The 230,686-nt window shown below is 70.8% G+C and carries 192 protein-coding genes, 1 tRNA gene and 5 pseudogenes (2 of these 198 cut by a window edge); 93 read left to right on the top strand and 105 right to left on the bottom strand.

What is annotated here, in order from left to right:
- The 7 genes in view from ACIGXP_RS21340 to cobI are tightly spaced (each overlapping or abutting the next) and all read left to right on the top strand, a layout consistent with a single transcriptional unit that may run on beyond the window.
- A protein-coding gene (locus ACIGXP_RS21340) for a cobalamin biosynthesis protein (RefSeq protein WP_399770398.1) crosses the window boundary here: on the top strand, positions 1-881 show its 3' portion. The gene continues 85 nt to the left of window position 1, outside the view; only the last 881 of its 966 coding nucleotides appear in the window; its start codon lies off the left edge, out of view; its stop codon occupies positions 879-881.
- A complete protein-coding gene (locus ACIGXP_RS21335; RefSeq protein ID WP_363214909.1) occupies positions 878-2,410 on the top strand; it encodes a cobyric acid synthase in 1,533 nt (510 codons plus the stop codon). The genes ACIGXP_RS21340 and ACIGXP_RS21335 overlap by 4 nt, the downstream gene beginning before the upstream one ends.
- Entirely contained in the window at positions 2,407-6,060 is a 3,654-nt protein-coding gene (gene cobN / locus ACIGXP_RS21330; RefSeq protein WP_399770396.1) for a cobaltochelatase subunit CobN, read from the top strand. Before ACIGXP_RS21335 ends, cobN begins: the two co-directional genes overlap by 4 nt.
- Positions 6,057-8,066: a putative cobaltochelatase gene (locus ACIGXP_RS21325; RefSeq protein ID WP_399770394.1), complete on the top strand. Its 2,010-nt coding sequence runs from the start codon at positions 6,057-6,059 to the stop codon at positions 8,064-8,066. The genes cobN and ACIGXP_RS21325 overlap by 4 nt, the downstream gene beginning before the upstream one ends.
- The gene (gene cobO, locus ACIGXP_RS21320; RefSeq protein WP_363214912.1) at positions 8,066-8,665 is read left to right on the top strand and encodes a cob(I)yrinic acid a,c-diamide adenosyltransferase; all 600 of its coding nucleotides are present in this window, start codon (positions 8,066-8,068) and stop codon (positions 8,663-8,665) included. The genes ACIGXP_RS21325 and cobO overlap by 1 nt, the downstream gene beginning before the upstream one ends.
- Positions 8,665-10,011: a cobyrinate a,c-diamide synthase gene (locus ACIGXP_RS21315; RefSeq protein ID WP_399770391.1), complete on the top strand. Its 1,347-nt coding sequence runs from the start codon at positions 8,665-8,667 to the stop codon at positions 10,009-10,011. The genes cobO and ACIGXP_RS21315 overlap by 1 nt, the downstream gene beginning before the upstream one ends.
- Positions 10,008-10,739, top strand: a complete 732-nt coding sequence (cobI, locus tag ACIGXP_RS21310) for a precorrin-2 C(20)-methyltransferase (RefSeq protein WP_363214914.1) — start codon at positions 10,008-10,010, stop codon at positions 10,737-10,739. The genes ACIGXP_RS21315 and cobI overlap by 4 nt, the downstream gene beginning before the upstream one ends.
- 23 nt (positions 10,740-10,762) lie before the next feature.
- Here cobI and ACIGXP_RS21305 read toward each other — a convergent pair whose 3' ends face one another.
- Positions 10,763-11,497 (bottom strand): ZIP family metal transporter, encoded by a 735-nt coding sequence (locus ACIGXP_RS21305; protein ID WP_399770389.1) that lies wholly within the window; start codon positions 11,495-11,497, stop codon positions 10,763-10,765.
- A 116-nt stretch (positions 11,498-11,613) separates the two neighbouring features.
- On the opposite strand from ACIGXP_RS21305, the gene cobM reads away from it, so the two are divergent.
- Genes cobM through cobC form a run of 6 tightly spaced genes read left to right on the top strand, consistent with a single transcriptional unit; the run spans position 11,614 to position 18,030 of the window.
- Positions 11,614-12,432 carry a precorrin-4 C(11)-methyltransferase gene (gene cobM, locus ACIGXP_RS21300; RefSeq protein WP_363214916.1) on the top strand — a complete coding sequence of 273 codons (819 nt, stop codon included), beginning with the start codon at positions 11,614-11,616 and terminating at the stop codon, positions 12,430-12,432.
- Positions 12,429-13,754, top strand: a complete 1,326-nt coding sequence (gene cbiE / locus ACIGXP_RS21295) for a precorrin-6y C5,15-methyltransferase (decarboxylating) subunit CbiE (protein ID WP_399770385.1) — start codon at positions 12,429-12,431, stop codon at positions 13,752-13,754. The genes cobM and cbiE overlap by 4 nt, the downstream gene beginning before the upstream one ends.
- A complete protein-coding gene (cobJ, locus tag ACIGXP_RS21290; RefSeq protein WP_363214918.1) occupies positions 13,751-15,478 on the top strand; it encodes a precorrin-3B C(17)-methyltransferase in 1,728 nt (575 codons plus the stop codon). The genes cbiE and cobJ overlap by 4 nt, the downstream gene beginning before the upstream one ends.
- Positions 15,475-16,062, top strand: coding sequence for a precorrin-8X methylmutase (locus ACIGXP_RS21285; protein WP_399770383.1), 588 nt, complete (start codon positions 15,475-15,477; stop codon positions 16,060-16,062). The genes cobJ and ACIGXP_RS21285 overlap by 4 nt, the downstream gene beginning before the upstream one ends.
- Positions 16,059-16,976: a sirohydrochlorin chelatase gene (locus ACIGXP_RS21280; protein ID WP_399770380.1), complete on the top strand. Its 918-nt coding sequence runs from the start codon at positions 16,059-16,061 to the stop codon at positions 16,974-16,976. Before ACIGXP_RS21285 ends, ACIGXP_RS21280 begins: the two co-directional genes overlap by 4 nt.
- Positions 16,966-18,030 carry an Rv2231c family pyridoxal phosphate-dependent protein CobC gene (gene cobC, locus ACIGXP_RS21275; protein WP_399770378.1) on the top strand — a complete coding sequence of 355 codons (1,065 nt, stop codon included), beginning with the start codon at positions 16,966-16,968 and terminating at the stop codon, positions 18,028-18,030. The genes ACIGXP_RS21280 and cobC overlap by 11 nt, the downstream gene beginning before the upstream one ends.
- 36 nt (positions 18,031-18,066) lie before the next feature.
- Here cobC and ACIGXP_RS21270 read toward each other — a convergent pair whose 3' ends face one another.
- A complete protein-coding gene (locus tag ACIGXP_RS21270) occupies positions 18,067-18,903 on the bottom strand; it encodes a helix-turn-helix domain-containing protein (protein WP_399770376.1) in 837 nt (278 codons plus the stop codon).
- 114 nt (positions 18,904-19,017) lie between these two features.
- Here ACIGXP_RS21270 and ACIGXP_RS21265 point away from each other — a divergent pair, with 114 nt between their 5' ends.
- Positions 19,018-19,617 (top strand): NADPH-dependent FMN reductase, encoded by a 600-nt coding sequence (locus tag ACIGXP_RS21265; RefSeq protein ID WP_399770374.1) that lies wholly within the window; start codon positions 19,018-19,020, stop codon positions 19,615-19,617.
- Between the two features lie 54 nt (positions 19,618-19,671).
- On the opposite strand, the gene ACIGXP_RS21260 is transcribed toward ACIGXP_RS21265, so the two are convergent.
- From ACIGXP_RS21260 to ACIGXP_RS21240, 5 genes are all read right to left on the bottom strand, one after another.
- On the bottom strand, positions 19,672-20,616 hold the full coding sequence (locus ACIGXP_RS21260) for an SCO1860 family LAETG-anchored protein (RefSeq protein WP_399770372.1): 945 nt from the start codon (positions 20,614-20,616) through the stop codon (positions 19,672-19,674).
- Between the two features lie 143 nt (positions 20,617-20,759).
- Positions 20,760-21,851 carry an amidohydrolase family protein gene (locus ACIGXP_RS21255; protein WP_363214925.1) on the bottom strand — a complete coding sequence of 364 codons (1,092 nt, stop codon included), beginning with the start codon at positions 21,849-21,851 and terminating at the stop codon, positions 20,760-20,762.
- 18 nt (positions 21,852-21,869) lie between these two features.
- Positions 21,870-22,664 (bottom strand): amino acid ABC transporter ATP-binding protein, encoded by a 795-nt coding sequence (locus tag ACIGXP_RS21250; protein WP_399770370.1) that lies wholly within the window; start codon positions 22,662-22,664, stop codon positions 21,870-21,872.
- Positions 22,661-23,494: an amino acid ABC transporter permease gene (locus ACIGXP_RS21245; RefSeq protein ID WP_399770367.1), complete on the bottom strand. Its 834-nt coding sequence runs from the start codon at positions 23,492-23,494 to the stop codon at positions 22,661-22,663. Before ACIGXP_RS21245 ends, ACIGXP_RS21250 begins: the two co-directional genes overlap by 4 nt.
- A complete protein-coding gene (locus tag ACIGXP_RS21240; protein WP_363214928.1) occupies positions 23,491-24,342 on the bottom strand; it encodes a transporter substrate-binding domain-containing protein in 852 nt (283 codons plus the stop codon). Before ACIGXP_RS21240 ends, ACIGXP_RS21245 begins: the two co-directional genes overlap by 4 nt.
- Before the next feature lie 141 nt (positions 24,343-24,483).
- On the opposite strand from ACIGXP_RS21240, the gene ACIGXP_RS21235 reads away from it, so the two are divergent.
- The 6 genes from ACIGXP_RS21235 (at position 24,484) to thpD (ending at position 29,618) form a co-directional block, all read left to right on the top strand.
- The gene (locus tag ACIGXP_RS21235; RefSeq protein ID WP_399770534.1) at positions 24,484-25,563 is read left to right on the top strand and encodes a pyridoxal-phosphate-dependent aminotransferase family protein; all 1,080 of its coding nucleotides are present in this window, start codon (positions 24,484-24,486) and stop codon (positions 25,561-25,563) included.
- 112 nt (positions 25,564-25,675) lie between these two features.
- Positions 25,676-26,233, top strand: coding sequence for a DinB family protein (locus ACIGXP_RS21230; protein WP_399770365.1), 558 nt, complete (start codon positions 25,676-25,678; stop codon positions 26,231-26,233).
- A gap of 255 nt (positions 26,234-26,488) precedes the next feature.
- Complete coding sequence (gene ectA / locus ACIGXP_RS21225) at positions 26,489-27,007, top strand: diaminobutyrate acetyltransferase (RefSeq protein ID WP_363214930.1); 519 nt, start codon at positions 26,489-26,491, stop codon at positions 27,005-27,007.
- 13 nt (positions 27,008-27,020) lie between these two features.
- Entirely contained in the window at positions 27,021-28,292 is a 1,272-nt protein-coding gene (ectB, locus tag ACIGXP_RS21220) for a diaminobutyrate--2-oxoglutarate transaminase (RefSeq protein WP_363214931.1), read from the top strand.
- 21 nt (positions 28,293-28,313) lie between these two features.
- A complete protein-coding gene (locus tag ACIGXP_RS21215) occupies positions 28,314-28,718 on the top strand; it encodes an ectoine synthase (RefSeq protein ID WP_399770362.1) in 405 nt (134 codons plus the stop codon).
- 6 nt (positions 28,719-28,724) lie between these two features.
- Positions 28,725-29,618, top strand: coding sequence for an ectoine hydroxylase (thpD, locus tag ACIGXP_RS21210; protein WP_363214933.1), 894 nt, complete (start codon positions 28,725-28,727; stop codon positions 29,616-29,618).
- Positions 29,619-29,675: 57 nt separating this feature from the next.
- Here the strand turns inward: thpD and ACIGXP_RS21205 are convergent, their stop codons facing one another.
- The 6 genes from ACIGXP_RS21205 to ACIGXP_RS21180 all read right to left on the bottom strand — a co-directional run bounded on the left by ACIGXP_RS21205 (position 29,676) and on the right by ACIGXP_RS21180 (position 51,578).
- Entirely contained in the window at positions 29,676-30,716 is a 1,041-nt protein-coding gene (locus tag ACIGXP_RS21205) for a ketoacyl-ACP synthase III family protein (protein ID WP_399770360.1), read from the bottom strand.
- A 189-nt stretch (positions 30,717-30,905) separates the two neighbouring features.
- Positions 30,906-32,285 carry a cytochrome P450 gene (locus tag ACIGXP_RS21200; protein ID WP_399770358.1) on the bottom strand — a complete coding sequence of 460 codons (1,380 nt, stop codon included), beginning with the start codon at positions 32,283-32,285 and terminating at the stop codon, positions 30,906-30,908.
- A gap of 160 nt (positions 32,286-32,445) precedes the next feature.
- Entirely contained in the window at positions 32,446-33,525 is a 1,080-nt protein-coding gene (locus ACIGXP_RS21195; protein ID WP_363214936.1) for an alpha/beta fold hydrolase, read from the bottom strand.
- The gene (locus tag ACIGXP_RS21190) at positions 33,522-35,816 is read right to left on the bottom strand and encodes a thioester reductase domain-containing protein (RefSeq protein WP_399770355.1); all 2,295 of its coding nucleotides are present in this window, start codon (positions 35,814-35,816) and stop codon (positions 33,522-33,524) included. Before ACIGXP_RS21190 ends, ACIGXP_RS21195 begins: the two co-directional genes overlap by 4 nt.
- 35 nt (positions 35,817-35,851) lie before the next feature.
- Positions 35,852-49,786 carry an SDR family NAD(P)-dependent oxidoreductase gene (locus ACIGXP_RS21185; RefSeq protein ID WP_399770353.1) on the bottom strand — a complete coding sequence of 4,645 codons (13,935 nt, stop codon included), beginning with the start codon at positions 49,784-49,786 and terminating at the stop codon, positions 35,852-35,854.
- 88 nt (positions 49,787-49,874) lie between these two features.
- Positions 49,875-51,578 (bottom strand): fatty acyl-AMP ligase, encoded by a 1,704-nt coding sequence (locus ACIGXP_RS21180; protein ID WP_399770351.1) that lies wholly within the window; start codon positions 51,576-51,578, stop codon positions 49,875-49,877.
- 559 nt (positions 51,579-52,137) lie between these two features.
- Here ACIGXP_RS21180 and ACIGXP_RS21175 point away from each other — a divergent pair.
- Positions 52,138-53,247 (top strand): hypothetical protein, encoded by a 1,110-nt coding sequence (locus tag ACIGXP_RS21175; protein ID WP_399770349.1) that lies wholly within the window; start codon positions 52,138-52,140, stop codon positions 53,245-53,247.
- Positions 53,248-53,272: 25 nt separating this feature from the next.
- On the opposite strand, the gene ACIGXP_RS21170 is transcribed toward ACIGXP_RS21175, so the two are convergent.
- From ACIGXP_RS21170 to ACIGXP_RS21160, 3 genes are all read right to left on the bottom strand, one after another.
- On the bottom strand, positions 53,273-54,292 hold the full coding sequence (locus ACIGXP_RS21170) for a helix-turn-helix transcriptional regulator (protein WP_363214941.1): 1,020 nt from the start codon (positions 54,290-54,292) through the stop codon (positions 53,273-53,275).
- Between the two features lie 303 nt (positions 54,293-54,595).
- Positions 54,596-55,690 (bottom strand): aminotransferase class V-fold PLP-dependent enzyme, encoded by a 1,095-nt coding sequence (locus ACIGXP_RS21165; RefSeq protein WP_399770347.1) that lies wholly within the window; start codon positions 55,688-55,690, stop codon positions 54,596-54,598.
- Between the two features lie 97 nt (positions 55,691-55,787).
- Positions 55,788-56,495, bottom strand: coding sequence for a DsbA family oxidoreductase (locus tag ACIGXP_RS21160; protein ID WP_399770345.1), 708 nt, complete (start codon positions 56,493-56,495; stop codon positions 55,788-55,790).
- A 117-nt stretch (positions 56,496-56,612) separates the two neighbouring features.
- Here ACIGXP_RS21160 and ACIGXP_RS21155 point away from each other — a divergent pair, with 117 nt between their 5' ends.
- The 4 genes from ACIGXP_RS21155 (at position 56,613) to ACIGXP_RS21140 (ending at position 61,150) form a co-directional block, all read left to right on the top strand.
- Complete coding sequence (locus ACIGXP_RS21155) at positions 56,613-58,292, top strand: recombinase family protein (RefSeq protein WP_399770343.1); 1,680 nt, start codon at positions 56,613-56,615, stop codon at positions 58,290-58,292.
- A 265-nt stretch (positions 58,293-58,557) separates the two neighbouring features.
- Entirely contained in the window at positions 58,558-58,737 is a 180-nt protein-coding gene (locus tag ACIGXP_RS21150) for a hypothetical protein (RefSeq protein WP_399770341.1), read from the top strand.
- A 1,651-nt stretch (positions 58,738-60,388) separates the two neighbouring features.
- On the top strand, positions 60,389-60,664 hold the full coding sequence (locus ACIGXP_RS21145; protein ID WP_399770339.1) for a hypothetical protein: 276 nt from the start codon (positions 60,389-60,391) through the stop codon (positions 60,662-60,664).
- Positions 60,665-60,667: 3 nt separating this feature from the next.
- Positions 60,668-61,150 (top strand): hypothetical protein, encoded by a 483-nt coding sequence (locus ACIGXP_RS21140; RefSeq protein ID WP_399770337.1) that lies wholly within the window; start codon positions 60,668-60,670, stop codon positions 61,148-61,150.
- A gap of 268 nt (positions 61,151-61,418) precedes the next feature.
- On the opposite strand, the gene ACIGXP_RS21135 is transcribed toward ACIGXP_RS21140, so the two are convergent.
- Both ACIGXP_RS21135 and ACIGXP_RS21130 read right to left on the bottom strand, forming a co-directional pair.
- Entirely contained in the window at positions 61,419-61,964 is a 546-nt protein-coding gene (locus tag ACIGXP_RS21135; RefSeq protein WP_399770335.1) for a hypothetical protein, read from the bottom strand.
- Between the two features lie 166 nt (positions 61,965-62,130).
- Positions 62,131-63,051, bottom strand: a complete 921-nt coding sequence (locus tag ACIGXP_RS21130; protein ID WP_399770332.1) for a hypothetical protein — start codon at positions 63,049-63,051, stop codon at positions 62,131-62,133.
- A 188-nt stretch (positions 63,052-63,239) separates the two neighbouring features.
- Between ACIGXP_RS21130 and ACIGXP_RS21125 the strand changes: the two genes are divergently transcribed.
- Together ACIGXP_RS21125 and ACIGXP_RS21120 are read left to right on the top strand one after the other, a co-directional pair.
- Positions 63,240-63,719, top strand: a complete 480-nt coding sequence (locus ACIGXP_RS21125) for a phage terminase small subunit P27 family (protein ID WP_399770330.1) — start codon at positions 63,240-63,242, stop codon at positions 63,717-63,719.
- A gap of 703 nt (positions 63,720-64,422) precedes the next feature.
- Positions 64,423-64,845: a hypothetical protein gene (locus ACIGXP_RS21120; RefSeq protein WP_399770328.1), complete on the top strand. Its 423-nt coding sequence runs from the start codon at positions 64,423-64,425 to the stop codon at positions 64,843-64,845.
- Between the two features lie 155 nt (positions 64,846-65,000).
- Here the strand turns inward: ACIGXP_RS21120 and ACIGXP_RS21115 are convergent, their stop codons facing one another.
- The gene (locus ACIGXP_RS21115) at positions 65,001-66,212 is read right to left on the bottom strand and encodes a helix-turn-helix transcriptional regulator (protein WP_399770326.1); all 1,212 of its coding nucleotides are present in this window, start codon (positions 66,210-66,212) and stop codon (positions 65,001-65,003) included.
- 1,156 nt (positions 66,213-67,368) lie between these two features.
- On the opposite strand from ACIGXP_RS21115, the gene ACIGXP_RS21110 reads away from it, so the two are divergent.
- The gene (locus tag ACIGXP_RS21110) at positions 67,369-67,731 is read left to right on the top strand and encodes a hypothetical protein (protein ID WP_399770323.1); all 363 of its coding nucleotides are present in this window, start codon (positions 67,369-67,371) and stop codon (positions 67,729-67,731) included.
- Here ACIGXP_RS21110 and ACIGXP_RS21105 read toward each other — a convergent pair.
- Together ACIGXP_RS21105 and ACIGXP_RS21100 are read right to left on the bottom strand one after the other, a co-directional pair.
- On the bottom strand, positions 67,691-68,299 hold the full coding sequence (locus ACIGXP_RS21105; protein ID WP_399770321.1) for a DUF1349 domain-containing protein: 609 nt from the start codon (positions 68,297-68,299) through the stop codon (positions 67,691-67,693). The genes ACIGXP_RS21110 and ACIGXP_RS21105 overlap by 41 nt on opposite strands.
- Positions 68,300-68,323: 24 nt before the next feature.
- A complete protein-coding gene (locus ACIGXP_RS21100) occupies positions 68,324-69,853 on the bottom strand; it encodes an aldehyde dehydrogenase (NADP(+)) (protein ID WP_399770319.1) in 1,530 nt (509 codons plus the stop codon).
- Positions 69,854-69,995: 142 nt separating this feature from the next.
- Between ACIGXP_RS21100 and ACIGXP_RS21095 the strand changes: the two genes are divergently transcribed.
- The 6 genes from ACIGXP_RS21095 to ACIGXP_RS21070 all read left to right on the top strand — a co-directional run bounded on the left by ACIGXP_RS21095 (position 69,996) and on the right by ACIGXP_RS21070 (position 75,756).
- A complete protein-coding gene (locus ACIGXP_RS21095) occupies positions 69,996-70,766 on the top strand; it encodes an IclR family transcriptional regulator (RefSeq protein ID WP_363214947.1) in 771 nt (256 codons plus the stop codon).
- A 50-nt stretch (positions 70,767-70,816) separates the two neighbouring features.
- A complete protein-coding gene (locus ACIGXP_RS21090) occupies positions 70,817-71,287 on the top strand; it encodes a GNAT family N-acetyltransferase (protein ID WP_399770315.1) in 471 nt (156 codons plus the stop codon).
- A 79-nt stretch (positions 71,288-71,366) separates the two neighbouring features.
- On the top strand, positions 71,367-72,305 hold the full coding sequence (locus ACIGXP_RS21085) for a hypothetical protein (protein WP_399770312.1): 939 nt from the start codon (positions 71,367-71,369) through the stop codon (positions 72,303-72,305).
- Positions 72,302-73,591, top strand: a complete 1,290-nt coding sequence (locus ACIGXP_RS21080; RefSeq protein WP_399770310.1) for a sensor histidine kinase — start codon at positions 72,302-72,304, stop codon at positions 73,589-73,591. Before ACIGXP_RS21085 ends, ACIGXP_RS21080 begins: the two co-directional genes overlap by 4 nt.
- A complete protein-coding gene (locus tag ACIGXP_RS21075; protein WP_363214951.1) occupies positions 73,588-74,247 on the top strand; it encodes a response regulator transcription factor in 660 nt (219 codons plus the stop codon). Before ACIGXP_RS21080 ends, ACIGXP_RS21075 begins: the two co-directional genes overlap by 4 nt.
- 54 nt (positions 74,248-74,301) lie before the next feature.
- Positions 74,302-75,756: a peptidoglycan D,D-transpeptidase FtsI family protein gene (locus ACIGXP_RS21070; RefSeq protein ID WP_399770307.1), complete on the top strand. Its 1,455-nt coding sequence runs from the start codon at positions 74,302-74,304 to the stop codon at positions 75,754-75,756.
- 6 nt (positions 75,757-75,762) lie between these two features.
- On the opposite strand, the gene ACIGXP_RS21065 is transcribed toward ACIGXP_RS21070, so the two are convergent.
- Positions 75,763-77,160: an NCS2 family permease gene (locus ACIGXP_RS21065; RefSeq protein ID WP_399770304.1), complete on the bottom strand. Its 1,398-nt coding sequence runs from the start codon at positions 77,158-77,160 to the stop codon at positions 75,763-75,765.
- A 273-nt stretch (positions 77,161-77,433) separates the two neighbouring features.
- A complete protein-coding gene (locus tag ACIGXP_RS21060; RefSeq protein ID WP_363220341.1) occupies positions 77,434-78,231 on the bottom strand; it encodes an HAD family acid phosphatase in 798 nt (265 codons plus the stop codon).
- A 116-nt stretch (positions 78,232-78,347) separates the two neighbouring features.
- Between ACIGXP_RS21060 and ACIGXP_RS21055 the strand changes: the two genes are divergently transcribed.
- Entirely contained in the window at positions 78,348-78,650 is a 303-nt protein-coding gene (locus ACIGXP_RS21055; RefSeq protein ID WP_399770301.1) for a hypothetical protein, read from the top strand.
- Positions 78,651-78,910: 260 nt separating this feature from the next.
- Here ACIGXP_RS21055 and araD read toward each other — a convergent pair whose 3' ends face one another.
- From araD to ACIGXP_RS21030, 5 genes are all read right to left on the bottom strand, one after another.
- Positions 78,911-80,632, bottom strand: a complete 1,722-nt coding sequence (gene araD, locus ACIGXP_RS21050) for an L-arabinonate dehydratase (protein ID WP_399770298.1) — start codon at positions 80,630-80,632, stop codon at positions 78,911-78,913.
- A complete protein-coding gene (locus ACIGXP_RS21045) occupies positions 80,620-81,444 on the bottom strand; it encodes a dihydrodipicolinate synthase family protein (protein ID WP_399770296.1) in 825 nt (274 codons plus the stop codon). The genes araD and ACIGXP_RS21045 overlap by 13 nt, the downstream gene beginning before the upstream one ends.
- Complete coding sequence (locus ACIGXP_RS21040; protein WP_399770293.1) at positions 81,441-82,115, bottom strand: GntR family transcriptional regulator; 675 nt, start codon at positions 82,113-82,115, stop codon at positions 81,441-81,443. Before ACIGXP_RS21040 ends, ACIGXP_RS21045 begins: the two co-directional genes overlap by 4 nt.
- 120 nt (positions 82,116-82,235) lie before the next feature.
- Positions 82,236-82,613 (bottom strand): hypothetical protein, encoded by a 378-nt coding sequence (locus ACIGXP_RS21035; protein WP_399770290.1) that lies wholly within the window; start codon positions 82,611-82,613, stop codon positions 82,236-82,238.
- Between the two features lie 75 nt (positions 82,614-82,688).
- On the bottom strand, positions 82,689-83,270 hold the full coding sequence (locus tag ACIGXP_RS21030; RefSeq protein ID WP_363220347.1) for a TIGR03086 family metal-binding protein: 582 nt from the start codon (positions 83,268-83,270) through the stop codon (positions 82,689-82,691).
- Positions 83,271-83,566: 296 nt separating this feature from the next.
- Here ACIGXP_RS21030 and ACIGXP_RS21025 point away from each other — a divergent pair, with 296 nt between their 5' ends.
- A complete protein-coding gene (locus ACIGXP_RS21025) occupies positions 83,567-84,799 on the top strand; it encodes an MFS transporter (protein ID WP_399770287.1) in 1,233 nt (410 codons plus the stop codon).
- Here the strand turns inward: ACIGXP_RS21025 and ACIGXP_RS21020 are convergent.
- Both ACIGXP_RS21020 and ACIGXP_RS21015 read right to left on the bottom strand, forming a co-directional pair.
- The gene (locus tag ACIGXP_RS21020; RefSeq protein WP_399770285.1) at positions 84,736-85,899 is read right to left on the bottom strand and encodes a hypothetical protein; all 1,164 of its coding nucleotides are present in this window, start codon (positions 85,897-85,899) and stop codon (positions 84,736-84,738) included. The genes ACIGXP_RS21025 and ACIGXP_RS21020 overlap by 64 nt on opposite strands.
- Positions 85,896-86,837 (bottom strand): 5-dehydro-4-deoxyglucarate dehydratase, encoded by a 942-nt coding sequence (locus ACIGXP_RS21015; protein ID WP_399770282.1) that lies wholly within the window; start codon positions 86,835-86,837, stop codon positions 85,896-85,898. The genes ACIGXP_RS21020 and ACIGXP_RS21015 overlap by 4 nt, the downstream gene beginning before the upstream one ends.
- A gap of 209 nt (positions 86,838-87,046) precedes the next feature.
- Between ACIGXP_RS21015 and ACIGXP_RS21010 the strand changes: the two genes are divergently transcribed.
- The 7 genes from ACIGXP_RS21010 (at position 87,047) to ACIGXP_RS20980 (ending at position 94,381) form a co-directional block, all read left to right on the top strand.
- Positions 87,047-87,868, top strand: coding sequence for an NAD-dependent epimerase/dehydratase family protein (locus ACIGXP_RS21010; RefSeq protein WP_399770280.1), 822 nt, complete (start codon positions 87,047-87,049; stop codon positions 87,866-87,868).
- Positions 87,869-88,148: 280 nt separating this feature from the next.
- On the top strand, positions 88,149-88,919 hold the full coding sequence (locus ACIGXP_RS21005) for a DeoR/GlpR family DNA-binding transcription regulator (protein WP_363217080.1): 771 nt from the start codon (positions 88,149-88,151) through the stop codon (positions 88,917-88,919).
- Between the two features lie 76 nt (positions 88,920-88,995).
- Entirely contained in the window at positions 88,996-90,366 is a 1,371-nt protein-coding gene (locus tag ACIGXP_RS21000; protein ID WP_399770277.1) for an ABC transporter substrate-binding protein, read from the top strand.
- Complete coding sequence (locus ACIGXP_RS20995; RefSeq protein ID WP_363217082.1) at positions 90,363-91,301, top strand: sugar ABC transporter permease; 939 nt, start codon at positions 90,363-90,365, stop codon at positions 91,299-91,301. Before ACIGXP_RS21000 ends, ACIGXP_RS20995 begins: the two co-directional genes overlap by 4 nt.
- A complete protein-coding gene (locus tag ACIGXP_RS20990) occupies positions 91,298-92,125 on the top strand; it encodes a carbohydrate ABC transporter permease (RefSeq protein ID WP_399770274.1) in 828 nt (275 codons plus the stop codon). The genes ACIGXP_RS20995 and ACIGXP_RS20990 overlap by 4 nt, the downstream gene beginning before the upstream one ends.
- Positions 92,122-93,111, top strand: coding sequence for a zinc-dependent alcohol dehydrogenase family protein (locus tag ACIGXP_RS20985; RefSeq protein WP_363217084.1), 990 nt, complete (start codon positions 92,122-92,124; stop codon positions 93,109-93,111). Before ACIGXP_RS20990 ends, ACIGXP_RS20985 begins: the two co-directional genes overlap by 4 nt.
- A gap of 70 nt (positions 93,112-93,181) precedes the next feature.
- Complete coding sequence (locus tag ACIGXP_RS20980; protein ID WP_399770270.1) at positions 93,182-94,381, top strand: TerD family protein; 1,200 nt, start codon at positions 93,182-93,184, stop codon at positions 94,379-94,381.
- Positions 94,382-94,483: 102 nt separating this feature from the next.
- Here the strand turns inward: ACIGXP_RS20980 and ACIGXP_RS20975 are convergent, their stop codons facing one another.
- The 5 genes from ACIGXP_RS20975 to ACIGXP_RS20955 form a co-directional block, all read right to left on the bottom strand.
- The gene (locus ACIGXP_RS20975) at positions 94,484-95,044 is read right to left on the bottom strand and encodes a helix-turn-helix domain-containing protein (RefSeq protein ID WP_363217086.1); all 561 of its coding nucleotides are present in this window, start codon (positions 95,042-95,044) and stop codon (positions 94,484-94,486) included.
- 129 nt (positions 95,045-95,173) lie between these two features.
- Positions 95,174-95,812: a 2'-5' RNA ligase family protein gene (locus ACIGXP_RS20970; protein ID WP_363217087.1), complete on the bottom strand. Its 639-nt coding sequence runs from the start codon at positions 95,810-95,812 to the stop codon at positions 95,174-95,176.
- A gap of 44 nt (positions 95,813-95,856) precedes the next feature.
- Positions 95,857-96,471, bottom strand: coding sequence for a hypothetical protein (locus ACIGXP_RS20965; RefSeq protein ID WP_399770268.1), 615 nt, complete (start codon positions 96,469-96,471; stop codon positions 95,857-95,859).
- A 110-nt stretch (positions 96,472-96,581) separates the two neighbouring features.
- Complete coding sequence (locus tag ACIGXP_RS20960; RefSeq protein WP_399770266.1) at positions 96,582-98,030, bottom strand: alkaline phosphatase PhoX; 1,449 nt, start codon at positions 98,028-98,030, stop codon at positions 96,582-96,584.
- A gap of 172 nt (positions 98,031-98,202) precedes the next feature.
- Positions 98,203-99,630, bottom strand: coding sequence for a hypothetical protein (locus ACIGXP_RS20955; RefSeq protein WP_399770264.1), 1,428 nt, complete (start codon positions 99,628-99,630; stop codon positions 98,203-98,205).
- Positions 99,631-99,896: 266 nt separating this feature from the next.
- On the opposite strand from ACIGXP_RS20955, the gene ACIGXP_RS20950 reads away from it, so the two are divergent.
- A complete protein-coding gene (locus ACIGXP_RS20950; RefSeq protein ID WP_399770261.1) occupies positions 99,897-101,723 on the top strand; it encodes an endonuclease/exonuclease/phosphatase family protein in 1,827 nt (608 codons plus the stop codon).
- A 78-nt stretch (positions 101,724-101,801) separates the two neighbouring features.
- Here the strand turns inward: ACIGXP_RS20950 and ACIGXP_RS20945 are convergent, their stop codons facing one another.
- From ACIGXP_RS20945 to ACIGXP_RS20935, 3 genes are all read right to left on the bottom strand, one after another.
- The gene (locus tag ACIGXP_RS20945) at positions 101,802-102,356 is read right to left on the bottom strand and encodes a DUF3618 domain-containing protein (protein WP_363217092.1); all 555 of its coding nucleotides are present in this window, start codon (positions 102,354-102,356) and stop codon (positions 101,802-101,804) included.
- Between the two features lie 254 nt (positions 102,357-102,610).
- Positions 102,611-103,306, bottom strand: coding sequence for a hypothetical protein (locus tag ACIGXP_RS20940; protein WP_399770259.1), 696 nt, complete (start codon positions 103,304-103,306; stop codon positions 102,611-102,613).
- Positions 103,303-103,455 carry a hypothetical protein gene (locus ACIGXP_RS20935; protein ID WP_363217121.1) on the bottom strand — a complete coding sequence of 51 codons (153 nt, stop codon included), beginning with the start codon at positions 103,453-103,455 and terminating at the stop codon, positions 103,303-103,305. Before ACIGXP_RS20935 ends, ACIGXP_RS20940 begins: the two co-directional genes overlap by 4 nt.
- Positions 103,456-103,599: 144 nt before the next feature.
- Between ACIGXP_RS20935 and dapA the strand changes: the two genes are divergently transcribed.
- Positions 103,600-104,508 (top strand): 4-hydroxy-tetrahydrodipicolinate synthase, encoded by a 909-nt coding sequence (dapA, locus tag ACIGXP_RS20930; RefSeq protein ID WP_399770257.1) that lies wholly within the window; start codon positions 103,600-103,602, stop codon positions 104,506-104,508.
- 174 nt (positions 104,509-104,682) lie between these two features.
- On the opposite strand, the gene dapD is transcribed toward dapA, so the two are convergent.
- The 11 genes from dapD to ACIGXP_RS20875 form a co-directional block, all read right to left on the bottom strand.
- Positions 104,683-105,669, bottom strand: coding sequence for a 2,3,4,5-tetrahydropyridine-2,6-dicarboxylate N-succinyltransferase (gene dapD / locus ACIGXP_RS20925; protein ID WP_363217095.1), 987 nt, complete (start codon positions 105,667-105,669; stop codon positions 104,683-104,685).
- A 64-nt stretch (positions 105,670-105,733) separates the two neighbouring features.
- A complete protein-coding gene (locus ACIGXP_RS20920) occupies positions 105,734-106,270 on the bottom strand; it encodes a TetR/AcrR family transcriptional regulator (protein WP_399770255.1) in 537 nt (178 codons plus the stop codon).
- Positions 106,270-106,593 carry a multidrug efflux SMR transporter gene (locus ACIGXP_RS20915; protein ID WP_363217098.1) on the bottom strand — a complete coding sequence of 108 codons (324 nt, stop codon included), beginning with the start codon at positions 106,591-106,593 and terminating at the stop codon, positions 106,270-106,272. The genes ACIGXP_RS20920 and ACIGXP_RS20915 overlap by 1 nt, the downstream gene beginning before the upstream one ends.
- Positions 106,594-106,729: 136 nt before the next feature.
- Entirely contained in the window at positions 106,730-107,062 is a 333-nt protein-coding gene (locus ACIGXP_RS20910; RefSeq protein ID WP_030792219.1) for a metal-sulfur cluster assembly factor, read from the bottom strand.
- On the bottom strand, positions 107,059-107,526 hold the full coding sequence (sufU, locus tag ACIGXP_RS20905) for a Fe-S cluster assembly sulfur transfer protein SufU (RefSeq protein ID WP_076092461.1): 468 nt from the start codon (positions 107,524-107,526) through the stop codon (positions 107,059-107,061). Before sufU ends, ACIGXP_RS20910 begins: the two co-directional genes overlap by 4 nt.
- Positions 107,527-107,544: 18 nt before the next feature.
- Positions 107,545-108,801 carry a cysteine desulfurase gene (locus ACIGXP_RS20900; protein ID WP_363217099.1) on the bottom strand — a complete coding sequence of 419 codons (1,257 nt, stop codon included), beginning with the start codon at positions 108,799-108,801 and terminating at the stop codon, positions 107,545-107,547.
- A complete protein-coding gene (gene sufC, locus ACIGXP_RS20895; protein WP_360093029.1) occupies positions 108,798-109,562 on the bottom strand; it encodes a Fe-S cluster assembly ATPase SufC in 765 nt (254 codons plus the stop codon). Before sufC ends, ACIGXP_RS20900 begins: the two co-directional genes overlap by 4 nt.
- Positions 109,563-109,569: 7 nt before the next feature.
- Complete coding sequence (locus ACIGXP_RS20890) at positions 109,570-109,887, bottom strand: non-heme iron oxygenase ferredoxin subunit (protein ID WP_399770252.1); 318 nt, start codon at positions 109,885-109,887, stop codon at positions 109,570-109,572.
- A complete protein-coding gene (sufD, locus tag ACIGXP_RS20885) occupies positions 109,884-111,068 on the bottom strand; it encodes a Fe-S cluster assembly protein SufD (RefSeq protein WP_399770250.1) in 1,185 nt (394 codons plus the stop codon). The genes ACIGXP_RS20890 and sufD overlap by 4 nt, the downstream gene beginning before the upstream one ends.
- Positions 111,069-111,124: 56 nt before the next feature.
- Positions 111,125-112,546: a Fe-S cluster assembly protein SufB gene (sufB, locus tag ACIGXP_RS20880; RefSeq protein ID WP_363217102.1), complete on the bottom strand. Its 1,422-nt coding sequence runs from the start codon at positions 112,544-112,546 to the stop codon at positions 111,125-111,127.
- A complete protein-coding gene (locus tag ACIGXP_RS20875; RefSeq protein ID WP_363217103.1) occupies positions 112,543-113,277 on the bottom strand; it encodes a metalloregulator ArsR/SmtB family transcription factor in 735 nt (244 codons plus the stop codon). Before ACIGXP_RS20875 ends, sufB begins: the two co-directional genes overlap by 4 nt.
- Positions 113,278-113,460: 183 nt before the next feature.
- Here ACIGXP_RS20875 and ACIGXP_RS20870 point away from each other — a divergent pair, with 183 nt between their 5' ends.
- From ACIGXP_RS20870 to ACIGXP_RS20855, 4 genes are all read left to right on the top strand, one after another.
- Positions 113,461-114,276, top strand: a complete 816-nt coding sequence (locus ACIGXP_RS20870) for an aminoglycoside N(3)-acetyltransferase (protein ID WP_399770245.1) — start codon at positions 113,461-113,463, stop codon at positions 114,274-114,276.
- Positions 114,277-114,307: 31 nt separating this feature from the next.
- Complete coding sequence (locus ACIGXP_RS20865) at positions 114,308-115,231, top strand: ABC transporter ATP-binding protein (protein WP_363217105.1); 924 nt, start codon at positions 114,308-114,310, stop codon at positions 115,229-115,231.
- A gap of 53 nt (positions 115,232-115,284) precedes the next feature.
- Positions 115,285-116,001, top strand: coding sequence for an ABC transporter permease (locus ACIGXP_RS20860; RefSeq protein WP_399770531.1), 717 nt, complete (start codon positions 115,285-115,287; stop codon positions 115,999-116,001).
- Between the two features lie 64 nt (positions 116,002-116,065).
- Positions 116,066-117,058 (top strand): heme A synthase, encoded by a 993-nt coding sequence (locus ACIGXP_RS20855; protein WP_399770529.1) that lies wholly within the window; start codon positions 116,066-116,068, stop codon positions 117,056-117,058.
- 90 nt (positions 117,059-117,148) lie between these two features.
- On the opposite strand, the gene ACIGXP_RS20850 is transcribed toward ACIGXP_RS20855, so the two are convergent.
- The 3 genes from ACIGXP_RS20850 to ACIGXP_RS20840 form a co-directional block, all read right to left on the bottom strand.
- Positions 117,149-118,255, bottom strand: coding sequence for an amidohydrolase family protein (locus ACIGXP_RS20850; RefSeq protein WP_399770242.1), 1,107 nt, complete (start codon positions 118,253-118,255; stop codon positions 117,149-117,151).
- 161 nt (positions 118,256-118,416) lie between these two features.
- Positions 118,417-118,737 carry a hypothetical protein gene (locus ACIGXP_RS20845; protein ID WP_363217108.1) on the bottom strand — a complete coding sequence of 107 codons (321 nt, stop codon included), beginning with the start codon at positions 118,735-118,737 and terminating at the stop codon, positions 118,417-118,419.
- A 58-nt stretch (positions 118,738-118,795) separates the two neighbouring features.
- Positions 118,796-119,785: a heme o synthase gene (locus tag ACIGXP_RS20840; RefSeq protein ID WP_399770526.1), complete on the bottom strand. Its 990-nt coding sequence runs from the start codon at positions 119,783-119,785 to the stop codon at positions 118,796-118,798.
- Positions 119,786-120,176: 391 nt separating this feature from the next.
- Here ACIGXP_RS20840 and tkt point away from each other — a divergent pair, with 391 nt between their 5' ends.
- The 5 genes from tkt to pgl are packed head-to-tail and all read left to right on the top strand — an operon-like array spanning position 120,177 to position 126,814.
- Positions 120,177-122,264, top strand: a complete 2,088-nt coding sequence (tkt, locus tag ACIGXP_RS20835) for a transketolase (RefSeq protein ID WP_399770239.1) — start codon at positions 120,177-120,179, stop codon at positions 122,262-122,264.
- Positions 122,265-122,297: 33 nt separating this feature from the next.
- Positions 122,298-123,416 carry a transaldolase gene (tal, locus tag ACIGXP_RS20830; protein ID WP_399770236.1) on the top strand — a complete coding sequence of 373 codons (1,119 nt, stop codon included), beginning with the start codon at positions 122,298-122,300 and terminating at the stop codon, positions 123,414-123,416.
- Between the two features lies 1 nt (position 123,417).
- On the top strand, positions 123,418-124,965 hold the full coding sequence (gene zwf / locus ACIGXP_RS20825) for a glucose-6-phosphate dehydrogenase (protein WP_363217112.1): 1,548 nt from the start codon (positions 123,418-123,420) through the stop codon (positions 124,963-124,965).
- Positions 124,962-126,035, top strand: a complete 1,074-nt coding sequence (gene opcA / locus ACIGXP_RS20820; protein WP_399770232.1) for a glucose-6-phosphate dehydrogenase assembly protein OpcA — start codon at positions 124,962-124,964, stop codon at positions 126,033-126,035. Before zwf ends, opcA begins: the two co-directional genes overlap by 4 nt.
- The gene (pgl, locus tag ACIGXP_RS20815; protein WP_399770229.1) at positions 126,032-126,814 is read left to right on the top strand and encodes a 6-phosphogluconolactonase; all 783 of its coding nucleotides are present in this window, start codon (positions 126,032-126,034) and stop codon (positions 126,812-126,814) included. The genes opcA and pgl overlap by 4 nt, the downstream gene beginning before the upstream one ends.
- Before the next feature lie 49 nt (positions 126,815-126,863).
- On the opposite strand, the gene ACIGXP_RS20810 is transcribed toward pgl, so the two are convergent.
- The 5 genes from ACIGXP_RS20810 to ACIGXP_RS20790 all read right to left on the bottom strand — a co-directional run bounded on the left by ACIGXP_RS20810 (position 126,864) and on the right by ACIGXP_RS20790 (position 133,464).
- Positions 126,864-127,703, bottom strand: coding sequence for a carbohydrate ABC transporter permease (locus ACIGXP_RS20810; RefSeq protein ID WP_363217115.1), 840 nt, complete (start codon positions 127,701-127,703; stop codon positions 126,864-126,866).
- A gap of 10 nt (positions 127,704-127,713) precedes the next feature.
- Positions 127,714-129,069: a carbohydrate ABC transporter permease gene (locus ACIGXP_RS20805; protein WP_399770226.1), complete on the bottom strand. Its 1,356-nt coding sequence runs from the start codon at positions 129,067-129,069 to the stop codon at positions 127,714-127,716.
- 11 nt (positions 129,070-129,080) lie between these two features.
- Positions 129,081-130,406, bottom strand: coding sequence for an ABC transporter substrate-binding protein (locus tag ACIGXP_RS20800; RefSeq protein WP_363217117.1), 1,326 nt, complete (start codon positions 130,404-130,406; stop codon positions 129,081-129,083).
- Between the two features lie 40 nt (positions 130,407-130,446).
- Positions 130,447-132,057, bottom strand: coding sequence for a glycoside hydrolase family 13 protein (locus ACIGXP_RS20795; protein WP_363217118.1), 1,611 nt, complete (start codon positions 132,055-132,057; stop codon positions 130,447-130,449).
- Positions 132,058-132,192: 135 nt separating this feature from the next.
- Complete coding sequence (locus ACIGXP_RS20790; RefSeq protein WP_399770223.1) at positions 132,193-133,464, bottom strand: ABC transporter substrate-binding protein; 1,272 nt, start codon at positions 133,462-133,464, stop codon at positions 132,193-132,195.
- A 131-nt stretch (positions 133,465-133,595) separates the two neighbouring features.
- Between ACIGXP_RS20790 and ACIGXP_RS20785 the strand changes: the two genes are divergently transcribed.
- The 3 genes from ACIGXP_RS20785 (at position 133,596) to ACIGXP_RS20775 (ending at position 137,265) form a co-directional block, all read left to right on the top strand.
- Complete coding sequence (locus tag ACIGXP_RS20785) at positions 133,596-134,102, top strand: PadR family transcriptional regulator (RefSeq protein ID WP_363220493.1); 507 nt, start codon at positions 133,596-133,598, stop codon at positions 134,100-134,102.
- Positions 134,099-134,851 carry an ABC transporter ATP-binding protein gene (locus ACIGXP_RS20780; protein ID WP_363220494.1) on the top strand — a complete coding sequence of 251 codons (753 nt, stop codon included), beginning with the start codon at positions 134,099-134,101 and terminating at the stop codon, positions 134,849-134,851. Before ACIGXP_RS20785 ends, ACIGXP_RS20780 begins: the two co-directional genes overlap by 4 nt.
- A 164-nt stretch (positions 134,852-135,015) precedes the next feature.
- A complete protein-coding gene (locus ACIGXP_RS20775; protein WP_399770523.1) occupies positions 135,016-137,265 on the top strand; it encodes an FtsX-like permease family protein in 2,250 nt (749 codons plus the stop codon).
- A 21-nt stretch (positions 137,266-137,286) separates the two neighbouring features.
- Here ACIGXP_RS20775 and ACIGXP_RS20770 read toward each other — a convergent pair whose 3' ends face one another.
- The 13 genes from ACIGXP_RS20770 to uvrC form a co-directional block, all read right to left on the bottom strand.
- Complete coding sequence (locus ACIGXP_RS20770) at positions 137,287-138,084, bottom strand: DsbA family protein (protein ID WP_399770219.1); 798 nt, start codon at positions 138,082-138,084, stop codon at positions 137,287-137,289.
- A gap of 142 nt (positions 138,085-138,226) precedes the next feature.
- A complete protein-coding gene (pgi, locus tag ACIGXP_RS20765) occupies positions 138,227-139,879 on the bottom strand; it encodes a glucose-6-phosphate isomerase (RefSeq protein WP_399770216.1) in 1,653 nt (550 codons plus the stop codon).
- A 52-nt stretch (positions 139,880-139,931) separates the two neighbouring features.
- Complete coding sequence (locus tag ACIGXP_RS20760; RefSeq protein ID WP_399770213.1) at positions 139,932-141,200, bottom strand: MFS transporter; 1,269 nt, start codon at positions 141,198-141,200, stop codon at positions 139,932-139,934.
- A gap of 124 nt (positions 141,201-141,324) precedes the next feature.
- Positions 141,325-141,660 (bottom strand): RNA polymerase-binding protein RbpA, encoded by a 336-nt coding sequence (locus tag ACIGXP_RS20755; RefSeq protein ID WP_003957010.1) that lies wholly within the window; start codon positions 141,658-141,660, stop codon positions 141,325-141,327.
- 245 nt (positions 141,661-141,905) lie between these two features.
- Positions 141,906-142,136 (bottom strand): preprotein translocase subunit SecG, encoded by a 231-nt coding sequence (gene secG / locus ACIGXP_RS20750; RefSeq protein ID WP_202515434.1) that lies wholly within the window; start codon positions 142,134-142,136, stop codon positions 141,906-141,908.
- Positions 142,137-142,250: 114 nt separating this feature from the next.
- Complete coding sequence (tpiA, locus tag ACIGXP_RS20745; RefSeq protein ID WP_363213681.1) at positions 142,251-143,027, bottom strand: triose-phosphate isomerase; 777 nt, start codon at positions 143,025-143,027, stop codon at positions 142,251-142,253.
- A gap of 6 nt (positions 143,028-143,033) precedes the next feature.
- Entirely contained in the window at positions 143,034-144,245 is a 1,212-nt protein-coding gene (locus tag ACIGXP_RS20740; protein WP_399770210.1) for a phosphoglycerate kinase, read from the bottom strand.
- Between the two features lie 131 nt (positions 144,246-144,376).
- On the bottom strand, positions 144,377-145,384 hold the full coding sequence (gap, locus tag ACIGXP_RS20735) for a type I glyceraldehyde-3-phosphate dehydrogenase (RefSeq protein ID WP_069781521.1): 1,008 nt from the start codon (positions 145,382-145,384) through the stop codon (positions 144,377-144,379).
- Positions 145,385-145,727: 343 nt separating this feature from the next.
- Complete coding sequence (locus ACIGXP_RS20730) at positions 145,728-148,682, bottom strand: M14 family zinc carboxypeptidase (protein WP_399770206.1); 2,955 nt, start codon at positions 148,680-148,682, stop codon at positions 145,728-145,730.
- Positions 148,683-148,833: 151 nt separating this feature from the next.
- Complete coding sequence (gene whiA / locus ACIGXP_RS20725; RefSeq protein WP_351247281.1) at positions 148,834-149,823, bottom strand: DNA-binding protein WhiA; 990 nt, start codon at positions 149,821-149,823, stop codon at positions 148,834-148,836.
- Positions 149,814-150,908 carry a uridine diphosphate-N-acetylglucosamine-binding protein YvcK gene (gene yvcK, locus ACIGXP_RS20720; RefSeq protein WP_363213678.1) on the bottom strand — a complete coding sequence of 365 codons (1,095 nt, stop codon included), beginning with the start codon at positions 150,906-150,908 and terminating at the stop codon, positions 149,814-149,816. The genes whiA and yvcK overlap by 10 nt, the downstream gene beginning before the upstream one ends.
- Positions 150,905-151,924: an RNase adapter RapZ gene (gene rapZ / locus ACIGXP_RS20715; protein WP_363213677.1), complete on the bottom strand. Its 1,020-nt coding sequence runs from the start codon at positions 151,922-151,924 to the stop codon at positions 150,905-150,907. The genes yvcK and rapZ overlap by 4 nt, the downstream gene beginning before the upstream one ends.
- A complete protein-coding gene (gene uvrC / locus ACIGXP_RS20710) occupies positions 151,921-154,008 on the bottom strand; it encodes an excinuclease ABC subunit UvrC (RefSeq protein ID WP_399770201.1) in 2,088 nt (695 codons plus the stop codon). Before uvrC ends, rapZ begins: the two co-directional genes overlap by 4 nt.
- 458 nt (positions 154,009-154,466) lie before the next feature.
- Here uvrC and ACIGXP_RS20705 point away from each other — a divergent pair, with 458 nt between their 5' ends.
- The gene (locus ACIGXP_RS20705) at positions 154,467-155,414 is read left to right on the top strand and encodes a hypothetical protein (protein WP_399770198.1); all 948 of its coding nucleotides are present in this window, start codon (positions 154,467-154,469) and stop codon (positions 155,412-155,414) included.
- Between the two features lie 535 nt (positions 155,415-155,949).
- On the opposite strand, the gene ACIGXP_RS20700 is transcribed toward ACIGXP_RS20705, so the two are convergent.
- A complete protein-coding gene (locus ACIGXP_RS20700; RefSeq protein ID WP_399770195.1) occupies positions 155,950-156,378 on the bottom strand; it encodes a Rieske (2Fe-2S) protein in 429 nt (142 codons plus the stop codon).
- A gap of 324 nt (positions 156,379-156,702) precedes the next feature.
- On the opposite strand from ACIGXP_RS20700, the gene ACIGXP_RS20695 reads away from it, so the two are divergent.
- Together ACIGXP_RS20695 and ACIGXP_RS20690 are read left to right on the top strand one after the other, a co-directional pair.
- Positions 156,703-157,824: a LacI family DNA-binding transcriptional regulator gene (locus tag ACIGXP_RS20695; protein WP_399770193.1), complete on the top strand. Its 1,122-nt coding sequence runs from the start codon at positions 156,703-156,705 to the stop codon at positions 157,822-157,824.
- Positions 157,821-158,732, top strand: coding sequence for a carbohydrate kinase (locus ACIGXP_RS20690; protein ID WP_399770191.1), 912 nt, complete (start codon positions 157,821-157,823; stop codon positions 158,730-158,732). Before ACIGXP_RS20695 ends, ACIGXP_RS20690 begins: the two co-directional genes overlap by 4 nt.
- Before the next feature lie 193 nt (positions 158,733-158,925).
- On the opposite strand, the gene uvrA is transcribed toward ACIGXP_RS20690, so the two are convergent.
- Entirely contained in the window at positions 158,926-161,952 is a 3,027-nt protein-coding gene (gene uvrA / locus ACIGXP_RS20685) for an excinuclease ABC subunit UvrA (protein ID WP_399770189.1), read from the bottom strand.
- A gap of 224 nt (positions 161,953-162,176) precedes the next feature.
- Between uvrA and ACIGXP_RS20680 the strand changes: the two genes are divergently transcribed.
- From ACIGXP_RS20680 to ACIGXP_RS20660, 5 genes are all read left to right on the top strand, one after another.
- On the top strand, positions 162,177-162,863 hold the full coding sequence (locus tag ACIGXP_RS20680) for a maleylpyruvate isomerase family mycothiol-dependent enzyme (RefSeq protein WP_363213670.1): 687 nt from the start codon (positions 162,177-162,179) through the stop codon (positions 162,861-162,863).
- A gap of 45 nt (positions 162,864-162,908) precedes the next feature.
- Entirely contained in the window at positions 162,909-163,562 is a 654-nt protein-coding gene (locus ACIGXP_RS20675) for an MBL fold metallo-hydrolase (protein WP_399770187.1), read from the top strand.
- Between the two features lie 138 nt (positions 163,563-163,700).
- Positions 163,701-164,585, top strand: coding sequence for an ABC transporter substrate-binding protein (locus ACIGXP_RS20670; RefSeq protein WP_399770184.1), 885 nt, complete (start codon positions 163,701-163,703; stop codon positions 164,583-164,585).
- A complete protein-coding gene (locus tag ACIGXP_RS20665) occupies positions 164,582-165,514 on the top strand; it encodes an amino acid ABC transporter permease (RefSeq protein ID WP_399770182.1) in 933 nt (310 codons plus the stop codon). The genes ACIGXP_RS20670 and ACIGXP_RS20665 overlap by 4 nt, the downstream gene beginning before the upstream one ends.
- A gap of 23 nt (positions 165,515-165,537) precedes the next feature.
- Complete coding sequence (locus ACIGXP_RS20660) at positions 165,538-166,266, top strand: amino acid ABC transporter ATP-binding protein (RefSeq protein WP_399770519.1); 729 nt, start codon at positions 165,538-165,540, stop codon at positions 166,264-166,266.
- A 46-nt stretch (positions 166,267-166,312) separates the two neighbouring features.
- Here the strand turns inward: ACIGXP_RS20660 and aroQ are convergent, their stop codons facing one another.
- A complete protein-coding gene (gene aroQ, locus ACIGXP_RS20655) occupies positions 166,313-166,786 on the bottom strand; it encodes a type II 3-dehydroquinate dehydratase (RefSeq protein WP_363213666.1) in 474 nt (157 codons plus the stop codon).
- Between the two features lie 175 nt (positions 166,787-166,961).
- Here aroQ and ACIGXP_RS20650 point away from each other — a divergent pair, with 175 nt between their 5' ends.
- Positions 166,962-168,266, top strand: coding sequence for an MFS transporter (locus tag ACIGXP_RS20650; protein WP_399770180.1), 1,305 nt, complete (start codon positions 166,962-166,964; stop codon positions 168,264-168,266).
- 13 nt (positions 168,267-168,279) lie between these two features.
- Here the strand turns inward: ACIGXP_RS20650 and ACIGXP_RS20645 are convergent, their stop codons facing one another.
- The 6 genes from ACIGXP_RS20645 to ACIGXP_RS20620 all read right to left on the bottom strand — a co-directional run bounded on the left by ACIGXP_RS20645 (position 168,280) and on the right by ACIGXP_RS20620 (position 176,631).
- Positions 168,280-169,380, bottom strand: coding sequence for a calcium:proton antiporter (locus ACIGXP_RS20645; RefSeq protein WP_399770178.1), 1,101 nt, complete (start codon positions 169,378-169,380; stop codon positions 168,280-168,282).
- 149 nt (positions 169,381-169,529) lie between these two features.
- Positions 169,530-170,519: a TerC family protein gene (locus ACIGXP_RS20640; RefSeq protein ID WP_399770176.1), complete on the bottom strand. Its 990-nt coding sequence runs from the start codon at positions 170,517-170,519 to the stop codon at positions 169,530-169,532.
- A gap of 233 nt (positions 170,520-170,752) precedes the next feature.
- Positions 170,753-172,786 (bottom strand): TerD family protein, encoded by a 2,034-nt coding sequence (locus ACIGXP_RS20635; RefSeq protein ID WP_399770174.1) that lies wholly within the window; start codon positions 172,784-172,786, stop codon positions 170,753-170,755.
- A 55-nt stretch (positions 172,787-172,841) separates the two neighbouring features.
- Positions 172,842-173,420, bottom strand: coding sequence for a TerD family protein (locus ACIGXP_RS20630; RefSeq protein WP_363213662.1), 579 nt, complete (start codon positions 173,418-173,420; stop codon positions 172,842-172,844).
- 156 nt (positions 173,421-173,576) lie between these two features.
- Complete coding sequence (gene uvrB, locus ACIGXP_RS20625; RefSeq protein WP_399770172.1) at positions 173,577-175,724, bottom strand: excinuclease ABC subunit UvrB; 2,148 nt, start codon at positions 175,722-175,724, stop codon at positions 173,577-173,579.
- A 40-nt stretch (positions 175,725-175,764) separates the two neighbouring features.
- On the bottom strand, positions 175,765-176,631 hold the full coding sequence (locus ACIGXP_RS20620) for an MHYT domain-containing protein (RefSeq protein ID WP_363213660.1): 867 nt from the start codon (positions 176,629-176,631) through the stop codon (positions 175,765-175,767).
- A 279-nt stretch (positions 176,632-176,910) separates the two neighbouring features.
- Between ACIGXP_RS20620 and ACIGXP_RS20615 the strand changes: the two genes are divergently transcribed.
- Positions 176,911-177,780 (top strand): glycerophosphodiester phosphodiesterase, encoded by an 870-nt coding sequence (locus ACIGXP_RS20615; RefSeq protein WP_399770169.1) that lies wholly within the window; start codon positions 176,911-176,913, stop codon positions 177,778-177,780.
- Between the two features lie 41 nt (positions 177,781-177,821).
- Positions 177,822-178,376: a methylated-DNA--[protein]-cysteine S-methyltransferase gene (locus ACIGXP_RS20610; protein ID WP_399770167.1), complete on the top strand. Its 555-nt coding sequence runs from the start codon at positions 177,822-177,824 to the stop codon at positions 178,374-178,376.
- 10 nt (positions 178,377-178,386) lie between these two features.
- On the opposite strand, the gene ACIGXP_RS20605 is transcribed toward ACIGXP_RS20610, so the two are convergent.
- The gene (locus ACIGXP_RS20605; RefSeq protein ID WP_363213657.1) at positions 178,387-178,818 is read right to left on the bottom strand and encodes a VOC family protein; all 432 of its coding nucleotides are present in this window, start codon (positions 178,816-178,818) and stop codon (positions 178,387-178,389) included.
- Positions 178,819-178,919: 101 nt separating this feature from the next.
- On the opposite strand from ACIGXP_RS20605, the gene ACIGXP_RS20600 reads away from it, so the two are divergent.
- On the top strand, positions 178,920-179,828 hold the full coding sequence (locus tag ACIGXP_RS20600) for a pseudouridine-5'-phosphate glycosidase (protein WP_399770165.1): 909 nt from the start codon (positions 178,920-178,922) through the stop codon (positions 179,826-179,828).
- Positions 179,825-180,835, top strand: coding sequence for a carbohydrate kinase family protein (locus tag ACIGXP_RS20595; protein WP_399770163.1), 1,011 nt, complete (start codon positions 179,825-179,827; stop codon positions 180,833-180,835). The genes ACIGXP_RS20600 and ACIGXP_RS20595 overlap by 4 nt, the downstream gene beginning before the upstream one ends.
- Positions 180,836-180,973: 138 nt before the next feature.
- On the opposite strand, the pseudogene ACIGXP_RS20590 reads toward ACIGXP_RS20595, so the two are convergent.
- Positions 180,974-181,762: pseudogene (locus ACIGXP_RS20590) on the bottom strand (methyltransferase); the annotation flags it as partial.
- Positions 181,763-181,940: 178 nt separating this feature from the next.
- On the opposite strand from ACIGXP_RS20590, the gene corA reads away from it, so the two are divergent.
- On the top strand, positions 181,941-183,068 hold the full coding sequence (gene corA / locus ACIGXP_RS20585; protein WP_363213654.1) for a magnesium/cobalt transporter CorA: 1,128 nt from the start codon (positions 181,941-181,943) through the stop codon (positions 183,066-183,068).
- Positions 183,069-183,097: 29 nt separating this feature from the next.
- Here corA and ACIGXP_RS20580 read toward each other — a convergent pair whose 3' ends face one another.
- Together ACIGXP_RS20580 and ACIGXP_RS20575 are read right to left on the bottom strand one after the other, a co-directional pair.
- Entirely contained in the window at positions 183,098-183,730 is a 633-nt protein-coding gene (locus tag ACIGXP_RS20580; RefSeq protein ID WP_363213653.1) for a uridine kinase, read from the bottom strand.
- A gap of 212 nt (positions 183,731-183,942) precedes the next feature.
- Positions 183,943-184,014, bottom strand: a pseudogene (locus tag ACIGXP_RS20575) (winged helix-turn-helix transcriptional regulator); the annotation flags it as partial.
- Here ACIGXP_RS20575 and ACIGXP_RS20570 point away from each other — a divergent pair.
- The 3 genes from ACIGXP_RS20570 (at position 183,992) to ACIGXP_RS20560 (ending at position 186,776) form a co-directional block, all read left to right on the top strand.
- The gene (locus ACIGXP_RS20570; RefSeq protein ID WP_399770161.1) at positions 183,992-184,153 is read left to right on the top strand and encodes a hypothetical protein; all 162 of its coding nucleotides are present in this window, start codon (positions 183,992-183,994) and stop codon (positions 184,151-184,153) included. The pseudogene ACIGXP_RS20575 and the gene ACIGXP_RS20570 overlap by 23 nt on opposite strands.
- A 62-nt stretch (positions 184,154-184,215) precedes the next feature.
- Positions 184,216-184,911, top strand: a complete 696-nt coding sequence (locus tag ACIGXP_RS20565) for a DUF2293 domain-containing protein (protein ID WP_399770159.1) — start codon at positions 184,216-184,218, stop codon at positions 184,909-184,911.
- A gap of 377 nt (positions 184,912-185,288) precedes the next feature.
- Entirely contained in the window at positions 185,289-186,776 is a 1,488-nt protein-coding gene (locus tag ACIGXP_RS20560; protein WP_363213691.1) for a glutamate synthase subunit beta, read from the top strand.
- Between the two features lie 85 nt (positions 186,777-186,861).
- On the opposite strand, the gene ACIGXP_RS20555 is transcribed toward ACIGXP_RS20560, so the two are convergent.
- Positions 186,862-187,380: a carboxymuconolactone decarboxylase family protein gene (locus ACIGXP_RS20555; protein ID WP_363213649.1), complete on the bottom strand. Its 519-nt coding sequence runs from the start codon at positions 187,378-187,380 to the stop codon at positions 186,862-186,864.
- Positions 187,381-187,426: 46 nt separating this feature from the next.
- Between ACIGXP_RS20555 and ACIGXP_RS20550 the strand changes: the two genes are divergently transcribed.
- The gene (locus ACIGXP_RS20550; RefSeq protein WP_399770156.1) at positions 187,427-188,848 is read left to right on the top strand and encodes a PLP-dependent aminotransferase family protein; all 1,422 of its coding nucleotides are present in this window, start codon (positions 187,427-187,429) and stop codon (positions 188,846-188,848) included.
- A 59-nt stretch (positions 188,849-188,907) separates the two neighbouring features.
- Here the strand turns inward: ACIGXP_RS20550 and ACIGXP_RS20545 are convergent.
- The 3 genes and pseudogenes from ACIGXP_RS20545 to ACIGXP_RS20535 all read right to left on the bottom strand — a co-directional run.
- Positions 188,908-189,222 (bottom strand): annotated as a pseudogene (locus ACIGXP_RS20545) (SAM-dependent methyltransferase); the annotation flags it as partial.
- Between the two features lie 92 nt (positions 189,223-189,314).
- On the bottom strand, positions 189,315-189,569 hold the full coding sequence (locus tag ACIGXP_RS20540) for a DUF397 domain-containing protein (RefSeq protein ID WP_023551555.1): 255 nt from the start codon (positions 189,567-189,569) through the stop codon (positions 189,315-189,317).
- A complete protein-coding gene (locus ACIGXP_RS20535; protein WP_399770153.1) occupies positions 189,570-190,430 on the bottom strand; it encodes a helix-turn-helix domain-containing protein in 861 nt (286 codons plus the stop codon).
- Positions 190,431-190,654: 224 nt separating this feature from the next.
- On the opposite strand from ACIGXP_RS20535, the pseudogene ACIGXP_RS20530 reads away from it, so the two are divergent.
- The 3 genes and pseudogenes from ACIGXP_RS20530 to ACIGXP_RS20520 form a co-directional block, all read left to right on the top strand.
- Positions 190,655-191,281 (top strand): annotated as a pseudogene (locus tag ACIGXP_RS20530) (ATP-binding protein); the annotation flags it as partial.
- A 323-nt stretch (positions 191,282-191,604) separates the two neighbouring features.
- Positions 191,605-191,988 (top strand): hypothetical protein, encoded by a 384-nt coding sequence (locus tag ACIGXP_RS20525; protein ID WP_399770516.1) that lies wholly within the window; start codon positions 191,605-191,607, stop codon positions 191,986-191,988.
- A 579-nt stretch (positions 191,989-192,567) separates the two neighbouring features.
- On the top strand, positions 192,568-194,511 hold the full coding sequence (locus ACIGXP_RS20520; RefSeq protein ID WP_363213646.1) for an ABC transporter ATP-binding protein: 1,944 nt from the start codon (positions 192,568-192,570) through the stop codon (positions 194,509-194,511).
- Positions 194,512-194,517: 6 nt separating this feature from the next.
- Here the strand turns inward: ACIGXP_RS20520 and ACIGXP_RS20515 are convergent, their stop codons facing one another.
- The 5 genes from ACIGXP_RS20515 to ACIGXP_RS20495 form a co-directional block, all read right to left on the bottom strand.
- On the bottom strand, positions 194,518-194,694 hold the full coding sequence (locus tag ACIGXP_RS20515; RefSeq protein ID WP_399770151.1) for a hypothetical protein: 177 nt from the start codon (positions 194,692-194,694) through the stop codon (positions 194,518-194,520).
- A gap of 148 nt (positions 194,695-194,842) precedes the next feature.
- A complete protein-coding gene (locus tag ACIGXP_RS20510) occupies positions 194,843-196,006 on the bottom strand; it encodes a cytochrome P450 (protein ID WP_399770149.1) in 1,164 nt (387 codons plus the stop codon).
- 158 nt (positions 196,007-196,164) lie between these two features.
- Entirely contained in the window at positions 196,165-197,151 is a 987-nt protein-coding gene (locus tag ACIGXP_RS20505; protein WP_399770147.1) for a hypothetical protein, read from the bottom strand.
- A gap of 88 nt (positions 197,152-197,239) precedes the next feature.
- Complete coding sequence (locus tag ACIGXP_RS20500) at positions 197,240-199,108, bottom strand: FUSC family protein (RefSeq protein ID WP_399770145.1); 1,869 nt, start codon at positions 199,106-199,108, stop codon at positions 197,240-197,242.
- 148 nt (positions 199,109-199,256) lie between these two features.
- Positions 199,257-200,069, bottom strand: coding sequence for a nucleotidyltransferase domain-containing protein (locus tag ACIGXP_RS20495; RefSeq protein WP_399770143.1), 813 nt, complete (start codon positions 200,067-200,069; stop codon positions 199,257-199,259).
- A gap of 111 nt (positions 200,070-200,180) precedes the next feature.
- On the opposite strand from ACIGXP_RS20495, the pseudogene ACIGXP_RS20490 reads away from it, so the two are divergent.
- Positions 200,181-200,561: pseudogene (locus tag ACIGXP_RS20490) on the top strand (RidA family protein); the annotation flags it as partial.
- Between the two features lie 33 nt (positions 200,562-200,594).
- Entirely contained in the window at positions 200,595-201,050 is a 456-nt protein-coding gene (locus tag ACIGXP_RS20485; protein WP_399770513.1) for a GNAT family N-acetyltransferase, read from the top strand.
- 58 nt (positions 201,051-201,108) lie between these two features.
- Here the strand turns inward: ACIGXP_RS20485 and ACIGXP_RS20480 are convergent, their stop codons facing one another.
- On the bottom strand, positions 201,109-201,804 hold the full coding sequence (locus ACIGXP_RS20480) for a uracil-DNA glycosylase (protein ID WP_399770141.1): 696 nt from the start codon (positions 201,802-201,804) through the stop codon (positions 201,109-201,111).
- 135 nt (positions 201,805-201,939) lie between these two features.
- Between ACIGXP_RS20480 and ACIGXP_RS20475 the strand changes: the two genes are divergently transcribed.
- Positions 201,940-202,701 carry an RNA-binding S4 domain-containing protein gene (locus ACIGXP_RS20475; RefSeq protein WP_399770139.1) on the top strand — a complete coding sequence of 254 codons (762 nt, stop codon included), beginning with the start codon at positions 201,940-201,942 and terminating at the stop codon, positions 202,699-202,701.
- 142 nt (positions 202,702-202,843) lie between these two features.
- Here ACIGXP_RS20475 and ACIGXP_RS20470 read toward each other — a convergent pair whose 3' ends face one another.
- A complete protein-coding gene (locus ACIGXP_RS20470) occupies positions 202,844-203,275 on the bottom strand; it encodes a DoxX family protein (RefSeq protein WP_399770137.1) in 432 nt (143 codons plus the stop codon).
- 203 nt (positions 203,276-203,478) lie between these two features.
- Here ACIGXP_RS20470 and ACIGXP_RS20465 point away from each other — a divergent pair, with 203 nt between their 5' ends.
- Positions 203,479-203,814 carry a DUF6343 family protein gene (locus ACIGXP_RS20465; RefSeq protein WP_399770135.1) on the top strand — a complete coding sequence of 112 codons (336 nt, stop codon included), beginning with the start codon at positions 203,479-203,481 and terminating at the stop codon, positions 203,812-203,814.
- Between the two features lie 18 nt (positions 203,815-203,832).
- Here the strand turns inward: ACIGXP_RS20465 and ACIGXP_RS20460 are convergent, their stop codons facing one another.
- The 4 genes from ACIGXP_RS20460 to rpsA all read right to left on the bottom strand — a co-directional run bounded on the left by ACIGXP_RS20460 (position 203,833) and on the right by rpsA (position 207,653).
- On the bottom strand, positions 203,833-204,213 hold the full coding sequence (locus ACIGXP_RS20460) for a tetratricopeptide repeat protein (RefSeq protein WP_363213638.1): 381 nt from the start codon (positions 204,211-204,213) through the stop codon (positions 203,833-203,835).
- A 50-nt stretch (positions 204,214-204,263) separates the two neighbouring features.
- Positions 204,264-204,887, bottom strand: a complete 624-nt coding sequence (gene coaE, locus ACIGXP_RS20455; RefSeq protein WP_399770133.1) for a dephospho-CoA kinase — start codon at positions 204,885-204,887, stop codon at positions 204,264-204,266.
- A 45-nt stretch (positions 204,888-204,932) separates the two neighbouring features.
- On the bottom strand, positions 204,933-205,871 hold the full coding sequence (locus ACIGXP_RS20450; protein WP_363213636.1) for a PAC2 family protein: 939 nt from the start codon (positions 205,869-205,871) through the stop codon (positions 204,933-204,935).
- 291 nt (positions 205,872-206,162) lie between these two features.
- Positions 206,163-207,653, bottom strand: a complete 1,491-nt coding sequence (rpsA, locus tag ACIGXP_RS20445; RefSeq protein WP_023551529.1) for a 30S ribosomal protein S1 — start codon at positions 207,651-207,653, stop codon at positions 206,163-206,165.
- Positions 207,654-208,017: 364 nt separating this feature from the next.
- Here rpsA and ACIGXP_RS20440 point away from each other — a divergent pair, with 364 nt between their 5' ends.
- Complete coding sequence (locus tag ACIGXP_RS20440) at positions 208,018-208,854, top strand: class I SAM-dependent methyltransferase (protein WP_399770510.1); 837 nt, start codon at positions 208,018-208,020, stop codon at positions 208,852-208,854.
- A gap of 70 nt (positions 208,855-208,924) precedes the next feature.
- Positions 208,925-211,450, top strand: coding sequence for an ATP-dependent helicase HrpB (hrpB, locus tag ACIGXP_RS20435; protein ID WP_399770130.1), 2,526 nt, complete (start codon positions 208,925-208,927; stop codon positions 211,448-211,450).
- Here the strand turns inward: hrpB and ACIGXP_RS20430 are convergent.
- The 3 genes from ACIGXP_RS20430 to ACIGXP_RS20420 all read right to left on the bottom strand — a co-directional run bounded on the left by ACIGXP_RS20430 (position 211,440) and on the right by ACIGXP_RS20420 (position 214,506).
- A complete protein-coding gene (locus tag ACIGXP_RS20430) occupies positions 211,440-212,432 on the bottom strand; it encodes a DUF3068 domain-containing protein (RefSeq protein ID WP_399770128.1) in 993 nt (330 codons plus the stop codon). The genes hrpB and ACIGXP_RS20430 overlap by 11 nt on opposite strands.
- A 28-nt stretch (positions 212,433-212,460) precedes the next feature.
- Positions 212,461-212,595, bottom strand: coding sequence for an SPW_0924 family protein (locus ACIGXP_RS20425; protein WP_399770126.1), 135 nt, complete (start codon positions 212,593-212,595; stop codon positions 212,461-212,463).
- Positions 212,596-212,754: 159 nt separating this feature from the next.
- Positions 212,755-214,506, bottom strand: coding sequence for a lytic transglycosylase domain-containing protein (locus ACIGXP_RS20420; RefSeq protein ID WP_399770124.1), 1,752 nt, complete (start codon positions 214,504-214,506; stop codon positions 212,755-212,757).
- A gap of 316 nt (positions 214,507-214,822) precedes the next feature.
- On the opposite strand from ACIGXP_RS20420, the gene ACIGXP_RS20415 reads away from it, so the two are divergent.
- Positions 214,823-215,683 carry a DUF4184 family protein gene (locus ACIGXP_RS20415; protein WP_399770122.1) on the top strand — a complete coding sequence of 287 codons (861 nt, stop codon included), beginning with the start codon at positions 214,823-214,825 and terminating at the stop codon, positions 215,681-215,683.
- Here the strand turns inward: ACIGXP_RS20415 and ACIGXP_RS20410 are convergent.
- A complete protein-coding gene (locus tag ACIGXP_RS20410) occupies positions 215,601-216,011 on the bottom strand; it encodes a hypothetical protein (RefSeq protein WP_399770120.1) in 411 nt (136 codons plus the stop codon). The genes ACIGXP_RS20415 and ACIGXP_RS20410 overlap by 83 nt on opposite strands.
- Before the next feature lie 346 nt (positions 216,012-216,357).
- Complete coding sequence (polA, locus tag ACIGXP_RS20405; protein ID WP_399770118.1) at positions 216,358-219,084, bottom strand: DNA polymerase I; 2,727 nt, start codon at positions 219,082-219,084, stop codon at positions 216,358-216,360.
- Positions 219,085-219,265: 181 nt separating this feature from the next.
- On the opposite strand from polA, the gene ACIGXP_RS20400 reads away from it, so the two are divergent.
- The 7 genes from ACIGXP_RS20400 to ACIGXP_RS20370 all read left to right on the top strand — a co-directional run bounded on the left by ACIGXP_RS20400 (position 219,266) and on the right by ACIGXP_RS20370 (position 228,401).
- A complete protein-coding gene (locus ACIGXP_RS20400; RefSeq protein ID WP_399770116.1) occupies positions 219,266-221,578 on the top strand; it encodes an FdhF/YdeP family oxidoreductase in 2,313 nt (770 codons plus the stop codon).
- Between the two features lie 48 nt (positions 221,579-221,626).
- On the top strand, positions 221,627-222,118 hold the full coding sequence (locus ACIGXP_RS20395) for a hotdog fold thioesterase (RefSeq protein ID WP_363213624.1): 492 nt from the start codon (positions 221,627-221,629) through the stop codon (positions 222,116-222,118).
- Positions 222,119-222,655: 537 nt separating this feature from the next.
- Positions 222,656-223,864: a branched-chain amino acid ABC transporter substrate-binding protein gene (locus ACIGXP_RS20390; RefSeq protein ID WP_399770507.1), complete on the top strand. Its 1,209-nt coding sequence runs from the start codon at positions 222,656-222,658 to the stop codon at positions 223,862-223,864.
- Between the two features lie 108 nt (positions 223,865-223,972).
- Positions 223,973-224,911, top strand: coding sequence for a branched-chain amino acid ABC transporter permease (locus tag ACIGXP_RS20385; RefSeq protein WP_363213622.1), 939 nt, complete (start codon positions 223,973-223,975; stop codon positions 224,909-224,911).
- Between the two features lie 5 nt (positions 224,912-224,916).
- Positions 224,917-226,701 carry a branched-chain amino acid ABC transporter permease gene (locus tag ACIGXP_RS20380; RefSeq protein ID WP_399770504.1) on the top strand — a complete coding sequence of 595 codons (1,785 nt, stop codon included), beginning with the start codon at positions 224,917-224,919 and terminating at the stop codon, positions 226,699-226,701.
- A gap of 6 nt (positions 226,702-226,707) precedes the next feature.
- On the top strand, positions 226,708-227,688 hold the full coding sequence (locus ACIGXP_RS20375) for an ATP-binding cassette domain-containing protein (RefSeq protein ID WP_399770113.1): 981 nt from the start codon (positions 226,708-226,710) through the stop codon (positions 227,686-227,688).
- Positions 227,685-228,401 carry an ABC transporter ATP-binding protein gene (locus tag ACIGXP_RS20370; protein ID WP_363213620.1) on the top strand — a complete coding sequence of 239 codons (717 nt, stop codon included), beginning with the start codon at positions 227,685-227,687 and terminating at the stop codon, positions 228,399-228,401. Before ACIGXP_RS20375 ends, ACIGXP_RS20370 begins: the two co-directional genes overlap by 4 nt.
- A gap of 133 nt (positions 228,402-228,534) precedes the next feature.
- Here the strand turns inward: ACIGXP_RS20370 and ACIGXP_RS20365 are convergent, their stop codons facing one another.
- Positions 228,535-229,191, bottom strand: coding sequence for a response regulator (locus ACIGXP_RS20365; protein WP_363213619.1), 657 nt, complete (start codon positions 229,189-229,191; stop codon positions 228,535-228,537).
- 98 nt (positions 229,192-229,289) lie between these two features.
- Between ACIGXP_RS20365 and ACIGXP_RS20360 the strand changes: the two genes are divergently transcribed.
- Positions 229,290-229,364, top strand: a tRNA-Leu gene (locus ACIGXP_RS20360).
- A gap of 76 nt (positions 229,365-229,440) precedes the next feature.
- Here ACIGXP_RS20360 and pyk read toward each other — a convergent pair.
- Positions 229,441-230,686, bottom strand: the 3' portion of a protein-coding gene (gene pyk / locus ACIGXP_RS20355; protein ID WP_363213617.1) for a pyruvate kinase. It continues 191 nt past the right edge of the window; only the last 1,246 of its 1,437 coding nucleotides appear in the window; the start codon falls outside the window, past its right edge; the stop codon is at positions 229,441-229,443.

Below are 230,686 nucleotides of genomic sequence, written 5' to 3'. Positions count from 1 at the left end.
CGGTCGCCGCGTTCGGCCGGGCGGCCGCTGCCGTGGACGGCGCGTTGTGGCACGACCACCGCGGCTGGGGCGCCCTGCACACCGTCGTGTGCGCCGGAGGCGCCGTCGCACTGGGCGCGGTGGCCGCACGCGCCGTACGCCCCTCCCCCGCCGCGTCCCTCGCGCTGACCGCCGCCGCCACCTGGGCGGTCGTCGGCGGTACGTCGCTCGCCCGGGAGGCCCGCACCATCGGGCGCGCCCTGGAGCGCGGAGACGTCCAGGCGGCGCGGGCCCGGCTGCCGCATCTGTGCGGCCGGGATCCCCAGGCGCTGGACGCCGACGGGATCGCCCGGGCAGTGGTCGAGTCGGTCGCCGAGAACACCTCCGACGCCGTCGTGGGGGCACTGGTGTGGGGGGCCGTGGCCGGGGTTCCGGGGCTGCTCGGGTTCCGGGCGGTCAACACGCTGGACGCGATGGTGGGGCACAAGTCCCCCCGCTACCGGCGCTACGGCTGGGCCTCCGCCCGGCTCGACGACCTGGCCGGCTGGCCGGGGGCGCGGCTGACCGCCGTGCTCGCCGCCGCGGCCGGGCCCGACCCCCGCGGTGCCCTGCGCGCCTGGAAGGCCGACGCCCGCAAGCACCCGAGCCCCAACGCCGGGCCCGTCGAGGCCTCCTTCGCCGGGGCCCTCGGCGTACGCCTGGGCGGCACGCTCTCCTACGGCGGCCGGGTCGAGCACCGGCCGGTGCTGAACGGGGACACCGGACGGGCGGTCCGGGTCACCGACATCGACCGGTCCGTACGGCTCTCCGGCCGCGTCGGCCTTCTCGCGCTCGGCACCACGGTCGCCGCGCGCCTCCTCGCCAAAGGTCTCGTCAAGGGTCTGAAGGGACGTGGAAAGTGAACGGGGGACTCCTCGTCGCCGGCACCACCTCCGACGCCGGCAAGAGCGTCGTGACGGCCGGGATCTGCCGGTGGCTGGTGCGCCAGGGTGTGAAGGTCGCGCCGTTCAAGGCGCAGAACATGTCGCTGAACTCCTTCGTGACCCGCCAGGGCGCGGAGATCGGGCGGGCCCAGGCCATGCAGGCCCAGGCGTGCCGGATCGAGCCGACCGCGCTGATGAACCCGGTGCTGCTCAAGCCGGGCGGCGAGCAGAGCAGCCAGGTGGTGCTGCTGGGCAGGCCGGTGGGCGAACTGAGCGCGCGCGGGTACCACGGGGGGCGGCAGCAGCAGCTCCTCGGCACCGTGCTGGACTGCCTGGCCGAGTTGCGGGGCACGTATGACGCGGTGATCTGTGAGGGTGCGGGCAGCCCGGCCGAGATCAATCTGCGCCGGACCGACATCGTGAACATGGGCATCGCGCGGAGTGCGCGGCTTCCCGTGCTGGTGGTGGGCGACATCGACCGCGGGGGCGTCTTCGCGTCCTTCTTCGGGACCGTCGCCCTGCTGTCGCCCGAGGACCAGGAGCTGGTCGCCGGGTTCCTGGTGAACAAGTTCCGGGGCGATGTCGGCCTGCTGGAGCCCGGGTTGGAGATGCTGCGCGGGCTCACCGGACGGCCCGCCTACGGCGTCCTGCCGTTCCGGCACGGCCTCGGCATCGACGAGGAGGACGGACTGCGCGTTTCCCTGCGGGGGACCGTGCGGGAGTCGAACGTGGCCCCGCCCGTCGGCGAGGACGTGCTGCGGGTCGCCGTGTGCGCCATTCCGCTGATGTCCAATTTCACGGACGTGGACGCGCTGGCCGCCGAACCGGGTGTCGTGGTGCGGTTCGTGGACCGGGCCGAGGAGCTGGCGGACGCCGACCTGGTGGTGATCCCGGGCACGCGCGGGACCGTACGGGCCCTGGAGTGGCTGCGGGAGCGGGGGCTCGCCGACGCGCTCCTCAGGAGAGCCGCCGAGCAGCGCCCGATCCTCGGCATCTGCGGCGGCTTCCAGATTCTCGGCGAGCACATCGAGGACGAGGTCGAGTCGCGGGCCGGCGCGGTCGACGGGCTCGGCGTGCTGCCCGTGCGGGTGCGGTTCGCCCGCGACAAGACCCTGACCCGGCCGGCCGGGGAGGCCCTCGGCGAGCGGGTCGAGGGGTACGAGATCCACCACGGGGTCGCCTCCATAGAGGGAGGGCAACCGTTCATCTCCGATGACAAAGGACACAGCCTCGACGGCTGCCGGGTCGGACAGACCTGGGGCACGCACTGGCACGGTTCGCTGGAGTCGGACGGCTTCCGGCGGGCCTTCCTGCGCGAGGTGGCCGCCGCCGCGGGCCGCCGCTTCGTGCCGGCGCCCGGCACCTCCTTCGCCGCGCTGCGCGAGGAGCAGCTCGACCGGCTCGGCGACCTGATCGAACAGCACGCGGACACGGACGCGCTCTGGCGGCTCATCGAGTCGGGCGCGCCGCAAGGACTGCCTTTCATTCCACCGGGAGCGCCCGCATGAGCACAGTGTTGTTGTTGTCGACCGCCGACACGGATCTGCTGGCGGCCCGGGCCTCCGGCGCGGACTACCGCATCGGCAACCCGACCCGGGTGGACGTCCGCGAGGAGCTGCCGCGCCTGCTCGACGGGGCCGACCTGGCCGTCGTACGGCTGCTGGGCGGCAAGCGCGCCTGGGAGGAGGGGCTCACCGCACTGAAGGCGGCCGGGATCCCGACCGTGCTGCTGGGCGGCGAGGCCGTGCCCGACGCCGAGCTGATGGCCGAGTCGTCGGTGCCGGCCGGTGTGGTGGCGGAGGCGCTGAAGTACCTGGTCGAGGGCGGCCCCGCGAACCTGCTGGAGCTGTCCCGGTTCCTGTCGGACACCGTGCTGCTGACCGGTGAGGGCTTCGAGGAGCCGCGGAAGATGCCGGAGTACGGCGTCCACGGCTCGTACCCGGTCCGCGACGGCCGGCCGACCGTGGGCGTGCTCTTCTACCGGGCGCACGAACTGAGCGGCAACACCGCCTTCGTGGACACCCTGTGCGAGGCGATCGAGGCGAAGGGCGCCAACGCCCTGCCCGTCTACTGCGGTTCGCTGCGCGGCGCGGACGCCGGGCTGTACGAGTTGCTGGCGAAGGCCGACGTGCTGGTCGCCACGGTGCTGGCGGCCGGCGGCACGCACGCCTCGCAGGCCTCGGCGGGCGGCGACGAGGAGTCCTGGGACATCGGGGCGCTCGCGGATCTGGACATCCCGGTGCTGCAGGGCCTGTGCCTCACCTCCTCGCGGGCCGCCTGGGAGGAGTCCGACGCCGCCCTGTCCCCGATGGACGCGGCGATGCAGGTCGCGATCCCGGAGTTCGACGGGCGGCTGATCACCGTGCCGTTCTCCTTCAAGGAGCAGGGCCCGGACGAGGTCCCGGTGTACCTCGCCGACCCGGAACGGGCCGCGCGGGTGGCCGGAATCGCCCTGCGCCACGCCCGGTTGAAGCACAAGCCGAACGCCGAGAAGAAGGTCGCGCTGGTCTTCACGGCGTACCCGACCAAGCACTCCCGGGTCGGCAACGCGGTCGGACTGGACACGCCCGCGTCGGCGGTGCGGGTACTGGACGCGCTCCGGGACGCCGGCTACGCACTCACCGAGTACCCCTCCGGCGGCGACGAGTTGATCCACCGGCTGATCGCGGCCGGCGGTCACGACGTGGAGTGGCTCACGGAGGAGCAGCTGGCGGCGGCTCCCGCGCGGGTGCCGCTGGCCGACTACCGCGCCTGGTTCGAGAAGCTCGACCCGGAGCTGCGGGACGCGATGACCGAGGCGTGGGGCGAGCCGCCGGGCAGCCTCTATGTCGACGGTGACGACATCGTGCTGGCGTCGCTGCAGTTCGGGAACGTCGTCGTGATGATCCAGCCGCCGCGCGGCTTCGGCGAGAACCCGATCGCGATCTACCACGACCCCGACATGCCGCCCTCGCACCACTACATGGCGGCCTACCGCTGGCTGGAGAACAGCTTCGGCGCGGACGCGATCGTGCACATGGGCAAGCACGGCACGATGGAGTGGCTGCCGGGCAAGGGGCTCGGCCTGAGCGCGGGCTGCGCCCCGGACGCGGTGCTCGGCGACCTGCCGCTGATCTACCCGTTCATCGTCAACGACCCCGGCGAGGGCACCCAGGCCAAGCGGCGCGGGCACGCCACGGTGGTCGACCACCTGGTGCCGCCGATGGCCCGCGCCGACACCTACGGCGACCTCGCCAAGCTGGAGCAGCTGCTGGACGAGTACGCGCTCGTCTCCGACCTGGACCCGGTGAAGGCCCCGGCCGTGCGCGCCCAGATCTGGACGCTGGTCAAGGCGGCCGAGCTGCACCACGACCTGCATGTGGACGAGCAGCCGGACGACGACGAGTTCGACGAGTTCGTCATGCACATCGACGGCTATCTGTGCGAGATCAAGGACGTGCAGATCCGCGACGGTCTGCACATCCTGGGCGGCGGCCCGGTCGCCGAGCCGCGCGTGAACCTGGTGCTCGCCGTGCTGCGCGCCTCGCAGGTGTGGGGCGGCCGGGCGAACGCGCTGCCGGGGCTCAGGGCCTCGCTCGCCGCCCATTTCGGGCTGGTGGAGAAGGAGCTGCTGGCCGAGCCCGGTGCCCCGGTGAAGGTGCCGGTGGAGCTGACCGACCTCGTCGAGGGTCCGGCGCGCACCGCGTCCGACGCGATCGACCTGCTGGAGCAGCTGTGCCGGCGGATCGCGGAGGGCATGGAGGCACGGGCCTGGGACCGTGCGGTCGTCCCGGCCGTGCTGCGGGGCGTGCTCGGCACCGAACTCCCGGACGCCGTGGCGGTGGTGGAGTTCGCGTGCGACGAGGTCGTACCGCGGCTGGCGAGGACCACGGACGAGATCGGGCACATCCTGCGGGCGCTGGACGGCGGTTACGTCCCGGCGGGTCCGTCGGGTTCGCCGACCCGCGGTCTGGTGAACGTGCTGCCGACCGGCCGGAACTTCTACTCGGTCGACCCCAAGGCGATTCCTTCGAGGCTGAGCTGGGAGGTCGGCCAGTCGCTGGCCGACTCGCTGGTGCAGAGGTATCTGCAGGACACGGGCGAGTACCCGAAGTCCGTCGGTCTGACGGTGTGGGGTACGTCCGCGATGCGCACCCAGGGCGACGACATCGCCGAGATCCTGGCGCTGCTGGGCTGCCGCCCGGTGTGGGACGACGCCTCGCGCCGGGTCACGGGCTTCGAGGTGGTCCCCCTGGAGGAGCTGGGCCGGCCCCGCATCGATGTGACGGTCCGTATCTCCGGTTTCTTCCGGGACGCGTTCCCGCACGTCGTCGGGCTGATCGACGACGCGGTGCGGGCGGTGGCCGAGCTGGACGAGCCGGCCGAGTCCAACTACGTGCGGGCGCACGCCGACGAGGACACCGCCGAGCACGGCGACCGGCGGCGCGCCACGGCCCGTGTCTTCGGCTCGAAGCCGGGGGCCTACGGTGCCGGTCTGCTCCCGCTGATCGACGCGCGCAACTGGCGCAGCGACGCGGATCTGGCCGAGGTGTACGCCGTCTGGGGCGGGTACGCGTACGGGCGCGGGCTCGACGGGCGGGCGGCGCGCGGGGACATGGAGACCGCGTTCCGGCGGATCGCGGTGGCGGCGAAGAACGTCGACACCCGCGAGCACGATCTGGTCGACGCAGACGACTACTTCCAGTACCACGGCGGCATGGTCGCCATGGTGCGGCATCTGACCGGCGCCAACCCCGAGGCGTACGTCGGCGACAGTGCCGTACCGGACCAGGTGAAGACCCGCACGCTGGGCGAGGAGACGCACCGTGTCTTCCGGGCCCGCGTGGTCAACCCGCGCTGGATGGCGGCCATGCGCCGGCACGGCTACAAGGGCGCCTTCGAGATGGCGGCGACCGTGGACTATCTGTTCGGCTACGACGCCACGGCGGGCGTGGTCGACGACTGGATGTACGAGAAGCTCAGCGCGGAGTACGTCTTCGACCCGGAGAACCGGGACTTCATGCAGAAGTCCAACCCGTGGGCGCTGCGCGGCATCACCGAGCGGCTGCTGGAGGCGGCGGACCGCGGCCTGTGGGCGGAGCCGGACGCGGACACGCTGGAGCGGCTGCGCGCCACCTACCTGGAGCTGGAAGGCGACTTGGAGGGCGACGACCAGTGACAACCCCCTTCCCTTTTACGGCCGTGGTCGGTCAGGACGACCTGCGGCTGGCGCTGCTGCTGAACGCCGTGTCCCCGGCGGTGGGCGGGGTGCTGGTGCGCGGCGAGAAGGGCACGGCCAAGTCGACGGCCGTGCGTGCTCTGTCGGCGCTGCTGCCACAGGTGGCCGTCGTCCCGGGGTGCCGGTTCTCCTGTGATCCGGCGGCACCGGACCCGTCGTGCCCGGACGGCCCGCACGAGCGGGGGGCGGGTGCGGCCCGTCCCGCACGGATGGTCGAGCTCCCCGTCGGTGCCTCCGAGGACCGGCTGGTCGGTGCCCTGGACATCGAGCGGGCGCTCGCGGAGGGTGTGAAGGCGTTCGAGCCGGGTCTGCTGGCCGACGCGCACCGCGGGATCCTCTACGTCGACGAGGTCAACCTGCTCCACGACCACCTGGTCGACCTGCTGCTGGACGCGGCGGCGATGGGTGCGTCGTACGTGGAGCGCGAGGGTGTGTCGGTGCGGCACGCGGCCCGCTTCCTGCTCGTCGGCACCATGAACCCCGAGGAGGGCGAGCTCAGGCCCCAGCTTCTGGACCGGTTCGGGCTGACCGTGGAGGTCGCGGCCTCGCGGGAGCCGGACCAGCGGGTCGAGGTGGTGCGGCGCCGGCTGGCGTACGACGACGATCCGGCCGGCTTCGCCGCCCGGTGGGCCGAGGAGGAGGCCGTCGTACGGCAACGGATCGTGGCGGCACGGGAGTTGCTGCCGCAGGTGCGGCTGGGCGACGGTGCGCTGCGGCAGATCGCGGCGACCTGCGCGGCCTTCGAGGTGGACGGCATGCGCGCCGACATCGTGATGGCGCGTACGGCGACGGCGCTGGCCGCGTGGGCCGGGCGGACGGACGTCCTCGCGGAGGACGTCCGGCAGGCGGCGCTGCTGGCGCTCCCGCACCGCAGGCGCCGTAACCCCTTTGACGCGCCGGGCCTGGACGAGGACAAGCTGGACGAGACGCTGGAGCAGTTCTCCGGGGAGAACGAGGGCGACGACGACCCCGATCCGGACGGTCCCGGCGGGGGCGGTGGCGGGCCGCAGCCCGACTCCGGTCCGCAGGGGGGCGGGGACGCCGCCGCGCGGCCGGAGTCCGGTGAGGGCGGGGAACCGCAGGCCTCCGGCGCGCGGGAGCAGTCGGCCGTACGGGCCGCCGAGCCGTTCCGGACCAAGGTGCTGAGCGTGCCCGGGATCGGCGAGGGGGCGGCCGGACGTCGGTCACGCGCGCGGACCGAGCACGGGCGGACGACCGGTGCCCGGCGGCCCCGGGGGGCCCTGACCAAGCTGCACCTGGCGGCGACCGTGCAGGCGGCGGCCCCGCACCAGCGGGCGCGCGGCCGGTCCGGGCCGGGGCTGGTGGTCCGCCGGGACGATCTGCGGCAGGCGACCCGGGAGGGCCGCGAGGGCAACCTCGTGCTGTTCGTCGTGGACGCCTCGGGGTCGATGGCGGCGCGGCAGCGGATGGGTGCCGTGAAGGGGGCCGTGCTGTCGCTGCTGCTGGACGCGTACCAGCGGCGGGACAAGGTGGGGCTGGTGACGTTCCGGGGGTCGGGCGCCGATGTCGCGCTGCCGCCGACCTCGTCGGTCGACGCGGCCGCGGCGCGGCTGGAGTCGCTGCCGACCGGTGGCCGTACGCCGCTGGCCGCCGGGCTGCTCAGGGCGCACGAGGTGCTGCGCGTGGAGCGGCTGCGGGATCCGGCGCGGCGGGCGCTCGTGGTCGTGGTGACCGACGGGCGGGCCACCGGCGGCCCCGAGCCGGTCGCGCTGGCAGGGCGTGCGGCGCGGCTGTTCGCGGCCGAGTCGGTCGCCTCGGTGGTCGTGGACTGCGAGTCGGGGCCGGTGCGGCTCGGGCTCGCCGGGCAGCTCGCGGGTGAGCTGGGCGGTACGGCCGTCACGCTGGACGAGCTGCGGGCCGACTCGATCGCCGGGCTGGTCAGGGACGTGCAGGGGACGCAGAGGACTTCGAGGAGGGCCGCGTAATGCCGCAGGGACAGCCGAGTGTGGTACCGGACGACGGACTGACCACCCGTCAGCGACGCAACCGTCCGCTGGTCGTCGTGCACACCGGCATCGGCAAGGGCAAGTCCACCGCCGCGTTCGGGCTCGCACTGCGCGCCTGGAACCAGGGGTGGCCCATCGGGGTGTTCCAGTTCGTGAAGTCGGCCAAGTGGAAGGTCGGCGAGGAGAACGCGCTGCGGGTGCTCGGCGCCTCCGGCGAGGGCGGGACCGTGGACTGGCACAAGATGGGCGAGGGCTGGTCCTGGGTGCAGCGCGATCAGCAGATGGACAATGAGGAGAAGGCCCGGGAGGGCTGGGAGCAGGTCAAGCGGGACCTGGCCGCCGAGACGTACCGGCTGTACGTGCTGGACGAGTTCGCCTACCCCATGCACTGGGGGTGGGTGGACACCGACGAGGTCGTGGACGTGCTGCGGAACCGGCCCGGCACCCAGCATGTGGTGATCACCGGGCGGAACGCGCCGGAGAAACTGGTGGACTTCGCCGACCTCGTCACCGACATGTCCAAGGTCAAGCACCCCATGGACGTGGGGCAGAAGGGCCAGAAGGGCATCGAGTGGTGATGTCGTCGGTGCCTCGGCTGGTCATTGCCGCGCCTTCCTCGGGCAGCGGCAAGACCACCGTCGCCACGGGGCTGATGGCCGCGTTCGCCGCGCGGGGGCTCGCCGTGTCCCCGCACAAGGTCGGGCCGGACTACATCGACCCCGGCTACCACGCGCTCGCGACCGGGCGGGTGGGACGCAACCTGGACGCGTATCTGTGCGGTCCCGAGCTGGTCGCTCCGCTGTTCCTGCACGGGGCGCGGGGCTGTGACCTGGCCGTGGTCGAGGGCGTGATGGGGCTGTACGACGGGGCGGCCGGAGAGGGTGAACTGGCGTCCACCGCTCATGTCGCCAAGCTGCTGCGGGCGCCGGTGGTGCTGGTGGTCGACGCGTCGTCGCAGTCGCGGTCGGTGGCGGCGCTGGTGCACGGGTTCGCTTCCTGGGATCCGGAGGTGCGGGTCGGGGGCGTGATCCTGAACAAGGTGGGCTCCGACCGGCACGAGGAGCTTCTCCGGGAGGCCCTGGATTCGGCGGGGGTGCCTGTCCTCGGTGTGCTGCGGCGGGTTCCGCAGGTGGATACGCCTTCTCGCCATCTGGGGTTGGTGCCGGTGGCCGAGCGACGGTCCGACGCGACAGACGCAGTGGCGGCGATGGCCGCTCAGGTGGAGCGAGGTTGCGATCTCGAAGCTCTGCGGCGACTGGCGCAGAGTGCGGGAGACCTGTCATGCGCTCCTTGGGAACCGCCCGTCACCACCACGGGCAAGCGTGAGGTGGTCGCCGTGGCCGGCGGACCCGCCTTCACCTTCTCCTACGCCGAACACACGGAACTGCTCACCGCCGCCGGTGCCGACGTCGTCACCTTCGACCCCCTGCGGGACGAGCAACTGCCGGAAGACACCGCCGGGTTGGTCATCGGCGGCGGTTTCCCCGAGATGTATGCCGGTGAGCTGTCCGCCAACGAGCCGCTGAGGAAGGCCGTCGCCGAACTGGCCCTCGCCGGTGCTCCCGTCGCCGCCGAGTGCGCCGGGCTGCTCTACCTGTGCCGCGAGCTGGACGGGCAGCCCATGTGCGGGGTGCTGGACGCGACCGCACGCATGACGGAACGGCTGACCCTCGGCTACCGGGACACCGTGGCCGTCGGGGACAGTGTGCTGGCCGTCGCCGGGACCCGGATGCGGGGGCACGAGTTCCATCGCACAGTCGTCGAGCCCGGCGTCGGTGAGGCTCCCGCCTGGGGCGTGCGGGCGCCCGTACGGCGGGTCGAAGGTTTCGTACAGCGGGGCGTGCACGCGAGTTACCTGCACACGCACTGGGCGTCCGAGCCCGGTGTCGCCCGTCGGTTCGTGGAGAGGTGCCGGACGTCATGAGCAGCAGGCTGGTCGGAGTCGGGGTCGGTCCCGGTGATCCGGAGCTGGTGACCGTCAAGGGGGTCAACGCGCTGCGGGCCGCCGATGTCGTCGTCGTCCCGGTGATGGACACCGGGGAGCGGGGGCGGGCCGAGGCGACCGTGTTGCACTACGTGCCCGCGGAGAAGGTCGTCCGGGTGGTGTTCGCGCTGAACGAGCGGACCGACCGGGCGCGCCGGGAGGCCGCCTGGGACGCGGCGGGCGGGCGGGTCGCCGAGCTTCTCGCAGCGCACGGATCCGTCGCCTTCGCCACCATCGGCGATCCGAACGTGTACTCCACGTTCACCTATCTCGCCCAGACCATCACGGAGCTGGTGCCGGACGTGGTAGTGGAGACCGTGCCCGGTATCACCGCCATGCAGGATCTGGCGGCGCGGTCCGGTGCCGTGCTGACCGAGGGCACCGAACCGCTGACGCTGGTGCCGGTCACCGCCGGGTCCGCCGTGCTCAAGGACGCGTTGGCCGGGCCCGGGACCGTCGTGGCGTACAAGTTCGGGCGGCAGGCCGCCGAGGTCGCCGAGGCGCTGCGGGAGACCGGGCGGCTCGGGGACGCCGTGTGGGGTTCGGCGCTGGGGCTGCCGGAGGAGTCGGTGCGGTCGGCCGGCGAGCTGGACGGGACGCCGTTGCCGTATCTGTCGACGCTGATCGCGCCCCCGCGGCGGGACGGCGGGCGGGGCGGGAAGCTGTGAGCCGGCCCGGGCGACCGGTCGGCTCAGCCGCCGGAGAGGCCGACCACCAGCCAGATGAAGGCCGCGCCCGCCACCGTGCACAGCAGGGTGGAGCGGGCCGGGTGCTCGTGGTGGGCCTCGGGCAGGATCTCGGCGGCGGCGAGGTAGAGCAGTACGCCGCCGAAGAGGCCGAGATAGCCGCCGAGTACCGGCTCGGGGATGTGGAAGAAGGCGGTCGACACCGCGCCGAGCAGCGGTGCGCAGGCGTCGGCGACCAGCATGGCGATGGCGCGGCGACGGGCGTTGCCGTACAGGCTCGTGATGGTGAAGGTGTTGAAGCCGTCCGCGAAGTCGTGCGCGATCACGGCGAGCGCGACGGCCGCGCCCATGCCGCCGCCCACCTGGAAGGCCGCGCCGATCGCCACGCCGTCCATGGCGCTGTGGCCCACCATGGCGCCGGCCGCCGCCAGGCCCACCTCGGGCGCCCGGTGGTCGTGTCCCTCGGCGCCGCCGTGCGCGGCCTGCCGGGCGGCCAGCGTGCGCTCCACCAGATGGGCCACCAGGAAGCCGGTCACGAACAGCAGCAGGGCGGCGGGTACGCCGAAGACCTCGTGGTGGGCGGCGTGCAGCGCCTCCGGCAGCAGGTCCAGGCCGACCACGCCCAGCATCAGACCGCCGGCCAGTCCGAGGACCAGGTGCCGACGGTCGGTCACGCGCTGTGCCGTCCAGCCGCCGGCCAGCGTCATCAGGAACGCGCCGAGCGCGACGAAGACCGCCATAGGCCCTTGCTATCCGATGAAGGCGCCTTCGTGCACATCCGGCCACGCCCACATCGGCGCAGAACCTGATATTTCCCCTGCTTTTCATTGGTGACCCCGTACGAGAGGACCCTCCCATGGCCGATGCCCCCACCGGCAAGGTGACGTTCGTCGGTGCCGGCCCCGGCGCCGCCGATCTGCTGACGTTCCGTGCCGCGCGCGCGATCGCGGAGGCGGACGTGGTGATCTGGGCGGCGAGCCTGGTCCAGGCGGAGGTCCTGGCGCACGCGCGCGAGGACGCTCAGGTCCTCGACTCGGCGGCCATGTCCCTGGAGGACGTCGTCGCCGTCTACCGGCGCGCCCGTGCCGAGGGCCTGAAGGTGGCCCGGATCCACTCCGGCGACCCGGCGCTGTGGGGCGGCACGCAGGAACAGCTGGACCGGTGCGCCGAGATCGGCATCGCCACGGAGGTCGTCCCCGGGGTCTCGTCCTTCTCCGCCGTCGCCGCGCTCGCCCAGCGTGAGCTGACCATCCCCGAGGTCGCGCAGTCCGTCGTCCTCACCCGGCTGGGCGGCGGCAAGACGCCGATGCCGCCCGGCGAGGAGGTGCGCGAGTTCGCCCGGCACGGCACCACCATGGCGGTCTTCCTGTCGGCGGCGCGCAGCGGACAGCTGGTGCGCGAGCTGCTGGAGGGCGGCTATCCGACGGACACGCCGGTGGTCGTCGCCTACCAGGCGACCTGGCCGGAGGAGCTGATCGTGCGCTGCACCATCGGCACGCTGGAGGAGACGGTCAAGGAGCACAAGCTCTGGAAGCACACGCTCTTCCTGGTCGGCCCGGCGCTGGACGCGCACGGCACCCGTTCGCACCTGTACCACCCGGGGCACTTCCACGGATACCGCAAGGCCGACCCCGAGGCCCGGCGGGCCCTGCGCGAGCAGCGGGCGAAGAGTTGATCACGGTCGTCGGCACGGGGACGGGCGCGCCGGTCGCCGCGGACGTTCTCGCGGGCGCCGCGCTGGTGGTCGGCGGGCGCCGGCACCTGGACGCGGTACGGCTGCCCGACGGCGCCGAGCAGGTCGTGCTGGGGCCGCTGGCGCCGGCGCTGGACGTCATCGAGCGGTATCTGGAGAAGCGGAGCCGGGTCGTCGTACTGGCCTCCGGCGACCCGGGGTTCTTCGGGATCGTCCGGGTGCTGGCCGAGCGGTTCGGGTCGCGGCGGCTTGAGGTGCGGCCCGGTGTCTCGTCCGTGGCCGCCGCGTTCGCCCGGGTGGGTCTGACATGGGACGACGCCGTGGTCGTCAGCGCACACGGCAGGGAGCTGCGTACGGCGGTCAACGTGTGCCGCGCGCGGCCGAAGGTGGCGGTGCTGACGGGGCCGGGCGCGGGGCCGGCGGAACTGGGGGCGGCGCTGCTGCACCGCTCTCGGGTACCGCGGGACGCGCCGGCCGGTCCGGTGGCCGCGCCCGCAGCCGGCTCCCCCGGGCCGGAGTCCGCGTCGGCGCACGCGCCCCGCGGGCGCGTCCTCGTCGTCGCCTCCGCCCTCGGCTCCGCGGAGGAGCGCGTCGAACGGGTCACGCCCGCCGAGGCCGCCGCCCGGAACTGGGGCCCGGACGTCAGCGTGGTGCTGTGCCTGGACGAGACACGCGCTCTCGGCGGGGTGCGTACGGTCGCCGGGGCACCGGCCGGACCCGCCCGATGGGCGCTGGACGAGGGCGGGTTCGCGCACCGCGACTCGATGATCACCAAGTTCGAGGTGCGGGCGCTGGCGCTGGCCCGGCTGGGGCCGCGGCTAGGCGACCTGGTGTGGGACGTGGGCGCCGGCTCGGGCTCGGTGGCGGTGGAGTGCGCGCGGCTCGGCGCGGCCGTCGTCGCCGTGGAGAAGGCGGCGGACGGGGTGGCGCGGATCCACGCCAACGCGCACGCCCACGGGGTCGACGTGGACGTGGTGCACGGCCCGGCCCCCGAGGCCCTGGACACGCTCGACGATCCCGACGCGGTGTTCGTCGGCGGTGGCGGCCGGGAACTGCCCGCCGTCGTCGGCGCGTGCGCGCGGCGGGCCCGGCGGACCGTGGTCGTCGCCATGGCCGCGCTGGACCGTGTGCCGGCCGCCCGTGAGGCGCTCACGGCCGCCGGGTTCACCTGCGACGGGGTGCTGCTGCAGTCCTCGCGCCTGGCGCCGCTGCCCGGGGACGTGACCCGGCTCGCGGCCACCAATCCTGTGTTTCTGCTCTGGGGTGACAGAACCCCGGTATCGAGTGAGGGAGTTGCCCAGTGATCGGCCTGATTTCCGCCACCGCGGCGGGGGCGGTGGCGCGGGACCGGCTGGCCGCGGCCTGGCCGGACCGTACGCGCGTGTACGAGGGTCCCGTCGGGGAGGCGGTACGGGCCGCGTTCGCCGAGTGCGAGCAGCTGGTGTGCTTCCTGGCGACGGGCGCGACGGTACGGCTGCTCGCGCCCCTGCTCGGCGACAAGACGGCCGACCCGGGTGTGGTGTGCGTGGACGAGGGCGGCCGGTTCGCGGTGTCACTGGCCGGCGGGCACGGCGGGGGCGCCAACGAACTGGCCCGCGCGGTCGGCGAGCTGCTGGGGGCCCAGCCGGTGGTGACGACCGCGACGGACTCCGTGGGACTGGCGGGCCTGGACACGCTCGGGCTGCCGTACGAGGGCTCGGTGGCCCTGGTCTCCCGCGCCCTGCTGGACGGCGAACCGGTCGCGCTGGAGGCAGAGGTGCCGTGGCCGCTGCCGCCGCTGCCGGTCTCGGCGCAGGGGTCGTACACCATCCGGCTCACCGACCGCGATGTCGCGCCGGGCGAGCGTGAGGTGCTGTTGCGTCCGCCGTCCCTGGTGGTCGGGGTCGGCGCGTCCAAGGGCGCGCCGGTGGACGAGGTCCTCGGGCTGGTCGAGGAGACGCTGGCGCAGGCGGGCCTCTCGGTGCGGTCCGTGGCCGAACTCGCCACGGTGGACGCCAAGTCCGAGGAGCCGGGCCTGCTGGCCGCCGCCGAACGGCTCGGGGTGCCGCTGGTGACGTACTCCGCCGAGGAGCTTGCGGCGGTCGAGGTGCCCAACCCGTCGCACGCGCCGCTCGCGGCCGTCGGCACACCGTCGGTGGCGGAGGCCGCCGCGCTGGTGCGCGGCGGTGAACTGCTGGTACCCAAGCGGAAGTCGGAGCGTGCGGACGGCCGGCCCGCGATGGCGACCTGCGCGGTCGTACGACGCCCGGGACGCGGGCGGCTCGCGGTGGTCGGGCTCGGGCCGGGCGCCCGGGACCTGCTCACCCCGCGCGCGGCGGCCGAGCTGCGCCGGGCCTCGGTGCTGGTCGGCCTCGACCAGTACGTGGACCAGATCCGCGACCTGCTGCGGCCGGGCACCAGGGTGCTGGAGTCGGGGCTCGGCGCCGAGGAGGAGCGGGCCCGTACGGCGGTCGCGGAGGCCCGCAAGGGGCATGCGGTGGCGCTGATCGGCAGCGGGGACGCGGGCGTGTACGCCATGGCCTCCCCGGCGCTCGCCGAGGCATCGGACGACATCGACGTGGTCGGGGTGCCCGGGGTGACGGCCGCGCTGGCCGCCGGGGCGGTCCTGGGCGCGCCGCTGGGCCACGACCACGTCTCCATCAGCCTGTCCGACCTGCACACGCCGTGGGAGGTCATCGAACGCCGGGTGCGGGCGGCGGCCGAGGCGGACCTCGTCGTGACCTTCTACAACCCGCGCTCCCGGGGCCGCGACTGGCAGCTGCCCAAGGCGCTCGCGATCCTGGCCGGGCACCGGGAGCCGACGACACCGGTGGGCGTCGTACGCAACGCCTCCCGGCCGGACGAGTCGAGCCGGGTGACCACGCTCGCCGGGCTGGACCCGGCGACGGTCGACATGATGACGGTCGTCACCGTGGGCAACACCGCGACCCGCACCGTCGCGGGCCGCATGGTGACCCCGCGCGGCTACCGCTGGCAGGAAGCCGCACCGATGAGCGGCTCCGCCGCGGGGCAGGAGGACGCCCAGTGAACCGTGTGGTCCACCCCATCGAGCAGGAGTCCTTCCGGCGGCTGCGCGCCCGCCTGGACACCTCGCACTTCCCGCCCCTGACCCGGGCGGTCGTGGAGCGGGTCATCCACTCCGCCGCCGACCTGGAATACGCGACCGACCTCGTCATGGCCGAGGACGACCTGGTGAAGGCGCACGCGGCGCTGCACGCCGGGGCGCCGGTCGTCGTGGACGTGGAGATGGTCGCGGCCGGCATCACCCGGCGGGAGACCGTGTGCCGGCTGAAGGACGCCACGTCCGGTCCGGGACTGACCCGTTCGGCCCATGCCGTCCGGCTCGCCTACGAACAGGTCGGACCGGGCGCCCTGTGGGTGATCGGCTGTGCGCCGACCGCCCTGGAGGAGCTGCTCACGCTGGACGCCTCCCCCGCACTCGTCATCGGTCTGCCCGTCGGTTTCGTCGGCGCGGCCGAGTCCAAGGCCGCGTTGCGCGAGAGCGGGCTGCCCGCCGTGAGCAACGTGTCCGAGAAGGGCGGCTCGGCGGTCGCCGCCGCCGCGCTCAACGCCCTGCTGTACCACCCCCTTTCGTCTGAGGAGACCTCGTGACCACCCCGCCCGCCCTGCTGATCGCCGGACACGGCACCCGTGACGACGCCGGAGCCGAGGCGTTCCGCGACTTCGTGCGTGAGCTGGGGCGCCGCCACCCCGAGCTGCCCGTCGCGGGCGGCTTCATCGAGCTGTCCCCGCCGCCGCTCGGCGAGGCCGTCGCCGAGCTGGTCGAGCGGGGCGTGCGCCGGTTCGCCGCCGTGCCGCTGATGCTGGTGTCCGCCGGGCACGCCAAGGGCGACATCCCGGCCGCGCTGGCCCGCGAGAAGGAACGGCACCCGGGCATCTCGTACACCTACGGCCGCCCGCTGGGCCCGCACCCGGCGCTGCTGAACGTGCTGGAGCGGCGGCTGGAGGAGGTGCTGGGCGACACGGACCGCGCGGAGGTGACCGTGCTGCTGGTCGGGCGCGGCTCGACCGACCCCGATGCCAACGCCGAGGTGTTCAAGGCGGCGCGGCTGCTGTGGGAGGGCCGCGGGTACGCGGGGGTCGAGACGGCGTTCGTGTCGCTGGCGGCGCCGGACGTGCCGAGCGGCCTTGACCGGTGCGCGAGGCTGGGCGCGCGGCGGATCGTCGTCCTGCCCTACTTCCTGTTCACCGGGATCCTGCCGGACCGGGTGCGGCAGCAGACCGAGGAGTGGGCGGCCGGGCACCCCGAGGCCGATGTGCGCTCGGCGGACGTCATCGGGCCCGAGCCGGAGCTGCTGGACCTGGTGATGGAGCGGTACGGAGAGGCCGTCAAGGGTGATCTGCGCATGAACTGCGACTCGTGCGTGTACCGGATCGCGCTGCCCGGCTTCGAGGACAAGGTGGGGCTGCCGCAGCAGCCGCACTTCCACCCGGACGACGACGGCCATCACCACGGGCACGGGCACCACCATCACGGGGGGCACTCGCACAGCCATGCGCACTGACGACACCGGCGGCTCCGGGCACGATCTGCGGCATCACGGGGACGCCGAAGTGCGGGACGACGGGGCGGCGTTGACCGACCTCGCCGTCAATGTCCGCGCGGACACGCCGCCGCCGTGGCTGCGGGAGGAGATCGCCGCCTCGCTGTCGTCCCTCGCGGCCTACCCGGACGGTCGGGCCGCGCGGGCGGCGGTGGCGGCGCGGCACGGGCTGCCGGTGGAACGGGTGCTGCTGACGGCCGGCGCGGCGGAGGCGTTCGTGCTGCTGGCGCGGGCGCTGAAGGTGCGGCGCCCGGTCGTCGTGCATCCGCAGTTCACCGAGCCGGAGGCGGCGCTCAGGGACGCGGGGCACACCGTGGAGCGGGTGCTGCTGCGTGAGGCGGACGGGTTCCGGCTGGATCCGGCGGCGGTGCCGGAGGAGGCCGATCTGGTGGTGATCGGGAACCCGACCAACCCCACCTCTGTGCTGCATCCGGCGGGGACGATCGCCCGACTGGCCCGTCCCGGACGGGTGCTGGTGGTCGACGAGGCGTTCATGGACGCGGTGCCGGGTGAGCGGGAGGCGCTGGCCGGGCGGACGGATGTGCCCGGTCTCGTGGTGCTGCGGAGCCTGACCAAGACGTGGGGGCTGGCCGGGCTGCGGATCGGGTACGTGCTGGCTCCTTCGGAGATCGTCGCCGAACTGGAGCGGTCTCAGCCGCTGTGGCCCGTCTCCACGCCGGCCCTCACCGCGGCGCGGGCGTGTGTGGCACCGCGGGCCCTGGCCGAGGCGGGGCATGCCGCGCATCGCATCGCGGCGGACCGGGCCCACCTGGTGGCGGGGTTGTCCGCGTTCGCTTCGCGGGGGGTGCGGGTGGTGGAGCCTGCGGAAGGGCCTTTTGTGCTGGTCCGTATGCCCCAAGCGCTGGTGGTACGGCGTCGGCTGCGGGAGCTCGGCTATGCGGTACGGCGGGGGGACACGTTTCCGGGGCTCGGTGAGGAATGGGTGCGGGTGGCTGTGCGGGACCGGGTCACGGTGAGCGGGTTCCTGTCGGCACTGTCGGCTGCCCTGCCCTAGCCGAGCTCCGCCCGCCCGGTCGGCTGGGTAGCGCCGTCAGGAGATCGCCCTGAGCCTGCCCCTCGTATGTGCCCGGAGTCCGGCCAGGGCCTGTGCCGTCTCGTCGTCCGCCGGCAGGTACACCACGAGCTGCTGGGCCTCCGCCGATGCGTCCAGGGTCTCGCGGGTGAGGCGGAGTTCGCAGCCTGTGGGGTGGTTCAGCCGGAGCACGCCCCGCTGCGGCACCACATGGCGGTTCAGACGGCGGGTGAACTCCGGCCCGGCGACGGGGGCGAGTTCCGTGCTGAGCCATTCCGAGTTCTCGGCCGACGGACCGAGCCACAGGTCGAAGGCCTGCTCGTCGGCGACCTCGTCCCAGTCGGCGAAGAACGTCCGCGCCCGGGGATCGGTGAAGACGTATCGGGTCAGGTTCGGGTTCTCGGCGTCGAGCAGTCCGGTGCCGCCGGTCACCAGCTCGTAGCCGCTGGTACGGGCGAGGATGTCGCCGAGGCGGTTGGTGACGACGGCGATGCCCGGTTCCAGCAGGCGGAGCGTCTGCAGCAGGGAGGGGCGGACGTCCCGGCGGGGCGGGGCCGGGCGGGTGTGGGCGGTGCACGCGCCGCCGGTGATCTTCGCGAGGTAGCGCAGATGGGTGCGCTCGGCGGCGTCGAGGCTGAGCGCGTCGGCGAGCGCGTTCACCACGGACACCGAGGGGTTGCGGTCGCGGCCCTGCTCGATGCGGGTCAGGTACTCGACGCTGATGCCGGCCCGTGCGGCGAGGTCCAGTCGGCGCAGGCCCGGCGAGCGGCGGCGGCCGCGCTCCGGCAGGCCCAGTGTCGCCGGCTGGGTGCTGTCGCGCTTGGCCCGGACGAAATCCCCCAGTGGTGTGCCCATGGCGCGAGGATAGACCGGCGGTCCGACGGTCGCCGAGTGCTCAGGGTGGCCCTGCGGGGGCCAGCCTGAGCACGGTCTGGCTGTGGGATGCCGGGCGACCCGATCGTGGTGGGCATGGAGAACACGCAGACACACAAGTTGCTGGTCGTCGTCGGGAGCGTCCGGGAGAGCCGGTTCGGGCCGGTCGTCGGGTCGTGGGTGGCCGAACAGGCGCGGCGGCACGGGGGGTTCGAGGTCGACGTCATCGATCTGGCCGACATCGACATCCCGTTGGCGCTGCCCGCCGAGTCGCCGAAGTTCGCCGGTGACGCCTACCCGCGGCCGGCCGGGATGGCCCGGCTGACCTCGGCGCTGGCGGAGGCCGACGCGTTCGTCGTCGTCACGCCGGAGTACAACCACAGCTACCCCGCCTCCCTGAAGGCTGCCATCGACTGGCACTTCACCCAGTGGACGGCGAAGCCGGTCGCCTTCGTCAGCTACGGCGGTGCGGCCGGTGGCCGGCATGCCGTGCTGCACCTGGAGAACGTGCTGACCGAACTGCACGCGGTGACCATCCGGGACGGTCTCGCCTTCCCGAACTACTTCACCGCGTGGCAGGACGGCCGGCCGCTGGACAGCGCGGCCGAGGGCTACGCCAAGACCCTGTTCGACCAGCTGTCCTGGTGGGCGGGCACGCTCCGGTCGGGCCGGGAAGCGGCGCCCTACCCGGCATGACGGCCGAGCGGGGCGGCGGGTGGGACGCCGCCGCCCTGTCAGCGGTGCGGGGCGTCAGCCCCTGCGGCGGCGGGCCACCGTCACCGCTCCCCCGCCGGCCAGCACCAGGGCGAGCGCGCCGCCGGCGATGTACGGGGTGGCGGAACTTCCGCCGGTCTCGGCGAGGTCGGTCTTCGCCGCGCCTCCCTGGGGCTTCACGTCGGAGGCGATGTCGGCCTGCGCGGGCGCGTCCTGGGACTTCGGGCCCGCGGCCGGGTCGTGGCTCGGCACCGGGCGCGGGGCCGTCGGGGTCTCGCAGGTGGCCTTGGCCAGCGTGACGGTGCCCTCGACGTCGGCCACGTTGAGCTTCAAGGGGTTGACGGACACCTTGAGTTCCAGGGCAGTGGCGGCAGCGGTGCGGGTCGTGGTGCGCCGCTGGGCGAGGTCGAGGCGGACCTCTCCGACGCCGGGCACCTTCACCACGGTCGGACCGCCGGCGGTGAGCGTGACGCGCTTGCCGAGGACGGTGACACCGCCGAGGACGTTCGCCGAGGCGACCGGTGCCCGGCCGGCCTCACAGGTCGCCTTGGCGGTGACCGTGCCGACCTCGATCAGGGACAGCAGGGGCAGGCCGGGGACGTGCAGCCGGGCGTCGACGAGCCGGACCGAGCCCTCGGCGCGCTGCGCGCTCGCGGTGGCCTTCGCGGAGGCGACGTCGGCGCCGAGGACCGTGAACGGCTTGCCGCCGGCCACGCCGTCGAGCCGGGCGGACAGCGTGGTCCTGTCGGCGCTCTGCGGTGCCTGGACCTCGTTGAGGGAGACCGCGAGCGGGACGTCGACGGTCTTGTTGAGCAGGGAGACGTCGAGCCCGGTGCGCAGGACGACGGCGGAGGCGCGACCGTGGTCGGTGGTCGCGTGCGCGGCGCCCGCGCCCAGGACCGCGGGACCGGCGGCCAGGGCGGTGACCGTCGCGACAGTCGCGAGACGGCGTGCGGGCATGCGGAAGTTGTTGCTGTTCAAGGCGGTGGGACCCCCAGAGGAAACGTGCTTGGGACCCGTCAACCCTGTACGCCCTGTGGGTGAACGGTCAGCGATCTCGCACTACTTCACCCGAACGTGGATACCCGGCACACCTCTTCGAATCACGGGGCACAGGCGTTCCCCTACTGCACGATCCGTCCGTTCAGCACCACGCGGCGCGGCGCCGCCAGCACCCGTACGTCCGCCCGCGGATCGCCCTCGTACACCACCAGGTCGGCCGGTGCGCCCTCGTCCAGGCCGGGGCGGCCGAGCCAGGCGCGGGCGCCCCAGCTCGTCGCCGAGACGGCGTCCACGGCCGGGATGCCGGCGGTGACCAGCTCCGCCACCTCGGCCGCGACCAGGCCGTGGGCCAGCGAGCCGCCGGCGTCCGTGCCGACGTACACCGGGATCCCGGCGTCGTAGGCGCCGCGCACGGTGTCGTAGCGGCGCTCGTGCAGCCGGCGCATGTGCGCGGACCAGCGCGGGAACCGGGTGTCGCCGCCGGCCGCGAGCCGCGGGAAGGTGGCGATGTTGACGAGGGTCGGGACGATCGCGACGCCGCGCTCGGCGAACAGCGGGATCAGGTCGTCGGTCAGGCCGGTCGCGTGCTCGATGCAGTCGATGCCCGCCTCGACCAGGTCCCGCAGGGAGCTCTCGGCGAAGCAGTGCGCGGTGACGCGGGCGCCGAGCCGGTGGGCCTCGGCGATGGCGGCCTGAACCGCCTCGCGCGGCCAGCAGGGCGCGAGGTCGCCGAGGTCGCGGTCGATCCAGTCGCCGACCAGCTTGACCCAGCCGTCGCCGCGCCGGGCCTCCTGGGCGACGTACGCGACCAGGTCGTCCGGTTCGATCTCCCAGGCGTAGTTGCGGATGTAGCGGCGGGTACGGGCGATGTGCCGGCCGGCCCGGATGATCTTCGGCAGGTCCTCGCGGTCGTCGACCCAGCGGGTGTCGGAGGGCGAGCCCGCGTCCCGGATCAGCAGGGTGCCGGCCTCGCGGTCGGTGAGCGCCTGCTTCTCGGCGGTGTCCGCGTCGACCGGGCCGTCCGCGCCGAGGCCCACATGGCAGTGCGCGTCGACCAGGCCGGGCAGCGTCCAGCCCTCGACGGTACGGATGTCACGTGCCCCGGCGGGGCGGTCGTAGGACACCCGGCCCCCGACCACCCACAGCTCGTCACGGACGTCGTCCGGCCCGGCCAGAACCCGGCCCTTCACGTGCAGCACCGCGCCATCGCTCATGCACCGCACCCTAACGGCCTAAGGCTGCTCCTTCCCCACCTGGTCGGAGCTCTCCTCCTCCACCTCGGCCATGGCCGGGTCGAGCAGCCGGGACAGGAAGTGGCGGGTGCGCTCGTGCTGCGGGTCGCCGATGACCCGCTCGGGGCTGCCGTCCTCGACGACCACGCCGCCGTCCATGAAGACGACCCGGTCGGCGACCTCGCGGGCGAAGGTCATCTCGTGGGTGACGACCATCATCGTCATGCCCTCCTCGGCGAGCCTGCGCATCACCGCGAGGACGTCCCCGACCAGCTCCGGGTCGAGGGCCGAGGTGGGCTCGTCGAAGAGCATCACCTCGGGGCCCATGGCGAGCGCGCGGGCGATGGCCACGCGCTGCTGCTGGCCGCCGGAGAGGGAGGAGGGGTAGGCGTCCGCCTTCTCCGAGAGGCCGACCCGGGCCAGGTTCTCGGCGGCGGTCTTCGCGGCCGTCGCCTTGTCCCTCCCGAGGACCCTGCGCTGGGGCAGTGTGAGGTTCTCGGTGACGCTCAGGTGCGGGAAGAGGTTGAACTGCTGGAAGACCATGCCGATCCGGCGCCGTACGGCGTCGATGTCGACGTCCGGGTCGGTGATCTCGGTGTCGCCGACGAAGACCTGGCCCTTGCTGGGCTCCTCCAGCAGGTTCACACACCGCAGCAGCGTGGACTTGCCGGAGCCGGAGGGGCCGATGACACAGACGACCTCGCCCTGGCCGATCTCCAGGTCGATGCCGCGCAGGACGTGGTTGTCGCCGAAGGACTTGTGCAGGTCCCGTACGCGGATCTCGGGGCGGGTCACTTGATCTCCTCCTGGGCCCTGGCCTCCAGCCGGCGGGCGACGAAGCCGAGCGGAATGGTGACCAGCAGGTAGCACAGGCCCGCGACCAGGATCGGCGTGGAGTTGGCGGTCGTACTGGCCAGGTCCCTGCCGAACTTGGACAGTTCGCGCTCCTCCAGGGTCACGCCGAGCAGCAGCACCAGCGAGGAGTCCTTGAAGAGCATGATCAGCTCGTTGGTGAGCGGCGGGAGGATGATCCGGAACGCCTGCGGGATGATGATGGAGACCATGGCCCTGGCCGGCGAGAAGCCCAGTGAACGGGCCGCCTCCATCTGCCCCTTGGGCACCGCCTGAATGCCGGCGCGGAACGTCTCCGCCATGTAGGCGGCGCCGATGAGACCCAGACCGAGGGCACCCTTGCCGTAGGTTCCGCCCGGGATCTCCGTGCCGGGGAAGGCCAGCGGCACGGCCACCGCGATGAAGACGAAGATCAGCAGGGCGGGCAGACCGCGGAAGACCTCGATGTAGATGCCGGCCAGCCAGCGGTACGGTCCGACGGAGGACAGCCGCATCAGCGCGATGACCAGGCCGAGCACCAGTCCGAGGACGAAGCCGGACACCGTGAACAGCACGGTGTTCTTCAGCGCCAGGGTGATGACGTCCGGCCACATCTGCCGGGCGATGGCGCCCTGCGCGAACTGGTTCTGCAGCCGCCCCCAGTCCGCCGTGACCGCTATGGCGATCACGGCGGCGACGAAGACGACGTACTGCACGCCGCGGGACAGCCGACGCCTCTGACGCCGCGTCAGCCCCTTCTTCTTCGGCTGGAGTCGTACGTCCGCGTCGGTCATGAGGCGGCGGGAGAGGCCACGGAGGCGTTGTAGGGGCCGATCCACTGCTCGTAGAGCTTCTTGTAGGTGCCGTCCGCCTTGGCCTGCTTGAGGGCCTTGTTGATGGCCTCGCGCAGCGCCGTGTTGCCCTTCTTGACCGTGAAGCCGTACTGCTCACCGGTCTTGAGGTTGTCGACGACCTTGAACTTGTCCGCGTTGGCCTTGTCCTTCAGCCAGCCCTGGACGACCGGGTAGTCGATGACGACGGCCTGGACCTGGCCGGTGCGCAGGCCGTTGAGGACCGCGTCGGAGGACTCGAAGGAGATCGGGTCGTAGCCCTTGCTCTTGACGTAGTCCTCGCCGGTGGTCTGCGCCTGGGCACCGAGCTTCTTGCCCTTGGCCTTGACGTCCGCCAGGGAGTTGACGCCGCTGTTCTTGTCGACCAGGACGGCCTGGGTGGCCTCGAAGTACGGGTCGGAGAAGTCGACGTTCTTCTTGCGCTCGGCGGTGATGGTCATGCCGGCGGCGGCCAGGTCGCACTGGCCGGAGTTCAGGAAGGCGCCGGTCTTGAAGTTCTCGAACGGCGTGTCGACGATCTGCTGCTCGACGCCCAGGTTCTTGGCGACGAGGTCGATGAGGGAGACGTCGAATCCCTGCACCTTGCCGTTGATCTCCGACTGGAACGGCGGGTAGGGCAGGTGGGTGCAGGTGGTCAGCTGACCGGCCTTGACGACGTGCACACCCTTGACGGTGGCGCCGCCGCTCCCCCCGTTGCCGTTCGAGGAGCAGCCGGCGGCCACGAGCACCAGACCGGCGGTGGCGGTGGTGGCAGCCAGGAGGCGGGTCCGGCGTCCGAGGAACGTTTTCATGGGGGATCTTCTCTGTGGGGGAACGGTGAGTTCCGATTATAAGGAAGAGTTTGAGTCTCTCAAATCAAACCGATGGTTACGGAACCGTTGCACCTAAGATCGGACGAGTCGACCTCCGTGAGCAACGAAGAGAGCAGCACCGTGAGCCACCCCTTCCTCGATCTGCCCCCGCTCAGCGCCGAGCGCTTCGCCGCCATCGAGGACGCCGTCGCCCGGCTGCTGGGCACCCGGCAGGACGTGCTGATCACGCAGGGGGAGGCGCTGCTGCCGCTGGAGGGCGCGATCCGGGCGGCGGCCGGTCCGGGCACGGTGGCCCTGAACGTGATCACCGGCCCGTACGGGCAGACGTTCGGGAACTGGCTCCGGGACTGCGGTGCGACGGTGTACGACCTGTCGGTGCCCTTCCACATGGCCGTGACCGCCGAGCAGATCCGGGAGGCGTTCGCCGAGCATCCGCAGATCGACTTCGTCTCGCTGGTGCACGCGGAGGCGGCGACCGGAAACACCAATCCGGTCGCGGAGATCGCCGAGGCGGTACGGGAGCAGGGCGCGCTGTTCTATCTGGACGCGGTCGCCTCCGTGGGCGCGGAGCCGGTGCTGCCGGACGCGTGGGGCGTGGATCTGTGCGTGATCGGCGCGCAGAAGGCGATGGGCGGTCCGGCGGGTGTGTCGGCGATCTCGGTGAGCGAGCGGGCCTGGGCCCGGATGGCGGCCAACCCGAACGCTCCGCGCCGGTCCTATCTGTCCCTGCTGGACTGGAAGGAGCGCTGGACCGACGCCGGGCGCGCCGTGCTGCCGCATGCTCCGGCACAGCTGGAGATGCTGGCGCTGGAGGCGTGTCTGGAGCGGATCGAGTCGGTGGGGCTGGATGTGGTGATGGACCGGCACCGGAGCGCTGCGCTGGCCACGCGGGCGGGTGCGGTGTCCCTGGGCGGGGGCCTTGAGCCGTATGTGTCCGAGGCCTCGGATGCGGCACCGGTCGCCACGACGCTTCGGGTGCCGCCGGGGGTGGTGGCGTCGGAGGTGGTGGCGCGGGCCCTGACCGACGACCCGACGCTGCCGATCGCCGCCGGCGGTGGTGCGCTGGCCAAGGAGATGATCCGGGTCAACCATTACGGCCCGGACGCTTCCGCGGAGACCGTGGACAGGTGCCTGACGGCGCTCGGGACGGCGCTCGGCGTGCAGCGCCAGAGGGTGTCGTTCGGCTCAGGCCGGCCGTGACGAGCGGTGCCGGCCGGTCGACCCGAGCGGGGTCCGGTGCGGGGGCTCCGCCCCCGGACCCGCCGGTTGCTTGCGGGTTCGGATGTCGGTGCTCCGTGTCACCCTTTCGCCCATGACCATGCGACAGACCCCCCGCAGCGACGGCACACCCGAGGCACCCCGCACGCTCCCCGACGGCCGGCCGATCCCCCTGCTGACCGGACCCGAGCTGCCCACGCTGGAGAGCTGGCTCGACTTTCACCGGGCCACGCTGGAGCTGAAGTGCCGGGGGCTGGACGACGCGCAGGTGCGGCATGCCTCCGCGCAGCCGTCGTCGCTGACGCTGCTCGGGCTCGTCCAGCACCTCGCCGAGGTCGAGCGCACCTGGTTCCAGCGGGTGGTGGCCGGGCTGGACGTGCCGCCGGTGTTCGAGGAGGAGACGGGGTACGCCCTCGCTCCGGGGCGGGGGCTCGACGAGGCGCTGGATGCGTGGCGGCGGGAGATCGCGCGCGGCCGTGAGCTGCTTGCCGAGCGGGCTCTGGAGGACACCGGGCGGATCGCCGACGGACCGATGGCCGGCGTCGAGGTGAGTGTGCGCTGGGTGCTGATCCACCTCATCGAGGAGTACGCCCGGCACAATGGGCACGCCGACATTCTGCGTGAACGAATCGACGGCACCGCCGGAGCCTGAATTCAATTGAGCTTCACAATTCCCGCCAATTCTCTGGGCGACAGCTTCCCGTCTTCTTCTGCCCGCTTTTTGCAAGGCTAAACGGGGAAGTTTCCTGGCGGTTTTCTGGCGGTTTCTGCGCTGTGACACACTCCACAGCGCAGCACTTTTGTCCCGATTTGATGCGGGTCAATTCGGTCATTTCGCCGAGGCCTCTGCGCGGCACAGTGACGGCGGCCGTGCATTTCCTAATTCGCCTCGCTAAATTCGTGCCGCATGACTGCCGCACCCGCAGACCTGCTCATCGACCAGCCGGCGGTGACCGACGGAGCCGCGCTCTGGCGTCTCGCCAAGGACTCGAAAACCCTCGACCTGAACTCCTCGTACAGCTATCTGCTGTGGTGCCGGGACTTCGCCGGCACCTCGGCGGTGGCGCGCGGTGCGGACGGGGAGCCGGTCGGTTTCGTCACCGGCTATGTGCGGCCGGAGCACCCCCGCACCCTGCTCGTCTGGCAGGTGGCCGTCGACTCCGCGTACCGGGGCCACGGCATCGCCGCCCGGCTGCTGGACGGGCTGACCGCACGACTCGCCGACGAGCAGGGCATCACCGACGTGGAGACCACCATCACGCCCGGCAACACCGCCTCCGAGCGGCTGTTCACCTCGTTCGCCGCCCGGCACGGGGCGCACCTGGAGCGTGCGGTGCTGTTCCCCGCCGAGCTGTTCCCGGACGGCCCGCACGACCCCGAAGTCCTCTACCGCATCGGTCCGCTGACCGACACCACCGCCCACTGAGGAGCGATTCACCGTGACCATCACCCAGCCCGACCTCAGCGTCTTCGAGACCGTCGAGTCCGAGGTGCGCAGCTACTGCCGCGGCTGGCCCACCGTCTTCGACCGGGCGCAGGGCAGCCGGATGTACGACGAGGACGGTCATGCGTACCTCGACTTCTTCGCCGGTGCCGGCTCACTCAACTACGGCCACAACAACGCCGTACTCAAACGGGCGTTGATCGACTATCTGTCCCGGGACGGGGTGACCCACGGCCTGGACATGTCGACCACGGCCAAGCGGTCCTTCCTGCAGACCTTCCAGGATCTGGTGCTGCGCCCGCGGGACCTGCCGTACAAGGTCATGTTCCCGGGGCCGACCGGGACCAACGCCGTGGAGGCGGCGCTGAAGCTGGCCCGGAAGGTGAAGGGGCGGGAGGCGATCGTGTCCTTCACGAACGCCTTCCACGGCATGTCCCTGGGCTCCCTCGCCGTCACCGGGAACGCCTTCAAGCGGGCCGGTGCCGGCATCCCGCTGGTGCACGGCACGCCGATGCCGTTCGACAACTACTTCGACGGCACGGTCCCGGACTTCCTGTGGTTCGAGCGGCTCCTGGAGGACCAGGGCTCCGGGCTCAACAAGCCCGCCGCCGTGATCGTGGAGACCGTGCAGGGCGAGGGCGGCGTCAACGTCGCCCGGCCCGAATGGCTGCGCGCCCTCAAGGAGTTGTGCGAGCGGCAGGACATGCTGCTGATCGTCGACGACATCCAGATGGGCTGCGGGCGCACGGGTGCCTTCTTCTCGTTCGAGGAGGCCGGGATCACCCCCGACATCGTCACCGTCTCCAAGTCCATCGGCGGGTACGGGCTGCCCATGTCGCTGTGCCTGTTCAAGCCGGAACTGGACGTCTGGGAGCCGGGCGAGCACAACGGCACCTTCCGCGGCAACAACCCGGCCTTCGTCACCGCCACCGCCGCGCTGGAGGCGTACTGGACCGACGGCTCGGCCATGGAGAAGCAGACCCGCGCCCGTGGCGAGCAGGTCGAGCAGGCGCTGATCGCCGTCACCGAGGAGAACCTCGCCGATGTGAAGGAGTACCGCGGGCGCGGTCTTGTGTGGGGCATGGAGTTCCACGACAAGGGCCGGGCGTCGCGGGTCGCGCGGCGGGCCTTCGAGCTGGGGCTGCTCATCGAGACGTCCGGCCCGGAGGGCGAGGTCGTCAAGCTGCTGCCCGCCCTCACCATCACCCCGGACGAGCTGGACGAGGGCCTGAGCATCCTCGCCCGTGCCGTCCGCGAAACCGCATGACCACCTAGGAGTTGCACCACTGTGATCGTCCGATCGTTCAAGGACATCGAAGGCACCGACCGGCACGTCAGGGCGAAGTCCGGCACCTGGGAGAGCAAGCGGATCGTCCTCGCCAAGGAGCGGGTCGGCTTCTCCCTGCACGAGACCGTCCTGTACGCCGGGACCGAGACGTCGATGTGGTACGCCAACCACATCGAGGCCGTCGTCTGCACCCGGGGCGAGGCCGAGCTCACCGACCACGAGGCCGGGAAGACGTACACGATCACCCCCGGCACCATGTACCTCCTCGACGGGCACGAGCGGCACACCCTGCGCGTCAAGGAGGACTTCCACTGCATCTGCGTGTTCAACCCGCCCGTGACCGGACGGGAGGACCACGACGAGAACGGCGTCTACCCGCTGCTCACCGAGCCCGAGGAGGTGTGAGAACCCATGACCACTGCCCCCGTGAAGGATCTCTACCCGACCCGCGGCACCACCGAGGTGACCGTCCCGCGTCAGGACCCGGTCGTCTGGGGCTCCCCGGACACGCCGGGCCCGATCCCGACGTCCGACCTCCAGGCGTACGAGCGTGACGGGTTCCTCGCCGTCGACCAGCTGATCACCCCGGACGAGGTCGAGGTCTACAAGCGTGAGCTGGACCGGCTGGTCTCCGACCCGGCGATCCGCGCCGACGAGCGCTCCATCGTCGAGCCGAAGTCCAAGGAGATCCGCTCGGTCTTCGAAGTGCACCGGATCAGCGAGGTGTTCGCGAACCTGGTGCGCGATCCGCGGGTGGTCGGGCGGGCCCGGCAGATCCTCGGCTCGGACGTGTACGTCCACCAGTCCCGGATCAACGTCAAGCCCGGCTTCGGTGCGAGCGGCTTCTACTGGCACTCGGACTTCGAGACCTGGCACGCCGAGGACGGCCTGCCGAACATGCGCACGGTGTCCGTCTCGATCGCGCTGACCGAGAACCACGACACCAACGGCGGCCTGATGATCATGCCGGGCTCGCACCGGACGTTCCTGGGCTGTGCCGGCGCCACGCCCAAGGACAACTACAAGAAGTCCCTGCAGATGCAGGACGCGGGCACCCCGTCCGACGAGGCGCTGACCGCGCTGGCAAGCGAGCACGGCATCCGGCTGTTCACCGGCAGGGCCGGCTCGGCGACCTGGTTCGACTGCAACTGCATGCACGGCTCCGGCGACAACATCACGCCGTTCCCGCGCAGCAACGTCTTCATCGTGTTCAACAGCGTGGAGAACACGGCGGTGGAGCCGTTCGCCGCGCCGGTGCGCCGGCCGGACTTCATCGGGGCCCGGGACTTCACCCCCGTGCGGTGAGTCCACACCACCGCGTCCGCCGCCGATCCAGCGGTGCGGCGGCGGCGCGGTGCGGGCTCATGCCCAGGCCGGGACGTCCAGGATCTCCAGCACCGCCGCGCTCCAGGTGAAGCCGATACCGACCCCGAAGACCAGCACGAGGTCGCCGGCGGCCGGCCGGCCGCTCTCGACGAGGTGGTTCAGGTTGACCAGCTGGTCGGCGGCGCCGATGTGCCCGATCTCGCGCCCCCACTCGTAGACGGTCTTCGTGTCGTCGATGCCGAGCAGCTTGTAGAAGCCGTTCTCCACCAGACGCGCGCCGGTGTTGGCGTGAAGCACGTACGCGATGTCGGCGAGCTCGACGTCGGCGTCCTGCAGCGCGGTCTCGACCACGGCGAGCAGATTGCCGCCCATCCGCGCGATGATCGTGCCTTCCGCCCCCTCCTCCACCGTGGCGGCATAGGCGAGCTTCCGTTCCCGCAGGTCCACCGGCCGGCCGTCCAGGAACGGTCCCGCCGTCCAGCCCGCCGTGCCGCGGTAGATCGGCTCCAGCGTGGCGTCGGAGAGCGTGGCGGTGGAGCGCACCCGGGCGAAGCCCGTACCGGAGGTGAGCACCACGGCGCCCGCGCCGTCACCGAAGACCTGGGAGTCGTCGCTGGTCCAGCGGTCGAAGTACGGCAGGTGGAAGGAGTCCCCCGCCGTCACCAGTGCGGCGCTGCCCGGGCGGGCGGTCACCCAGGAAGCCGCCAGCTCAAGGGCGGTCAGCGAGCCGTTGGACCCCTGGCGCACCTCGGCCACCGCACCGCTGCCGCCCACCGAGTTGTCCTGGACGTAGGAGGCCGGCTGCCAGAACTCCTGCCCCTGGTGGCCGAGGCAGGCGTGCACCACCAGCCCGAACTGCGCCTCCTCGCACCCCGAGCGGGCCACCGCCTGGCGTGCCGCCGCGGCCGCCATCACCGGCGGTGCCTCGTCCGCCCGGGCGATCCGGACCGCGCGGATTCCGTTCGCCTCCGCCGCATCGGCGGCGTACAGGCCGGCGGCAACGGCGGTCTCGGCCTTCTCGACCGCTTCGGGAAGGTATGCGCCGACTCCGGCGATGTAAAGCTGCTCCCAACGCATGGGTACCTCTGATCCTGCTAGACGGCGGGTGGTCGACTCCACCTCGGGTGGAGTGCGGCCGCTCCCGCGAGACCGTCGGGCGCGGCGATCTCGCGGCCGGGCCGAGTACCGCTGCCGAAGACCCGACGGGCCTCCGGTCGGACTTTCCGTGCGCGCCGGACCTCGAACGCGCACGGACGGGAACCCGCGCTATGCGGGACGCAGCCGGCAGCGGACGGGGGTCTCCGTGCGAAGAGTGACCCCGTACGTGACGGGAACGTGTTCGTCCACCGCGTCCAGTTCGTACTGCCGCAGGATCATCGCAAGAGCCATCACCGACTCCAGCATGGACAGATGCCTGCCGATGCACGCCCGCGGGCCGCCGCCGAAGGGGAACCAGGCATAGCGGTGCCGGGCCTTCTCCTGCTCCGGCGTGAACCGCTCGGGGTCGAAGCGTTCCGGCTCGTCCCAGTAGCGCGGGTGCCGCTGCGTCACCCAGGGCGAGACCAGCACCTCGGCTCCCGCGGGAATCGTGTAGCCGTCGATCTCGGTGGCGGCGACTGCGTTTCGCGTGACGAAGGCACCAGCCGGGTAGAGGCGCATCGCCTCCTTGAACACCCAGCTGAGGTACGGGAGTTCGTCCATGTCGGAGGAGACGGGCGCACGGGTCCCCAGCACGCGCCGGACTTCCTCGCGGGCGCGCTCCTGTGCCTCGGGGTGCCGTGCCAGCAGGTGCAACGCCATGGCGAGCGAGGTCGACGTCGTCTCGGTGCCGGCAAGCAGGAACACCAGTGCCTGGTCGCGGACCTCCGATGCGTCCAGCTTGCCGTCCTCCGCGTTCTGCGCTTGGACCAGCAGTGTGATCATGTCCTCCGCAGCCGACGAATCCGCCCCCGCGCGCCGCTTCTCGATGACCCGGTCGCACACCGAGTACAGCTCTTCCGTGGCAGCGGCGGCCCTGCGGTTCATGGGCGTCGGCCAGGTCCGCGGCACACTGACGAACGAGTAGCTGCGACGCTGGATGTAGTCGCCGACGACCGGAAAGCAGCGTGCCACGACATCGAGGGCGGCCTCGAAGTCCGCACCGAAGAGGATGCGGACCGTGATGCGCTGGGTCAGCCGCGACATGTCCTCGACCAGTTCGACCGTGTCGTCCGGCGCGTTGCGCCAGGCGGTGAGCAGTGCCTGGGTCTCCTCGGCGATCTGCGTGGCGTAGCCGTCGACCCGGCGCCGTGTGAACAGCGGCTGCAGCAGCCGGCGCTGCCGCTGATATACGGCGTCCTGACTGGTCAGCAGGTTGTTGCCGGCCGTCTCCCGGACCTCCTGGTAGAAACGGCTGTCCTTGCGGAAGTTGGTCGCCTCGGTCGCCAGCACCTGCTGGGCGCCCTCGGCGGAGAAGACCGCGTAGATCTCCTTGCGCAGCCCGGGCGGGCCTGCGGTGAAGCGGACCACGTCGCCGTAGTCGCGTCGCGCGTCCAGGAAGAGATCGAGAGCGCCGCGCCTGAGTTCGAGCATCGAGCCGAGCAGCGGCGAGCCCGCGGGCCCGGGCACCACCGCGGACGTCTTGCCGGGCGGAACGGTCGTGGACATGGAGTGCACTCCTAGTGAGGGAGGAGCGGTCGCGCCGGATCGCGCACGCTCGGGATGCTGGGTGAGGCGGTCGCTACGGGGTGACGGAACGCCGGCCGAGAGGAACCATCAGCGGTGCCGGCCGGCCGTCCAGCCGTGGAGGAACCCCGTTCACCGACGCTCAGTCACCGGCCCTGCCGAGGAAGTCGAGGATGTGTCCGAACACGTCGAGCGCCGCGCCACGACCCATGAACATGTCGAGGTGGCCGTAACCGGGGACCTCGGTGTAGGTCACGTCCAGCTGCGGCTGCCTGGCGGTCAGCACCTCGTGGCAGAGCTCCTGGGAGTTCAGCCAGAGCCCGTTCTCGCTGCCGGACAGCAGCAGGACGGGGCAGTCGATACGAGAGGCCTCGTCGAGGGCGTTCTCCGGCAGTGCGCGGTAGCGGTCGTCGCCGTGGTGCCAGCGCACGACGCTGCGCGCCAGTGCGATGCGCCGCAGATGCGGCCAGATCCACACAGGTGCGGGGCCCAGCAGCTCAGCCAGTCGGTCGTGCGTGGCCGCCGAGAGATTCTCGTGCACGAACAGCGAGGCCCCCATGCCCCAGGCCGAGTTGTGCAGGATCTGGCAGGTGGGGTCGGGACAGGTCGCCTTACGGGAGGCCAGGGCGAACAGCAGTGTGTGACGCGACCGGAAGCCGACCTTGCGGAAGTCCACGGGTACGTGATCGATCCGGGACCGCAGCAGCTCGCTGCCCAGCGTCATGCGCAGCGAGGTCCGTCCGGCCAGCTTCGGCGTCAGGAACACGCCCTGCGTCACCACGCCGGCGAGCCCGGGCACCAGGCCCGCGGTCATGCTCATCGACAGCGCGAGCGCGCCGATGCAGTGCGCCACCACGAACAGCGGCCGGGTGCCGATCCGCTGCCGGATGCGCGCCACGGCCTCGGGGATGTCGTACAGGGCGACGTCGTCATAGGTGTACCGACGCCCCGTCTCGTTGTAGGGAAGGCGGCAGCTGCCGCGCCAGTCCAGCAGCCACGGCTCGTAGCCCGCGTCCAGCAGTACCTCGACCAGGTTGCGGGTCTCGGGCAGCAGGAACATGTCGGACGAGGCGGTGTGGCCGTGCAGCAGCAGTACGGCGGGCCGGTCGGTGTCGTCGGTCGCCACCCGGGTCAGGCCGAGCCTGAACCCGTCCTTGGTGACGAACGGCATCTCTTCCACGCGTGCCTCCGCGAGGCGTGCGTACAGCGGTCGCAGAGTCATCGCGTGCGCTCCGTCAGTGTCGGGTTCCGGCGTATGTCGAGCAGGTCCGCGCCCACCCGGGTGAACGGGCCGAGCAGTCCGAGGCCGATTTCCCGGCCGAACCAGAGCAGCCACGTCAGCTTGGCGATCCGCTGCTCCTGGGGGGACAGGCGCGGGTCCACCCGGATGCCGTCGATCTGTTCGCGCAGATAGCTGTCGGCCGGCACGACGACCTCACCTGCCAGGTGGGCGGGCTCGCCGGCACGGCCGATCGCCACGGTCAGTGCTCGCGTCTGCCGCCACAGATCACGCCGGGCGCGGGCATACTTCCGACCCTCCAGCCACCAGCGCTGCCCGTCTGCGTCGCGCAGCGTCAGCCGGTACCTGAGCAGCGGGTGACGCAGGCCGTGCCGCTCCGGGATCCCCTCCTGCGGCCGCACCCAGATGTCACCTTGCTCCACCACGAGCGGATCCGCATGCATCAGAGAGCAGCGGAGCTCGCCTGCGACGTCGACCCGACGCTCGCGGATGAGTTGGTACATGCCGGCGATCGACAGGGTCAGCGACAGCGTGCAGGCGCTCTCGGCGGGTTGGCCCGCAGGACCCAGGCTCCCCTCCATCGTCTCGGGGAACCAGAGGTACGGCGTGTCGGTCCGCTCGGGCAGCCGGGCGAGACCGTCGTGCGCCAGCCTCTCGAACGTCTTCAGCTGTGCCTGGGTGTCGTACCGTGCGGCGGGTGTGAGGCCCTGCGCGGCCACGAAGGCCTCGGTGCGCGTGCCCGTGGCCGCGGGTCCCGTCAGCGTCGCTTCGCACAGCTTCAGAGCCGTGGGGCTCTGCAACACCCTTGTCAGGAAGTCGAGTTCGGGTATCGGCTCGGCCTCCAGACGGGCCAGGGTGTCGGCTCGCCACTCGTCCCAGTCCTGCACCCGGACGTTCATGCCGCCCAGGCTCATGTCCCGCACGACATCATCGAGGGTGTTCGGTGTGCCGGTCAGGTTGTAGTTGTATCCCCAGGCGCTGGGCTCGCAGATGACGGCCACCGCCACTCGGCTCACCCAGTCCACGGGGGCGGCGTTGAGGTAGCGGAACGCGGGGACGCTGCGGAACCGGCTGAAGGCCGAGAGCAGCCCGCTGCTGAGGTCCTGGGCGTTGTAGGCGCCTGTCTTGGTGTGCCCGCCGATACCGCCCGGCCGCAGCACCGTGACCACCAGCCCGTGATCACGGGCCCGCCGCAGTGCGGCCTCTGCGGCCCACTTCGACTTGTCGTAGCCGGCGACGAGGCGGTCGATGTGCGCGAGGGGGTCGTCCTCACCCATGGAGGCGATGCCGACCTCGTTGAACACCGCGATCGACGAGATGTGGTGCAGCGGCTTGGGTCGTCCGGCCGCCGCCAGTTCCGCCAGCGCGAGCGCTCCCAGCACATTGCTCTGTCGCAACGACGGGTAGCCGCGCAGGAAGTCCACCGCCGCGCCTACGCTCACGACCGCGTCCAGCTCCTGGGCCAGCTCGTTCCATCGATCGTCCGTCAGGCCGAGTTTCGGCTTGCGGAGGTCGCCCGGCAGGACGCTCACCCGCCTGCGGATCTCGGCGGACCACGGCAGCGAGTAGCCGGCCAGCGCCGCACCGAGGCGCTGGAGCCCTTCCGGCTCGTCGCCGGCGCGCACCAGGCAGTACACGTGCGCGTCGCTGTGCCGCAGCAGATCGAGGAGCATGTGGCCGCCGAGGAAACCCGTCGCTCCGGTCAGCAGCACGCGGCGGGGCGCGACGGGCTCCGGGGGAGCCGCCCACGGCAGGTCGTCGACGAGGGCCAGGTCGGCCAGGATGAGGTCGAGGTCGTCGTCCCCGGTACGGGCACGTACGGCGCGGGACGCGGGCATGGGCCGCTTGGAGTCAACGACTCCGGTGGCGGCGAGCCAGCGCTCGGCGAGACGCCGCGGCCGGGCGTCGGCGAACACGTCGTCCAGGGTGAGCTCCACCCCGAGCTCGCGGGCCACTGACGCGACCAGCTCCACCGCCCCGACGGACGTTCCGCCCGCCTCGAAGAAGTCGGTCTCCGGACCCACCTCTGCGTCCAGGTGGCGGCCGGCCAGGGCGGCGATGGCCGCGGCCAGTTCCTCCGCGTCTTGCGGCCGTGCGTCGTCCGCGGCGGTGCGCGCCGGTGGTCGGGGGGTCGCCGGGGCCGCTGAGGGGAGCGCTCGGGCGAGCAGGTCCGCCACGCTGAGCGCGGTCTTGCCCCGCTCGATGGCCTCGCCGATCAGCCGCTGACCGGGATCTGCTGCCCGAGTCGGCCTGTCCTCGTTGTTCTGCTGCACGGGGAGCCCTTCGCCGTGTGTGTCTGTGTTCGCCATCACTGCTGCCAGGACCGGAACGCCCGCAGGTGCTCCGGAGTGGTGATGAGTTCCAAGAGCCTGCTGTCCTGGTCGCCGCCGCCGAGCGCGGCCACCAGGCGCCGGGCCGGAATGTTGCGGGGCGTCTGCGAGGCCGTCAGGCGCACCTTGCCGCAGCCCAGGCCGTCCGCCCGGTCCGCCAGCCACTGCAGGAACCTCTCCTCGGCGCCGCGCCCCAGGACCCGGCAGCTGAGCATCCAGGCAAGGACGTCCAGCTGGTCGCCGTCGTGGCGGAGCGCGACCAGCCCGATCTGGCCGTAGTCCCCGAATCGGTCGCGGGCCGCGGCGATCCATACCTCGCCCTGCTGCCGCCAGCGCTCCAGGTCGCCGTCGTCGCTCGACCGGGCGTGCAGGGTGAACTGATTGGTGCGGCGGACGATTTGTGCCGCGCGCGGCACGTCGTCACCGGTCAGCGGCCGGATGTCGACCTCCAGTCCCAGCTGCTCGAGGAACTCCTGGAAGCCGGCCTGCCCACGCGCCGCCTCACGCTGCTGCTCCTGCTCGTAGAACGCGGCGCGCAGGGAGTCCTCGGCGGTCGCCGCCGCCGGGACGAGCGGCCACAGCCGGGACAGGAAGGACTCCAGTTCGTCGACGGCAGGGCAGGTCACCGAGAGCACCTCGGGCAGTGCCGCACGCACGCCGGCGATCTCGACCGGGTTGTCGTCGAGGAACAGGAAACTGTCGACGCCCAGGTTGAGCGTCCGCGCCGCCTGCGCCAACCGCTCGGACTTACGACCCCATTCCGCGGAGATCACGCTGAAATGCTCAGCCCGCAGAACGCTCTCCGGGCGGTCGAGCACCGCTCGCACCGTGGCTTCGTCGTTGTTGCTGACCAGCATCAGCAGGGTTCCGGCGTCCCGCCACTGGAGCAGTCGGCGGGCCAGCAGCGCGCGGGCACCCCCGAGGTCCACGCCGTCGGGGCCGCTTTCCCCGGCCACACCGCTCCACAGCGTCTCGTCTCCGTCCACGGCGATCACCTTCGGCGGCGTGCGGCGCACGGCCTCGACCATCTCGGCCAGCGTGAGCGCCACCGCCGCCTGGAACTGCGGCGTGAACGGCAGATGCGCCAGCTGGTCCGTCCTGTCGTCGAAGACTTCTGCGACCTCGTGGTGCCGTGTCCAGTCGTCGGGCCGCAGGAGCGCGAAGCCGGGCAGCTCCGACAGCTCGGACGCCACGTCGCGCTCCCAGCGCTCCAGCCGCTCGTCACGGTGTGCGGTGGGCAGGAAGCCGACGATCAACGGCCTCCTGCTCCGCTCGGACAGGGCCCGCAGAGCGGCGGGATACTGCGTGCGCAGCTCGGCGAGAAGGGCGTCGTCCACACGGCCGAACCGTTCGAGATCGGCCGCCCTGAGCAGCACCACGCCAAGCGCCGTCGACGGGTCGGCGAAGACCCCCGAGGGGTCCTGCAGGCTTGCCAGCACCTGGTGGTAGGGCGCTTCCGCGATCGACACCGGCGCGGCGCCACCGTCGTCCGCCCTGTCGCTCAGCGCCATCTGGCACAGCAGGGGCAGGTTGCCCAGCGCGAACGTGGCCGCGACGGCGACAGAGAGCTGAGCGGGTGTGGTGTCCGGGCGCTCGGGTGCCGAGCCCTCCACCACGGCTCCGGTGCGGGCCGGGGCGGTGGGATCCTCGGCGGCCTCGGCGAGCAGCCGCAGGAAGTCCTCCCCGAGCGCCTTGCTGGTGGCCTCGTCCAGGATGTCGAGGCTGTAGTCGAGTCGCAGCCGTCCGGCGTCCGGCGTCATCGTCACCATCAGGTCGAGATCCGAATAGCCCGTGCCGGCCGGCAGGATCTCCAGATTCGTGAGCCGGACCGCCGAGGACCGCACGTAGTTGAAGTACACCTCGACCAGCGGCGCGTTCGGCCGGTACAGCCCCTGCGCGACGAGTGTCGACAGGGTGTCCGAGAACATGGCGCCCTTGGCCAGGACTCGTTCGAGGTGACGGTCGCTCCGGCGCAGCACATCCTGGACGGCCTCGTTGCCGGCGGCCTGTGCCGGGAACGGCACCGGCACACCGAAGAACCCCAGCGCGCCGTCGGCGTCGGCATGGATCCGGGTGTCGACGGGGACAGCGAGGACGAACCGGTCGCGTTCCTGCCGCCGGGCGAGCAACACGGTCAGCACGCCCAGGCAGAACGCCGCCGGCGTGATCGCGAGCCGGCTCGCCTGATCCGACACCCGTGCCATCAGCGTGTCGGGCAGCGTCAGGGTCACGCTGCCGGCCCGGTACGAGCGTTGGGCCGGGCGCTCCTTCGCGAGGGTCAGGTCGAGTCGGGCGGCACCGCTGAAGGACTCGTGCCAGTCGTCCGTCGTGCCGTCCGGGCCGCCCGCCGGAGCCTGCTGGGTCTGGGCTTCGAGCAGCAGGTCGATGTCGCGGTTGGTCACGGCGTCCCCCAGCGTCGCTCCGGCGAGCTCAGCGTCGATCTCGGCCGTCACCAGGAGCAGCGACTGCAGATCGCTCACGCTGTGGTGGGCGCAGAAGAGCAGCGTCTGGGCCTCGTCCCCGCGGTCGAGCAGCTCAAAGCGCCACAGCGGTGCGGCAGTGAGGTCGAACGGCTGCTCCACGAGCGCCCGCAGCCTGGCGTCGGCATCGAGTTCCGCGCCGTCGCCCAGCTCTGTCCAGCGCAACAGCAGCGACGCGGGCACCTGCTTGTCGATGCGCAGCTGCTGCTCGCGTCCGTCCCCCGCGACGATCGCGGTGCGCAGGGCCGCGTGCCGTGCGGCGAGCCGGGTCAGCACGCCGGTCAGGTGTTCCCGGGTGGTCTGCGCTCCGAGCCGGACGGCGACGCCGACGGCGTGGGCGGAGCCCGGTGTGCCCTGCTGTGCGCTCCGCACCAGACGGGCCACGTCACGGGGCGCGGGCCGCAGCTCGGTCTCGGGAACGTCGCCCGCCGGCTGCCGCTCGTGGTGAGCGGTGGCGGGCCCGGCCGGGCTGCCCTGTGCCGACAGCGCGGAGAGCAGCAGCTGGGCGAGGCCACGGATGTCCGCGGCCGAGAAGGCGGCAGTCGTGGGCAGCTCGACGCCGAGATCACGGACGAAGGAGTTGCGCAGCCTCACCATCATCAGGGAGTCGAGACCGAGCGCCTTGAGGGAGGCGGTGGGGGTCGCCTGCGGCAGGCCGCCCACCACCTCGCCGACCATCTCCCGCACATAACCTTCCAGCAGTTCCTGCTGCTCGCCGGCGGTCGCCGCGCCGAGCACCCGGGCCACCAGTTCGTCGGTGTCCGGCCCAGCGGCCGGCGAGGTGATCAGCCCCCGCAGCATCGGCCGCGACCGGGCCACGTCCGGATCGAGTGCCAACGCCTCCCAGTCGAGCCGGGCGGGAACCAGCTGACGGCGTCGAGTCATGGGCAGCGCGCGCTCGAACAGGTCGCCGCCCTCCTCGGGGGAGAAGGCGATGAGGCCCGACCGGCGAGTGGTCTCGGTCCGGGTCGCGGACCGGGTGACCAGACCGACACCTGCCCAGGCGCCCCAGTCGAGGCTGAGAGCCTGACGGCCCGCCAGGGCGAGGTGGTGCGCCCAGGCGTCCTGGAAGGCGTTCGCCGCGGAGTAGGGGCTCTGCCCTGCCGAGCCGAGGACTCCCGCCACCGAGGAGAACAGGACGAGGCTTTCCGCCTCGGGCACCAGCTGGGTGAGCAGAACCGTGCCCAGCACCTTCGGGGCGAGCACCCGCAGCACCCGTTCGTCGGACAGGTTCGGCACGGTGGCGTCGTCGACGACACCGGCGGCGTGCACGATGCCGGTGATCGGACCGAGGTCGCGGACGCGGTCCAGCGCCGCCGCGAGGCCCTGCGGGTCCGCGACATCGGCGCGAGCCAGGTGCACGGTGACGCCGCGCGCACGCAGTGCCTCGACCCAGCTCTCCGCTTCGGCATCGGGCGCGGAGCGGGTCATCAGGGCCAGGCGGCGTACGCCGCGGTGTACCAGGCGCTCGGCGGCGACGCGGCCGAGGCCGCCCAGTCCTCCGGTGACCAGGAACGTGCCGTCGGCCGCCGGTTCGCCGTGCTCGACGCCGTCCTGGCGGCTGGGCACCAGGCGCGGCACGAGACGACCGGACTCGCGCAGTGCGACGAGGTATTCGTCGTCCGCCTGCAGCAACTGCGTCAGCAGGGCGTCCACCCCACCGGAGGGCGGCAGATCTATCAGCGTCGTCGCCAACTGGGGGTACTCCTGGGCCAGGGCGAGACCGAACCCCCAGGCAAGCGCCTGTTCAGGCGCGGAGACCTCGCTCCCGTCGGCAGGCTGGGTGCCGCGTACGACCAGGAAGAGGCGCGGCACCCGGCCACGCCGACCCTCCGTGAGCACCCGGGCGAGGTGAAGGGTGCTCAGACACCCCAGCGCGGCGGCCTGCTCCGCTGTCTCGACCGAGTCGACCCCGGGGGCGTCCAGGGCGAACAGGTGGACCACCTGCTCGGGCCCGCCGGCGGGGAAGGCCTCGTCGAGCAGCCGGGCCAGGTGCTGCGGGTTCCGCGGATCGATCCGGAACCGACCGGGAGCCTCGGCGGCGAACGTGTCGCCCTTCACCGCCACCACATGGGGCAGCGGGCCGAGCAGAGCGCTCAGCCGAGCTCCCACCCCGCAGTCGTCGGCGAGGATCAGCCAGGGGCCCTGAGCGGGCTGCGCCTGCGCGGTGGGCCTCGGCTGCCATTCCACTTCGTACAGGGACGCGTCGAGCGGAGACAGCGCGGACAACTCGAACTCCTCGATCCGCAGGACCTCCTGCTCCTGCTCGTCGAGCAGCAGCAGGTCGAGCGTGACGGCGTTCCCGTTCACGGCACGCAGTCGGCAGGTCACCCAGGCGGGTGCGGTGCGCGGCTTCGAGAACCGCAGACGCCCCACCCCGGTGGGTACCAGTGCGCGGCCCTCGGGCGCGCCCACCGGCAGCGCGGCCGTGTGGAAGGCCGAGTCGAGCACCGCGGGATGCAGCAGGTACCCGCCGCGCGGCGTGTCGGCCAGCCTGCCCAGCGCGGTGGTTTCGGCCTGCCAGCCCTGCTCCAGACGGCGGAAGGCCGGACCGTAGTCGATTCCCAGCGCGGTGAGCGCGGCGTAGACACCAGGCAGGTCGGCTTCGGCGGGGCACTGCGCGCGCAGCGCTTCGAGGGAGCCGCCCCACGAGTCGCCGGGCCGGGTGCGGGTGCCGGCGCCCTCCTCGGCAGCGGCGCCCAGGACGACACGTCCGGACACGTGCCGTACCCACCCGGACCGCGGCTCGCCCGGCACCGTGGAGGCGATGGTGAAATCCCGGCCGGCGTCGTGTTCCGGTTGCAGGACCAGCTGCAGCCGGACACCCGGTCCGGTCGTCGGCAGCTTCAGGGGTGCCTCGAACCTGACGTCGGCCAGCCGCACCTCCTCGCCGTCCTGGAGACCGGAGGCCGCCTCGAACACCATCTCCAGGAAGGCGGCCGCGGGCAGCCACACCTCGCCGGCCACGCGGTGATCGAGCAAGTAGCCGAACCGGCCGTCCTGCGGGTCGAGATCGGTCTGGAAGATGTGCCGGTCGGGCGTGTCACTCGCCTCGATCCTTGTGTCGACGAGCGGCGTGCGGCCCGCACCGGAGGACAGGGCCGGGGCAGCCGTCAGCCAGTGGCGCTCCCGCTCGAACGCGTAGGTGGGGAGTTCGGCGAGGGCACCGGTGGGATACCGGGCCGACCAGTCGGGCTCGTGTCCCGCGCTGTACAGCAGACCGAGGTGACGCAGCAGACCGTCCAGGCCGCCGGCGTCACGGCGCAGCGAGCCCACGCTCACCGCGGCGACTCCCACCTCCTGCGCGACCGACTCGATGGCCGCGCCGAGCGTCGGATGCGGGCTCAGTTCCACGAAGTAGCGGTAACCGTCCTCCAGCATGCGGCGCACGGTGTCGGCGAACCGCACCGGTCGGCTCAGATTCGCGTACCAGTACTCCGCGTCGAGCCCGTCACCGGCCGTGGGCTCCGCACGTACCGTCGAATAGAACGGGATCGACGTGTGCCTGCCTCGCACGTCCGACAATCCGTCGACCAGCTCCGCACGCAGCGGAGCCATGAGCGGGCTGTGCGACGCGAACGCGGTCGTCAGTCGCCGGACGGGGATCCCCTCCTCGGCGAGCCTGCCCTGGAGGTCGGTCAGCGCGTCGATGTCGCCGGACACCGCGGTGGACCGCGCGCTGTTCACAGCTCCGACGAACAGCCGCCCCTGGTAGGCGGTGAGACGCTCCTCGACCTCGGACAGCGGCAGTTCCACGGAGAGCAGGCCGCCCCTGCCGGCCAGCGGCACGACGGCACGGGCACGCCGGGTCACCACGGCCGCGGCGTCGTCGGCACTCAGCGCGCCGGCCGCGTATGCGGCTGCGATCTCGCCCAGGCTGTGGCCGACCACCGCGTCCGCAGAGACTCCGAGGGACTGCCAGGCCGCGGCCAGAGCCGCGTTGAAGGCGAACAGTACCGGCTGCAGGATGTCGGTGCGATCGAGATCGGGGGCCTGCTCCGCTCCGCGCAGGGCCTCCAGCACCGACCAGCCGGCGTGCCGGCGGATCGCATCGTCCAAGGCCGACAGCGCCTCCCGGAACGCCGTCGACTCGGTCAGCAGCTCGCTGCCCATGCCGGGCCACTGACCGCCGTGCCCGGAGAAGACGAACGCCACCTTGCCCGCCGGTGTCTCCCGTGCGGGTGACCGTACGACGTCCGGATGGACACGGCCCTGCGCCAGCGCGTCGAGGCCGGCCAGGAGACCGTCCCGGTCGCTCGCCAGCACCGCCGCGCGGCGCTCGAAGTGGCTGCGGCGGTGGGCCAGCGTGTAGCCGATGTCGCGCAGTGCCGGCCCGCTGGAACCGAGTGCGCCCAAGTGAGCGGCGAGACCGGTGGCCTGACCGCGCAGGGCGGCGTCGTCGCGCGCCGACAGCACGAACAGCTGCCGCGGCGCGGTGCCCTCGTCCGTTCCGGCGGACGGGTCGGGCTGACGGGCCGCGATCTCCTCCCGGGCTTCCTCGACGATCACGTGCGCGTTCGTGCCGCTGATCCCGAAGGCGCTGACGCCGGCCCGCCGCAGTCGCGGGCCCGACGGCCAGGCCACAGCCTCCTGGAGCAGCTGCAGTTCACCGCTGTCCCAGTCGACATGGCGGCTGGGCCGCTCGGCGTGCAACGTGCGCGGAAGACTCCCGTGCCGCAGCGCCAGCACGACCTTGATCAGGCCTGCGATGCCCGAAGCCGCCTGCAGATGGCCCAGGTTGGACTTGAGGGAACCCAGGTACAGCGGGCGTCCCGTGGGACGGGAGGCGCCGAACACCGACATGAGGGCGTTGGCCTCGATCGGGTCGCCGAGTGTCGTGCCGGTTCCGTGCGCCTCGATGTAGTCGATGTCCGCGGGCGTCAGCCCGGACAGATCCAGGGCCTTTCGGATGACCTGTTCCTGTGCCGGGCCGTTCGGTGCCGCGAGGCCCTGACTGCGCCCGTCCTGGTTGACCGCGGTGCCACGCAGCACCGCGAGCACCTGGTCGCCGTCCCGGCGCGCGTCCGTCAGCCGCTTGAGCACGACCATGCCGGCCCCTTCGGCCCAGACGGCTCCGTCCGCGTCGTCGGAGAACGACCGGCACCGGCTCGTGGGGGACAGCCCTCGCAGGCGGCTGAACTCCACGAAGGTCTGGGGAGTCACCATCAGCGTCACACCGCCGGCCAACGCCAGGTCGCACTCGCCCGAGCGCAGCGCCTGCGCGGCCAGGTGCACCGCCACCAGTGAGGAGGAACAGGCGGTGTCCACGGTCAGGGCGGGGCCGTGGAGTCCGAGGGTGTAGGCAAGCCGACCGGAGGCGACGCTGAGGGCGGACCCGGTGCTGACGTAGCCGTCCAGCTGGTCGAGACGGGAGCCCGCCAGGTAGTCGCTGCCGAACATGCCGACGTACACGCCCGTCGTGCTTCCGGCGAGCCGGGCCGGCACGATCCCGGCGCGCTCCAGCGCCTCCCACGTGGTCTCCAGCAGCAGGCGCTGCTGCGGGTCCATCGCCGCGGCCTCGCGCGCGGTGATCCCGAAGAAGGCGGCATCGAAGGTCTCGATGTCCTGCAGGAACCCGCCCTCCCGGGCGTAGGTCTTGCCTTCGGCCTCCGGATCGGGGTCGTAGAGGGACTCGACGTTCCAGCGCTGCGCGGGGAACGGGCCGACGACATCACGGCCGCCTTCGAGCACCTGCCACAGCGCCCCGGGATCGTCGGCACCGCCCGGCAGCCGGCAGGCCATAGAGACCACGGCGATGGGCTCGTCGGAGGCGGACTCCCGCCGCGGGGCGCTTGCCGCCCGCCCGCTCTCCCGGGCGTCGGACGTGAGCACGGTGCTCACCAGGTGGTCCGCGAGCCGGACCGGCGTCGGATGGTCGAACAACAAGGTGGCGGAGAGCCGGGCCCCGACCCGGGCGCCGATCCGGTTGCGCAGTTCGACGGCCATCAGCGAGTCCATCCCCCGCTCGCTCAGGGGCTGGTCCTTGCGCAGCTCGTCGGGAGAGCGGAGCCCCAGCACGCGTGCCGCCTCCGCACAGACCACGGCGAGCACCCGCTCCATCCGCTCGGCCTTCGGGAGCCGGGCGAGCCGAGCCGCGAATGCGTCGTCCCGTCGCATGGGCTTCTCGGGAGGCAGCAAGGACCGCCACAGCGCGGTCGCGCCGCCCCCGCGAGCCAGCGAATCGCGCAGCCCTCGCTGGTCCAGAGCCCACGCGACCAGATGCGGCGCCCCGCGCAGCAGCGAGAGTTCGACGAGCCCGCACGCCTGCGCCGGCGTCAGGGCGCCGTGGCCGAGCCGCGCCATCCGCTGGAGGTCGGCGTGGTCGGCCGCCAGGCCGGTACCGGCCCATGCGCCGAACGAGACCGAGACTCCTGGCAGGCCGAGCGTCCGCCGGTGGTGGGCGAGCCGGTCGAGGAAGACGTTGGCGGCCGCGTAGTTGCCCTGCCCGGGGCTGCCCACGACCCCCGCCGCCGACGACACCAGGAGGAAGAGATCCAGTGGATCATCCGTCGTGAGATGGTGCAGGTTGATCGCCCCCGCCACCTTGGGGCGCAGTACCCGGGCGAACCGCTCCGGTGTCTGTTCGACGACGACGCCGTCGTCCAGCACGCCGGCGCAGTGCACGACACCGCGCAGCGGGCGGGCCCGGCCGATCACCCCGGCGAGCTCCTCGGCGTCCGCCACGTCGCATGCCGCCACCTCGACCTCGGCACCGAGCGCGGACAGCTCCGCGGTCACCTCGGCGCTGCGCGGGTCCTCCGGGCCCCGCCGCGAGGTGAGCACCAGCCGCGCGACTCCGCGCGAGGCGAGCCACCGTGCGATGTGGACGCCGACCCCGCCGAGACCACCGGTGACCAGCACGGTGCCGTCGGTCGGCACCGGACCGCCGGGCAGCGGCAGCTCCGCGTCCGTCAGCCGCTCGTGCCGCGCCGCCGGCGTCGCCCGGTCGTCCGCGCTCCGGCTGCGCATCAGCCGAGGGGCGAGCAACACGTCACCGCGCACCGCGAGTTCGGGTTCGTCCGAGCCGGCCACGAGCTCGCTCAGCACGGGCCACGGAGTGCGTACGATATCGAGGCCGTCGAGGTCGATCAGACGAAGTCCGAGCTCCGGGTGTTCCGAGCGCGCGGTGCGGGCGAGGCCCCACAGCGCCGACTGGGCGAACCCCGAAGCCGGTGCTGTCGCGTCGGTCGCGACCGCGCCGCAGGTCACCCAGAGGACGCGAGAAGGCAGTCGCTCCGGCGGCAGGGCGAGGAGCGACTGGAGGTCGGCGAGCCCGGCGCTGGTCAGCTCCTGCACGTACTCGGCCGTGTCGGTGTCCGCTCCGGGCAGGGGCCAGAAGCGGACGAGGGTCTCACCGGCGGCATCGGCCACTGCGTCGGCCGTGCGGATCCCCGCCGCTTCGAGGCCCTGCCGGGCCGCAACGGCGTACGGGTGTGAACTGTCCCCGGCCACGGTCCACTTGTCGTCACGCGGCTGCGCTCCGGCGGTTTCGGGGACCACCGCGGTCCAGACCACCTCGTAGAGGCAATCGTCCGCGCGGGAGGAGCCCTGCAGATCGGACGGGTTCACCGCGCGCAGGCGCACATCCGTCAGGCAGCCCGCGGGGAAGCCGTCGGAGTCCCAGAGCCGCACGTCCAGGGCGACCTCGTCCGCGGAGCCGGCCGTCCGCCGGACGGATGCGATCACGTCGCCGGAAGCCCCGGGCAGCAGCGCGTACTGTCCGACCGAGAACGGCAGCAGCACGCGGCCCTGCTCCTCGAAGGCCGCCGCCACGTGCAACGCGGCATCCAGCAGGGCCGGATGGACCGGATATCCCTCCACGTCGTCGCGCTGGGGCGACGGGAGCGACAGACGGGCCAGCAGCTCGTCGTCCCCCGTGCGCACGGCCGACACGACACCCTGGAACGCGGGCCCGTAGGCGAGTCCGCCCTCGGCCAGGCGCGCGTAGGTCTGCGGATCCCAGCACGGCTGCGCACCGTCCGGCGGGCTCGGCGGTGCGCCCGCGTCCGTCGTGGCCGGCTCACTCGCCGTCGCAGCGGCGTTCTGCACCCAGCCCGCGAGCTCCTGCCCACGTGGCCGGCTGTACACCGTGACCTCAAGGGGATCCTGCGGGCCGGCGGCGACGACCTCGACGGAAACCTCCACGGTGCCGGAGCGCGGCAGCACCAGCGGGGCGAGAAGCAGCACGTCGGTGAGGTGGGCCGGCTCCTCGGGGCGGGCCGTCTCCAGCGCGGCACGACACAGCTCCGTCAGCGTCGTGCCCGAGACGACCACCTCGCCGAACACCGTGTGGTCGACCAGCCAGTCGGCTGTGTTCGGGGACCACTCGTTGCGGAAGGTCCAGCGGGTGGCGTCGACCGAGCGGAGCTCGATGCCGAGCAGGGGGTGCGCGGACCGGGGCAGGAAGCCGGATGAGCCCGCGGTCGCATCGGGGTCGGTCCAGTGGCGCTGCGGTTCCCACGCATAGGTCGGCAGCCGCGCCGGCTCCCCGTCCGTTGCGGGTGCGATGCGCCGCCAGTCGATCGCCCGGCCGCGGGCATGCAGTTCGGCCGCGGCCCGGTCAAGACAGGCCACCGCGTCGTCGTCGCGCCGCAGGGAGCCGACCACTGCCAGCTCATGTCCGGCGTCCTCGCCGATGGTCTGCACCGAGGTGACGAGCGACGGGTGGGGGCTCAGTTCGACGAAGTACCGGTAGCCGTCGGCCACCATGCGTTCCACGGTCGACGCGAACCGGACGGGCGCGCGCAGGTTGCGGTACCAGTAGTCGGCCTCCAGCTCGTGCCGGACCGGTTCTTCAGTGACCGTCGAGTACCACGTGACGGACGTCGGGTAGGTGACGATGCCGTCGAGGTCCGCCAGGAGTGCCTCGCGGACCGGCTCGACCTGCGCGCTGTGGGATGCGTAGTCCACCTCCAGGGCCCGGGTGAACACCTGCTCCTTCTCCAGCTCGGCCAGCAGGGCGGCCAGGGCTTCCGAGTCCCCGGCCACCACGGTGGCCCGGCCGCTGTTCACCGCGGCGATCGACACCCGCCCGTCCTGGTCCCGCAGCCGGGTCTCGACCTCGCTGCTGGGCAGGCCCACGACGGCCATGCCGCCGGACCCGACGACACCGGCCAGTGCCCGGCTGCGCAAGGCGACCACGGCTGCCGCGTCGTTGAGGCTGAGCGCCCCGGCGACGCAGGCCGCGGCGACCTCGCCCTGGCTGTGTCCCACCACGGCGTCCGGCCGCACACCGTTCGCGCGCCATACCGCAGCCAGGGCCACCATGACGGCGAACAACACCGGCTGGACGACGTCGACCCGCTCCAGGGACGGCGCGTCGGCATCCCCTCGCAGCACGGCCGCCACGGACCACTTGGTGTGCTCGCTCAGGGCAGCGTCGCAGCGGTCGAGTTCGTCCGCGAACAGCGGGGAGCGGGCCAGCAGGTCACGGGCCATGCCCGCCCACTGCGCGCCCTGGCCGGGGAAGACGAAGGCCAGCTTGCCCGGTGCCGACACCCGGTGCGGCCCGACCACGAGCTCCGTGGCGGGCTCCCCGGCTGCCAGGCCGCGCAGACCACTCACGAGCTCGTCGCGATGACGCGCCGCGATGACGGCCCGGTGGTCGAAGTGCGTCCGGTGGTGGGCAAGCGTGGCAGCGATGGCGGGCAGGGCAAGTTGCGGGTCCGCCGTGACAGCGTCGAGGAGGCGACGGGCTTGTGCGTGCAGTGCCGGCGCGGTGCGGGCGGACAGCGGGAACAGCACGAGCTGTGAACCTTCGCCGTCCTGCCGGCGGAACGGCTGTGCCGTTGCCGGCCCGGCCTCGGACGCCACGGGGACGTCGGGCGCCTCCTCCAGGATCACGTGCGCATTGGTGCCGCTGATCCCGAACGCGCTCACGCCGGCGCGTCGCACCCGGTGGCCGCGGGGCCAGGCTTGCGCCCGGCTCAGCACCTGCATGCCGGCGCCGGCCCAGTCGACCCGCTCGGTCGGGTTGTCGGCGTGCAAGGATGCGGGCAGCAGCTCGTGCTGGAGTGCCAGTACGGTCTTGATGACGCCGCCGATTCCGGCTGCGGCCTGCATGTGGCCGACGTTCGACTTGAGGGATCCGACGCCGAGGGGATGTCCGTCCGGTCGGCCCGGGCCGAAGACGGTGCCGAGGGCGTCGCCTTCGATCGGGTCGCCCAGCAACGTGCCCGTGCCGTGCGCCTCCACGTAGTCCACGTCGTGCGGAGCGAGACCGGCGGCGTCCAGGGCGGCCCGGATGACGCGCTGCTGCGCCAGGCCGTTGGGGGCGCTCAACCCTTGGCTCCGGCCGTCCTGGTTGATGGCCGTGGCCTTGATGACCGCGAGGACCCGGTCGCCGTCCCGGTGCGCGTCTCTCAGCCGCTTGAGCATCACCAGCCCGCAGCCCTCGGCCCACACCACGCCGTCCGCGTCGCTGGAGAACGGCTTGCACTGCCCGGAGGGCGACAGCCCGCGCAGCCTGCTGAACTCGACGTGCCCGCGCGGAGTGACCATCAGTGTCACGCCGCCGGCCAGGGCGAGATCGCACTCCCGGCTCGCCAGGGCCCGCGCGGCCAGATGCAGCGCCACCAGGGAGGAGGAGCAGGCGGTGTCCACCGTCACGGCCGGGCCCTGCAGGCCGAGGGTGTAGGCGATCCGTCCGGAAGCGACGCTGGTGGCCGAGCCCGTGCCGACGTGCCCGTCCAGCTGCTCCAAGCCGGCCGAGGCCAGATAGCCGCTCTGGTACAGGCCGATGTACACACCGGTGGAGCTGCCGTTCAACGCCCCGGGGAGCATGCCGGCGTTCTCGATCGTCTCCCAGGAAGTCTCCAGCAGGAGGCGCTGCTGGGGGTCCATGGCGGCGGCCTCGCGGGGCGAGATGCCGAAGAACGAGGCGTCGAAGCGGTCGATGTCCGACAGGAAGCCGCCGCGCAGCGAGTAGGCCTTGCCGGAGACCTCGGGGTCCGGGTCGTACAGCGCCTGGGCGTCCCAGCGGCCGGCCGGGACGTCGCTGATCACTTCCTCGCCGGCGGCCAGGAGCCGCCACAGCTGGTCGGGGGTGTCCGCGCCGCCGGGGAAGCGGCAGGCCATCGAGATGACGGCGATCTCGTCCGCCGCCTCAGCGGCCGCCGGCCCCCGGGGCGAAGCTTGTGTGGCCGACCCCGCGACCAGCTGATCCGGGCCCTTGCCGGCCACCGCCTCGGCGACCCCGGCGATGCTGGGGTGGTTGTAGAACAGAGACGGTTCCAGATCTCGGCCGATCCGCATGGACAACCGACCCACCAGTGCCACCAACTCACGTGACCCCAGACCGAATTCGGCTATCGGACGGTCGACTGAGATCTCGGTGGGAGCAACGCCGACACGTTCGGCGACGGCTTCGGTCAGCCAGCCCCGGACCGCCTCGGGTGTGTCGACGGGCGGCTCGGGCGACTTGTTCTCAAGCATGAGGGCAACCGTTCTCGCGGGCTCGTTCAGGGGTCTGCGGCGCGATCCGTCGTGCGGCGATCGACCTGGACAGTCGGCGGTGGAGTGGCTACTCGGCGGGGCGGCCCGCCGGCTCGAGTACGGCGAGCGTGCCATCGAGGTAGGCGGCCCGGGAGGCCTGGCGCTGGATCTTCCCGCTGGACGTCTTGGGGATGGATCCGGGCTTGATCAACACCACGTCCCGCAACGACAGGTCGTGGGTCTCGCTGATGGTGCTGCGGATGACCGCCGAGATCTCGCCGATCTCGGGCGCGGCGTCCGGCGACGCCTCCGCGACGATGACGGGTCGTTCGCCCAGCGAGCCGTCCTCGACCGAGAAGGCGGCGGCGCAGCCCGGACGGACGGCCGGGTGGGACATCTCCGCGGTCAGCTCCAGGTCCTGGGGGTAGTGGTTGCGTCCGTCGATGACCAGCAGGTCTTTCACACGGCCGGTGACGAACAACTCGCCGTCCCTCATGAATCCCAGGTCGCCGGTCCGCAGGAATCCGCTCCTGCCGTCGTTCAGCGATGCCTGGAAGACCTCGCGGGTCTTCAGCGTGTTGCGCCAGTAGCCGCGCGCGACACTGGCGCCGGAGACCCAGATCTCCCCGCCCTCGCCCTCGGGACACTCCTCCAGCCGGTCGGGATCGGCGATCACCACCGTCATGCCCGGGCGGCCGCAGCTGACCACCTCGGCGGCGTCTCCGGGCCGGCCCGACACCGTCGGCGCCTCGTCCACCGAACCCCCGCTCACCATGAGCGTCGCCTCGGCGAGCCCGTAGCACGGGTAGAAGGCCTCATTGCGGAACCCGGCACGTGCGAACGTGTCGGAGAACCGCCGCAGCGTCGCGGCGCGGACCGGTTCGGCACCGTTGAATGCCACGCGCCATGCGCTCAGGTCGAGGCGGTCGAGGAGCTCAGGGGTGGCGTCCCGAAGACACAGCTCGTAGGCGAAATTGGGTCCGCCGCTGGTGTGCGGCCGGTACCGGGAAATGGCGTCCAGCCAGCGCTCGGGCCGCTGCAGGAAGTGCAGCGGTGAGAACAGCGTGGAGGTGGCGCCGAGGTGGATCGTGTTGAGCACCGGGGCGATCAGCCCCATGTCGTGGTAAACGGGGAGCCAGCTGACATAGAGCTCGCCACCGTGCGCCGCGATCGCGTCCGGCGTGTGCCCCATGCGTTCCGTCATGACCCGTTGGTTGTCGAGCAGGTTCCCGTGGGTCACCACCACGCCGCGCGGCGCCGAGGTCGAACCCGAGGTGTACTGGAGGAAGGCGACCGAATCCGATGTGATGTCGGGTTCGCGCCAGTCCCCCGCGATCTCGTCATGGAACTCCTCGGTGGCCACGCAGGTGATGTCGGCGAGTCCGGTGAGGGCGTCCAGGGCAGGGCGCAGGGCGTCGAGGATCTGCCGAGTACCGAGAATCACCTCGACGTTCGCGTCGGCGATCAACCGCTGCATACGGTTCAAGGCGCGATGGTTCTGCGAGCGCCCTTGCGGCGGCACGCCCGGAACGGCTATGACGCCCGCCGCCAGGCAGCCCATGTAGCCGCATATGAAGTCCAGGCCCGGCGGATACAGGAGCAGTGCCCGGGAGCCGGCCAGTCCGCGCTGCTGGAGCCAGGAGGCGATGGCCTTGGCACGCCGGTCGAGCTGACCATACGTCAGCGTGTCCACGGGGCCGTCGCATTCACCGGTGGTCAAGTACCGGTAGGCGATCCGGTCGGGCTCGCCCGATGCCCGAGAGCTCAGCACTTCCACCAATGACCGAACCATCTGCAAGACCCACCTGCTCTGGCGATTTGGGGACGGACTGCTGGGCGTACCACGGCGAGGCCACAGGAGGCCGTTCGGTTGCGCAGTACTCGGCGCTCGGCACGCCCACACTATTGACCCCACCATTGCATCCGTTGTGGCCTGCCGGACTATTGACGGACCGCCAGGAAGCTGCATGGCACGAAGTCCCCCCGGGCTCGCGCCGGCCCGGTCGGCGGGACGGGCACGGGCTTCCAGGAGCACGTCGGGACAGGACGCGTCCCACGACGCTGCATGCCACCGAACGCTCCCGGCACACACTCGAAGACCACGGGGGACAAAGTGCCGTGCAGGTTTATGACGTTCCTCCGGCTCTGTTCTCCCAGTGGCCAACTGCGCCAGTCTGGACGCGCACGGAGACCTGAGACACAGTCGTCGTTCGGGATCGGCGGACTCCATGACTCGCGCGATCGCGCTCGACCGGACGGGACGCCACCTCCCCCGCCCCGACCGGACGGGACTGACCCACGCCGCCGAGCGGTCGAGCACCTGCTACGAGCAATGACGGGAACGGAGATCATTGGCCCAGCAGTCAGTTCCGGTCACCGTGTTGCACAGCGCCGTCGTTCTGGGCCCCGTTGCGGAAACCTGGACCGCCCACCAAGAACTCGTGCGCCGCTCTCGCATGTGGCAACGGGTCCTGCGCGAGCGGGAGGACCGGTATGAGCAAGCGCCCGCGGTCTCGGTACGCAGGGCCCTCAAGTCCGGCCTCGGGGGGCGGCCCGGAGCGGCGGCGATCGTGCAGCGGGCGAGTGGCCGGATCACCTACCTGAGCGTGAGGGGATCAGGCCGTTCACAGTGGACCGGCATCAGATCTTTGGCCGATCTCACCTGCCTGGGCGCGACAGCGGCAGCACCTGACGAGCCAGTGGATGTGTCGGGGCTCCTGCGGCCGTGGTCCGGTCTGCTGGCGCCCGGCAGCGCATCTCGCCTCTCACCCACCGGCCCCTACGAAACCAGGCTTCTGGTCTGCCCGTTGTCCGGAGAGTGCGAGAGCCGCGGCTGGGGACAGAGCGAAGCCGACTCAGCTCTCTCGGCCGTTCTCGGCGGACTGAAGATGCTGGCTGCCGAGTCCTGTCCCTCCGGTGGACTGTTGCGCGGGAAGACAGTCGGTGCCGCGGGCCCGTCAGAGCTCCACTGGCTGCTGGACGGCGCCCTGAGCCTGCTGGCCCGGGTCTCGATGGTGACGCGGAGGCAGGAGGTCCCACCGCCTCTTGCCTGGTCGGATGCGACTCGTGGGTTCGCCTCGCCGGCCTGCGACTGGCAGCTCGTGTTCCGCTGCGTCAGGCAGCTCCCCGGCAGTTGGTGCACAGCACAGCTGGTCCACCGGAAATCGGGCGTCCAGGCGCCCGCCGAGTGGGGATGCTGCGTCGAAGACGCCGCTCGGCGCGCTGTGGCCGCCGCTCGGACAACCGGGTTCGGCTCGCCGGCCGAGGGGCCGCCGGAACAGTGCGTGCCGTCCGCGAGCTGCCTGCTGACCGAGCTCGACCCGGCCTCGCTGATGCAACTGGCCTCCAGCGTCCTTCAATTCCTCCGTCCAGCCGGGCTCAGGGTCCTGGGCACCCGAGTCCTGGCCGATGCGCTGCTGGGCCGCCCGCAGATCGCGTGGGGACCGGTGTGGTTCGGCTGACGAACCACACCGGTCCCGCCCGGCATCACCGCCGGGAAAGCCTCAGTGACGTCTCCGAAACGCCGACCGCCGCGTCGTCGAGCAGTCCTGCCCGCATCGCGAGCACCCCGGCCTGGAAGCGGCTGGACGCTTCCAGTTCCTCCATGACTTCAGCGATGTGCCGCCGGCAGGTCCGCACGGAGATGCCCAAGCGGTGTGCTATCAGTTCGTCCTTCGCACCTTCCGCGAGGTACCTGACGATGGCCCGCTTCATCTCGCTCCGGGCCGCGCCGTAACCGATCCCCGACGGCGAACGGTCCTCGAAGGGGACAGCGGCGGACCACGCCTGCTCCAGGCCCCGGTACAGGAAATCGACCGTCGAGGGCTCCCGGACGGCGACGGCACCGTCGGAACCCATGCGGTCCGGGATGAACGCGACCTCACGGTCGAAGATGACGATCCGGTCCGGAATCTCCTCGCAGGTGCGGATCTCGCAGCCCTCCGCCGCGAGCCGTGTCAGCTGGTGACGCATCATCGGGCTGACCCGGACGGGATGCTGGTAAAGCGTACGCATCCGCACGCCGCGGCGGAGCAGTTCGAGGTCCTGCGGGAGCGACCGCTCTATTTCATGCTCGGATAAAATACCGGGATGCGCGCTGAAGACTTCGACGGAACACGCCCGTGCTTCCTTCGCCAGAATCGACCGAACGCTTTCGACGTCACTGATGACATCAATGGCCTCCCGTCGATTTCTCGCCTGCCGACTCTGGAAATAGACTGAATTCAGGGAAAGTAACTGGGACTTCAGACCCCCGACCTGCTGCTCACGTTCCTTGATGTCCACCTCGATCGGATTGACGACTTCCGCAATCGCCGACTCGGGGCTGACAGGAAAAAGAACATCGGGCTCGGACAGCGAGCTTCGCAGCAGAGTCAGCTCGACCAGGGTCCGCAGTGCATCGCTGACGTCCGCGACGGATCCCCCGATCCCGGGTGCCCCCTCAAGCGCCTCCGCGCGGGATATGCCGCCGCGCCTCAAAGACCATTCGTAAAGCTTCACCGCCACCGGCGAAACTATGGAGTACCACCCTTTGTCCGAGTCGTTCACTCACAAGCCCCCGTTGTCGACCAGGCGCCCTGACCGGCCTTGCGCCGATGCGCCGTCAGGCCATAGCGTACCGACGGTGTCAAGTCAATTCGCCGACACTCGCCGCAGCCCGCCCCTTGTCGACAACAAGGAAATGCGTCACTTTACGATCCCATGATCGATTCACTCGGGGGTGGAAATTTCACCGACCTCGTCCGACGGATCGCCGGTTCCTTGTCCCGCCACTGATCATGCGTGATATTTCCGGGTGACTTGGCAAGGTCATCCCTTCAAGGCTCCGGCCCGGTCATGTCGTCGGCCGGCGAGCACGTCCAGCAGGCGGTCCACGTCCGCTTCCGTGTTGTACAGGTGGAAGGACGCCCGCAGGTTGCCCGCGCGGTTGGAGACCTCGATGCCGGCCTCGCTCAAGTCGGGCTGCCGGGAGCCGAGTTGCGGCACCGAGACGATCGCCGAGCCGGGGGCGGGCACCGGCTCGTGGCCGAGGGCGGCCAGGCCGGCCCGGAACCGGTCGGCGAGGGCGACGTCGTGGGCGTGCACGGCGGCCACGCCCAGTTCCTCGATCAGCTCCAGCGAGCGCCGCAGTCCCGTGAAGGTGAACAGGGCATGGCTGAGGTCGAACCGCCGTGCGGAGTGGGCGAGGTCGGCGACCGGGCCGTAACAGCTGTCCCACGGCCTCTCGGCCGCGACCCACCCGGCGAGCACAGGACTCAGCCCGCCGAAGTTCTCGGGGACCGTGAGGAAGGCCGCGCCGTGCGGGCCGAGCAGCCATTTGAAGGAGACCGTGGCGGTGAAGTCGTAGGCGTCCGCGTCCATCGGCAGCCAGCCGGCGGCCTGGGAGAAGTCGACATAGGTGCGTGCCCCGTGCGCGCGGGCGGCCTCCTTGAGGGCGGCCAGGTCGGCGATGCGCCCGTCGGCGGACTGGGCGGCGCTGACCGCGACCAGCGCGGTGCCCGGACGGACGGACTCGGCGATCCGCGCCAGCGGGACCGTGCGGACCTTGAGGTCGCCGCGGACGTGGAACGGGTTCAGTACGGAGGTGAAGTCCTCCTCGGCGGTGAGGACCTCGGCACCGGCGGGCAGGGAGGCGGCGATCACCCCGGTGTGCGCGGCGACCGAGGCGCCCGCGGCCACCCGGGTGGCGGGGACACCGGCGAGCCGGGCGTACGCGGCCCGGCAGTCCTCCACGTCCTCGTACAGCGGAGTCAGCGGCCGGCCCTCGGCCCGCAGCAGCGCCGCCCGGTGCAGGGCGGCGACGGTACGGGCGGGCAGCAGGCTGTTGCTTGCGGTGTTGAGATAGGTGCTCGTGGGGGCGAACTCGGCGCGGACGAGGCTGTCGAACGTCTCCGTGGTCTGCATGGGACCACTGTGCGGCCCCGTGAAGTCTCAGTCCATTGCGGATTTTTACGTGAATCCGCTTAGGGATCCTTATACGTCCGCGCCGACCTGCGGTTTCTCAGTGCTGCGGCACCGCGCACCCGTCCGGCCCACAGGCCTCGGCATCCCCCTGCTCGACCAGTTCCAGCGGGGAGCGCTCGTCCCACGCCTGGGTCAGCGCCTGGCTGAAGACCTCGGCGGGCTGGGCGCCTGAGACGCCGTACTTCCGGTCGAGGACGAAGAACGGGACGCCGGTCGCGCCGAGCTGTGCGGCCTCGCGCTCGTCGGCGCGGACCTCGTCGGAGTAGCGGGAGGGGTCCGCGAGCACCGCGCGGGCGGCCCCGGCGTCGAGACCGGCCGCCACGGCCAGCTCGACGAGCCGCTCGTCACCCTCGGTGAACACGGATCGCTCCTCGGCGAAGTTCGCCCGGTACAGGATCTGGATCAGCGCGTCCTGCCTGCCGTGCTCCTTGGCGAAGTGCAGGAGCCGGTGCATGTCGAAGGTGTTGCCGTGGTCCCGGTCGCGGGTGCGGTAGTCCAGGCCCTCGGCGGCGGCCTGGGCGGCCAGGTTGTCCTCGCCGGCCTGGGCCTGCGCCTCGCTCATGCCGTACTTCCTGGTGAGCATGGTGATGACCGGCTGCACGTCGCCCTTGGCGCGGCCCGGGTCCAGCTCGAAGGAGCGGTGCACCACCTCGACGTCGTCACGGTGCGGGAAGGCAGCGAGCGCCTTCTCGAAGCGGGCCTTGCCCACATAGCACCAGGGGCAGGCTTGGACCAACGAAGCCACAACCGCTCTGACCTGCGGTTCTTAACCAACGCGCTTCGTGAATCTCGAAGGATTCCGCCGAGCCGGGAGGAACCACAGCACCGGGGCGGTCCGACTTCGGAGATTGGACCAAGACGCATGCACCGCGACGACTACCCCGCGCTGCGTTCCCTCGGTTTCGAGGACGACGAACTCAAAGATCTTGGCCTTTGGCTGCCCGCCGTAGGCTCCCCCGCCGAACTCGCGGAGATGTACGTCCGCCGCAGCAAGAAGAAGGATTCACTTAGCGCACTCCGCGAACAAGTCCGCCGTATGTGCGCGCACGCTACCAAGGAAGGCAAGCGAATTCGGCACGTCTGGTTCGAGCAGAAGAGTGCAAGCAAGAGCTACGTTCGGCGCGAGGAATTCGAGAAGGCGACAGCGGCAGTCACGGAAGTTGGACTCTCAAAAGCACTGTACGTCTACAAGACTTCCCGCCTCTCTCGCCGGGGCATGGGTCAAGTCGGCCTGCTGCTCGACACATTCGAGGAACAGGGGGCATACATTTTCGTCGTCTCCGAGAGTTTGGACTCCCGCAGTTCCCGCACGGTACTCGCATTCCTGAGCGAGCAGGCACGCGACCAAGTGAAAGACCTTGGCGATTTCGTGAAGCTGGGGATGGACTCGCATAAGGCTGACGGTAAGTGGACCGGTGGCGTTACGCCCTACGGCCTGCGCGCTGTCAAGGGCGAGGGTCGGCTAGAGCACGATCCCAAGGAATACTCGACGGCACGGCGAATCGCCGAATACCTGTTGGACCGCAAGACCCCGGCATGGATCGCCGAAACGCTCAACAAGGAAGGATTGAAGACGCGTCACGGCCGGAACTGGCAGGCAACGGGAATCATCGCCCTTGCTCACGCTGTGACTTGGGCCGGACTCGTCGCACAGCGGGAAAGGATGCTCGACAAGAACGGCCAGTGGACCGGCAAATACCACCGTGGCGGTACCCCGCTGCTCGACAAGAACGGCGAACCGATCTCCTGCGGTAAGGGCGTCATCACGTTCGCCGAACACGTCAAGATCAAAGCCATCCTTGCGAGCCGCGCACAGAAGAACGGCCCCGTGGGTAACCGTGCACGCGGAAAGCGGGAAATCTCCAACCTTCTTTCGGGGATCATGCACTGCGGACGCTGCGGCGTGAAGGAAGTCAGCAGCGGTCCCGCTTACCGGTGCTACGCCCGGACCAACGAGGGGGCGCACGTCTGCGAGGGAGTTTCCATCGGACGGGACCGGGCCGACGACGCCGTTACCCAAGCGTGGTTCGCTCACATCCTGAGCCTTTCCCCCGAGTCCGCCACGCTCCACGAAATCGCCCGCGAATGGCTGGCCTACAAGGACCCCGACAAGGAGTCCCGTAAGGCTCAGGTGACGGCCGCGCTGGAATCGGCGGTAGGCCGAGAGATGAAACTCAACAAGGAATTTTTCGTTCTCGGCCGGATGACTGAGGAAATGTTCGACAGCATGCGCGTCCAGGTGGGCGAACAGATCGAATCTCTCAAGGCCGAACTCGCCGAACTCACGCGGGAAGCGGACTTGTCCCCGCTGCTGGACCCGGAAGCACTTGCAGCGCTGTGGAACGGGGCCGGTATCGCCGGGCAGCGGGCACTACTGCGGGCCGCGCTCACGAAAAAGGGAATAACCCTGCTGCCGTCTGCGGGTCGGGGGCATCGAGTGCCCGCGATTGACCGGCTGGAGTTCCATTGGCGAGAGGCCAGCGACCCGGCATGGGACACAGCCTTTGAGGCGGGCGTGAAGCTCGTGGAGGCAACACGCTAGACAGCCGCGTAAGCCGCTCTGAGGGCCCCGGTGGGACAACTCCCCGCCGGGGCTTTCTCGTGGCCGCAGACGGCCGTACAGGACATCCGGACACCCCGAGCCGGCTCGTACGTCTGACGGACCGTCAGGAACCTTCCACTCAGTCCCGGTCGGCACGACTTAACCGGCTCACCGCGAGATCAACGGGAGAGGGACCGGCACTTAACCGGCACCCTCTCTGATGCGTAGAGCCCCGCAGCAGGAGAGACAGCGAGGAGGTTGCGCGGTGCCGATCACGAACACCCTTGACCTGGAAACGCTCAGCGCGCGGATGAACGCGTGGGCGAACGAGAGAAACAGCAAGCGCGGCAAACTCGTGCGCGCGTTCCGAAAGAACCTGGGCAACTCCCCAGACCTACAGGCGGCCCGGCTCGCGCTGCTCGTGGGTTACGCGGAAGCGGCCTAGGCGACCGGCCTACTGAATGCCCCCGTCACCGTTGGCGGGGGTTTTCATTTGCGCTGATTTCGCCGAATGCGCTGAGCGCTGCACCTGGATACGCCGAAAGCGCGGACGCCGAGGGCATGGTTACGCCGAATGAACGGAGCAAGGAAACATGGAAATTCCAAACTACACCGAATTGCTTACAGCACTCCGTGCAGCGGAGCGGGAAGTGTTCGACGGATTGCACGCGGAGTCCGAGCGATCTCGTTCCGCTTCCATCTGGTACGCGCACGAGCATATAGAGAGGGCTCTAGGCATCGTTGAATCCGTATTGACGGGTCAGGAATGCGCACTTCCCGCGTGTAAGAACCCAATTCCCGACAGGGAGCCGGGACAGCCGGGCCGTACTGCCCTCTATTGCGGGAAGCGTTGCCGTGACCGGGCGGCCTATCAGGCGAGGAAACAGCGAGAGCAGCGAGCGGGGAACTAGTACAGAAACTCTAGAAATGTAGTTTGTGTAGAAGTGAACTACATTCTAGGTATACCTATAAGAGTCTCTACTAGCAACGCCGGAACTAGGTACAACTACACGCCGGAACGTAACACCCCCTGGAAGGAGCGGACTGCCCTTGTTTTTCGGTGATCCTCGCTGCGAAGTCTGCGACACAGTCCTGACCGGCCGACAGCAAGTCGTTTGTTCCAATGCCTGTCGGCAGGCTCGTAAGCGCGCACGCAAGCTCACGTCCGCTGAGTATCAAGCAAAGCTGATGGGGCGGGACTGCGAGCGCTGCGGAGACGCTTACGAGCCCAAGAATGACCGTCAGCTGTTCTGTTCTGAGAACTGTGCGCATCGCGCAAGGGCTAGCGCGGAAGAATCCCGATGGGAGGCTGTCTGCGAACTGGACGGGTGCGAGAACAGTGCCGGTTGGGATGGATCCGGCCGTGCCCGCCGTTACTGCTCGAACGCGCATAGGCAGAGGGCCTACCGACAGCGGAAGGGTGCGACCCCGCTGTAAGCCGCCATGCGTCCCTGTGGAGGGCGTTTAGAGCCCGCGTCTCGTGCCGACAATGCCCTGGCAGCCCCTGAGAAGGCGTTAAAACCGAGCCGGCTGAGGGGTCGGACTTAACCAACTCACTCTCTGCACAGTGAGGCGGAACCGCTTAACCAACTCACCGCGTAGTGAGTGGAGGCGCTATCCGTCTCTGATAGCGAACGAGTAGCCCGGTCGTTCTTACGGCCGGTGCTGCTGACCACCTACGAACGTTCGTAGGTGCTTGCTGTCCCTGCGGCCGTTACCCGCATTTCCCCGATCTTCGGCGAGTTGATTCACGCGCGCATGGACGGCGTGACGCTCGCTGGTTAGCCCCCTCGCTTGGTCTGTAACGGAGACTGAGCGAGGGGGCTTTTTGCGTACCTGGAGGTTTCCGCAATGCGCGACGCTGCATACCGTGCCGTCGTGTTCGGTGCCCTGCGCGCGACCACCGAGGACGGCCCGAGTGCGTACGCAGATCAGCTCTCCCTCTCCACCGCTGTGAATCGGTGGGCAGGGAGAAACGGTGTCGGCCCGGTGCCTATGGATTCGCTCGTGCGCCTCGTGCACGGCGCGGGATACCGACACTTCCGAACCGACCGGCGAGGCTATTTCGCCGGACTTTCTCTCAAGGAGGACGCCGCGTGAACACGCGAGACAACATCGATCCCGGTTCCAACCCTGACGGCATTGAGCGTGTTCTACGGGCTCGCGCCGAAGCATTCCGGTACAGCTCGGAAATGGAAAAGGCTGCTGAGCAGGCGACAAAGGGCGAGCAGCTAGCCCCGTCGCTGCGCATGGCACTCGGCTATTACTCGGACGCTAAGAAGGCGGCTGGTGCCGCTGGCCGTGACGTATCGGCCCCGGTCGCCGCCGACAACCTTTCCGCTGCTTACAACTCGCTGAACAAGGGAGCCTGACCAATGACTGACGCGAAGCTACAGAAGGCGCGAGAGGCCGCGCTAAAGGCACAGCGGGAGCTAGAGGCGCTTGAGACGGCCGAGGCTGAGAATGCGGCGAAGCTGGCCGCTGAGCGCGAGGCAAAGCAGCGTGAGCTAGACACTGAGTTTCTGGCTACGTGGGAAACGCTCGACGCTGAGCTAGGGGCGGCGGGTAAGAAGTCCGCTGCTGACGCTGTTTACGAGGGTGCAGACCCGATTGCCGCTGTGGCCGCTTTCTGGGTGGCACGTGCGAAGAGGAATACGGTTCGACAGCACGCACGGGAAGCCTATTACCGGCTCCACGGTGAGCACCCCGCCGACGGTTTTGCTACGGAGCTAAGCCACCGAGACATGATGTTTGCTCAGCGACTAGAAGAGGCAATCTCCAGCGCTGCAAATCTTCATGCCGCTGATTTGGCGGATGAGCTTGACGCTAAGTGGCTTGTGCGTGAGGGCGACGCCTAATGACGCAAGACGCACTAGACCCCGGCCCGAATGGTGATTACCCGTACTTCCCTCGGCTGCCCGATGGTTCCCCGGCATGGGCCGATACCGCGCCCGCTGGATACGCCGGAACCATTATGCGGCGGGGTGTCTGTTGGATGACTCTTCCAGATGGGCGGCGGGTGGGTTTCGAAGAATCTCCCCGAGACTCAGGGGGTAATCCGATCAACCCTCCGATACGCCCACCGAAGTGACGAAATGCGCCCCGTCACTCAACTGCGCGGGGCGCTCATTTCCTGCTGCCGTCATCGTCCAGCGCACCTTGCGCCCGTAGTATGAAATTATCAAGGGAATTCTGATACTCCTTGGCCACCCTCACTAGCTTCCTATGGGACCGTTTTCCAATCTGCTGATGCTGGGGTTCCGTGAGATCGCGGAAGATTGCTGCATACGCCGCCAGATCGCTGCCAAGATGGGCAATCGCGAGTGCCGCCGCTGTAACTTTTTTGGGGCCAACGAGAGCGGCTTCCGTCGCTGCCGCCTTAATTTCAGTCGCCGCCTCAAATAACTCATTCACCTGTTGCTCGGTCACGTAGTCCGGCGTTAGCCCGTCGTCCAAAGACGAGTAAATGGATGCCCGATGTCGCACCAGCTCGGCTTTAGAAATGAACTCCTTGTAAACAAGATGGCGCGGCTCACGTCTTTGTCGCTGATGCTCCGAGCGGGCAGCGATGCGGGCCCCTTCGCGTTGAGCCCAACCCGTTGCCATCGCTGCACCGATAGTTGCCACCGATCCGGCGAGCGCCCCCAGCACGGCGGCGATTCCTGCGTCCATGCGGGTCATGCTCGGGTCACTCAGGATGGCCGGTCAAGGGTGTCAGCGTTACAGCAGCAGCGAGCTGTTCACTGACGCAAGTTCCCGCCCCGAGCCGGCCAGAATCCCCAGTCTCTCTGACCTGAGCTTTTGCACAGCGGCTTCCTCGCTGGCGCGTGTGCTCTTGCTAAGGAGTCAGCCTGTCCAGTGCGTACATGGGCTTGGTCGGCCAGGGAACGACCTTTCCATTCAAGTTGAACGGCACCCGGCCAGTCTCATCGCATTTGCCTGAGATTGACTCTGCCAACTGTGCGAGAGTCCGAGTCCCCCATGGGTCAGGAAGAAACACTGTGTAGGGGCCGATCCTGACGACCACGCTACTCAGTTCCTCCGGTTCCTGGACGATCAATATGTGTCTACCCTCGGCATCATGGCTCGGGTTAAACCCAATGATGGGCGGCAAGGTTGCGGACGAACCGGGTCTGATCCGTTGCCGGATAGGGTCCAATGCTGGCTGGAGAATGTAGCTCCACCCCAAGGCGGAGAATGCGGCCAAGTAGGCGGAGCGAATCCATGACGTGTCAGCGCGCTGCGACGAGAAGTTCTCTTTGATCTTGAACCTGAATTCCGCCCCTTCCCCGTTGTCTGCTGTGGCTCGCAGAGCTTGCTCGTGAGCGTCAAGCCGGGCTGGATGGTTCTGCTTCACTACTCCTTCAAGGAACCATCCAGCACCCGTGCTTTGCGCCTCCCCGTTGATCTCGATTCCCCCAGCCTCAAACACGGCACGCATAGGCCGCGCCATGGCATTGCCCGACAACATGCTGTAGAACTCCGCGCGCTTCTGTGCGTGAGAGTCAAAGTCACGTCCTGCGTCATTGTTACAGCGCTTGCAGGTAAGCAGCATTCCCTTTCCGTCGAGCGCTTCCGGCGGCACGTGCTCAACAGTCAACACCTGCGCCGTCACCGCCTCAGATGGGAAGGCGTGCAAACAACAAGGGCATGCGTAGTAAAGATCATCAGTGGGAAGTCGATCAGCGAGCCCGAGCCGAGTCATCACCTGCCGGAACAACGGTGCTCCCTCGCTGAACCAGCGTTCTCGCTTGTCCATGTGGCGAGTATGCCCGTGCTTGGCGTCGACCACCGGCGATTTCCCATGCTGATCATGGCATGCCCCCCTGGGGGGTGCCTCCCGCTCGGTCCGGCAAACGACCGGCAGGGAGGTCTAAAAACGTGATGGCAGTTCAAAGCCTTTTCTGTGGCGCGACCTGCGCCTTTGTTCACTGGAGTTGAAACCCCATGACTTCAACTAAGCCAATCATTCAGCACTTCCGCGAGGGTACGTATCGGCCCGACCGGCACGCTGACCGCCTATCGCTGCCACCGAGTGACCTGACCGAGCCGGATTGGTCCACGGTTATTGGTGACGGCCCGGACGCTGGCAAGGTGAAGGCGGACGCCTCGGATATCTGGCATCGGATCGTCCCCGCACTGTCGGCTGCTACTCGAATTAGTGACGCGCAGCGGGAAGTCGTCGTGACGTTCTGCACGGCGCAGGCTCGCGTGTGGGAGGCCGAGCGGCTAATCAGCCGTGACGGTCTACTCGTGGTCGGTGCGAATGGCGTTCTCGTAAGGAATCCGGCCACGACGGTACTCAACACGTACGCGAACATTCTTAAGTCTGCGCGTGTGGAGCTAGGGCTTTCCCCGTCCGCTGCCGCGCGAATCACTGTGGTTGCGCCGGACGAGGACGACGACCCCGACGGGATTTGGGACTGATGATTGACGACGATTTCCGCGCCGAGCTAGCCGAGTGGGCCGGGCGAATAGCGTCGGCACAGCACCGGGCCGGCGAGAGGAAGGCAGCGGATTACCGCCGTAAGTCTGCGTGCGAGGGAATGAGCCGCGTTTGGCTCGCCTCCCACATGTCCGCTGACGTGATACGCGGTTACGAGAATGCACGGCGCAAGAGGGAGGCGGCGGCAAATGGCTAGGAAGTCCAAGGTTCTAAGCGTCCGTCATACCGAGGAGTCGCGTGCAAACCTGGCTGCCATACAGCAGCTATCCGGCTGTGAGACAGCGAGCGAGGCTGTCATACGCGCACTGGACCTGTATGCGGATTACCTCAAGCTCCCGTCCGGCACTGTCACACACACGACCGGCTACACCCGCGCGCCGCGCGACACCGCCTGACCACCTACGAACGTTCGTAGGTGCTGCTGCCCCCGATGGCTTTCCACTGTCGGGGGTTTTCTGCTTTTAGGCGGTCTCGACAACGCGGTGACGTTACCGGGACAATGCCGCCATGGATGCGGGACTGGCAGCGGTACTAGGTGCGACAGCGGGTGCAGTCGGGGGCGTCGTTGGCTCCATAGTGTCGGGGAGGGTGCAGCGGGACGGTGTGTTGATATCCGTACGGGCTGAGCACCTGAAGGAAAGACGCCAACCTCGCCACGATGTCTATAGGGATTTCATTCAGGCTATGACAGACCTGAAAGAAAGAGTCCTCGTGGACAGTTACGAGAACACGCGCTCTGAGGAAACTGTAAACCTCCGGAAAGAAGTCAACTCGCGATGGGTTGACCTTAGTCTTCACGGGCCGGATTTCGTGATTGTGGGCGCATCCCGTGTGCGTGATGCAGCGCTGGAAGTCGTATCCCATATGGCGGTCGCTCGCGTGTATGCAGACCATCTGATCGGGTTGGATGAGGAAGACGAGCGGTTTGCGGAAGCCCAATACAACGCGGGGCGGTCAGTGGACCTGTTGCAAGTCGCAGCTCGGACGCTCGCTCGCGATGTTGACGAATTCGCATTGACCGCTAGCGCTGCACTGAACGACGACGGCACGAGAAGGGCGAGCCCCTTGCGTAGGCGTCGCATGCTTCGACGCCAGCTGAACGCCTAAAAACGTTTGTAGGTGCTACCCCCGATGGCTTCCGCTGTCGGGGGTTTTTGTGTTTCTGGCGCACCTTCGAAAGAAAGGCAGGGGTTCTCGCCGGCTCGTGGGTGCTGAACCGCTGTTGCCCAGCATTCCCAAGGGTTCGGCGGTCCCTTCGATTCCTAGGCTGCTGAGTCGAGAACGACCCGTACCTCGGGGACGTCGGCGTACTCAGCGAGCCGAGCGAGGACGACCCGGCCCCGTTCCGCTGTCCTCTCGCTGGAAAGGTCGGCCGACAGCGTCAGCATTCGTTGCGCCGTGGCCGCCGCTTCTTCGGGCTCGTTGGCATCGGCGTAAGCCACAGCGAGCCACGAGAGATAGAGCGCCATTTCGCGCGTGTGCGTGGCGTCGTATTGCCCGAGCACTTCGCGTAGTAGGGGCACAGCGCGGAGCGGTCGGCGTAGTTCTGTGTAGACACGAGATTCCATGACGCGCAATTCCCCGGCGTCCACCCAATACAGATACGCCGGTGACTCGGTTCCCTCGCTGTCAGCCGTGAGCGCCTCCCCCGCTTCACCGAGGGCGCGCATAGCCGTCTGCGAATTCTCGACCCCGCCCGCTTTCGTCGCCGCCCAAGCCACTCGATCGAAATACAGCGCGCGGGCCTTTGGTGGTGCGTCCGGTCCGGCCCCGTCCAGTGCCGCGCGGGCAAGGTCTAGCCCTTCCAATTCCCGCCCGGTGTTGCTCAGTTGGTAGGCGAGCGATCCGGCAAGATTTCCGGCAAGGGTTCGATCCTCGGCTTGCGTGGCCGCACTCAGACCGAGCCGGTAGATCCGTTCCGCCTCGGCGTGCTGTCCCGCGTCGCTGGCAATCCATCCGGCGATTTGAGCCAGCTCCCCGATCTGAACAAGTAGCTGACGGCCCGTCAGATCTGAGTAGCTGTGTTCGCGGAACATTCGAACGGCTTTCCGGAGTTCGCGGAGCGCTGGCCGCATGAGATCCCCACCGGCTAGGAAGTCGTCAGCGAGCCGAAGGCTGTGCACCCGCTGTTGCAAGTCGTCCACTTGCCTTATGCCGATACGGCCGCTTGCACGGGCCGTCAGAGGCTCTAGCGGGTCCTCGGCGGGCAGGAAGTCGGCGAGGGTGGGCAAAGGCGGCTCAGTGGGCGTCTGTGGCTCGCACAGCGTCTCTACGGGAACGGCCAGGGCGGCAGCGAGGAACGGTAGCCATTCGCGCGGCGTGCGTTTCCCTGTTTCCCACCGGCTGACTTCCTGTCGTCCGACCGGCTCGCCGACCACACCGGCCGCCCGGCATACCTCCCGCGCTAGCCGTGCCTGACTCCAGCCGAGCCGTTCCCGCTGTTGCCTGATGTTGGCCCCGATTGCACTCCCCATGTGTCCAGTCTGGCCGACAGTTGGCCTACACGGGGCCGCTAGTCGGAGATCCATCACGGCCGGAGGCTGGACGCCGAATTGCCGACAGCGAGGGGACACGATGGCCACCACGCAGATCAGCGAGAAAGGCGCTCCGCTGGAACCGGTCGGGGTGGAGGGGTGCCGCACCTGTGCCGTCCTGGTGCAGTCCCGGCAGACGGCCCGCGAGGCTGGTGCGCTGGACGCTGTGGCCCGTTCGAATCGGGAGATTGCCGCTCACCCGCATAGACGCGCTGGCGCGGTGACTGTGTGGGGTGTCGCCCAATGACCGAGCCTTTGCGCTATCCGGGCCCCGCTGTCGATCTCCCGCTAGATGACTGGCTTTATGAGGCTCGGCCGGTGGCTGGTTGCGGCACGTGCCAGGAAGCAGCCCGAGCGCTGGGGACAGCCAAGGCAAGCGGTGATGCCCAAGAGCGGTTCAAGGCAGCGCGAATCATCCGGGCACACCCTCACGGGGCGAGAAAGTGACAACGGCCCCGGAACGTCCCCGCGTTGTTCGGCAGGTGGTCAGACTCCGCGTTCCTGTCGCTGATCGCTCGGAAAGTCGCCACCCAAAGCCGCGCGCCGGGCGAACAGGTGGGCAAGAACCCTGGAGCCTTTGGAAGTCAGGTGATCTCTGCGGCTGCTGCGCCGGTCACCGTGTCATTTGGTGTGACGGCTGCTGCGGATTCGACGGCTGCGAACTCTGCCGGTGGACCTACAAGCGCCCCTGCCCCGAATGTGTCGGCGGGGATGCCGAGCCGATCCGATGGTGACTCGCTGGCGGCTCGCTGCGTTCGTCCTGGCGGGGTTCCTTGGGTACCTGCTGGCCGCCGCTCGCTGACCAACCCGTGTCCGTCGCCGACCGGCGCGGGTTCCTCGGCCCCGTCCGTCTGTCTCCCCCGTGGCAGATGGGCGGGGCTTTCGCACATCTATGCAGGTCAGAGGCCGTGCGCTAACCTATGGCTCTGTTGGTCCAAGGGCAGGCGATGTCGCTCCAGATCTCGACGCGCATGTCTTCGGCTCTTTCCAGGTCGTACGGGTGCGGAGGCTCTCTCCGCCAGCAGTACGTGAACGTTCAAACAGCCGGGTTCATTCCCTCCGGGAGGCGGCTGAACCGGGCCGGTAGGCGCTCGGGGTGGGCGGCGCCGGGGTGGCCGTCGCCGCGGGCGCCGCCTCCCTGCGCATCGGGGCCCGTCGGCCGCACCCGGTGGTGCCCGTGCCACTGGTGCCGCCGGCGCTGGGCTGCGCGCTCACGGCGCCGCCACTGACCGCCGCGATGACGGTCGCCGTACCCGCCGAGCTGGCGGCTCTCGCGGCCGGGGTGCTCGACTCGGCCCGGCAGATGGCCGGCGGCCCGGGCATCGCGGTGTTCGGGGCGCCGCTCGGCGACGGCTTCGAGGCCGGTGTGCGGCTGAGCCCGGCCGTCGGCGCGGCCCGGCTCACGACGACGGTCGCCCTCAGCTTCCGTCTCGCAGGTCGCTCGGCCAGGCGGCCCTGAACGCGAGGTGGTCGTACGTCACCACGCACCCCTCCCCCAGGGGCGACTGGGTCATGAAACCGACCAGCGCGTCATCGGTCTCCTTCTCGTCGCCCAGGGTGAACAGCCGGACGAAGGTCCACCGCTCGCCGTCCCGCGAGGCGTGGAAGGCGAAGGCCCGCCCGGTGCGGCTGACCCGCAGCCACACCGAACTCCCCTCGACGGTGAAGGAGTTGGCGTCGTCGGAGTGCCCCCGGGTGACCACCGTGCAGACGGTGGGCACATCGGGGGAGTACTCCAGACACAGCTTGGCCCAGGCCCGCTCGCCGACGTGGACGTAGAGGACGCCCGCGTCGAAGGCGGCCCGGAAGCCCACGGTGACCCGAGCGATCAGCTGGAAGTCGCCCTCGGGCGCGCCCAGCAGCCGGGGCGCGTCCGAGACGGGGTCCAGTGCCTCCCCGGTGGGCGGTACGAACCGGCCCTGCCGGGGCCCGGCCCAGCCGGTCAGCACGCCGTCCTCGTAGGTCCAGTGCCCGTCGGGTCCGTAAGTACGGAGAGGGAAAGGGAGTTCGGGAAGTTCCACGTCCATCGGCCAAGTGTCGCAGGGCTGCGATTACCGCTCCAGAATCCCGTTGAACCGCCGGGGAAGCCCCAGCGGATTCTCATCGCGGAGCTCCCTCGGCAACAAGGCCGACGGCGCGTTCTGATAGGCCACCGGCCGCAGCCACCGCTCGATGGCCGTACCGCCCACCGAGGTGGACGTCGAGGTCGTCGCGGGGTAGGGGCCGCCATGGTGCTGGGCCGGAGCCACCGCGACACCGGTGGGCCACGCGTTCACCACCACACGCCCCGCCAGCGGAGTCAGCTCGGCCAGGAGTTCCGGCCCCCGCCCCTCCCCTGCCGCCTCCTGCGAGGACAGGTGGACCGTCGCCGTGAGATTCCCCGGCAACCGCGACAGCACCACGGCGGCCTCCTCCTCGGAGGTGTAGCGGGCCACGACACTGACCGGTCCGAAGCACTCCTCGAGCAGCAGGTCGTACGCGCCCTCCTCGGTGAGCCGCTGCGCCGGCACCGTGAGGAATCCGGCGCTGACCGTGTGCTCGCCGTCCGCGCCCGGCGTGACCGGCGTCTCCACGTCGTCCAGGCCGGCCCGCTCCCGCACCCCGGCGACGAAGTTGTCCCGCATGCGGTGGTCGAGCAGCACCCCCGCGCCGGTGTCGCTGACGGCGTCGGCCAGGGCCTTCACCAGCCGGTCGCCCCCGGCGCCGGACGGCACCAGCACCAGCCCGGGCTTCACACAGAACTGCCCGACGCCGAGCGTCATGGACCCGGCCAGCCCGGTGCCGATCTCCTCGCCGCGCTCGGCGGCGGCGGCCTCGGTCACCAGGACCGGGTTCAAGGACCCCAGCTCGCCGTGGAACGGGATCGGCACCGGACGCGCGGCCGCCGCGTCGAACAGCGCCCGCCCGCCCCGTACCGAACCGGTGAAGCCGGCCGCCGCGACCAGCGGGTGCTTGATCAGTTCGACGCCCGCCTCGAAGCCGTGCACGAGGCCGACGACGCCCTCGGGGATGCCGTGCTCGGCGGCGGCCCGGCGCAGCACCTCGGCGACCAGCTCGGACAGGGCCGGGTGGTCGGGGTGGGCCTTGACGACCACCGGGCAGCCCGCGGCGAGCGCGCTCGCGGTGTCGCCGCCGGCGACGGAGAAGGCGAAGGGGAAGTTGGAGGCGGAGTAGACGGCGACGACGCCGAGCGGCACCTTGTAGCGGCGCAGGTCCGGGACGGGCGGGGTGGCGGTGTCGTCGGGGTGGTTGATGACGACGTCGAGGAAGGCACCCTCGTCGACGATGTCGGCGAAGGCCCGCAACTGGTAGCTGGTGCGGGCGAGTTCTCCGGTCAGCCGGACCGGGCCGAGGGCGGTCTCGGCGTCGGCGGTCCCGACCAGGCCGTCCCCGGCCGCGTCCAGGCCCGCGGCGGCCGAGCGCAGGAAGGCGGAGCGCACCGCGCGGTCGGCGAGGGCGCCACGTGCGGCGTGGGCCGCCCTGACCGCCGTGTCCACCTCCTGGGCCGTGGCCTCCACCGCAACCTGTTCACGCTGCTTCCCGGTGCGCGGGTCGACACTCCAGACTGGTGCTGCTGCCACCGCGGATCCCTCCAGTAAGGCCGCAATATCCAAGGGCGGGCCAGGGTCGACCATCAGAGGCGTTCGATATACTGAACGCTGTCTCTGATGATGAATATGCTGCTCGGAGACTATTTCCCGGCGAATGAAGGGGTCAAGGGCGATGTCGGCTGGCGAGACAGGCGGGGCCCAGGTCAAGTCCGCGGTGCGGACCGTCGAGTTGCTCGAGTACTTCGCCGGCCGGCCCGGTATGCACTCCCTCGCGTCCGTCCAGGAGGCCGTGGGGTACCCCAAGTCCAGCCTGTACATGCTGCTGCGCACCCTCGTGGAGCTGGGCTGGGTGGAGACGGACGCGACGGGCACGCGGTACGGCATCGGGGTGCGGGCGCTGCTCGTGGGCACGTCGTACATCGACGGCGACGAGGTGGTGGCCGCCGCCCGGCCGACCCTGGACCGGCTCTCCGACGACACCACGGAGACCATCCACCTGGCCCGGCTCGACGGCACCAACGTGGTCTACCTCGCCACCCGCCAGTCCCAGCACTATCTGCGCCCCTTCACCCGGGTCGGGCGCCGGCTGCCGGCCCACTCCACCTCCCTCGGCAAGGCGATCCTCGCCACGTACAGCGACGAGCAGGTGCGCAAGCTGCTGCCGGAGACCCTGCCCGCGCTCACCGAGAACACCCTGACCGACCGGGAGAAGCTCATCGAGGAGCTGCACCAGGTCCGCGAGCAGGGTTTCGCGGTCGACCGTGAGGAGAACACGCTGGGCCTGCGCTGCTTCGGCGTGGCGATCCCCTACCGCACCCCGGCCCGGGACGCGATCAGCTGCTCGGTGCCGGTGGCCCGGCTGACCCCGGCCCATGAGCAGATGATCAAGGACGCGCTGTTCGACGCGCGTGACCGGCTGACCCTGGCGACGCGCAGGCTCTGAGCGCGGGCGGTGGTGGGCGCGGCGCGCGAGCCGTCGTAGGCTCGGGCCCCATGGAGATCGCTCTGCGCGCCGTGGAGGACGATGACCTGCCGGTTTTCCACCGGCAGATGACCGACCCGGAAGCCGTCCGGATGGCCGCGTTCGGCCCGGAGGGCCCGTACGACCCGGAGGCCTTCGCGGCCTACTGGCTGCGCGTGCGGAAGTCCTCCTTCGTCCTGCGCACGGTGCTGGCCGACGGCGAGGTGGCCGGTAACGCGGCGGTCTACGGCGTGGCCGGCGAGCGCGAGGTGACGTACTGGATCGAGCGCGCGTACTGGGGCCGGGGCGTGGCGACGGCCGCGCTGCGGGCTCTGCTCACCGAGGTTCCCGAACGGCCGCTGTACGCGCGGGCGGCGGCCGACAACGCGGCATCGCTGCGGGTGCTGGACAAGTGCGGCTTCCGCGAGACGGCCCGGGCCCGGGGGTACGCGAACGGGCGGGGGCAGGAGATCGACGAGGTCGTGCTCGTCCTGGAGGACTGAGGCCCCTCCCCCGTGCGGCGGAGACGGATCGTCGGGCCGCAGGAGGTGCTCGCCCGGGGCGACGCGGGAGCGTTGGGGCATGACGATCTCAACGGCCGCTCTCACGGCCGGCATCTCCACGCGACGCCGTTCGCTCCGGCTCGTGGCCATCACCGCCTGCCTGCCGTACATGTCCCTCAAGGCCGCCTGGATCGCCGGCAGCCACCTCGGCATCCCGGACGGCAGTCCGCTGCTGGAGCACCGGCTGACCGCGGCGCTCGCCAACGGCGTCACCGTGCTGATGGACGCGGCCGTCGTCGTGCTCGCGCTGCTGCTGACCCGTCCGTGGGGCCGGCGGGTGCCGGCCTGGCTGCTCGCGGTGCCGATGTGGCTCGCTGTGGGACTCCTCGCACCCATCATGGTGGGCTTCCCGCTGCAACTGGTCCTGCACGGCGGCGGAGGCGGCCACAGCGATGGCAGACCCTTCCTGGCCGACTGGGTCTTCGCGGTGGTCTACAGCGGGTTCATCGTTCAGGGGCTGGCGCTCGGCGCGCTGTTCGCGGGGTACGCCCGTGAGCGCTGGGGGCACCTGTGGCGGGGGCGGGTGCGGGAGCTGCCGGCCGGGGGCGCTACGGGGGCGCAGCGGCTGACGGCCGTGACGGCCGCGCTTCTCGCGCTGTTCCCCGGCGTGGTGCGGCTGCTGCGGGCCTTCGGGGCGGCCTCGGCGGACGGCAGCGGTGCCCGGTCCCTGCAGTGCGTCTTCGTCCTCTTCCTGGCCATGGCCGTCACCGGTGCCTGGCAGCTCGCGTTCCGCCGGGGCCGTGCACTGCCGGTCGCCGTGCCGCTGGCGCTGGCCTGGACCGGCTCCGGGGCCGTGACGTGCTGGGGCGGCTGGATATCGCTGGGAACGCTGGTGACGGCCTACAGGCCGACACCGCTGACCAGCCTCACCTACGCTGGGCAGATGATCACCGGCCTGCTCGTGGCGAGCGTCATCGCCCACTTCCTCGCGGACCGGCCCGCCAAGGCACCGCGGTGACAAGGGCGTTGAGGCCGCTGTTCGGCGGGCGGGCGCGGCGCCGTTGGATCCATCTCATCCTCGGCGGCGCGCTCGCCATGCCGTACGTCCTCGTCGGTTCGTTGGTCGTCGGGCCGCTCACCGGCGTGGACGACGTCTTCCGTTCGCTCCCCCTGCAACTCGGCTCGTTCGCCGTCGGGTTGCCGCTGGCCGCCGTCACCGCGCTGTTCCCGTCGGCCCGGCCGCTGGAGTCGGCCGCCGCGCGGGCCCTGTGCGGTATCGACGCGGAGGCACTCGCCCACGGCCCGGCCCGGACGCGGGCCGAACGAGGCCGTACGGCGGCCTGGTTCACGTTGCACCTCGGCCTCGGCGGGATCATCTCCGGCATGTCGCTGGCCGTGCCGCCGTTCGCGGCGGTGCTGGTCGTACTGCCCCTGTTCGCCGGACTGCGCCACTCCCCGCTCGGCCTGCCCGAAGCCCTCGACCACCCCTGGGCGTTGGCCCTGTCCCCGGTCGCGGGCCTGGCCATGCTGTGCGCGCTCGCCGCGTGCGCGGCCGGCTGCGGCGCCCTGCTGGCCCGCTGGGCGCCCGCGCTGCTCGGACCCACCCCGCAGGACCGGCTGGCCGCCGCGGAGGCCCGGGCCGCCGACCTCGCCGTACGCAACCGGCTCGCCCGCGAGCTGCACGACTCCGTCGGACACGCCCTGAGCGCCGTCACCCTCCAGGCGAGCGCGGCCCGCCGGCTCCTCGGCTCCGACCCGGAGTTCGTCCGCGAGGCGCTCGCCGCCATCGAGGAGACCACCCGGCGCACGGTCGGCGAACTCGACGCCGTGCTCGGCGTGTTGCGCGACGGGGACACGCCGGGCACCGCGCCGGCGCCGACCCTCGCGACCGACCTCGACGGGCTGCTGCGCCGGACCAGGGCCGCCGGACAGCCCGTGACGGCCACCGTCGGCCTCGACCCCGCCGCGCTGCCGGCGCTGGTCTCCCGGGAGGCGTACCGGATCGTGCAGGAGGGCCTGAGCAACGCCCTGAAGCACGCCGGCACGGCGGTCGCCGTGCGCATCTGCGCTTCCGCCGGCCACCTGGAGATCACCGTCGAGAACCCCCTGGGCACGGCCACGGCTCCCCGCCCCGGCGGCGGCCACGGACTACGGGGCATCGCCGACCGGGTGCGGCTGCTGGGCGGCACGGCACAGGCGGGACCGTCGGGCGGCACCTGGCGCCTGCACGTACGCCTGCCCCTGACCACGGCCGCGACGGCAGCCGACACGCAACCCCGACCGCTCCCGAAGGGACCCGCATGACCCAGCCCGCCATCCGGATCGTCCTCGCCGACGACGAGCGCATGGTCCGCACCGCCCTGCGCGCCATCCTCTCCGCCGAGCCGGGCCTGGAGGTCGTCGGCGAGGCGACCACCGGCGCCGAGGCCGTGTCCGTGGTCCGGGAACTGCGGCCCGACGTCGTGCTCATGGACGTCCGGATGCCCGAGGTCGACGGCATCCGGGCCACCGAGCAGATCGTCGCCGCCATGGCACAGCCGCCGCGGATCGTCGTCGTGACCACCTTCGAGAACGACGCGTACGTGTACGACGCCCTGCGCGCCGGTGCCGCCGGCTTCCTGCTGAAGCGGTCGGACGCCGATGCCCTGGTGCAGGCGGTACGGCTGGTCGCGCGCACCGACACCCTGCTGTTCCCGTCGGCCGTGCGGTCCCTCGCGGCCCAGCACGCGCGCGGCACCGCATCGGCCGCGCCCTGGGTGAGCAAGCTCACCGGACGTGAGCGCGATGTGCTGCGGCACATGGCCGACGGACTGACCAACGCCGAGATCGCCCGGCGGCTGGACGTGGGCCCCGCGACCGTGAAGTCGCACGTGGCGGCGGTCCTCGCGAAGACCGGCGCCCGGGACCGCACCCAGGCGGTGATCGCCGCGTACGAGGCCGGTTTTCTGAGCGGGCGATGAGAAAACGGGGCGTACGGGAACGATCGGCCCCGTCCCGATCGTCTTCGAAGCGGGATGAACAAGACGATCAGGCGGGCGTCCGTCTTCGCGCTGCTGCTCGTGCTCGCTCTGCTGGTCAGGGCGACCTGGGTGCAGTTCTACGACGGCAAGGCCCTCGCGGACGACAACAGCAACCGGCGGAACGCGATACAGACGTACTCGCGGCCGCTCGGGAACATCATCGTGGCCGGGAACGCGATTACCGGCTCGACGCGGACGAAAGGGAGCGACCTCGCGTACAGGCGGACGTACACGGACGGCAAGCTCTACGCCGCGGTGACGGGTTATGCCTCGCAGGCCTATGCCCCGACCCAGCTGGAGGGCATCTACGCGGACCTGCTGAACGGCACGGACAACCGGCTGAAGACCGTGATGGACACGCTCACCGGCAAGCGCGCCGACCCGGGCAACGTGCTCACGACGATCGACCCGGCCGTGCAGAAGGCGGCGTACCGCGCGCTCGGCGGCAACAAGGGCGCGGCCGTCGCGGTCGACCCGAAGACCGGCAAGATCCTCGCGGTGGTGTCCACGCCGTCGTACGACCCGTCCTCGCTGACCGACGCCAACACGGCAGGGATCGCCTGGAAGCAGCTCAACGCGGACAAGGACAAGCCGCTCACCAACCGGGCGCTGCGCCAGCCGCTGCCGCCCGGCTCCACGTTCAAGCTGGTGGTGGCGGCGGCAGCGCTGGAGGACGGGCTGTACAAGACCGTGAACGAGCAGACCGACAGCCCGGACCCCTACACCCCGCGGGGCACGACGCACGTGCTGGTGAACGAGAACAGGTCGGCGCCGTGCAAGAACGCCTCGATCCGCGTCGCCCTGCAGTACTCCTGCAACAACGTCTTCGGCCATATGGCCGTCCAGCTCGGCCAGGACAAGGTGAAGGCGATGGCCGAGAAGTTCGGCTTCAACGACGACAAGCAGGACGTGCCGGTGCGGGCCTACGCCAGTGTGTATCCCTCCGGCATGGACGAGCCGCAGACCGCGTTCTCCGGCATCGGCCAGTTCGACGTCACCGCGACCCCCCTGCAGATGGCCATGGTGTCCGCGGCCATAGCCAACGGCGGCAAGCTGGTCTCGCCGCACATGGTGTCGCAGATCACCGACAGCGGCGGTGCTGTGCTGCACAACTACGACGACGACGCGGACAGCAAGGAGATCATCAGCTCCTCCACCGCCGAGCAGCTTCAGTCGGCGATGGAGACGGTGGTCAAGGAGGGCACGGGCACGAACGCCCTGATCGACGGCGCCACCGTCGGCGGCAAGACGGGCACCGCCCAGCACGGCGAGAACAACAGCAAGACGCCGTACGCCTGGTTCACGTCCTTCGGCAAGTCCGACAGCAGCGGCAAGGAAGTGGCCGTCGCCGTGATGGTGGAGCAGTCGGACGCGGCGAGGTCGGAGGTCAGCGGCAACGGTCTGGCGGCGCCGGTGGCCAGGGCGATGATGCAGGCGGCACTCAAGTGACGCCCTTCACTTCACCCCGAGAACCTGCTCGACCGGGTCGATCGCGAAGTACACCAGAAACAGCGCCGAGACCGCCCACAGCAGCCAGTTGACCTCCCGCGCCTTCCCGAGCACCGTCTTGATGACGACGTAGGACAGGAATCCGGCCCCGATGCCGTCGGTGATGGAGTAGGTGAACGGCATCGCGGCGATGGTGAGGAACGCCGGGACGGCGATCTCGTACCGGTCCCAGTCGATGTGCTTGACGTGGGTCATCATCAGGAAGCCCACCGCGATCAGCGCGGGCGCCGCCGCCTGGAGCGGGACGATGGTGAGCAGCGGGGCGAGGAAGAGGGCGAGACCGAAGAGGCCGCCGGTGACCAGGTTGGCGAGGCCGGTGCGGGCGCCCTCGCCGACGCCGGCGGCGGACTCGATGTAGGCGGTGTTGGAGGAGGCGGAGCCGAGGCCGCCGACTGCGGCTGCGGCGCCGTCGATGAACAGCACGCGGCCGATGCCGGGCACCTGCCCCTTCTCGTCGAGCAGCCCGGCCTCCGCGCTGATGCCGACGATCGTGCCCATGGCGTCGAAGAAGTCGGACAGGACCAGGGTGAACACCAGCAGCACGGCGGTGAGCACCCCGGCCTCGGCGAAGCCGCCGAACAGGCTGAAGTGACCGATCAGTCCGAAGTCCGGGGCGGCGACGATCCTGTCGGGGACCTTGGGCGTGGTCAGGCCCCAGCTCTTGATGTCGGCGACGGCGTTGAGGACGATGGCGACGACGGTCATCGTCACGATGCTGATGAGGATCGCGCCCTTCACCCTCCGGGCGAGCAGCGCGATGGTCAGCAGCACGCCGAGACAGAAGACGAGCACGGGCCAGCCGGTCAGCCGGCCGACCGCACCGAGCTGGACCGGCACGGTGGTGTGGGCGGCGTCCGGGATGCGGCTGACGAACCCGGCGTCGACGAAGCCGATGAAGGCGATGAACAGGCCGATGCCGACGCCGATGGCCTGCTTCAGCTGCTGCGGGATCGCGTTCATGATGGCTTCCCGCAGTCCGGTGAGGACCAGGAGGCAGATGACGAGGCCTTCCAGGACCACCAGGCCCATCGCGTCGGCCCAACTCATCAGGGGCGCCAGCTGGAAGGCGACGACGGCGTTGAGGCCGAGGCCGGCGGCGACGGCCAGCGGGAGGTTGCCGCCGACGCCCATGACGATCGTCATCACACAGGCCACCAGCGCCGTGGCGGTGACGAGTTGGCCGGTGTCGAGGGAGTGGCCGAACTTGTCCTTGGCGCTGCCCAGGATGATCGGATTCAGGACAAGGATGTAGGCCATGGTGAAGAACGTGGCGAAACCGCCGCGTATCTCCCGGCCGAAGGTGGATCCCCGCTCGGAGATCCTGAAGTACCGGTCCACTGACATGGTCCCACTCCTCGCCACCTGATGACCGACGTGCGGATGCTGGCTGGATTGTTCCCTCGTCGAACCCGTTTCAGGTTTTCTTCGTGTTACAGAAGAGCGTTCGACGTGTCATACGACGTTCGAAGTTCCGTACGAATCACTGCTGGAAGAGCCGCAGTACAACCACGCGGGCGGCGGGCGCGACGCCGCCCTCCCGGCCGGCCCCCGCCACGGCACGGTTGTGCCGTGGCGGGGGCCGGGTACGAGCGGCTGCTCAGAACCTGTTGATGACCGTCAGGAGACGAAGTAGGTCGGGTTCGGCAGCTTGTACGTGCGGTCGGCGTAGCCGCCGTCGAGGTCCGAGTACTGGTCGCCGAAGTTGGCGATGACCTCGTAACCCAGGTCGTCCTCGATGTGCTTGCGCGTCCCGGACTTGTACTGCACGGTCGTGCAGTTCCAGGCGTTCGGGGTGGCGCAGTCGCTCAGATAGGCCGGCGGGTTGGCCTTGTCCTTGAGGAACATGTGGTCGGCGTCGAGGTTCACATCGGCGCCGACCTTCTTCAGGTTGGCGACCGCGGCGGCGCGCTGCGCCTCGCTGAGGCCGGAGTTGTAGAAGACCTCGACACCCTTGGACGCGGCGTACTGGACCAGTTCGGGGCTGCCGAAGACCGCCGGGCGGTCGGCGCGGTTCACGTAGTCGTTCCACGTGGTGGGGTTGTACGTGTAGTTGTAGCGCTTCTCGTAGTCGAGGCTGAGCAGCAGCGTGTCGTCGATGTCGAAGACGACGGCCGGCTTCTCGCCGTGCCGGTGCGCCTTGCGAGCCGCCTTGTCGATGTAGCGCTTGGCGGCGGCGTCCATGTCCGCCAGGTCCTTGGCGTACGGGCTGTCCGGGGACGCCTGGTAGACGCCGTTGCTGTCGGCGGTGGTGCCGTAATAGCTGTCTATGTCCTTCACCAACTGCCCTATGTTGTAGGGCTCGTGGGTGGAGTTCGCCGTCGACTGCCCGGCGGTGGCAGCGCCCGCGCCGTACAGCGCGGCACCGGCAAGAGCACAGGCGACACCGGCGGTGACGACTCTGTGGGACTTCCGCATGGATTCTCCGGATCTGGTGGATGAGAGTGATGTACCAGGTCAGAGAATGTCTACGCGCATAACTCCGGCTCTGCGAGCGGTGTTATCCGATCGATACGAGAAAAGGATCACCACATATGCAGTACGTCGCCGCGGGGACCCACGGACCATCCCCGGTGTTGCTCGTCGTCTTCGCCCTGGGCGGCCTGGCCGCCCTGTGGTGCGGTGTGAACTGGGCCTTCGACGTGCGCGGAATCACCACGAGCAGGGCCGAGCGGATTCGGCGCAGGAACGAGGAACGGTGGGCGGCCGTGGGGCGTCTCGGCGGATCGCCCACGCTCTTCGCGTCTGCGGGCTATCTGCGGTTCCTGGGAGCGGTGATGGCGTGCGCGGGCTTGGTCCTGCTTCTTGCCACGTACGCGCTGTGGCATCTGAACTGATCGACTGGGCCGAGGAGCGTGCGCCTGCCGGGCATCAGCACCCCTCCCATGACGCCCAGTCGTCCAGGCAGGTCCAACGGGTCACCGACCCGGATGAAGGCGAGTTCTGCAGGCTGCAGTGGAAGACGCTGAGCACCGGGTAGGCGATGAAGCCCGGCATCAGCAGGGCCGCCGGGGCGGTCAACAGGTGCGGCAGCCTGCGCAGGAAGCGCTTGCTGCATGCGCATGGGTGAAGCGCTTCGCCTCTCTCGATGCGTGGCTCAGCCGGCGTAGGGGTCCGGCACCGTGCCCGGCCGGGCCAGGAACTCGAAGTCGCAGCCGGTGTCGGCCTGGGTGATCTGCCCGTTGTAGAGGACGCCGTAGCCGCGCTCGTACCGGGGCGGCGGCGGGGTCCACGCGAGCCGCCTGCCCTCCAGCTCCTCGTCGTCCACGTGGAGACGGAGGCTGCGGGCCTCGACGTCCAGGGTGATGAGGTCCCCGGTGCGCACGAGCGCGAGCGGGCCGCCGATGTACGACTCCGGGGCCACGTGCAGGACGCAGGCGCCGTAACCGGTGCCGCTCATCCGGGCGTCGGAGATCCGGACCATGTCCCGCACACCCTGCTTGAGCAGGTGGTCCGGGATGGGGAGCATGCCGTACTCGGGCATGCCCGGCCCGCCCTTGGGCCCGGCGCCCCGCAGCACCAGCACGCTGTCGGCGGTGATGCCGAGGGCGGGGTCGTTGATGGTGCGCTGCATGGTCCTGTAGTCGTCGAAGACGACGGCCGGGCCGGTGTGCTTCAGTAAGCGGGGCTCGGCGGCGATGTGCTTGATGACGGCGCCGTCCGGGCAGAGGTTGCCCCGCAGGACCGCGACCCCGCCCTCGCTCGCGACCGGGTTGTCGCGGGGGCGGATGACGTCGTCGTCGTGCACCTGGGCGCCCTGCAGCTGCTCGCGCAGGGTGTCGTACGACACCGTCGGCCGGTCCAGATGGAGCAGATCGGTGATCCGCGACAGGAAGCCGGGCAGGCCGCCCGCGAAGTGGAAGTCCTCCATCAGGTACTCACGGCCGCCGGGGCGGACGTTGGCGAGTACGGGCACGGTCCGGGCGATGCGGTCGAAGTCGTCCAGGGTGAGCTTCACCCCGGCACGGCCGGCCATGGCGATCAGATGGATCACGGCGTTGGTGGAGCCGCCGAGGCCGAGCACGGTCGTGACCGCGTCCTCGAACGCCTCACGGGTGAGGATCCGCGACAGCCTCCGGTCGTTCCGGACCAGCTCCACGGCGGTCATCCCGGCCTTGGCGGCCATCCGCCCGTGCCCGGAGTCGACGGCGGGAATGCTCGACGCGCCCGGCACGGTCACGCCGAGGACCTCGGCGGCGGCCGTCAGCGTGGACGCCGTACCCATGGTCATGCAGTGCCCGGGCGAACGGGCCAGGCCGCTCTCCAGCTCGGCCATCTCGCAGTCGCCGATGAGACCGGCCCGCTTGTCGTCCCAGTACTTCCACATGTCCGTACCGGAGCCGAGCACCTCGCGCCGCCAGTGCCCCGGCAGCATGGGCCCGGCAGGCACGAAGACGGCCGGCAGACCGGCGCTGGCCGCACCCATCAGCAGCGCGGGCGTCGACTTGTCGCACCCGCCCATCAGCACGGCACCGTCGACCGGATAGGACCGCAGCAGTTCCTCGGTCTCCATCGCCAGCAGGTTCCGGTAGAGCATCGGCGTCGGCTTCTGGAAGGTCTCGCTCAGCGTCGAGACCGGGAACTCCAGGGGAAACCCGCCGGCCTGCCACACCCCGCGCTTCACCGCCTGGGCGCGATCCCGCAGGTGCACATGGCACGGGTTGATGTCGGACCAGGTGTTGAGCACGGCGATCACGGGCTTGCCCAGGTGCTCCTCGGGCAGATACCCGAGCTGCCGGGTCCGGGCCCGGTGACTGAACGAACGCAACCCGTCGGTCCCGTACCACTGGTGGCTTCTCAGCTTCCTCATAGGGACCATCCGGCGGCGATGGCGGCGACCTCGGCGCGCTCGTGCTCGGGCAGGGGCATGCTCGGCGGGCGGACGTCGCGGCGGCACAGGCCGAGCGCGGCGAGGGCTTCCTTGACGACGGTGACGTTGTCGGCGGAGCCGTGGGCGGCGCGGAGCTCCTCGAAGCGGCGGATCTGTTCCCACACCTTCATGGCCGCCGGACAGTCGCCCGATCGAAGCGCTTCCATCATGTTCAGCGACACGGCCGGCGCGACGTTCACGAGCCCCGAGGTGAAGCCGGTGGCGCCCGCGGAGAAGTAGGAGGGGGCGTACGGCTCGGCAAGACCGGCGCCCCAGACGAAGCGGTCGAGACCGGCGTCACGGGCGAAGGCCGCGAAGCGTGCGGCATCCGGGACGGCGTACTTGACCCCGATGACGTTCGGGCAGTGGTCGGCGAGTTCGGCGAGCCGGGCGCCGGGCAGCTGGGCGTTGCGGATGTACGGCACCACACCCAGCCCGGGCGCGGACTCAGCGATGGCCCGGTGGTAGTCGACCCAGCCGGCCGCCGAGACGCAGGGGTGGACGGGCTGGTGGACCATGACCATCCCGGCGCCGAGGTCGCGGGCGTGCCGTGCGGCGGCGATGGCAGTGGGCAGGTCGTGCCCGACGCCGACGAGGATCACGGCACGCCCGCCCGCCTCCTCGACGGTCAGCTCGGTGACCACGCGCCGCTCCTGGGGGGTGAGGGCCTCGACGGTGCCGTCCTCGGCGAACGGAGTCACCGGGATGGCCACCACGTCGGCCAACGCCGCCCGTTGGGTCTCGAACGTCACACTGCTCATCGATGACCTTCCTCCGGCCGGGACTCGGTGTCCTCGGCGTCCGAGGGGAAAGCGCGCTGGATGAAGGAGGCGATGTGGGCGTGCAGGGCGCGCGCCGCGCCGTCGGCGTCGCCGTCGAGCGCCAGCCGCAGGATCTCCCGGTGCTCGGCGGCCTCCCGCTCCCAGGAGGGGTCGGCGGCCCAGGCGACGGCGGAGACCAGGGCGGCCTGGTCGCGGACCTCGTCCAGCATCCGGCCGAGCAGCGGGTTGCCGCACGGCAGGTACAGGGCGCGGTGGAACTCCCGGTTGGCGAGGGACCGTTCGGCGGTGTCGGTGGCGTGGTCGGCCCGGTCGAGCGCGTCACGGGCGGCGTCGAGGCAGGCTCCGCGCCCGACGGTCCTGCGCAGCGCCTCCGGCTCCAGCAGCAGCCGCACGTCGTAGACCTCGCGCGCCATGTCGGCGTCCATCATGCGCACCGTGACGCCCTTGTACTGGCTCATCACGACGAGTCCGGTCCCCGCGAGGGTCTTCAGCGCCTCCCGCACCGGGGTCTTGGACACTCCGAACTGCGCGGCGAGCTCCGTCTCGACCAGGGCCCGACCGGGTGACAGCCGGCCGGTCAGGATGCGGTGTTTGATCGCGTCCAGCACGTACTGCGTGCGGGACGGGATCGGCGTGGGCACGGAGGTCATGCGGCCCTCTCGGATCTCACATATCGCGTCTCATATATGACGTACGAAGTGCGACGCGTTGAAAGTAGGAGGGGGCTCGTGATTCGTCAATGCTTCTGACAAAAAGGTGCACGCGGCCCGTCACGGGGCCGGCAGGGTGAACACCAGGAACAACACGCCCAGGGGCGGCAGCACGGCCAGGACCGCCGTCCAGGCGCGCGTCACGGACCAGCGGCGTGTCCAGGGCAGCAGCCAGGCCGTGAGCAGGGTGCCGATGCACAGCGGGCCGCCGTAGCGGAGCAGTCCGAAGATCCAGGACAGGGAGGTGTTCAGCGCGGCCGAGCAGTCGTCGGGGCCGCAGCTGTCCGTCGCCATCACGGAGAACCCCGCCAGGACGACGGCGGCCGGGCCGAGCACGCACAGGAGGGCCGTCGCGATCGTCGGTGCCACCCAGGCCCGGCGGTCCCGCGCGTCACGGTCGGCCGGTCCCGGAAGCGGGGTGATGTGCTGTGTCGTCATGCGAGCAGTGAACCGGCGTCACGGCGGCCGCCACACCGGTGCACGTACTCATGCCGCAGCTGCCCTCCTACTCAGTCATGGACGCCACATCGGGTCCCGCCCGCTCAGCCCCACCGCCTGCTCCAGCAGCGGCGCGTCCTCCGCCACCGGGACGACCGGCCCGAAGAGGCCGCCGCCGCGGTCCGGGTCCTCGGCCGCCATGAGCAGGAAGCCGTGGGCCGAGTCCAGGGCGGCGGGGTCGGGTGCGTAGAGGCGTCCGATGGCCTGGGCCAGGTCCCAGCCGTGGATGACCAGCTCGTCGACGACGACGGCACCGGCCACCTCGCCCGGCAGGTCCACCCCGCCCGCGCGGGTCATGCCGGTCCAGGCCGCCGGATCACGCCAGGCGTCGGCGAGTTCGTCCAGGGCCTCGGGCAGCTTCTCGCGCCAGCCGGGGCCGATGTCCGGGACGGTAGCGGTCGGGCTGGTGTCGGTCGTCGGCCCGAGGTCCTTGCGGGCGGCGTCGCGGAAGGCCACGGAGAGCATGTGAATGTGGCCGAGCAGATTCCGCACCGCGAGGTCCGGGCACGGCGTGGGGGCCGTGAGCTGGTCGTCGGTCACCGTTTCGACCAGCCCAGCCACCATTCTGGTCTGGGGGCCAAGATCGATCATGGTCATGTCCTACTCCTTGACGGTTGCGGTCCTGCTGCGAAGGGCTGACCGGCCGGCGCCCGAGAATTCATCGATACCCCGCAGCCACTCCCGCGGCGATTCCCGGCCACCGAGGCCGCCGCCGTCGGTCTCGCCCACGTTCTGCTGATGCCCCTCGTCCGCCGACGGCAGGTCCGCGGCCCGGCGTACGCCCCAGGGCGTTCCTGACAGGTTCCGACGGATTGCCGCCGCCGCGCCCCGCCCGGCGGATAAGGCACCTCACCGATCCGCGCCCGCCCTCCTCAGACCCACGATGAGCAGGCATGACGACTTCTTGGACCCTGCTCCGCGTGCTGCGGGACCGCAGCGCGGGGCTGTATCTGGCCGCGGTGGTGGTGTCGGGCTTCGGCAACTCGGCGCTGTTCCTGGCATCGGGCGTGTGGGTGAAGGACCTCACCGGGTCCGACGGCCTGGCCGCGCTGTGCATGCTCGCCATGTGGGCGCCGACCCTGGCGGGCCCGGCGCTGGGCACAATCGCCGACCGCGTGCGGCGCGGGCCGCTGCTGGTGGCTCTGAACGCGGGCCTGGCGGTCCTGCTGCCCACCCTGTGCACCGTCGACTCCCCGGGCGGCCTGTGGCTGCTGTTCACGGTCCTGCTGGTCTACGGCGCCGCCGAGGTCGTCCAGGACGCGGCCGAGTCGGCCCTGGTGACCACGGCGATCGGCCCGGAGTGCCTCGGCGACTTCAACGGGCTGCGCATGGCCGTCACCGAGGGCTTGAAGCTCGTGGCCCCGCTGACCGGGGCGGGCCTGTACACGGCCTTCGGCGGTCCGGCCGTCGCCTGCCTGGACGCGGGCACCTTCGCGGTCGCCGCCGGGCTGTACGCCCTGCTGCGGGTGCGTGAGGAGCGGCCCGCCCGGTCCGGGGGCGACTGGCGGCGGGAGACCGTGGCGGGCGTCCGGCACCTGTGGGGGCACCCGGGGCTGCGCCCGCTGGTCCGGGCGGGCGGCATGACGATGCTCCTCAGCTCCCTGTGCAGCACGACGCTGTACGCCGTCGTCGACCGTCTCGGCCACTCCCCCGCGTACACGGGTGTGCTGTACGCCGTCCAGGGCGCCGGTTCGGTGACGGCCGGTCTCGTCTCGGGGGCCGCGCTGCGGCGGCTGGGCGCGCGCCGGTTCGCGGCGGCGGGGATCGCGCTGACGGCGCTCGCGGTGGCCGCGCGTGCCGTGCCGTCGGACGCGGTGGCCCTCGCCTCGTCCGCGGCGGGCGGCCTCGGGCTGCCCTGTGTGCTCGTCGCCGCGTTCACCGCCGTCCAGCGGGAGACGCCCGGCCCCCTGCTCGGCCGGGCGACGGCCACCGCGAGCACCCTGGTCTTCACGCCCAACGTCGTGGGCCTCGCCGTCGGCGCGGGCCTGGTCGAACTCGCCTCTCCCGCCCTGCTGTTGCCGGTGTACGGTCTCGCGCTGCTCGGGACGGCGGCTTCCCTGGCTCAGCGCGCGGACAGCGCCTCGCGCACCGGGGCGAGGTCGCCGTCCGACGCCAACCCGGCGTGATAGAGCCGTAGTTCGGTCGCGCCCTGGGCACGCGCGCGTGCCGCGTCCGCGGCGAGCGTCCCGGGGCTGCCGCCCATCCCGGAGACGACGGTGAGGTTGGCGGCCAGCACCGTCCGCTCCCGGGCCGCTTCGGCGAAGGGTGCCAGCAGGGCCGTTCCGCCCGTGCAGGGCACCACCACACCGTCGGCGACGGCGAGGACGCGGGCGGGGTCGACGCCGGCGTTGGCGCCGCAGTGGTGGGAGACCGGATCGGCGTGCAGCAGCACCTGGAAGCCGGCCGGTGCGGCGGCGCGTACGGCGGCGACGGCCTCCTCCTGGAGCGTTCCGGCGGTGTCCTCGCGCCACGCGCGCGTGCGGGCCGCGTTTTCCTCGCCGAGCAGCTTCCCGACCGTGAGCCAGCCCTCGTCGTCCGCCGTGCCCCGCCACAGCGGCTCCAGCGCGGCCCGCACGGACGCGGCCAGCACCTCGGGGTCCAGGCCCTGTTCGCCGTACCCGGCGCGGCAGGTCGGGCAGAAGCACAGGGACATCAGGTACTGCCCGGCCTCCCCCAGTGGCACCCCGGAGGTCTTGTCGTGGGCGTGCAGGTGCTGCAGCCCGTACCAGCCGAGGGACTCCAGCTCGGTGCCGTGGGCGCCGGGGCGTACGGCGGCCTCGGCGGCCAGGTCGACCAGGTACGCGCGGGTGGCGGGCTGGGCGATGCAGGGCGCCCAGGGGTAGGGGTCGCCGTAGGCGTTGACGACCGAGGCGTCCGGGTGTTCGGCGCCCAGGCGGGAGTTGTGGGCGAGGACGACCCAGGAGTGCACCTCCAGGCCGGCCGCGGTCAGGGCCGCTGCCGCCTCGCCGTAGGCGTCGCCGGGGGCCCAGCGGCCGGCGGGGTACGGCCTGAGGCCGCGGCCTGCCCAGCGCTCGCCCATGGGGTACAGGACGGCCGCGTACTCGGCGGTGACGATGCGGTGGCGGGGGTGGCGGGGGGTCAGGGCGCGGGTGGAGTGGTAGGCGGCGGCGAGGGTCACCTGCTCGACGCCGAGCCCGGCGATGCGTGCCGGGGCGTCGGGGTCGCCGTTCACGTCCCAGGGGTAGACGAACGCCGACGCCTTCACGCCGCCTCCGCCAGCAGCTCGTATCCGCGCTCGATCAGCTGGGCGAGGTGTCCGACGTGCTCCTCCGCCGGCTCGTGCAGCGGCGGCCGGACCTCGCCGACGTCCAGGCCACGCAGTCGTACACCCGCCTTGACGAGCGAGACGGCATAGCCCCGGCCCTGGTCGCGCAGTTCCACGAACGGACGGTAGAAGCCGTCCAGGAGGCGCCGGACGGTCGCCGTCTCGCCCGCGGCCAGCGCCCGGTGGTAGGCGAGGGCGATCTCGGGGGCGAAACAGAAGACGGCCGAGGAGTACAGGGTGACACCGAGGGCGTGGTAGGCGAGCTGGGTCTGCTCGGCGGTGGGCAGGCCGTTGAAGTAGAGGAAGTCGCCGGGAGCCTCGGTGCGTACGGCGCTGATGATCCGCTGCATCAGGTCGAGGTCGCCGAGGCCGTCCTTGAGGCCGGTGATCCCCTCGGTGCGGGCGAGTTCCACCACCGTCTGCGGGGTGAAGACGGCGTTGTCGCGCTGGTAGACGATCAACGGCAGGGCGGTGGCCGCGGCGATCTCCCGGTAGTGCCGCAGCAGCCCCTCCTGGCCGGCGAGGACGAGGTACGGCGGCATGGCGAGGAGGCCGTCGGCGCCCGCCGCCTCGGCGAGCTGGGCGTAACGGACGGCGAGCGCGGTGCCGTAGCCGGCGCCGGCGACCACCGGGACCCGTCCGCCGGCCGCTTCCACGGCCACCCGGACGCAGGCTTCGAACTCCTCCGGCAGCAGCGCGTGGAACTCCCCGGTGCCGCAGCAGGCGAACACGGCGGCGGCGCCCGCCGTGACGCCCCGGCGCACATGGGTGCGGTAGGCGTCGAGGTCGAGTGAGCCGTCGGGGCCGTAGGCCGTGACGGGAAAGAAGAGGGGCCCGCGCGGATCGCTGAGCCGTTCGGTGAAAGGAGTGGGCGTCACGGGCTCTCCTTGGGGCACGCCGGTGCATGTATCTGATCCACGTCTACATTTCTGAACGCCACCACGCTAAGGGGCCCTTTACGGCCGGTCAAGCGGGCGCACTCGCCACACCGAAGCGAATTCACGCACCTCAGGGGAGACTTGACGGTGTACGGCGAACCTCCCTAGCGTTTCCACGCATGTGAATACCGTTCACAAGGAGAACCCGGATGCCCGCTCCCCGCACCGCTCCCCGCACCGTCCTGCTCACCGGCGCCGCCGGCGGGCTCGGCACCCTGATGCGGTCCCTGCTGCCGGAGTACGGCTACACGCTGCGCCTGTTCGACATGCGCCCCGTCGAGGGCGAGCCGGACGCGATCACCGCCGACCTCGCCGACACGGAGGCGCTGCGCGAGGCCGTGCGGGGCGTGGACGCGGTTCTCCACCTCGCGGGCATCTCGCTGGAAGCGCCCTTCGACAAGATCCTGAAGGCCAACGTCGAGGGCACCTACAACCTGTACGAGGCCGCCCGCCGGGAGGGTGTGCCGCGGATCGTCTTCGCCTCCTCCAACCACGCCATCGGCTTCACCCCCGCCCCGCGCGCGGGCGAGCCGCCGATCCCGGTCGACGCCCCGCACCGCCCGGACACCTTCTACGGTCTGTCCAAGGCCTTCGGTGAGGACCTCGCCCAGCTGTACTGGGACAAGCACGGCCTGGAGACCGTGTCCGTGCGCATCGGCTCCTGCTTCCCGGAGCCGACCAGCGTGCGGATGCTCTCGGTGTGGATGAGCCCGGCGGACGGCGCCCGCCTCTTCCACGCGGCCCTGACCGCCGAGGAGGTCGGCCACACGGTCGTCCACGGCTCCTCCGCCAACACCCGGCTGTGGTGGGACCTGACCACCGCGCGGGCGCTCGGCTACGAGCCGCAGGACGACTCCGAGCCGTACGCCGGGAAGCTGATCGCCGAGCAGGGCGAGCTGGACCCGCAGAACCCGGCGCACAGCCACCTCGGCGGGCACTTCGTGAACGATCCGCCCCTCTGGCCGTACTGACCTCGGCGGCGCCCTGGCAGGCCGAAAACCATCGCTCACGCGCGCGGGCGGGCACCGAACGGGCCCGCCCCCGCCGTATCCGGGCATCCGCGGCGCCCGCTCCCACCCCGCGCCGCACGGCTGCGCAGGTCCGGGCCGGGCAGCCCGGTCCGGCAAACGGGCACACCCGGGCAGTATCGGACCCCCGACAGGCCTGGTCAGCGGCGCACACCCCCGGTAGAAACTTTCCCCGAGGGCCCGAACGGGCAGCTCCGCGGGAGGGTGAAAGGTGGGTGACCCCATGAGCACGAGGACGGCGGAAGAACGCCAGCGTGAGATCGTGCGGGCCGCTCGCGCGAGCGGCTCGGTCGACGTCACCGCGCTCGCCGCCGCGCTGGGCGTGGCCAAGGAGACCGTCCGGCGCGATCTGCGCGTCCTGGAGGACCACGGCCTGATCCGTCGTACGCACGGCGGCGCCTATCCGGTGGAGAGCGCCGGCTTCGAGACGACACTCGCCTTCCGCGCCACCAGCCACGTGCCCGAGAAGCGCCGGATCGCCGCCGCCGCGGCCGAGCTGCTCGGGGACGCGGAGACGGTCTTCGTGGACGAGGGCTTCACCCCGCAGCTCATCGCCGAGGCCCTGCCGACCGACCGACGGCTGACGGTGGTCACCGCGTCCCTGCCGGTCGCGGGCGCCCTGGCGCAGGCCGAGCAGGTCTCGGTGCTGCTGCTCGGCGGCCGGGTGCGATCCGGCACACTGGCCACCGTCGATCACTGGACGACGAAGATGCTCGCCGGCTTCGTCCTCGACCTCGCCTACGTCGGCGCCAACGGCATCTCCCGTGAGCACGGCCTGACCACGCCCGACCCGGCGGTCAGCGAGGTCAAGGCACAGGCCGTACGGGCCGCGCGCCGCACCGTCTTCGCGGGCGTGCACACCAAATTCGGCGCGGTCAGCTTCTGCCGGTTCGCCGAGATCGGCGCGCTGGAGGCGATCGTGACGAGCACCCAACTCCCGGCCGCCGAGGCCCACCGCTACTCCCTGCTGGGCCCGCAGGTCATCCGGGTCTGAAAGTCCCATCCACCCCCTCGGCGGTGTTCCCCGCCTCTCAGTGCCCCTTATATCCACAAATCTCCAGGAGCGATCCATGCGTATCCCGAGCCGACGGAGGCCGCGAGCCACGCTCGTCATGGCCGCCGCAGGGACGCTGCTCGCCCCGCTGCTCTCCGGCTGCTGGGCCGGTGCGGGCGGGACCGGTTCCGGCGGCGACTCCATCAACGTGCTGATGGTCAACAACCCTCAGATGACCGAGCTGCAGAAGCTGACCGCCGCCCACTTCACCAAGGAGACCGGCATCAAGGTCAACTTCACCGTCCTGCCCGAGAACGATGTGCGCGACAAGATCAGCCAGGACTTCGCCAACCAGGCCGGCCAGTACGACGTGGCCACCCTCTCCAACTACGAGATACCGATCTACGCCCGCAACGGCTGGCTGCACCAGATGAACACATACGTCGCGAAGGATGCGTCGTACGACGAACAGGACGTCCTGAAGCCGATGCGGCAGTCCCTCACGGGCGACGACGGCAAGCTCTACGGGCAGCCCTTCTACGGCGAGTCGTCCTTCTTGATGTACCGCAAGGACGTGTTCGCGGCGAAGGGCCTCACCATGCCGGCCCACCCCACCTGGCAGCAGGTCGCCGGCCTGGCCGCGCGGGCGGACGGCGCGCAGCCCGGCATGAAGGGCATCTGCCTGCGCGGCCTGCCGGGCTGGGGCGAACTGATGGCCCCGCTCACCACGGTCGTGAACACCTTCGGCGGCACCTGGTTCGACAAGCACTGGAAGGCCCACCTGGACTCCCCGGAGTTCGAGAAGGCGACAAAGTTCTATGTCGATCTCGTCCGTGCGCACGGAGAGTCCGGCGCCGCGCAGTCCGGGTTCGCCGAATGCCTCAACGACATGACCCAGGGCAAGGTCGCCATGTGGTACGACGCCACCTCCGCGGCCGGGCTGCTGGAGGCGGCCGGCTCCCCGGTCAAGGGCAAGCTCGGGTACGCCGCCGCCCCGGTCGAGAAGACCGGCTCCTCCGGCTGGCTGTACACCTGGGCCTGGGGCATCCAGAAGGCCTCCCGCAACCCCGACAAGGCCTGGAAGTTCGTCTCCTGGGCGTCCGGCAAGGGATACGAGCAGCTGGTCGGCAGGACCAGCGGCTGGTCGAACGTCCCCGCGGGCAAGCGGGCGTCGACGTACACGAACGCGGACTACCGCACATCGGCGGCGTCCTTCCAGGAGATGACCAGGGAGGCCATCGAGAGCGCCCGCCCGAACGACCCCGGGGTGCAGCCGCGGCCCGCGCCCGGCATCCAGTTCGTCGGCATCCCCGAGTTCACCGACCTCGGCACCAAGGTCTCCCAGGAGATCAGCGCGGCCATCGCCGGACGCCAGTCCGTCGCCTCGGCCCTGAAGACATCGCAGGCGCTCGCCGAGAAGATCTCCAAGGAGTACGAGGGACGATGACAGCGACGACCACGGCCCCCTACGCCGCCGCCCCCGCAAGAACGCTGAAGCAGCCCTCGGCCCGGCTGCGCGCCTGGGCCACCCGGGCCCCGCTGCTGCCGGCCCTCGTCTTCATGATCGCCGTGACCCAGCTGCCGTTCGTGGCCACGCTGGTGATCTCCTTCTTCGACTGGAACGCCCTCTACCCCAAGGCCCGGCGCTTCACCGGCCTCGACAACTACCGCCAGGTGCTGACCGACGCCGACCTGCGCCACTCGGTGTGGACGACCGTGCTGCTCACGGTGGCGGTGGTGCTGGCCAGCCTGGTGCTGGGACTGGCGCTGGCGCTGCTGCTGGACCGGAGGTTCCGCGGCCGGGGCATCGTCCGCACCCTGCTCATCGCGCCGTTCCTGGTGGTGCCGGTGGCCGCCGCCCTGCTCTGGAAGCATGTGCTCTACAACCCCGAATACGGCCTGCTCAATGGGTTGTTGCACTATGTGGGCGGCCCACAGCCCGACTGGATCTCACACACTCCGCTGCTCGCGGTCGAGGCCTCCCTGGTGTGGCAGTGGACGCCGTTCATGATGCTGATCCTGCTCGCCGGGCTGCAGTCCCGGGACCAGCAGCAGATCGAGGCCGCGCGGGTCGACGGCGCGAACGACTGGCAGATCTTCCGCCATCTGACCCTGCCCCATCTGCGCCGCTATCTGGAGCTGGGGGCCCTGCTGGGCTCGATCTACATCGTCCAGAACTTCGACGCGGTCTTCACGATCACGTCGGGCGGACTGGGCACGGCGAACCTCCCCTACACCGTCTACCAGAGCTTCTACCAGGCCCACGAGAACGGGCTCGCCTCGGCCGCCGGGGTCCTGGTCGTCATCGGCTCGATCGTCATCGCGACCTTCGCCCTGCGCGTGGTGTCGTCCCTGTTCCGCGAGGAGGTGTCCCGCGCATGAACGCCGTACTGCGCCGCAACGGGCTGGCTCTGGTGGCCTGGCTGGCCGGGATCGTGTTCTTCCTGCCGATCGCGTGGATGGCGCTGACGTCGTTCCACTCGGAGTCCGACGCCGCGACCAACCCGCCGTCCTTCGCCGCGCCGCTGACGCTCGACGGCTACCGCGAGTTCTTCGGCAGCGGCGGCGGGCCGAGCCCGTGGCCCGCGCTGATCAATTCCACCGTGGCCTCACTGGTCTCCACGCTGTGCGTCCTCCTGCTGGCCCTTCCGGCGGCGTACGCGCTGTCCGTCCGGCCGGTGAAGAAGTGGACGGACGTCCTGTTCTTCTTCCTGTCCACGAAGATGCTGCCGGCCGTGGCGGGCCTGCTGCCCGTCTACCTGTTCGCCAAGAACGCCGGGATGCTCGACAACATCTGGCTCCTGGTCATCCTGTACACCTCCATGAACCTGCCGATCGCGGTGTGGATGATGCAGTCCTTCCTCGCCGAGGTCCCGGTCGCCGTCATCGAGGCGGCCCGGGTGGACGGGGCCCGGCTGCCGACGGTCCTCGCGCGTGTGGTGGCCCCGATCGCCCTGCCCGGCATCGCGGCGACGGCCCTGATCTGCTTCATCTTCAGCTGGAACGAGCTGCTGTTCGCCCGGGTCCTCACGGGCGTGGTCGCCGAGACCGCCCCCGTCTTCCTGACCGGCTTCATCACCAGCCAGGGCCTGTTCCTGGCCAAGGTGTGCGCCGCGTCGCTCGTCATCTCCCTGCCGGTGCTCGCCGCGGGGTTCGCCGCCCAGGACAAGCTGGTCCAGGGCCTGTCGTTGGGAGCCGTGAAATGAAGGCCGCCGTCATCGAGTCCGTGGGCCGCGCCGTCGTCACCGAGGTGCCGGACCCGACGCCGGGCCCGCGCGAGGTCGTCGTGGAAGTGGCGGCCTGCGGCCTGTGCGGCACCGACCTGCACATCCTGCAGGGCGAGTTCGCCCCCAAGCTGCCCATCGTCCCCGGGCACGAGTTCGCGGGCACGGTGGTCGGGGTCGGCAGCCAGGTCACCGAGGTCGCGACCGGCGACCGGGTGGCCGTGGATCCCTCGCTGTACTGCTACGAGTGCCGTTACTGCCGTACCGGTCACAACAACCTGTGCGAGCGGTGGGCCGCGATCGGCGTGACCACGGCGGGCGGCGCGGCACAGTACGCGGTCGCCCCGGTGGCGAACTGCGTGAAGCTGCCGGAACACGTGCGCACCGAGGACGCGGCCCTGGTGGAGCCCCTGTCCTGCGCGGTCCGCGGCTACGACGTGCTGCGGTCCCGCCTCGGCGCCCACGTCCTGGTCTACGGCTCCGGGACCATGGGCCTGATGATGCTGGAACTGGCCAAGCGGACGGGCGCGGCGAGCGTGGACATGGTCGACGTGAACCCGGCGCGCCTGGAGACGGCCCGCCTGCTCGGTGTCTCGGCAGCGGCAGGCAGCGCGGACGAACTGGACCGCCCGCAGGGCTGGGACGTGGTCGTGGACGCGACCGGCAACGCGGCGGCGATCCAGGACGGTCTGGACCGGGTGGCGAAGGCGGGCACGTTCCTGCAGTTCGGGGTGGCCGACTACGCGACCCGGGTGACGATCGATCCGTACCGGATCTACAACCAGGAGATCACCATCACCGGTTCGATGGCCGTCCTGCACAGCTTCGAGCGTGCGGCCGAACTGTTCGCGAACGGGGTGCTGGATCCGCGGGTGTTCATCAGCGACCGGATCCCGCTGGAGCGGTACCCGCAGGCACTGGAGCAGTTCGCGGCGGGGGTGGGGCGGAAGATCGTGGTGGTGCCGTAGGCCGTTCGACGGGTTTCGGCTGGTAAGGGAACGGTAAAGCGGTGTTGTTCGTTCACCCGGCATGACAGCTATGACCCCAGGCTCGAACATCCCTCTGTCGGTCGCCCGCGTCACGGTGGACGTGGCCGCGCCGGTGCGGCTCGACGTGTCGGGCCTGCTGCTCACCGCCGACGGCAAGGTGCGCTCGGACGACGACTTCATCTTCTACAACCAGCCGACGGGCCCCGGCGTGAGCTACGCGTCCGGCGGCGGTGCGGCACCGGACGCGATCACGGTCGACACCGCCGCCGTCCCGCCGGACATCGAGAAGATCGTGGTCACGGCCAGCCCGGACGCGGCCGGCCAGACCTTCCAGGGCATCGAGCCGACGGCCACGATCCGCGACGCGGACGGCGGCTCGGTGCTGGCCGCCTTCACCCCGCCGCAGCTCGGCACGGAGACGGCACTGGTCGTCGTGGAGATCTACCGCCGGGGCGGCGCCTGGAAGGCCCGGGCGGTCGGCCAGGGGTACGCGAACGGTCTGGCGGGCATCGCGACGGACTTCGGGGTGACGGTGGAGGAGCCCGCGGCACCGCCCCAGCCGTCGGCACCGCCGGCGCCCGCCCCGGCAGCCACCATGCAGACCCCCGTCACGCCGCCCGCCCCGCCGGTGTCCCCTCCCCCGGCCCCGGCCGCCCCCGCGCCGGGCGCCGGAAAGATCAATCTCGACAAAGGCCGGGTCAGCCTGCAGAAGAACCAGACCGTGTCCCTGGTCAAGGGGGGCCGGCCGCTGCTCTCCCAGGTACGGATGGGCCTCGGCTGGGAGCCCGCGTTCCGCGGCAGCAACATCGACCTGGACGCCTCGGTCATCGCCTACGGCCCACAGCGCAACGCCCTCGACAGCTGCTACTTCGGCAAGCTGACGATCCTGAACGGCGCGATCCGGCACTCCGGTGACAACCTCACCGGTGAGGGCGGGGGCGACGACGAGGTGATCACCGTCGACCTCGGCCGCCTGCCCCAGGAGGTCACCGGCCTGGTCTTCACGGTGAACTCCTTCTCCGGCCAGAAGTTCACCGAGGTCGCCAAGGCGTACTGCCGCCTGGTGGACGCGGCCACGGGCGAGGAACTGGTCCGCTTCGACCTCACCCACGCCGAGCCCCAGACCGGCGTGATGATGGCGAAGCTGATCCGGCAGTTCTCCGGCGAGTGGGACATGACGGCGATGGGCGAGTTCGTGAAGGCCCGGACGGTGCGGAACATGGTGGAACCGGGAGCGAGGGCCCTGTAGTTCTCCGTGTGGCGGCGCGGGGGCTGATCGCGCAGTTCCCCGCGCCCTTCGGGGCGCTCACAGCTGCGGGCGGTCGTACCCACGAAGCTCAAAACGCTCCGGCTACGGCCGCAGTCCCTCCGCCAGCAGCGTCAGATACCGCCGGATCTGCCGCCCCTCGGCACACTCCAACGCGGTCGCCACCCCATGCACCAGCCGAAGCAGCTCGATCGGCTCAAGATCGCCCCGCACGCTGCCCTCCGCCTGCGCGGCCCGCACCAGCGGACCCACCGCACCCTGCACCACAGACCCGCACGCCGTCACCGGAGCCGCGTCGCTGTCCGTGACCGCCTTGCCCAGCAGTGCCTTCATCCCGCGCACCTGAAGCGTGGCGACACACAACTCGTTCAGCCACTCCATCAGCGCCTCACCCGGCGCCAGCTCCCGCGCCAACTCGTCGGCCCGCGCCCCCAACGCCTCGATCCGGTCCACGTACGCGGCCTCCAGCAGCTTCTGCCGCGTCGGAAAGTGCCGGTAGAGCGTGCCCGAGCCGACACCCGCCCGCTTGGCGATGTCGTCGAGCGACGCGTTCTCCCCATGCTCGGCGAAGGCCTCCGCCGCCACCTTCAGCAACCGCTCGTAGTTGCGCCGAGCGTCCGCACGCATGGGTCTCGGCTGCGGCATCCAGTCACTCCCCGATCTTTTGCGTCCTCGTCGTCGTCACCACCGGGATGACGGCCGGCGCCGACACCCGAGTCTGCACCAACAGGCCGGGCAGGGGCACCTCCTCCGCGAAGCGCTCGCCGGTGCCGGTCAGCGCCGCTCCGGTGGCTCGTACCCTCCGGTGGCCGGGTCCGGTCCGAGGTGCCGGTGTACGGCACCGGTGCCCAGGCCGACGGTGGCCCGCGTCCGCATGGGGCCGTCACCGCGGCGGGCGAGCACGTCGATCTCGGCCACGCGCGCGTGCAGCACACCGAGCCGGGCGGCGCACTCGGCCGCCAGGACGCGCGGGGCGCGGGTGCGGCCGAGCGAGAGGTGCGGAATGAAGCGCGGGAAACGCTCCGTGCAATACGGGAAGGGCTCCGCCAGTGCGCGCTGCAGCTCCGTCCAGGGTTCGAGGCCGGCCGCAGCAGGGTCGAGCCACACGGTGGCGTAGGACCGGTGGCGGAACGCGCGGACTCCGCTGAGCCGGATGTCGAAGGGCTCGCATCCGGCGGCCGCGGCGGCCAGCAGCGGGAGCGCCGCCGGGAAGTCCTCCTCCGGTACGAATCCGAAGACCAGGTTCACATGAGGTGGCCAGCGGCGGATCTGCGGGTCGTGGGCGACGCGGATGCGCTGGATGGCGGGCCAGAGTCCGGCCGGGGGAAGCCACGCCACGGCGGTCCGGGGCGTGGGACCCGAGTCGAGCCGGCCGAGGGCTTCGGCCGGGCCGGGCGTCGTGGGGCAGGGCACACCGCCATCATGGCCCCGCCCGCCGACGGGCGCTGCCTCATTCCTCAATCAACCGCAGTCGGCAGGAAGACCCAGGCGCCGGACAGGAAGCCGACTCCACGTGCGTTCTCGTCGCTGAGCTTCTCGTCACTGGGCTTGTCGTCGCTGGGCTTCGCGTCGCTGGGCTTCGCGTCGTGGTGCTTGTGGCTGTGCTCAGCGGCGTGCTTCTTGTGGCTGTGCTTCGCACCGTGCTTCTTGTGGCTGTGCTTCGCGCCCTGCTGCTTGTGCTCGTTCTTCCCGTCGTGCTGCTTGTGCTCGGGCTTCTCCGCCGAAGGCTTTTGATCTTGCTTGGGCTTGGAGGGTTTCTGCTCGTGCTTCTTGTGGTCCTGCTCCGTCGGCTTCGCCGGCTTTGCCGGTTCCTTCACCGGCGGAGCCGTGACCGAGACGGAGTGCGAGTCGGACTGGGACATGGACTGCGAGTCGGACTGGGACTCGGAGGAGTCGGAGTGCGTCTCGCTGAGGTGGGCACCCCCCGTGACCACGGCGGTGGCTTGCGAGGATGCCACCGCGGAGACCTGCTGCGGACCGTCGTTGCCGTCGGCGAAGCCGGTGCCGGCGCCGAGTGCGGACAGCCCCGTGACCACGGCGGCCACGAGCGCTGCGCGCTGGAATTTACGCATGGTTGACCCTTTCTCACCTGAGCATGGAGCTCAATCGGCTACTCAGCGTGAGAAATATAGGCACAGACGGTAGTAATTTGTGATCTAAGCCGAGGCGCCGTGTCGAGGATTCAGGCGCGCTTCTGACGCTCCCACGGCCCCGTGATCGCCAGCATGATGCCCGGCGTCTGGATGTTCGCGAACAGGGTCTTGCCGTCGGGCGAGAAGGTGACGCCCGTGAACTCGCTGTACTCCGGCTCCTCTTCGGTGCCGATGTTCAGTTCGTTGCGGGCGATCGGGTAGGTGCGGCCGCCCTCCGTGGCGCCGAACAGGTGCTGGACGCCCTCGCCGTCCTCGGCGATGACGAGGCCGCCGTACGGGGAGACCGTGATGTTGTCCGGGCCGTCGAAGTTGCCGTCCTCAGCCGGGTCGGGGTTGACGCCGAGCAGGACCTTCAGGGTGAGGGTGCGACGCCGCGGGTCGTAGAACCAGACCTGCCCGTCGTGCTGGACCGGGCTCTCCGCGCGGGCGTAGGAAGAGACGACGTAGGCGCCGCCGTCGCCCCACCACATGCCTTCCAGCTTGCGGGCGCGGGTGACCTGGCCGTCGGTGAACTGCTTGCGGACGGCCACCGTCTGCGCGTCGCGGTCCGGGACGTCCACCCAGTCGACGCCGTACACCGTGCCGGTCTTCGTGGCGCGGGAGAGGTCGTCGACGAACCTGCCGCCGGAGTCGAAGCACTTGAAGGCCTGGAGGACACCGGCGTCGTCGGCGAGCGTGCGGAACCTGCCGCGGCCGTGCTGGAAGCCCTCCGGCGGGGTCCATCGGTACAGCAGCCCGTTCGGGCCGGCAGCGTCCTCGGTGAGGTAGGCGTGGCCGCGCCCGGGATCGATGACCACGGCCTCGTGGGCGTAGCGCCCGAGGGCCTTGACGGGCTTGGGGTCGCGGCCTGCGCGGCGGTCGGCGGGGTCGACCTCGAAGACGTAGCCGTGGTCCTTGGTCATGCCGTTCTGGCCGGCCCTGTCCTCGGTCTCCTCGCAGGTGAGCCAGGTCCCCCAAGGGGTGCTGCCGCCCGCGCAGTTGGTGGAGGTGCCGGCGATGCCGACCCATTCGGCGACGTGGTCGCGGCGCACCTCGACGACCGTGCAGCCGCCGGACGCGGCGGGGTCGTAGACGAGGCCCTCGGTGAGCGGAACGGGGTACTGCCAGGCCGAACGAGGGCCCTTGAGCTCGTGGTTGTAGACCAGGAGGGTGGCGCCGCGGGGGCCTTCGAAGGCGGCGGTGCCGTCATGGTGGGAGGGCGTGTACTCGCCGGACTCCAGCTTGGTCCGGCCGCTGTAGGTGATGACCCGGTAGGTGAAGCCCGCGGGCAGGGCCAGGATGCCGTTCGGGTCGGCGATCAACGGGCCGTAGCCGACGCCGTGGTGGCCACCGTGCGCCGACTCCGTCCCGGTGCTGTCGATGTCCGCCGCGGCGAGGGCGTTCGGTGCGGTGGCGAGCACGCCCACGCTGCCTGCCAGGGCGACCCCGGCGCCGGTGATCGCGCTTTTCCTGCCGAAGTCCCTGCGGGTGAGCGACATGGTGTGTCTCCTGAGACGGTGGGAGTGCCGTGGAGGGTGGCGGACCTCGTTCGGCGCACACGCTCCCGCCACACCTTGAACGGGAGTTGAACGCCGGGCTACTTCACCGGCGTTTGTTCAAGAATCCGCATGCCGTCCGTATGGACCAGCCCATGACCGGCTTCAGGAGTTGTCAGGCGCCCTGTTGCGACCGCGCCTTGAACGCCGCCTTCCGCGCCTCCTTCGCCACCTTCTTGTCGGGGTGCAGCCGCCCCATCGCCTCCAGCACATCGGCCGTGGCCGGATGCTCCACCCGCCAGGCTGCCGAGAAGAACCCGCTGTGCTGCGCCGCCAGCCCCTCCACCAGTGCCTGGAGTTCCTCGGAGTTGCCCTCGGCGGCCAGCTGCGCGGCAACCGTGTCGATGGTCAGCCAGAAGACCATCGCCTCGGACGGCGCCGGGACCCCCGCAGCCCCCCGTTCGCTCAGCCACACCCGGGCCAGGCCGCCGAGCTCGGGATCGTCCAGCACCTCGCGGAGCGCCGGCTCCGCCTCCGCGCCCACGAGCGACAGGGCCTGCTGACAGCGCAGTCTCCGCAGCGGCGCGCCCGTGTCGGCACCCCGGGCCGCGGCCAGCAACTCCCGTGCCGCAGTGAGGGGTTCACGCCGGGCCAGCCACTGCTCGGTCTCGGCGCGGGCGGCGGCCTGCCCGAAACCCGCCGTCCCGTCGAGCAGCGCGTCCGCTCCCTTGTCGGCGAGTTCACCGACGGCAGGTGCCTGGAAGCCGGCCTCCAGCAGCCTCGCCCGCAGCCCGTACACACCGAGCGGGGTGAGCCGGACCATGCCGTAGCGGGAGACGTCGGTGTCGTCCACCGGCGCGGCGGGCTCCTCGTCGGCGTCGGCCATGAGGGCCTCGTCCACCGGCCGGTACGCCACGAGCCCGACCGGCTCCAGCATCCGGAACTGGTCGTCCAGCCGCATCATCGCGTCGGAGACCTGCTCCAGGACGTCGTTGGTCGGCTCACCCATGCCGTCCGGGACGAGCATCGAGGCGGCCAGTGCGGGCAGCGGGACCGGACCGTCACCGGGGCCGTCCTCACTCACCGTCAGCAGATAGAGGCTGCCGAGGACGCCGTCGAGGAAGTCCGCCTCGGCCTCCGGGTCCCAGTCGAGTGACGAGAAATCGATCTCGCCGCCCTCGTCCAGGGCATCGACCAGATCATCCAGATCCGGCACGCTCGCGTCGGCGATGACGGTCTCCAGCGCGGCGAGCCACACGGCGAGCACATCGGCCGGGGAGCCCGCGGTGAGCAGCTTCAGCTCCTCGCCGGCGCGGACGGTCCCGGCCTCCTCGTCCACGATCTCGACCAGTCCGGCGTCCACGGCGACCCGCCAGGCCTCGCTGGCGTGGGCGGCGGCGTCGTCACCGTTCAGTCCGAGCAGTTCGGCGGCGGCCGGAAGCTGCTCCTCGGCCAGGCCGCCGCCGGCGTCCACGCGGGTGTCGGGGCCGGCCCAGCGGGCGAGGCGGGCGGCACGGGACAGCAACGGCGTGGACAGCGCGGCGCGCGCCAGCTCCGCTTCGGGGTGCAGCCGTACGGGCGGCAGGGGGGAGCTGTCTGACATCGGCTGGTTCTCCTCAACACCGTGAACGGGCTCAACCGCTCAGCCTAGACGGATTTCCACCCATGCCGCCCGGTTCATCTCCCCTTCAGCGGCCGTACATGGCCGAAACCTTGACAACTCCCCGCGTCAGGCTGGAGATTGACGCGCGTAGAAGTTGGGGGGACAACTGTTCACTCGGCTCTATGCGTGTCACAGAGGGCTACGAGCCCCGCACGCTCCCGTTCCACCCTCGTCCCGGCGCTCACACACGTCCCCGGAGGGATCCCTTGCCGAGCAGGTCTTCCGCGCGCCTCGCCGCGCTCACCGTCGCCGCCGTCTGCAGTGCGGCGTCCGCCGTCGTCCTCACCTCCCCCGCCCATGCGGACGCGGTGCGCATCCACGACATCCAGGGCACCACCCGAATATCGCCGCTCGCCGGCCAGAAGGTCACGGACGTCCCCGGCATCGTCACGGCCACCCGCACCTACGGCTCCTCCAGAGGTTTCTGGATCCAGGACCCGACCCCGGACGACAACCCGGCCACCAGCGAGGGCGTCTTCGTCTTCACCGGCTCCGCGCCGAAGGCCGCGGTCGGCGACTCGGTGACGGTGACCGGCACGGTCTCCGAGTACGTCCCGGGGAGCGCCTCCTCCGGCAACCAGTCGGTCACGGAGATCACCAAGCCGACCGTCACCACCGTCTCCACCGGCAACCCGGTCCCGGCGCCGGTCGTCATCGACGAGAACTCGGTGCCGGACGCGTACGCCCCCGAGGGCGACACCGCGGCGAACGGTTCCGTCAACGGCCTGCCCCTGGACCCGTCCGCGTACGCCCTGGACCACTACGAGTCCCTGGAGGGCATGAACGTCCAGGTCGCCGACACCCGCGTGGTCACCGCGACCGACCCGTACAGCGAGCTGTGGGTCACGGTGAAGCCGTACGAGCACCGCAACCGCCGCGGCGGCACGGTCTACGGCTCCTACGACTCCCAGAACACCGGCCGGCTGCAGATCCAGTCACTGGGCGCGACCGCCGACTTCCCGAAGGCGAACGTCGGCGACACTCTGTCCGGTACGACGACCGGCCCGCTGGACTTCAACCAGTTCGGCGGCTACACCCTGGTCGCGAGCAAGCTCGGTACGCTGCAGAGCGGCGGCCTGGAGCGCGAGACCACGCGGAAGCAGTCGCGCGGCGAGCTGGCGGTGGCGACGTACAACGTCGAGAACCTCGACCCGTCCGACGCCACCTTCGACAAGCACGCCGCCGCGATCGTGAACAACCTGCAGTCGCCGGACATCGTGTCCCTGGAGGAGATCCAGGACGACAACGGCGCCAAGGACGACGGCACGGTCGACGCGAGCGAGACCGTGAACAAGCTGATCGACGCGATCGTCGCGGCGGGCGGCCCGAAGTACGACTGGCGCTCGATCAACCCGGTCAACGACCAGGACGGCGGCGAGCCGGGCGGCAACATCCGCCAGGTGTTCCTCTTCAACCCGGAGCGGGTGTCCTTCGTGGACCGTCCGGGCGGCGACTCCACCACGGCGGTCGGCGTCACCAAGGTGCACGGCAAGGCGCAGCTGACGGCCTCCCCGGGCCGCATCGACCCGGCGAACGCCGCCTGGACCAACAGCCGCAAGCCGCTGGCGGGCGAGTTCGTCTTCCGCGGCAAGACCGTGTTCGTGATCGCCAACCACCTCAACTCCAAGGGCGGCGACCAGGGTCTGACCTCCCAGTACCAGCCGCCGGTGCGCAGCTCGGAGATCCAGCGCCACGCCCAGGCGACCGAGGTGAACGCGTTCGTCAAGAGCATCCTCGACGTCCAGAAGAACGCGAACGTCATCGCGCTCGGCGACATGAACGACTTCGAGTTCTCCGGGACGGCGAAGATCCTGGAGGGTGACGGCGAGCTGTGGTCGGCGATCAAGTCGCTGCCCAGGAGCGAGCGTTACACCTACGACTACCAGGGCAACGAGCAGGTTCTGGACCAGATCCTGATCAGCCCGGCGATCCGGCGCGGCTGCGACTTCGAGTACGACAGCGTGCACGTCAACTCGGAGTTCCACGACCAGATCAGCGACCACGACCCGCAGGTGCTGCGGTTCCGTCCGTAGGCCCCCCGCAGGCTCAGGACCGGCTGAACACACCGTTCGGCCGGTCCTGCGAGGCGGCGCCGGCGCGCCTGGTCACGGTCAGTGGTGCATCCTGCGCCAGGCGATACCGGCCGTCACCGCCGCCGCGCCCAGTACGCCCACCACGAGGATCGGACCCGGGTGGCGCATACCCGCGCGCACAGCGCCACGCAGCGGCTGTGGGACGGCATCCTGCACGGCGTGCCCCGCGCGCCCGGCCCGCCCCTGCACGGCATGCCCGGCACTGAGCGCCCTGCCCTGCACCGCATGCCCCGCCCTGGCCGCCTGCCCCTGCACCGCGTGTCCTGCCTTCAGGGCCTTGCCCTGCACCATGTGACCTGCCTGGGCGGCCCGGCCCTGGACGCCGTGGCCGGCGTGGGCGGCGCTCGCGCGCAGTTGCACGGTCATGGCACCGGCTTTGTCCTTCAGGTCGGCGGCCCGCACCCGGGCCCTCTCCTTGACATCGGCCTTGCCGACCAACTGGGCGACGGTGTGCCCGAGTTGGTGCCTGGTGTGCTCGATCTGCTGCCGCAGCTCGTCGGGGCCCTTGGCGCCCGAGCGGTGCGGGATCCTGTGCATCATCGGTGTGCCCTTTCCTGCTGTGGCGATGCGCATGGCGTCTCCTGGGGCCGCACACGGCGGCGCGGGAACGTGCCGGGTGGTGTGCCGCAGCGACCGGCGGAGCTCCCTCCGCCACGCAGCGGACGCGCCCGCCGAACCGAGTACGGACACCACCCGGCGCGGCACCGGCTCACAGACCACCGTAGGCGCGACACCAGGCACGACGCACCCGCACGGGACGCCGCAGGCCGCCACGCCCACGCACCCGCACGCGTGCCCCGAGACCCGGGTACCCGGCCCGAAGACGGTTAGCCCTGCTCACCTGCGCCGCCCCCGCGCTCACCGAGGCGCGCGAGTTGGCTCTGGAACCAGTCGAGCCGCGCCTGCAACAGCGCCGCCTCCGCGGCGAGTTCGGGCACTCCCGGATCCCCCCGCTCCGCCAAGCCGGCGGCGGGGAACCCCGTACCGCCGCCCCGCGCCACCACCCTCAGACCCTCCCCGGCCAGCCGGGCGAACCCGGCGAGCGAGACAGACGTACGGCCGCGCACACAGCCGGCGCAGACGGGAACGAGGGCCCGCCAGCCGGGCCTGCCCCAGCCGGCATCGGCCAGGGCGACGGCGGTGGCACCGCAGGCGCAGGGCCCCGCGACGGCCGTGCGCACCCGCTGCCGGGCAAAGCGGAAGCCGCGCTCGAAGCGGATGTAGGCGCCGAGCACGGAGACCTCCAGCAGCACTGCCGTCCGGTGCTCGGCGGTGCAGAGCATGGCCTCGGCGGCCCCCCGCTCATGGACGCAGTGGAACCCGCAGTCGCACAGCCGCGCCGGCGGCCGGTGCCGCCGCCCATAGACGCACGCGGCGTCGTCGAGCACGCCGTACGGCAGCGCGCCGCCGAGCGACACTCCGGTGAACCCGGCCCGGGCGCCGTCATGGGACAGCACCGGGTGGGCGATCTTGTATCCGGTCGGCGGCTCCGTCGGGCGTTCCGCCGGGAGCCGCAGTCTCATCGGGCGGCCGGAACCTCGTCGCGGGCCGGCTCGGCCGGTTCGACATGGACGGTCTCCTCGGGCGCCGGCATCTCCTCTTCGCGGACGACCGGCCGCTCCTCGGCGACTCCGGTGGCCAGTGCCTTGCCGAGCTTCATGGTGCCTCCCATGACGACGTCGGTACCCCTCCGGCCATAGTGACCCATGAGGTGCCGAGTTGGACACAGGGCAGCCCCTACGCTGCAGCGACACTTAACAATATACCTAAGAATAATTAAGTAGATCTTCACGCACGAGCTGCCGAGACTACTCCCATGACGACCTCCCGCACCACCGCCCGGCCCCGCCCCTTCGGCCGCACCCTCTGCGCGATGATCACGCCGTTCACCGAGGCGGGCGCCCTCGATCTGGCCGGCGCCCGGAAGCTGGCCGCGCGGCTGGTGGCCGGGGGCTGCGACGGCCTGGTGCTGAGCGGCACCACCGGCGAGTCGCCCACCACCACGGACACCGAGAAGGCGGAACTGATCGCGGCCGTCCGGGAGGCGGTCGGCGACCGGACGTCCCTGGTCGCGGGCGTGGGTACGGCCGACACCCGGCACACCGTCGAACTGACCCGCGCGGCCGAGGAGGCGGGCGCCGACGGTGTGCTCCTCGTGACGCCGTACTACAGCAGGCCACCGCAGGAGGCCGTGGAGGCGCACTTCCGTGCGGTCGCCGACGCGAGCGCCCTGCCCGTGATGCTGTACGACATCCCCGGCCGCACCGGCACCCGTATCGAGCCGAAGACGCTGATCCGGCTCGCCGCGCACCCGCGGATCGTGGCCGTCAAGGACTGCTCGTACGACTTGCTCGGCACCCAGAAGGTGCTGGCCCACACGGACCTGGCGTACTACGCGGGCTGCGACGAGCACGTGCTCGCGCTGTACGCGGTCGGCGCGGCGGGTTGTGTGAGCACGGTCGCCAACGCCGTTCCCGGACACATCACCGCGATCCTCGACGCGTTCGACGCGGGCGACACCGCCCGGGCGACGGAACTCCAGCTGCGGGCCACGCCGTTGATCGAGGCGATGATGGCCGCGGGCCTGCCCGGGACCGTCACCGCAAAGGCCCTCCTCACCCGCCTCGGCCTGCCCGCCGGACCGGTACGCCCCCCGCTGCTGCCCGCCGGCCGGGAGACGGCCGACATGCTGCTGGCGCTGCACGCGGAGCTGGTCGCGAGCTGACCGGCCGGGCACTCACCCATTCGGTCGACCATATTTGAGGAACGCACGATCGCCGGGGTGGCCGCAGCATGAGTCGCCCGACGCCGACCGACAACGACAGAAGCCCACGGCATCCGAGCTGATCAGAGCAGTGGGCTTGTCGAGTGGGCGGCCGCAGGTCACGGCCGCCGGTGGTCAGTTGTGGCTGTGCAGGATGTCGTTCAGGCCGCCCCAGACCGCGTTGTTCGGGCGGGCCTCGACCTTGCCGCTGACCGAGTTGCGGCGGAAGAGGATGTTGGAGGCGCCGTTCAGTTCACGGGCCTTGACGATCTGGCCGTCGGGCATGGTGACCCGGGTGCCCGCGGTGATGTAGAGGCCGGCCTCCACGACGCACTCGTCACCGAGCGCGATGCCGACGCCCGCCTCGGCGCCGATCAGGCAGCGCTCGCCGATGGAGATGATCACGTTGCCGCCGCCGGACAGGGTGCCCATGGTGGAGGCGCCGCCGCCGATGTCGGAGCCGTTGCCGACCACGACACCCGCGGAGATCCGGCCCTCGACCATGGACGTGCCGAGCGTGCCGGCGTTGAAGTTGACGAAGCCCTCGTGCATGACCGTGGTGCCCTCGGCGAGGTGCGCGCCGAGGCGAACCCGGTCGGCGTCGGCGATCCGCACGCCCTTGGGGGCGACGTAGTCCGTCATGCGCGGGAACTTGTCGATCGAGGTGACCTGGAGGTGCAGGCCCTCGGCGCGGGCGTTCAGCCGCACCTTCTCGATGTCGTCCACGGCGACCGGGCCGAGCGAGGTCCAGGCGACGTTGGCGAGGTGGCCGAAGATGCCGTCCAGGCTCTGGCCGTGCGGCTTGACCAGGCGGTGCGAGAGCAGGTGCAGCCGCAGATAGACGTCGTGGGCGTCGAGCGGCTTCTCGTCGAGCGAGGCGATGACCGTACGGACCGCGACCACCTCGACGCCCCGGCGGGCGTCCGGGCCGATCGCCGCGGTCGCGCCGCCGCCCAGCAGCTGGGCCGCCTGCTCGGCGGTCAGCCGCTCGGTGCCGGCGGGGCCCGGCTCCTCGACGAGCTCGGGGGCCGGGAACCAGGTGTCGAGAACGGTGCCGTCGGAGGCGAGGGTGGCGAGGCCGGCGGCGACGGCGCCGGTGGTACGGGAAGCAGACTCGGTCATGGAACAAAACCTAACGTGAGCGGGGTCGTGAGGGCGAACCGCGTCTCACGTGCCGGGCGCGCCTTCAGGGAATCAGCCGAGCCAGCGCGGTGCGGGCGTACTCCGCGTCGTACGAACCGCCGGTCAGCAGGACCTGGAGGCAGATCCCGTCCATCAGGGCGAGCAGCGCGCGGGCCGTGACCGGGTCCGTGCGCCGAGCCAGCAGTGCCGCCGCGTCCTCGGTCCACTCGGCGGCGACGGGGCGCAGCGCGGGGCGCCGGAGCGCGGCGAGATACAGCTCGTACTCCAGCTCCACGCCGGTACGGTCGCCGCTCAGCCACGCGCCCAGCGCGCCGGCGAGGTCCCCGGCCAGGTCGCCGCCGTCGCCCTGGTCCGGCAGCCGCTCGGCGAGCACCCTGGCGAAGTTCTCGTTCACCTGCCGCAGCGCGGCCACCATCAGCTCTTCCAGGGTGGCGAAGTGGTACGTCGTGGAGCCGAGCGGGACGTCCGCCTCGGCGGCGACCGAGCGGTGGCTCAGACCGGCGATGCCGTCCCTGCCGACCACGCGGATCGCCGCGTCGATGAGGCGCCGGCGCCGGTCGGGGTCGTAGCGGCGGGGCATCAGTGGCTCGCTCCGCCCAGGTTCAGTACGACCACTCCGCCGACGATCAGCAGGATCCCGCCCACCTTGACGAGGCTCAGCCCCTCTCCGAAGAGCAGCAGGCCGAGCACGGCGATGGCCGCGGTGCCCACCCCGGACCAGATCGCGTACGCCGTGCCGATCTGGACGGTCTTCAGTGTCCGGGCGAGCAGCGCGAAGGAGACGAGATAGCCCAGAGCCGTCACGAGCGAGGGCCAGAGCCGGCTGAATCCCTCGCTGTACTTCATCGCCGTCGTCGCGGCGACCTCGGCGGCTATGGCGCCGGCGAGTGTCAGATATCCCATGTGTACGAGCGTACACACCGTTGTGTACGGGCGTACGCATGGCCGCCTGAGCGCAGGCCGCCCTGAGCGCAGGAAAAGGGGCCACGGCGTGCTGCCGTGGCCCCTTGCGCAGGCTCTGTCCCGGACGCCCGGGGTCTCAGACGTTGAACCCGAGCGCCCGAAGCTGCTCGCGGCCGTCGTCCGTGATCTTGTCCGGGCCCCACGGGGGCATCCAGACCCAGTTGATGCGCAGCTCGTTGACGAGGCCGTCCGTGGCGGACTTGGCCTGGTCCTCGATGACGTCCGTCAGCGGGCAGGCCGCGGAGGTCAGGGTCATGTCGACGGTCGCGATGTTCGAGTCGTCGATGTGGATGCCGTAGATCAGGCCGAGGTTGACGACGTCGATGCCCAGCTCGGGGTCGACGACGTCCATCAGGGCCTCGCGGAGCTCCTCCTCCGATGCCGGCTTCATCTCAGCGGTGTCGGTCATGCCGTCTTCCTTTCGGCGTCGGCGCCACCCAGCGCCTGGGCCGTCGCGTCCTTCCACGCCATCCAGCTCAGGAGGGCGCACTTGACCCGCGCGGGGTATTTGGAGACACCGGCGAACGCGACCGCGTCCTCCAGGATGTCCTCCATCGCGTCGTCCGGCTCGATCCGGCCCTTGGACTGCATCAGCTCCAGGAAGGTCTCCTGGATCTTCTGCGCCTCGGTCAGGTCCTTGCCGACGAGGAGTTCGTTGAGGACGGAGGCGCTCGCCTGGCTGATGGAGCAGCCCTGGCCCTCGTACGAGACATCCGCGATCTTGGTGCCGTCGTACTTCACGCGGAGGGTGATCTCGTCGCCGCACGTCGGGTTCACGTGGTGTACCTCGGCGTCGCCATCCCTCAGACCACGCCCGTGCGGGTTCTTGTAGTGGTCCAGGATGACTTCCTGGTACATCGAATCCAGCTTCACGGTCTCAGCTCACGTCCCTCAGCCGAAGAAGTTCCGAACGTGCTCCAGCCCCTCGACCAGTGCATCGATCTCGGCCGGCGTGGAGTACAGATAGAACGACGCTCGCGTGGTCGCAGGAATTCCGTAGCGGAGGCAGACGGGGCGGGCGCAGTGGTGGCCGACGCGGACCGCGATGCCCTGCTCGTCGAGGACCTGGCCGACGTCGTGCGGGTGGATGTCGCCGAGCGTGAAGGAGATCGCGGCGCCCCGGTCCTCGGCCGTGGTCGGGCCGATGATCCGGAGGTCCGGGACCTCGCTCAGCTTCTGCACCGCGTACTCGGTGAGCGCGTGCTCATGGGCGAGGATCTTGTCCATGCCGATCGACTGGAGGTAGTCGATCGCCGCACCCAGCCCGACCGCCTGCGCGATCGGCGGGGTGCCCGCCTCGAACTTGTGCGGCGCCGGGGCGTACGTCGACGAGTGCATCGAGACCGTCTCGATCATCTCGCCGCCGCCGAGGAACGGGGGCAGGTCCTCCAGCAGCTCCTGGCGTCCCCACAGGACGCCGATGCCGGTCGGGCCGCACATCTTGTGGCCGGTGAAGGCCACGAAGTCGGCCTGCAGGGCCTGCACGTCCAGCGGCATGTGCGGGGCGGCCTGGGAGGCGTCGACGCAGACCAGCGCGCCGACCTCCTGGGCGCGGCGCACTATCGCCTCGACCGGGTTGACGGTGCCCAGGATGTTCGACACCAGCACGAAGGAGACGATCTTCGTCTTCTCCGTGATGATCTCGTCGATGTTGGACAGGTCGAGCCGGCCGTCGTCCGTGAGGCCGAACCACTTCAGCTTCGCGCCGGTGCGCTGGGCGAGCAGCTGCCACGGCACGATGTTGGAGTGGTGCTCCATCTCCGTGATGACGATCTCGGTCTCGTGGTCCACGCGGTAGGGCTCCTCGGCCCAGCCCAGCATGTTCGCCACGAGGTTCAGCGACTCGGAGGCGTTCTTGGTGAAGATCACCTCGTCGCGGCTCGGCGCGTTGATGAACGCGGCGACCTTGTCGCGCGCGCCCTCGTACAGCGCCGTGGCCTCCTCGGCGAGCACATGCACACCGCGGTGGACGTTGGCGTTGTAGCGCTCGTAGTACTCGCTCAGGGCGTCCAGCACCTGGCGCGGCTTCTGGCTGGTCGCCGCGTTGTCCAGGTACACGAGCTTCTTGCCGTCGTGGACGACTCGGTCCAGGACGGGGAAGTCCTTGCGGATCGCCTCGGTGTCGAGGAGGCCCGGCAGCTGTGTCACGCGGATGCGCCACCCTTCGTGTATGCCTCGTAGCCCTCGTCCTCCAGCTTGTCGGCGAGCTCGGCGCCGCCGGACTCGACGATCCGGCCGGCGGAGAAGACGTGGACGAAGTCGGGCTTGATGTAGCGCAGGATGCGCGTGTAGTGCGTGATCAGCAGGGTGCCGACCTCGCCGGTCTCGCGGACGCGGTTGACGCCCTCCGACACGATCCGCAGGGCGTCGACGTCCAGACCCGAGTCCGTCTCGTCCAGGATCGCGACCTTCGGCTTGAGGAGCTCCAGCTGGAGGATCTCGTGGCGCTTCTTCTCACCGCCGGAGAAGCCCTCGTTGACGTTGCGCTCGGCGAAGGACGGGTCCATGTTGAGGCGCTCCATGGCCTCCTTGACCTCCTTCACCCAGGTGCGCAGCTTGGGGGCCTCGCCGCGGATGGCGGTGGCGGAGGTGCGCAGGAAGTTGGAGACCGAGACGCCGGGGACCTCGACCGGGTACTGCATCGCCAGGAACAGGCCCGCGCGGGCGCGCTCGTCGACGGACATCTCCAGGACGTCCTCGCCGTCGAGCAGCACGGTGCCCTCGGTGATCGTGTACTTCGGGTGACCCGCGAGCGAGTAGGCGAGGGTCGACTTGCCCGAGCCGTTGGGGCCCATGATGGCGTGCGTCTCGCCCTGCTTCACGGTGAGGTCGACGCCCTTGAGGATCTCCTTCGTGGCGTTGTCGGCCTCGACGGTGACGTGCAGGTCTCGGATTTCAAGCGTTGCCATGGGTGCCTCAGGACTCCTGGGAGAGGGAGACGAGAACGTCGTCCCCTTCGATCTTTACGGGGTATACGGGGACGGGGCGCGTGGCCGGGAGGCCGGACGGCTTGCCGGTGCGGAGGTCGAAGGAGGAGCCGTGCAGCCAGCACTCGATCTGGCAGTCCTCCACCTCGCCCTCGGACAGCGAGACGTTCGCGTGGGAGCAGATGTCGTAGATCGCGAACACCTCGCCCTCGGTCTTGACGACCGAGACCGGCGTGCCGTCGAGTTCCACCCGCTTCGGGGTGTCCTCTTCCAGCTCGCTCAGCGCACAGGCGCGTACGAAGGTCATGCGACCGAAGCCTCCAGCTCCACCTCGATCTTGGCGAGCAGACGCTCCTCGATGTCGGCGACACCGATCTGCTGGACCAGCTCGGCGAAGAAGCCGCGGACCACCAGGCGGCGGGCCTCGTGCTGCGGGATGCCGCGGGCCATCAGGTAGAAGAGCTGCTCGTCGTCGAAGCGGCCGGTGGCGGAGGCGTGGCCGGCGCCGACGATCTCGCCGGTCTCGATCTCCAGGTTCGGCACCGAGTCGACGCGCGCGCCGTCGGTGAGGACCAGGTTGCGGTTCATCTCGTAGGTGTCGGTGCCCTCGGCCTTGGCCTCGATGAGCACGTCGCCGATCCAGACCGCGTGCGCGTCGTCGCCCTGGAGCGCGCCCTTGTAGACGACGTTCGACTTGCAGTGCGGGGTGTTGTGGGTGACCAGCAGGCGGTGCTCCTGGTGCTGCCCGGCGTCGGTGAAGTACAGGCCGAACAGCTCGGCCTCGCCGCCGGTGCCCGCGTAGGTGACGCGCGGGTGCAGGCGTACGACGTCGCCGCCGAAGGTGACGACCACGGACTTGAAGGAGGCGTCCCGGCCGACCAGCGCGTTGTGCTGGGCGACGTGGACGGCCTTGTCGTCCCAGTCCTGGACGGAGACGACGGTCAGCTTCGCCCCGTCGCCGAGGACGTAGTCGACGTTGGCGGCGAGCACCGCGTCACCGGTGTGGTCGATGACCACGACGGCCTCGGCGAAGGCGCCCAGCTCGATCACCTGGTGGCCGTAGGCGACCCCGCCCTCGCCGTGCACGGCGATGCGGATCGGCTCGGTGAGCACCGTCTCCTTGGGGACGGTGACCACGCCGGCCTGCTCGAAGGCCGAGTACGCCTGGGCGGCGACACGGTCCACCGGGGTGCCGGCCCTGCCGATGCGGGCGTCGTCGCGGCCGACGGTCTCGACGGTCACGCCCTCGGGGGCCTGGACGTCCACCTTCACGCCGCCGCCGTTCGCCACGGCGGTGCCGTCGTGCAGCCCGCGCAGGCGCTCCAGCGGGGTGAACCGCCACTCCTCCTCGCGGCCGTGGGGGACCGGGAAGTCCGCCACGTCGAAGGACGGGGGCGCGCTCATGCGGGTGGCGACGGTCGACTCGGCGGCCACCGCGATCTGGCCGGCGGTGGTGGAGCCCACCGGGATGTTCTGAGCCTCAGCCATGGCTGTCGTAGTGCTCGCTTTCTGAGTAAGACGTGTGCTGACCGACGGGGCGGGTCTTAACCGACCGCGCCTTCCATCTGCAGCTCGATCAGCCGGTTGAGCTCCAGGGCGTACTCCATGGGCAGCTCCTTGGCGATCGGCTCGACGAAGCCGCGCACGATCATCGCCATCGCCTCGAACTCGGTCAGACCGCGGCTCATCAGGTAGAAGAGCTGGTCCTCGGAGACCTTGGAGACGGTCGCCTCGTGGCCCATGGACACGTCGTCCTCGCGGACGTCCACGTAGGGGTAGGTGTCGGAGCGGGAGATCGTGTCGACGAGCAGCGCGTCGCACAGCACGTTCGACTTCGATCCGGCAGCGCCCTCGCCGATCTCGACCAGACCGCGGTACGAGGTACGGCCGCCACCGCGCGCCACCGACTTGGAGACGATGTTGGAGGACGTGTTCGGCGCCATGTGGACCATCTTGGAGCCGGCGTCCTGGTGCTGGCCCTCGCCCGCGAAGGCGATGGAGAGGGTCTCGCCCTTGGCGTGCTCGCCCATCAGGTAGACGGCCGGGTACTTCATCGTCACCTTGGAGCCGATGTTGCCGTCGATCCACTCCATGGTCGCGCCCTCGTAGGCCACGGCGCGCTTGGTGACCAGGTTGTAGACGTTGTTCGACCAGTTCTGGATGGTCGTGTAGCGGCAGCGGGCGTTCTTCTTGACGATGATCTCGACGACCGCGGAGTGCAGCGAGTCCGACTTGTAGATCGGGGCCGTACAACCCTCGACGTAGTGCACGTAGGCACCCTCGTCGACGATGATCAGGGTCCGCTCGAACTGGCCCATGTTCTCGGTGTTGATCCGGAAGTAGGCCTGGAGCGGGATCTCGACGTGGACGCCCGGCGGGACGTAGATGAAGGAGCCGCCGGACCACACGGCGGTGTTCAGGGCCGCGAACTTGTTGTCACCGGCGGGGATGACGGTCCCGAAGTACTCCTTGAAGAGCTCCGGGTGCTCCTTCAGCGCGGTGTCGGTGTCGAGGAAGATGACGCCCTGCTCCTCCAGGTCCTCACGGATCTGGTGGTAGACGACCTCCGACTCGTACTGGGCGGCGACGCCGGCGACCAGGCGCTGCTTCTCGGCCTCCGGGATGCCCAGCTTGTCGTAGGTGTTCTTGATGTCCTCGGGCAGGTCCTCCCAGGACTCCGCCTGCTTCTCCGTGGAGCGCACGAAGTACTTGATGTTGTCGAAGTCGATGCCCGAGAGGTCGGAGCCCCAGTTCGGCATCGGCTTCTTCTCGAAGAGCTTCAGGCCCTTCAGGCGCAGCTTGGTCATCCACTCCGGCTCCGACTTCTTGCCGGAGATGTCGCGGACGACCTCCTCGTTCAGGCCACGCCTGGCGGAGGCACCGGCCACGTCGGAGTCGGCCCAGCCGTATTCGTACTTGCCCAGGCCCTCGAGTTCGGGGTGGGCAGTCTCCGTGGGGAGAGTCATGCGGGGTTCCTCCCGGCCGTGCTTGCAGGTGCGTCAGTGGATGTCTTGGGGATGAACGTCGTGCAGACGCCGTCGCCGTGCGCGATGGTCGCCAGTCGCTGGACGTGGGTACCCAGCAGCTCGGCGAAGATCTCCGTCTCCGCCTCGCACAGCTGGGGGAACTGCTCCGCGACATGGGCGACCGGGCAGTGGTGCTGGCACAGCTGCTCGCCGACCGGTGCGCTGCGCGCCGTAGCAGCGTACCCGTCCACGCTCAAGGCCTTGGCCAGCGCTTCCGCGCGCTTGTCGGGCGTCACGGCCTCGATCGCCTCGCGGTACGCGCTCGCCTGGGCGGCGATCCGGGCGCGGGCGAAGGCGGCGACCGCCTCGGGGCCGCCCCCCTGCTCGGCGATCCAGCGGAGCGCGTCCACGGCGAGCTTGTCGTACGACTGGTCGAAGGCGTCGCGGCCGCAGTCGGTGAGCGCGAAGACCTTGGCGGGGCGGCCACGCGTGCGCGCGCCGTACACGCGCTGTTCGCGGGCCTCCACGACGTCGTCGGCGACCAGTGCGTCCAGGTGACGCCGGACGGCCGCCTGGGTCAGTCCCAGCCGGCCGGCGAGCTCGGCGACGGTCGACGGGCCGTGGTCCAGGATGGATCGCGCGACGCGGTTGCGCGTGGAGCGCTCACCGGTCGCGAGTTCCTCCTGTGGGGCCCCCAGGGGGGTCTCCCGAGCCTCGCCGACGTTTTTCACAACGCCATTGTTGCGTAATTCCTCAGAGCCTGACAAGCGCCGTCCGGATCATCGGGCGGTGCCCTGCGTCACTTAGGCATACCTAATGTGACCTGCGGAAACGATCTTCTGATCGATCATCCGGCGTGGGGCGAGCAGGAAAGCAGTGGCGGCGCAGGGGTCCGTCGGCGAGACTCGCGAACCATGCCCATACCCCCTCCGACCGGCCCTCTTGTCACCCGCGACACCATCGCCGCGCAGCTGCGTCTGCTGGGTGTCGAGACCGGCGAGACCGTCCTCGTCCACACCTCGCTCAGCTCCCTCGGCTGGGTCAACGGAGGCTCGGTCGCGGTCGTCCACGGAATTCTGGACGCCCTCGGCCGTTCGGGCACGCTCGTGGTGCCCACCCAGACCGGCGACCTGTCCGATCCGGCGGTGTGGCAGAACCCGCCGGTGCCCGAGGACTGGTGGGACCGCATCCGCGCCACCATGCCCGCCTACGACCCGTCGATCACCCCCACCCGTGGCGTCGGCGTGATCCCCGAGACCGTACGCACCTGGCCCGGCGCCCTGCGCAGCGCGCACCCGCAGACCTCGTTCGCGGCGATCGGCCCGCACGCGCGCGAGATCACCGACGGCCACGCGCCCGACTGCCGGCTGGGTGAGCGCAGCCCGCTGGCCCGGCTGGAGAAGCTCGGTGCCCGGGTGCTGCTGCTCGGGGCCGGATACGACTCCTGCACGGCCTTCCACCTGGCGGAATACCGCATACCCGCGCCGCGCGTCGAGGTCGGCCGGCCCGCCCCCGGCGGTGGCTGGGAGATGGTCGTCGAGGTCTCGATCAGCTCCGACCGGTTCGACGAGCTGGGGCACGACTTCGAACGGGACCGGCCCGTCGTGCGCGGCACGGTGGGCGCCGCCGACGTGCGACTGTTTCCGGTCGCGGACGCCGTGGCCTACGCGGAGCGGTGGCTTCCGCTGCACCGGCCCCATGAGGAGGACTTCCCGCACCCCCGCGCCTGAGCGGTCCGGCGTCTCCCTAGACTCTGGGGTCATGCGAAGTGAGCCCGTGGTCCAGGTCCAGGCCCTGGTGAAGCGGTACGGCACAAAGACCGCGGTGGACGGCCTCGACCTGGTGGCCAGGGCGGGTGTGACCGCCGTACTCGGTCCCAACGGGGCGGGGAAGACGACCACGGTCGAGACCTGCGAGGGGTACCGGAAGCCGGATTCCGGCACGGTGCGCGTCCTGGGCCTCGACCCCGTGCGCCAGTCCGCCGAGCTGCGCCCCCGTATCGGCGTGATGCTCCAGTCCGGCGGTGTGTACTCCGGCGCCCGGGCCGACGAGATGCTGCGGCACGTGGCCAGGATGCACGCGTATCCGCTGGACGTGGACGCGCTGATCGAGCGGCTGGGGCTCGGCAGCTGCGGGCGGACCGGCTACCGGCGGCTGTCCGGTGGCCAGCAGCAGCGGCTCGCGCTCGCCATGGCCGTCGTGGGGCGCCCGGAGCTGGTCTTCCTGGACGAGCCGACGGCCGGCCTCGACCCGCAGGCCCGCCGGGCCACCTGGGACCTGGTGAAGGACCTGCGCGCCGACGGTGTCTCGGTGATCCTCACCACGCACTACATGGAAGAGGCCGAGCAGCTCGCCGACGACGTGGCGATCATCGACGGCGGCCGGGTCATCGCCCAGGGCTCTCCGGAGGAGCTGTGCAAGGGCGGCGCCGAGAACACCCTGCGCTTCACCGGCCGCCCCGGCCTCGACGTGGGCTCCCTGCTGAAGGCACTCCCGGCCGACTGCACGGCCGCCGAACTGACCCCGGGCAGCTACCGGGTCGTCGGCAAGGTCGACCCGCAGCTGCTGGCCACCGTGACCTCCTGGTGCGCCCAGCACGGAGTGATGCCGGACCGGATCTCGGTGGAACGGCACACGCTGGAGGACGTTTTTCTGGAGCTCACCGGCAAGGAGCTGCGCTCGTGACGACGACGACCGGTACGTACGCCCCCAAGCCGGGCGCGGCGCCCCTGCCCCGCATGATCGCGGCGCAGGCGGCGCTGGAGACGAAGATGCTGCTGCGCAACGGCGAGCAGCTGCTGCTGACGGTCGTCATCCCGACGCTGTTGCTGGTGCTCTTCAGCTCCGTGGACATCGTGGACACCGGCAGGGGCGAGGCGGTGGACTTCCTGGCCCCCGGCATCCTGGCGCTGGCCGTGATGTCGACGGCGTTCACCGGGCAGGCCATCGCGACCGGCTTCGAGCGCCGCTACGGCGTGCTCAAGCGGCTCGCCTCCTCACCGCTCCCCCGCTGGGGCCTGATGACCGCGAAGACGGCGTCCGTGCTGGTCACCGAGGTTCTCCAGGTGATCCTGCTGACGGTGATCGCCTTCGCGCTGGGCTGGTCCCCGCACGGCAACCCCGCCGCCGTCCTGCTGCTCCTCGTCCTCGGTACGGCCGCCTTCTCCGGGCTCGGACTGCTGATGGCGGGCACGCTGAAGGCGGAGGCGACGCTGGCCGCCGCCAACCTGGTCTTCCTGCTGCTGCTCGTCGGCGGCGGCGTCATCGTGCCGCTGGAGAAGTTCGGGTCGGCCGGGCAGCACGTCCTCGGTCTGCTGCCCATCTCCGCCCTGTCGGACGGGCTGCGGGACGTGCTCCGGCAGGGGGCCGGGATGCCCTGGGGCGACCTGGGGATCCTGGCCGTGTGGGCGGTCCTCGGGCTGGCCGCCGCAGGAAAGTTCTTCCGCTGGGAGTGAGCCGCCACGGCGACCCTCGTGAAAGCGTGCACAAGCGGCGGCCTACCATGGGGGCGTGCCCAAGCTGAACCCCGCCGACGCCGTAGCGGCCCTGCGCAACCCGCTCGCCTTCATCGCCGACCGCTGGACCCCGCAGCCCCGGACCGTCCAGCGGGCGGCCCTCGCCGCGCTCGTGATGTCGGTGGTCATCGTCGTCACCGGCGGTGTCGTCCGGTTGACCGCCTCGGGCCTCGGCTGCCCGACCTGGCCCGAGTGCACCGACGGCTCGCTCACACCGACGAACGCGCTGAGCTACCACAGCGCGATCGAGTTCGGCAACCGGATGCTGACGTACGTGCTGTGCGCCGCGGTCGGCTGGGCGATCATCGCCGCGCGCTCCGAGAAGCCGTACCGGCGCAGCCTGACCCGGCTGGGCTGGGCGCAGTTCTGGCTGGTGATGAGCAACGCGGTCATCGGCGGCATCGTGGTGCTGGTGGGGCTCAACCCGTACACCGTCGCGGTCCACTTCCTGTCGGCGACGGCTCTGGTCGCGGTCGCCGCGGTGATGTGGCAGCGCACCCGCGAGGGCGACGAAGCGCCCCGGCCGCTGGTCGGCAAGGCCGTACAGCAGCTGGTGTGGTTCCTGGTGGCCGCGTCCCTGCTGCTCGTCGTCGCCGGCACGGCGGTGACCGGGGCCGGTCCGCACGCGGGTGACTCCAGCGAGGTCAAGCGGATCCCCGTCGACTGGGAGACCGTGGCCAAGCTGCACGCGGTGCTCGCATGGATCGTGGTGACGCTGACGTTCGCCCTGTGGTTCGTACTGAAGGCGGTGGACGCGCCGAGGGGGCCGCTGGCGCGCACGCGCGAGCTGTTCCTGATCCTGCTCGGTCAGGGCGTGATCGGTTACGTGCAGTACTTCACGCATCTGCCCGAGCTGCTGGTCGCGCTGCACATGTTCGGCTCCTGCCTGGTGTGGATCGGTGTGCTGCGCGTCCTGCTGTCGCTCCGCGAACGCCCTGAGGCCGCCCTCGGCCTGCCCGGCCCCGCGGCCGAGGTGGCGGTGGGCACGCGCGTGTGAGTCACGCGTAGGGGCCCGAGGCACGGCGGCCCCGGCGGTACGGCGGTCGGATCCGAGTCGCTGCGGCCTCCCCGGCCCGCGCCGGACGGCTCACCCCAGTCCGTAGACCCGGCGTGCATTGTCCGCCGCGACCATCCGGGCCACCCGCTGGGCGTCGTCCAGCGACCAGGCGCCGTCGGCGACCCAGGTGCCCAGGATCCGGCTCAGGGCCTCGCGGAAAAGGCGGGCGCCGACGACGTGCAGCTCGGGCAGACCGTGGGCGCCGGTGGAGAAGAGGATCTTGCCGAACGGGGCCAGCTCCAGGATCTCGGCGAGGACCGTGGCCGCGCGGGCGCCGGTACGCACCAGTGCGGCGCCGGAGTCGGCGTAGACGTGCGGGAAGACCCCGGCCAGATGGGCGGCGTGCCGGTGGTACGGATAGCCGTGCAGCAGGATCAGATCGGTGCCGAGACCGGCCGTGGCCCGGACGAAGTCGGTGAGCAGCACGGGGTCGGTGCGGTCGATGCGGGCGCCCGGCTCGCCGAGCCCGGCGTGCAGCTGCAGGGGCAGGCCCGAGGCGACCGCGATCCACAGCAGGTGCCGTAGCAGCACGGGGTCGCTGAGCGTCCCGCCGACCCGCCGCCCTGCCAGCCAGCGGCCCGCAGCGCCGCGCACCTCACCCGGTCCCGGCGGCTCGGGCGCGAGGGCGAGGCCGTGTCTGAGGCCGGCGACGGAGGTGAAGGCGACGGCGTGCGCGGCGGCTCCGTGCACGGACTCGGCGAGGTTGGCGAGAAAGGACTCGACGGTGCCGGAGGTGTCGGCGACCTGCTCCGCGAGCAGCTCCAGCCGGACGATCTCGCGGGCCTGGGCGTCTCCGTCACAGGCCATCTCGGCGGGGCCGGTGAGATCGCCGGGCAGACCGGTGTCGACCAGGTACGTGGTGATGCCGCTGCCGCGCAGCAGCCGGCGGCCCGTTTCCAGGACACCCAGTTCTCGGCGCCGGGCCAGATAGCGGGCGGGCGGACAGTGCGGTTCCAGGCCGAGCAGGGGCGGGCACCAGCGCCGTACGGCGAAGCCCGTCTGGGTGTCGAAGAGGGTGGTGCCGGCCGCGGGTGGGCCCTCGGTGCGGGCCAGCTGGGCCTCGAAGGTGCCGAGGCCCAGCTCCGTCCGCAGTACGCCGTGGCAGTACTGGTCCACGAGGGACGGCGTTTCGATCATCCGGGCCTCCCCGCCTCCCCGCGTGCGCTGGCTTCGACGGGCCTAACGGGCGAACGGGGTGTGAGGTCGCGGATGAGCTCGGGACTGTTTGCAGTTCGGCGGCCGCGGGTCGTCCCGAAGGGGATCGCGCAGTTCTTCGCGCCCCCTTCGGAGCGCGTCGTTCAGCCGCCCACCTGAATGCCGGCCATCCTCTTCCACTCGTACGCGCCCGTCGTCACCTTCGCCGCGAACTCCCCGTCGAAGGACTCGTGGACGGTGATGCCGGCCTTCTCCACCGCCTGCTCGGCGATCTGCGTGCTGGGGGCCACCAGGTCGCCCCAGCTGCCGTCCTCGCCGACGAGCACGATCCGCGCGCCGCGTTCGCCGATGTTGGCCACCTGGCCCTCGGCGCCGCCGTGGGCCTTGGCGAAGGTGCTGATCTGGTGGGCGAGCTTCGTCGCCTTGCGCTCGGCCTTCGGGTCAACCTGCTGCGTGTCTGCCATGCCCAGGATGCTACTCATGAGTAGATCGACTGGCGAGAGCAGGCCCGTGTGACGTGTGTCAGCGCAGGAACGGGTCCACCGCGACCGCGACGAACAGGATCGACACATAGGTGATCGACCAGTGGAACAGCCGCATCTCCTTCAGCTTCGCGCCCGTCACCTCGGCCTTCGCCCGGTTCTGCAGCCCGTGCGCCTCCCACAGCCAGAAGCCGCCGGCCGCCAGGGCGACCACCGTGTAGAACCAGCCGGTGTAGCCGAGCGGGGTGAGGAGCAGGGAGACCAGGACCATCACCCAGCTGTAGATGACGATCTGCCGGGCGACGACCTTGTTGGAGGCGATCACGGGGAGCATCGGCACGCCCACGCGCGCGTAGTCCTCCTTGACCTTCATGGACAGCGGCCAGTAGTGCGGCGGCGTCCAGAAGAACATGACGAGGAAGAGGATGACCGGCGCCCAGGACATCGAGTTCGTGACCGAGGACCAGCCGATGAGCACCGGGAGGCAGCCGGCGATGCCGCCCCACACGATGTTCTGCGACGTACGCCGTTTGAGGATCATCGTGTAGACGACGACGTAGAAGAGGAGTGCGCCGAGGGAGAGCCAGGCGGACAGCCAGTTGACGGTGAATCCGAACAGCAGCGTCGACACGACCGCCAGGGTGATGCCGAAGGCCAGGCACTCGGGTGGGCTGACCATGCCGGTCACCAGTGGCCGCTGCGAGGTGCGGTCCATCAGGGCGTCGATGTCCCGGTCGATGTACATGTTGAGCGCGTTGGCGCCGCCCGCGGACAGGTAGCCGCCGATGCAGGTGAGCAGGACCAGCTTGAGGTCCGGCACGCCCTGCTGCGCCAGGAACATCACCGGAACGGTGGTGATGAGCAGCAGCTCGATGATCCGCGGCTTGGTCAGAGCCACGAACGCCTTGACACGGGCCCCGAACGGCCGGTGAACCGGGCCCTGACTCGCACTACCGAGCGCGCCCTCCCCCAGAGCCTTAAGGGCCTGGGAGGTGCCCCCAGGACGGGATTCGACGGCCGTCACGCACACCCCTGACAGAGACATCCCAGCAAGCCTCCCCGTGTGAAGTCCCGGTAAAGGCTCGCGCGTACCACGCCACTTTAGACGTTGCCCATACCCCGTCCTTCGCGGGGGTGGGGTCGTGTTGACAGCCCCCATGGGAGGAGCCCCATAAGAGACGCCCCGGCACTCGATTGAGCGCTCAGATGTCAGCGTCCGTATTCATGTGCCGAATACGGCGCTCGGCCAGTCGGGAGGCGGATCCGATGGACTCCCGGCAGTCTGGAAACACTCGAAAAAATGCACGTCCTCACGGGGGTAGGCTCGACCCCGGCCGGTGGGCACGCAGTGCACCGGCAGCCGGGTGGGCGCACGCCCCGAAGACCGGCGACCGACATGTGGAGAGGAGCCCTGACCCAGGGTGAGCACCAAGCCGACCACCACAGACCTTGAGTGGACCGAGCTGGACCAGCGGGCCGTGGACACCGCCCGTGTCCTGGCCGCCGATGCCGTACAGAAGGTCGGCAACGGCCATCCCGGTACGGCGATGAGCCTGGCTCCGGCCGCCTACACCCTCTTCCAGAAGGTGATGCGGCACGACCCGGCCGATCCCGAGTGGGTGGGGCGCGACCGCTTCGTGCTGTCCGCCGGCCACTCGTCCCTGACCCTCTACACCCAGCTGTACCTGGCCGGCTTCGGCCTGGAGCTGGACGATCTGAAGGCGTTCCGGACGTGGGGCTCCAAGACCCCCGGTCACCCGGAGTACGGCCACACCAAGGGCGTCGAGACCACGACCGGTCCGCTCGGCCAGGGTGTGGCCAACGCGGTGGGCATGGCGATGGCCGCCCGCTACGAGCGCGGCCTGTTCGACCCCGAGACCCCGCAGGGCGAGTCCCCCTTCGACCACTTCGTCTACTGCATCGCCGGTGACGGCTGTCTGCAGGAGGGCATCTCGGCCGAGGCGTCCTCGCTGGCCGGGCACCAGAAGCTGGGCAATCTGATCCTGCTGTGGGACGACAACCACATCTCGATCGAGGGCGACACCGAGACGGCCGTCTCCGAGGACACCGTCAAGCGGTACGAGGCGTACGGCTGGCATGTGCAGCGGGTGGAGGCCCAGGCCAACGGCGACCTGGACCCGGCCGCGATCTACGCCGCCGTCCAGGAGGCGAAGGCCGTCACCGACCGGCCCTCCTTCATCGCGATGCGCTCCATCATCGCCTGGCCCGCCCCGAACGCGCAGAACACCGAGGCCGCGCACGGCTCGGCGCTGGGCGACGAGGAGGTCGCGGCCACCAAGCGCGTCCTCGGCTTCGACCCCGAGCAGCACTTCCAGGTCGAGGACGAGGTGATCGCGCACACCCGCAAGGCCCTGGAGCGCGGCGCCCAGGCGAAGGCCGAGTGGGAGAAGTCCCTGCAGCTGTGGCGCGACGCCAACCCGGAGCGCGCGGCGGAGTTCGACCGCATCAGCGCCGGTGAGCTGCCCGCCGGCTGGGAGGAGAAGATCCCGGTCTTCGAGCCCGGCAAGAGCATCGCCACGCGCGCCGCCTCCGGCAAGGTGCTGCAGGCGCTGGGCGCGGTGATCCCCGAGCTGTGGGGCGGCTCCGCCGACCTGGCCGGGTCGAACAACACCACCATCGACAAGGACAGCTCCTTCCTGCCCGAGGGCAACCCGCTGCCCGAGGCGAACCCGTACGGTCGCACGATCCACTACGGCATCCGTGAGCACTCCATGGGCGCCGAGATGAACGGCATCGCCCTGCACGGGAACACCCGTATCTACGGCGGCACCTTCCTCGTCTTCTCCGACTACATGCGCAACGCGGTGCGCCTGTCGGCCCTGATGCACCTGCCGGTGACGTACGTGTGGACGCACGACTCCATCGGCCTGGGCGAGGACGGCCCCACCCACCAGCCCGTCGAGCACCTCGCCTCGCTGCGCGCCATCCCGGGCCTGAACATCGTCCGCCCGGCCGACGCCAACGAGACCGCGATCGCCTGGCGCGAGATCCTCAAGCGCTACACCAAGGAGTTCGGCAAGGGCCAGCCGCACGGCCTGGCGCTGACCCGTCAGGGTGTGCCGACCTACGAGCCCAACGAGGACGCGGCGCGCGGCGGCTATGTGCTGTTCGAGGCCGACGGCGGCGAGCCGCAGGTGATCCTGATCGCCACCGGTTCCGAGGTGCACGTGGCCGTCGAGGCGCGCAAGCAGCTGCAGGCCGAGGGTGTCCCCACGCGGGTCGTGTCCATGCCGTCGGTCGAGTGGTTCGAGCAGCAGGACCAGGGGTACCGGGACTCCGTGCTGCCGCCGTCCGTCAAGGCCCGGGTGGCCGTCGAGGCGGGCATCGGGCTGACCTGGCACAAGTACGTGGGGGATGCCGGCCGCATCGTTTCCCTGGAGCACTTCGGTGCTTCGGCCGACGGCAAGGTCCTCTTCCGCGAGTTCGGCTTCACTGCGGAGAACGTGGCCGCCAAGGCCCGGGAATCCCTGACCGCCGCCCAGCGCTGACGCTCATATACGACACGTAGGAGATGTAATTCCATGACAGACGCACTCAAGCGCCTCTCCGAGGAAGGCGTCGCGATCTGGCTGGACGACCTGTCGCGCAAGCGGATCACGTCCGGCAACCTCGCCGAGCTGATCGACCAGCAGCACGTCGTGGGCGTCACCACCAACCCGACGATCTTCCAGAAGGCGATCTCGGCCGGCGACGGATACGAGCAGCAGGTCGCTGACCTCGCCGCCCGCAAGGTCACCGTCGAAGAGGCCATCCGCATGATCACCACGGCGGACGTCCGCGACGCCGCCGACATCCTGCGCCCGGTCTACGACGCCACCGGCGGCAAGGACGGCCGGGTCTCCATCGAGGTCGACCCGCGCCTGGCGCACAACACCAAGGCCACCGTCGCCGAGGCCAAGCAGCTGGCCTGGCTGGTGGACCGCCCCAACACCCTGATCAAGATCCCGGCCACCCAGGCGGGTCTGCCGGCGATCGCCGAGACGATCGGCCTCGGCATCAGCGTCAACGTCACCCTGATCTTCTCCCTGGAGCGGTACCGCGCCGTCATGGACGCCTACCTCTCCGGCCTGGAGAAGGCCAAGGAGCGCGGCCTGGACCTGTCGCTGATCCACTCCGTGGCGTCCTTCTTCGTGTCCCGCGTGGACACCGAGATCGACAAGCGCCTGGAGGGCATCGGCACCGACGAGGCCAAGGCGCTGCGCGGCAAGGCCGCCGTCGCCAACGCGCGCCTCGCGTACCAGGCGTACGAGGAGGTCTTCTCCTCGGACCGCTGGAACGCGCTGGAGAAGGCGGGCGCCAACAAGCAGCGTCCCCTGTGGGCGTCGACCGGTGTGAAGGACCCGGCGTACCCGGACACGCTGTACGTCACCGAGCTGGTCGCCCCGAACACGGTCAACACCATGCCGGAGGCCACGCTGGAGGCCACCGAGGACCACGGCGAGATCAGCGGTGACACCGTCGCCGGCACCTACGAGCAGGCGCGCGCCGACCTGGACGCGCTGGAGAGGCTCGGCGTCTCCTACGACGACGTCGTGCAGGTGCTGGAGGACGAGGGCGTCGAGAAGTTCGAGGCGTCCTGGAACGACCTGCTGAAGTCCACCCAGGCGGAGCTCGAGCGCCTCGCCCCTTCGGAGGGCTGAGTTGACCCCCCTTGCTGGGTTTCCCGGTTCCGGAGCGAACCCGCTTCGTGACCCGGCCGACCGACGGCTCCCGCGGATCGCGGGGCCGTCCGGTCTGGTCATCTTCGGTGTCACGGGCGACCTGTCACGCAAGAAGCTGATGCCCGCGGTGTACGACCTCGCCAACCGGGGTCTGCTGCCGCCGGGCTTCTCGCTGGTGGGCTTCGCCCGCCGCGACTGGGAGCACGAGGACTTCGCCGAGGTCGTGCACGACGCGGTGAAGGAGCACTCGCGCACGCCGTTCCGTGAGGAGGTCTGGCAGCAGCTCATCCAGGGGATGCGTTTCGTCCAGGGCACCTTCGACGACGACGACGCCTTCGAGCGGCTGCGCGCCACCATCGAGGAGCTGGACAAGGCGCAGGGCACGGGCGGCAACTTCGCCTTCTACCTGTCGGTGCCGCCGCGCTCCTTCCCGGTGGTCATCCAGCAGCTGAAGAAGCACGGGCTGGCCGACCAGTCGGGCGGTTCCTGGCGGCGCGCGGTCATCGAGAAGCCGTTCGGCCACGACCTGGAGTCGGCCGAGGAGCTGAACAAGGTCGTGCACGAGGTGTTCTCGTCGGACCAGGTGTTCCGGATCGACCACTACCTCGGCAAGGAGACGGTCCAGAACATCCTGGCGCTGCGGTTCGCCAACACGATGTTCGAGCCGATCTGGAACCGGTCGTTCGTGGACCACGTGCAGATCACCATGGCCGAGGACATCGGCATCGGCGGTCGCGCCGGCTACTACGACGGCATCGGCGCCGCCCGTGACGTCATCCAGAACCATCTGCTCCAGCTCATGGCCCTCACGGCCATGGAGGAGCCCGCCTCCTTCGGCGCGGACGCACTGGCCGCGGAGAAGGAGAAGGTGCTCGGCGCGGTACGGCTGCCCAGGGATCTGGGCCGCAGCACCGTGCGCGGGCAGTACGCGGGCGGCTGGCAGGGCGGCGAGAAGGTCATCGGCTACCTCGAAGAGGAGGGCATCGACCCGCAGTCGAAGACCGACACGTATGCGGCGATCAAGCTGGAGATCGACAACCGCCGCTGGGCGGGCGTTCCCTTCTATCTGCGCACCGGCAAGCGCCTCGGCCGCCGCGTGACGGAGATCGCCGTGGTCTTCCAGCGGGCCCCGCACTCCCCCTTCGACACCACGGCGACGGAGGAGCTGGGCCAGAACGCGATCGTCATCCGCGTCCAGCCCGACGAGGGCGTGACGGTCCGCTTCGGCTCGAAGGTGCCGGGCACCTCGATGGAGATCCGGGACGTCTCCATGGACTTCGCCTACGGCGAGTCGTTCACGGAGTCCAGCCCGGAGGCGTACGAGCGTCTGATCCTCGACGTGCTGCTCGGCGACGCCAACCTCTTCCCGCGCACGGAGGAGGTCGAGCTGTCCTGGAAGATCCTCGACCCGATCGAGGAGTACTGGGACAAGCACGGCAGGCCCGCGCAGTACAAGTCGGGCACCTGGGGACCCGCCGAGGCGGACGAGATGCTCGCACGAGACGGACGGAGCTGGCGCCGGCCATGAAGATAGACCTGACCGACACCACCGCCGGCGACATCAACAAGGCGCTCGTGCGGGGCCGTCGCGCCATCGGCACGCCCGCCGTCGGCATGGTCCTCACCCTCGTCATCGTCACCGACGAGGAGAACGCCTACGACGCCCTGAAGGCCGCCAACGAGGCGTCGCGCGAGCACCCTTCGCGCACGTTGGTGGTCATCAAGCGGGTCTCCCGCTCCCCGCGCGACCGCACGTCCTCGCGGCTGGACGCCGAGGTGCGGGTGGGCGCGGACGCGGGCACCGGCGAGACGGTGGTCCTGCGGCTGTACGGCGAGGTCGTCGATCACGCCGACTCGGTGGTGCTGCCGCTGCTGCTGCCGGACGCGCCCGTCGTCGTGTGGTGGCCGGTGAACGCCCCGCTGGACCCGGCGAAGGACCCGCTGGGCGCGCTCGCCCAGCGCCGGGTCACCGACACCTACGCCGCCGAGCAGCCGGTGCGGGAGCTGTCCGCCCGCGCCGCGGCCTACACGCCCGGCGACACCGACCTGTCCTGGACCCGGATCACGCCATGGCGTTCGATGCTCGCGGCGGCCCTGGACCAGGTGGTCTGTGAGGTGCAGGCCGTCGAGGTGGAGGGCGAGGAGTTCAATCCGAGCTGTGAGCTGCTGGCGATGTGGCTCGCGGACCGGCTGGACGTGCCGGTGAAGCGCTCGCTGTCCTCAGGCCCGGGCCTGACGGCCGTCCGCATGGCCACCGACTGCGGTCCGATCGTGCTGGACCGGGCGGACGGCTCGCTGGCCACGCTGTCCATCGAGGGCCAGCCGGCCCGCGCGGTGGCGCTGAAGCGGCGGGAGACCGCCGAGCTGATCGCGGAGGAACTGCGCCGGCTCGACCCGGACGACACCTATGCGTCGGCACTGCGCTACGGCGTGGAGCGGCTGAACACGGTGCCGGAACAGTCCGTCCAGTCCGCTCAGTCCGTTCAGGACCCGGTGGCCGAGCCCGAGCCCGAAGCGGAAGCGCCCGAGGCGCCGGCCAAGAAGGCCGCCGCGAAGACCGCGAAGAAGGCACCGGCGAGGAAGGCAACGGCAAAGTGAGCACTCCGCAGCTGGTCGTCCACCGCGACAAGGAACTGATGGCGCAGGCCGCCGCGGCCCGCCTGATCACGAAGATCGTGGACGCGCAGGCCTCCCGGGGCACCGCGTCCGTGGTCCTCACGGGCGGGCGCAACGGCAACGGCCTGCTGGCCGCGCTGGCGGCGGCGCCGGCCCGGGACGCCATCGACTGGGCGCGCCTGGACCTGTGGTGGGGAGATGAGCGCTACCTCCCCGAGGGCGACCCCGAGCGCAATGTCACGCAGGCCCGTGAGGCGCTGCTGGACTCCGTCCCGCTGGACCCGGAGCGCTTGCACGCCATGCCCGCCTCCGACGGCCCGTACGGCACGGACGTCGACGCGGCGGCCACGGCGTACGCGATGGAGCTGGCGAAGGCGGCCGGGCCGGAGAACCACGGCTCGGTGCCCACCTTCGACGTGCTCATGCTGGGCGTCGGTCCGGACACCCATGTGGCCTCGCTCTTCCCGGAGCTGCCGGCCGTACGGGAGACCGAGCGCACGGTGGTCGGCGTGCACGGCGCGCCCAAGCCGCCGCCGACCCGGATCAGCCTGACCCTTCCGGCGATCCGGTCGGCCCGCGAGGTGTGGCTGCTCGCGGCCGGCGAGGACAAGGCGGAGGCCGCGGCCATCGCCCTGTCGGGCGCCGGTGAGATCCAGGCACCGGCGGCGGGGGCGTACGGCCGTGCCCGCACCCTGTGGCTGCTGGACGCGGCTGCGGCTTCGCAGCTGCCCCGGTCGCTGTATCCGCCTGCGTCGCCGTGAGGCGCACCAAGGAGTAGCGGACGGCGGGAACTTCGGTTCCCGCCGTCACTCATTTCACGGACCCCGCCATCACGCCCTGCACGAAGTGCCGCTGGAACGCGAAGAACACCACCACCGGCACGATCAAGGACAGGAACGCGCCTGGTGCCAGGACGTCGATGTTGCTGCCGAACTGGCGGATCTGCGACTGGAGTTCCACGGTCAGGGGCTGGGAGGAGCTGTCGGCGAAGAGCAGGGCGACCAGCATGTCGTTCCAGACCCAGAGGAACTGGAAGATCGCGAGCGAGGCGATCGCGGGCCGGCCCACCGGCAGCACCAGGCGTGTGAATATGCGCCACTCGCTGCCACCGTCCATCCGCGCGGCCTCCAGCATCTCCTTGGGCATCTCCGCGAAGTAGTTGCGCAGCAGGAACACCGCGAACGGCAGCCCGTACGCCACGTGGAACAGGACGACACCGGGGATCGTGCCGAACAGGCCCAGGGCGCCGAAGAGTTTGGCCACCGGCAGCAGGCCGATCTGGACCGGCACCACCAGCAGGGCCACCACCAGCAGGAAGAGCGGCTCCCGCAGCGGGAAGTCCAGCCAGGCGAAGGCGTATCCGGCGAGGGCGGCGATGACCACGACGAGGGTCGTGGCCGGTACCGAGATCAGGACCGTGTTCCAGAAGGCCTGTGTCATCCCGGAGTTCTTCAGCAGCGCCGAGTAGTTGTCGAAGGACAGCTGGCCGGGGCTCGTCAGGGCCGTCCACCAGCCGCCCTTCGCGGTGTCCTGCGCCGAGCGCATGGAGGACAGGAACAGTCCCGCGAGCGGGGTCAGCCAGACCAGGCCGATGACCACGAGGACGGCCTGGACGAGACCGTTGCCCAGGGAGCGCCGTAGGGCGTTCATCGCTGACTCCTCATCGTTGACTGCTGCGGAAACGGCGGACGTTGAAGACCATCGCGGGGATCACCAGGAGCAGGAGCAGCACGCCGAGGGCGCTGCCGAGGCCCTGGTTGTTGCCGCCGCCGAAGGACACGAGCCACATCTGGGTGGCGAGGACGGTGGCGTCCTCCTGCACGGGTCCGGGCGCGATGATGTAGACGAGGTCGAAGACCTTCATCACGTTGATGACGAGGGTCACGAAGACCACGGTGAGCACGGGTGCGAGCAGCGGGACCGTGATCCGGCGGAAGATCTGCCACTCGTTCGCGCCGTCCATCCGGGCCGCTTCCAGCGCGTCCCTGGGCAGCGTGGACAGGCCCGCGCCGATCAGGACCATCGCGAAGCCGGTCCAGATCCACAGGTAGGCGCCGATGATCGCCGGGGTGACGAGGGTCGGGCCGAGCCAGGAGACGCCCTGGTAGGGCGGCGCGAAGTTGGACTCGGGGAGTGTGACCGTGTACGAGCCCGCGTGCAGCCCGGAGAAGCGGAAGGAGCCGTCGGCCGCCGTCGTCGTGCTCGCGACCGTGGCGCCGTCCCGCACCGCCTCGACCTTCATGCCCGGCAGTCCGCTCTCCTTGGGGTCGACCTTGCCCTGTCTGCCGCCCCCGCCTGGGGTGAAGTCCAGGTAGACGACACCGCGCAGCTCGCCGGGTCCGGCCTTGCGGGAGGCCGCCGCGGCAGCGGGCTCGGCTCCCTTGGGCAGGTCCTTGGGCAGGACGCCGACCATCGGGAGCGTCACCGAGTGGCCGCCGGCGGCGGTCGTACTCCAGGAGCCGTCCTTGTCCTGGGTCAGCAGACCCTGACGGCCCCGGGCCGTCGGATACGACGACGTGCCCTTGAAGGCGTCGTGGACGGAGACCACGGCCGCATTGAGCACGCCCTTGTTCGGGTCCTCGTCGTAGGCGAGCCGGAAGATGATGCCGGCGGCGAGGAAGGACACCGCCATGGGCATGAAGAGCAGCAGCTTGAACGCCGTCGCCCAGCGGACCTTCTCCACCAGGACGGCCAGGATCAGACCGAGGCCGGTGAGCAGGGCCGGGGCCACGACCACCCAGATGGTGGTGTTGCGGATGGCCTTCAGGGTCGCCGGGTCGCGGAACATCTCGGCGTAGTTGTCGCCGCCCACGAACCGGGTGCCGGAGGCGTCGAAGAAGCTGCGGCCGACGGAGAACAGCACCGGGTAGACGACGAGCGCGCCGAGCAGGAGCAGGGCGGGGAAGACGAAGAGCAGGGCGATCAGCCGGGCGCGCCGCCGGCCGCGGCGCACGGGCGCCGGGCCGGCGGCGGTCGGCTGGGCCGCCTGCTGTTTCTCGACAGTGGTGGCGGTCATGGTGCTGCCGCTCAGTCCTGGTAGGCCTTGGCCGCCGCGGCTTCCAGCTTCGCCGCGGTGCCCTTCGGGTCGGACGGGTCGCGCAGGAAGTCCTGCAGCAGCTTCCACTCGCCGGCCCCCTTGGTGCCGCCGAAGGCCGCGGGTGCCTGGTCGGACATGTCGAAGCGGACCGAGTCCCCGGCGCCGACCAGGGACTTGGCGGTGGCGCGGGTGACGTCGTCGCTGTACGAGGCGAGGTCGAGCTTCTTGTTCGGGGACAGGAAGCCGCCCGCCTTCGCCCACACGGCCGCGGCCTCTGGCGTGGCCAGGTACTCCAGGAGCTTCATACCGGCCTTGGCGTTCTTGCCGTCCTTGAGGACGACGGCCGCGTCACCGCCGCTGACCACCGGTGCCGTGCCGCCGCCGACCGCGGGGAACGGGAAGAAGTTCGCGTCCTTGCCGATCGCCTTGCCGAACTGGTCGTGCGCGACACCGGCCACGAAGTCGCCCTCGAACACCATGCCGGCCTCGGGCTTGGGTCCGAACACCTTCTCCACCGAGCTCGGGAAGTCGGTGTTCAGGGCCTCCTTCTGGCCTCCGGCGATGAGCTGCTTGTCCTTGAACAGCTTGCCGAGCGTGGTGAGCGCCTTGGCGACGGACGGGTCGGTCCACTTCAGCTTGTGCGCGGCGAGGGCGTCGTACTTCTGGGGTCCGGCCTGGGAGAGGTAGATGTTCTCGAACCAGTCGGTGAGGGTCCAGCCGTCCTGGCCGGCCACCGAGAAGGCGGCGAGGCCGGAGTCGGAGACGGTGTGCCCGGCCTTGAGCAGCTCGTCGTACGTCTTCGGCGGCTTGACCCCGGCCTGGGTGAGGGCGTCGGGGCTGTACCAGACGGTCGACTTGTGGGCGGCCTTGAAGTACAGGCCGTACAGGGTGCCGTCGACGCTGCCGTACTTCTTCCACACGGGTGCGTAGTCGGCGGTGACCGTCTGCCGGGTGGCCGGCGACAGCGGCTTGAGCCAGCCCTTCTTCGCGAACTGGTCGAGGACGCCGACCTGCGGGACCATCACGACGTCGGGCGCGTTGCCGCCCTCGATCTTGCTGCCGACGACGGTGGAGACGTTGTCGCCGGTGGAGATGAACTGAGTCTTGGCGCCGGTCTTCGCGGTGAAGGCGTCCAGCACCTTCTGGAAGTTCTTCTGTTCGCTGCCGGTCCAGACGCCGGCCACGGTGACGGTCTGGCCGCTGAGCGCCTTGTCGCCGCCGCCGGCCGAGACCGGTCCGCCGCCGCAGGCGGTGGCACCGAGGGCCAGGGTGACGGCCGTGCAGCCGGTGAGCAGGGTGGTACGTCGTCGCATCATCGTTGATGTCCCTTCGGGGATGGGAGGTGACGGATCGGGGTCAGAGGTCGCTCAGCCACCAGGCGGCCGTGGCGCCGGGCAGTACGCCGGCCGGGCAGGGGCCGCTGGAGAGCAGGGGGGTGCCTGAGACGGGTGCGGGCGTGGGGGCCGTACCGAAGTTGACGGCGCAGACCAGGCCGTCGCCGCGGGTGAAGGCGAGGACGCCGGGCGGGGAGTCCAGCCAGCGCAGCGTGCCCTCGCCCAACTGGGGCAGGGAGTGCCGCAGCTGGAGTCCGTCGCGGTACAGGTGCCAGAAGGAGCGGGTGTCGGCGAGGGCCCGGTCGGTGGCGTACTCGGCGAAGTACTCCGGTTGCGGCAGCCAGGGCTTGGCGGACTCGGCGCCGGAGGTGAAGCCGAACGGGGAGGCCTGCCCGGACCAGGGCAGCGGGACCCGGCAGCCGTCGCGTATGCGGGCGCGGCTGCCGGTGCGGCGGAAGATGGGGTCGGTGAGGACGTCGTCGGGCAGGTCGACGACCTCGGGCAGGCCCAGCTCCTCGCCCTGGTAGATGTACGCGGCTCCGGGCAGCGCCAGCATCAGCAGTGCGGCGGCGCGGGCGCGGGCGGCGCCGAGGCCGCTGCTCTCGGTGGCGGGTTCGCCGTAGCGGGTGACGGTGCGGACCTGGTCGTGGTTGTTGAGGACCCAGGTGACCGTGGAGCCGGTGCCGGCGATGTCCTGCATGGCCTCGCAGATGACCTTGCGGAAGGCGTCGGCGTCCCAGGGGGCGCCGAGCAGGTCGAAGAAGAAGGCCTGGTGGAGTTCGTCGGGGCGGACGTACAGGGCGTGTTCGCGGGCGGTGGGGACGGAGACCTCGCCGACGAGGAGGCGCTCGCGGCCGTCGCGGGCGGTGTACTCCTCGCAGGTCGCGCGCCACTGCCGCCACACCTCGTGCACCTCGGGCTGGTTCCAGGCGAGCGGGTTGACCGAGTCGCGGGTGCGGGCGTCGGCCTCCGGGTCGTCGGAGTCGGGCAGTTCGGGGTGCTTGTACAGGCCGGCGGCGACGTCGATGCGGAAGCCGTCGACACCCCGGTCCAGCCAGAAGCGCAGGACGCGGTCGAACTCGGCGGCGACCTCGGGGTTGCGCCAGTTCCAGTCGGGCTGCTCGGGCGTGAACATGTGCAGGTACCACTGGCCGTCGCCGACTCTGGTCCAGGCGGGGCCGCCGAACATGGCGTGCCAGTTGTTGGGCGGCTCGCTGCCGTCCGGGCCGCGGCCGTCGGCGAAGTGGAAGCGGGCGCGGGCCCGGGTGCCGGGTGCGCTGTCCAGTGCCTCGCGGAACCACGGGTGCTCGCTGGAGCAGTGGTTGGGGACGATATCGAGCAGCACCTTGATGCCGAGCCGCCGGGCCGCCGCCATCAGCAGGTCGAACTCGGCGAGGTCGCCGAAGAGCGGGTCGACGTCGCAGTAGTCGGCCACGTCGTAGCCGTGGTCGTGCTGCGGCGAGGGGTAGAAGGGGCTCAGCCAGATGCCGTCGACACCGAGCTTCTTCAGATACGGCAACCCCGCGCGGACCCCGGCCAGATCGCCGATGCCGTCGCCGGTGCTGTCCAGGAAGCTGCGGACGTACACCTGGTAGATGACGGCGTCGCGCCACCAGTGGTGCTTACTCAACATGCATGCATGTTAGGTAGGCGTATCGCGAAGGTGTCAATGAAAAGAACGTTGGTTACTGCCAAGTCGGAGCGGCAAATCCGGACTTATCTATACACTCGGACGGCAGATGAGACGTTGGCGTTACTTAACAAGTAACTAGCGGCCGGAGACGGCCGCCAGCTCCCGCGCCAGTCGGCGCACCGCCGCCGCAGGCGTCTCGTGCCCCGTCAGGGCGTCCTGCACGACCGCCTGGACCACCAGGCTGACCTGGTCGTAGCGCGCGCTCTTGGGGCGCGGGGCGGCGGTCAGCACGGCGGTGCGCAGGGTCGGCAGATAGGGGAACCGCCGGACCAGTGCGGGGTCCTGGTAGAGCGCGGCCCGCACGGGTGGCAGCGCACCCCGGCTGAGCACCTGGCGCTGAACGGGCGCACTGGTGAGGTAGGCGATCAGACGCGCGGCCGAATCGGGGTGCGGCGTATGGGAGTTGACGGCGAGGTTCGAGCCGCCGAGCACACTCGTCCCCGGCCCGTCGGGGCCGGGGATCGGTACGGCGCCGATCTTCCCGGCGACCTTGGAGCCCTTGGCCGAGGCGACGGCGTACGCATAGGGCCAGTTCCGCAGGAAGAGCAGCCTGCCGTCCTGGAAGGCCTGTTTGGACTCCTCTTCCTTGTACGTCAGCGCCGCCCTCGGTATCCAGCCCTCGCGGATGCCGCGGGCGAGGAAGCCGATGCCCTCGCGCGCGGCGGCCGAGTCGACGGTGACCCGGGTGCCCTCGTCGCCGAGGATCGTGCCGCCCGCCGAGTAGACGGCCTCGGCCGCGTTCACGGTGAGCCCCTCATAGGGCAGGAACTGGCCCGCGTAGCCGCCGAGTCCGTACTTCGGCGCAATCGTCTTGGCGTCGTGCTCCAGCTCGGCCCAGGTGCGCGGCGGGGGCACACCCTCCTTGGCGAGCACGTCCTTGCGATACAGGAGGAGTCCGGCATTCGTGACGTATGGGACCGCGTACAGTCGTCCGTCATAGGTGGCCGTGTCCACGACCGGGGGCAGGAAGCTCTTCAGCGGGAAGCGGTCGCGCGGCAGTGGGCGGATCCAGCCGGCCGCCGCGAACTCCGAGGTCCAGTTGACGTCGATGTTCAGGACGTCGAAGCGGCCCCGGTCGCCGCCGCGCAGGTCGGTGGTCATCTGCGCATGGGTCTCGTCGGCGGAGTCCGGCAGCTCGACCAGGGTGACCCTCTCGCCGGGATGGGTGCGGTTCCAGCCCTGGAGCAGCGGGCCGAGATAGCCGGTGAGGTCGCCGGCGGTGGCCAGGGTGAGCGGGCCGCGGCCCTCGCCCGCGACCTCGTCGGCCTGTGCGCCGGAGGCGACGTACCCGGCCATGATCACGGCGAGAACGAGGAGGCCCCTACCGGCGGCGTGGATCCACCGCATAGGTTCCTCCCTGAACGCGTACACACGGCTCCGGGCACCCTCGCCCGGGAGTCAGAGGCCATGTATACCTGTTAGGTATGGGCGATACTAGGGCCTGGAGCACATTGTGAGCAGACAGGAGGACAGCACGAGTGCGCCTGCCCCTCCTGGCACTCCTCGCCCGTGGCCCGGCTCACGGCTACGAGCTGAAGCAGGACCTTGAGCAACTGCTGGGCTCCGCGTACCCTCAGCCGAACGTCGGCCAGATCTACGTCACCCTCGGCCGCCTGGAGAAGACGGGACTGATCGAGGGCGAGGACGTCGAGCAGTCCAGCCGGCCCAACAAGAAGGTCTACCACCTCACCGACGCCGGGCGCGAGGCGCTGCACGCCTGGTTCGAGGAGACCGAGGACGAGCCGCGGGTGCGGGACGAGTTCTTCATGAAACTCGCCCTCGCCCCGCAGACCGGTCTCGCCGACCAGATAGCCCTCATCAACAAGCAGCGGCGCCAGTACCTCACCACCATGCGCAACCTGTCGAAACTGGCCGCGGCCGAGAGCCGGGACAACCGAATCGCCCACCTGCTCATCGAGGGCGCGATGCTGCATCTGCAGGCCGACCTCGACTGGCTGGAGCGGTGCCAGGAGGAACTGGAATGAGCGAGCACGCTGCTGCGGTGCTGCGCGCCGAGGGCCTGGTGAAGACCCACCACGGCGAGGGCGCGCCCGCACATGCCGTACGCGGGGTCGATCTGTCCGTGGCCCGCGGCGAGTTCGTCGCGATCACCGGCCCGTCCGGCGCCGGGAAGTCCACGCTGCTGCATCTGCTCGGCGGGCTGCAGCGGCCCGACGAGGGCAGCATCTGGCTCGACGGCCGGTGCACGGACTCCTTCAGCGAGGCCCGCTGGGCGGTCGAGCGCCGCAAGGCGATCGGGATCGTGTTCCAGTTCTTCAACCTGGTGTCGAACCTGTCGGTGGCCGACAACGTCGAGCTGCCCGCGCTGCTGGCCGGCGTCCCGCCGAAGAAGGCGCGCGCCGAACGCGAGGAGCTGCTGGCCGAGCTGGGGCTCGCGGGCAAGGAGCGCAGCATGCCGGGCGAGCTGTCCGGCGGCGAACAGCAGCGGGTCGCGCTCGCCCGGGCCCTGGTCAACCATCCGCCACTGCTGCTGGCCGACGAGCCCGCCGGAAGCCTGGACAGCAAGGGCACACGGGAGGTGATGCGGCTTTTGTCCCGCTTCCACGGGCGCGGGCAGAGCATCGTGCTGGTCACCCATGACGCCCGGCTGGCGAGCGCCGCCGACCGCGTCATCAGCTTCTTCGACGGCCGCATAGCCGACGACGCGCGCCTGGACGGCGCACCCCCGTCCCGGAAGTCGGGGATCTCGGGCGTGCTGGAGCTGAGGGACTGATGGTGGTACGCGGTCCGGACAGCGCCCCGAAGGGGAGCGGGACTGTGTCCGATGTGCGGCTGCCGCCGGACGAGCCCGACCAGCCACCACGGCGCCGCACACGACCGACGGCCCATCGCGGGACGTTCAGCGGCGCAGCCGGCCGGCGCTGGGCGCACTCCGATCTGCGCACGCATCGAGGCGAGGCGCTCTTCCTCGTGCTGGCCACCGCCGGAATCGTCGCCTCGCTGCTGCTGGCCACCGCCCTGTTCGGCTACGCGACCAACCCCTGGCAGCGGATCTTCGCACAGGCCCGCGGGGCACACGTATGGATCCACACGGTCGCCTCCGCGGACACCGGCAGGCTCGCCCGACTGGACGGCGTCGAGTCCGTCGCCGGCCCCTACCGCACCGAGTCCGTCACCGTCGCCGTACGCGGCAGCCGCGCCTCCGTGGAGCTGCGCGGCGTCTTCCAGCGGCCCTCCGTCGGCCGGCCGCTGCTCACCGCCGGGCACTGGCTGGATCCGGCCGAACCGGACGGCGTGGTCCTGCAGAGCAGCCTGGCACGGGCCCTGCTGGCCGAACCGGGTGACACCCTCACCCTGCCGGGTACCGCCCGCACCCTGACCGTCGAGGGCATCGCGGACAGCGCCGAGCCGCACTACAACCCGGGCGAGCAGCCGGGGCTGGTCTGGGCGCTGCCGTCCGCCGTGCGCGCCCCCGGCGGCCAGGTGATCGGGCTGCGCCTGGCCGACCCGGGCGACACGGACTACGCGGTGCAGCGCGCCGTCACGGTGCTGGGCGCGGGCGCGGTCGGCGAGGTGTCCACCTGGCAGCAGGCGCGCGCCGCGGCCCAGGGCGACAACCGGCTGCTCGGCCAGGTGCTCGGCCTGTTCGGCCTGGGCGCACTGGTCGCCGCGGGACTGGCCGTGCACGGGGCGATCGCCACCCGCATCCGGGGGCACCTGCGGGACCTCTCGGTGCTGAAGGCGATCGGTTTCACACCCGGCCAGGTCGTCCGGGTCTTCCTGCTGCAGCACCTGGCGTACGCGCTGCTCGGCTCGGTGGCCGCCGCGGCACTCACCGAGGCCCTGGGCAGCCGGATCCCCGGCCGGCTCGGCGACGCCGTGGGCGTGTGGCAGGGACTGCCGGGGCACACCGTGGCGCTGTTCGTGGTGCCCGTCGGCGCGGTGCTGTTCATCGGCCTGACCACGGGGCTCGCGGCCTGGCGGGCCGGGCGGGTGCCGCCGGTTCCGGTGCCGCGCCCGGTCGCGCCGGCCGGCGGCGGGCTGACCGGGCCGGCCCGGCGCGCGCTCGGACTGGGGCTGCCGGCCGCGCTGGTCCTCGGCTGCCACAAGGCGTGCGCGGGACGCGGCCGGTCGCTGGCCACCGTGGCCCGGCTGACGCTGCCGCTGCTGCTGATCGTGGTGGCGCTCGGCGCCTGGACCACGATCGACCGCTTCCACGGCAGCCCGGAGCGCGTGGGCATGCCGACGGCCCTCACGGTCCGCTCCGACGGCGCCCTGGACGCGTCCGCCGTACGGTCCCTGCTCACCGCCGATCACCGGGTCACCGGCGCCTATCCCGGGGTCGAGGTCGCCGCGCTGGTCCCCGGCCAGACCGGCACCATCGCGCTGCGCGGCGTCGGCACCCGTGCCGCGCCCTACCCCTACGCCCTCGCCGAGGGCCGAACCGCACGGGGACAGGATGAGGCGGTGGCCGGCCAGGGCCTGCTGGACCTGCTGCACGCGCGGGTCGGTGACTGGGTGCGCATGACGGTGGGAGACCGGCCGCAGATCCTGCACATCGTGGGCCGCAGCATCGAAACGCAGAACGCCGGCCGGGTCGTCACCACCTCCCTGGACACGCTCCGCGAGAACGACCCGGGCCTGTCCCCCGCCTTCTACGAGCTGCGGCTGCGCCCCGGCGCCGACCCGCAGCGCGTGGCCACCGCGCTGTCCGCGGCCGGCCTGGGCCACCTGGACGTGCACCCCGTGGACAACCCCGCCGACGGGCTGTCCCCGCTGCGCGCCGTCGTCGCCGGGCTGATCGCCGTACTGGCTCTGATCGGGCTGGTCGAGCTGCTCACCGCCATCGGCGGCAGTGTCCGCGAGAGCGAGCGGGATGTGCTGGCGCTGAAGGCGATCGGCATGTCCCCGCGGCAGATCACGGCGATCACCGTCACGGCGACGAGCTGTACGGCCCTGGCCGCGGCGCTCGCCGCCACGGCGCTGGGACTGCCGCTGGCCCGCCGGCTGATCGACGCCCAGGGCAGCTCCAGCGGTATCGGTGCCGGTATCGCCCAGTCCCCCTCGCCGGCGCTGCTGCTCGCCGTGGGCGCGGCAGCCGTGCTCGGGGCGGCGGCGCTCGCCGCACTGCCCGCGGCCCGCGCGGCACGCGGACGGCTCGCGGACACGCTGAGCGCGGTGGCCTGACGGAGGTCGGAGGGCAGGGAATCAGGCAGTCGGCTTCTGCCACTGCTCGGGGTGGGCCCGGACCTTCGCGAGCAGACCGGAGAAGACGTCACCGTCGAACAGCACGCCGTTGTACTCGGCGGGGACGCGTACGTCGTTGATGTCGGCGGTGGGGGTGCCGGGGCCCTTGGGGTCCTGCGCTCCGCCCGCCTTCTCGTACGCCCTCTCCGACCGGGTCACGAACGAGCGGTACTTCATGGTCTTCACGGCCGAGTCGAAGTCCGGCCCGCGCAGTCCGGGGACCCGCCCGGCCAGCTTCAGCAGATACGCGTCGGTGAAGCCGTCGACGCTCTCGGCGGGCTGGTGGGCGTAGAGCACGTCGTGGTATTCGGCGAACCTGCCCTTGTCCAGCGCGGCCCGCAGGGCGTTGACCGCCTTTTCGGAGCCGGCGCCGGTGAGCCGGTCGTCCAGGAAGGAGGCGAGGGTGTACTGGGTCTTCGTCTCCCGCCGGACGGTCGCCGCGCGCAGCTGCGGGGCGCCGCCGGTGGTCTCGAACTCCTTGCACACGGGGCACCGCGGGTCCTCGTACAGGTGCACGGCCACCGGGGCGGCCGGGTCCCCGACCGTGATGGTCGTCCCGTCCTTCCCCAGCCGCTCGGGCACCTCCGACAGCCCGGAGTAGTGCGGCCGGGCCGGGCTCGTGGCCGTGCCCTTGGCCTTTCCGTCGGCCGTGGGCCCGCCGTCCTTGGACTCCGCCGGCTGGTGTCCGCTGCCGCAGCCGACCGCCGACACCCCGATGACGGCCGCCGCGACCGCCGCGGCGAACCCTCTGTGCACCATGCGCCTTCCTCCCCTGAAGATCACTCGAACCTTAGGGGATGCGCAAAGAGACCGCACGAAAGGGTCGCCGCGACGGCCCGGCCGGCCGGCACGGGGCCGATCAGCACGAGCCGGTCATCATGAGCCGATCCGCATGAGCCGATCAGCTCCGGCCGCGCAGCTCGCGGTACTTGGCGACCAATGCCTTGGTCGAGGCGTCGAGGCCCGGCACCTCGGCTCCCTCCGTGAGGGCCGGCTCGACCCGCTTGGCGAGGACCTTGCCCAGCTCCACGCCCCACTGGTCGAAAGAGTCGATGTTCCACACCGCGCCCTGCACGAACACCTTGTGCTCGTAGAGCGCGATCAGCTGGCCGAGGACGGACGGGGTGAGCTCCTTCGCCAGGATGGTCGTCGTCGGCCGGTTGCCCTGGAAGGTCTTGTGCGGGACCAGTTCCTCCGGGACGCCCTCCGCGCGGACCTCCTCGGCACTCTTGCCGAAGGCGAGCGCCTGGGTCTGGGCGAAGAAGTTGGCCATCAACAGGTCGTGCTGGGCCTTCAGTTCACCGCTCAGCTCGGCCACCGGCTCGGCGAAGCCGATGAAGTCCGCCGGGATCAGCTTGGTGCCCTGGTGGATCAACTGGTAGTAGGCGTGCTGCCCGTTGGTGCCCGGGGTGCCCCACACGACCGGCCCGGTCTGCCAGTCGACCTGCTTGCCGTCCCGCGCCACGTACTTGCCGTTGGACTCCATGTCCAGCTGCTGGAGGTAGGCGGTGAACTTCGACAGGTAGTGGCTGTACGGCAGCACCGCGTGCGACTGGGCGTCGTGGAAGTTGCCGTACCAGATGCCCAGCAGCCCCAGCAGCAGCGGCGCGTTGGCCTCGGCGGGCGCGGTGCGGAAGTGGTCGTCCATCAGCCGGAACCCGTCCAGCATCTCCCGGAACCGGTCGGGCCCGATGGCGATCATCAGGGAGAGGCCGATCGCCGAGTCGTACGAGTACCGGCCGCCGACCCAGTCCCAGAACTCGAACATGTTGTCCGGGTCGATGCCGAACTCGGCGACCTTCTCGGCGTTCGTGGACAGGGCGACGAAGTGCTTGGCCACCGCGCTGTCGTCACCGAGCGCGTCCAGCAGCCAGGTACGGGCGGAGGTGGCGTTGGTGATCGTCTCGATGGTGGTGAAGGTCTTGGAGGCGATGATGAACAGCGTCTCGGCCGCATCCAGGTCACGGGTGGCCTCGTGCAGGTCTGCGCCGTCCACGTTCGAGACGAAGCGGACCGTCAGCTCGCGGTCGGTGAAGCTGCGCAGCACCTCGTACGCCATCGCGGGGCCGAGGTCGGAGCCGCCGATGCCGACGTTGATCACGTTCTTGATGCGCTTGCCGGTGTGGCCGGTCCAGCTGCCGGAGCGGACGCGGTCGGCGAAGTCGCTCATCTTGTCGAGCACGGCGTGCACGGCCGGCACCACGTTCTGCCCGTCGACCTCGATCACCGCGTCGCGCGGGGCGCGCAGCGCGGTGTGCAGTACCGCGCGGTTCTCGGTGACGTTGATCTTCTCACCGCGGAACATGGCGTCCCGGAGGCCGAACACGTCCGTGGCGGCGGCCAGCTCACGCAGCAGCCGCAGCGTCTCGTCGGTGACGAGGTGCTTCGAGTAGTCGAGGTACAGATCACCGGCCTGGAGCGTGTACCCCGCGCCGCGCCCGGGATCGGCGGCGAACAGCTCCCGCAGATGGGTGTCGGCCAGCTCCTCCCGGTGCTTGGCGAGAGCGGTCCATTCGGGCGTCTGGTTGAGCCTGGTACGACCGTCTGCGTTCATTTCCGACTTCCGCCTTCTTTCGTGCCTGTCCCAGCTGTTCCAACCTAATTGATCACCGCGCGGCGCGAGCCGTCGTGACGCCGTCGTCGGGCGCAACAACAGGTACGTCCGGCTTGCCGGCCGGTATCAGCGCGGTGACGGACAGGACGAAGAAGAAAGCCGTGAGCAGGGCCGGGGTGTTCCGCCCCCAGACCGTGGCCACGGCGCCGCCGAGCAGGGCACCCAGCGGGGCCCCGGCGACGGCGAGCGTACGGAAGGCGGAGCCGACCCGGCCGAGCATGTCGGCGGGGGCTCGCTGCTGCATCAGCGTCGTCGTGTTGACGTTCCACAGCATGCCCATGCAGCCGAAGACGGCGAGCGCGGCCACCGTGGCGGCCAGGCTGCGCACGGTGCCCATCACGACGAGCGCGGCGGTCTGCACGGTGCCGGCGAGCAGGACGGTCCGCAGGGCGCCGAACGCCGCCGTGGTCCACCGGTTCAGCACGCCGCCGGTCAGACCGCCCACGGTGTACGCGGTGGCCGCCGCCGCGTACCCGGTCGTGCCCGCGTCCAGCCAGCCGGTCACGAGCACCACCAGAGTGGCGATCAGTGCGCCCATGCCGACGTTGCACAGGGCCGTGGCGGCACAGAGCCCGCGCAGCGCCCGGTCGCGCCCCAGGGTGCGCAGCCCTTCGGCGATCTCCCGGCGCAGGGTGCTGCCCGCCTGTCTCCGCGCGCGCTCGGATGCGTGTGTCCGCAGGGAGGCGACCAGCGCGGCGGCCACGAGGAACGTGATGGCGTCGGCCGCGAAGGGGACGGCCGCCCCGACGGCGATCAGCACCGGCACGACCGGCGCGCCCAGCAGACCACCGGCGATCCTCTGTCCCGTCATCAGCCGGGCGTTGGCACTGCCGAGCGACCGCCGGTCCACCAGGGCCGGCAACAGGGCCGTGGAGGCGTTGTCGAACAGCGTCTGGAGCGTGGTCAGGGTGAAGGCCAGGGCGATGAGCAGCGCGATCGAGGCGTGGCCCGAGGCGACGGCCACCGCGAAGGAACCCATGAGCAGACCGCGTACGGCGTCCACGGTCCACATCGCGCGCCGCTGGTCCACCCGGTCGGCGACGGCTCCGCCGAGCAGCCCGAAGACGATCCAGGGCAGGTAGCCACAGGCGGTCACGGAGGCGATGAGCAGGGGCCGGTCGGTCAGCGAGGCGGCGAGCAGCGGCAGCGCGGCCGTACGCAGCGCGTCGCCGAAGCTGGACAGCACGGCGGCGCTCCACAGCCGCCCGAATCCTCCGCGCCACGCGGGCGCATGCCTCTCCCCGGTCCCGACCGACGTCACAACTCCCCCTCGCGGTTTCGCCTTCACGAAAAACCGTAGAGGGTGCCACTGACAACGGGCCGGCCGCGAGCGGGCGAAGACGGCTCCGGCCAGGCACCTCAAGGCGCCCGGCCGGTGTCAAGTGCTAGATCTCGCCCCGCAGTTTGGCGAGCGCCTCGGCGAGGATCGCCTCGCCGTCCGCGTCGCTGCGCCGCTCCCGTACGTACGCGAGGTGCGTCTTGTACGGCTCGGTGCGCGGCGGGTCCGGTGGGTTGTCCCGGTCCTGGCCGGCCGGGAAGCCGCAGCGCGGGCAGTCCCAGGTGTCGGGAACCTGCGCGTCGCTGGCGAAGCTCGGCTGCGTCTCGTGCCCGTTGGAGCACCAGAAGGAGATGCGCAGACGCGGCGCGGACTCGCCGCGCTCGGCCTCGCCCATCGGCCCCGCCCCGACCCGGCTTCCCCGGATCGCGTTGCCACTTGCCACGGTCGTAACTCCCTGCGTGATGGTGCCGCGAAGCGAGTCGGCGTTCCGCTTCGCCGCGAGCGCCTCAGTCTACGTAAGGCCCAACGCGCGTCCAGTGATTGGAGTTACAAGGTCCCCGCTCATAGACGCAAGCCCCATGATAGGCCGCGCTCAGGAGCGCGTACCGAACATGGGGCCTTACGTACCGAATATGCGTGATGTGGGTGCTGCGCGGCTGTCAGCTCTCCGTCTTCAGCCTGTCGTCTTCAGCTGTTCGTCTTCATCAGGATGCCGAGGACAATGATGGACGCGAACCACAGCAGACCGATCACGATGGTGATCCGGTCGAGGTTGCGCTCGGCGACCGAGGAGCCGCCGACGGAGGACTGCATGCCGCCACCGAACATGTCGGAGAGGCCGCCGCCCTTCCCCTTGTGCATCAGCACCAGCAGCATCAGCAGCAGGCTGAAGACGATCAGGGCGATCGAGAACCCCAAAACCACGGCTGGACCAACTTCCTCGGATTCGGATGGACGACGGGGGCACAGCATTTCGGCCGTGCCCCCGCAAGGGTACGACGTATCGCCGCTACCGCCTACTCACAGCTCGTGTCACTGATCGCGGAAGCGCACGATCTTGACGAACTCGTCGGCGTCCAGCGAGGCACCGCCGACCAGGGCGCCGTCGATGTCGGCCTGGGCCATGATCTCGGCGACGTTGCCCGACTTCACGGAGCCGCCGTACTGGATGCGGACCTTGTCGGCCACGTCCTGGGAGTACAGCTCGGCGATCTTGGCGCGGATGGCGGCGCAGACCTCCTGGGCGTCCTCGGCGCCGCAGACCTTGCCGGTGCCGATGGCCCAGACGGGCTCGTAGGCGATCACGACGGTCTCGGCCTGCTCGGCCGGGAGGTCCTTCAGGCCGCCTTCGACCTGGGCGAGCGTGTGGGTGACATGGTTGCCCGCCTCGCGGACGTCCAGCTCCTCGCCGACGCACAGGATGGGGGTGAGGCCGTGCTTGTAGGCGGCCTTCACCTTGGCGTTGACCAGCTCGTCGGTCTCGTTGTGGTACTGGCGGCGCTCGGAGTGGCCGATGACCACGAACGTGCACTTGAGCTTGGCCAGCATCGGGCCGGAGATCTCACCGGTGTAGGCACCGGAGTCGTGCTGCGAGATGTCCTGGGCGCCGTACTTGATCTTGAGCTTGTCGCCGTCGACCAGCGTCTGCACGGAGCGCAGGTCGGTGAAGGGCGGCAGGACGGCGACCTCGACGGCCTCGTAGTCCTTGTCGGCCAGGGCGAAGGCGAGCTTCTGGACGTGTGCGATGGCCTCGAGGTGGTTGAGGTTCATCTTCCAGTTGCCCGCCATGATCGGCGTGCGAGTCGTCATGCGAGGTCAGTCCTCCAGTGCGGCGAGGCCGGGGAGCGTCTTGCCCTCGAGGTATTCGAGGGAGGCGCCGCCACCGGTCGAGATGTGGCCGAATGCGTTCTCGTCGAAGCCGAGCGTACGCACGGCCGCGGCGGAGTCACCGCCGCCGACGACGCTGAAGCCGTTCGAGTCGACGAGGGCCTGGGCGACCGCCTTGGTGCCCTCGGCATAGTCGGGGTGCTCGAAGACGCCCATGGGACCGTTCCAGAACACGGTCTCGGCGTCGGCGAGCTTCGAGGCGTACAGCTCTCGGGTCTTCGGGCCGATGTCCAGGCCCTCCTGGTCGGCGGGGATCCGGTCCGCGTCGACCACGGCGTGCTCGGTCGGGGCCTTGGTCTTCAGGTCCGGGAAGGTCCGGGAGACCACGACGTCGACGGGGAGCACCAGCTCCACGCCCTGCTTCTCGGCGCGCTGCATGTACTCGGTGACGGCCGGGATCTGGTCCTCCTGCAGGAGGGAGATGCCGACCTCGTGGCCCTTGGCCTTGAGGAAGGTGTAGGCCATGCCGCCGCCGATGAGCAGCCGGTCGGCCTTGCCGAGCAGCTGGTCGATGACGGCGAGCTTGTCGGAGACCTTGGCGCCGCCGAGCGCGACCACGTAGGGGCGCTTGACGTCCTCGGTGAGCTGCTTGAGGACACCGACCTCGGTGGCGATGAGGTGGCCGGCGTAGTGCGGCAGCTTCTTCGCCAGGTCGTAGACCGAGGCGTGCTTGCGGTGGACCGCGCCGAAGCCGTCACCGACGTAGACGTCGGCGAGAGCGGCCAGCTGGTCGGCGAACGCACCGCGCTCGGCGTCGTCCTTGCTGGTCTCACCGGCGTTGAAGCGCAGGTTCTCCAGGACGGCGACCTGGCCGTCGACGAGACCCGCGACCGTGTCCTGGGCGGACCGGCCGACGGTGTCGGTTGCGAAGGCCACGGCGGAGCCGAGGAGTTCACCCAGGCGGGAGGCGGCCGGGGCGAGGGAGAAAGCGGGGTCCGGGGCGCCCTTGGGGCGGCCCAGGTGCGAGGCGACGACCACCTTGGCGCCCGCGTCAGCGAGCGCCTTGACGGTGGGCAGGACGGCACGGATACGGCCGTCGTCGGTGATGGTGCCGCTCGCCAGCGGCACATTGAGGTCGGCGCGGACGAAGACCCGCTTGCCGCTCACGCCGGCGGCGAGAAGTTCGTCGATCGTCTTCATTGAGTGGACTCCTGAGGAGGGCTCGTGGTGCACCTGATCGTAAAAGGACGTGGTCCGTACGCGGGACAGGGCCCGGGCAGCGCGGCGATGCGCTGCCCGGGCCCTGGTCTCACTGCGCGGCCCTGCTGGGATCAGAGCTGGTTGCCGACGAAGACCGTGAGGTCGACGAGGCGGTTGGAGTAGCCCCACTCGTTGTCGTACCAACCGATGACCTTCACGTTCTTGCCCTCCTGGACCATGGTCAGGGAGGAGTCGAAGGTGCAGGACGCCGGGGCGTTGACGATGTCGGAGGAGACGATCGGGTCCTCGGTGTAGTCGAGGAGGCCCTTCAGCTCGCCCTCGGCGGCCTTCTGGAAGGCGGCGTTGACCTCTTCCTTGGTGACCTCGCGGCCGAGCTCGACGACGAGGTCGGTGACCGAGCCGGTCGGGACCGGGACGCGCATGGCGATGCCGTCCAGCTTGCCCTTGAGCTGCGGCAGGACCAGGGCGGTGGCCTTGGCGGCACCGGTGGTGGTCGGGATGATGTTCTCGGCGGCGGCACGGGCGCGGCGCAGGTCCTTGTGCGGGAAGTCCAGGATGCGCTGGTCGTTCGTGTACGCGTGCACCGTGGTCATCAGACCCTTGACGATGCCGAAGTTCTCGTCGAGGACCTTCGCCATCGGCGCCACACAGTTGGTGGTGCAGGAGGCGTTGGAGATGACGTGGTGGTTCGCCGGGTCGTACTTGTCCTGGTTGACGCCCATCACGATGGTGATGTCCTCGTCCTTGGCCGGGGCCGAGATGAGGACCTTCTTGGCGCCGCCCGCGATGTGCTTGGCGGCGTCCTCCTTCTTCGTGAAGATGCCGGTCGACTCGATGACGATGTCGACGCCCAGCTCACCCCAGGGGATGTCGGCCGGGTTGCGCTCGGACAGCACCTTGATGGTGTGACCGTCGACGGTGATGGTGTCGGCGGTGTGGGAGACCTCCTGCTTGAGGCGACCCAGGATCGTGTCGTACTTGAGCAGGTGAGCGGTGGTAGCGGTGTCACCCAGGTCGTTGACAGCCACAACCTCGATGTCCGCCCCCTGCTCCAGCAGCGCGCGGAAGTAGTTACGACCGATGCGGCCGAAGCCGTTGATGCCTACGCGGATCGTCACGAACCGATCTCCTCGTTGGTACGCCGGCCATGCGGTGCCGGCGAGCTCTGTTTGGGATGTCCCCGACCACCACCGACCCTACCTCCCGGAGGGCCCCGGAGTGACATCGAGACGGCCCATACACGGGCAGGCATTCCGTACCCGCCAGTAGGGGTACGGAACCTCCCGGAACGGCAGTGGATTCACCCGTATTTAGCACGGAATGCCGGGCAATTTTTGCGCTGTCTTCACTCGTTCGTGAGCGGGTCGGCTCACTTGATCAGGGGCACTTCTGCGCACCCCTGAGAGGGCTCCCGCTCACCTGTTGGAACAAGGTGAGCGGGATCTGTCAACGTGGCGGCCCTCACCCGCCGAGCGCCGCGCACGCCTTCCTCATCAGGGCTGCCCGGTCGGCCGCCGACGACACCTGCTCCAGGCCGAAACCGAGCAGCACGGTGTCGTCCGTGGTGACCGCTCCGTACGTCTGGAAGAGGGCCCGGGTGCGCGCCCAGTCCTTCAGTGCGGCCGGGCTGCCCGCGGGCGGTCCGGTCACGTGCCAGGCGCCCAGGGACGACTCGAACCCCTCGGTCTCCCTGGCCGTGCCGGCGACGACGAGCGAGGCGTCGTCGGCGAGGACTCCGTGTCCGCCGGTGCCCTGGTCCGTGATGTAGCCGATCGAGACCTCGACGGACTTCCCCGCGTAGGCGCTCAGGTCGAAGGTGAGCCGCTGCCAGCCACCGGAGCTGCCGGTGAGGCTGTTCCAGGAGCCGGTCGTGCCGGTCGTGGCGCAGGCCTTGTCCGCGAGCGTCAGATAGTGCTTCAGCCACGGGTGCTCGGCGATCAGGAACCCGGCCCCGCAGTCGGACGGCGCGGCCGTCTTGGTGGCGCCGCCGGCCTCCGGCAGGGTCGTCCAGTCGTCCGCGCCCACCGTGTGCGCCTCGATCACCGCGTGGTCGTAACCCGGCTCGGTGTCCCACAGCAGCCGGGTGGTGAGGGCCGGCTTGTCGGCGGCGCCGACGCCGGTGAGGTCGATGGTGCGGGTGAGGCGCTTGTAGGCGTCGTCGGTGTGCACGGCGGCGGCCATGTACGACCCGGAGTACGGCCCGTAGGGATTGACGGCCCCGGCGAACCGGCCCGCCCCCGCGCTCTTGAACTGCGGGTACGTGGACACCGGAAGCTCGTCGGAGGTCACGCTGTAGGTGCCGGCCTTGTCCAGCGGGTTGCCGGGCGCGTCGCCGAGGGCGCCGGTGTAGCCGTCCAGGGCGCCGGAGCCGGTGAAGCCGGTGGCTCCCTTGGCCGAGGTACGGCTGTAGGCGCCCAGGTAGTACTGGCTGAAGTCGTCCGAGAGGCTGCCGTCGCCGAGTCTGACGCCGCCGCCGGCCAGCTCACCGGCCTCGATCAGCCTGCCGCCCTCGTTGAGGTAGGCGCGCAGCTGCAGCTGGGTGGCGTTGCCGGGGCCCTTCGTGCCGGAGTAGTGCACGACCGTCCTGAAGTGCTTCAGCACGCCGAGCGCGTCCGGGACGCCCTGCCCGGCCACGTCCCACACGATCGCCGGGTGCCCGGCCGCCTTGAGCGCGTCGACGTACTTCTGCGCCTGCGTGGCCGTCGTGCCCTCCTCGGCGACGACGAGCGTGTCGGCCCTCGGCCGCTCGGCGACGGTGTAGGTGAAGTGGGAGCCGGCGACCTTCTTGCCGCTCTTCGTCGCGCCGGTGAACCACACCTCGACCTTGTCACCCGGCCCGCCGCCCCGCACCGTGGCCCGGTACTCGTCGAAGTACAGGTCGTCCGCGCCGCCGTAGGTCTTGCCGCCCTTCCAGTGCCGCAGCGTCCCGTCGTGGACGCGTCCGCCGTTGACCCGGTACTTCAGTTCCTTGTCGCGGATCGCCTTGCGGGCGACCACGGAGACCTCCTGGTCCGCGCCCCGGGAGTACGACGTGGAGAACGCGCCCGGGGTGAAGTCGGCCGCGCTCCGCCCGACCGAGGAGGCAGGCCTGTCCGGATGTACGGCGGTCTCGGCGACGGAGAGCGCGAACGGGATGTTCTTGGCGAACTCCTGCCGGATCAGCTTCTCGTCGTCGGGGAAGCTGAACTCCGACCGGCAGTCCTCGGGCTTCCAGGCGTCGTTCGGGTCGACGTTCGACGCGGTCTGGCAGGTCGACATCTCGGGAGTGAACATCGCGACGCCGTCGACGTTCGACGCGTGCCCGTCCGCCTCGCCGTTGGTGGTGTACAGCTCCGAGGAGAGCTGCGGATGGTAGCCGGGGACGGCCGGCTTGTCCGGGGTGCCGGCGAGCGCCTGGTAGAGGACGTCGTCGGGGCTCGGCGTGGCGACCTGCCAGCCGACGCCGTACAGGAGGAGTTCGGCCGCGGAGTGGTAGTTGACGGCGTATCGGAACCCGATGCGTTTCTCGAAGCCGTCCAGCGCCTTGGTCTCGGGCTCCGACTCGGGGCTCGCGCCGCGGTAGGTCTCGCTGGTGGAGTTGGGGGACGAGCCCTCGTCGTCGTAGCCCCACTTGTAGGGGAAGTTGCGGTTGAGGTCGACGCCGTCGCCCGCGCCGATGACACCGTCGCCGTTGACGTCCCGCAGGTTCTTGCGCCACAGGCGGGTTCCGGCGTTCTTGAACGTGTAGTCGTAGCCGTCGGGGTTGGCCGAGATGACGAACCACAGCTCGGTCGAGTCGACGATCTTCCGAATGCGTTGGTCCGTGCGGTAGTTGTCCAGGTAGTAGTGCATCAGGCGCCGGGTCATCTCGGGCGTGATCCACTCACGCGCGTGCTGGTTGGACAGATACAGCACGGACGGCCTGGAGCCGTCCTTCGTCCTCCCGGCGTTCCTGGTGAGTTTGAGGGCGAGGATGTCCTGCCCGTTGATCGTCCTGCCGATGGACTCGACCTTGGTCAGGCCGGGGTTGGCCCGGGCGGTCCGGAGGATCTCCTCCTTCAGGCCGCCGCTGCCGCCGTACGGGCGGAACACGCCCTGCGACGCGGTCGTGACGCGTGCCTGTGCCCGCGCCGACAGGGTGTGCTCGGTGAGGTCGACGCCCTCTTTCCGCAGCGCCGCCGCCTGCTTGCCGGTGAGGTAGACCTCGACCTCGGTCTTCCCGGGTCCGGTGACCTGCTCGCCGAGTTCCTGCCCGTCCTGTCCGGCCGTGAGGAGCAGAGGAATCTGCTGCGGGGTGACGGCGGCGCGGTAGACCCTGATCTCGTCCGGGCCGGACGTCGCCGGGTTACCGCTCCGGGCCTGGGCGTGGGGTGCGAGGCTCGCTGCGCCGATGAGAAGCGCGCCGACAGCGAGGATCGATTTCGCTCGGTGTCTCATGAACCCCCCTAGCGGTGGTCCGCCACAGCGGCGAACAAGTTGCCAGGCTCATGTCACCTCATGATCGAGTCAAGAGCGCCTCATGGACACGCAACGCCGGTGCCGACCACCCGAATGGGCGTACGGCACCGGCGGCTTGGTACGGCGGCGGTCAGCCGGCCAGGTTGTCCGCCAGCTCCTCCGTGAGGTTCGCCTCCGTACCCGGGATGCCCAGGTCGGCGGCGCGCTTGTCGGCCATCGCCAGCAGGCGGCGGATACGGCCCGCGACCGCGTCCTTGGTCAGCGGCGGGTCGGCGAGCGCGCCCAGTTCCTCCAGGGAGGCCTGCTTGTGCTCCATGCGCAGCCGGCCGGCCGCCGCGAGGTGCTCGGGAACCTCCTCACCGAGGATCTCCAGCGCCCGCTGGACGCGGGCCCCGGCGGCCACCGCGGCACGGGCCGAACGGCGCAGGTTGGCGTCGTCGAAGTTGGCGAGCCGGTTGGCGGTGGCCCGCACCTCGCGGCGCATCCGGCGCTCCTCCCAGGCCAGCACGGACTCGTGCGCGCCGAGCCGGGTCAGCAGCGCACCGATCGCGTCACCGTCGCGGACCACGACCCGGTCCACCGTCCGCACCTCGCGCGCCTTGGCGGCGATGGACAGCCGGCGGGCGGCGCCGACCAGCGCGAGCGCGGCCTCCGGGCCCGGGCAGGTCACCTCCAGCGAGGAGGAACGGCCGGGCTCGGTCAGCGATCCGTGCGCCAGGAAGGCCCCGCGCCAGGCGGCCTCCGCGTCACAGGTGGCCCCGGAGACCACCTGCGGGGGCAGGCCGCGGATCGGCCGGCCCCGGCCGTCCACGAGGCCCGTCTGACGGGCCAGCTGGTCACCGCCCGCGACCACCCGCACGACGTACCGCGAGCCGCGGCGCAGACCGCCGGGCGCCATCACGATCAGCTCGGAGCTGTGGCCGAAGATCTCCAGGATGTCCCGCTTGAGACGGCGGGCCGCCATCGCGGTGTCCAGCTCCGCCTCGATCACGATGCGCCCGCTCACCAGGTGAAGGCCGCCGGCGAACCGCAGAATGGCGGAAACCTCCGCCTTCCTGCAGCAGGTCCGGGTGACGGGGAGCCGGGAGATCTCGTCCTTCACCGCTGCCGTCATCGCCATGGGCCGATCCTTCCATGCATCCGAAAAATACGGTCGTACGCGGCGGCCAACAGCTCCGGATCATGCCGGGGTGATCCATCGGTCCGGGCCACCGGTGCCAGCTCGATCGCGGCTCCCAGCCGTTTGGCGGCCTCGGTGAGCGAGTCGCGGTCGGGCACGGCGGCCTGGTCGGCCAGCACCACGTCCAGGGCGAGTTTAGGGGCGTGTCGCCCCAAAACCTCCAAATGACGCTGCGGGGAGAAGCCCTCGGTTTCTCCCGGCTGCGGGGCGAGGTTCAAGGACAGCACCTTGCGCGCCTTGGTCTCCGTGAGAGCGTCCAGCAGCTCGGGGACGAGCAGGTGCGGGATCACCGAGGAGAACCACGAGCCGGGGCCGAGCACCACCCAGTCCGCGTCCAGGACCGCCGCCACGGCCTCGGGCACGGCCGGCGGGTCGTGCGGCACCAGGTGTACCGACTGGACCTCGCCGGGCGTCAGCGCGACCGTCGCCTGCCCGAGCACGGTGTCCACGTCGTCCGGACGGTCAGGATCATGCCCCTTGACCAGGGCCTGCAGCTCCAGCGGTACGGCGGACATGGGCAGCACGCGCCCGTGCGCGCCGAGCAGCTTGCCGACCAGGTCCAGCGCCTGCACATGGTCGCCGAGCTGCTCCCACAGGGCGACGATGAGCAGATTGCCGACCGCGTGGTCGTGCAGATCGCCCTGCGAGGTGAAGCGGTGCTGGATGACCCGGGCCCAGGTCTGGCCCCAGTCGTCGTCACCGCACAGCGCGGCCAGCGCCTTGCGCAGGTCACCGGGCGGCAGCACGCCCAGCTCGTCGCGCAGCCGGCCACTGGAACCGCCGTCGTCGGCCACGGTGACGACGGCCGTGAGGTCGCCGGTGATCCGGCGCAGCGCGGCGAGCGAGGCGGACAGGCCCATACCGCCGCCGAGCGCGACCACCTTGGGCTGTGCGCCCCGGCGGCGGGGCCGGCCACCGCGGGCCTCGGCGGGCCGGACCGGCCGGGACTCGGCAGCCGCACGGCCCGCGCGTCCCTCCGGCACCATCCTGCGCAGCCGGCTGAGCCGCCGTGTACGTTCCGTCATTCCCGTCCCATGTCCCGGTGTACGACCACCGTCTCCACGCCCTCGGCCGCGAGGCGCGCGGCGAGCTTCTCCGACATCGCGACCGAGCGGTGCTTGCCGCCGGTACAGCCGATGGCGATGGTCACATACCTCTTGCCCTCGCGCCGGTAGCCGGCCGCGATGAGCCGCAGCAGTTCGGCGTACCGGTCGAGGAACTCCTTCGCACCGGGCTGGTTGAAGACATACGCGGCGACCTCCTCGTTGAGGCCGGTGTAGGGGCGCAGCTCCGGCACCCAGTGCGGGTTGGGCAGGAACCGCATGTCCGCGACCAGGTCGGCGTCGACCGGGAGGCCGTACTTGAAGCCGAAGGACATCACCGTGGCCCGCAGCTCGGGCTCCTCCTCGCCGGCGAACTGGGCGTCCATCTTGGCGCGCAGCTCGTGCACGTTCAGGCTGGAGGTGTCGATCACCAGGTCGGCGTCGCCGCGCAGCTCGCGCAGCAGCTCCCGCTCGGCGGCGATGCCGTCGACGATACGGCCGTCGCCCTGCAGGGGGTGCGGGCGGCGCACCGACTCGAAGCGGCGTACCAGGGCCTCGTCGGAGGACTCGAGGAAGACGATGCGCCGGGTGACGCCACGGGTGTCCAGGTCGGCGAGGGATTCGCGCAGATTGTCGAAGAAGCGCCGGCCCCGCACGTCCACGACGACCGCGATCCGCGCCACGTTGCCCTGCGAGCGGGCGCCCAGCTCCACCATGGTGGGGATGAGGGCGGGCGGGAGGTTGTCCACGACGAACCAGCCGAGGTCCTCCAGACACTTGGCCGCCGTCGACCGTCCCGCTCCGGACATGCCGGAGATGATCACCAGTTCGGGGATGGCCGCTTCGGGGGCCTGGGCGGACGTAGCGTCCGTGCTCACCTGTGCTCCGTTTTCCTGCGCCGCGGGCTGCTCACCGGCCGCGGCCTGTGGCTGGTCGGGCCCCGCTTCCCGGGGGGCCGGATCTCGCTCCGCTGTGGGCTGTGCGTCGTGCTCGGTCATGTCTCCTGCCCCCGTCGTTCGTCCGGGAGACCCGCGGTTACGGGCTCCCCCGAGGAACCCATCGTCGTATCGGGTTCCTCATCATCAATGATCTCTCCAGTCGCCGTGTTCACGGCGGGTGCGGCCGGGGCCGCCTGGGCGAGGGCCACGGCAATCGTCTCGGCCGTCTTCCGGCCTATCCCGGGCACCTCCTGGATCTGTTCGATTGTGGCGGACCGCAGCTTCTTCACCGAGCCGAAATGCTTGATGAGTGCCTGCTTGCGGGTCTCGCCGAGGCCGGGGACGTCGTCCAGGGGGCCGGACCGGAAGCGCTTGGCCCGCTTCGTCCGCTGGTAGGTGATCGCAAACCGGTGCGCCTCGTCCCGGACGCGCTGGAGCAGATACAGGCCCTCACTGGTGCGGGGCAGGACGACCGGGTCGTCCTCGCCGGGCACCCAGACCTCCTCCAGCCGCTTGGCGAGGCCGCAGACGGCGATGTCGTCGATGCCCAGCTCGTCCAGGGCGCGCCGGGCCGCGGCGACCTGTGGCTGACCGCCGTCGACGACGACCAGCTGCGGCGGGTAGGCGAACTTCCTGGGACGGCCGTCGTCGTCCTTCAGCGAGCCGGCGAGCGGCTCGCCGTCGGGAAGGGCGCTCTCGCCGTTCGCGGCGGTCCCCTCGCCGTCGGCCCACTCCCCCGTCCTCTCCTTCTCGGCGAGGTAACGCCGGAAGCGGCGGGTGATCACCTCGTGCATGGAGCGGACGTCGTCCTGGCCCGCGAAGCCCTTGATCTGAAAGCGGCGGTACTCGCCCTTGCGCTGCAGGCCGTCCTCGAAGACGACCATGGAGGCGACCACGTCCTCCCCCTGCAGATGCGAGATGTCGTAACACTCGATCCGCAGCGGCGCGCTGTCCAGGTCGAGTGCCTCGGCGATCTCCTCCAGGGCGCGCGAGCGCGTGGTCAGGTCGGAGGCACGCTTGGTCTTGTGCAGTGCGAGAGCCTGCTGGGCGTTGCGCTGCACGGTCTCCATCAGCGCCTTCTTGTCGCCGCGCTGCGGGATGCGCAGGGAGACGTTCGCCCCGCGGCGGCCGGCCAGCCACTCCTGGACCGGTTCGACCGGCTCGGGCAGCGCCGGGACCAGGACCTCCTTGGGGACCGCGTCCCCGGTCTCCTCGCCGTAGAGCTGCTGCAGGGCGTGCTCGACCAGGGCGCCGGTGGTGATCTCCTCCACCTTGTCGGTCACCCAGCCGCGCTGGCCGCGCACCCGGCCGCCCCGCACATGGAAGATCTGCACGGCCGCCTCCAGCTCGTCCTCGGCGACGGCGATGAGGTCGGCGTCGGTCGCGTCGGCGAGCACGACGGCGTTCTTCTCCATGGCCTTCTTCAGGGCCTCGATGTCGTCGCGCAACCGAGCGGCCCGCTCGTACTCCATCTCCTCGGCCGCCTCCATCATCTGCTTCTCCAGACGGCGGAGGTAGGTGCCGGTGCGGCCGGCCATGAAGTCGCAGAACTCCTCGGCCAGCTCCTGGTGGTCCTCGGGGTCGATCCGGCCGACGCAGGGGGCGGAGCACTTGCCGATGTAGCCGAGCAGGCAGGGGCGACCCGTACGGGCGGCGTTCTTGAACACGCCGGCCGAGCAGGTGCGCACCGGGAACACACGCAGCAGCAGGTCGACGGTGTCCCGGATGGCCCACGCGTGCCCGTACGGCCCGAAGTACCGGACACCCTTCTTCTTGTGACCGCGCATCACCTGCACACGCGGGAACTCCTCGTTCATCGTCACCGCGAGGTACGGGTAGCTCTTGTCGTCGCGGTACTTGACGTTGAACCGCGGGTCGTACTCCTTGATCCAGGAGTACTCCAGCTGGAGGGCCTCGACCTCCGTGGACACCACGGTCCACTCCACGGACGCGGCGGTGGTCACCATCGTCCGGGTGCGCGGGTGCAGGTTCGCCAGGTCCTGGAAGTAGTTCGCCAGGCGCTGGCGCAGGCTTTTCGCCTTTCCGACGTAGATCACCCGGCGGTGCTCGTCACGGAACCTGTACACCCCGGGGCAGTCCGGGATCTCACCCGGCCTGGGGCGGTAGCTGGAGGGGTCGGCCATGTCTCACACCCTACTGGCGCGCACCGACACCGCGTCGGGCCTGTGGACAACGCCCGCCCCGTGCCGCTCAGCCGTCCACACGCCGGCCTGTGTCCGCCTGTGTCCGCCGGTGGCAGGGCCGTTCCGATCAGGTACCGGACGGCGGGGACACCGGCGAACGACCAGGTCTCCGTCACGCGCTGATCTCCCCGCCGGGACGCCCCGGGGAGCACGCTGTTCGTGGCCGGCGGCCCTGCTCCGGTCGCTCGGCCCGACCGGCCGCGGCCATGGCGGGTTCGAGGTGTTGTCGGGGTCTGGTCAACACGCTTCAATGCGGGGGAACTCGGGGCCGTGCACGCTCGCGTACGGGCGCAGCGTGCGCAGTCACGGCGTCCACCGGCGCCCACGGGGGTGGCCCCGCACACCCGCTCAGACGGTCTGACCAGCCGTTGTGACACCTCACAGAAAGGCGCCCCGGCATGCGGCATGCCACGGAGCACGCGCACCTCCCCACCGCGGAACTGGACACGGCCCTGCGGGGCGGCCCCTTCCATGTGGCGCTGCGCGCCGCGATCGCCGCACGCGGGCTGCCGCTCCAGCGCGTCCAGCACCATCTGTCCCGCCACGGGGTGAAGGTCGGCGTCACCAGCCTGAGTTACTGGCAACAGGGCGCCCGCCGCCCCCAGCGCCCGGAGTCGTTGCGTGCGGTACGGGCGCTGGAGGAGATCCTCCACCTGCCGGACGAGTCGCTGATCCGGCTGCTCGCCGAGGCCGACGAGCGCACGGTGGCCGGCCACCCGGCCGTGCGCTCGTATCGCTCCCTGATCGAGGCCTCGGACGTGCTGGACCGGCTCCGGGCCGAGCTGGGCTGGTCCCTCGACGGCGGGCTGCGCACCGTGGGCCACCACGAATGCGTCCGCATCGGCGCCCGGCGCGAGCTGGCGGGCCGCGAGGCCCACCACATCGTGCGGGCCCACCGCGACGGCGTGGACCGCTTCCTCGCCGTGCACCACGGCGATCCCGGCTGCCGCCCGCACGACATCAGGGTCCGGGCGCTGGAGAACTGCCGCACGGGACGTGTCCGCTGGGACCAGGACACCGGCGTGCTGGTGGCCGAGCTGCTCTTCGGCACCCGACTGCGCTCCGGGGACACCTTCCTCTTCCGGTACGGCATCGAGGACGGCACGGCCGGAGCCTCCCGCGAGTACCTCCACCACTTCGGCCATCCCGGCGGCCAGTACGCCCTCCAGGTGCGGTTCGACGCGGCCGCCCTGCCGATGCGCTGCCAACGCTTCACCCAGCACTCGACGGCGGCCCCGCGCAGCGGCCGGCACGACCTGCCGGTCACCGGCCCGCACCACTGCGTCCATGTGGTCGAGCCACGGATCCGTCCGGGGATCGTCGGCATTGCGTGGGAGTGGGAGTGAAGCCGCCTGGACGTGGTGCGCTGTGGGGCTGTTGAGGGTCTGAGCTAAGGCCTGTTGGTGCGCCGGGATCCGTCGCGCCGGTCCGAAGCCGGGGCTGCCGGCTCGGCGGAAGGGCAGAGGGAGCGGGACGGCCGACGGCGCGGCGACGGATGGTGGGCCGGTCGTGGGCGGGGGGTGGGCAGGTGGTGGGCGGGTGGTGAAGGTGGCACCTGGGTGCGGGGGCGGGTAGCGGCTGCTGCTCCGCGGGCGCGATGAGGGCAGCACCTTGGCACGGGCGGCAGCCAGGGGCGCGGAGCATCAGGAGGCGGGGAGTGCCGGGGGGCGGGCGGCGGACCTCGGCGCGAGGCCGTGACGGGAGTGGCTACGCGCTTCGGGAGCAGGAGCAGCGGGCCGGGTGCGGCTGAGCGGCACGGCGGCGTGACCGCAGGCGGCGCAGCGCGGTCAGCGGGGGGCTGTGGGGCGGGACAACTGTGGGGGCGGGACAGCCGGCGGCGGCGCACGCAGCCGCGGGTGTGCTGGTGTGGGAGCGGGCCGGTCAGGCGCCCGGGCCGGCGATGATCCTTCCGTTCGTGGTCTTGACCGGCAGTGTGACCAGGGGCTCGGTGGCCGGCGACTGGACCACCTTGCCCGTCACGGCGTCGAACTGGCTGCCGTGACAGGGACAGATCAGAGTCGTGCCCTCCAGCTTGTTGATGGGACACCCCGCGTGCGTGCAGATGGTGCTGTACGCCTTCAGCTCGCCGCTCCCGTCGCGGCTGACGACGACGTTGTGATCCCGGTAGAGCTTGGCGCCGCCCTTCGCGATCTCGCTCTCGGCACCGAGGTCGACCGGCGCGGTCGGGGTGGCCGCTGCCGAGCTGACCTGCCCCGGCACCGAGCACGCCGCCAGACCGAGTCCGGCGACCGGGGCCACGGCGGCCCCTCGAAGGACGGTACGGCGGCTCGCGGAGGGGCGGGCAGGCATCTGGAACTCCACTGCTCAAGGGATGTGCAGGGCGACGATACCCGGGCAGAAGGGTCGGCCTTGGGGTGGGGGGGCCAGGCCGCGGGCCAGGGCGTCAGTGAGGTGACGGGGAGAGACGAGGGTTGGGGGCGGGGGCGGCGAGAGGAGGCGTAAACGCTTGCGCAAGCGTTTACGCGAGCACGGTCGATGGGATACCGTCCCGGCCGGAAGGGCCCACGGCCGTTCGGGCCGGCGGCTCTGTGCGGTGCGAGCAGTGCGTTCGCTCAACGCGTCCGCGGCGATCGGTTGCTGCGTCGGCGCAGTCGGCTCAGGAAGGGAAAAGCGATGACCACGATGGCGGACGTCGCGCGGAGCGCCGGGGTCTCCGTGGCGACCGTTTCCCACGTCCTGAACGGCACCCGTCCGGTGTTGCCCCACACCCGCCAGGCCGTGCTGGACGCCATCGACGCGCTCGGTTACACCCCCAACACCCTGGCCCGCTCCCTGGTGACCTCCCGCACCCGCTCCATCGGGCTCGCGGTGTCGGCGATCAGCAACCCGTACTTCACGGAGATCCTCCAGGGCGTCGAGGCCACCGCCCTGGAGGCGGGGTACGGCCTGCTCATCGCGGACCCTCACGACGACCCCGGGCACGAACGCAAGGTCGTGCAGCTCCTCCACGAACGCCGGGTCGACGGAATGATCGTCGCGCCGTCCGCGCATCCGCACGAGCTGGTCGGCTACCTCCGCCGCCATGCCGTAGCGACCGTCTTTCTGGACCGGACGATCGACGCAGACGTGCGGGACGGCACCGCGGTCGGCGGTGGAGCGCCCGGCGGGGGCACGCCCTGGTACGACCAGGTCTGCGCCGACAGCGCCGAACCGACCGCCCGCCTCGTCACCCATCTCGCCGGGCTGGGACATCGCCGGATCGGTCTGGTCGCGGGTCTGCCCGGGCTCAGCACCACCAGTGAGCGTGTCTCCGGCTACCGGGACGGCCTCACCGCCGCCGGCCTGGTCCACGACGAACGGCTCCTCGTGTCCGGCAATTCCGAGTCGGCGGGTGCCGAGCAGGCCACGGCCGCCCTGCTCGCCCTGCCCGATCCGCCCACGGCGCTCGTCACCGCCAACAACGCGATGACCATCGGTACCCTGCGCGCCCTGCGCCGGCACGGCCTGTCCGTCCCGGGCGACATTGCCTTGTGCTGTGTGGACGACTTCGCCTGGGCCGACCTGTTCTCGCCCCGGCTCACCGCCATCGCCCAGCCCAGCAGAGAGCTGGGCGCCCAGGCCGTGCAGGTGCTCCTGGACCGTCTGGACGAGCCGCGCCGGCCGACCCGGACGGTGCGGCTGCCGTGTGCGTTCGTCCACCGCACGTCCTGCGGGTGCCCGGAGGAGCCGGGCCGGTCCGAAGAGCCCGGGCACACCACGTCATCCACGCCGTCGGAGAAAGGAAACGCCTCGTGATCGTCGTCGCCGGTGAGGCACTCATCGACCTGGTGCCGCAGGGCTCGGGTGCCCTCGCGGAACTGAAGCCGGCGCTCGGCGGCGGCCCGTACAACACCGCCGTGGCCCTCGGCCGGCTCGGCTCCCGCACCGCGTTCTGCTCCCGGACGTCGTACGACGCCTTCGGTGAGGCCCTGCTCGACGGGCTGCGAGGGGCCGGCGTGGATGTGTCGGGCGTGCAGCGCGGGGCGGAGCCGACGACTCTGGCGGTGGCCACGATCGACGCCGGCGGCTCGGCCGCGTACTCCTTCTATGTAGACGGCACCGCCGACCGTCTGTTCACCACTCCCACCGCGCTGCCCGCCGGCACGCGCGCCGTGTCCTTCGGCACCTGCTCGCTCGTCCTTGAACCAGGAGCGAGCGCCTATGAGAAGCTGATGCGCTCGGCGGCCGGACAGGGGCTGTTCACCGCGCTCGACCCGAACATCCGGGCGGGGCTGATCCCGGACGCGGACGCCTACCGGGCACGTTTCAAGAGCTGGCTGCCCTCGGTGACGCTGCTGAAGCTCTCCGCGGAGGACGCCGAGTGGCTGGGCGGCACCCCGCGCGAGTGGCTGGCCGCGGGACCGGCGGCCGTCGTGGTGACCCGGGGCGGGGAGGGTCTGACCGTGTTCACCCGAGACGGCGCGGAGTACTCCGTACCGGGTGAGAAGGTCGCCGTGGTGGACACCATCGGCGCCGGGGACACGGTGAACGCGGCACTGTTGCACGGTCTTTCCGTACAGGACGCGCTGTCGGAGGAAGCGCTCGCCGCCCTGGGGACTCAGGGCTGGACGCGGCTGCTGCGCTTCGCGGCACGCGCGGCGGCGATCACCTGCTCGCGGGCGGGGGCCGAGCCGCCGTACGCGGCCGAGCTGGGTGACCTGTGAGCGGCCCCTTTTCTCCCTGCTGCTTCTCTGCTGTTTCTCTCTGCTGGTGTCAAGGTGCGGCCGGACCCGTGGTGCGGGGATGTGTCGGACCTCGGAGCCGGGGTGGCTGATGGTGGAACGAACGGCGCCCCGCGGGAAGTTCCCGCGGGGCGCCGCTCTTTGGCTGTGTGTCAGACCTTGTCTGCTGCCTGCGTCAGGCCTTGCGTGCCCGCGTCGTCTTCTTCGCGGGCGTCGTCTTCTTCGTGGTTGTGGCGGCCTTCTTGGTGGCCGTGTTGTTGGCCTTGGCCGTCACCGTCTTCTTCGCCGCCGTCGCAGCCGCGGCCGTCTTCCGGACCGTGGTCGCACGGGGTGCCGTCGCCGGGTCCGCGTCGCTGATGCGGTCGGCGCCGAGGATCTCGCGCAGGAACTTGCCGGTGTGGCTGGCCGGCACCCCGGCGACCTCCTCCGGCGTGCCTTCGGCGACCACGAGGCCACCGCCGGCACCGCCCTCGGGACCCATGTCCACAATCCAGTCGGCGGTCTTGATCACGTCGAGGTTGTGCTCGATGACGATGACCGTGTTGCCCTTGTCGACCAGGCCGCCGAGGACCGTCAGCAGCTTGCTGATGTCCTCGAAGTGCAGACCGGTGGTCGGCTCGTCCAGGACGTAGACCGTGCGCCCGGTGGAGCGCTTCTGCAGTTCGCTGGCCAGCTTCACACGCTGGGCCTCGCCGCCGGAGAGGGTGGTGGCGGACTGGCCGAGGCGGACGTAGCCGAGGCCGACGTCCTTCAGTGTCCTCAGGTGCCGGGAGATGGCCGGGACGGCCTCGAAGAAGTCGGCGGCCTCCTCGATCGGCATGTTCAGCACGTCGGCGATGGACTTGCCCTTGTAGTGGACCTCCAGGGTCTCCCGGTTGTACCGGGCGCCGTGGCAGACCTCGCACGGGACGTAGACGTCCGGGAGGAAGTTCATCTCGATCTTGATCGTGCCGTCGCCCGCGCAGTTCTCGCAGCGGCCGCCCTTGACGTTGAAGGAGAAGCGGCCCGGCAGATACCCGCGGACCTTCGCCTCGGTGGTCTCGGCGAACAGCTTGCGGATGTGGTCGAAGACGCCGGTGTACGTCGCCGGGTTGGACCGCGGGGTGCGGCCGATCGGCGACTGGTCGACGTGGACGACCTTGTCGACCAGGTCGTCGCCGTCCACGCGCGTGTGCCGTCCGGGGACGTTCCGTGCGCCGTTCAGCTCGCGGGCCAGGTGCGTGTAGAGGATGTCGTTGACCAGCGTGGACTTGCCGGATCCGGAGACGCCCGTGACGGCCGTGAACACACCCAGCGGGAACGACACGTCGATGTCCTGCAGGTTGTTCTCGCGGGCGCCGTGCACGGTGAGCTGCCGGGACGGGTCGCGGGGGCGGCGGATGTCCGGGAGCGGGATCGCCTTGCGGCCCGAGAGGTACGCGCCGGTCTGCGACTCGGTGTTGGCGAGCAGTTCCTTCAGCGAGCCGCTGTGTACGACCTTGCCGCCGTGCTCGCCGGCTCCGGGACCGATGTCCACCACCCAGTCGGCGACCTTGATGGTGTCCTCGTCGTGCTCCACGACGATGAGCGTGTTGCCCATGTCGCGCAGCCGGACCAGGGTCTCGATCAGCCGGTGGTTGTCCCGTTGGTGCAGGCCGATGGACGGCTCGTCCAGGACGTACAGGACGCCGACGAGACCGGAGCCGATCTGCGTGGCCAGGCGGATGCGCTGGGCCTCGCCGCCGGAGAGCGTGCCGGCCGCGCGGTTCAGTGAGAGGTAGTCCAGGCCGACGTCGACCAGGAAGCGCAGCCGCTCGTTGACCTCCTTCAGCACGCGCTCGGCGATCTTCTTGTCCCGGGCGTTCAGCTTCAGCCGGCCCAGGAAGTCCGCGCAGTCGCTGATCGACATCCCGGAGACCTCGGCGATCGACTTCTCCATGATCGTGACCGCGAGGACGATCGGCTTCAGGCGCGTGCCCTCACAGCTCGGGCAGGGCACCTCGCGCATGTAGCCCTCGAAGCGCTCGCGGCTGGCGTCGCTCTCGGCCTCGCTGTGGCGGCGCTTCACGAACGGCACCGCGCCCTCGAAGGGCGTGGTGTACACCCGCTCGCGGCCGTACCGGTTGCGGTAGCGCACCTCGATCTGGGTCTTGTGGCCGTACAGCAGGGCCTTCTTCGCGCGCTGGGGCAGGCCCGCGAACGGGATGTCCGTACGGAAGCCGAGGGCATCCGCGAGGGCGCCGATCAGGCGGCCGAAGTAGTCCTTGGTGTGCCCGTGCGACCAGGGGTGGATGGCGCCCTCGTCCAGGGACTTGTCCGGGTCCGGGACGATCAGTTCCGGGTCGACCTCCATGCGCGTGCCGATGCCGGTGCAGTCGGGGCAGGCGCCGAAGGGCGAGTTGAAGGAGAAGGAGCGGGGCTCCAGCTCCTCGAAGGACAGGTCGTCGTACGGGCAGTACAGGTGCTCGGAATACATGCGCTCGCGCTCGGGGTCGTCCTCGGGGAGGTCGACGAAGTCGAGCACGATCATGCCGCCGGACAGACCGAGGGCGGTCTCCACGGAGTCGGTGAGCCGGCGCTTGGCGGACTCCTTCACCGTGAGGCGGTCCACGACCACCTCGATGGTGTGCTTCTCCTGCTTCTTCAGCGCCGGCGGGTCGGAGAGCTGGATGGTCCGGCCGTCCACGCGCGCGCGGGAGTAGCCCTTGGTCTGCAGGTCGGCGAAGAGGTCCACGAACTCGCCCTTGCGCTCGCGCACGAGCGGCGACAGCACCTGGAAGCGGCTCCCCTCCGGCAGCTCCAGGACCTTGTCCACGATGGCCTGCGGCGACTGGCGCGAGATCGGGCGGCCGCACTCGGGGCAGTGCGGCTTGCCGATGCGCGCGAAGAGCAGACGCAGGTAGTCGTAGACCTCGGTGATGGTGCCGACCGTCGAGCGCGGGTTGCGCGAGGTCGACTTCTGGTCGATGGAGACCGCCGGGGACAGGCCTTCGATGAAGTCCACGTCCGGCTTGTCCATCTGGCCGAGGAACTGCCGGGCGTACGAGGAGAGCGACTCCACGTAGCGGCGCTGGCCCTCCGCGAAGATCGTGTCGAAGGCCAGGGAGGACTTGCCCGACCCGGACAGGCCCGTGAAGACGATGAGCGAGTCACGAGGCAGGTCGAGCGAGACGTTCTTCAGGTTGTGCTCGCGCGCGCCACGGACGATGAGACGGTCGGCCACGCCGGTCCGCACCTTTCTTGAGAGAAGTGACAGGGGCGGGGCCCCCGTGCTTCTTCAGACTAGGGGGAGCCACTGACAACGCCGGTCGGATTGCCCGATTGCATAACAACCCCCGGCCATCCAGCATGCCCGACGTCGCCTCCGACGATATAGCACGTGCTTTCGATTTGCGGACGGGCTTCACCACCTTCACCCGAAGGTGTGGCGGGGCTAATGTCAGGCCCATGATTGATCACGCTCATGACCTGGCATGTGTACGGGACGCGACCGAACGGCTGCTGACCGCGGTCGCCGAACTGGACAACGCATCGCTCGCCGAGCCGTCACGGCTTCCGGGCTGGACTCGCGGCCACGTCCTCGCCCACCTCGCCCGCAACGCGGACGCGCTCGTGAACGTTCTGGAGGGCCGGCCCATGTACGCGAGCGCCGAGGCGCGGGACGCCGACATCGAACGCGACGCCTCGCGTCCGCTCGACGCCCAGCTCGCCGACCTGCGCGAGACGGCGGCCCGCTTCCAGGCGGCGGGGGACGCGCCGGCGGACTGGAGGCGCACGGTGGAGCTGCGCAACGGGGTCACCGACTCCGCGTCGCGCGTGCCGTTCCGCAGGTGGATCGAGGTCGAACTGCACCATGTCGATCTCGGCATCGGGTACGAGCTGGAGGATCTTCCGGCCGAGTTCACGGAGCGGGAGATCGACTTCCTCGCGGCGCGCTTCCTCGGGCATTCCGAGGTCCCCGCAACCCGTGTCACGGACGGCACGCGCGCGTGGAGCACGGGACGCGAGGCGGCCGAGCCCGAGGTGACGGTTAACGGCGCTCCGGCGGACCTGCTGGGCTGGCTCGCCGGACGTCGTGAGGGGGCCGCGCTGAAGGCGGCCGGCGGCGCGCTGCCGAAGCTGCCGCCGCTGTAGCGCGACAACGGTCCGCCGGGCACTCCCCGCTATAGGCTGATCACCATGACGTACAGCGGAGAGGTCAGGGTCGGCGGACCGGCCGACGTACACGAGCTGAAAGACCTGATGATCACGAAGATCGCGGTCGGCCCGATGGACAACAACGCCTACCTGCTGCGCTGCCGGGCCACCGACGAACAGCTTCTGATCGATGCCGCCAACGAGGCGCAGACGCTCCTCGGCATGATCGGTGACGACGGCATCGCATCCGTGGTCACCACGCATCGGCACGGCGACCACTGGCAGGCACTCGCCGAGGTCGTCGCCGCCACGGGCGCGCGTACGTACGCCGGCCGCGAGGATGCCCCCGGCATCCCGGTGCCCACCGATGTTCTCGTGGACGACGGCGATGTCATCAGGGTGGGACGTGTCGAGCTCACCGCGCGGCATCTCGTGGGGCACACCCCGGGCTCGATCGCGCTGGTCTACGACGACCCGCACGGCCACCCGCACGTCTTCACCGGCGACTGCCTCTTCCCGGGAGGCCCTGGAAAGACAACGAATCCGCGGGACTTCACCAGTCTGATGGACGGTCTGGAGGAGAAGGTCTTCGGCCCGTTGCCTGACGAAACGTGGATCTACCCGGGCCACGGGAACGACACGACCCTCGGCGACGAGCGGCCCCACCTGGCGGAGTGGCGATCCCGAGGCTGGTGAGGTGTCGGCGCGGTCCCCCGTGCCCCTTGCGCGGGCGCGTACGCACAGCGTTCACAGGACCGCAACACCCGTTCCCACTATGCGGACAGTTACGGCCATGACCTGGACAAACGTGGGGTTCGCTGCCAATCTCCCGCCATGTACCTCGCCCCTCGCACCCTGCGCCGTGCGCTGGCCGCCGCCACCGTAGCCCTGCTCGCCACCGCTGTCGGCTGTGCTCCGCAGCCCGAGGACAACGCGTCGGCAAGCCCGTCCGGATCGGCCGTGAAGAGCTGCGCCAAGGGCAAGTTGGCGACCAAGGCCTCCGGCAAGCTGACGATCGCGACGGACGAACCGGCGTACGAGCCCTGGTTCAAGGACGACAAGCCGGCCAACGGCAAGGGCTTCGAGTCTGCGGTCGCCTACGCCGTGGCCCGGCAGCTGGGTTACGGCAAGAGCGCGGTCGTATGGCAGAGCGTGCCGTTCAACAAGGCGTTCGCGCCGGGTGTGAAGACCTTCGACTTCGACATCAACCAGGTGTCGATCAGCACCGAGCGCAGGAAGGCCGTCGACTTCTCCTCCGGCTACTACGACGTGCGTCAGGCCGTCATCGCCCTGAAGGGCAGCAAGGCCGCCGAAGCGACGAGCATCACGGACCTGAAGGGCCTCAAGCTGGGCGCCCAGGTGGGCACCACGAGCCTCGACTACATCACCGACGTGGTGAAGCCGAAGCAGGAGGCCGCGGTGTACGCCAAGAACGACCAGGCCAAGTCCGCCCTGAAGAACGGGCAGGTCGACGCCGTCGTCGTCGACCTGCCGACCGCGTTCTACATCACCGCGGCCGAGGTGACGAACGCGAAGATCGTCGGCCAGTTCGAGAACCAGGGCGCCACGCCCGAGCAGTTCGGGCTGGTACTGGACAAGGGCAGCGCCCTGACGTCGTGCGTGAGCGGCGCCGTCGACGCCCTGCGCAAGGACGGCACCTTGGCGAAGCTCGAGAAGCAGTGGCTCTCCGACGCCGTCGACGCCCCGGTGCTCAAGTGACGGTCACCAAGGGCGAGTCGGCGCGGGAGGGGGCCGACGACAAGGGCGACATGACCGGCGCCGCCGCCGACGTTCCCGATGACGGCTACGTACCGTCCGAACGGCGGCTGGAGCGCGAGCGCCGTCAACGCGCGCGTGCCCGCCGCGCCACGGCCGTGGCAGCGCTCTCGACGCTGCTGACGGCTGTCGTGCTGTACCTGGTCGTGGTGAATGCGCCGGGCTGGCCGCGCACCAGGGAGACGTTCTTCAACGCGCACTACGCGCGCGAGGCGCTGCCGAAGGTCCTCGAAGGGCTGTGGCTGAACGTCCGCCTGCTCGCGGTGTGCGGCGTCGCCGTCCTGGTTCTGGGCATGCTGATCGCGATCGCGCGCACCCTGCGCGGCCCGGTCTTCTTCCCGTTGCGGGTGCTGGCGGCGGCGTACACCGACTTCTTCCGTGGCCTTCCGCTGATCATCAACCTGATGATCGTCGTCCTGGGCGTGCCGGCGCTGCGGCTGCAGGGCGTGACGGTCGATCCGGTGCTGCTGGGCGGTACGGCGCTGACCCTGACGTACGCGGCGTACGTGGCCGAGGTGTTCCGGGCCGGCATCGAGTCGATCCACCCTTCGCAGCACGCCGCGGCCCGCTCGCTGGGCCTCACCAACCGGCAGGCCCTGCGCTACGTCGTCCTCCCCCAGGCGGTACGGCGTCAGGTGCCACCACTGCTCAACGACCTGGTGTCGCTGCAGAAGGACACCGGTCTGGTGTCGATCGGCGGGGCGGTGGACGCCGTCCGCGCGGCCGACATCATCGTGGGCCGGAGTCTGAACTACACGCCGTACATCGTCGCGGGGCTGGTGTTCGTGGCGCTGACCATTCCGATGACCCGCTTCACGGACTGGGTGACGGCGCGGATGGACCGGCAGCAGGCCCAGGGAGGATCGCTGTGAGCGACGACGCGCCTGTTCTGCGGATGGAGTCCGTCCGCAAGACCTTCGGCGGCTCGGTGGTGCTGCGGGACGTCGGTCTGGAGGTCGCCCCGCACACGGTGACCGCGCTGATCGGCGCCTCCGGCTCGGGCAAGTCCACGCTGCTGCGCTGCGCCAATCTCCTGGAGGAGATCGACGACGGTGCGATCTGGCTGGACGGCGAGGAGATCACCGATCCCCGTGCCGACCAGGACGCCGTGCGGCGTCGCATCGGTGTGGTCTTCCAGGCGTACAACCTGTTCCCGCACATGACCGTGCTGGACAACATCACGCTGGCGCCGCGGCGGGTCCACGGCGTCGCCCGCGACGAGGCCGAGGAACGGGCCACAGAGCTGCTGGAGCGCCTCGGACTGGCCGCCAAGGCTCGCGCCTACCCGGACCGGCTCAGCGGCGGCCAGCAGCAGCGTGTGGCGATCGTACGGGCGCTTGCCGTGCGGCCCCGGCTGTTGCTGCTGGACGAGATCACGGCGGCGCTCGACCCCGAACTCGTGGGCGAGGTCCTGGAGGTGGTCCGGGACCTGAAGGACGACGGCATGACCATGGTGCTGGCGACGCACGAGATGGGCTTCGCGCGGGACGTCGCCGACCAGGTTTGTTTTCTGGACGGTGGAGTCGTCCTGGAGCGCGGCACCGCCGAGCAGGTCTTCGGTGACCCGCAGCAGGAGCGCACACGGCGCTTCCTGCGGCGGATCGTGGAGGCGGGCCGCCTGTGACGGCGCCGGCCCACTCGTCGAGGCAGGCCTACGCGTCGGCGCAGGCCTACGCGTCGGCCTGAGCGGCGCCCAGCATGGCTGCCACGCGCTCCACGCCGAACACATAGCCCTGCACGCCGCATCCGGCGATCACGCCGTCGGCGCGCAGCGAGACGTAGGAGTGGTGCCGGAACGATTCGCGCTGGTGGATGTTGGAGATGTGCACCTCCAGCACGGGCATGCCGTCACAGGTGTTGAGTGCGTCCAGAATCGCGACCGACGTGTGGGAGTAGGCGCCGGGGTTGATGACGATCCCGCAGTGGTCCAAGCGCGCCTCGTGGATCCAGTCGACCAGTTCGCCCTCGTGGTTGGACTGCCGGAAGTCCACCGTGCCGCCGTGCGCGGCCGCCGCCTTGGCGCACAGCGCCTCGACGTCGGCCAGCGTGTCCTTGCCGTAGATCTCGGGCTGGCGCTGACCGAGCAGATTCAGGTTGGGCCCGTTGAGGATCATGATCGGGGCGTTGGCCAGGGTGCGGGGCACGGTTCCTCCGGTCCGTTCGGGGCGGTACTCGACGACCGCTGCTCGCCCCCGGTCTATCACGCTGACCGGAGCGAAGGGCGGGCCATGCGCACCAGTGACTTCGGCGCACGCCACGGCCGCCCGGTCACCTCCGCGCGCCCCGTAACCGCCGATCACAGTGGGTAGTTGACGCGGCATGCAGCCTGTACGCGCCGTAAGTGCCCCTTCGTTGCCGAGACTCGCCGCCGCGTCGCTGGCGGGTACCGCGATCGAGTTCTACGACTTCTTCGTCTACGGGACGGCGGCGGCCCTGGTTCTGGGACCGCTGTTCTTCCCGACGTTCTCGCCCGTCGCAGGAACCCTGGCGGCGTTCGGGACGTTCGGGGTGGGATTCGTGGCCCGTCCGCTCGGCTCGGTGCTCTTCGGGCACCTCGGCGACCGGCGCGGGCGGCGGCCGGTGCTCGTCGCCTCGCTGCTGCTCACGGGCGCCTCGACGGTCGCGGTGGGCTGCGTGCCGTCGTACGGCACGATGGGCGTCGCCGCACCCGTGCTGCTGCTCGTCCTGCGCTTCCTGCAGGGGCTGGGGCTCGGCGGGGAGTGGGGTGGAGCGGTGCTGCTGACCGCCGAGCACGCGCCGGCCGGGCGACGCGCGCTGTGGTCGAGCTTCCCTCAGGTGGGTCCCGCGATCGGTTTCGTGCTCGCCAACGGTGTGATGCTCGCCCTGTCGGCGGCGCTGTCGGACGCGGAGTTCGCGCGGTGGGGATGGCGGGTGCCGTTCTGGGCGGCCGGGGTGCTGGCGCTGGCCGGGCTGTGGTTGCGCTCGTCGCTCGCGGAGAGCCCTCGGTTCCTGGAAATCGACGACCACGCGCGCGTGCCGCTCGTCGAGGTCGTACGGCATCACGGGCGGCTGGTGCTGCTGACGGCCGGCGCCCTGGCCGTCGGGTACGCGGTGTTCTATGCGGTGACGACCTGGTCGCTGGCGTATGCGACGGAGCGGCTCGGGGTGAGCCGGACGGTGATGCTGACCTGTGTCATGGCCGCGGTGGTCGTGAACGGGGCACTGACACCCCTGATGGCCCTGCTCGGCGACCGCTATGGGCGCCGGCCGATGTGTCTGACGGGGTGCTCGGCCTGCGCCGTGTGGATGCTCCCGATGGTGGCGCTGCTGGCCACCGGTGAGCCGTTGCTGATGTTCCTCGGCATTCTGGGCGCCCTGATCGCCTTCATCATCATGTTCGCGGTCATCGCCGCCTACCTGCCGGAACTGTACGAAGCGCGGGTGCGCTGCACGGGCGCGGCGGTGGGCTACAACCTCGGCGGGGTCCTCGGCGGCGCACTCACCCCGATCGTGGCCACGGCGCTGGCGGAGCAGGGCGGACGGGTGCCCTGGGCCGTGGGCGCGTATCTGACGGGCGTCGCGCTGCTCAGTCTGGGGTGCTTCGCGCTGCTTCCGGAGACGCGGCCGGTCCCGGTCCCCGCGGTGGAGCCGGCGACGGGCTGACCCGGTCCGTGCGCTACGGGTTGATCGCCAGTTCCAGGTATGCCGCGAAGAGCACCAGGTGGACCCCTCCCTGCAGAGGTGTGGCCCGTCCCGGCACCACCGTCAGGGAGCTGACCACCACGGTCAGCGCGAGCAGCAGCATGTGTGTCGAACCGAGGCCGAGGACCAGCGGTCCGGACAGCCAGACGGAGGCGAGGGCGACGGCCGGGATGGTCAGGCCGATGCTGGCCATGGCCGAGCCGAGAGCGAGGTTGAGGCTGGTCTGCACCCGGTCGCGGCGTGCGGAGCGCAGCGCGGCGATCGTCTCCGGCAACAGGACGAGCAGGGCGATGATGACACCGACGACGGCGGGGTGCAGGCCGGCCGCCTGTACGCCCGATTCGATGGTGGGTGACACGCCCTTGGCCAGGCCGACCACGCCGATCAGCGCCAGGCCCAGCAGACCGAGGCTGATCCAGGCCGTCCGCGGGGACGGGGGTGGGGCGTGGCCGTCGGCGGTGATGACCTCGCCCTGCCGGGTGATCGGCAGGAAGTAGTCGCGGTGGCGCACGGTCTGGGTGGCCACGAAGAGGCCGTACAGGATCAGCGAGGACAGTGCGGCGAAGGTCAGCTGCACGGTGGAGAACTCAGGCCCGGGCTTGCTGGTGGTGAACGTCGGCAGCACCAGGCTGAGGGTGGCGAGCGTCGCCACGGTCGCCAGGGCGGCGCCGGACCCCTCGGGGTTGAACACCGCCGTGCCGTGCCTCAGCGAGGCGACGAGCAGACAGATTCCGACGACACCGTTGCAGGTGATCATCACCGCGGCGAAGACGGTGTCTCTGGCCAGGGTGGAACTCTTGTCGCCACCGTCGGCCATGAGGGTGACGATCAGGGCCACCTCGATGACCGTGACGGCGAGGGCGAGCACCAGGGAACCGAAGGGTTCACCGACGCGGTGGGCGACGACCTCCGCGTGATGCACCGCGGCCAGGACGGAGCCGGCGAGCACCACGGTCACCAGGGCGACGACCGCGCCCGGCATCTCACGGCCCCAGGTGAACACCAGGAGGACGACCGCGAGGACGGGCACCAGGATCGTCCATTGCCGGGTGACCGACCGGAGCGGAGTGATCATGCGGCGATGGTCGCAGAGACGTACAGGATTCGCATTCCGCACTTTTCTGATGCCTACCGTCCTTTCTGCCGTGCGGACCGGCATCGGCGGGAGCGGTACCCGCTCCGCGCAGTCCGCTCCCGCCCCGGGCCGTACCGGCGCGGCCTTGATCAGGCGTCGACACTGTCCTTGGGAGGGCCTTGCACGTCGGCGCGTGCCGCCTCGACGGCGGCCTGCTTCCTGGAGGCCATCAGGCTGGTGATGGTGGTGACGACCAGGACAGCGCAGATCACTCCGAGCGAGAAGGGGATGCTGATCTCGGGGACATGGACGCCGGACTCGTGCAGGGCGTGCAGCACCAGCTTGACGCCGATGAAGCCCAGGATGATCGACAGGCCGTACGAGAGGTGGACCAGCTTCTTCAGCAGGCCACCGATGAGGAAGTACAGCTGCCGCAGCCCCATCAGGGCGAAGGCGTTGGCCGTGAAGACGATGTACGGGTCCTGGGTCAGGCCGAAGATCGCGGGGATGGAGTCCAGGGCGAACAGCACGTCCGTGGTGCCGATGGCGAGCATCACGACCAGCATCGGAGTCATGACCCGCTTGCCGTTCTGCCGGATCCACAGCTTGGTGCCGTGGTACCGGTCGGCCACGCCGAACTTGCGCTCCGCGGCCTTCAGCAGCCTGTTCTCCTCGTACTCCTCGTCCTCCTCGTCCGCACGGGCCTCCTGGACGAGCTTCCAGGCGGTCCAGATCAGAAAGGCGCCGAAGAGGAAGAACACCCAGGAGAAGCTGCCGATGATCGCGGCTCCCGCTGCGATGAAGACGGCCCGCAGGACCAGGGCTATGAGCACGCCGACAAGCAGGACGCGCTGCTGGTACTGAGCGGGCACCGCGAACTTCGCCATGATCAGGACGAAGACGAAGAGGTTGTCGACGCTCAGCGACTTCTCGGTGATGAATCCGGCGAAGAACTCGCCGGCCGGCTGTCCGCCGCCGAAGACGAGCAGACCGAGACCGAAGAGCCCGGCCAGGGCGATCCAGACGACGGTCCAGACACCGGCTTCCTTGATCGAGACCTCATGCGGCTTGCGCCCGATGAAGAAATCGATCCCGATCAGGGCGGCGAGACCCACGACGGTCAGGACCCACAGGGTCATGGAGACTTCCACTGCACCTCCGGCATTACGTAACGGCAAACACATCAGCGTCGTCGCTGCCGGAGGTCTCTTCCACCCGCGCCGGGCCGGCGCCCCGGGACCGGAACCGGTCCGTACTGACGGGTGCGCCGCAGTCAGGGAGTACTCCCCTCCGTACGGAAACGGTACCCAATCACCAAGGAAAGGTAAAGAGAAAGGGAAAATAAAGACCAAATAGCCTGGTCAGCAGTCCTTTACCTGTGCTTGGTCAGGTTCCTGGCCACCTCGGCGAGGACCTGGTGCACGATCTGGCTGCCGGCCGGCACCAGCGAGGGTTCGTAGGTCCAGGCGTGCCCGACCCAGGGGTCGGCGAGGTGATCGTCGGGCACGGGGGTGAGTCGCATCAGCGAACGCCACAGCGGATCGAGCAGGGGGCCGTAGGCCGCTGCGTCCTCGCGGTCCGCCACCAGCAGGAGGTGCACACCGACGTCGGGCCCCTCGTCGGCGAGATAGCGCAGCCGGGTCACGGCCCGGTCGTCGAAACCGTGCGGGAAGTCATTGACGATGAGCAGTTGTCGTGCGGTGTCGACATCGGCGGGCAGCGATTCGGGCGCGCCGCCGCGCACGGCCATCTGCACCAGGTCGACCCGCCGGGTGAGCTTCTCCAGCACCTCCCTCACCCCGGCCGCCCCGGTCGCGGGAGGCGCGGCGAGCACGCCGGTCCGGCTGAGCGGAGCGAACGCCGCTGCCCCGGCGCCGGCCGGGTCGATGACCTGCACGGCGAAGTCCCCCGCCGGATGCACGGCGAGCAGCCGCGCCGCGAGCGCCACCGCCGCCTCCATGGCCAGGTGCCGCAGCTGGACGGAGTCCGGGAAGCCGTCGGATGCCGCCGCCGACCCGCTGTCGAGCCACAGACCGCGCTCCAGCGGCAGTCTGACCAGCATGGGTATGCGCAGCGGCACGCTCTCGGGCAGATGCAGGTCGCCGAGGCGCAGGGCCATCGGTGGCTCGGTGGGCATGCGGTAGCCGTGCCAGACGGGGTTGTCCCAGCCTGCGTATGCGGGCGGCAGCGCGGGTTCGACCACCTCGGACTCGGCGGTCAGCTGGGCGAGATCTCGGTCGAGGACCGCGCGTGCCTGTGCCACCAGCTGCGTCCGGCGGGCGTGGGCCGCCTCACGCGCGGTCTCTCCCGCGGTGCCGAGCCGCCCACGGGGTTCGGTGAGGGCCTGGTCGAGTTCCTTCTCCAGGCGGGAGTCGGCGAACTCTACGGCGCTGCGGTACGCGGCGGTCGTGCGCGCCAGGTCCTCGAACATGCCCCAGACCTGGTTGTACAGCCGCTCCTCCATCGACCAGCCCACGGCGTCACCCGCGACGGGCGGCGCGGGCCGGCCGTCGGTGTCCGCAGCTGCCGGAGGCGGTGTGGCGTGCGGGCGGCGGCCGGGGTGCGTGTAGTCGACCCGGGCGCCGGTATCGCGCGGGCCGGTGCCGGAGGCCTGGGCGTCGTACGGGTTCCGTGCGGGATACGAGGGCGTCGGCTCCGCCGTACCGGGGGCGGGAGCGTGCGGGGGCTCCGGCGCACGGGTGTCGTACGGCGCGGAAGCCGACGTGTCCCGGGCCGCGGCGGAGGCGTCGTGCGGGACCGTCGCGGAGGTGTCCTGCGGTGCGCGGGCGGCGGTTTCGCGGCCCGAGGTGTCCTGCGGCGCCGGTGCGGTGGAGGGGGTCGGCAGTGCGCGGGACGGGCCGTGGGCCGCCGACTCATGGACTGCGGCCGCGAGGTCGGCGGCCTCGCACAGCCCCTGGTCGGCGAGGAGTGCCGTGAGCCCGGCCGCGTGGCCCTGGCCCACCGCGCGCACTTTCCAGGCGCCCTGTCTGCGGTACAGCTCCAGGGCGAGGACGGCCGTCTCGCTGTCCAGGCCGGTGAGGGTGTAGGAGGCGAGTTCGGTGCCGTCGAGGCCCTCGACCACGGTGTGGGGGGCGGCGACGGCACCGAACCGCGGCGGCGCTCCGGCTCCTGTGGGCAGGGCGAGGAAGACGTCGACGCGGTGCGCGGCCTCGGGCAGGGCGTCCAGGTCGACGGCCAGCCGGTGTTCCGTGGCGCACTGCCGGGACACCTCGATGCCGGGCAGAGCGGGCGCGCCGGGATGGGCCACCCACTGGGTGCCGTGCACCGTGCCGTTCTCGTCGCCGAGCATGGCCCCGGCCAGGACCGGTGCCCCGGCCGAGACCCGGATCGTCAGCCGGACGTGGGACAGCGGGTGGTTCTGTCCCCGCACCAGCTCGGCCGTCATCGCCGTCGCCCCCCTGTGTCGTTCTGTCGTGCGCCCTGCGCGTAGAGCGGCGGTCCTACAGGTGCGGCAGGATCGCCGGCATCAGGTCCTGGAACGTGCGGCCGTTGGTCGGGGTGCCGAGGGCCGTCATCGTCCAGCCCGAGCCCGCGCGGTGCACCTTCGCCATGATCTGGGCGGTGTAATTGCCGCCGCCGTCGAGCGTGTAGCGGGCGAGTTCCTGGCCGTTGGTCTCGTCCACGAGGCGGCAGAACGCGTTCTGCACCTCCTCGAAGGTCTGGCCCGTGAAGGAGTTCACGGTGAAGACGATCTGGTCGATGTGGACCGGGACGCGCTGCAGGTCCACGAGGATCGCCTCGTCGTCACCGCCCTGGCCGACGCCGCCGACGAGGTTGTCACCGGTGTGGCGGACGGAGCCGTCGTCGCTCACCAGGTGGCGGAAGAAGACGACGTCGACCGGCTGCTTCTCGGCGAAGAGGACGGCGGAGGCGTCGAGGTCGATCTCGCGGGTGCGGGAGCCGAACAGGCCGCGCCGTTTCGCCGCCTGCCAGCCGAGTCCCATACGGACCGCGGTCAGGGTGGCCCCGTCCTTCTTCTCCAGGCTGATGGCCTGACCCTTGCTCAAGTTGACGGACACCGCTGAATCCCCTCTCGATGGTCCCCTGTTGCCGCGCAGTGCGCGGTTGTCAAGAACCCTACGCATGTGCACCGACAGCGCCGAACCCCGGCCCGCGCTTTGTGTCGGTGTTGCAACACTTGGCGCATATGCCGAGGTCCGGCGGGGTGGCGGGGCTCAGGCGAGGCCGGCTTCCCGCATCTGGCGCAGTTCCTTCTTCATCTCCGAGACCTCGTCACGCAGCCGGGCCGCGATCTCGAACTGCAGCTCCGCGGCGGCGGCGCGCATGCGCTCGGTCATCTCCTCGATCTGCTCGGCGAGTTCGGCCGCCGGGCGGTCCGTGGGCACTGTGACCGCGGCTTTGCCCTTGGCGGCCTTGCCGGCCTTTGCGCCCTTGGCGGTCTTGTCTCCGAGTGACGGGACGGGTGCCTTGGCGCCCTTGCCGTCCTTGGACTTGCGGTAGCCGGAGCCGAGGAGCTGCTCGGTGTCGACCTCTTCGCGGGCGATCTGCGCGACGATGTCGTTGATCTTCTTGCGCAGCGGCTGCGGGTCGATGCCGTTGGCCTTGTTGTAGGCGACCTGCTTCTCCCGGCGGCGGTTCGTCTCGTCGATGGCCTTCTCCATCGCCGGGGTGATCTTGTCGGCATACATATGGACCTGGCCGGAGACATTGCGCGCCGCGCGGCCGATGGTCTGGATCAGCGAGGTGCCCGAGCGCAGGAAGCCTTCCTTGTCGGCGTCCAGGATCGCCACCAAGGACACCTCGGGCAGGTCGAGCCCCTCACGCAGGAGGTTGATGCCGACCAGGACGTCGTACTCACCGGAGCGCAGCTCGCGCAGCAGCTCGACGCGGCGCAGGGTGTCGACGTCGCTGTGCAGATAGCGCACCTGGATGCCGAGCTCCAGGAAGTAGTCGGTGAGGTCCTCGGCCATCTTCTTGGTGAGGGTGGTGACGAGGACGCGCTCGTCCTTCTCGGTGCGCTTGCGGATCTCGTGCACCAGGTCGTCGATCTGGCCCTCGGTGGGCTTGACCACGACCTCCGGGTCGACCAGGCCGGTCGGGCGGATGATCTGCTCCACGACACCGTCCGAGCGGGACAGCTCGTAGGTGCCCGGAGTGGCCGACAGGTAGACGGTCTGGCCGATGCGCTCCTGGAACTCCTCCCATTTCAGGGGGCGGTTGTCCAGCGCGGAGGGCAGGCGGAAGCCGTGGTCCACGAGCGTGCGCTTACGGGAGGCGTCGCCCTCGTACATGGCGCCGATCTGCGGGACGGTGACGTGCGACTCGTCGATGACGAGCAGGAAGTCGTCCGGGAAGTAGTCCAGCAGGGTGTTGGGCGGGGAGCCGGGCAAGCGGCCGTCGAAGTGCATCGAGTAGTTCTCCACGCCGGAGCAGGTGCCGATCTGGCGGAGCATCTCGATGTCGTACGTGGTGCGCATCCGAAGGCGCTGGGCCTCCAGGAGCTTGCCCTGTTTCTCCAGCTCGGCGAGGCGCTCCCCCAGCTCCTTCTCGATGTCGTTCACGGCCCGCTCCATGCGCTCGGGGCCGGCGACGTAGTGGGAGGCGGGGAAGACGTACAGCTGCTGGTCGTCGCTGATGATCTCGCCGGTGAGCGGGTGCAGCGTGGACAGCGCCTCGATCTCGTCGCCGAACATCTCGATGCGGACGGCCAGCTCCTCGTAGACCGGGAAGATCTCGATGGTGTCGCCGCGGACCCGGAAGGTGCCACGGCTGAAGGCCATGTCGTTGCGCGTGTACTGGATGTCGACGAAGCGGCGCAGCAGCTCGTCGCGGTCGATCTCGTCGCCGACTCTCAGGGGGACCATCCGGTCCACGTACTCCTGCGGAGTACCGAGGCCGTAGATGCAGGACACCGAGGCGACCACGACGACGTCGCGGCGGGTGAGCAGCGAGTTCGTCGCCGAGTGGCGCAGCCGCTCGACCTCCTCGTTGATCGAGGAGTCCTTCTCGATGTAGGTGTCCGACTGCGGGACGTAGGCCTCGGGCTGGTAGTAGTCGTAGTACGAGACGAAGTATTCGACCGCGTTGTTCGGCAGCAGCTCGCGGAACTCGTTGGCCAGCTGGGCGGCCAGCGTCTTGTTCGGTGCCATCACGAGCGTGGGGCGCTGGAGCTTCTCGATCATCCACGCCGTGGTGGCGGACTTGCCGGTGCCGGTCGCGCCGAGCAGGACGACGTCCTTCTCACCGGCCTCGATGCGCCTGGCCAGGTCGGCGATGGCCGTCGGCTGGTCGCCGCTGGGCTGGTAGGGGCTGACGACCTCGAAGGGCGCCACCGTGCGTTCGATGTGGGAAACGGGCCGCATGTCATCCACCGTACGACCCCGCACTGACAACAGGTCCGGATCAGCGGTTCTGCGGGGTCCGCGAGACGTGGTGCGCGGGGCGGCGCTCCTCCTGGAGGGCGGCACGGCGGTCCGGGTGGGAGGCTACGGCGGCGGCCGGGACACCCGGTTTGTGTTCGATGGGCCTGGGCACGGGCCGGCCCATGACCATCAGCGGGTCGAAGATCACCACGACGCCCGCGAGGAGCAGGAAGGCGAGCGGACCGATCAGCATCGGTGCGAGCACGGACGGCTCCGGCGCACCTCCGGCGGTGTGGGTCAGGCCGTCGAGATGGACGCCGAGGGCGGCCATGCCGGTGTAGTGCATCCCGCTGACCGCGAGCCCCATGACGAGGCTCGCCCCCACGCTCCACAGGAAGCCCCGGACGCGCCCGGCGGCCCACAGGGCTGCGGTGGCGGCCACGACCGCTATGACCACGGAGGCGGCGACGGTGAGTGTGTTGTAGGTGAAGCGCCCGTGGAAGCGCACGCCCGCCATGCCGAGATAGTGCATGGAGGCGACGCCCAGGCCGGTGATCGTGCCGCCGGTGAACAGGGGCGTGCCGGTGGCGCCCCGGTAACCGACGATGAAGATCCCGACCCCGACCATGACGACAGCGAGGCCGAGGCTCGCGTAGGTGATCGACTTGTCGTAGTGAATCGGCGTCTCCTTGATGGCGAAGCCCATCATGGCGACGAAGTGCATGGTCCAGATGCCGGAGCCGATCGCGGCGGAGCCGAGGGCCAGCCAGGCGGGCCGCCAGGAGTGCGTGACCAGCAGGGACCGGGTGGTGCAGCGCAGGCCGAGGGCGCCGCCGAGGCAGGCCATCAGATAGGCCACCAACGGGGTGACGGCCCCGTAGCTGAATCCGTCGACCGTGCCTTGCATCCGCGGCTGCCCTTCCGCCCTCTTGCGTCCCGGAATCACCGATTTGCTCCCCCGGCCCAGGACCGCGTCGGCGGTCAGGGTTGTCGCAGAGAGTATGACCCCCACCAGAATGGTCGAACGATTTTCCGGCAAAGAAACACGGCCTTGCCTCACTTGTGCGGTACCGGTGAGCGGACCTGGACATCTCCATTCGGTGTGTGGCCATCGTGCGCCGGGTACTGGTGACCGTCTGCTGTCACTCTGGTTGCTGTCGGTATTCGCTCGACGCGAGGAGTCTGTATGTATGCGCGCGTACTTGCCACCGCGGCCGCCACCGTCCTGGGGACGGCGGTCCTGCCGAGCCCCACCCCCGACACCCGGGCCGGCGACACCGGCGTGCCCGCGGTGATCGCCCACCGGGGTGCCTCCGCCTATGCTCCCGAGAACACGCTGGCCTCGATCGACAAGGCCGCGAAGCTGGGCTTCTCCTGGGTCGAGAACGACGTTCAGCGCACCAAGGACGGCGAGCTGGTCGTCATCCACGACGACAGTCTGCAGCGCACCACGAACGTCGAGCAGGCCTTCCCCGGCCGGGCCCCGTGGAAGGTGAAGGACTTCACCGCCGCCGAGATCGCCCGGCTGGACGCGGGCAGCTGGTACTCCCCGGCGTACGCGGGCACGCGCGTGCCGACTCTGAAGCAGTACATGTGCCGGGTCGAACACAACCACGAGAAACTGCTCCTGGAGATCAAGAACCCGGAGCTGTACCCGGGCATCGAGCAGCAGACGCTGAAGCTTCTGGGCAACGAGGGCTGGCTGGACCACAAGCACCTCGGGCGGTTGATCGTGCAGAGCTTCAGCGCGGACAGCATCCGGACCGTGCACCAGCTGAAGCCCGCGATCACCACGGCCTACCTCGGGTCGCCCACCGTGGCGCAACTGCGCCAGTACGCGCCCTACGCGGATCTCATCAATCCCTCGTACGAGTCGCTCTCCCCGGCGTACGTCTCCGCCGTGCACGCCGTCGACGGACCGCACGACAAGCCGCTGCGGGTGTTCGCCTGGACGGTGAACGACGCGGCCACCGCCCGCCGGGTCGCGGGCTACGGCGTCGACGGGATCATCAGCAACAAGCCCGACGTGGTGCGGGCGGCGCTGGACCCGCACTGAGCGGGACGGGCGTTGTCAGTGGCGGGTCGTACCGTGGGCGCATGGACAGCGATGGGCAGGATGAGCAGCGGGTGGCGTGGGCCGTGGTGGTCACGGACATCGGTCCGCTGATGCTGGCGGCGACCCGTGACGGCCTGGTCAACGTGGTCTTCCACGCCACGGACGCGGTGCGCGACCGCGCCCTGGAGCGGCTTGCGGCCCGGCTGGGCGGCACTCCCGTGGAGGATCCGGACTCGCCGCTGCTGGCCGAGGCGATACGCCAGCTGCGGGCCTATTTCGCGGGCGAGCGGCACGGCTTCGACCTGCCGCTGGACTGGTCGCTGAGCTCCGGGTTCAACCGGCAGGTGCTGCGCGAGCTGGCGTCCGGCGTGCCCTACGGCACGGTGGTGGGGTACGGCGATCTCGCCGGGCGGGTCGGGCAGCCCGGCGGGGCGCAGGCGGTCGGCATGGCGATGGGCGCCAATCCGCTGCCGGTGGTCGTGCCGTGCCACCGGGTCGTGGAGAGCGACGGTGGCATCGGCGGCTTCGGGAGCGGGCTGGAGACCAAGCGCAGGCTGCTCGCCCTCGAGGGCGTGCTGCCCGAGCCGCTGTTCTGACCGGGCCCGGCTAGTCGTCGTAGTGCCGGGCCTCGAAGACGTTGCCGTCGGGGTCCCGGAAGTAGAAGTTGCGCGGCGCCCTGCCACGGGCGCCGAAGGAGTCGCGGCCCATGTCGCTCATGGGTACGCCGTGCTCCTCCAGCCGGGCGCGCAGGGCGTCGAAGGCGTCGGCGGGCAGGGACAGGCAGATGTGGTTGACCGGGTGACCGGCGGCATCCGCGGCGCCGGGCAGCATGTTCATGCGCTCGGCGGAGGTGAGCGGGACGAGGTCCAGGATGGTCTCCTCGTTGACCCGCACGGAGGGGAACGCCGTCTTTCCGTCGGCGTACTCGGCGACTCTCACGGGTTCCAGGCCGACGGCATTCTGGTAGAAGCCGGTCGCGGCGACCGGATCGGTCACCCACAGGACGACGTGGTCAAGACGCGTGCTGTTCTTCCTCATGCGGCCCAGGCTGGTGGCGTCCCCCACAGGCCGCAAGCGTTTAGCGACGGCCGGCACCCGCCAGAGATGGGGAAAGGACCGACGGACAGGAGGCGGTGCGCGTGGTTGTGGTGGTGTCGCAAGAGGTCCGGGAAGCGATCGACGCACGGCGGCCGGTGGTGGCCCTGGAGTCCACGATCATCGCGCACGGCCTGCCCCGCCCGCGGAACCTGCAGGTGGCGCTGGAGCTGGAGGACGCGGTACGGCAGGAGGGCGCCGTACCGGCGACCATCGCCGTGCTCGACGGCCGCCCCCGGGTCGGCCTGGACAAGGAGCAGCTGGAGCGGGTCGCGAACGAGGACGGCATCCGCAAGCTGGGCCACCGGGACCTGCCGCTCGCCGTGGCGGCGGGTGCGAGCGGGGCGACCACGGTGTCGGCGACGGCGCAGCTGGCCGCGCTCGCCGGCATCCGGGTGTTCGCCACCGGCGGGCTGGGCGGTGTGCACCGGGAGTGGACGGTGACCCAGGACGAGTCGGCCGACCTGGGTCTGCTGGCACGCACCAGGATCACGGTGGTCTGCGCGGGTGTGAAATCGATCCTGGACGTGCCGGCGACCCTGCAGCGGCTGGAGACGCTGGGCGTGGCCGTCGCGGGGTACGGCACGGACCGGTTTCCCGGCTTCTATCTCTCGGACTCGGGGCATCCGGTCGACTGGACGCTGGAGACTCCGGAGCAGGTCGCGGACGTCATGCGGGCCCAGGACGCGCTCGACGCGCCGAAGTCGGCGCTGATCGTCGCCAATCCGGTCCCCGAGGAGGAGCAGCTCGATCCGGAGCTGCACGCGCGTGTGCTCGCCGACGCGCTGCACGCCTGCGCGGAGCGGGGCCTCACCGGACAGGCGGTCACGCCGTTCCTGCTGGACTACCTGGTCCGGCACACCGACGGCGCCTCCCTGAGCGCCAATCTGGCGGCCGTGCGCGGCAACGTACGGCTGGCGGCGCGGATCGCCACGGCGTGGACCGGGGCATGACCGCGGACGGGGCCCTGCTGGTCGTCGGAGACGTGGTCACGGATGTGGTCGCCCGGCACCGGGGCCCGCTCGCGGCCGGCACCGACACGGCCGCCGCGATCCGTACGGTGCCGGGCGGCGCGGGCGCGAACGTGGCCTGCTGGGCCGCGTACGCGGGCTGTGCGGATGTACGGCTGCTCGGGCGGGTCGGCGCGGACGCTGCCGCGTGGCACGAGCGAGAGCTGGTCGCGGCAGGAGTGCGGCCCCGGCTGGTGGTCGATCCGACGGCGCCGACGGGGACGGTGATCTGCCTCGTCGACACGGGTGCGGCGGCGGAGCGTACGTTCCTCACGGACAGCGGGGCGTCTTTGCGGCTCGAACCCGCCGACTGGTCGGACGCGTTGCTCGACGGTGTCACCCGGCTGCATCTCTCGGGCTATCTGCTGTTCACGGAACCGAGCCGGGAACTCGCCCGGACGGCGCTCGCGGCGGCACGCGCGCGTGGTGTGCCGGTCAGCCTGGATCCGGCTTCGGCGGGCTTCCTGGTGCGCCTGGGCGTGGATCGCTTCCTGGCGTTCGCGGAGGGCCTGGACGTGTTGCTGCCCAGCCGGGACGAGGCGTGTCTGCTGACGGGGCTGCCGGATCCGGCGGACGCGGCGGTCAAGCTGAGCCGTCTCGTTCCGCTGGTGGTGGCCAAGGTGGGGACGGCCGGCGCGCTGGTGGCCCGTTCCGGCAGCGCACCGGCCAGGATCGCGGCGACGCCGGCGGTCCCCCGGGACACCACGGGCGCCGGTGATGCCTTCACCGGCGCGTTCCTCGCCGCCGTGCTCGCGGGCGCGGCACCGGAGGAGGCGGCGGCGCGGGGCTGCCGGGCGGGCGCGGAGGCGGTGGAACGGGTGGGAGGCAGACCACCGGGCACGGGGGGCGACGGCCGGCACGACGGCAGGCCGGGGTGCGAGGCACACCGCCGTGTGCGGGACACGGTGGCCGGCCATCCCGAGGGGCGGACCCGTCGCGCCAAGGAGTGACGGCTGTCACCTGCCGGTGCCATGGGGACCAGCGCCATGGGGACACGGGCAGCGGTGGCTCGACCCTGTGCGGCACCGCGAGGCGTGGGCAGAGCGGTTGAAGCCGCGCGGCTGCTCTTGCGCGCCGTCGGTCCGGGCCTTCGTCCCCCACGCCGAGATCATCGGTGCGGTGACCAGGTCCATGCCGCCGGCCTCGGCGTTGGCCAGATGCCGGTCGACGTCCTCCTAGGTGGCAAGCCCAGCGGCGACGAGGCTGCCGCGGATCTGACGGACCGTCGCGGCCTCGAGGGCGGTGCAGGCGGGCGATGCCATCGGGAAGAACGCATCGGCCTCGACGCCGCTCAGGCCGGCTTCACGCAGCAGACGCGGGAGTTTACGGCCGTACGCCAGATCCGCGCCGCGTTCGGCGAGCAGCTTGCGGAAGCCCTGGCGCAGCCGGTTCGCCGGCTTCTGCTCGGGGCCGTACTCGTCGGGACAGGTCAAAGGCTGGAGAGCGGGGTCTGCGTCCTCGACCAGCAGCCGCCCGCCGGGCCGCAGGGCCTGGATCACGGACCGCAACGCCCTCTCCCGGTCCGGGACATGGACGAGGACGAGCCGCGCATGGACCAGGTCGAAGCCGGCGCCCGGTGGTTCCTGCGCGCCGACGTCGTGGACGCGTACCTCCACCGGCGGGCGGGCAGCGGCAGCGAGCCGCGAGGTGTCGATGTCGGTCGCGACGACCTTGCCGGTGGAGCCCACCTTCTCGGCGAGCCAGGACACCACTGAGGTACCGCCGGCTCCGACTTCCCAGCAGCGCCAGCCGGGTCCGACGCCGAACGCCTCGATGTGCCGGAACGTCGTGGGATCGAAGAGGGCGGCGAAGGCGTCGAAGCGCCGTGCCGCCTCGTTCTGCCGGTTGTCCAGGAGGTATCCGTCGGATGGCGTCATGCCACGATCATCCCGGTCACCCGGCTTGTCCGGACCGGCCGGCGGTTGCGTCCACAGGCGGGAACCAAGCGGAACGCTCGATTCCCACACGCTTACCCGCGCTTTGCCCTCGGCTGGCAGACTTGCCGGGCAAGGCGCGGAAGCGTTGCGCGAGGGAGATCCAAGCGAGGAGATCCAGATGTCCATGGCGGGGAATCTGCGGAAGGTCACAGGGTTGGGCGGGGTAGGCGGGCTGCGCAGGATGGCGCGGCTGGCCCGGCGGCGCCCTCGTGTGGACCTGAGTCATCCCGCCAGGTCGCCGCTGGGCTCGTCGGTGGTGAACTGCGTGACGTATCAGGACGGCGTGCGCGTGCCGCAGTGCACGGACCTGGTGGATGCCGTGCGGATGGTGCGCAAGACAGGCGAGGGGTTCGTCTGGCTCGGGCTGCACGAGCCGACGGACCGTGAGTTCGCCGGCATCGCCGAACTGTTCGACCTGCATCCGCTGGCGGTGGAGGACGCGGTCGAGGCTCATCAGCGCCCGAAGCTGGAGCACTACGGGAACACGCTCTTCGCGGTGTTCAAGACCGTCTGCTATGTGGAGCACGAACAGCTGACGGCGACCAGCGAAGTGGTGGACACCGGAGAGATCATGGTGTTCGTCGGCGAGGACTTCGTCATCACGGTGAGGCACGGCCGGCACGGCTCACTGGGGCCGTTGCGCGAGGAGCTGGAGGCCCATCCGCATCAGCTCGCCAAGGGGCCGGCGGCGGTGCTGCACGCCATCGCGGACCATGTCGTCGACGACTACCTGAACGTCACCGACGCGGTCCAGGCCGACATCGACCAGGTCGAGACGGACGTGTTCTCGGAGAACGGCGCGCGCGTCGACCCCGGCCGCATCTACCAGATGAAGCGTGAACTGCTGGAGCTGAAGCGGGCGGTGGTGCCGCTGGCCCGACCGGTGGAGGACCTGGCCACCCGGCCGATACGGGTGGTCGCCCCGGAGATACAGGCCTACTTCCGGGATGTGTTCGACCATCTGATCCGGGCCAAGGAACAGATCGCCGCGTTCGACGAACTGCTCAACTCGATCCTGCAGGCCCACCTGGCGCAGGTGACCGTCGCACAGAACGAGGACATGCGGAAGATCACGGCCTGGGCCGCGGTGATCGCCGTACCGACCATGGTGTGCGGGGTGTACGGCATGAATTTCGACCACATGCCAGAGCTGCACTGGACGTTCGGCTATCCGCTGGTCATGGCCGTCATGGCAGGGGCGTGTCTGGTGCTGTACCGGGGCTTTCGGCGCAACGGCTGGCTCTGAGCCGCGGGGCCTGCGGCGGCCCGTCCTGATCAGCCGCTCCAGGCGGGATGGCGTGGGTCGTCGGCGCGCACCAGGACGTCCGCCGTGCCGGCCGGGTCGGTCTCGGACTCGTAGCGCTCGAAGGCGGGGAGCGTCCAGTGGTCGGCCTCGGGGGTGCGGCGGCGCAGGGCGCCCGGCGAGAGAAGGAGGTGCACGGTGAGGTCGAACGGGAACCAGTGACGCAGCAGAAGGGGGCCGTGGAGCAACAGGATCCCACGGGGCGGGAGTTGGACATAGGGGCTGCGGGTGGCCCGGTCGGTGGCCGGATCCCACAGGTCGGGCAGGACGCGTCCGTTGCCTCCGGGGTCCAGCGGGCCGAAGACCTCGCGCCACAGGGCGCCGGTGTCGAACCATCCGCCGTAGTACGACTCCGCGTCCCGCCGCCCGTGTTCCAGGCGCAGGGAGGCGGGTCGCAGGAAGCCCTCGGCGCCGACCACGAGCGAGGGCCGGCCGCGCACCCGCAGCGCCTCTCCGACCCGCTCGGCGAGGTCGCCGGGCCGGGCTGCCGGGGCCCCGTCGAAGCCAACGCGCGGCCAGGCGCTTCCGTCGGCCGGCTCAAGGCCGGCCAGCCGGTCGGCGAGCAGCTCGGCGAGCCGGTCCCAGGTGATCGCTTCGAGTCGCACGGGGTCAATGATGCCGGGTGGTGGGGAGGTGGTGCGGTGCGGATGCCTGCCAGGGAGCGGGAGGCGCCTGCGGGCGGGAGGCCCGGCCGGCGGAGGGCGAGGTGAGGGCGCCTGTCAGTGGCGGGTGGTGAATGGGCCGGGAGATGGGTCTCGTGGGTCTCGCTCCAGGTACGGGCCGCGTCGAGGAGGGGGATCAGAGCGCGGCCGAGCGGGGTGAGGGCGTACTCGACCCGGGGTGGGTTCTCGTCGTGGGCGGTGCGGGTGACCAAGCCGTCGCGCTCCATCGCGCGCAGGGTCTCGCTGAGGACCTTGGTGGACGAGATCCAGACGCCGTTGCGGCACCGTACACGGGTGTCGGTGTTCAACTTCCGGAACGGGGAGGAGGGCGGCACGCGGAAGGAAGAGCAGGAGCGGAAGAAGTAGAAGCATTAGAAGGAGTGGGGAGGGCAGGGGACGCGCGGGCGGGGACGGGGAAAGGACCGTGTATGGCGCTTCCCTCAAGTCCCCACTCCCCCGGTCGGCTTGTCGTCGTCCAGGCGCTGAAGCCCAAGCGGTGTGCCGCTTGCCGGCGCGGGCCGCTGTCGCTGCTCGTGCTGGAGGACGGGGCGCCGCGCTGCCTGCACTGCGCGGACCTCGGGCACCTGGTGTTCCTGCCGCGCGGGGACACCGCGCTGACCCGCAGGTCGAGGGAGGAGAGCGGGCTGTCGGTCGTGGTGGTGCGGTTCAACCGGCGCAAGGGCCGTTATGAGCGGCAGGGCGTGCTCGTGGAGGAGGCGGCGCTGGCCCGGGCCGAGGCCCGCTGTCTGGTGGACGCGGAGGCGCGGCGCCGGCGGCGGGCGCGGGACGCGCGGCGCAGGGCGGCCGAGGACGAACGCTTCGCGGCGGCGTTCGCGGCCGAGATCCTCCGGCTGTTTCCCGGGTGCCCGGCCGACCGCGCGCGGGCCATCGCAGCGCACGCGTCCGCGCGGGGCAGCGGGCGCGTCGGGCGCAGCGCGGCCGGGCGGGCGTTGTCGGAGGGAGCGGTGATCTCGGCGGTCGTGGCGGCCGTACGGCATGTGGACACTCCGTACGACCAGCTGCTGATGCGGGGTGTCTCCCGGTACGAGGCACGGCGCCGGATCGCCCCGGCCGTGGAGAGCGTGCTGCGGGCCTGGCAGGACGCCGGGGCGGACGTGGGCTGAGGGCAAGCCCGCCGCGCTCTTCGCTCATGGACGCCCACTGGCCGTCCCCGATATTCCCTGCTCATCCCCTGTTTCCCCTGGTCGCGATCACTCCCTGATCGCCCTGATCACTCCCTGACCACTCCCTGATCGCCCTGATCATTTCCTGCTCATTCCCCGAGGGCTCTTGGCAAGGGAGCCGGGCAGAGTCCGGCCCGGGCCCAGGGCCTCGCCAGAAAGCGCTGTCCGTCGCTCTGCGCGGTGGTCGGTGCGGACGTATCGTGGCCGGAAGAGTGCCGCAGAGCGCCGGAAGAGCGCTGCAGGACGCCGCCCGATCGGCGTACGGCCCGTCGTACACCCGGTGCCCGCGCGGCACCCCGTACGCGAGGAACACGATCATGGCCGATCCCAAGGGGTTCATGACCACGCCGCGCCAGGAGTGGCCGCGGCGGCCTGTCGAGGAGCGGGTGCGGGACTGGGACGAGGTCTACGTCCCGGGAGCACTGCTGCCCATCATCAGCAAGCAGGCCGACCGGTGCATGGACTGCGGGATCCCCTTCTGCCACGACGCCTGCCCGCTGGGCAATCTGATCCCGGAGTGGAACGACCTGGTCTCGCGGGAGGACTGGCGCGCGGCGAGCGACCGGCTGCACGCGACGAACAACTTCCCCGAGTTCACCGGCCGGCTGTGTCCGGCACCCTGTGAGGCGGGATGCGTGCTGGCGATCAACCAGCCGGCCGTCACGATCAAGAACGTCGAGTGCGCGATCGCCGACCGGGCCTGGGCGGAGGGGTTCGTCCCGGCACGGCCTCCCGACCGGCTGTCCGGTAGGACGGTCGCCGTCATCGGCTCCGGGCCCACCGGGCTCGCCGCGGCACAGCAGCTGACCCGCGCCGGGCACACGGTCGCCGTGTACGAGAAGGACGACCGGATCGGCGGCTTGATGCGGTACGGGATCCCCGAGTTCAAGATGGAGAAGCGGCATCTGGAGCGGCGGGTCGAGCAGATGCGGGCCGAGGGGACCAAGTTCCGTACGTCGACGGTGGTCGGGCGCGATGTCGGGGCGGTGGAGCTGTGCGGACGGTACGACGCCGTGGTGATCGCCACGGGGGCGACCGCGTGGCGGGAACTTTCCGTGCCGGGCCGGGAGTTGAACGGGATACACCAGGCGATGGAGTATCTGCCGCTGGCGAACCGAGTGTGTGAGGGGGACCTGGAGGTTTCACCGCTGTCCGCGGCCGGCAAGCACGTGGTGATCGTCGGCGGCGGGGACACCGGGGCGGACTGTCTGGGGACCGCGGTGCGCGAGGGGGCCGCGTCCGTGACCCAGCTGGACATCTACGCGCAGCCGGGCGCCGAGCGCGACGAGGACGTCGAGCCGTGGCCGACGTACCCGAAGATCTACCGGCTGTCGGCCGCGCACGAGGAGGCGCGGGACCTGCGGACGGCACCGGCGGCGGACGCGGACGCGCGGCTGTTCGCGGCGTCCACGCTCCGCTTCACCGGGGACGGCAGCGGGCGGGTGCGGTCGCTGCACCTGGTGGAGGTCGACGAGTTGCGGCGCCCGATGCCCGGCACCGGTCAGACGCTCCCCGCCGATCTCGTACTGCTCGCCCTCGGGTTCTCCGGGCCGGACCAGGGGGACGGGCTGATCGGGCAGTTGGGGCTGGAGCTCGCTCCGCGCGGCACGATCGCGCGGGACGACGGTTTCGCAACCAACGTTCCCGGGGTGTTCGCCGCCGGGGACGCGGCGCGCGGGCAGTCACTCATCGTGTGGGCGATCGCGGAGGGGCGGGCGGTGGCGGCGGCCGTCGACCGCTATCTGATGGGGAGTTCGCAGTTGCCCGCGCCGGTCTCTCCGAGGGATCGGCCGATGAGGGTGTAGGTGTGGCCGACGGTTTCCTGTGACCGTTCGCCGTCCTGGCCGGCGGATCGCAGGCGGTCGGGTCGTCGGCCGCGGCCGGCTCGGGTCAGCCCTTGCGCTCGTCCGTCCCCGCCACCTTGCCCGTCGACAGGGCCACCCGGTTCCATGTGTTGATCGTGCAGATCAGGGCCAGGACGTGGGCCAGTTCCTCCTCCTCGAAGAGGGCGGCGGCCTCGGCGTAGACCGTGTCGGGGACGCCCGCGTCGGCGACGAGGGTCAGGGCCTCGGTGAGCGCGAGGGCGGCCTGTTCCTTGGGGGTGAAGAAGTGCCGGGCCTCGCGCCAGACGGCGACCATGTGCAGCCGGTCCTCGCTCTCGCCGGCCTTGCGGGCGTCGTTGGTGTGCATGTGCAGGCAGTAGGCGCAGTGGTTGAGGTGCGAGGCGCGGATCTGGATCAGCTCGACCAGCGCCGGGTCCAGGCCCGCGCGGGCGGCGGCGTCGAAGCCGATGAGGGCGCGGAAGACCTTCGGGGCGGACTTCGCGAAGTCCAGTCGGGAGCGGCCGGCGTCGGCCTCGCTGATCGCGGCGGTGAAGTCGGCTGCGGTGGCGGTCGTGTTCGTCGTCATGGCTTCAACCTATGAGCCCGAAAGACCAGCTGTAGGGTGCATTTCCATGACGGAATCATGGGTCAATTCCGCGGAGCGGATCGGTGTCGATCTGCACCTGGAGCTGTCGGGTCCGGGCGGGCGGCGGGCGGCGCTGACCCGGGCGCTGCGGGAGGCCGTGCGCAGCGGGCGGCTGGCGCCCGGCACCCGCCTGCCGCCGTACCGGTCACTCGCGGCCGATCTGGGCGTGGCCCGCAACACGGTGGCGGACGCGTACGCGGAACTGGTCGCGGAGGGCTGGCTGACCGCCCGCCAGGGGTCGGGCACCCGGGTGGCCGACCGTGCGGAGCCGTTGCGACACGCCGCGCGGACGCCCGTGAAGGCACCTCCACGCCCGCGTGGCCCTCGGCACGATCTGCGGCAGGGCACGCCGGACGCCTCGGCGTTTCCGCGGGCCGCCTGGTCGGCCTGCTACCGGCGGGCGCTGCGGGCGGCGCCGAGCGAGGCGTTCGGGCCGGGCGACCCGGCCGGGCGCCGGGAGCTGCGGGAGGCGCTGACCGCATATCTGGCACGCGCGCGTGGGGTGCGGACCGAGCCGGACCGGATCGTCATCTGCTCGGGCTTCGCGCACGCGCTGCGGCTGCTGTTCGGCCAGGGGGCGGGCGCGGTGCTGCACGGCCCGCTCGGCGTGGAGGCGTACGGACTGGAGTTCCACCGGGGGCTGCTCGCCACGGCCGGGGTGCGCACGGTGCCGCTCCCGCTGGACGAGCACGGCGCACGCGTGGACGTACTGGAGCGGGAGCGGGCCGTGCTGCTCACTCCGGCGCACCAGTTCCCGACCGGCGGGCCGCTGCACCCCGGGCGCCGGGCGGCCGTGATCGACTGGGCACGCGCGCGTGGGGCGGTTGTACTGGAGGACGACTACGACGGCGAGTTCCGGTACGACCGCAGGCCCGTCGGCGCGCTCCAGGGGCTCGATCCGGAACGAGTGATCCACTTGGGGTCGGTCAGCAAGAGCCTGTCACCGGCGCTGCGGCTGGGCTGGATGGTCCTGCCGGAGCGGTATGTGGAGCCCGTGCTCGCGGCCAAGGGTGAGCGGGAGGCCTGGGCGAGCGTCCTGGAACAGCTGGCGCTGACGGAGTTCATCGTCTCCGGGGCGTACGACCGCCATGTGCGGCGGATGCGGCAGTGCTACCGGCGCCGGCGTGACCGGCTCGTCGCCACGCTCGCCGTGCACGCGCCGCATGTCGAGGTGACGGGCAGCGCGGCCGGGCTGCACGCGGTGCTGCGGCTGCCGCCGGGCACCGAGCGGTCCACGGTGAAGGCCGCCGCGTGGCAGGGTGTCGCCCTGGACGGACTGGCCGCGTTCCGGCATCCGGCGACGCGGATGCCGACGTCCGACGGGCTGGTGGTCGGCTACGCCTCACCACCGGAACATGCGTACGGCGCGGCGCTGGAAGCGCTGTGCGGGGTGCTGCCGCCGGAGTGAGGGGGCGTACACGGCGGCTTTCGTTCGCGTGGCCCGTGACGGCCGGCCGGCGGGGCGGTGTCGTCGGAGATGAAGTGCAGCAGGGCGACGAGGGAGAGGGCGACCGGTCGACCGAGGTCCAGGACCGCCGGGCTCCAGCGATATCGCGTCGGGGTCGCGCACGCCGGCATGCAGGTACTCGGTGGTGCCCTGCGGTGTGCTGCGCAACAGGGCCGCCGTGTGGGCCGGCACGATCGGGTCGTTGTCGCAGGAGACGACCCGGCCTCGGGCGCGGCCTGCTGGGCGATCTGGTGCAGGTTCGGCTCGGTGGGGATGCCGGTGTTCCGCTGGTGTCGATCACGACGACCGTGGGGTCCTGCCCTGTCATGCGGCACTCCATGGGCGTCGGGACGAGCGTCCGGCACAGCGGATGATCAAGTCGGTAGCAGGATAAGGAAGTTGAGCAAGAAGCAACACATGAACCGGATCAGGACAGCAGGAAGTCGGCCTCCCCCGCCTTGGCCCCCTCTATGAAGGCGGTCATCTCGTCCGCGGTGTAGATCAGCGCCGGGCCGTCCGGGTCGGTGGACTGGCGTACGGCGATCCGGCCGTCGGCCAGCTTCATCGCCTCCAGGCAGTTCCCGCCGTTGCCGCCGCTCCAGGGCTTGTGCCAGCCCTCGCTGCCCAGCTCCCGAGCGGGCATGCCGTTGTAGACGTGTCCGCGCGGCTCGATGCGATCCATTCACAGCTCCTTGCGGAGATCCCGGAGGATCTCCTTCGTGCGTTGTGCCGTAGCGGCCTGCGCCGCCATGCGGTCCATGACCTCGAGGTGGGTCGCCACCTCGGCGCGCGCGTCCAGGTAGACGGCGCCGGTCAGGTACTCGCTGTAGACCATGTCCGGAAGCTCCGGCACGGCGAATCGGAACAGCACGAAGGGCCCGTACGTCCCCGGGTGCGGTCCGCTCGCGAACGGGGCGACCTGGAGCGTTACATGAGGCAGCTTCGTGGCCTCGAGCAACTTGTCGATCTGCGTGCGCATCACCTCCGGAGAGCCGACCGGGCGGCGCAGGGCGGTCTCGTCCATCACCGCCCAGAAGCGGGGGGCGTCGGTACGGGTGAGCAGTTGCTGGCGTTGCATGCGCAGGGCGACATGCTGCTCGATGTCGTCCGGGCTGGTCTGGCCGATGGCTCCGGACCTGAGCACGGCGCGCGCATAGTCCTCGGTCTGCAGCAGACCGGGGACGAAGTGCGGCTCGTAGGAGCGGATGAGGCTCGCCGCGCCCTCCAGGCTGACGTGCATCGAGAACCAGCCGGGCAGGATGTCGTGGAAGCGCTGCCACCAGCCGGGCCTGTTGGCCTCCTCGGCCACCTGCACGAAGAGTTCGGCCTCGTCGTCGGCCACGCCGTAGGCCTTGAGCAGCAGTTGCACGTACGGGATCTTGAGGGCGACCTCGGCCATCTCCATGCGGCGGACGGTGGCGGGCGCGACGCGCAGGACGCGGGCGGCGTCCTCGCGTTTCAGTCCGGCGCGTTCCCGCAGCTCCAGCAGGCGCCGGCCGAGGACCACCTGACCCACCGTCGGCGCGGACCGCGGTTCGCTCACGCTCCCACCTCCATCGAAAGCTCCACCGAGAGCTCCGTCGACAGTTCCACCGACAGCTCCACCGAAATGTTTCCCGACAGCCCTGCGGCGCCATTCGAAGGTGCATTCGAAGACCGGTCGGATCTCCGATGACCCCAATTGGCGCCGCTCGACGTGCTGTTGCGAGCAGTGTGCCACGGCCTCTCGCCGCGCCACACAGCACTCTGCAATTTTCAGAGTGACACTTGCCAAGTGTTCACGGCGGGGAGATAGTGGCAAGCGTGATTCCGTCCGCGCCCTTAGGAACAGACACCGCAGACCGACCCGGTCTCGGTGCCGTCACGGCAGTCCCCCAACGGGGCACGGCCGAGCGCCGGTTCCGCTTCGAGCTGGCTGCACATCCGGGTTCCGTCGCCCAGGCGAGGCGTCTGGCGCATGCCCGGCTGACCGGCTGGTCGGTGTGCGCGGACACCTGCGACAGCGCGGCCCTGGTCATATCGGAGCTGGTCACGAACGCGATCGTGCACACCGCGAGCAGTCGCGTCGTGTGCGAGCTGCACGACCGCGACGACACGGTGCGCATAGCCGTACGCGACGAGGGCTGTGCCCCCGGCGAACCCCACCCGTCCCCGCAGCGGCCCGACGAGGAGCACGGGAGGGGGTTGCTTCTCGTCGACGCGCTGTGCCGGGCCTGGGGCGCCCATGAATGCGGACCCGGACTGCTGGTATGGGCCGAACTGGCCCGCCGGACCGACACGGCGCACGACACCTCCGAGCCGCGCAACGACCTCGGCTGGGGCGCCCGCCCCAAGCCCGGCCGCCCGGACGACCCCGACGAGGACGAGCCCCCAGAGGGCCGGCGCCGCTCTTCCGGGCAGCCCCCGCAACGGGAACCGGAGCAGCAGCCCCGGCACGGGGCACCCGATCAGCAGCCCGGGCACGGGGTACCGGAACAGCAGCCCCGGCACGAGATCCCGGAGCAACACCAAGGCCACGAGGTCCCGGAGCCCCACCGGCACCGACCCCTGGACCGGCCCCCGCACCAGCCTCTGCACCGGGCCCCTGAGCAGCGCCGCGCCGGGGAGCGCCCGTGACCGGCGGCTACGACGCCGACCGCGGGGACGGTGTCGGTCCGGCCCGCAACGGCCCGGCCGACAGCACCCGGCACACCACCACGAACCTCGGTCTCGACACCCTGGTGCGGTTGCAGCGCCGCCGGTCCGCCCCGGACGCGCCGCATCGGCTCATGGTGCCGGATGACATGAGCGCACCGCTCGGCTGTGACGCCGTTGCCGTGCCCGACCGTCTCGGCCCGCTGGTCGTACCCCGGCTGCCACGGCTGGGCTGTGTGTACGCCGACGGCGCCCGCTGGTGGTGGATCGTACCGTCGGGCTCCGACTACGCCCTGCCCTGGCCGTCCCCGGCCCACTACGTCCCAGGTGCCCTGGTCACCGGCGCTGCCCGGCTCATCCACCGGCCGGAGGGCACGGTCCCGTACACCCCGCCGATCCCGCTGTATCTGAACCTGTGCCGGGTGACGGGGACGGCCCCGGACTGGTCTCGGGCCGTCCCGGCGTAGCGCTGGGCCGGCCTCGGCCGAGGCGCCCACGGAGGTGCCGGATGCCGTTTCCTGGGCGGCTGCCGGATGTCCGTGGCACGTCGCGCAGTTCCCCGCGCCCTCTGGTTGGCTGCACCTCTGTCAGCTGATTGACCGACCTCCGTCCAGCGGCCCTGTCCCCCACCGGGGCCCTCCTCCCCGCCGGACCTCCCACACCCTGCCTTCCGCCCAGCCTTCCGCCCAGCCTCTGCCCCAGAGGAAGGCGCCGCCCTCGCCCTGGGGCCGGCTTCGCTTGCCCGCGTCGGTGGGGTGCCTCCTTCAGAGAAGGTCCCGCAGCACCCGCCCGCCCGTGCCGCCTGGGCCCCATCGCCCCAGGGCACCGGCGGAGGCATGACTGCCCGCAGGCCGCGGCGCCAACAGGCACCGCCCCGCCCGAGGCCCCCACCCCCGCCGCCCCCCGCCAAGGTCCCCACCCCGCCCCACCTCCGCGTAGAGCCCCCCGCACGCCCCCACCGCTCCCCCCGCACTTCCGCACGCGCTCTCCCCCGCCGCCGGTTCGGACAGGGATAGTGGCCCTCCGTCACGGTCCGGGAGGTCACGGTGAGGAAGCGGCGGGGGGCGCCCGAGCCCGCGGTGTCGGGGTCGGAGCGGCTGTTGTTCGGTGGGCCGCTGCGGTACGACGTGGGCTGGAGCGAGCATGAGAACGCCATCCTGAAGCTGAGCTTCCGCGCGATGGTGGTCCGGCTGCCCGGCATGCTGGCGTCCAGTCTCCGGCTGGCCCGGCAGGCCGACGCGCGGGCCGCGTGGATCGTCCTGTCCGCCGAGGTGGCCCAGGGTGCCGCCCAGGCGGTGAGCCTGCTGGCCGTGAACAGCGCGCTCGGCAGGCTGCTGACCGGCCCGGGCATCGAGCAGCGGCTGCGCTCGGCCGCCCCCGCCCTGGCCGCCATGACCGCCGTGGCTCTCGTGACCGTGCTGCTGCGGGCGGCCTCCACCCATGCCACCGGGCGGCTGGAGCCCAAGGTGGAGCGGGTCGCGACCGAGCTGTATCTGGAGCGGGCGGCGAACGTGGAGCTGGCCGCGATCGAGGACCACGCCTTTCACAAGCTGCTCGACACCGCCCAGTACGGCGCCGAATCCGCGCGCCGCATGATCTCCTACGGAACCCGGGTGATCGGTGCGCTGATCTCGCTGGCAGCCGCCGCGGGCGTGCTGGCGGTGCTGCACCCGGTCCTGCTGCCGCTGCTGGTCACCATGACCCTGCCCAGCGCCTGGAGCGCGCTGACCAACGCGCGGCGCCGCTACGAGTCCTTCCACGTCTGGGTGCAGCACGCCCGCGCCGGCCGGCTGATCAGCCATCTGCTCACCGAGCCCGCCGCGGCGCCCGAGATCCGGGTGCACGGGGTCGGCCCGTTCCTGCTGCGCCATTTCCGGTCCATGTCCCAGACGGCGGAGGCGGAACAGGCCCGGCTGTCCCGGCTCGCCGCCCGGACCGGCCTGATCGCAGCGGCCTGGACGGGCCTCGCCACACTCGCCACCTACGCCACGCTGGGCGCGCTGCTGCTGGCCGGCGCGATGGCCCTGTCCGTGGCCGGTACGGCGGTGATCGCGATCCGCACCGGTGCGGCGAGCCTGGACACGCTGGTGCTGGAGATCAACCAGTTGCACGAGGAGGCCCTGTTCGTGGGGGATCTGCAGCGGCTGTACGTGGAGGCGGCCGAGCGGGCCGTCCCGGCGGGCGGCGAGGCGCTGCCGGAGGACCCGAAGGAGATCCGGTTCGAGCACGTCACCTTCGGCTACCCGGGTGACTCGGCCCGCCCCGCCCTGGACGACGTCACCCTCACGCTGCCGCTCGGCCGGATCATCGCGCTCGTCGGTGAGAACGGCTCGGGGAAGACCACCCTGGTCAAGCTGCTCGCGGGGCTGTACACGCCGGACCGGGGCCGCATTCTGTGGGACGGTGTCGACGCGGCGCGGGCCGACCGGCGGCTGCTCGCCGAGCGCATCGCGATGGTGGCGCAGGACTTCAAGCGCTGGCCGTTCACCGCCCGGGTGAACGTGGCCGTCGGCCGTTCCTCGGCGCCCATGACCGAGGAACGCCTGGCCGCGGCGGTCGCCGAGGCAGGGGCCCAGGAGGTGGTCGCGGATCTGCCGCGCGGCCTGGACACCCTGCTGGCCCGCGACTTCAGCGGCGGGCACGAGCTGTCCGGGGGCCAGTGGCAGCGGCTCGGCATCGCCCGTGCGGCGTACCGGCGCGGGCAGGTCCTGATCGTGGACGAGCCGACCGCCGCGCTGGACGCGCGGGCCGAGCTGGAGGTGTTCGAGAAGATCCGAGCGCTGGCCGGCAGTGGGCAGACGGTCGTGCTGATCACCCACCGGCTGGCCTCGGTCCGGCACGCCGACCTGGTGCATGTGCTGGAGCACGGGCGGCTGGTGGAGTCCGGGACCCCGGAGGAGCTGCTGGCCGGGGGCGGTGTCTACGCCGAGCTGTATGCGCTGCAGGCGGAGCAGTTCACGGCGAGGGTACCGGCACCGAAGCCGGCCTGAGCGAGCTCACTCGGTGTGGTCCCCGCCCCGTACGATCACCAGGAACGTGTCCGTCGCGAGGTCCATGACGACTTCCGCCGGCAGGCCTTCATGACGCCGCGCGTGCGCGAACTCCTCCGCGGGCCAGGATCCCCGCGGACCTCCGGCGGGAAAGCGTTCGAGCACGGTTCGCCCGTTCACCATCTCGCACCTCCAGAAAGCGTCGTGCTTATGGAAGTTAACGCCCTGGAGACGGCAAACGCCTCGCTCAGTGACGGGACTGAGACATTACCGACATCCGTTCGGCGCGGACCGTGAGGATCCGTTCACTTCGTGACAGGAACCGCACCTTTCAGTACGTCACGGGAAGGGCCCGCAGCCCCCGGGCGCGCAGCGACCGCCGCCACGTCGCCTGTCCCTCGGCAAGGGCGAGTTCGGGCAGGCGTTCCAGCAGGGCCGCCAGGGCGATCTCCGTCTCCGCACGGGCCAGCGGCGCACCGAGGCAGTAGTGAATGCCGTGGCCGAGGGCGAGATGCCCGGCGGCGTCGCGTGAGAGGTCGAGGCGGTCGGGGTCGGGGAAGCGGGCGGGGTCGCGGTCGGCGGCGGACAGGGACACCCAGACCGTCTCGCCCGCCGGGATGGTCACCCCGGCGATCGTCACGTCCTCGGTGGGGAACCGGCGCATGGCGAGCAGCATCGGCCCCTCGTAGCGGGCGAACTCCTCGACGGCGGCGGGGAGTCGCTCCGGTTCCTTGCGCAGGACGGCGAGCTGGTCCGGGTGCTCCAGCAGGGCGAGCACCGCGTTGCCGATGAGCTGGACCGTGTTCTCGTACCCGGCGAAGAGGATGAGGAAGGCCAGGGACATCAGCTCGTCCTCGCCGAGCCGGTCGCCCTCGTCGCGTACGGCGATCAGGTCGGAGAGCAGATCGTCGACGGGCGCCCGGCGTTTGGCCGCGAGGAGCCGGGCGAGGAAGTCGAGCATGGCCGCCATCGCCTCCTTGGTGGCGTGCGGGCGGGCCGGGTCGGGGGCCATGAGGCTGTCGGTCCACTGCCGGAAGTCCAGCCGGTCCCCCTCCGGGATGCCGAGCAGGTCGCAGATGACGGTGATGGGCAGCGGGGCGGCGTAGGAGGCGACCAGGTCGGTACGGCCGTGCGGGCCGAGCGCGTCGAGAAGCCGGTCGGCGGTACGGCGGATCGGCTCGCGGAGTTGCTGGACTCGGCGCGGGGTGAAGGCGCGGCCGACCAGGCGCCGGATGCGGGTGTGGTCGGGCGGGTCCATGTTGAGGAGGTTGGCGTCGAGGGCGGGCGGCAGCGAGAGTCCCTTGTACGCGCCGGCCCCCTGCCGCTTGTCCAGCGAGAGCCGGGGGTCGGCGAGCGCGGCCCGGACGTCCTCGTACCGGGTGACGAGCCAGGCGGCGGTGCCGTCCGGTCCGGTGATGCGGTGCACGGGCGCGGTGTCGCGCAGGCGTCGGTAGACGTCGTAGGGATGGTCGAGGAGGCCGTCGGCGGGATCCATGGGCTTCAGCCTAGGGCGCCGGGGCGGATCGGTGGATCACCTACCCGACTGCGTTGCGTCGTCGGTGAGTTGACCGACGGCAGGGAAGGTTCTCCGGGTGCGAGGGGTGGCGGGGCGGGGTCCGTCCAGGGCGCCGGCCCGCCCCGCCGCCCGGTCCGTCAGTGGCCGGGCCCCCGGTTCAGGCGGGCCAGCAGCAGATTCGGGGCCTGCTGGCTGAAGTACGCGGCGCTGTCGACGTAGAGCGTCCCGTCGTGTACGGCGACGGAGGTCGGGTTGGCCAGCCCGTCCGCCTGTGTGAGGGCGGCGGTGCGGGTGCCGTCGGGGTGCACCTCGACGACCTCGTCGTCACCGATCAGGGCGGCGAGGACGGTGTCGCCGTACGGTGTGGTGAAGGTGAAGTCGTCGATGTGGTCGAGCCCGGTGGCCCGGGTCTCCACCGTCCCCGCGCAGCCGTTCGGCCGTACGGGAATGCGCAGCAGCGTTCCCCGGTCGCTGTTGGACACCCACACGGCACCGCCGTGGATCTTGACGCCGTTGGCGCCGAAGCCGGCGCCGGTGACGGGGACCGGGGTGAGCGCGGTGTCCTGGGCCCACACGGTCGGTGTGCCCCCCGCCTGCGGTACCCGCCACACGATGCCCTGCGCCGAGTCGGCGGCGTAGAGCACTCCGTGCCGCTCGTCGAGCGCGAGGCCGTTGGGCAGTGCGGTCGCCGGGAGCTGTGCGATCTGCCGGGGCGCGCCGCCGTCGGGGCCGATGCGCCAGATGCCGGTCTTTGCTGTGCCGGTGCCGTAGTTGACGTAGAGCGTGCCGTCGTGGGCGCGGACGATTCCGAAGACGGTCGCGGCCTTGAGGACGGGGGTGTTCGGGTTCGCCTCGGCGGGCAGGGTGGCGAGGATCGTCGTGTGCCCGTCCGGGGTGACATGGGCGATCTGCCGCGCGGAGGCGAAGGTCAGGTCGGCCGAGCCGTCGGGCTCGACCGTGATGTTCTCCGGCGTCTGCCCTGTCGCCTTGTCGAAGCGGGCGACGATGTGCGGCTGGGACACGGTCGGCTCGCCGGCGGCCGCGGGTGACGCCGCGAGCACGACGGCGGCGACGACGGCCGTGGCGGCGCCGGTCGCGAGTCTGAGGCGGGTGAGTCGGGGCATGAACCTCTCCTTGGGTGGGGAACATGGACCTTTCTCTTTGACGCGGACACGCCGCCGGGGGTTGACCCGATCCGCGTCGGCGCGCGCCTCATCCGGCGAGCGGCAGCCGGGACAGCCGTAGCCCCGTCCGTTCCCGGCGTCCCTTTTCGAACTCGGCCAGCAGTTCGGCGAGTTGCTCCAGGTGCCGGGGTGCCGGGCGGCCGGAGTCGTCGAGGTGGACGGCGCAGGCGGTGGTCGCGTCGACGAGCCGTTCGAGGGTGGCGACCATCTCGTCCGCGCCCTCGGAGTGCCGGGCGAGCGAGGGCAGTTCGGCGGCGGCGAGGGCGATGGCCGAACGGGCCTCGGCGAGGGTGCGGTAGGCCTCGCGGCGCAGGATCCAGCGGGTGGCACGGTCGGGGGACCGGCTCAGCACATGCGCGAGGTAGGCGTGCGCGGCGTTCCCCGCGGCGGCCAGCCGGGCCCGCACTCCCCCGCCCCGCTGCCCCGGCATCGGCAGATGCCCGACGACGAGCACGATCACGCAGGCCAGCAGCGTCTCCCCGATCCGGCTGACGGAGGCCTGCGGCTCACCGCCGACCATCACCAGACTGAGAACGAGTACGGTCACGACCGCGGTCTGGGCGGCGAAGTGCCGTGTGGCGACCGGGATCAGGGCCCCGCTGACGGCCACGAGCACGATGAGCCCGCCGGGCCGCGGCAGCACCGCGGCGAAGGCGGCGAACAGCACAGCGCCGAGCACGGTTCCCGCCGCCCGGCACAGCACCCGGGAGGCGAGCGGCCCGAGGTCGGGCTTGACGAGGAAGACGACGGTGGCGGGCAGCCAGTACCAGTGCTGGTGGTGGCCGTACCAGCGGGTGTGGTGCAGCGCCTGGGCGAGGGCGGCGCCGGCCCCGAAGCAGAGGGCGACCCGCAGCCCGTACTCGCGTCCGCCCGCCCCCGACGCGGCGCCGACGGCGGCACGGACGGCGTCCTTTGCACCCCGGCGCCGGGCGAGCGACCGCTGTTGTGCGCCCTCCGCCCGGTCGAAGACCTCGGCGGCGCGCAGCAGGGCGTCGTCGAGTGCGCGCAGGGCGGGGGCGGACCGGCGGGGGGCAGGCAGCGGACCGGTGGCGGTGTTGCCGCGGACTGCGGCGGCGAGCCGCCGGGGCCCTTGCGCGGCCCGCGCCGAGACCGGCTCCCCCGCCCAGAACAGCGCGGTGGCGGCCTCGGCGAGCGGAAGGGCGGCCCTGTACTGCGCATGCAGCCGGCGCTCGGCGGCGGAACTGGCGTACCGGCGCAGCCGGGGCCCGGCGAGGGCGTCCTGGGCATGGTCGAGCGCGGCGGTGAGCGCGGCCCGCCGGGCGGTGGCCTGCTCACCGCCCACGGCGTCCAGGAGTTCGGCGACGGCGTCGTACACCGCGGCGACCGCCGCCCGCTCCCCGTCGAACCTGAAGTCACCGGCGGTGGCACCGGGCGCGGGCAGGGCCAGCCGCAGGGCGAGCAGCCATCCGGCACCGGCGAGGAAGACGAGGGCGCGCAGGGGGCCGCTCTCGGCCGCCGGCATCCCTGCGCCGAGGGCGGCACCGACGAGCAGCTGCGTTCCCACGGCGGACGCGACGGGCCCGACCGCGCTGACACCGCCGGCGACCAGCCCGAGCCCGGTGAGCGCCAGGGCGAGCGGTACGGCCGCCAGCCCCTGCCCGGCATACGTGCCCACGAGCAGCCCGAGGGCACCGGCCAGCGCGGGCGCCCCGAGCCGCTTGACGGAGGCGCGCCGGCTGCCCGGCCGGTCGTTGATGCCGGCGAGCATCGCGCCGATGGCGGCCAGCACACCGTCGGGCGTCCGGCCGGCGACCACCCCGGCGAGCAACAGCGGCCCGGCGGCGAACGCGCCCCTGGTCACCGCGCTCCAGGGGACGGGACCGCGCTGTGCGCGCAGGGCATGGGCGAGCCAGGGAGGTGCGGCGAGCCGGGACACGGGACTCCTGTTCGTGCGAGGGCGGGGTGGGGGTGCCTTCGGACGACGGTGGCCGGGTGGGCTGGGCTTCCACGGTAGGGGGCGTTCGCCCGGCGAACCGGACGATCATGTTTCGGGCAGGTGAAAGGTGCCGGGACGGCCGGTTTCTTTATGAACGCAATTCCCGCGTTCCTTGCGGACGCGATTGCCCGGCGACGATCTCCTCGACCTCGGTCACGGCGCGGACCAGGACATCGGGTTCGGCCCGCAGCGCGCCCACCACCGCGTCGATCCCTCGCAGCCCGGCCCGCTCCAGCAGCCGCTTCTCGTTCGTCACCCACTCCCCGCGTGCCGCGAGGACCCCGTGGGCGGCCTGGGTGGCGGCCGTGGCGAGGGAGCCGGCGGTCTCCGTGAGGCGGCCGTGGGCGGCGTGGTGGGCCTTCGCGTAGGCGAGCGTCGCGCGGGCGGTGCCGTACCAGCGCTCGGCGGCGGTGACGCGCAGCCTGGCAGGGTAGCCGGCCGGGCGGGGCAGGGTGCCGCTGAGCACCTGGTTGACGGCCAGTTCGGCCACGATCAGGTAGGTGGGGATGCCGGCGAGGTGGAAGAGCAGCGGCTCCACCCGGAACCGTCCCGCCTCCGTCTCCGCGAGCTCGTGCTCGACCACGTCCAGATCCCGGTAGTGCACATCGACCCTGCGTCCGTCGATGTGCAGCCAGGCTCCGCCGTTGAAGACCCCGCCGCCCCATCCGCCGATGTCCGAGACCTCTCCGGGCCAGCCGACGGCTCGCAGGTCGTCCGGGTCGAACGGGCCGCGGTAGTAGATCGCCAGGTCCCAGTCACTGTCGGGCCGGTGGGTGCCCTGGGCCCGGGAACCGCCGAGGGCCACCGCTCGGACAGTGGGAAGGGAGGCGAGGCGCTCGGCGGTGCGGGCGAGGAAGTCGGAATCGGAGGGCTCGGGCACGGCACCGGAAGACTCGGGCATGCCCTCAGCCTGCCGCAGCCGTCCCGGAGTCCGCTCCCTAAATGAGATGCGGGCAGGGCCGAGAGAAAGGATTATCGGGGCGTCGTCCACCGCCCCCCAGGAGCAGCCCTCGTGATCCAGCGCGTGACCGCCCCGGCCCTCTTCCCGCCGCCCACCTACTCCCACGCCTCCGTCGTCGAGGCCGGGACGAGGCTGGCCTTTCTGGCCGGGGCCGTACCGCTCGACGAGAAGGGGGAGATCGTCGGCCCGGGTGATCCGGTGCGACAGGCCGAGCAGGTGATCGCCAATCTTCGGGATCAACTGGACGCCGTGGGCAGTGACTTGGCGCACGTGGTCACCACGGATGTGTATGTGGTGAGCAGCGAGCCCTCGGTGTTGTCCGCGGTGTGGGACGTCGTCGAGGCCTCCGGGCTGAGCGCGGGCCCCCATTCGTCGACCCTGCTCGGTGTCGCCTGTCTCGGTTACACCGGGCAGCTGGTGGAGATCACGGCCACGGCCGTGGTGCCGGAACACGGAGGAGAGCCGGTGACGGGCGAGGTCGTGTTGCGCCGGGCCGTGGCGGAGGACGGCCGGGCCGCCGCCGAGGTGTATCTGCGGTCCTTCGACGCCGCCCTGCCCACGGTCGTCCGGGCGCGCACCGACGACGAGGTGCGGGAGTACATCCGGGATGTCGTCGTCCCGTTGCGGGAGACCTGGGTGGCGGAGGCCGACGGGGCCGGGATCGTCGGGCTGATGGTGCTGGAGCAGGAGGTGCTGTCCCAGTTGTATCTGGACCCGGGGTGGCGGGGGCGCGGCATCGGTGACCGGTTCGTGGCGCTGGCCAAGGAGCGCAATCCGGGCGGGCTGTCCCTGTGGACCTTCCAGGTCAACAAGCCCGCCCACCGCTTCTACGAGCGGCACGGTTTCACCGCCGTCGAGTTCACCGACGGCAGCGGGAACGAGGAGCGGGAGCCGGACGTGCGGTACGTCTGGCGGCCCTGACCCCTGCGCGTTCCGGCTCGCCGCCACGCTGCCGCCACGCCGTCGACGTGCGCGTCGGCTACGGCAACCCTGCCGTCGTCGCCGCCGCGCACAGCACCTCGCGGAGCATCTCCGGGGTGAGCCGGCCGGTGAAGGTGTTGCGCTGGCTGACGTGGAAGCAGCCGAAGAGGGCCAGGCCGTCGAGGGGGACCCTGATGCCGTGGGCGAAGGCCGGACGGGGCCGGGGCACGGTCCAGCCCGCCTCGGTGAACGCGGGCAGCGCGGCCTGCCAGCCGAAGGCACCGAGGACGACCGCTGCCCTCAGCGTCGGGCGCAGCAGCTTCAGCTCCTGCACCAGCCAGGGGCGGCAGGTGTCACGCTCGCCGGGGGTCGGCTTGTTGGCCGGCGGGGCGCAGTGCACAGGCGCGGTGACGCGGACGCCGTACAGTTCCAGTCCGTCGTCGGCGCTGACAGAGGTGGGCTGCGAGGCGAGCCCCACCTCATACAGCGCCTGGTAGAGCACGTCTCCGGAGCGGTCGCCGGTGAACATCCGGCCGGTGCGGTTGCCGCCGTGCGCGGCGGGAGCCAGCCCGATGATCGCCAGCCGCGCGTCGGCCGGACCGAAGCCGGGCACCGGCCGCCCCCAGTACGTCCAGTCGGCGAACGCGGCCCGTTTGGTACGGGCCACCTCCTCCCGCCACTCGACGAGCCGAGGGCAGGCCCGGCAGTCCGCGACACGCCGGTCGAGCCGGGCGAGAGCGCTGCTGTCGTCCATACGGCCACCGTATGCCGGGCAGGTCGATCCGCTCGATGTGTCCCGCACCGGCACCGGTCTCTCCGCCACCCGGCCACCCCGCGCCCCGGGAAAATCGCCTCCGGCTCAGCCCGACCGGGAGTTAAGGTCGGGGACATGGCTTCCGAGGTTGCGGACGAGAACGTGAACGGTGGGACCGGCGAACCGGACGGGACCGGCTCCGCTCAGGCTGCCCAGGATGCCCCCGGGACCGGTGCCTCCGCTGATCGTCCCGCCAGGGCTGACCGGAACGTCGATCCGAAGATCACCGCCGCGGTGGCCGCCGCCGAGGCCGCGGGGCCGGGGCCGGGCGAGACGGTCCGGATCGACAGCTGGATCTGGGCCGTGCGTCTCATCAAGACGCGTTCCCTGGGCGCCACCGCCTGTCGGGGCGGCCACGTCCATGTGAACGGCGAGCGGGTGAAGCCTGCCTACTCCGTGCGCGTCGGCGACGAGGTGCGCCTGCGGCACGAGGGCCGGGAACGGATCGTGATCGTCAAGCGCCTGATCCGCAAGCGGGTCGGCGCCCCGGTGGCCGCCCAGTGCTACATCGACAACTCCCCTCCGCCCCCGCCCCGCGAGGCCGTCGCGCCCGTCGGCCTCCGCGACCGGGGCACCGGACGCCCCACCAAACGCGATCGCCGCGAACTGGAGCGCCTGCGCGGCCTCCCGGGCCCGGGCGCCTTCGGCACCTCCGGCGGCCCCGCAGGCCCCACCGGCTTCGCCGCGCTCGGCGGGCCCGGCGGATCGGGCGGGCGGGGCGGATCCGCGTCCGGCGGCCGCAGCGGATCCGGCGGAGCCGGCGGACGCGGCGGCTCCCGGTCCGGCGAGACCGGTGGATCCCGATCCGGCGGCAGCGGCAGGCGCGGCGGAGTCTGATCCGACGGGCACGACGGGTCCGGGTCCGGGTGGGACCGGCTGGGCAGCCTCGGAGGCGGTGATCCGAGGGGGAGACCCCCCAGGCAGCCACCCTGCCCGCAGGCATCCTCGTGGTCGCCACCGGCGTCATGGCCCAGCGGTGTCACCCTCGCCGCACCAGCCGCACCAGCTCCCCGTTGTGCCCGCGTCGCACCCAGGCGATCAGGGCGAGCGGCACCATGAGGATCAGCGGGGTCGCCGCGTTCTGGCCGTCGAAGACCGTGAGCTGGACGATGAACGCGCCCACCATGAGCGCGCTGAGCGCGATCGCCGCCAAGGACTGCAGTACGGGGATCAACAGCGCTGTGGCCCCGGCGAGTTCGAGCGCGCCGATGGTGTACATGGCCCCGCTGCCCCAGCCGATCTTGTCGAAGGACTCGACGGCCGAGGGATGCGCGATGAGCTTGGGCAGCGCGCTCGCGATGCCGTAGAACAGCGCGAGCAGGACCTGCACGGACCGCAGCGCGACCTGGGCCGAGCGCCTGCGGACACCGAGGGAGCCGGTGGAGGCGGCGGAAGTGGTGGTCTCGGACATGAGGGTCTCCTGGGGAAGCGGTGCCGGTTGCTTGCACCGAGGTAGACCCGGCAGGGTCCGGAAACTCATCGCGCCTTGCGCATCCCTCCCGAACGAAGCGGACGATGTTGGAGTCGGCCGGCAGGTACCGCGCGCCGCTGATGCACGCCGTGGATGCGCGTCGTTGATGAACCTCGTCACCGAAGAGTACGTTGCAAGGAGGAATGGTGATTCCGATGCGTACGGGCAGTGAACCGGTGACCGCGCGCAGTGCTCTGCGGGCGCGGTTCTGGCTGTGCATGTGGGGGCTGGCCTGGGCGGTCTTCGGTACGGCGGCGTTCGCGGTCGCCGGGCGCCCGGGCTGGGCGGCGGCCTGTGGGGTGCTGTGGCTGGTGGTCACCGCGGACATGACCATGGTCCTCAGACACATCCGGCAGGGTCCGCACTACCAGCCGGGCCGCGACGTGCCGCCGTACCAGCCGCCGGATGGCGGACCACCGTACCCGGGACCGAGGTCGAGACGGCCGTATCCGGGACCTCCGAGGCACCGGCATCCATGAGCGGCCGAGGCGCGCCGCTCAGCCGTCGAAGCGCGCCGCCTTCAGGTACTGCGGGTTCGGGTCCAGCGCGGCCGCGAGGCGGAAATGGCGTTTGGCCTGGTCGGGACGGCCCTGGCGTTCATAGGTGCGGGCCAGTGCGAAGTGCGCGAACGCGTTGTCCGGCTCCCGCTCCAGCACGATGGTGAACTCAAGCTCGGCGGGCCGCAGTTGGGCCGCGGCGAAGAACGCACGCGCACGGAGCAGGCGGGCCGCCGTGTTCTCCGGGTGCGCGGCGATGACGCCGTCGAGCAGCTTCACCGCGCCCCGCGGATCCCGCGAGTTGAGCAGTTGCTCGGCTGCACGGAAGTCGATGACATGCGTCTCCGGGGTACGTCCGGTGGAACCGCTGGTCTCGGGCACGGCAGAGTCCTTCCCTCACTGCCGCACTTCAACGCCCGCGGAGGGAGCCGCTATTCCGACCCCTGTTCCGCGGAACGCGTGCGCGCCCGCCGTACGAGGTCCTCCCACACCTCTGCAACGCGCTTGTGCAGGGCGTCCAGGGGTACGTCGTTGTCGATCAGGATGTCCGCGATCTCCCGGCGCTGCTCGCGGGTCGCCTGCGCGGCCATACGCGCGCGTGCGTCCTCCTCGGTCATCCCGCGCAGCCGGACCAGCCGGTCGAGCTGGGTCTCGGTGCTCGCGTCCACGACGATCACGAGGTCGTAGAGCGGCGCCAGTGCGTTCTCGGTGAGGAGGGGCACGTCGTGGATCACCACGGCGTCATCGGCCGCGGCGTCCTCCAGCTCGCTGGAGCGGGCGCCCACCAGGGGGTGCACGATCGCGTTGAGGACGGCGAGCTTCTCGGGGTCGGCGAAGACGATCGAGCCGAGCTTGGGCCGGTCCAGGCTGCCGTCCGCGGTGAGGACGGCCTCGCCGAAGGCCTCGACCACGGCGGCGAGGCCGGGGGTGCCCGGCGCCACGACCTCACGCGCGATGCGGTCCGCGTCGATCAGTACGGCCCCGTGCTCCACGAGCAGCCGTGACACCTCGCTCTTGCCGGCGCCGATCCCACCGGTCAGGCCCACTCTCAGCATGTCCGGAAGCTTAGGCCCTGCCACTGACAGCGGGCCCGGCGGAGGTCAGTTCTCGCCCTCCCGCTCCGCCAGGAACCGCTCGAACTCGCGTCCGATCTCGTCGGCCGACGGGATGTCGACGGGCTCGGCGAGCATGTTGCCCCGGGTCTCGGCGCCCGCGGCGGCGTCGTACTGGTGCTCCAGGCCCTGGACGAGCGCGGTGAGTTCCTCGTCGCCCTCCTGGATCTGCCGGTCGATCTCCGTCTGTGTGCGGTGCGCGTCCGTGCGCAGCGAGTGCGCGACTCCCGGCAGCACCAGCCCGGTGGCGGCCGTGATGGCCTCCAGGACGGTCAGCGCGGCGTCCGGGTACGCGGAGCGGGCGATGTAGTGCGGGACGTGCGCGGCGACACCCAGGACCTCGTGCCCGGCCTCCATCAGCCGGTACTCCACCAGCGACTCGGCGCTGCCGGGGACCTGTGCCTCGTCGAAGGGGCTGCGGTGGCCCGGGACGAGGTCGGTGCGGTTGCCGTGCGGCGTGAGCCCCACCGGCCGGGTGTGCGGGACGCCCATGGGGATGCCGTGGAAGTTCACGGACAGGCGTACACCGAGCCGCTCCACGATCTGCCGTACGGCTGCCGCGAACCGCTCCCACTCCACGTCCGGCTCGGGACCGGACAGCAGGAGGAAGGGGGCGCCCGTGGCGTCCTGGACGAGGCGGACCTCGATGGCCGGGACCTCGTAGTCGGTCCAGCGGTCCCGCTTGAAGGTCAGCAGAGGCCGGCGGGCCCGGTAGTCCACGAGCCGGTCGTGGTCGAAGCGGGCGACGAGCTGGTGGGGCAGTGAGTCGAGCAGCCGGTCGACGATCTGGTCTCCGGTCTCGCCCGCGTCGATGTATCCGTCGAAGTGGTAGAGCATGACAAGGCCGGCCGACTCCTGGGCGAGCGCCATGTCGACCACGGCGAGGCCCTTCGGCTCCCATGCGTACAAACCCTGCGGATCAAGCACTGTGACCGCTCCTCCTCGTGTTCGTCATCGTCAACACGCCCTGGAGCGGGGGCATTCCCGCGACACGCCGCTGATCAGGGATCTCGTGGAGCCGGTACGCACAAGGGGCACGGGCAACTCCCCAGGGGCGCGGGGCCGTGTCGATGTGCGGCTCCGCCGCGTGGGCGCCACAAGCCGCAGACGGCCCGCACGCGAAAGACGACGAACAGCCCCCTGAAATGCCTGAGGGGCCGTACCCGGAAAGGTACGGCCCCTCAGAGCCGGCTATCGGCTAAGCCTCAGCGGCAGCGATCAGCTCTGGCCGCCGGCCAGCTTCTCGCGCAGCGCGGCCAGCGCCTCGTCCGAGGCCAGCGCACCGGAGGTGTCGGCGCCCTCGGAGGAGTACGAACCGCCGGTCGCGGCCGGAGCCGCAGCCTCGCCACCCTCGGCCGCAGCAGCGGCGTCGGCCTCGCGGGACTTGATGACCTGCTGCTGGTGCTGCTCGAAGCGGGCCTGCGCCTCGGCGTACTGGCGCTCCCACTCCTCGCGCTGCTTCTCGTAGCCCGGCAGCCAGTCGTTGGTCTCCGGGTCGAAGCCCTCGGGGTAGATGTAGTTGCCCTGGTCGTCGTAGGACGCGGCCATGCCGTACAGGGTCGGGTCGAACTCGACCGAGGCCGGGTCGGCACCGAAGGACTCGTTGGCCTGCTTCAGCGAGAGGCTGATGCGGCGGCGCTCGAGGTCGATGTCGATGACCTTGACGAAGATCTCGTCGTTGACCTGAACGACCTGCTCCGGGATCTCCACGTGGCGCTCGGCCAGCTCGGAGATGTGGACCAGACCCTCGATGCCCTCGTCCACGCGGACGAACGCACCGAACGGAACCAGCTTCGTGACCTTACCGGGCACGACCTGGCCGATCTGGTGGGTGCGGGCGAACTGCTGCCACGGGTCTTCCTGGGTCGCCTTCAGCGACAGGGAGACGCGCTCGCGGTCCATGTCGACGTCGAGGACCTCGACGGTGACCTCCTGGCCGACCTCGACGACCTCGGACGGGTGGTCGATGTGCTTCCAGGACAGCTCGGAGACGTGGACCAGACCGTCGACGCCACCCAGGTCCACGAAGGCACCGAAGTTGACGATCGAGGAGACCACACCGGAGCGGACCTGACCCTTCTGGAGGGTCGTGAGGAACGTCTGGCGGACCTCGGACTGGGTCTGCTCCAGCCAGGCGCGGCGGGACAGGACCACGTTGTTGCGGTTCTTGTCCAGCTCGATGATCTTGGCCTCGAGCTCCTTGCCGACGTACGGCTGGAGGTCGCGGACGCGGCGCATCTCGACCAGGGAGGCCGGGAGGAAGCCACGGAGGCCGATGTCGAGGATGAGACCACCCTTGACGACCTCGATGACGGTACCGGTGACGATGCCGTCCTCTTCCTTGATCTTCTCGATGGTGCCCCAGGCACGCTCGTACTGGGCGCGCTTCTTCGAGAGGATCAGGCGGCCTTCCTTGTCCTCCTTCTGGAGGACCAGGGCCTCGATCTCGTCGCCGACGGCGACGACCTCGTTCGGGTCGACGTCGTGCTTGATCGAGAGCTCGCGGCTCGGGATGACACCTTCGGTCTTGTAACCGATGTCGAGCAGGACCTCGTCCCGGTCGACCTTCACGATGACGCCGTCGACGATGTCGCCGTCGTTGAAGTACTTGATCGTCTCGTCGATCGCTGCGAGGAAGGCTTCCTCGTTACCGATGTCGTTGACCGCTACCTGCGGGGTGGTGGCGGTGGTCTCGGTGCTGCTCGTCATGTGGGAAAGGGCTCCGGTACGGACATTGAAGTCGTAGGTACTGCTTACGCCGGGAGCCCGTTTCGCTCTGCAGAAGCCGGACAGCCAAGGAAGCGCCCCACCAGAGACTGGTGATGGCGCCTCGACAACCGAGGGGACATACAACAGATGCGAGCGCAGCCTGCTACGTCTGAGGTGCGCAGGCCCGCAGCGCAACTTGTAGCATACGGGGGCAGCCGGACATGGTCAATGCGCGAAGTCGCACACCCGGGGCAGAACCCCGCACAACCGGCAGAAGAAACGTCCCTTGAGGCCACGAGGCCCGTGGGACCGCTTCCGTCATGGACCCCTTCCGGTTGGACGGAAGAGTACGACGAGGGAGCCGATCATCCAAGAGCCGGACGCATACGAGCCCGAAGGACCCGAGGCGCACGAGCCGGAGGCCACGCGACGTGACGCGGGCGTCGCGGAGAGCACACGGGCCAACCGGGGCTGGTGGGACCGCAACGCGGACGAGTACCAGACCGAGCACGGCACGTTCCTCGGCGACGACCGCTTCGTGTGGGGTCCGGAGGGCCTGGACGAGGTCGAGGCCGAGCTGCTGGGCCCGCCGGAGGAACTGAAGGAGAAGGACGTCCTGGAGATCGGCGCGGGTGCGGCGCAGTGCGCGCGCTGGCTGGCCGCCCAGGGCGCCCGCCCGGTGGCGCTGGACCTCTCGCACCGCCAGCTGCAGCACGCCCTGCGCATCGGCGGCTCGTTTCCGCTGATCTGCGCGGACGCCGGCGCACTGCCCTTCGCGGACGGCTCCTTCGACCTGGCCTGCTCGGCGTACGGCGCGCTGCCGTTCGTCGCCGACCCGCGGCTGGTGCTGCGCGAGGTGCGCCGGGTGCTGCGGCCGGGCGGCCGGTTCGTCTTCTCGGTGACGCATCCGATCCGCTGGGCGTTCCCCGACGAGCCGGGACCCGAGGGCCTGTCCGTGTCCTCCTCCTACTTCGACCGCACGCCGTACGTGGAGCAGGACGAGGACGGCCGCGCGGTCTACGTCGAGCACCACAGGACGCTCGGTGACCGCGTCCGGGACATCGCGGCGTCCGGCTTCCGGCTGGTGGACCTGGTGGAGCCGGAGTGGCCGTCCTGGAACACCTCGGAGTGGGGCGGCTGGTCGCCGCTGCGCGGCAGTCTGATCCCGGGCACGGCGATCTTCGTGTGCGAGAGGGACTGACCGGCCCCTGCCGATCACCGGGACCATGCGCGCGTGAGGGTCTGCTTCGCCGTCGTACGACACTGGGGGCGTGATCCGTTACGACGCCCTGGACGCGCTGCCCGTGCGTTCCGCCCTGACCGCTCTGACCGAGGCCCTGGAGGATGCCGGTACCGCCGTGCTCGTGGCACCGCCCGGCACCGGCAAGACGACGCTGGTCCCGCTCGTGCTGGCGGGGCTGGTCGGCGGCGGGTGCGCGCGGCGGGTCGTGGTGGCCGAGCCGCGCCGGATCGCGGCCCGGGCGGCGGCCCGGCGGATGGCCTGGCTGCTGGGCGAGCGGCCGGGCGAGAGCGTCGGCTTCACGGTGCGCGGCGAGCGGGTCGCCGGGCGGCACACACGCGTGGAGGTCGTGACGACCGGTGTGCTGCTGCAGCGGCTGCAGCGCGACCAGGAGCTGGCCGGCGTGGACGTCGTCGTGCTGGACGAGTGCCACGAACGGCATCTGGACGCCGACACGGTCGCTGCGTTCCTGTGGGACGTACGGCAGACCCTGCGGCCGGAGCTGCGGCTGGTGGCCGCCTCGGCGACGACGGACGCGGAGGGCTGGGCGCGGCTGCTGGGCGGGGCGCCCGTGGTCGAGGCGGAGGGCGTCGCCCATCCGGTGGAGGTGGTGTGGGCGCCTCCCGCACGCCCGGTACGGCCGCCGCACGGGATGCGCGTCGATCCGGCGCTGCTGGCGCACGTCGCCTCGGTGGTGCGCCGGGCGCTGGCCGAGCGGGACGGGGACGTGCTGTGCTTCCTGCCCGGGGTGGGCGAGATCGCGCGGGTGGCGGGGCAGCTCGGGGATCTCGGAGCGGTGGATGTGCTGCAGGTCCATGGACGGGCGCCGGCTTCCGTGCAGGACGCGGTGCTCGCTCCGGGGGCGCGGCGCCGGGTGGTCCTGGCGACCTCGGTGGCCGAGTCGTCGCTGACGGTGCCCGGGGTGCGGGTGGTGGTGGACGCGGGGCTCGCGCGGGAGCCACGGGTGGACCACGCGCGTGGGCTGAGCGGGCTGACGACGGTACGCGCCTCGCGGGCCACCGGACGGCAGCGGGCGGGGCGGGCCGGGCGCGAGGCACCGGGGGTGGTGTACCGGTGCTGGACGGAGGCCGAGGACGGGCGTCTGCCGGCGTTTCCGGCACCGGAGATCAAGGTGGCCGATCTGACGGCGTTTGCCTTGCAGGCGGCTTGCTGGGGGGATCCGGACGCCTCCGGGCTGGCGCTGCTCGATCCGCCGCCGGGTGGAGGGATGGCGGCGGCGCGCTCCGCGCTGACAGCGGTGGGGGCGGTGGACTGCGTCGGTCGGGCGACTCCCACCGGAGTGCGGTTGGCTCGGCTGGGGGTGCACCCTCGGCTGGGGCGGGCGCTCCTGGATACGGCCGGCGAAGGTGCGGAAGTCGTCGCTCTGCTCTCCGAAGAAGTGCCTCGGGACTACGGGGATGATCTTGCCGGCGCGTTGCGCCGTGCTCGGCGCGGCGGTGACGCCTACTCTGCGCGGTGGACCGCGGAAGTAGGGCGGCTGCGGGCCGGCTGGGGGGAGTCTTCCCACCCGCCGTCCCCCGGCCGTCGGCCGCAGGGCGCCGTCCGGGTCGGACGAGGCACCGGTGATGACGCGCTCGCTGCGCTTGTTGCCGCGCTCGCCTTTCCCGAGCGGGTCGCCAAGCTGGACGGGGGGTCGTACCTCATGGCGTCCGGGACCCGGGCCGAGCTGGCGGAGGGGTCCGGGTTGCGTGGGGCCCCCTGGATCGTCGTCGCCGTTGCCGATCGGCCCGCCGGGAAGGGGCACGCGCGTGTGCTGCTCGGGGCTGCCGTGGAGGAGGGGGTGGCTCTCGCCGCCGCCGGGACGCTGCTCGCCGAGCGGGACGAGGTGCACTGGGCCGACGGTGATGTCGTGGCCCGGCGTGTGGAGCGGCTGGGGGCCGTCGAGCTGGCCGTGCGGCCCCTGAAGGAGACCGAGCCGGCCCTCGTACGCGCGGCCCTCCTCGAAGGGCTGCGGCAGGAGGGGCTCGGGTTGTTGCGCTGGTCACCGGACGCCGAGCTGCTGCGGCAGCGGCTGGCCTTTCTGCGGGCGCATCTCGGAGAGCCGTGGCCGGACGTGTCCGACGGTGCGCTCCACGCGCGCATGGACGAGTGGCTGGAGCCGGAGCTGAGCAGGGCGCGACGGCGGGCCGATCTCGGGCGGATCGACGCAGGGCAGGGGCTGGCGCGGTTGCTGCCGTGGGCGAGCGGGCACGCCGCGCGGCTGGACGAGCTGGCGCCCGAGCGGATCACCGTGCCGAGTGGGTCCAGAATCCGGATCGACTATCGGGATCCCCGGCGGCCCGTACTCGCGGTGAAGCTCCAGGAGATGTTCGGACTGCGCGACACGCCTGCCGTCAGCGGCGTACCGCTGCTCGTCCATCTGCTCTCCCCCGCCGGGCGGCCCGCCGCCGTCACGGCCGACCTCGCCTCCTTCTGGAAGGACGGCTACAAGGCCGTACGCGCGGAGCTGCGCGGGCGGTATCCGAAGCATCCGTGGCCCGAGGACCCTGCGACCGCCGAGCCCACCCGGCACACGAACGCGCGGCTCAGGCGCTGACCGGTTCGGGTTCCGTCGTCCGGGCCGGGGCCGGGTCCTCGGGGCGGCGGGCGCGGGCCTCCAGGTAGAGGGAGAAGGCCAGGAGCAGCAGGCCTGCCGTCAGTGAGGCCCAGGGCACGTACGAGGTGAGCATCAGGACCAGGGTGCGGTTGTGCTTGACCAGGGCGACCGTGTGCTCGGTGTAGTCCTCGCGCATCCTCACGTCCCCGGCGAACGCCGTGACCCTGTCCCGGCCGCCCAGCAGGGTGCCGCCGCGCAGCTCCTCCTTGTGGAGTTCCTCGCCGTAGACGGGTGCGCCGGTGACCGGTTCGACCCAGAACCTGCGGACGGTGCTGTACCAGCGGGTGGTGCCCGTCCTGGCGACCGATTCGGGGGTGATGCCCTGGACGGGCATGGTCTTCGGCATCGGGACCTTCGTCCAGGGGATGGTCTGTTCGAAGTAGTAGACCTTCAGGCCGCGGAAGGTCTGGGTGCCCTTGTAGTGGATGGGGCCGGCGGTGCGGGTCTGTGCGTCGAAGTACTCGTAGTCGCGTTTCTGTGTCAGGAAGGGCCACTTGAACTCGATGCCCTGACGGGTGACCGGGTCGCCGTCGACCATCTCGCCGGTGGCATGGACGGGGTCCTGGCTGTGGGCGTCGAAGATGTACCGCTCGGGGATGCGGGAGACCATCTTGCCGTCGGGTCCCTGCACGTAGGAGAGACTGTCCCAGACCACGACCGGCCGGCCCGCCGTCTTCTCGATCTTCTTCGCGGCCTCCACATTTCCCTTGAGGGTCTGCACGATGGTGACCTTGGAGACCTTCTTCGCGCGCATGGTGCCGTAGTCGAGGAGGGTGGCGCCGTTGGCCTCCAGGACCATGTCCTGGTACTGGTTCGCGGGGATCCTGGCCAGGCGCGGGAAGGCGTACCAGCGCATGAGCGGGGACAGCGCCGCACAGAAGACGGCGCAGGCGAGCAGGACCAGGCTTGCCTTGCGGCGCATGGAGGGCCTCCCTCCCGGAGGGGCGCGGCTACGGATGCGAGGGCACCGTCGTCAGCAGCGGCTCGGGCGACGTCCGGCCCGACGGCGCGCTCGTCGCGCTGATGGTGAGGACGACGGCGAGCGCGAGGGCGAGACCGGTCGCGGCGGCGATCAGGGCGCGCATGCGGACCTCCCGGCGGACGGTCTGTGTCCCGGCAGCTTGCTGATGGATCGTCAGATCCGGCACCGTAGCAACGGGCGGGCGAGATGAGAACAGGGGTGCACCCATGAACGGGTGCGCCCTCCCCGCCGGTGCGGAGAGGGCGCCCGGGGTCGCTGCGGGTCAGGAGGAGGCCGACGGGCTCGGGGACGGGGACGGGCTCGCCGAGGTGTCGTCGGCGGCGACCTTCAGCTCGACGGTGAGGGTGCCGCCGCCGGGGGTGGTGATGCGGAGCAGGAAGGTGCCGGTGGTGTCGTCCGCGTACAGCTTCGGCAGGGTCAGCAGGCCCTTGGCGTCGGTCTGGAGGCCGGTGAGGGTGCGTACGGGCTTGCCGTCGGCGTCCTTGAAGTAGGGGCCCTTGTCGTTCTCGGTGGTGTCCTTGTCGGACGTGATCAGGGTGGCGGTGGCCGCGACCTTGTCCGCGACGGCGCCCTTGTACGTCGCCTTCACCTGGACCTGGTCGGCGAACTCGCCGTCCGGGGTGCAGGTCAGCGGGGTGTCGCTGGTGCGGGCCAGGGTGTCGGCGGCGCGCTCGGTGACGGTGGCCGGGTAGTCGACGCCCTTGACCTTGCGGCCCACGACGGTGGCCGTGACCTTGAAGTCGCCGGTCTTCTCTCCCGCCTCCAGCGCCGGGGCGAGGGCGACGCCCTTGGTGTCGGTGGTGACCGTGGCCACGGTCTCGCCGCCGGTGAAGGTGGCGTCGGTGTCTCCGCTGATCGTGAACCGGACCCTGACCTTGGCGACGGACTTGTCGGCCTTGGTCTCGGCGCGGGTGCCGATCCGCTCGGTGAAGGAGTGGCCGGCCATCGCGGTGAGCTTGGCGGTGCCCGCGTCCTCCAGGTGGTCCACCGTGTCGGTGGGGGTCGGCGGGGTCGTCGGCGGGACGGGCGGCTTCGGCGGCTTGGGGTTCGGGTTCGGGCTGTCGTGCCCGTTGCCGGGCGTGCTGGGCTTGGGGTCCGGCTTGGGATCCGGCTTGTGCCGGGGCTTGGTCCTCGGCGGGTTGGAGTGCTTCCGGGGCTGGGCGCGCGGGGTGTCGTCGTCGCTGCGGTGGGCGGGCAGACCGCCGGTGCCGTCGGGCACGGAGTGGGTGCCCTTGCGGTAGTACTCCAGCCAGTTGAGGACCAGGTTCAGATAGTCCTGCGAGTGGTTGTAGCTGAGGATCGCCTGGTGCAGGTCTCGCTCGTCCGAGAGGTCCCACCCGCTGCGGCACAGGTAGTGGCCGGCGGCGAGGGCGGCGTCGTAGACGTTGTTGGGGTCTTTCCTGCCGTCGCCGTTGCCGTCGCGGCCGGCCCAGGCCCAGGTCGACGGGATGAACTGCATGGGGCCGACGGCCTGGTCGTACACGCTGTTGCCGTCGTACGCGCCGTGATCGGTGTCCTTGATGAGCGCGAAGCCGTTGCCGTCGAGGGCCGGGCCCAGGATCCGGCCGAGCGTGGTGCCGTCCGCGTCGACCCGGCCGCCGCGGGCCTGGCCCGACTCCACCTTGCCGATGGCGGCGAGCAGTTGCCAGGGCAGATTGCAGCCGGGCTTGGAGGAGCGCAGTTCGGCCTCGGCCTTCTTGTAGGCGTCGAGAACCGTCGCCGGGATACCGGCCTCGGCGTCACCCCGGGCCACGGGAGTGCCGGCGGTCGGCGAGGGACTGGGATTGGGGCTGTTGAGCGGCGGCAGGTCCGTGTAGTACGGGGAGTTGCCGGTGGCGTTGTCGTCGGAGGACGTGTCGGGTACGGGGGCGGAGGCGCCGGCCGTGGTCTGTCTGCCGTGGTCCTCGCCGGTCGCTCCCGGAGCCTGGGACGCGGACAGAGCCGCGACCGCTGCCGCGGCCACGGCGGTGGTCGCCGCTCCCTTGCGCAGCCGCCTTCCGAAATGCGCCGCCATCGAGTGAACCCCTCCTGTGGACGCCCTGCGTCCGTCTCCGTCTGTCTGCGTCTGCTCTGGTGTGACGGTTGACCCGGTGATCTGGTTGCCCTGTGTCGCCCTTGAGTCTCTGTGACGTGTGTTCGACCCCGAGCGCCCGGCAGGGGACGCAGGTGACCCTACGGCAACTTTCTTGGGGCCGGGAACCGTTCTGGCCCGTTTTCACCGGTTGGCCAACTGCCGTCGGCGCCTCCGGCTCCGGACGGGTGTCCCGCATACTGGACGGACTTGATCACCGGTCCGGCGCCGTGGCCGACGACCGTTCCAGGGGGCTCTGTTGCCGTTCACGCTCAGTCATGCCGCCGCCGTCCTGCCCGCGGTCCGCCGGGACGGGACCGGCCGTGGGCCGCTGGTGCCGGCGGTGCTCGTCGCGGGGTCTTTCGCGCCCGACATGACCTTCTATGCGGCGAGTGTCCTTCCGGGTGCCATGGAATTCGGCGCCGTCACACACTCGTTCGCCGGGGTCGGCACGGTCGATGTACTCATCTCCTGGACGCTGGTGGGGCTGTGGCTGCTCGTCCGAGAACCGTTGCTCGCACTGCTGCCCCGCAGCAGGCAGGGGCGGCCGGCCGTGCTGCTGCGCTGCGGTGCGCCACGTGCGCGGGTACGGGCCGTGTCGGTGGGGCGGTGGTACGGCTCCGCCGTGCTGGGCGCGCTGACCCATGTGGTGTGGGACGCGTTCACGCATCACGGGCGGTGGGGGACGCGACTGATACCGGCCGTCGGGCGGGGCGGCCCGGCGGGCATGCCGCTGTACTCGTGGCTGCAGTACGGCTCGTCCGTGGCGGGCGCGCTCGTCATCGCGGTGTTCGCCGTGCGTGCCCTCCGGCGGGCTCCGGCCGGAGAGCCGGTGGGGGTGCCCGTGCTGTGCGGGCGGGACCGGTGGTGGGCCGGCGCGGTGATCGGCGGCTGTGCGGTGGCCGGGGCGGTACAGCGGGCCGCGCGCTGGTGGGCGTCCAGGGGCACGCCGGAGCGGCCGTGGGAGCTGGTGCCCACCCTGTGCTTCGGGGTGGGCGCCGGGCTGGTCCTGGGGCTGGTGCTGTACGCCGTCGGCGTCAGGGTGTGGCGTCCGGGCCCGGTTCCGGACGGCCCCGGTGGGGTGGTCGGTGCGGGCCGGGCGAAGCCGGTCGCTCGGTGAGGGACGCGACGAAGACCGTGAGGGTGGGCCGGGGGCGCGATCTCGGGACCGCGGTGAGCGCGAGGGCGAGGTAGCCGCGGGCGAGGTCGGCCCACTGGCGCCAGTCCGGAGCGTGGCCCGCGTGGGCGGTCAGACCGGCGAGTCCGTGCCGCAGGTGCGTGGCGGCTCTGCGGACCGTCGCGGCCAGGTCGGCGGGGATGCGGGCGGTGCTTGCGTCGGCCGCGAGGGCCGGGACCGGCGAGGCGGGCATGGCCTGCGCCGAGGCGGTGTCCGCCCAGGCCCGGGTGTCTGCCTCGGGCGTCCGGCGGTGAAGCATGCGTATACCCATGCCCGCAGTTTTGCGGCTGTGGGGGGTGGGGGGCGTTTTGGCGGGGGCCACGTGAGTGACGGTTCCCTCCGGGGGTTCGGCCGGATTTGCGTGGGCGCCGGGTCACTGCGCAGGTGGGGTGGGCGGGAGTCGCGGGTTACGGCGCATCCGGCACCGCCGGCGTGCGCCGGGGGCTGAGCGCCGCTGCGGCGGAGAAAAAGCTGTCGGCGGCGCGCTTGTCGGCGGCGGCCGTGGTGGTTGGCGCGGTCCTCGTGTCCTCGTCGTGCTGTTGCCGGTACCGCTGCTGTGGAGGGGGCGTTGCAGGTCAGGGCGGCTGCGACGCCCCCTTCCACCGAGGCGCCGGGGGCTAGTGGGCTGCCGACTCCCAGTCCGGGCCCACGCCCACCGAGACGTCCAGGGGAGCGTGCAGCTGGACGGCGTTCGCCATTTCGCGGCGGACGATCTCCTCCGCGGCGGCCCGCTCGCCGGGGGCGATCTCCAGGACGATTTCGTCGTGGACCTGGAGGAGCATGCGGGACTTCAGGTCCGCTGCCCGCAGTGCGCTGTCCACCTTGAGCATGGCGATCTTGACGATATCGGCCGCCGTGCCCTGGATGGGCGCGTTCAGGGCCATGCGCTCGGCCGCCTCGCGGCGCTGGCGGTTGTCGCTGTTGAGGTCCGGCAGGTAACGGCGGCGGCCGAAGAGCGTCGCCGTGTAGCCCGTTGCCCGTGCCTCGTCGACCGCCCGGCGGAGGTAGTCCCGGACGCCGCCGAAGCGCTCGAAGTACGCGTCCATCAGGGCGCGTGCCTCCGCCGCCTCGATGTTCAGCTGCTGGGAGAGGCCGAAGGCGGACAGGCCGTAGGCCAGGCCGTACGACATCGCCTTGATCTTGCGGCGCATCTCCGCGTCCACCGCGCCGGGCTCGACGCCGAAGACCTGGGAGGCGGCGGTGGTGTGCAGGTCCTCGCCGGAGGTGAACGCCTGGATCAGGCCCTCGTCCTCGGAGAGGTGGGCCATCACGCGCAGCTCGATCTGGCTGTAGTCGGCGGTCATCAGGGACTCGAAGCCCTCGCCCACGACGAAGCCGCGGCGGATGGCCCGGCCCTCGTCCGTGCGGACCGGGATGTTCTGCAGGTTCGGGTCCGTGGAGGACAGCCGGCCGGTCGCGGCCACCGTCTGGTTGAAGGTGGTGTGGATACGGCCGTCGCCCGCGACGGTCTTGATCAGGCCCTCGACCGTGACCCGCAGCTTCGCCTGCTCGCGGTGGCGGAGCATGATCACCGGCAGCTCGTTGTCGGTCTGGGTGGCGAGCCAGGCCAGGGCGTCGGCGTCGGTGGTGTAGCCGGTCTTGGTCTTCTTGGTCTTCGGCAGGGCCAGCTCCTCGAAGAGGACCTGCTGGAGCTGCTTGGGCGAGCCCAGGTTGAACTCGTGGCCGGCGGCGGCGTGCGCCTCCTTCACGGCCTGCTGCACCGCGCCCGCGAACATCTGCTCCATCGCTTCGAGGTGCGCCCGGTCGGCCGCGATGCCGTGCCGCTCCATGCGGGCGAGCAGGGCGGACGTCGGCAGCTCCATGTCGCGCAGCAGTTCCGCCGCGCCGACCTCTTCGAGGCGGGTCCGGAAGGCGGCACCGAGGTCGAGGACCGCGCGGGCCTGGATCATCAGCGCCTCGGCCTCGGCGCCCTCGTCGGTGCCGAAGGCCAGCTGGCCGTCGGCCGCGGCGGCGGGCGCCAGCTCGCGGTGCAGGTACTCCAGGGACAGCGCGTCCAGGTCGAAGGAGCGACGGCCCGGCTTGACGAGGTAGGCGGCGAGCGCGGTGTCCATGGTCACACCGTCGACGGACCAGCCGTGCTCGGCGAAGACGCGCATGGCGCCCTTGGCGTCGTGGAACACCTTGGGGCGGGCGGCGTCGGCCAGCCAGTCCGCGAACGCGTTCTCGTCGGCCTCGTCCAGCTCCGCCGGGTCGAACCAGGCCGCCGCTCCCCCGGCCGCGGCCAGGGCGACCTCGGCCACCGAGCCGGTGCCCAGCGCCCAGGTGTCGACGGTGGCGACGCCCAGGGTCTCGGCGCCGTGCTCGGCGAGCCAGCCGGTCAGCTCGCCGGTGTGCAGGATCGTGCCGTCCAGCTCCACGCCGTCGGTGGCGATCGGCGTGGCCTCGGCCTCCTCGGTGCCGGGGTCGACGGCGAAGAGGCGCTCGCGCAGGGACGGGTTGCGGATCTCCAGGGTGTCCAGGACCATCGCGACGGCCTTGCGGTCGTACGCGGCCCGCTCCAGGTCGGCGACCGACCTGGTCAGCTCGACCTGGCGCTCCAGCTCGGTCAGGACGCGGTTGAGCTTGACCGATTCCAGGTGGTCGCGGAGGTTCTGCCCGGCCTTGCCTTTGACCTCGTCGACGCGCTCGACCAGCTGCGCGAACGAGCCGAACTGGTTGATCCACTTCGCGGCGGTCTTCTCGCCGACGCCGGGGATGCCGGGGAGGTTGTCGGACGGGTCGCCGCGCAGGGCCGCGAAGTCCGGGTACTGGGCCGGTGTCAGGCCGTACTTCTCGAACACCTTCTCCGGGGTGAACCGGGTCAGCTCCGAGACGCCCTTCGTCGGATAGAGCACCGTGACGTTGTCGGTGACCAGCTGGAAGGAGTCACGGTCGCCGGTGACGATCAGCACCTCGAAGCCCTCGGCCTCGGCCTGGGTGGCGAGGGTGGCGATGATGTCGTCCGCCTCGAAGCCGTCGACGGCGAAGCGCGGGGCGTGCATCGCGTCGAGCAGTTCGCCGATCAGCTCGACCTGGCCCTTGAACTCGTCCGGAGTCTTGGAGCGGTTCGCCTTGTACTCGGTGAACCGCTCGGAGCGCCAGGTCTTGCGGGAGACGTCGAAGGCCACGGCGAAGTGCGTGGGCTCCTCGTCACGCAGGGTGTTGGCCAGCATCGACGCGAAGCCGTAGATCGCGTTCGTCGGCTGGCCGGTCGCGGTCGTGAAGTTCTCCGCGGGCAGCGCGAAGAACGCGCGGTAAGCGAGGGAGTGCCCGTCCATGAGCATCAGCCGGGGACGGGGGCCGCCGGGGGTCTTGTCGGTCTTCTTCGATGCTGTCTCTGCCACGTCCCCGATCCTGCCACGCCGCACTGACAGTCCGGGTCGCGTCCGGCTGGTGGCTGTGAGCACCGGCACAGCGATCGACGAGCGAGCGACGGCCGGGGCGGGCAGGGGGCGGCACCGTTGTCGGTGGCGCGTGGGAGGATCGTCTGCGTACTCGGACCGCGCAGTCGAAGAGGAGCGTGCGATGGCGACGAAGCCGCCGAAGGGTGATCCGGTTCAGGACGCTCCGCAGGTCACGGGGCCGAAGCACGCGGCCGCGGGGCTGCCCGCCATCGGGCACACGCTGCGCATCGCCCAGCAGCAGATGGGCGTGCGGCGCACGGCGCTGACCTTGCTGCGGGTGAACCAGAAGGACGGGTTCGACTGCCCTGGCTGCGCCTGGCCGGAGCCGGACCACCGGCACAAGGCGGAGTTCTGCGAGAACGGCGCGAAGGCGGTGGCCGAGGAGGCCACCCTGCGCCGGGTCACCCCGGAGTTCTTCGCCGCGCACTCCGTGGCCGACCTGGCGACGCGGAGCGGTTACTGGCTGGGTCAGCAGGGGCGGCTCACGCACCCCATGTATCTGCCCGAGGGCGGCACGCACTACGAGCCGGTCGGCTGGGAGCGCGCCTTCGACATCGTCGCCGAGGAGATCGCCGCGCTCTCCTCCCCCGACGAGGCCGTCTTCTACACCTCGGGCCGTACCAGCAACGAGGCCGCGTTCCTGTACCAGCTCTTCGCACGCGAGCTGGGCACGAACAACCTGCCGGACTGCTCCAACATGTGCCACGAGTCGTCCGGGTCCGCGCTCAGCGAGACCATCGGCATCGGCAAGGGCAGCGTCCTGCTCGAGGACCTGTACAAGGCCGACCTGATCATCGTCGCCGGGCAGAACCCGGGCACGAACCACCCGCGCATGCTCTCGGCGCTGGAGAAGGCCAAGGCGAACGGCGCGAAGATCATCAGCGTCAATCCGCTGCCCGAGGCGGGCCTGGAGCGGTTCAAGAACCCGCAGACCCCGAAGGGCATGCTCAGGGGCGCCTCGCTCACGGATCTGTTCCTGCAGATCCGCATCGGGGGCGACCAGGCGCTCTTCCGGCTCCTCAACAAGCTCATCCTGGAGACGGACGGCGCGGTCGACGAGGAGTTCGTCCGCGAACACACCCATGGCTTCGAGGAGTTCGCAGACGCGGCCCGGGCCGCCGACTGGGACGAGACGCTGAAGGCGACCGGCCTCACCCGGGAAGAGATCGAGCAGGCCCTCGGCATGGCGCTCGCCTCGCAGCGGACCATCGTCTGCTGGGCCATGGGCCTCACCCAGCACAAGCACGCCGTCCCGACCATCCGCGAGGTGGTCAACTTCCTGCTGCTGCGCGGCAACATCGGCCGGCCGGGCGCGGGCGTGTGCCCGGTGCGCGGCCACTCGAACGTGCAGGGCGACCGCACGATGGGCATCTTCGAGCGTCCCGCGCCGGCCTTCCTGGACGCGCTGGAGAAGGAGTTCGGGTTTGCGCCGCCGCGCGAGCACGGCTTCGACGTCGTACGGGCCATCCGCGCGCTGCGCGACGGCGAGGCGAAGGTGTTCTTCGCCATGGGCGGCAACTTCGTCTCCGCCTCCCCCGACACCGAGGTGACCGAGGCCGCGATGCGCCGCGCGCGGCTGACCGTGCATGTGTCGACCAAGCTGAACCGCTCGCACGTCGTCACGGGCGCGCGGGCGCTGATCCTGCCCGCGCTGGGCCGCACCGAGCGGGACCTGCAGGCGAGCGGCGAGCAGTTCGTGACCGTCGAGGACTCGATGGGCATGGTGCACGCCTCGCGCGGGCGGCTGGCGCCGGCGGGCCCGCAGCTGAGGTCGGAACCGGCGATCATCTGCGGCCTCGCACGCCGGGTGCTCGGCGCGGACAGCGTCGTGCCGTGGGAGGAGTTCGAGAAGGACTACGCGACGATCCGGGACCGCATCGCGCGCGTGGTCCCCGGTTTCCAGGACTTCAACGCGCGCGTGGCCCGGCCGGGCGGCTTCACGCTGCCGCACGCCCCGCGCGACGAGCGCCGTTTCCCGACCGCCACGGGCAAGGCGAACTTCACGGCGGCGCGGGTGGAGTATCCCGAACTGCCCGAGGGGCGGCTGCTGTTGCAGACACTGCGCTCGCACGACCAGTACAACACCACGATCTACGGCCTGGACGACCGGTACCGGGGCATCACGGGCGGGCGCCGGGTGGTGCTGGTGCATCCCGAGGACGCGCGGTCGCTGGGATTCGCCGAGGGGTCGTACGTGGACCTGGTCGGCGAGTGGAAGGACGGCGTGGAGCGGCGGGCGCCCGGTTTCCGGGTCGTGCACTACCCGACGACCCGGGGCTGCGCCGCGGCGTACTACCCCGAGACGAACGTCCTGGTCCCGCTCGACGCCACCGCCGACACGAGCAACACTCCGGCCAGCAAGTCCGTGGTCGTACGTCTCGAACGTCACACCGGGGCCACGGACGGCCGTCTGGAACAATCGGCGACCGACTGAGCGTTTGCTCAGCCAGGAGTCAGCTGGACCAAGAACGGAGCCGGGCCCATGGGCGAGCAGCAGCGAGTGAAGTTCCCGCAGGAGATCATCGACGAGTACGCCGCGCTCGGTGTCGACCTGCCCGCCCTGTTCTCGGCCGGGCACCTCGGCACGCGCATGGGTGTGCAGATCCTGGAGGCATCGCCGGACAAGGTCGTCGGGACCATGCCGGTGGAGGGCAACACCCAGCCGTACGGCCTCCTGCACGGCGGCGCCTCCGCGGTGCTGGCGGAGACCCTGGGTTCGGTCGGCTCGATGCTGCACGGCGGCCACTCGAAGATCGCGGTGGGAGTGGACCTGAACTGCACGCACCACCGCGGGGTCCGTTCGGGCCTGGTGACGGGTGTGGCCACGCCGGTGCACCGGGGCCGTTCGACGGCGACGTACGAGATCGTGATCAGCGACGAGGAGGGCCGCCGGGTGTGCAGTGCCCGGCTGACCTGCCTGTTGCGGGACGTGAACAAGGACGACGCGGCGCGCGTCCGGGGCGCGGGCGCCTGACGTCGACTCGGCGGGGCCCACGCGGCCCCGCCAAGCCGCCGTACCCCTCGAAGACTTGACGGCAGATCAGCCGACGGCCCACGAGTCCGCCCGGAAGCCTCGTCTTCTTTTCCCCCGCGTAACTCTCCGTAATACGCGTGCAATATACATTTGTGCATTCACTCCCGCCTCCCGGTGTGGACAACGCCCCTCGGGGTCCCCGGAAGTCGCCTGCAGCAACAGTGATGCGTCATTAGCAAATCGCCTGAGACACCTGAACTGATCATGGTGGGTCCTGCGGGTTCTCAGAATGCGGACGGGGTGAATCGGCCTGAATTCCTGTTTTCCACCCCACGCTGTACCGCTCTGCATTACCCCGTGTCATAACAAGAGCGTCACAGCCTTGGTCAAGCTCTCCTCCACGTTCCCTACACACGCTTAGAGTCACCGCCAGTCACCGCTCCATCGGGAGTTCGGTACCGGCGCGGCACCCACCGCTCCCCTTGTTCCGGGGGTGGAATGTGCCTGCGGAAAGGATCGATTGTGCGACAGCGTTCTCTGGTGATTCTTACCTCCGTGCTGACCACCGGAGCTCTGACTCTCACCGCGTGTGGCTCCCGCGACAAGGACAACAAGGGCGGCGACGGCGGCAACGTGACGGTCACGATCGGCGTCGACGCCCCGCTGACCGGCCAGAACTCCGCGACGGGTCTGGGTATTCAGTACGGCGCCCAGATCGCCGTCGACGACGCCAACAAGAACAAGACCGTCCCCGGCGTCACCTTCAAGATCAAGCCGCTGGACGACAAGGCGATCCCCGCCACCGGCCAGCAGAACGCCACCCAGCTCGTCCAGGACAAGAGCGTCCTCGGCGTCGTCGGCCCGCTCAACTCCGGTGTGGCCACGCAGATGCAGCAGGTCTTCGCCACCGCCAACCTGGTGGAGATCTCCCCGTCCAACACGGGAGTCGAGCTGACCCAGGGCAAGAACTGGCAGACCAGCAAGTCCCGCCCGTTCAAGACCTACTTCCGCACCGCGACCACCGACGCACTGCAGGGTGCCTACGCGGCGGACTACGCCTACAACGGCATTCACAAGAAGAAGGCGTTCGTCGTCGACGACAAGCAGACCTACGGCGCGGGCCTCTCCAAGATCTTCAAGGAGCAGTTCGTCAAGCAGGGCGGAAAGATCATCGGCACGGACCACGTCAACACCGGTGACCGCGACTTCTCCACGCTGGTCACCAAGATCAAGAACTCGGGCGCCGACATTCTGTACTACGGCGGCCAGTACGACGAGTCCGAGGTGCTGACCAAGCAGCTCAAGGACGCCGGCGCCAAGATCCCGCTGTTCGGCGGCGACGGCATGTTCACCCCGACCTACATCAAGACCGCCGGCAAGGCCTCCGAGGGCGACCTGGTGACCTCCATCGGTGTCCCGGTCGACACCCTGCCCGCCGCCAAGGACTTCGTGGCCACCTACAAGGCCAAGAAGTACCCCGGTGACTACGGCACTTACGGCTCGTACTCCTACGACGCCACCACCGCGATCATCAAGGCCGTCGGCCAGGTCGTGAAGGACGGCAAGATTCCGTCCGACGCCCGCAGCCAGGTCGTCGACGCCGTCCAGAAGACCTCCTTCGACGGCATCTCCGGCAAGATCTCGTTCGACGAGTACGGCGACACCACGAACAAGCAGCTGACCGTCTACCAGGTCACCAAGGGTGAGTGGAAGTCCGTCAAGAGCGGCACGGCCAACCCGAAGTAACCCACCCGAGCACACCGCCTCACCAGGGCCGCGCGGCGCAGACCACCGTCACCGCGCGGCCCGCCTTCTACCCCCCTTGACTCTCCCCACCCACATGGAGGCCATGCGGTGAACACCTTGCCGCAGCAGCTGGCCAACGGGCTGTTCCTCGGCTCGATGTACGGGCTGATCGCCATCGGCTACACGATGGTGTACGGCATCGTCCAGCTCATCAACTTCGCCCACGGCGAGATCTTCATGACCGGAGGTTTCGGCGCCCTCACGGTCTACCTCGTCCTGCCGGACGGCATATCCATGTGGATAGCCCTGCCGGCGATGCTGATCGGCGGTGCACTGGTCGCCGTGCTCATCGCCGTCGGCGCCGAGCGTTTCGCCTACCGTCCGCTGCGCGGCGCGCCACGCCTCGCCCCGCTGATCACCGCGATCGGTCTGTCGCTCGCGCTGCAGCAGGCGGTCTTCAACTGGTACAACATCGACGGCGACGCCAAGTCCGCCCGGGTCTTCCCGCAGTTGCCGTTCGGCCCGCTGCACCTCGGCTCCGTGACCGTGCAGAGCGGTGACGTCTTCCTGATCATCGCTGCCCCGGTGTGCATGGCGGTCCTCGCCTTCTTCGTCCGGCTCTCCCGCACCGGCCGCGCCATGCAGGCCACCGCCCAGGACCCGGACACCGCCCAGCTGATGGGCATCGACACCAACCGCATCATCGTCATCGCCTTCGCCATCGGCGGCTTCTTCGCGGCCGTCGCCGGTGTCTCGTACGGCCTCAAGTACGGTTCCGTCTCCTACGACATGGGCTTCATCGCCGGTCTGAAGGCGTTCACCGCGGCCGTCCTCGGCGGCATCGGCAACATCTACGGCGCCATGCTCGGCGGCATCGTCCTCGGCATCGCGGAGGCCATGGCCACCGCCTACATCGCCGACATCCCCGGCATGCAGCAGCTCGGCGGCGGCGGCTGGGCCGCCGTGTGGGCCTTCGTCCTCCTCATCCTCGTACTCCTCTTCAGGCCACAGGGCCTGCTCGGCGAACGCGTCGCGGACAGGGCGTGAGCAGCATGACCGACACCACCACCCAGACCCCGGCCGAGGCTGCCGGGCGCGGGCTCGTCCCGCTGCCCCTCGCCGTCGCGCGTCTGCTGATCGCCGTCGGCGCCGTGGGCACCATCGCCAGCACCTTCCTCAGCTGGACCTGGACGCCCGAATTCCCCGGCGACCTGACCTACTACGGATACCCGGCGGGCCTGCAGACCCTTGCCCTCGTGGCCGGCGCCCTCACCCTGCTGTTCGGGCTCACTCTGTGGAACGTCAAGGGGCTGCGCTGGCTGAACCCGGCGAACGCGGCCTCCCCCGTGCTGCTGACGGCCCTGTCGGCGTTCTCCGTCTGCTGGTTCACCGGCATCGCCATCGCCGTCGACCTCGGCGGTCTGGTCAACCTCGACCCCGGCGCCTTTGTCGCGATGGCGGCCTCCGCGCTGCCCGTCGTCGGCGCCCTCGCCCTGCCCCACCCGGCTCCGGGCACCGGCCTCCGCGGCTACGTCACCAAGCCGCAGCAGCCGCGCCCCGGCACGGTGTCCCCGCTCGCCGGGCGCGGGATCATCACCGCCGGCGTCGGGATCGCCCTGGTGACCTTCACCTACGGCATCGGCATCGACAACGACGCGAGCGAGACCTTCATCGGCTTCATGCTCCTCGTCGCCTTCGCCACCTGGGGTCTCGTCCACACCGGTCTCGTCGACCGCTACGCGACGATCTCGGCACAGCACAAGGGCTTCGCCGCGACCCTCGCCTTCGTCGCCGCAGTGGTCTTCCCCTTCACCCAGAGCGACGACCACAACGCCAACGTCGGCGTGAACATCCTGATCTTCGCCACCGTCGCCCTCGGACTGAACATCGTCGTCGGCCTCACCGGTCTGCTCGACCTCGGTTACGTCGCGTTCCTCGGTGTCGGCGCCTACGCGGCCGCCCTGGTCTCCGGCTCGGAGTACTCCCGGTTCTCCGGTGTGCACTTCCCGTTCTGGGCCGCAGCCCTCACCGGCATGGCCGCCTCCCTGGTCTTCGGTGTGCTGATCGGCGCGCCGACCCTGCGGTTGCGGGGCGACTACCTGGCCATCGTCACGCTCGGCTTCGGTGAGATCTTCCGTATCACCGTCAACAACCTCGACGGCGACTCCGGGCCGAACATCACCCGCGGCCCCAACGGCATCACCCAGATCCCGGATCTGAACATCTTCGGCTTCAACCTGGGCGAGGCGCACGACATCGGGGGATTCACCCTGGGCCGGTTCGCCAACTACCTGCTCCTGATGCTCGTCGTCACGGCGATCGTCGTGCTCGTCTTCACCCGCGCCGCCGACTCCCGCATCGGCCGCTCCTGGATCGCCATCCGCGAGGACGAGACCGCCGCCACGGCCATGGGCATCAACGGCTTCCGCGTCAAGCTGATCGCCTTCGCCCTCGGTGCCTCCCTCGCGGGCCTCGCCGGCACCGTGATGGCACACGTCAACTTCAGCGTGAACCCGCAGCCCTACCAGTTCGCCGGCGCCGCCCCGCCCAACTCGGCCTTCCTCCTGGCCGCCGTCGTCCTCGGCGGCATGGGCACCGTCAGCGGCCCGCTGCTCGGCGCGAGCGTCCTCTACCTGGTCCCGGAGAAGCTCCAGTTCCTGCAGAACTACGAGCTGTTCACCTTCGGCATCGCGCTGATCCTGCTGATGCGCTTCCGCCCGGAGGGCATCATCGCCAACCGCCGCCGCCAGCTGGAGTTCCACGAGACCGGCCAGCTCGACGTACCGGCGCAAGCGACGCTGACCGACGATCCGGCCGTCACCAAGGCAGGGGCGTAAGGAACCATGACGACACCTGTACTCGAAGCCCGTGACGTCACGATGCGCTTCGGCGGTCTGACCGCCGTCCGGTCCGTCGACTTCACGGTCAACAGCGGCGAGATCGTCGGCCTCATCGGCCCGAACGGCGCCGGCAAGACCACCTTCTTCAACTGCCTCACCGGTCTGTACGTCCCCACCGAGGGCACGGTCGCCTACCAGGGCAAGGTGCTGCCGCCCAAGCCGCACCTGGTGACGCAGGCGGGCATCGCCCGCACCTTCCAGAACATCCGGCTCTTCGCGAACATGACCGTGCTGGAGAACGTCCTCGTGGGCCGCCACACGCGGACCAAGGAGGGCCTGTGGTCGGCGCTGCTGCGCGGCCCCGGGTTCCGCAAGGCCGAGAAGGAGTCCGAGGCGAAGGCCATGGAACTCCTGGAGTTCGTCGGCCTCGACGCCAAGCGCGACCACCTCGCCCGCAACCTGCCCTACGGCGAGCAGCGCAAGCTGGAGATCGCGCGGGCACTGGCGAGCGAGCCGGGCCTGCTGCTGCTCGACGAGCCGACGGCCGGCATGAACCCGCAGGAGACCCGGACGACGGAGGAACTGGTCTTCGCCATCCGGGACAAGGGCGTCGCCGTCCTCGTCATCGAGCACGACATGCGGTTCATCTTCAACCTGTGCGACCGGGTCGCCGTGCTCGTCCAGGGCGAGAAGCTCGTCGAGGGCACCTCCGAGGTCGTCCAGGCCGACGAGCGCGTCGTCGCCGCCTACCTGGGCGAACCCTTCGAGGGCGACCCCGGGGAGGCGGAGGCCGCAGAGGTCGAGGCCGCCGAGGCCGCCGCCGAGGCCGGATCCGACGCCGGTCCGGCAGAGGAGTCCGACGCCGGTCCGGCAGAGGAGTCCGACGCGGAGTCCGACGCCGGTCCGGCAGACGAATCCGACGCGGAGTCCGACGGGGCTGCCGACGCGGAGAGCACCAGCACCACCAAGGGAGAGGCCCAGTGACCGCACTGCTGGAGGTCGAGGACCTCAGGGTCGCCTACGGCAAGATCGAGGCCGTCAAGGGCATCTCGTTCAGCGTCGAGGCCGGCCAGGTCGTCACCCTCATCGGCACCAACGGCGCCGGCAAGACGACGACCCTGCGCACGCTCTCGGGGCTGCTCAAGCCCACGTCCGGGAAGATCGTGTTCGACGGCAAGCCGCTCACCGGCGTACCGGCGCACAAGATCGTCGCCCTGGGGCTCGCCCACTCCCCCGAGGGCCGGCACATCTTCCCCCGCCTGTCCATCGCCGAGAACCTCCAGCTCGGCGCCTTCCTCCGCAAGGACAAGGAGGGCATCGAGAAGGACATCCAGCGCGCCTACGACCTCTTCCCGATCCTCGGGGAGCGGCGCAAGCAGGCCGCCGGCACCCTCTCCGGCGGTGAGCAGCAGATGCTGGCCATGGGGCGCGCCCTGATGTCCCAGCCCAAGCTGCTGATGCTGGACGAGCCGTCCATGGGTCTGTCGCCGATCATGATGCAGAAGATCATGGCGACGATCTCCGAGCTGAAGTCGCAGGGCACGACGATCCTGCTGGTCGAACAGAACGCCCAGGCGGCGCTCTCACTCGCCGACCAGGGTCATGTCATGGAGGTCGGCAACATCGTCCTGTCCGGCACGGGCCAGGATCTGCTGCACGACGAGTCGGTCCGCAAGGCGTACCTGGGCGAGGACTAGGCCCGCGACGCCGGGATGATCCAAACGACACCCCCCAGCTCCGCCGGTTCGGCCGGACACCGCGGCTCCGTCGTGTCCGGTCGCGCAGTTCCCCGCGCCCCTTGGTCGGCGCGGGGAACGTCGGCGGGAAGAGTCAGCCCTTCTTGGCCGCCTTCTTCTCCTCGCTGTCCGCGATGACCGCCTCGGCGACCTGCTGCATCGACATGCGACGGTCCATGGAGGTCTTCTGGATCCAGCGGAACGCGGCCGGCTCGGTCAGGCCGTACTCGGTCTGCAGGATGGACTTCGCGCGATCGACCAGCTTGCGGGTCTCCAGGCGCTGGGTGAGGTCGGCGACCTCCTTCTCCAGCTGCTTCAGCTCGGTGAAGCGGGAGACGGCCATCTCGATGGCGGGGACCACGTCGCTCTTGCTGAACGGCTTGACCAGGTACGCCATGGCGCCGGCGTCCCGGGCGCGCTCGACGAGGTCGCGCTGCGAGAAGGCGGTGAGCATCAGGACCGGTGCGATGGACTCCTCGGCGATCTTCTCGGCCGCGGAGATGCCGTCCAGCTTGGGCATCTTCACATCCAGGATGACCAGGTCCGGCTTGTGCTCGCGGGCCAGCTCGACGGCCTGCTCGCCGTCGCCGGCCTCACCGACGACGGTGTACCCCTCCTCCTCCAGCATCTCCTTCAGGTCGAGCCGGATCAGGGCCTCGTCCTCGGCGATGACGACACGGGTCGTCAGCGGAGGCACGTGCGACTTGTCGTCGTCGGGCGCGTCTTCGGGCTGGGGCGACTCGGCGGTCACGGGGGCTCCTCGTTCAGGCAGGGCACTGCTTACAAGAGCCTACCTAGCTACGGTATGGTGGACGCGCGGAGGGTCGGGGGAAACCTTGGATTCTGCGAGCCCCGGTAGCCCAATTGGCAGCAGGCAACGGATTCAAAACCCGTACAGTGTCGGTTCGAGTCCGACTCGGGGCACTTTTCCTTGGATTCCAAGGTCAGCCCTTTTGGCGGGCCCCTCTCGATGAGGGGCCCTTCGTCGTCGTAGGCCTCCCTACTTCGGGCTGTCGTCCTCGCCGATGTGGTGCACCCTGACCATGTTGGTCGAGCCCGAGACACCGGGCGGGGAACCCGCCGTGATCACCACGACGTCCCCCTTCTCGCAGCGGCCGTACTTCAGCAGCAGCTCGTCCACCTGGTCGACCATGGCGTCGGTGGAGTCCACATGCGGCCCCAGGAACGTCTCGGCACCCCAGGTGAGGCTGAGCTGGGAGCGGGTGGCCGGCTCCGGGGTGAAGGCGAGCAGCGGGATCGGCGAGCGGTAGCGGGACAGCCGGCGGGCGGTGTCTCCCGACTGGGTGAACGCCACCAGGAACTTCGCGCCGAGGAAGTCACCCATCTCGGCGGCGGCCCGGGCGACCGCACCGCCCTGGGTGCGCGGCTTGTTCCGCTCGGTCAGCGGCGGCAGGCCCTTGGCGAGCATGTCCTCCTCGGCCGCCGAGACGATCTTCGCCATGGTGCGCACGGTCTCGACCGGGTACTTGCCCACGCTCGTCTCGCCCGAGAGCATCACCGCGTCCGTGCCGTCGAGGACCGCGTTGGCCACGTCGGAGGCCTCGGCGCGGGTCGGCCGGGAGCTGTCGACCATCGAGTCGAGCATCTGGGTGGCGACGATGACCGGCTTGGCATTGCGCCTGGCGAGCTTGACCGCGCGCTTCTGCACGATCGGCACCTGCTCCAGGGGCATCTCCACGCCCAGATCGCCGCGCGCGATCATGAGCCCGTCGAAGGCGGCCACGATGCCGTCGAGGTCCGCCACGGCCTGCGGCTTCTCGACCTTGGCGATCACCGGGAGGCGGCGGCCCTCCTCGGCCATGATGCGGCGCACGGGCCTGACGTCGTCACCGGTGCGGACGAAGGAGAGGGCGATGACGTCGAAGCCGGTGCGCAGCGCCCAGCGCAGGTCGTCCTCGTCCTTCTCGGAGAGGGCGGGGACGGAGACGGCGACTCCGGGGAGGTTCAGGCCCTTGTGGTCGGAGATCACGCCGCCCTCGACCACGCGGGTGCGGACGCGGGGGCCGTCGACGGCGATGACCTCCAGGCAGACCTTTCCGTCGTCCACGAGGACACGCTCCCCGGGGGTGACGTCGGCCGCGAGACCGCCGTAGGTGGTGCCGCACTGGTGCCGGTCGCCCTCGACGCCCTCCTCCACGGTGATGGTGAAGGTGTCGCCGCGTTCAAGGAGTACCGGTCCTTCGGCGAATCGGCCGAGCCGGATCTTCGGACCCTGAAGGTCGGCG

This window comes from Streptomyces sp. NPDC053069 (assembly GCF_044546895.1).
Lineage (GTDB): Bacteria > Actinomycetota > Actinomycetes > Streptomycetales > Streptomycetaceae > Streptomyces.
The sequence above is the reverse complement of the archived record's forward strand: the minus strand, read 5'-3'. Positions and strand labels throughout refer to the sequence as shown.

Bases quoted from the DNA above. Each gene is read 5' to 3' on its own strand.
- cobN (WP_399770396.1), top strand. From the start codon at position 2,407: ATGAGCACAGTGTTGTTGTTGTCGACCGCCGACACGGATCTGCTGGCG.
- cobO (WP_363214912.1), top strand. From the start codon at position 8,066: ATGCCGCAGGGACAGCCGAGTGTGGTACCGGACGACGGACTGACCACC.
- ACIGXP_RS21315 (WP_399770391.1), top strand. From the start codon at position 8,665: ATGTCGTCGGTGCCTCGGCTGGTCATTGCCGCGCCTTCCTCGGGCAGC.
- cobI (WP_363214914.1), top strand. From the start codon at position 10,008: ATGAGCAGCAGGCTGGTCGGAGTCGGGGTCGGTCCCGGTGATCCGGAG.
- ACIGXP_RS21305 (WP_399770389.1), bottom strand. From the start codon at position 11,497: ATGGCGGTCTTCGTCGCGCTCGGCGCGTTCCTGATGACGCTGGCCGGC.
- cobM (WP_363214916.1), top strand. From the start codon at position 11,614: ATGGCCGATGCCCCCACCGGCAAGGTGACGTTCGTCGGTGCCGGCCCC.
- cobC (WP_399770378.1), top strand. From the start codon at position 16,966: ATGCGCACTGACGACACCGGCGGCTCCGGGCACGATCTGCGGCATCAC.
- ACIGXP_RS21270 (WP_399770376.1), bottom strand. From the start codon at position 18,903: ATGGGCACACCACTGGGGGATTTCGTCCGGGCCAAGCGCGACAGCACC.
- ACIGXP_RS21265 (WP_399770374.1), top strand. From the start codon at position 19,018: ATGGAGAACACGCAGACACACAAGTTGCTGGTCGTCGTCGGGAGCGTC.
- ACIGXP_RS21255 (WP_363214925.1), bottom strand. From the start codon at position 21,851: ATGAGCGATGGCGCGGTGCTGCACGTGAAGGGCCGGGTTCTGGCCGGG.
- ACIGXP_RS21245 (WP_399770367.1), bottom strand. From the start codon at position 23,494: ATGACCGACGCGGACGTACGACTCCAGCCGAAGAAGAAGGGGCTGACG.
- ACIGXP_RS21240 (WP_363214928.1), bottom strand. From the start codon at position 24,342: ATGAAAACGTTCCTCGGACGCCGGACCCGCCTCCTGGCTGCCACCACC.
- ACIGXP_RS21230 (WP_399770365.1), top strand. From the start codon at position 25,676: ATGACCATGCGACAGACCCCCCGCAGCGACGGCACACCCGAGGCACCC.
- ectA (WP_363214930.1), top strand. From the start codon at position 26,489: ATGACTGCCGCACCCGCAGACCTGCTCATCGACCAGCCGGCGGTGACC.
- thpD (WP_363214933.1), top strand. From the start codon at position 28,725: ATGACCACTGCCCCCGTGAAGGATCTCTACCCGACCCGCGGCACCACC.
- ACIGXP_RS21205 (WP_399770360.1), bottom strand. From the start codon at position 30,716: ATGCGTTGGGAGCAGCTTTACATCGCCGGAGTCGGCGCATACCTTCCC.
- ACIGXP_RS21200 (WP_399770358.1), bottom strand. From the start codon at position 32,285: ATGTCCACGACCGTTCCGCCCGGCAAGACGTCCGCGGTGGTGCCCGGG.
- ACIGXP_RS21195 (WP_363214936.1), bottom strand. From the start codon at position 33,525: ATGACTCTGCGACCGCTGTACGCACGCCTCGCGGAGGCACGCGTGGAA.
- ACIGXP_RS21185 (WP_399770353.1), bottom strand. From the start codon at position 49,786: ATGCTTGAGAACAAGTCGCCCGAGCCGCCCGTCGACACACCCGAGGCG.
- ACIGXP_RS21180 (WP_399770351.1), bottom strand. From the start codon at position 51,578: ATGGTTCGGTCATTGGTGGAAGTGCTGAGCTCTCGGGCATCGGGCGAG.
- ACIGXP_RS21165 (WP_399770347.1), bottom strand. From the start codon at position 55,690: ATGCAGACCACGGAGACGTTCGACAGCCTCGTCCGCGCCGAGTTCGCC.
- ACIGXP_RS21155 (WP_399770343.1), top strand. From the start codon at position 56,613: ATGCACCGCGACGACTACCCCGCGCTGCGTTCCCTCGGTTTCGAGGAC.
- ACIGXP_RS21140 (WP_399770337.1), top strand. From the start codon at position 60,668: ATGACTGACGCGAAGCTACAGAAGGCGCGAGAGGCCGCGCTAAAGGCA.
- ACIGXP_RS21135 (WP_399770335.1), bottom strand. From the start codon at position 61,964: ATGGACGCAGGAATCGCCGCCGTGCTGGGGGCGCTCGCCGGATCGGTG.
- ACIGXP_RS21130 (WP_399770332.1), bottom strand. From the start codon at position 63,051: ATGGACAAGCGAGAACGCTGGTTCAGCGAGGGAGCACCGTTGTTCCGG.
- ACIGXP_RS21125 (WP_399770330.1), top strand. From the start codon at position 63,240: ATGACTTCAACTAAGCCAATCATTCAGCACTTCCGCGAGGGTACGTAT.
- ACIGXP_RS21120 (WP_399770328.1), top strand. From the start codon at position 64,423: ATGACAGACCTGAAAGAAAGAGTCCTCGTGGACAGTTACGAGAACACG.
- ACIGXP_RS21115 (WP_399770326.1), bottom strand. From the start codon at position 66,212: ATGGGGAGTGCAATCGGGGCCAACATCAGGCAACAGCGGGAACGGCTC.
- ACIGXP_RS21105 (WP_399770321.1), bottom strand. From the start codon at position 68,299: ATGGACGTGGAACTTCCCGAACTCCCTTTCCCTCTCCGTACTTACGGA.
- ACIGXP_RS21095 (WP_363214947.1), top strand. From the start codon at position 69,996: ATGTCGGCTGGCGAGACAGGCGGGGCCCAGGTCAAGTCCGCGGTGCGG.
- ACIGXP_RS21090 (WP_399770315.1), top strand. From the start codon at position 70,817: ATGGAGATCGCTCTGCGCGCCGTGGAGGACGATGACCTGCCGGTTTTC.
- ACIGXP_RS21085 (WP_399770312.1), top strand. From the start codon at position 71,367: ATGACGATCTCAACGGCCGCTCTCACGGCCGGCATCTCCACGCGACGC.
- ACIGXP_RS21075 (WP_363214951.1), top strand. From the start codon at position 73,588: ATGACCCAGCCCGCCATCCGGATCGTCCTCGCCGACGACGAGCGCATG.
- ACIGXP_RS21070 (WP_399770307.1), top strand. From the start codon at position 74,302: ATGAACAAGACGATCAGGCGGGCGTCCGTCTTCGCGCTGCTGCTCGTG.
- ACIGXP_RS21065 (WP_399770304.1), bottom strand. From the start codon at position 77,160: ATGTCAGTGGACCGGTACTTCAGGATCTCCGAGCGGGGATCCACCTTC.
- ACIGXP_RS21060 (WP_363220341.1), bottom strand. From the start codon at position 78,231: ATGCGGAAGTCCCACAGAGTCGTCACCGCCGGTGTCGCCTGTGCTCTT.
- ACIGXP_RS21055 (WP_399770301.1), top strand. From the start codon at position 78,348: ATGCAGTACGTCGCCGCGGGGACCCACGGACCATCCCCGGTGTTGCTC.
- araD (WP_399770298.1), bottom strand. From the start codon at position 80,632: ATGGTCCCTATGAGGAAGCTGAGAAGCCACCAGTGGTACGGGACCGAC.
- ACIGXP_RS21045 (WP_399770296.1), bottom strand. From the start codon at position 81,444: ATGAGCAGTGTGACGTTCGAGACCCAACGGGCGGCGTTGGCCGACGTG.
- ACIGXP_RS21040 (WP_399770293.1), bottom strand. From the start codon at position 82,115: ATGACCTCCGTGCCCACGCCGATCCCGTCCCGCACGCAGTACGTGCTG.
- ACIGXP_RS21035 (WP_399770290.1), bottom strand. From the start codon at position 82,613: ATGACGACACAGCACATCACCCCGCTTCCGGGACCGGCCGACCGTGAC.
- ACIGXP_RS21030 (WP_363220347.1), bottom strand. From the start codon at position 83,270: ATGACCATGATCGATCTTGGCCCCCAGACCAGAATGGTGGCTGGGCTG.
- ACIGXP_RS21025 (WP_399770287.1), top strand. From the start codon at position 83,567: ATGACGACTTCTTGGACCCTGCTCCGCGTGCTGCGGGACCGCAGCGCG.
- ACIGXP_RS21010 (WP_399770280.1), top strand. From the start codon at position 87,047: ATGCCCGCTCCCCGCACCGCTCCCCGCACCGTCCTGCTCACCGGCGCC.
- ACIGXP_RS21005 (WP_363217080.1), top strand. From the start codon at position 88,149: ATGAGCACGAGGACGGCGGAAGAACGCCAGCGTGAGATCGTGCGGGCC.
- ACIGXP_RS21000 (WP_399770277.1), top strand. From the start codon at position 88,996: ATGCGTATCCCGAGCCGACGGAGGCCGCGAGCCACGCTCGTCATGGCC.
- ACIGXP_RS20995 (WP_363217082.1), top strand. From the start codon at position 90,363: ATGACAGCGACGACCACGGCCCCCTACGCCGCCGCCCCCGCAAGAACG.
- ACIGXP_RS20990 (WP_399770274.1), top strand. From the start codon at position 91,298: ATGAACGCCGTACTGCGCCGCAACGGGCTGGCTCTGGTGGCCTGGCTG.
- ACIGXP_RS20985 (WP_363217084.1), top strand. From the start codon at position 92,122: ATGAAGGCCGCCGTCATCGAGTCCGTGGGCCGCGCCGTCGTCACCGAG.
- ACIGXP_RS20980 (WP_399770270.1), top strand. From the start codon at position 93,182: ATGACCCCAGGCTCGAACATCCCTCTGTCGGTCGCCCGCGTCACGGTG.
- ACIGXP_RS20975 (WP_363217086.1), bottom strand. From the start codon at position 95,044: ATGCCGCAGCCGAGACCCATGCGTGCGGACGCTCGGCGCAACTACGAG.
- ACIGXP_RS20965 (WP_399770268.1), bottom strand. From the start codon at position 96,471: ATGCGTAAATTCCAGCGCGCAGCGCTCGTGGCCGCCGTGGTCACGGGG.
- ACIGXP_RS20960 (WP_399770266.1), bottom strand. From the start codon at position 98,030: ATGTCGCTCACCCGCAGGGACTTCGGCAGGAAAAGCGCGATCACCGGC.
- ACIGXP_RS20955 (WP_399770264.1), bottom strand. From the start codon at position 99,630: ATGTCAGACAGCTCCCCCCTGCCGCCCGTACGGCTGCACCCCGAAGCG.
- ACIGXP_RS20945 (WP_363217092.1), bottom strand. From the start codon at position 102,356: ATGCGCATCGCCACAGCAGGAAAGGGCACACCGATGATGCACAGGATC.
- ACIGXP_RS20940 (WP_399770259.1), bottom strand. From the start codon at position 103,306: ATGAGACTGCGGCTCCCGGCGGAACGCCCGACGGAGCCGCCGACCGGA.
- ACIGXP_RS20935 (WP_363217121.1), bottom strand. From the start codon at position 103,455: ATGGGAGGCACCATGAAGCTCGGCAAGGCACTGGCCACCGGAGTCGCC.
- dapA (WP_399770257.1), top strand. From the start codon at position 103,600: ATGACGACCTCCCGCACCACCGCCCGGCCCCGCCCCTTCGGCCGCACC.
- dapD (WP_363217095.1), bottom strand. From the start codon at position 105,669: ATGACCGAGTCTGCTTCCCGTACCACCGGCGCCGTCGCCGCCGGCCTC.
- ACIGXP_RS20920 (WP_399770255.1), bottom strand. From the start codon at position 106,270: ATGCCCCGCCGCTACGACCCCGACCGGCGCCGGCGCCTCATCGACGCG.
- ACIGXP_RS20915 (WP_363217098.1), bottom strand. From the start codon at position 106,593: ATGGGATATCTGACACTCGCCGGCGCCATAGCCGCCGAGGTCGCCGCG.
- ACIGXP_RS20910 (WP_030792219.1), bottom strand. From the start codon at position 107,062: ATGACCGACACCGCTGAGATGAAGCCGGCATCGGAGGAGGAGCTCCGC.
- sufC (WP_360093029.1), bottom strand. From the start codon at position 109,562: ATGGCAACGCTTGAAATCCGAGACCTGCACGTCACCGTCGAGGCCGAC.
- ACIGXP_RS20890 (WP_399770252.1), bottom strand. From the start codon at position 109,887: ATGACCTTCGTACGCGCCTGTGCGCTGAGCGAGCTGGAAGAGGACACC.
- sufD (WP_399770250.1), bottom strand. From the start codon at position 111,068: ATGGCTGAGGCTCAGAACATCCCGGTGGGCTCCACCACCGCCGGCCAG.
- sufB (WP_363217102.1), bottom strand. From the start codon at position 112,546: ATGACTCTCCCCACGGAGACTGCCCACCCCGAACTCGAGGGCCTGGGC.
- ACIGXP_RS20870 (WP_399770245.1), top strand. From the start codon at position 113,461: ATGCCCATACCCCCTCCGACCGGCCCTCTTGTCACCCGCGACACCATC.
- ACIGXP_RS20865 (WP_363217105.1), top strand. From the start codon at position 114,308: ATGCGAAGTGAGCCCGTGGTCCAGGTCCAGGCCCTGGTGAAGCGGTAC.
- ACIGXP_RS20860 (WP_399770531.1), top strand. From the start codon at position 115,285: ATGATCGCGGCGCAGGCGGCGCTGGAGACGAAGATGCTGCTGCGCAAC.
- ACIGXP_RS20850 (WP_399770242.1), bottom strand. From the start codon at position 118,255: ATGATCGAAACGCCGTCCCTCGTGGACCAGTACTGCCACGGCGTACTG.
- ACIGXP_RS20845 (WP_363217108.1), bottom strand. From the start codon at position 118,737: ATGGCAGACACGCAGCAGGTTGACCCGAAGGCCGAGCGCAAGGCGACG.
- tal (WP_399770236.1), top strand. From the start codon at position 122,298: ATGACAGACGCACTCAAGCGCCTCTCCGAGGAAGGCGTCGCGATCTGG.
- opcA (WP_399770232.1), top strand. From the start codon at position 124,962: ATGAAGATAGACCTGACCGACACCACCGCCGGCGACATCAACAAGGCG.
- ACIGXP_RS20810 (WP_363217115.1), bottom strand. From the start codon at position 127,703: ATGAACGCCCTACGGCGCTCCCTGGGCAACGGTCTCGTCCAGGCCGTC.
- ACIGXP_RS20805 (WP_399770226.1), bottom strand. From the start codon at position 129,069: ATGACCGCCACCACTGTCGAGAAACAGCAGGCGGCCCAGCCGACCGCC.
- ACIGXP_RS20800 (WP_363217117.1), bottom strand. From the start codon at position 130,406: ATGATGCGACGACGTACCACCCTGCTCACCGGCTGCACGGCCGTCACC.
- ACIGXP_RS20795 (WP_363217118.1), bottom strand. From the start codon at position 132,057: ATGTTGAGTAAGCACCACTGGTGGCGCGACGCCGTCATCTACCAGGTG.
- ACIGXP_RS20790 (WP_399770223.1), bottom strand. From the start codon at position 133,464: ATGCGGTGGATCCACGCCGCCGGTAGGGGCCTCCTCGTTCTCGCCGTG.
- ACIGXP_RS20780 (WP_363220494.1), top strand. From the start codon at position 134,099: ATGAGCGAGCACGCTGCTGCGGTGCTGCGCGCCGAGGGCCTGGTGAAG.
- ACIGXP_RS20770 (WP_399770219.1), bottom strand. From the start codon at position 138,084: ATGGTGCACAGAGGGTTCGCCGCGGCGGTCGCGGCGGCCGTCATCGGG.
- pgi (WP_399770216.1), bottom strand. From the start codon at position 139,879: ATGAACGCAGACGGTCGTACCAGGCTCAACCAGACGCCCGAATGGACC.
- tpiA (WP_363213681.1), bottom strand. From the start codon at position 143,027: ATGACGACTCGCACGCCGATCATGGCGGGCAACTGGAAGATGAACCTC.
- ACIGXP_RS20740 (WP_399770210.1), bottom strand. From the start codon at position 144,245: ATGAAGACGATCGACGAACTTCTCGCCGCCGGCGTGAGCGGCAAGCGG.
- ACIGXP_RS20730 (WP_399770206.1), bottom strand. From the start codon at position 148,682: ATGAGACACCGAGCGAAATCGATCCTCGCTGTCGGCGCGCTTCTCATC.
- whiA (WP_351247281.1), bottom strand. From the start codon at position 149,823: ATGGCGATGACGGCAGCGGTGAAGGACGAGATCTCCCGGCTCCCCGTC.
- yvcK (WP_363213678.1), bottom strand. From the start codon at position 150,908: ATGACGGAACGTACACGGCGGCTCAGCCGGCTGCGCAGGATGGTGCCG.
- rapZ (WP_363213677.1), bottom strand. From the start codon at position 151,924: ATGACCGAGCACGACGCACAGCCCACAGCGGAGCGAGATCCGGCCCCC.
- uvrC (WP_399770201.1), bottom strand. From the start codon at position 154,008: ATGGCCGACCCCTCCAGCTACCGCCCCAGGCCGGGTGAGATCCCGGAC.
- ACIGXP_RS20705 (WP_399770198.1), top strand. From the start codon at position 154,467: ATGCGGCATGCCACGGAGCACGCGCACCTCCCCACCGCGGAACTGGAC.
- ACIGXP_RS20700 (WP_399770195.1), bottom strand. From the start codon at position 156,378: ATGCCTGCCCGCCCCTCCGCGAGCCGCCGTACCGTCCTTCGAGGGGCC.
- ACIGXP_RS20695 (WP_399770193.1), top strand. From the start codon at position 156,703: ATGACCACGATGGCGGACGTCGCGCGGAGCGCCGGGGTCTCCGTGGCG.
- ACIGXP_RS20680 (WP_363213670.1), top strand. From the start codon at position 162,177: ATGATTGATCACGCTCATGACCTGGCATGTGTACGGGACGCGACCGAA.
- ACIGXP_RS20675 (WP_399770187.1), top strand. From the start codon at position 162,909: ATGACGTACAGCGGAGAGGTCAGGGTCGGCGGACCGGCCGACGTACAC.
- ACIGXP_RS20670 (WP_399770184.1), top strand. From the start codon at position 163,701: ATGTACCTCGCCCCTCGCACCCTGCGCCGTGCGCTGGCCGCCGCCACC.
- ACIGXP_RS20660 (WP_399770519.1), top strand. From the start codon at position 165,538: ATGGAGTCCGTCCGCAAGACCTTCGGCGGCTCGGTGGTGCTGCGGGAC.
- ACIGXP_RS20650 (WP_399770180.1), top strand. From the start codon at position 166,962: ATGCAGCCTGTACGCGCCGTAAGTGCCCCTTCGTTGCCGAGACTCGCC.
- ACIGXP_RS20645 (WP_399770178.1), bottom strand. From the start codon at position 169,380: ATGATCACTCCGCTCCGGTCGGTCACCCGGCAATGGACGATCCTGGTG.
- ACIGXP_RS20640 (WP_399770176.1), bottom strand. From the start codon at position 170,519: ATGACCCTGTGGGTCCTGACCGTCGTGGGTCTCGCCGCCCTGATCGGG.
- ACIGXP_RS20635 (WP_399770174.1), bottom strand. From the start codon at position 172,786: ATGACGGCCGAGCTGGTGCGGGGACAGAACCACCCGCTGTCCCACGTC.
- uvrB (WP_399770172.1), bottom strand. From the start codon at position 175,724: ATGCGGCCCGTTTCCCACATCGAACGCACGGTGGCGCCCTTCGAGGTC.
- ACIGXP_RS20620 (WP_363213660.1), bottom strand. From the start codon at position 176,631: ATGCAAGGCACGGTCGACGGATTCAGCTACGGGGCCGTCACCCCGTTG.
- ACIGXP_RS20615 (WP_399770169.1), top strand. From the start codon at position 176,911: ATGTATGCGCGCGTACTTGCCACCGCGGCCGCCACCGTCCTGGGGACG.
- ACIGXP_RS20610 (WP_399770167.1), top strand. From the start codon at position 177,822: ATGGACAGCGATGGGCAGGATGAGCAGCGGGTGGCGTGGGCCGTGGTG.
- ACIGXP_RS20605 (WP_363213657.1), bottom strand. From the start codon at position 178,818: ATGAGGAAGAACAGCACGCGTCTTGACCACGTCGTCCTGTGGGTGACC.
- ACIGXP_RS20595 (WP_399770163.1), top strand. From the start codon at position 179,825: ATGACCGCGGACGGGGCCCTGCTGGTCGTCGGAGACGTGGTCACGGAT.
- corA (WP_363213654.1), top strand. From the start codon at position 181,941: ATGTCCATGGCGGGGAATCTGCGGAAGGTCACAGGGTTGGGCGGGGTA.
- ACIGXP_RS20565 (WP_399770159.1), top strand. From the start codon at position 184,216: ATGGCGCTTCCCTCAAGTCCCCACTCCCCCGGTCGGCTTGTCGTCGTC.
- ACIGXP_RS20560 (WP_363213691.1), top strand. From the start codon at position 185,289: ATGGCCGATCCCAAGGGGTTCATGACCACGCCGCGCCAGGAGTGGCCG.
- ACIGXP_RS20555 (WP_363213649.1), bottom strand. From the start codon at position 187,380: ATGACGACGAACACGACCGCCACCGCAGCCGACTTCACCGCCGCGATC.
- ACIGXP_RS20550 (WP_399770156.1), top strand. From the start codon at position 187,427: ATGACGGAATCATGGGTCAATTCCGCGGAGCGGATCGGTGTCGATCTG.
- ACIGXP_RS20540 (WP_023551555.1), bottom strand. From the start codon at position 189,569: ATGGATCGCATCGAGCCGCGCGGACACGTCTACAACGGCATGCCCGCT.
- ACIGXP_RS20515 (WP_399770151.1), bottom strand. From the start codon at position 194,694: ATGGTGAACGGGCGAACCGTGCTCGAACGCTTTCCCGCCGGAGGTCCG.
- ACIGXP_RS20510 (WP_399770149.1), bottom strand. From the start codon at position 196,006: ATGGATCCCGCCGACGGCCTCCTCGACCATCCCTACGACGTCTACCGA.
- ACIGXP_RS20505 (WP_399770147.1), bottom strand. From the start codon at position 197,151: ATGCCCCGACTCACCCGCCTCAGACTCGCGACCGGCGCCGCCACGGCC.
- ACIGXP_RS20495 (WP_399770143.1), bottom strand. From the start codon at position 200,069: ATGCCCGAGTCTTCCGGTGCCGTGCCCGAGCCCTCCGATTCCGACTTC.
- ACIGXP_RS20480 (WP_399770141.1), bottom strand. From the start codon at position 201,804: ATGGACGACAGCAGCGCTCTCGCCCGGCTCGACCGGCGTGTCGCGGAC.
- ACIGXP_RS20475 (WP_399770139.1), top strand. From the start codon at position 201,940: ATGGCTTCCGAGGTTGCGGACGAGAACGTGAACGGTGGGACCGGCGAA.
- ACIGXP_RS20470 (WP_399770137.1), bottom strand. From the start codon at position 203,275: ATGTCCGAGACCACCACTTCCGCCGCCTCCACCGGCTCCCTCGGTGTC.
- ACIGXP_RS20465 (WP_399770135.1), top strand. From the start codon at position 203,479: ATGGTGATTCCGATGCGTACGGGCAGTGAACCGGTGACCGCGCGCAGT.
- coaE (WP_399770133.1), bottom strand. From the start codon at position 204,887: ATGCTGAGAGTGGGCCTGACCGGTGGGATCGGCGCCGGCAAGAGCGAG.
- rpsA (WP_023551529.1), bottom strand. From the start codon at position 207,653: ATGACGAGCAGCACCGAGACCACCGCCACCACCCCGCAGGTAGCGGTC.
- ACIGXP_RS20430 (WP_399770128.1), bottom strand. From the start codon at position 212,432: ATGCGCCGCAAGGCAAGCCTGGTCCTGCTCGCCTGCGCCGTCTTCTGT.
- ACIGXP_RS20425 (WP_399770126.1), bottom strand. From the start codon at position 212,595: ATGCGCGCCCTGATCGCCGCCGCGACCGGTCTCGCCCTCGCGCTCGCC.
- ACIGXP_RS20420 (WP_399770124.1), bottom strand. From the start codon at position 214,506: ATGGCGGCGCATTTCGGAAGGCGGCTGCGCAAGGGAGCGGCGACCACC.
- ACIGXP_RS20410 (WP_399770120.1), bottom strand. From the start codon at position 216,011: ATGGGTATACGCATGCTTCACCGCCGGACGCCCGAGGCAGACACCCGG.
- ACIGXP_RS20400 (WP_399770116.1), top strand. From the start codon at position 219,266: ATGGCGACGAAGCCGCCGAAGGGTGATCCGGTTCAGGACGCTCCGCAG.
- ACIGXP_RS20395 (WP_363213624.1), top strand. From the start codon at position 221,627: ATGGGCGAGCAGCAGCGAGTGAAGTTCCCGCAGGAGATCATCGACGAG.
- ACIGXP_RS20380 (WP_399770504.1), top strand. From the start codon at position 224,917: ATGACCGACACCACCACCCAGACCCCGGCCGAGGCTGCCGGGCGCGGG.
- ACIGXP_RS20375 (WP_399770113.1), top strand. From the start codon at position 226,708: ATGACGACACCTGTACTCGAAGCCCGTGACGTCACGATGCGCTTCGGC.